The organism is Faecalibacterium langellae, from assembly GCF_002549775.1.
GTDB classification, from domain to species: domain Bacteria; phylum Bacillota; class Clostridia; order Oscillospirales; family Ruminococcaceae; genus Faecalibacterium; species Faecalibacterium langellae.
This window is the reverse complement of the sequence record NZ_NMTR01000021.1, coordinates 399,608-627,874: the sequence shown is the minus strand read 5'-3', so window position 1 is coordinate 627,874 and position 228,267 is coordinate 399,608. Positions and strand designations below refer to the sequence as shown.

At 57.9% G+C, this 228,267-nt stretch carries 211 protein-coding genes, 6 tRNA genes, 3 pseudogenes and 1 CRISPR repeat array (2 of these 221 only partly in view); of the genes and pseudogenes, 67 read left to right on the top strand and 153 right to left on the bottom strand.

The genetic code is table 11. From position 1 onward, the window contains the following. The 29 genes from CGS49_RS11470 to CGS49_RS11330 all read right to left on the bottom strand — a co-directional run. Positions 1 to 493 carry the 5' portion of a hypothetical protein gene (locus CGS49_RS11470; protein ID WP_097801936.1) on the bottom strand. Its footprint begins 674 nt before the window's first position, so only the first 493 of its 1,167 coding nucleotides appear in the window; it begins with the start codon at positions 491 to 493; its stop codon lies off the left edge, out of view. A gap of 119 nt (positions 494 to 612) precedes the next feature. Further along, positions 613 to 879, bottom strand: coding sequence for a type II toxin-antitoxin system RelE/ParE family toxin (locus tag CGS49_RS11465; RefSeq protein WP_097801935.1), 267 nt, complete (start codon positions 877 to 879; stop codon positions 613 to 615). Further along, positions 876 to 1,142, bottom strand: a complete 267-nt coding sequence (locus tag CGS49_RS11460; RefSeq protein ID WP_097801934.1) for an AbrB/MazE/SpoVT family DNA-binding domain-containing protein — start codon at positions 1,140 to 1,142, stop codon at positions 876 to 878. Before CGS49_RS11460 ends, CGS49_RS11465 begins: the two co-directional genes overlap by 4 nt. A 115-nt stretch (positions 1,143 to 1,257) precedes the next feature. Continuing rightward, positions 1,258 to 11,385, bottom strand: a complete 10,128-nt coding sequence (locus tag CGS49_RS11455; protein ID WP_143405862.1) for a hypothetical protein — start codon at positions 11,383 to 11,385, stop codon at positions 1,258 to 1,260. 12 nt (positions 11,386 to 11,397) lie between these two features. Then, positions 11,398 to 12,768: a hypothetical protein gene (locus CGS49_RS11450; protein ID WP_097801932.1), complete on the bottom strand. Its 1,371-nt coding sequence runs from the start codon at positions 12,766 to 12,768 to the stop codon at positions 11,398 to 11,400. A gap of 15 nt (positions 12,769 to 12,783) precedes the next feature. Further along, a complete protein-coding gene (locus CGS49_RS11445; protein WP_097801931.1) occupies positions 12,784 to 13,365 on the bottom strand; it encodes a hypothetical protein in 582 nt (193 codons plus the stop codon). Further along, complete coding sequence (locus CGS49_RS11440) at positions 13,362 to 13,547, bottom strand: hypothetical protein (RefSeq protein WP_097801930.1); 186 nt, start codon at positions 13,545 to 13,547, stop codon at positions 13,362 to 13,364. Before CGS49_RS11440 ends, CGS49_RS11445 begins: the two co-directional genes overlap by 4 nt. A gap of 14 nt (positions 13,548 to 13,561) precedes the next feature. Beyond that, a complete protein-coding gene (locus tag CGS49_RS11435; RefSeq protein ID WP_097801929.1) occupies positions 13,562 to 15,451 on the bottom strand; it encodes a hypothetical protein in 1,890 nt (629 codons plus the stop codon). Between the two features lie 86 nt (positions 15,452 to 15,537). Continuing rightward, a complete protein-coding gene (locus CGS49_RS11430; RefSeq protein ID WP_097801928.1) occupies positions 15,538 to 15,921 on the bottom strand; it encodes a hypothetical protein in 384 nt (127 codons plus the stop codon). A 77-nt stretch (positions 15,922 to 15,998) separates the two neighbouring features. After that, the gene (locus CGS49_RS11425) at positions 15,999 to 16,304 is read right to left on the bottom strand and encodes a hypothetical protein (RefSeq protein WP_242975453.1); all 306 of its coding nucleotides are present in this window, start codon (positions 16,302 to 16,304) and stop codon (positions 15,999 to 16,001) included. 113 nt (positions 16,305 to 16,417) lie between these two features. Further along, entirely contained in the window at positions 16,418 to 17,437 is a 1,020-nt protein-coding gene (locus tag CGS49_RS11420) for a N4-gp56 family major capsid protein (protein ID WP_097801927.1), read from the bottom strand. A 62-nt stretch (positions 17,438 to 17,499) separates the two neighbouring features. Further along, positions 17,500 to 18,852, bottom strand: coding sequence for a ribosomal-processing cysteine protease Prp (locus CGS49_RS11415; protein ID WP_097801926.1), 1,353 nt, complete (start codon positions 18,850 to 18,852; stop codon positions 17,500 to 17,502). Positions 18,853 to 18,862: 10 nt separating this feature from the next. Next, complete coding sequence (locus CGS49_RS11410) at positions 18,863 to 20,869, bottom strand: portal protein (RefSeq protein WP_242975452.1); 2,007 nt, start codon at positions 20,867 to 20,869, stop codon at positions 18,863 to 18,865. Between the two features lie 199 nt (positions 20,870 to 21,068). Further along, the gene (locus CGS49_RS11405) at positions 21,069 to 22,529 is read right to left on the bottom strand and encodes a terminase large subunit domain-containing protein (RefSeq protein ID WP_097801925.1); all 1,461 of its coding nucleotides are present in this window, start codon (positions 22,527 to 22,529) and stop codon (positions 21,069 to 21,071) included. Then, positions 22,510 to 23,220, bottom strand: coding sequence for a hypothetical protein (locus CGS49_RS11400; protein WP_097801924.1), 711 nt, complete (start codon positions 23,218 to 23,220; stop codon positions 22,510 to 22,512). Before CGS49_RS11400 ends, CGS49_RS11405 begins: the two co-directional genes overlap by 20 nt. A 245-nt stretch (positions 23,221 to 23,465) precedes the next feature. Further along, entirely contained in the window at positions 23,466 to 23,735 is a 270-nt protein-coding gene (locus tag CGS49_RS11395) for a DUF1492 domain-containing protein (protein ID WP_242975451.1), read from the bottom strand. A 43-nt stretch (positions 23,736 to 23,778) separates the two neighbouring features. Further along, positions 23,779 to 24,663: a hypothetical protein gene (locus CGS49_RS11390; RefSeq protein ID WP_097801923.1), complete on the bottom strand. Its 885-nt coding sequence runs from the start codon at positions 24,661 to 24,663 to the stop codon at positions 23,779 to 23,781. 265 nt (positions 24,664 to 24,928) lie between these two features. Beyond that, complete coding sequence (locus tag CGS49_RS11385; RefSeq protein ID WP_097801922.1) at positions 24,929 to 25,564, bottom strand: hypothetical protein; 636 nt, start codon at positions 25,562 to 25,564, stop codon at positions 24,929 to 24,931. Beyond that, complete coding sequence (locus CGS49_RS11380; protein ID WP_097801921.1) at positions 25,561 to 25,782, bottom strand: helix-turn-helix domain-containing protein; 222 nt, start codon at positions 25,780 to 25,782, stop codon at positions 25,561 to 25,563. Before CGS49_RS11380 ends, CGS49_RS11385 begins: the two co-directional genes overlap by 4 nt. Continuing rightward, entirely contained in the window at positions 25,779 to 25,973 is a 195-nt protein-coding gene (locus tag CGS49_RS11375) for a hypothetical protein (protein ID WP_097801920.1), read from the bottom strand. Before CGS49_RS11375 ends, CGS49_RS11380 begins: the two co-directional genes overlap by 4 nt. After that, entirely contained in the window at positions 25,970 to 26,719 is a 750-nt protein-coding gene (locus CGS49_RS11370; RefSeq protein ID WP_097801919.1) for a hypothetical protein, read from the bottom strand. Before CGS49_RS11370 ends, CGS49_RS11375 begins: the two co-directional genes overlap by 4 nt. Next, positions 26,716 to 26,901 carry a hypothetical protein gene (locus CGS49_RS11365; RefSeq protein ID WP_097801918.1) on the bottom strand — a complete coding sequence of 62 codons (186 nt, stop codon included), beginning with the start codon at positions 26,899 to 26,901 and terminating at the stop codon, positions 26,716 to 26,718. Before CGS49_RS11365 ends, CGS49_RS11370 begins: the two co-directional genes overlap by 4 nt. An 11-nt stretch (positions 26,902 to 26,912) precedes the next feature. Then, positions 26,913 to 27,128, bottom strand: coding sequence for a hypothetical protein (locus CGS49_RS11360; protein WP_097801917.1), 216 nt, complete (start codon positions 27,126 to 27,128; stop codon positions 26,913 to 26,915). After that, the gene (locus CGS49_RS11355) at positions 27,125 to 27,322 is read right to left on the bottom strand and encodes a hypothetical protein (RefSeq protein ID WP_097801916.1); all 198 of its coding nucleotides are present in this window, start codon (positions 27,320 to 27,322) and stop codon (positions 27,125 to 27,127) included. The genes CGS49_RS11360 and CGS49_RS11355 overlap by 4 nt, the downstream gene beginning before the upstream one ends. A gap of 4 nt (positions 27,323 to 27,326) precedes the next feature. After that, complete coding sequence (locus CGS49_RS11350; protein WP_097801915.1) at positions 27,327 to 27,644, bottom strand: hypothetical protein; 318 nt, start codon at positions 27,642 to 27,644, stop codon at positions 27,327 to 27,329. A 45-nt stretch (positions 27,645 to 27,689) separates the two neighbouring features. Then, complete coding sequence (locus CGS49_RS11345) at positions 27,690 to 27,947, bottom strand: helix-turn-helix domain-containing protein (RefSeq protein ID WP_097801914.1); 258 nt, start codon at positions 27,945 to 27,947, stop codon at positions 27,690 to 27,692. Positions 27,948 to 27,961: 14 nt separating this feature from the next. Then, complete coding sequence (locus tag CGS49_RS11340) at positions 27,962 to 28,375, bottom strand: DUF3846 domain-containing protein (protein ID WP_179859072.1); 414 nt, start codon at positions 28,373 to 28,375, stop codon at positions 27,962 to 27,964. Between the two features lie 4 nt (positions 28,376 to 28,379). Further along, positions 28,380 to 28,619 (bottom strand): hypothetical protein, encoded by a 240-nt coding sequence (locus CGS49_RS11335; RefSeq protein WP_143405861.1) that lies wholly within the window; start codon positions 28,617 to 28,619, stop codon positions 28,380 to 28,382. 276 nt (positions 28,620 to 28,895) lie between these two features. Next, positions 28,896 to 29,204, bottom strand: a complete 309-nt coding sequence (locus CGS49_RS11330; RefSeq protein ID WP_097801911.1) for a hypothetical protein — start codon at positions 29,202 to 29,204, stop codon at positions 28,896 to 28,898. A gap of 79 nt (positions 29,205 to 29,283) precedes the next feature. Here CGS49_RS11330 and CGS49_RS11325 point away from each other — a divergent pair, with 79 nt between their 5' ends. Beyond that, complete coding sequence (locus tag CGS49_RS11325; RefSeq protein ID WP_097801910.1) at positions 29,284 to 29,682, top strand: hypothetical protein; 399 nt, start codon at positions 29,284 to 29,286, stop codon at positions 29,680 to 29,682. Here the strand turns inward: CGS49_RS11325 and CGS49_RS14235 are convergent. After that, the gene (locus CGS49_RS14235; RefSeq protein ID WP_179859071.1) at positions 29,675 to 29,839 is read right to left on the bottom strand and encodes a hypothetical protein; all 165 of its coding nucleotides are present in this window, start codon (positions 29,837 to 29,839) and stop codon (positions 29,675 to 29,677) included. The two genes, CGS49_RS11325 and CGS49_RS14235, sit on opposite strands and share 8 nt — an antisense overlap. A 98-nt stretch (positions 29,840 to 29,937) precedes the next feature. On the opposite strand from CGS49_RS14235, the gene CGS49_RS11320 reads away from it, so the two are divergent. Continuing rightward, complete coding sequence (locus CGS49_RS11320) at positions 29,938 to 30,339, top strand: hypothetical protein (protein ID WP_097801909.1); 402 nt, start codon at positions 29,938 to 29,940, stop codon at positions 30,337 to 30,339. A 177-nt stretch (positions 30,340 to 30,516) separates the two neighbouring features. Here CGS49_RS11320 and CGS49_RS11315 read toward each other — a convergent pair whose 3' ends face one another. Continuing rightward, positions 30,517 to 30,744, bottom strand: coding sequence for a helix-turn-helix domain-containing protein (locus CGS49_RS11315; protein ID WP_097801908.1), 228 nt, complete (start codon positions 30,742 to 30,744; stop codon positions 30,517 to 30,519). 165 nt (positions 30,745 to 30,909) lie between these two features. On the opposite strand from CGS49_RS11315, the gene CGS49_RS11310 reads away from it, so the two are divergent. Genes CGS49_RS11310 through CGS49_RS11300 form a run of 3 tightly spaced genes read left to right on the top strand, consistent with a single transcriptional unit; the run spans position 30,910 to position 32,462 of the window. Next, positions 30,910 to 31,284, top strand: a complete 375-nt coding sequence (locus CGS49_RS11310) for a helix-turn-helix domain-containing protein (RefSeq protein WP_097801907.1) — start codon at positions 30,910 to 30,912, stop codon at positions 31,282 to 31,284. Between the two features lie 59 nt (positions 31,285 to 31,343). Continuing rightward, positions 31,344 to 31,889, top strand: coding sequence for a hypothetical protein (locus CGS49_RS11305; RefSeq protein WP_097801906.1), 546 nt, complete (start codon positions 31,344 to 31,346; stop codon positions 31,887 to 31,889). A gap of 48 nt (positions 31,890 to 31,937) precedes the next feature. Beyond that, positions 31,938 to 32,462: a DUF4231 domain-containing protein gene (locus tag CGS49_RS11300; RefSeq protein WP_097801905.1), complete on the top strand. Its 525-nt coding sequence runs from the start codon at positions 31,938 to 31,940 to the stop codon at positions 32,460 to 32,462. Here the strand turns inward: CGS49_RS11300 and CGS49_RS11295 are convergent. Next, complete coding sequence (locus CGS49_RS11295; RefSeq protein ID WP_097801904.1) at positions 32,441 to 32,626, bottom strand: hypothetical protein; 186 nt, start codon at positions 32,624 to 32,626, stop codon at positions 32,441 to 32,443. The two genes, CGS49_RS11300 and CGS49_RS11295, sit on opposite strands and share 22 nt — an antisense overlap. 34 nt (positions 32,627 to 32,660) lie before the next feature. Between CGS49_RS11295 and CGS49_RS11290 the strand changes: the two genes are divergently transcribed. Both CGS49_RS11290 and CGS49_RS11285 read left to right on the top strand, forming a co-directional pair. Further along, positions 32,661 to 33,080, top strand: coding sequence for a TIR domain-containing protein (locus CGS49_RS11290; protein ID WP_097801903.1), 420 nt, complete (start codon positions 32,661 to 32,663; stop codon positions 33,078 to 33,080). 134 nt (positions 33,081 to 33,214) lie between these two features. Next, entirely contained in the window at positions 33,215 to 33,490 is a 276-nt protein-coding gene (locus CGS49_RS11285) for a type II toxin-antitoxin system RelB/DinJ family antitoxin (protein WP_097801902.1), read from the top strand. Between the two features lie 122 nt (positions 33,491 to 33,612). On the opposite strand, the gene CGS49_RS11280 is transcribed toward CGS49_RS11285, so the two are convergent. The 3 genes from CGS49_RS11280 to CGS49_RS11270 are packed head-to-tail and all read right to left on the bottom strand — an operon-like array spanning position 33,613 to position 34,795. Further along, on the bottom strand, positions 33,613 to 34,041 hold the full coding sequence (locus CGS49_RS11280) for a hypothetical protein (protein ID WP_097801901.1): 429 nt from the start codon (positions 34,039 to 34,041) through the stop codon (positions 33,613 to 33,615). After that, the gene (locus tag CGS49_RS11275) at positions 34,035 to 34,535 is read right to left on the bottom strand and encodes a type II toxin-antitoxin system HicB family antitoxin (RefSeq protein ID WP_097801900.1); all 501 of its coding nucleotides are present in this window, start codon (positions 34,533 to 34,535) and stop codon (positions 34,035 to 34,037) included. Before CGS49_RS11275 ends, CGS49_RS11280 begins: the two co-directional genes overlap by 7 nt. Continuing rightward, the gene (locus tag CGS49_RS11270; RefSeq protein ID WP_097801899.1) at positions 34,532 to 34,795 is read right to left on the bottom strand and encodes a type II toxin-antitoxin system HicA family toxin; all 264 of its coding nucleotides are present in this window, start codon (positions 34,793 to 34,795) and stop codon (positions 34,532 to 34,534) included. The genes CGS49_RS11275 and CGS49_RS11270 overlap by 4 nt, the downstream gene beginning before the upstream one ends. 426 nt (positions 34,796 to 35,221) lie before the next feature. Between CGS49_RS11270 and CGS49_RS11265 the strand changes: the two genes are divergently transcribed. Beyond that, positions 35,222 to 36,355, top strand: coding sequence for a tyrosine-type recombinase/integrase (locus CGS49_RS11265; RefSeq protein ID WP_097801898.1), 1,134 nt, complete (start codon positions 35,222 to 35,224; stop codon positions 36,353 to 36,355). A 139-nt stretch (positions 36,356 to 36,494) separates the two neighbouring features. Here CGS49_RS11265 and CGS49_RS11260 read toward each other — a convergent pair whose 3' ends face one another. Beyond that, complete coding sequence (locus tag CGS49_RS11260; RefSeq protein ID WP_097801897.1) at positions 36,495 to 37,562, bottom strand: hypothetical protein; 1,068 nt, start codon at positions 37,560 to 37,562, stop codon at positions 36,495 to 36,497. A 73-nt stretch (positions 37,563 to 37,635) separates the two neighbouring features. Between CGS49_RS11260 and CGS49_RS11255 the strand changes: the two genes are divergently transcribed. Then, positions 37,636 to 37,932 carry a YabP/YqfC family sporulation protein gene (locus CGS49_RS11255; RefSeq protein WP_097801896.1) on the top strand — a complete coding sequence of 99 codons (297 nt, stop codon included), beginning with the start codon at positions 37,636 to 37,638 and terminating at the stop codon, positions 37,930 to 37,932. Next, complete coding sequence (locus tag CGS49_RS11250) at positions 37,933 to 39,069, top strand: sporulation protein YqfD (RefSeq protein WP_097801895.1); 1,137 nt, start codon at positions 37,933 to 37,935, stop codon at positions 39,067 to 39,069. Positions 39,070 to 39,123: 54 nt separating this feature from the next. On the opposite strand, the gene hslO is transcribed toward CGS49_RS11250, so the two are convergent. The 12 genes from hslO to CGS49_RS11190 all read right to left on the bottom strand — a co-directional run bounded on the left by hslO (position 39,124) and on the right by CGS49_RS11190 (position 51,249). Then, positions 39,124 to 40,011, bottom strand: coding sequence for an Hsp33 family molecular chaperone HslO (gene hslO, locus CGS49_RS11245; protein ID WP_097801894.1), 888 nt, complete (start codon positions 40,009 to 40,011; stop codon positions 39,124 to 39,126). Between the two features lie 3 nt (positions 40,012 to 40,014). Further along, positions 40,015 to 40,764, bottom strand: coding sequence for a class I SAM-dependent DNA methyltransferase (locus CGS49_RS11240; RefSeq protein ID WP_097801893.1), 750 nt, complete (start codon positions 40,762 to 40,764; stop codon positions 40,015 to 40,017). Between the two features lie 3 nt (positions 40,765 to 40,767). Then, the gene (yihA, locus tag CGS49_RS11235) at positions 40,768 to 41,370 is read right to left on the bottom strand and encodes a ribosome biogenesis GTP-binding protein YihA/YsxC (RefSeq protein WP_097801892.1); all 603 of its coding nucleotides are present in this window, start codon (positions 41,368 to 41,370) and stop codon (positions 40,768 to 40,770) included. 263 nt (positions 41,371 to 41,633) lie between these two features. Next, entirely contained in the window at positions 41,634 to 44,090 is a 2,457-nt protein-coding gene (gene lon, locus CGS49_RS11230) for an endopeptidase La (protein ID WP_097801891.1), read from the bottom strand. 138 nt (positions 44,091 to 44,228) lie between these two features. Then, positions 44,229 to 44,774, bottom strand: coding sequence for a Gx transporter family protein (locus CGS49_RS11225; protein ID WP_097801890.1), 546 nt, complete (start codon positions 44,772 to 44,774; stop codon positions 44,229 to 44,231). Between the two features lie 13 nt (positions 44,775 to 44,787). Continuing rightward, entirely contained in the window at positions 44,788 to 46,680 is a 1,893-nt protein-coding gene (locus tag CGS49_RS11220) for an ABC-F family ATP-binding cassette domain-containing protein (protein ID WP_097801889.1), read from the bottom strand. Between the two features lie 35 nt (positions 46,681 to 46,715). Further along, positions 46,716 to 47,456 carry a YjjG family noncanonical pyrimidine nucleotidase gene (locus tag CGS49_RS11215; RefSeq protein WP_097801888.1) on the bottom strand — a complete coding sequence of 247 codons (741 nt, stop codon included), beginning with the start codon at positions 47,454 to 47,456 and terminating at the stop codon, positions 46,716 to 46,718. A gap of 97 nt (positions 47,457 to 47,553) precedes the next feature. Then, positions 47,554 to 47,775: a hypothetical protein gene (locus CGS49_RS11210; RefSeq protein WP_097801887.1), complete on the bottom strand. Its 222-nt coding sequence runs from the start codon at positions 47,773 to 47,775 to the stop codon at positions 47,554 to 47,556. 55 nt (positions 47,776 to 47,830) lie between these two features. After that, complete coding sequence (locus tag CGS49_RS11205; protein WP_097801886.1) at positions 47,831 to 49,699, bottom strand: SGNH/GDSL hydrolase family protein; 1,869 nt, start codon at positions 49,697 to 49,699, stop codon at positions 47,831 to 47,833. Between the two features lie 40 nt (positions 49,700 to 49,739). Then, positions 49,740 to 50,393: an HAD-IA family hydrolase gene (locus tag CGS49_RS11200; RefSeq protein WP_242975450.1), complete on the bottom strand. Its 654-nt coding sequence runs from the start codon at positions 50,391 to 50,393 to the stop codon at positions 49,740 to 49,742. 152 nt (positions 50,394 to 50,545) lie between these two features. Further along, on the bottom strand, positions 50,546 to 50,878 hold the full coding sequence (locus tag CGS49_RS11195; RefSeq protein ID WP_097801884.1) for an alpha-helical endospore appendage domain-containing protein: 333 nt from the start codon (positions 50,876 to 50,878) through the stop codon (positions 50,546 to 50,548). A gap of 68 nt (positions 50,879 to 50,946) precedes the next feature. Continuing rightward, on the bottom strand, positions 50,947 to 51,249 hold the full coding sequence (locus CGS49_RS11190) for a YerC/YecD family TrpR-related protein (RefSeq protein ID WP_097801883.1): 303 nt from the start codon (positions 51,247 to 51,249) through the stop codon (positions 50,947 to 50,949). A gap of 687 nt (positions 51,250 to 51,936) precedes the next feature. Here CGS49_RS11190 and CGS49_RS11185 point away from each other — a divergent pair. Further along, on the top strand, positions 51,937 to 53,664 hold the full coding sequence (locus tag CGS49_RS11185; RefSeq protein WP_097801882.1) for a carbon starvation CstA family protein: 1,728 nt from the start codon (positions 51,937 to 51,939) through the stop codon (positions 53,662 to 53,664). 714 nt (positions 53,665 to 54,378) lie between these two features. On the opposite strand, the gene tsf is transcribed toward CGS49_RS11185, so the two are convergent. From tsf to CGS49_RS11165, 4 genes are all read right to left on the bottom strand, one after another. After that, positions 54,379 to 55,302: a translation elongation factor Ts gene (tsf, locus tag CGS49_RS11180; protein ID WP_097801881.1), complete on the bottom strand. Its 924-nt coding sequence runs from the start codon at positions 55,300 to 55,302 to the stop codon at positions 54,379 to 54,381. Positions 55,303 to 55,350: 48 nt separating this feature from the next. Continuing rightward, positions 55,351 to 56,073, bottom strand: a complete 723-nt coding sequence (gene rpsB, locus CGS49_RS11175) for a 30S ribosomal protein S2 (protein ID WP_097801880.1) — start codon at positions 56,071 to 56,073, stop codon at positions 55,351 to 55,353. A 203-nt stretch (positions 56,074 to 56,276) separates the two neighbouring features. Then, complete coding sequence (locus CGS49_RS11170; RefSeq protein ID WP_097801879.1) at positions 56,277 to 58,214, bottom strand: LTA synthase family protein; 1,938 nt, start codon at positions 58,212 to 58,214, stop codon at positions 56,277 to 56,279. Between the two features lie 153 nt (positions 58,215 to 58,367). After that, on the bottom strand, positions 58,368 to 58,667 hold the full coding sequence (locus tag CGS49_RS11165; protein WP_097801878.1) for a PRC-barrel domain-containing protein: 300 nt from the start codon (positions 58,665 to 58,667) through the stop codon (positions 58,368 to 58,370). 137 nt (positions 58,668 to 58,804) lie between these two features. Here CGS49_RS11165 and CGS49_RS11160 point away from each other — a divergent pair, with 137 nt between their 5' ends. Further along, a complete protein-coding gene (locus tag CGS49_RS11160; protein WP_097801877.1) occupies positions 58,805 to 59,419 on the top strand; it encodes an HAD family hydrolase in 615 nt (204 codons plus the stop codon). Between the two features lie 69 nt (positions 59,420 to 59,488). Here the strand turns inward: CGS49_RS11160 and CGS49_RS11155 are convergent, their stop codons facing one another. The 6 genes from CGS49_RS11155 to CGS49_RS11130 form a co-directional block, all read right to left on the bottom strand. Next, on the bottom strand, positions 59,489 to 59,647 hold the full coding sequence (locus CGS49_RS11155) for a DUF1540 domain-containing protein (protein ID WP_097801876.1): 159 nt from the start codon (positions 59,645 to 59,647) through the stop codon (positions 59,489 to 59,491). A 58-nt stretch (positions 59,648 to 59,705) separates the two neighbouring features. After that, entirely contained in the window at positions 59,706 to 60,062 is a 357-nt protein-coding gene (locus CGS49_RS11150) for a nitrous oxide-stimulated promoter family protein (protein ID WP_097801875.1), read from the bottom strand. 329 nt (positions 60,063 to 60,391) lie between these two features. After that, the gene (locus CGS49_RS11145) at positions 60,392 to 60,808 is read right to left on the bottom strand and encodes a flavodoxin (protein ID WP_097801874.1); all 417 of its coding nucleotides are present in this window, start codon (positions 60,806 to 60,808) and stop codon (positions 60,392 to 60,394) included. Positions 60,809 to 60,962: 154 nt separating this feature from the next. Beyond that, positions 60,963 to 61,727, bottom strand: a complete 765-nt coding sequence (locus tag CGS49_RS11140) for a heparan-alpha-glucosaminide N-acetyltransferase (RefSeq protein ID WP_179859070.1) — start codon at positions 61,725 to 61,727, stop codon at positions 60,963 to 60,965. 128 nt (positions 61,728 to 61,855) lie between these two features. Further along, on the bottom strand, positions 61,856 to 62,407 hold the full coding sequence (locus tag CGS49_RS11135) for an NADH peroxidase (protein ID WP_005926148.1): 552 nt from the start codon (positions 62,405 to 62,407) through the stop codon (positions 61,856 to 61,858). 287 nt (positions 62,408 to 62,694) lie between these two features. After that, on the bottom strand, positions 62,695 to 64,056 hold the full coding sequence (locus tag CGS49_RS11130) for a uracil-xanthine permease family protein (protein ID WP_097801872.1): 1,362 nt from the start codon (positions 64,054 to 64,056) through the stop codon (positions 62,695 to 62,697). 396 nt (positions 64,057 to 64,452) lie between these two features. Between CGS49_RS11130 and CGS49_RS11125 the strand changes: the two genes are divergently transcribed. From CGS49_RS11125 to cas2, 9 genes are all read left to right on the top strand, one after another. Next, a complete protein-coding gene (locus CGS49_RS11125) occupies positions 64,453 to 65,574 on the top strand; it encodes a cysteine desulfurase family protein (RefSeq protein ID WP_097801871.1) in 1,122 nt (373 codons plus the stop codon). Positions 65,575 to 65,585: 11 nt separating this feature from the next. Continuing rightward, complete coding sequence (locus CGS49_RS11120; RefSeq protein ID WP_097801870.1) at positions 65,586 to 66,449, top strand: tRNA 2-thiocytidine biosynthesis TtcA family protein; 864 nt, start codon at positions 65,586 to 65,588, stop codon at positions 66,447 to 66,449. Between the two features lie 179 nt (positions 66,450 to 66,628). After that, on the top strand, positions 66,629 to 68,812 hold the full coding sequence (locus tag CGS49_RS11115) for a CRISPR-associated helicase/endonuclease Cas3 (RefSeq protein WP_097801869.1): 2,184 nt from the start codon (positions 66,629 to 66,631) through the stop codon (positions 68,810 to 68,812). A gap of 286 nt (positions 68,813 to 69,098) precedes the next feature. Continuing rightward, complete coding sequence (gene cas5c / locus CGS49_RS11110) at positions 69,099 to 69,746, top strand: type I-C CRISPR-associated protein Cas5c (RefSeq protein ID WP_097801868.1); 648 nt, start codon at positions 69,099 to 69,101, stop codon at positions 69,744 to 69,746. Then, positions 69,743 to 71,506: a type I-C CRISPR-associated protein Cas8c/Csd1 gene (gene cas8c, locus CGS49_RS11105; protein ID WP_097801867.1), complete on the top strand. Its 1,764-nt coding sequence runs from the start codon at positions 69,743 to 69,745 to the stop codon at positions 71,504 to 71,506. Before cas5c ends, cas8c begins: the two co-directional genes overlap by 4 nt. A gap of 3 nt (positions 71,507 to 71,509) precedes the next feature. Next, positions 71,510 to 72,400, top strand: coding sequence for a type I-C CRISPR-associated protein Cas7/Csd2 (gene cas7c, locus CGS49_RS11100; RefSeq protein ID WP_097801866.1), 891 nt, complete (start codon positions 71,510 to 71,512; stop codon positions 72,398 to 72,400). Next, on the top strand, positions 72,400 to 73,086 hold the full coding sequence (gene cas4 / locus CGS49_RS11095; RefSeq protein ID WP_097801865.1) for a CRISPR-associated protein Cas4: 687 nt from the start codon (positions 72,400 to 72,402) through the stop codon (positions 73,084 to 73,086). The genes cas7c and cas4 overlap by 1 nt, the downstream gene beginning before the upstream one ends. Continuing rightward, positions 73,071 to 74,102, top strand: coding sequence for a type I-C CRISPR-associated endonuclease Cas1c (gene cas1c / locus CGS49_RS11090; RefSeq protein WP_097801864.1), 1,032 nt, complete (start codon positions 73,071 to 73,073; stop codon positions 74,100 to 74,102). The genes cas4 and cas1c overlap by 16 nt, the downstream gene beginning before the upstream one ends. 10 nt (positions 74,103 to 74,112) lie before the next feature. Then, positions 74,113 to 74,403 (top strand): CRISPR-associated endonuclease Cas2, encoded by a 291-nt coding sequence (cas2, locus tag CGS49_RS11085; RefSeq protein WP_097802261.1) that lies wholly within the window; start codon positions 74,113 to 74,115, stop codon positions 74,401 to 74,403. Positions 74,404 to 74,584: 181 nt separating this feature from the next. Then, positions 74,585 to 79,677: a CRISPR direct-repeat array (repeat unit 33 nt; unit sequence GTCGCCCTCCTCGCGGAGGGCGTGGATTGAAAT). Positions 79,678 to 79,883: 206 nt separating this feature from the next. Here cas2 and CGS49_RS11080 read toward each other — a convergent pair. The 6 genes from CGS49_RS11080 to CGS49_RS11055 form a co-directional block, all read right to left on the bottom strand. Beyond that, the gene (locus tag CGS49_RS11080) at positions 79,884 to 80,708 is read right to left on the bottom strand and encodes a pseudouridine synthase (protein WP_097801863.1); all 825 of its coding nucleotides are present in this window, start codon (positions 80,706 to 80,708) and stop codon (positions 79,884 to 79,886) included. A 118-nt stretch (positions 80,709 to 80,826) separates the two neighbouring features. Beyond that, positions 80,827 to 81,234: a GerW family sporulation protein gene (gene ytfJ / locus CGS49_RS11075; protein ID WP_097801862.1), complete on the bottom strand. Its 408-nt coding sequence runs from the start codon at positions 81,232 to 81,234 to the stop codon at positions 80,827 to 80,829. 79 nt (positions 81,235 to 81,313) lie between these two features. After that, positions 81,314 to 82,063, bottom strand: a complete 750-nt coding sequence (locus CGS49_RS11070) for a hypothetical protein (protein ID WP_097801861.1) — start codon at positions 82,061 to 82,063, stop codon at positions 81,314 to 81,316. Positions 82,064 to 82,066: 3 nt separating this feature from the next. Further along, the gene (gene scpB / locus CGS49_RS11065; RefSeq protein WP_005941268.1) at positions 82,067 to 82,618 is read right to left on the bottom strand and encodes an SMC-Scp complex subunit ScpB; all 552 of its coding nucleotides are present in this window, start codon (positions 82,616 to 82,618) and stop codon (positions 82,067 to 82,069) included. After that, complete coding sequence (locus CGS49_RS11060; RefSeq protein WP_097801860.1) at positions 82,615 to 83,337, bottom strand: segregation and condensation protein A; 723 nt, start codon at positions 83,335 to 83,337, stop codon at positions 82,615 to 82,617. The genes scpB and CGS49_RS11060 overlap by 4 nt, the downstream gene beginning before the upstream one ends. Before the next feature lie 2 nt (positions 83,338 to 83,339). Beyond that, positions 83,340 to 84,014, bottom strand: coding sequence for a site-2 protease family protein (locus tag CGS49_RS11055; protein ID WP_097777910.1), 675 nt, complete (start codon positions 84,012 to 84,014; stop codon positions 83,340 to 83,342). A gap of 318 nt (positions 84,015 to 84,332) precedes the next feature. Between CGS49_RS11055 and rpmB the strand changes: the two genes are divergently transcribed. From rpmB to CGS49_RS11010, 9 genes are all read left to right on the top strand, one after another. Beyond that, on the top strand, positions 84,333 to 84,521 hold the full coding sequence (gene rpmB, locus CGS49_RS11050; protein WP_082210844.1) for a 50S ribosomal protein L28: 189 nt from the start codon (positions 84,333 to 84,335) through the stop codon (positions 84,519 to 84,521). A 69-nt stretch (positions 84,522 to 84,590) separates the two neighbouring features. After that, positions 84,591 to 84,767 carry a DUF4250 domain-containing protein gene (locus CGS49_RS11045; RefSeq protein ID WP_097801859.1) on the top strand — a complete coding sequence of 59 codons (177 nt, stop codon included), beginning with the start codon at positions 84,591 to 84,593 and terminating at the stop codon, positions 84,765 to 84,767. Positions 84,768 to 84,867: 100 nt separating this feature from the next. Next, positions 84,868 to 85,623: an esterase family protein gene (locus tag CGS49_RS11040; RefSeq protein ID WP_097801858.1), complete on the top strand. Its 756-nt coding sequence runs from the start codon at positions 84,868 to 84,870 to the stop codon at positions 85,621 to 85,623. Between the two features lie 143 nt (positions 85,624 to 85,766). Continuing rightward, positions 85,767 to 86,162 (top strand): metal-sensing transcriptional repressor, encoded by a 396-nt coding sequence (locus CGS49_RS11035; RefSeq protein WP_097801857.1) that lies wholly within the window; start codon positions 85,767 to 85,769, stop codon positions 86,160 to 86,162. Between the two features lie 42 nt (positions 86,163 to 86,204). Then, positions 86,205 to 88,769 (top strand): heavy metal translocating P-type ATPase, encoded by a 2,565-nt coding sequence (locus CGS49_RS11030; RefSeq protein ID WP_097801856.1) that lies wholly within the window; start codon positions 86,205 to 86,207, stop codon positions 88,767 to 88,769. Between the two features lie 136 nt (positions 88,770 to 88,905). Further along, on the top strand, positions 88,906 to 90,483 hold the full coding sequence (gene hcp / locus CGS49_RS11025; protein ID WP_097801855.1) for a hydroxylamine reductase: 1,578 nt from the start codon (positions 88,906 to 88,908) through the stop codon (positions 90,481 to 90,483). Positions 90,484 to 90,780: 297 nt separating this feature from the next. Then, positions 90,781 to 94,137: a DUF7601 domain-containing protein gene (locus CGS49_RS11020; RefSeq protein WP_097801854.1), complete on the top strand. Its 3,357-nt coding sequence runs from the start codon at positions 90,781 to 90,783 to the stop codon at positions 94,135 to 94,137. Positions 94,138 to 94,455: 318 nt separating this feature from the next. Beyond that, a complete protein-coding gene (gene gltB / locus CGS49_RS11015; protein ID WP_179859069.1) occupies positions 94,456 to 98,991 on the top strand; it encodes a glutamate synthase large subunit in 4,536 nt (1,511 codons plus the stop codon). A 13-nt stretch (positions 98,992 to 99,004) separates the two neighbouring features. Next, positions 99,005 to 100,483 carry a glutamate synthase subunit beta gene (locus CGS49_RS11010; protein ID WP_097801852.1) on the top strand — a complete coding sequence of 493 codons (1,479 nt, stop codon included), beginning with the start codon at positions 99,005 to 99,007 and terminating at the stop codon, positions 100,481 to 100,483. A gap of 70 nt (positions 100,484 to 100,553) precedes the next feature. Here the strand turns inward: CGS49_RS11010 and CGS49_RS11005 are convergent, their stop codons facing one another. The 20 genes from CGS49_RS11005 to CGS49_RS10905 all read right to left on the bottom strand — a co-directional run bounded on the left by CGS49_RS11005 (position 100,554) and on the right by CGS49_RS10905 (position 124,768). Beyond that, a complete protein-coding gene (locus CGS49_RS11005) occupies positions 100,554 to 102,248 on the bottom strand; it encodes a PASTA domain-containing protein (protein ID WP_097801851.1) in 1,695 nt (564 codons plus the stop codon). A 12-nt stretch (positions 102,249 to 102,260) separates the two neighbouring features. After that, complete coding sequence (locus tag CGS49_RS11000) at positions 102,261 to 103,484, bottom strand: peptidase U32 family protein (RefSeq protein ID WP_097801850.1); 1,224 nt, start codon at positions 103,482 to 103,484, stop codon at positions 102,261 to 102,263. Between the two features lie 312 nt (positions 103,485 to 103,796). Continuing rightward, complete coding sequence (gene mltG / locus CGS49_RS10995; protein WP_097801849.1) at positions 103,797 to 104,936, bottom strand: endolytic transglycosylase MltG; 1,140 nt, start codon at positions 104,934 to 104,936, stop codon at positions 103,797 to 103,799. Between the two features lie 19 nt (positions 104,937 to 104,955). Further along, on the bottom strand, positions 104,956 to 105,771 hold the full coding sequence (locus CGS49_RS10990) for a GNAT family protein (protein WP_097801848.1): 816 nt from the start codon (positions 105,769 to 105,771) through the stop codon (positions 104,956 to 104,958). A 239-nt stretch (positions 105,772 to 106,010) separates the two neighbouring features. Further along, a complete protein-coding gene (locus tag CGS49_RS10985; protein WP_097801847.1) occupies positions 106,011 to 106,682 on the bottom strand; it encodes a dTMP kinase in 672 nt (223 codons plus the stop codon). Beyond that, positions 106,679 to 107,458: an FAD-dependent thymidylate synthase gene (gene thyX, locus CGS49_RS10980; protein ID WP_097801846.1), complete on the bottom strand. Its 780-nt coding sequence runs from the start codon at positions 107,456 to 107,458 to the stop codon at positions 106,679 to 106,681. Before thyX ends, CGS49_RS10985 begins: the two co-directional genes overlap by 4 nt. A gap of 7 nt (positions 107,459 to 107,465) precedes the next feature. Beyond that, positions 107,466 to 110,156, bottom strand: coding sequence for an ATP-dependent helicase (locus CGS49_RS10975; protein WP_097801845.1), 2,691 nt, complete (start codon positions 110,154 to 110,156; stop codon positions 107,466 to 107,468). Between the two features lie 141 nt (positions 110,157 to 110,297). Beyond that, positions 110,298 to 111,506: a sodium ion-translocating decarboxylase subunit beta gene (locus tag CGS49_RS10970; protein WP_097801844.1), complete on the bottom strand. Its 1,209-nt coding sequence runs from the start codon at positions 111,504 to 111,506 to the stop codon at positions 110,298 to 110,300. A 15-nt stretch (positions 111,507 to 111,521) separates the two neighbouring features. Next, entirely contained in the window at positions 111,522 to 111,893 is a 372-nt protein-coding gene (locus CGS49_RS10965) for an OadG family transporter subunit (protein WP_097801843.1), read from the bottom strand. 216 nt (positions 111,894 to 112,109) lie between these two features. Further along, entirely contained in the window at positions 112,110 to 113,135 is a 1,026-nt protein-coding gene (locus CGS49_RS10960) for a rod shape-determining protein (RefSeq protein WP_097801842.1), read from the bottom strand. Between the two features lie 361 nt (positions 113,136 to 113,496). Continuing rightward, complete coding sequence (recD2, locus tag CGS49_RS10955) at positions 113,497 to 115,722, bottom strand: SF1B family DNA helicase RecD2 (RefSeq protein WP_097801841.1); 2,226 nt, start codon at positions 115,720 to 115,722, stop codon at positions 113,497 to 113,499. A 729-nt stretch (positions 115,723 to 116,451) separates the two neighbouring features. Further along, positions 116,452 to 117,801 carry an MATE family efflux transporter gene (locus tag CGS49_RS10945; protein ID WP_097801839.1) on the bottom strand — a complete coding sequence of 450 codons (1,350 nt, stop codon included), beginning with the start codon at positions 117,799 to 117,801 and terminating at the stop codon, positions 116,452 to 116,454. Positions 117,802 to 118,023: 222 nt separating this feature from the next. Next, complete coding sequence (locus CGS49_RS10940; RefSeq protein ID WP_097801838.1) at positions 118,024 to 118,248, bottom strand: BrnA antitoxin family protein; 225 nt, start codon at positions 118,246 to 118,248, stop codon at positions 118,024 to 118,026. A 13-nt stretch (positions 118,249 to 118,261) separates the two neighbouring features. Further along, entirely contained in the window at positions 118,262 to 118,546 is a 285-nt protein-coding gene (locus tag CGS49_RS10935) for a BrnT family toxin (RefSeq protein ID WP_097801837.1), read from the bottom strand. Positions 118,547 to 118,632: 86 nt separating this feature from the next. Then, complete coding sequence (locus tag CGS49_RS10930) at positions 118,633 to 119,415, bottom strand: amino acid ABC transporter ATP-binding protein (protein ID WP_097801836.1); 783 nt, start codon at positions 119,413 to 119,415, stop codon at positions 118,633 to 118,635. A 21-nt stretch (positions 119,416 to 119,436) separates the two neighbouring features. Then, complete coding sequence (locus CGS49_RS10925) at positions 119,437 to 120,081, bottom strand: amino acid ABC transporter permease (protein WP_489752633.1); 645 nt, start codon at positions 120,079 to 120,081, stop codon at positions 119,437 to 119,439. 203 nt (positions 120,082 to 120,284) lie between these two features. Continuing rightward, entirely contained in the window at positions 120,285 to 121,121 is an 837-nt protein-coding gene (locus CGS49_RS10920; RefSeq protein WP_097801834.1) for a transporter substrate-binding domain-containing protein, read from the bottom strand. Positions 121,122 to 121,412: 291 nt separating this feature from the next. Then, positions 121,413 to 122,015: an FMN-binding protein gene (locus CGS49_RS10915; protein ID WP_143405859.1), complete on the bottom strand. Its 603-nt coding sequence runs from the start codon at positions 122,013 to 122,015 to the stop codon at positions 121,413 to 121,415. Positions 122,016 to 122,258: 243 nt separating this feature from the next. Further along, positions 122,259 to 123,800 carry a cardiolipin synthase gene (gene cls, locus CGS49_RS10910; protein WP_097801832.1) on the bottom strand — a complete coding sequence of 514 codons (1,542 nt, stop codon included), beginning with the start codon at positions 123,798 to 123,800 and terminating at the stop codon, positions 122,259 to 122,261. A 131-nt stretch (positions 123,801 to 123,931) separates the two neighbouring features. Further along, on the bottom strand, positions 123,932 to 124,768 hold the full coding sequence (locus CGS49_RS10905; RefSeq protein WP_097801831.1) for a DegV family protein: 837 nt from the start codon (positions 124,766 to 124,768) through the stop codon (positions 123,932 to 123,934). 277 nt (positions 124,769 to 125,045) lie between these two features. Between CGS49_RS10905 and CGS49_RS10900 the strand changes: the two genes are divergently transcribed. From CGS49_RS10900 to CGS49_RS10890, 3 genes are all read left to right on the top strand, one after another. Then, a complete protein-coding gene (locus CGS49_RS10900) occupies positions 125,046 to 125,591 on the top strand; it encodes a DUF1836 domain-containing protein (protein ID WP_097801830.1) in 546 nt (181 codons plus the stop codon). Positions 125,592 to 125,607: 16 nt separating this feature from the next. Then, entirely contained in the window at positions 125,608 to 125,856 is a 249-nt protein-coding gene (locus CGS49_RS10895; protein WP_242975449.1) for a DUF1653 domain-containing protein, read from the top strand. 302 nt (positions 125,857 to 126,158) lie between these two features. Further along, entirely contained in the window at positions 126,159 to 126,956 is a 798-nt protein-coding gene (locus CGS49_RS10890; protein ID WP_097801828.1) for a helix-turn-helix domain-containing protein, read from the top strand. A gap of 119 nt (positions 126,957 to 127,075) precedes the next feature. Here CGS49_RS10890 and prfB read toward each other — a convergent pair whose 3' ends face one another. Beyond that, positions 127,076 to 128,197, bottom strand: a complete 1,122-nt coding sequence (gene prfB, locus CGS49_RS10885; RefSeq protein ID WP_097801827.1) for a peptide chain release factor 2 — start codon at positions 128,195 to 128,197, stop codon at positions 127,076 to 127,078. 388 nt (positions 128,198 to 128,585) lie between these two features. Here prfB and CGS49_RS10880 point away from each other — a divergent pair, with 388 nt between their 5' ends. Beyond that, the gene (locus tag CGS49_RS10880) at positions 128,586 to 129,551 is read left to right on the top strand and encodes an RING finger protein (protein WP_097801826.1); all 966 of its coding nucleotides are present in this window, start codon (positions 128,586 to 128,588) and stop codon (positions 129,549 to 129,551) included. Positions 129,552 to 129,603: 52 nt separating this feature from the next. After that, the gene (locus tag CGS49_RS10875) at positions 129,604 to 130,479 is read left to right on the top strand and encodes a UTP--glucose-1-phosphate uridylyltransferase (protein WP_097801825.1); all 876 of its coding nucleotides are present in this window, start codon (positions 129,604 to 129,606) and stop codon (positions 130,477 to 130,479) included. A gap of 222 nt (positions 130,480 to 130,701) precedes the next feature. On the opposite strand, the gene CGS49_RS10870 is transcribed toward CGS49_RS10875, so the two are convergent. Beyond that, a complete protein-coding gene (locus CGS49_RS10870; RefSeq protein WP_097801824.1) occupies positions 130,702 to 131,895 on the bottom strand; it encodes a cation:proton antiporter in 1,194 nt (397 codons plus the stop codon). Positions 131,896 to 132,226: 331 nt separating this feature from the next. Here CGS49_RS10870 and rpsF point away from each other — a divergent pair, with 331 nt between their 5' ends. The 10 genes from rpsF to CGS49_RS10820 all read left to right on the top strand — a co-directional run bounded on the left by rpsF (position 132,227) and on the right by CGS49_RS10820 (position 140,608). Next, positions 132,227 to 132,511 carry a 30S ribosomal protein S6 gene (gene rpsF / locus CGS49_RS10865; protein ID WP_097801823.1) on the top strand — a complete coding sequence of 95 codons (285 nt, stop codon included), beginning with the start codon at positions 132,227 to 132,229 and terminating at the stop codon, positions 132,509 to 132,511. Between the two features lie 30 nt (positions 132,512 to 132,541). Continuing rightward, positions 132,542 to 133,021 carry a single-stranded DNA-binding protein gene (locus CGS49_RS10860; RefSeq protein WP_097801822.1) on the top strand — a complete coding sequence of 160 codons (480 nt, stop codon included), beginning with the start codon at positions 132,542 to 132,544 and terminating at the stop codon, positions 133,019 to 133,021. A gap of 46 nt (positions 133,022 to 133,067) precedes the next feature. Then, entirely contained in the window at positions 133,068 to 133,325 is a 258-nt protein-coding gene (gene rpsR, locus CGS49_RS10855) for a 30S ribosomal protein S18 (RefSeq protein WP_015538096.1), read from the top strand. A gap of 468 nt (positions 133,326 to 133,793) precedes the next feature. Beyond that, positions 133,794 to 134,801: a LacI family DNA-binding transcriptional regulator gene (locus tag CGS49_RS10850; protein ID WP_097801821.1), complete on the top strand. Its 1,008-nt coding sequence runs from the start codon at positions 133,794 to 133,796 to the stop codon at positions 134,799 to 134,801. 76 nt (positions 134,802 to 134,877) lie between these two features. Beyond that, positions 134,878 to 136,221, top strand: a complete 1,344-nt coding sequence (locus CGS49_RS10845; RefSeq protein ID WP_097801820.1) for an ABC transporter substrate-binding protein — start codon at positions 134,878 to 134,880, stop codon at positions 136,219 to 136,221. 92 nt (positions 136,222 to 136,313) lie between these two features. Then, positions 136,314 to 137,165: a carbohydrate ABC transporter permease gene (locus CGS49_RS10840; protein WP_097801819.1), complete on the top strand. Its 852-nt coding sequence runs from the start codon at positions 136,314 to 136,316 to the stop codon at positions 137,163 to 137,165. After that, positions 137,165 to 138,007: a carbohydrate ABC transporter permease gene (locus CGS49_RS10835; RefSeq protein ID WP_097801818.1), complete on the top strand. Its 843-nt coding sequence runs from the start codon at positions 137,165 to 137,167 to the stop codon at positions 138,005 to 138,007. Before CGS49_RS10840 ends, CGS49_RS10835 begins: the two co-directional genes overlap by 1 nt. A 15-nt stretch (positions 138,008 to 138,022) precedes the next feature. Continuing rightward, complete coding sequence (malQ, locus tag CGS49_RS10830; RefSeq protein WP_097801817.1) at positions 138,023 to 139,492, top strand: 4-alpha-glucanotransferase; 1,470 nt, start codon at positions 138,023 to 138,025, stop codon at positions 139,490 to 139,492. A gap of 283 nt (positions 139,493 to 139,775) precedes the next feature. After that, positions 139,776 to 140,231, top strand: a complete 456-nt coding sequence (locus tag CGS49_RS10825) for a hypothetical protein (protein WP_097801816.1) — start codon at positions 139,776 to 139,778, stop codon at positions 140,229 to 140,231. 44 nt (positions 140,232 to 140,275) lie between these two features. Beyond that, positions 140,276 to 140,608, top strand: coding sequence for a hypothetical protein (locus CGS49_RS10820; protein ID WP_097801815.1), 333 nt, complete (start codon positions 140,276 to 140,278; stop codon positions 140,606 to 140,608). A 73-nt stretch (positions 140,609 to 140,681) separates the two neighbouring features. Here CGS49_RS10820 and CGS49_RS10815 read toward each other — a convergent pair whose 3' ends face one another. Then, entirely contained in the window at positions 140,682 to 141,968 is a 1,287-nt protein-coding gene (locus CGS49_RS10815) for a galactokinase (RefSeq protein ID WP_097801814.1), read from the bottom strand. Positions 141,969 to 142,194: 226 nt separating this feature from the next. Here CGS49_RS10815 and CGS49_RS10810 point away from each other — a divergent pair, with 226 nt between their 5' ends. The 3 genes from CGS49_RS10810 to CGS49_RS10800 all read left to right on the top strand — a co-directional run bounded on the left by CGS49_RS10810 (position 142,195) and on the right by CGS49_RS10800 (position 146,945). Next, positions 142,195 to 143,061 carry an AraC family transcriptional regulator gene (locus CGS49_RS10810; protein ID WP_097801813.1) on the top strand — a complete coding sequence of 289 codons (867 nt, stop codon included), beginning with the start codon at positions 142,195 to 142,197 and terminating at the stop codon, positions 143,059 to 143,061. Positions 143,062 to 143,073: 12 nt separating this feature from the next. Further along, positions 143,074 to 144,444 (top strand): 23S rRNA (uracil(1939)-C(5))-methyltransferase RlmD, encoded by a 1,371-nt coding sequence (rlmD, locus tag CGS49_RS10805; RefSeq protein WP_097801812.1) that lies wholly within the window; start codon positions 143,074 to 143,076, stop codon positions 144,442 to 144,444. Between the two features lie 140 nt (positions 144,445 to 144,584). Beyond that, complete coding sequence (locus CGS49_RS10800) at positions 144,585 to 146,945, top strand: DNA methyltransferase (RefSeq protein ID WP_097801811.1); 2,361 nt, start codon at positions 144,585 to 144,587, stop codon at positions 146,943 to 146,945. 42 nt (positions 146,946 to 146,987) lie between these two features. On the opposite strand, the gene CGS49_RS10795 is transcribed toward CGS49_RS10800, so the two are convergent. The 8 genes from CGS49_RS10795 to CGS49_RS10760 all read right to left on the bottom strand — a co-directional run bounded on the left by CGS49_RS10795 (position 146,988) and on the right by CGS49_RS10760 (position 157,239). Continuing rightward, positions 146,988 to 148,475, bottom strand: coding sequence for a hypothetical protein (locus tag CGS49_RS10795; protein ID WP_143405857.1), 1,488 nt, complete (start codon positions 148,473 to 148,475; stop codon positions 146,988 to 146,990). Continuing rightward, entirely contained in the window at positions 148,426 to 148,698 is a 273-nt protein-coding gene (locus CGS49_RS10790) for a helix-turn-helix domain-containing protein (RefSeq protein ID WP_097801809.1), read from the bottom strand. Before CGS49_RS10790 ends, CGS49_RS10795 begins: the two co-directional genes overlap by 50 nt. Before the next feature lie 304 nt (positions 148,699 to 149,002). After that, the gene (locus tag CGS49_RS10785; protein ID WP_097801808.1) at positions 149,003 to 149,776 is read right to left on the bottom strand and encodes a TraX family protein; all 774 of its coding nucleotides are present in this window, start codon (positions 149,774 to 149,776) and stop codon (positions 149,003 to 149,005) included. Between the two features lie 46 nt (positions 149,777 to 149,822). Continuing rightward, the gene (locus tag CGS49_RS10780) at positions 149,823 to 150,698 is read right to left on the bottom strand and encodes a sugar ABC transporter permease (protein ID WP_242975448.1); all 876 of its coding nucleotides are present in this window, start codon (positions 150,696 to 150,698) and stop codon (positions 149,823 to 149,825) included. Further along, complete coding sequence (locus CGS49_RS10775; RefSeq protein WP_242975447.1) at positions 150,698 to 152,086, bottom strand: carbohydrate ABC transporter permease; 1,389 nt, start codon at positions 152,084 to 152,086, stop codon at positions 150,698 to 150,700. The genes CGS49_RS10780 and CGS49_RS10775 overlap by 1 nt, the downstream gene beginning before the upstream one ends. A gap of 30 nt (positions 152,087 to 152,116) precedes the next feature. Next, positions 152,117 to 153,400 (bottom strand): extracellular solute-binding protein, encoded by a 1,284-nt coding sequence (locus tag CGS49_RS10770; RefSeq protein ID WP_097801807.1) that lies wholly within the window; start codon positions 153,398 to 153,400, stop codon positions 152,117 to 152,119. A 61-nt stretch (positions 153,401 to 153,461) separates the two neighbouring features. Continuing rightward, positions 153,462 to 155,285 (bottom strand): glycoside hydrolase family 13 protein, encoded by a 1,824-nt coding sequence (locus CGS49_RS10765; protein WP_097801806.1) that lies wholly within the window; start codon positions 155,283 to 155,285, stop codon positions 153,462 to 153,464. Continuing rightward, a complete protein-coding gene (locus CGS49_RS10760) occupies positions 155,266 to 157,239 on the bottom strand; it encodes an amylo-alpha-1,6-glucosidase (protein ID WP_097801805.1) in 1,974 nt (657 codons plus the stop codon). Before CGS49_RS10760 ends, CGS49_RS10765 begins: the two co-directional genes overlap by 20 nt. A 316-nt stretch (positions 157,240 to 157,555) precedes the next feature. On the opposite strand from CGS49_RS10760, the gene CGS49_RS10755 reads away from it, so the two are divergent. Together CGS49_RS10755 and CGS49_RS14045 are read left to right on the top strand one after the other, a co-directional pair. Then, entirely contained in the window at positions 157,556 to 158,617 is a 1,062-nt protein-coding gene (locus CGS49_RS10755; protein ID WP_097801804.1) for a LacI family DNA-binding transcriptional regulator, read from the top strand. A gap of 235 nt (positions 158,618 to 158,852) precedes the next feature. Then, positions 158,853 to 159,107 carry a hypothetical protein gene (locus CGS49_RS14045; protein WP_143405856.1) on the top strand — a complete coding sequence of 85 codons (255 nt, stop codon included), beginning with the start codon at positions 158,853 to 158,855 and terminating at the stop codon, positions 159,105 to 159,107. Between the two features lie 152 nt (positions 159,108 to 159,259). On the opposite strand, the gene CGS49_RS10750 is transcribed toward CGS49_RS14045, so the two are convergent. Next, entirely contained in the window at positions 159,260 to 159,631 is a 372-nt protein-coding gene (locus CGS49_RS10750; protein ID WP_097801803.1) for an HAD family hydrolase, read from the bottom strand. Positions 159,632 to 159,642: 11 nt separating this feature from the next. Further along, the gene (gene glgP / locus CGS49_RS10745; protein ID WP_097801802.1) at positions 159,643 to 161,904 is read right to left on the bottom strand and encodes a glycogen/starch/alpha-glucan family phosphorylase; all 2,262 of its coding nucleotides are present in this window, start codon (positions 161,902 to 161,904) and stop codon (positions 159,643 to 159,645) included. A 140-nt stretch (positions 161,905 to 162,044) separates the two neighbouring features. Between glgP and CGS49_RS10740 the strand changes: the two genes are divergently transcribed. Continuing rightward, positions 162,045 to 162,902: an AraC family transcriptional regulator gene (locus tag CGS49_RS10740; RefSeq protein ID WP_097801801.1), complete on the top strand. Its 858-nt coding sequence runs from the start codon at positions 162,045 to 162,047 to the stop codon at positions 162,900 to 162,902. 73 nt (positions 162,903 to 162,975) lie between these two features. Here CGS49_RS10740 and CGS49_RS10735 read toward each other — a convergent pair. Together CGS49_RS10735 and CGS49_RS10730 are read right to left on the bottom strand one after the other, a co-directional pair. Further along, positions 162,976 to 163,051 (bottom strand) — tRNA-Ala (locus CGS49_RS10735). Between the two features lie 111 nt (positions 163,052 to 163,162). Further along, positions 163,163 to 163,411, bottom strand: coding sequence for a sporulation transcriptional regulator SpoIIID (locus CGS49_RS10730; protein ID WP_097801800.1), 249 nt, complete (start codon positions 163,409 to 163,411; stop codon positions 163,163 to 163,165). A gap of 297 nt (positions 163,412 to 163,708) precedes the next feature. Between CGS49_RS10730 and thiT the strand changes: the two genes are divergently transcribed. Together thiT and CGS49_RS10720 are read left to right on the top strand one after the other, a co-directional pair. Next, positions 163,709 to 164,281 carry an energy-coupled thiamine transporter ThiT gene (gene thiT / locus CGS49_RS10725; RefSeq protein ID WP_097801799.1) on the top strand — a complete coding sequence of 191 codons (573 nt, stop codon included), beginning with the start codon at positions 163,709 to 163,711 and terminating at the stop codon, positions 164,279 to 164,281. 139 nt (positions 164,282 to 164,420) lie between these two features. Further along, positions 164,421 to 164,496, top strand: a tRNA-Ala gene (locus CGS49_RS10720). 172 nt (positions 164,497 to 164,668) lie between these two features. On the opposite strand, the gene CGS49_RS14490 is transcribed toward CGS49_RS10720, so the two are convergent. The 9 genes and pseudogenes from CGS49_RS14490 to CGS49_RS10680 form a co-directional block, all read right to left on the bottom strand. Beyond that, positions 164,669 to 166,018 (bottom strand): recombinase family protein, encoded by a 1,350-nt coding sequence (locus tag CGS49_RS14490; RefSeq protein WP_275542723.1) that lies wholly within the window; start codon positions 166,016 to 166,018, stop codon positions 164,669 to 164,671. Between the two features lie 16 nt (positions 166,019 to 166,034). Next, positions 166,035 to 166,283 carry a recombinase family protein gene (locus CGS49_RS14565; protein ID WP_275542722.1) on the bottom strand — a complete coding sequence of 83 codons (249 nt, stop codon included), beginning with the start codon at positions 166,281 to 166,283 and terminating at the stop codon, positions 166,035 to 166,037. A gap of 140 nt (positions 166,284 to 166,423) precedes the next feature. Then, positions 166,424 to 166,609 carry a hypothetical protein gene (locus CGS49_RS10710; protein WP_055190497.1) on the bottom strand — a complete coding sequence of 62 codons (186 nt, stop codon included), beginning with the start codon at positions 166,607 to 166,609 and terminating at the stop codon, positions 166,424 to 166,426. An 89-nt stretch (positions 166,610 to 166,698) separates the two neighbouring features. Next, positions 166,699 to 167,064, bottom strand: a pseudogene (locus CGS49_RS10705) (DUF6551 family protein); the annotation flags it as partial. 440 nt (positions 167,065 to 167,504) lie between these two features. Then, positions 167,505 to 170,588: a beta-galactosidase, LacZ type gene (lacZ, locus tag CGS49_RS10700; protein ID WP_097801798.1), complete on the bottom strand. Its 3,084-nt coding sequence runs from the start codon at positions 170,586 to 170,588 to the stop codon at positions 167,505 to 167,507. A gap of 126 nt (positions 170,589 to 170,714) precedes the next feature. Then, a complete protein-coding gene (locus CGS49_RS10695; protein ID WP_343215871.1) occupies positions 170,715 to 171,578 on the bottom strand; it encodes a carbohydrate ABC transporter permease in 864 nt (287 codons plus the stop codon). After that, on the bottom strand, positions 171,571 to 172,470 hold the full coding sequence (locus CGS49_RS10690; protein ID WP_097801797.1) for a carbohydrate ABC transporter permease: 900 nt from the start codon (positions 172,468 to 172,470) through the stop codon (positions 171,571 to 171,573). Before CGS49_RS10690 ends, CGS49_RS10695 begins: the two co-directional genes overlap by 8 nt. A gap of 33 nt (positions 172,471 to 172,503) precedes the next feature. Next, entirely contained in the window at positions 172,504 to 173,838 is a 1,335-nt protein-coding gene (locus tag CGS49_RS10685; protein ID WP_097801796.1) for an ABC transporter substrate-binding protein, read from the bottom strand. Positions 173,839 to 174,120: 282 nt separating this feature from the next. Further along, positions 174,121 to 175,080, bottom strand: a complete 960-nt coding sequence (locus CGS49_RS10680; RefSeq protein ID WP_097801795.1) for an AraC family transcriptional regulator — start codon at positions 175,078 to 175,080, stop codon at positions 174,121 to 174,123. A 413-nt stretch (positions 175,081 to 175,493) separates the two neighbouring features. Here CGS49_RS10680 and CGS49_RS10675 point away from each other — a divergent pair, with 413 nt between their 5' ends. From CGS49_RS10675 to CGS49_RS10655, 4 genes are all read left to right on the top strand, one after another. Continuing rightward, positions 175,494 to 175,904 (top strand): oxidoreductase, encoded by a 411-nt coding sequence (locus CGS49_RS10675; protein ID WP_430407825.1) that lies wholly within the window; start codon positions 175,494 to 175,496, stop codon positions 175,902 to 175,904. Positions 175,905 to 175,960: 56 nt separating this feature from the next. Next, positions 175,961 to 176,572, top strand: a complete 612-nt coding sequence (locus tag CGS49_RS10670) for a sugar O-acetyltransferase (protein WP_097801794.1) — start codon at positions 175,961 to 175,963, stop codon at positions 176,570 to 176,572. Positions 176,573 to 176,605: 33 nt separating this feature from the next. Further along, positions 176,606 to 177,097, top strand: coding sequence for a flavodoxin family protein BilS (bilS, locus tag CGS49_RS10665; RefSeq protein ID WP_097801793.1), 492 nt, complete (start codon positions 176,606 to 176,608; stop codon positions 177,095 to 177,097). Positions 177,098 to 177,482: 385 nt separating this feature from the next. Beyond that, positions 177,483 to 177,731 carry a putative signal transducing protein gene (locus CGS49_RS10655; RefSeq protein WP_097801792.1) on the top strand — a complete coding sequence of 83 codons (249 nt, stop codon included), beginning with the start codon at positions 177,483 to 177,485 and terminating at the stop codon, positions 177,729 to 177,731. A gap of 141 nt (positions 177,732 to 177,872) precedes the next feature. Here CGS49_RS10655 and CGS49_RS10650 read toward each other — a convergent pair whose 3' ends face one another. The 3 genes from CGS49_RS10650 to CGS49_RS10640 form a co-directional block, all read right to left on the bottom strand. Then, on the bottom strand, positions 177,873 to 178,781 hold the full coding sequence (locus CGS49_RS10650; RefSeq protein ID WP_242975445.1) for a DUF4300 family protein: 909 nt from the start codon (positions 178,779 to 178,781) through the stop codon (positions 177,873 to 177,875). Positions 178,782 to 178,901: 120 nt separating this feature from the next. After that, positions 178,902 to 179,333 (bottom strand): hypothetical protein, encoded by a 432-nt coding sequence (locus tag CGS49_RS10645; RefSeq protein ID WP_097801791.1) that lies wholly within the window; start codon positions 179,331 to 179,333, stop codon positions 178,902 to 178,904. Between the two features lie 130 nt (positions 179,334 to 179,463). After that, positions 179,464 to 180,840, bottom strand: coding sequence for an MFS transporter (locus tag CGS49_RS10640; protein ID WP_097801790.1), 1,377 nt, complete (start codon positions 180,838 to 180,840; stop codon positions 179,464 to 179,466). 155 nt (positions 180,841 to 180,995) lie between these two features. Between CGS49_RS10640 and CGS49_RS10635 the strand changes: the two genes are divergently transcribed. Continuing rightward, positions 180,996 to 181,964, top strand: coding sequence for a helix-turn-helix domain-containing protein (locus CGS49_RS10635; protein ID WP_343215870.1), 969 nt, complete (start codon positions 180,996 to 180,998; stop codon positions 181,962 to 181,964). Positions 181,965 to 182,116: 152 nt separating this feature from the next. Here CGS49_RS10635 and CGS49_RS10630 read toward each other — a convergent pair whose 3' ends face one another. The 10 genes from CGS49_RS10630 to mobQ all read right to left on the bottom strand — a co-directional run bounded on the left by CGS49_RS10630 (position 182,117) and on the right by mobQ (position 191,111). Then, positions 182,117 to 182,635: a hypothetical protein gene (locus CGS49_RS10630; RefSeq protein WP_143405854.1), complete on the bottom strand. Its 519-nt coding sequence runs from the start codon at positions 182,633 to 182,635 to the stop codon at positions 182,117 to 182,119. 128 nt (positions 182,636 to 182,763) lie between these two features. Beyond that, positions 182,764 to 183,102, bottom strand: a complete 339-nt coding sequence (locus CGS49_RS10625; RefSeq protein WP_097801787.1) for a helix-turn-helix domain-containing protein — start codon at positions 183,100 to 183,102, stop codon at positions 182,764 to 182,766. 163 nt (positions 183,103 to 183,265) lie between these two features. Then, positions 183,266 to 184,624 carry a relaxase/mobilization nuclease domain-containing protein gene (locus tag CGS49_RS10620; protein WP_242975444.1) on the bottom strand — a complete coding sequence of 453 codons (1,359 nt, stop codon included), beginning with the start codon at positions 184,622 to 184,624 and terminating at the stop codon, positions 183,266 to 183,268. 75 nt (positions 184,625 to 184,699) lie between these two features. Continuing rightward, on the bottom strand, positions 184,700 to 184,942 hold the full coding sequence (locus CGS49_RS10615) for a hypothetical protein (protein ID WP_143405853.1): 243 nt from the start codon (positions 184,940 to 184,942) through the stop codon (positions 184,700 to 184,702). Positions 184,943 to 184,965: 23 nt separating this feature from the next. Next, positions 184,966 to 185,241 (bottom strand): hypothetical protein, encoded by a 276-nt coding sequence (locus CGS49_RS10610; RefSeq protein ID WP_097801785.1) that lies wholly within the window; start codon positions 185,239 to 185,241, stop codon positions 184,966 to 184,968. A gap of 103 nt (positions 185,242 to 185,344) precedes the next feature. Beyond that, the gene (locus CGS49_RS10605; protein WP_097801784.1) at positions 185,345 to 185,677 is read right to left on the bottom strand and encodes a plasmid mobilization protein; all 333 of its coding nucleotides are present in this window, start codon (positions 185,675 to 185,677) and stop codon (positions 185,345 to 185,347) included. Continuing rightward, entirely contained in the window at positions 185,674 to 187,305 is a 1,632-nt protein-coding gene (locus CGS49_RS10600; RefSeq protein ID WP_242975443.1) for a helicase C-terminal domain-containing protein, read from the bottom strand. Before CGS49_RS10600 ends, CGS49_RS10605 begins: the two co-directional genes overlap by 4 nt. Positions 187,306 to 187,366: 61 nt before the next feature. Beyond that, positions 187,367 to 187,555: a transposon-encoded TnpW family protein gene (locus CGS49_RS10595; protein ID WP_097779733.1), complete on the bottom strand. Its 189-nt coding sequence runs from the start codon at positions 187,553 to 187,555 to the stop codon at positions 187,367 to 187,369. 106 nt (positions 187,556 to 187,661) lie between these two features. Then, complete coding sequence (locus CGS49_RS10590) at positions 187,662 to 189,527, bottom strand: AAA family ATPase (RefSeq protein WP_097801783.1); 1,866 nt, start codon at positions 189,525 to 189,527, stop codon at positions 187,662 to 187,664. Positions 189,528 to 189,539: 12 nt separating this feature from the next. Continuing rightward, positions 189,540 to 191,111 (bottom strand): MobQ family relaxase, encoded by a 1,572-nt coding sequence (mobQ, locus tag CGS49_RS10585; RefSeq protein ID WP_430407827.1) that lies wholly within the window; start codon positions 191,109 to 191,111, stop codon positions 189,540 to 189,542. Between the two features lie 99 nt (positions 191,112 to 191,210). On the opposite strand from mobQ, the gene CGS49_RS10580 reads away from it, so the two are divergent. Beyond that, entirely contained in the window at positions 191,211 to 192,023 is an 813-nt protein-coding gene (locus CGS49_RS10580; protein ID WP_097802255.1) for a PD-(D/E)XK nuclease family transposase, read from the top strand. A gap of 215 nt (positions 192,024 to 192,238) precedes the next feature. On the opposite strand, the gene CGS49_RS10575 is transcribed toward CGS49_RS10580, so the two are convergent. From CGS49_RS10575 to CGS49_RS10480, 20 genes and pseudogenes are all read right to left on the bottom strand, one after another. Beyond that, entirely contained in the window at positions 192,239 to 192,556 is a 318-nt protein-coding gene (locus tag CGS49_RS10575) for a DUF3847 domain-containing protein (RefSeq protein ID WP_097801781.1), read from the bottom strand. A gap of 4 nt (positions 192,557 to 192,560) precedes the next feature. Then, positions 192,561 to 194,399, bottom strand: coding sequence for a P-loop NTPase fold protein (locus CGS49_RS10570; protein ID WP_097801780.1), 1,839 nt, complete (start codon positions 194,397 to 194,399; stop codon positions 192,561 to 192,563). Positions 194,400 to 194,419: 20 nt separating this feature from the next. After that, on the bottom strand, positions 194,420 to 195,313 hold the full coding sequence (locus tag CGS49_RS10565) for a hypothetical protein (RefSeq protein ID WP_097801779.1): 894 nt from the start codon (positions 195,311 to 195,313) through the stop codon (positions 194,420 to 194,422). A 118-nt stretch (positions 195,314 to 195,431) separates the two neighbouring features. Continuing rightward, positions 195,432 to 198,446, bottom strand: coding sequence for a GIY-YIG nuclease family protein (locus CGS49_RS10560; RefSeq protein ID WP_097801778.1), 3,015 nt, complete (start codon positions 198,444 to 198,446; stop codon positions 195,432 to 195,434). Further along, entirely contained in the window at positions 198,446 to 199,966 is a 1,521-nt protein-coding gene (locus tag CGS49_RS10555) for an Eco57I restriction-modification methylase domain-containing protein (RefSeq protein WP_097801777.1), read from the bottom strand. Before CGS49_RS10555 ends, CGS49_RS10560 begins: the two co-directional genes overlap by 1 nt. Next, positions 199,959 to 200,654 carry a restriction endonuclease subunit M gene (locus CGS49_RS10550; RefSeq protein WP_097801776.1) on the bottom strand — a complete coding sequence of 232 codons (696 nt, stop codon included), beginning with the start codon at positions 200,652 to 200,654 and terminating at the stop codon, positions 199,959 to 199,961. The genes CGS49_RS10555 and CGS49_RS10550 overlap by 8 nt, the downstream gene beginning before the upstream one ends. A 175-nt stretch (positions 200,655 to 200,829) precedes the next feature. After that, positions 200,830 to 201,471, bottom strand: coding sequence for a recombinase family protein (locus tag CGS49_RS10545; protein WP_430407824.1), 642 nt, complete (start codon positions 201,469 to 201,471; stop codon positions 200,830 to 200,832). A gap of 84 nt (positions 201,472 to 201,555) precedes the next feature. Then, on the bottom strand, positions 201,556 to 201,762 hold the full coding sequence (locus CGS49_RS10540) for a hypothetical protein (RefSeq protein ID WP_055192363.1): 207 nt from the start codon (positions 201,760 to 201,762) through the stop codon (positions 201,556 to 201,558). Then, a complete protein-coding gene (locus CGS49_RS10535; RefSeq protein WP_055192360.1) occupies positions 201,755 to 202,072 on the bottom strand; it encodes a hypothetical protein in 318 nt (105 codons plus the stop codon). Before CGS49_RS10535 ends, CGS49_RS10540 begins: the two co-directional genes overlap by 8 nt. Positions 202,073 to 202,175: 103 nt before the next feature. Continuing rightward, positions 202,176 to 202,562 (bottom strand): TnpV protein, encoded by a 387-nt coding sequence (locus CGS49_RS10530; protein WP_055192358.1) that lies wholly within the window; start codon positions 202,560 to 202,562, stop codon positions 202,176 to 202,178. Then, positions 202,559 to 204,499, bottom strand: coding sequence for a recombinase family protein (locus CGS49_RS10525; protein WP_097801774.1), 1,941 nt, complete (start codon positions 204,497 to 204,499; stop codon positions 202,559 to 202,561). Before CGS49_RS10525 ends, CGS49_RS10530 begins: the two co-directional genes overlap by 4 nt. Positions 204,500 to 204,602: 103 nt before the next feature. Next, positions 204,603 to 205,130: pseudogene (locus CGS49_RS10520) on the bottom strand (type IV secretory system conjugative DNA transfer family protein); the annotation flags it as partial. Next, on the bottom strand, positions 205,127 to 205,591 hold the full coding sequence (locus CGS49_RS10515) for a PcfB family protein (RefSeq protein WP_097801773.1): 465 nt from the start codon (positions 205,589 to 205,591) through the stop codon (positions 205,127 to 205,129). The pseudogene CGS49_RS10520 and the gene CGS49_RS10515, both read right to left, overlap by 4 nt. Positions 205,592 to 205,615: 24 nt before the next feature. Next, complete coding sequence (locus tag CGS49_RS10510; protein WP_097801772.1) at positions 205,616 to 206,053, bottom strand: DUF3846 domain-containing protein; 438 nt, start codon at positions 206,051 to 206,053, stop codon at positions 205,616 to 205,618. Beyond that, positions 206,040 to 206,177, bottom strand: coding sequence for a hypothetical protein (locus CGS49_RS14230; RefSeq protein WP_179859068.1), 138 nt, complete (start codon positions 206,175 to 206,177; stop codon positions 206,040 to 206,042). The genes CGS49_RS10510 and CGS49_RS14230 overlap by 14 nt, the downstream gene beginning before the upstream one ends. Positions 206,178 to 206,185: 8 nt before the next feature. Beyond that, a complete protein-coding gene (locus tag CGS49_RS10505) occupies positions 206,186 to 206,608 on the bottom strand; it encodes a hypothetical protein (protein ID WP_097801771.1) in 423 nt (140 codons plus the stop codon). Between the two features lie 62 nt (positions 206,609 to 206,670). Then, a pseudogene (locus CGS49_RS10500) lies at positions 206,671 to 207,598 on the bottom strand (ParB/RepB/Spo0J family partition protein). Next, a complete protein-coding gene (locus tag CGS49_RS10495; protein WP_097770932.1) occupies positions 207,555 to 208,388 on the bottom strand; it encodes a ParA family protein in 834 nt (277 codons plus the stop codon). The pseudogene CGS49_RS10500 and the gene CGS49_RS10495 overlap by 44 nt, the downstream one beginning before the upstream one ends. Beyond that, entirely contained in the window at positions 208,388 to 209,257 is an 870-nt protein-coding gene (locus CGS49_RS10490) for a replication initiator protein A (RefSeq protein ID WP_097801770.1), read from the bottom strand. The genes CGS49_RS10495 and CGS49_RS10490 overlap by 1 nt, the downstream gene beginning before the upstream one ends. 627 nt (positions 209,258 to 209,884) lie before the next feature. Continuing rightward, a complete protein-coding gene (locus CGS49_RS10480) occupies positions 209,885 to 210,817 on the bottom strand; it encodes an AEC family transporter (RefSeq protein ID WP_097801769.1) in 933 nt (310 codons plus the stop codon). A 241-nt stretch (positions 210,818 to 211,058) separates the two neighbouring features. Between CGS49_RS10480 and yiaK the strand changes: the two genes are divergently transcribed. Continuing rightward, positions 211,059 to 212,060, top strand: coding sequence for a 3-dehydro-L-gulonate 2-dehydrogenase (yiaK, locus tag CGS49_RS10475; protein WP_097801768.1), 1,002 nt, complete (start codon positions 211,059 to 211,061; stop codon positions 212,058 to 212,060). Between the two features lie 70 nt (positions 212,061 to 212,130). Here yiaK and CGS49_RS10470 read toward each other — a convergent pair whose 3' ends face one another. Both CGS49_RS10470 and CGS49_RS10465 read right to left on the bottom strand, forming a co-directional pair. Further along, on the bottom strand, positions 212,131 to 213,030 hold the full coding sequence (locus CGS49_RS10470) for an NAD(P)H-hydrate dehydratase (protein ID WP_097801767.1): 900 nt from the start codon (positions 213,028 to 213,030) through the stop codon (positions 212,131 to 212,133). Between the two features lie 149 nt (positions 213,031 to 213,179). Beyond that, the gene (locus CGS49_RS10465; protein WP_097801766.1) at positions 213,180 to 215,765 is read right to left on the bottom strand and encodes a translation factor GTPase family protein; all 2,586 of its coding nucleotides are present in this window, start codon (positions 215,763 to 215,765) and stop codon (positions 213,180 to 213,182) included. Positions 215,766 to 215,957: 192 nt separating this feature from the next. Between CGS49_RS10465 and CGS49_RS10460 the strand changes: the two genes are divergently transcribed. Then, positions 215,958 to 216,245, top strand: coding sequence for a type II toxin-antitoxin system Phd/YefM family antitoxin (locus tag CGS49_RS10460; protein WP_097801765.1), 288 nt, complete (start codon positions 215,958 to 215,960; stop codon positions 216,243 to 216,245). Then, on the top strand, positions 216,229 to 216,552 hold the full coding sequence (locus tag CGS49_RS10455; RefSeq protein WP_097801764.1) for a type II toxin-antitoxin system RelE/ParE family toxin: 324 nt from the start codon (positions 216,229 to 216,231) through the stop codon (positions 216,550 to 216,552). The genes CGS49_RS10460 and CGS49_RS10455 overlap by 17 nt, the downstream gene beginning before the upstream one ends. A gap of 213 nt (positions 216,553 to 216,765) precedes the next feature. Here CGS49_RS10455 and CGS49_RS14040 read toward each other — a convergent pair whose 3' ends face one another. The 3 genes from CGS49_RS14040 to CGS49_RS10445 all read right to left on the bottom strand — a co-directional run bounded on the left by CGS49_RS14040 (position 216,766) and on the right by CGS49_RS10445 (position 218,436). Further along, entirely contained in the window at positions 216,766 to 216,990 is a 225-nt protein-coding gene (locus CGS49_RS14040) for a hypothetical protein (RefSeq protein WP_143405851.1), read from the bottom strand. Between the two features lie 11 nt (positions 216,991 to 217,001). Next, positions 217,002 to 217,547 carry a hypothetical protein gene (locus tag CGS49_RS10450; RefSeq protein WP_097801763.1) on the bottom strand — a complete coding sequence of 182 codons (546 nt, stop codon included), beginning with the start codon at positions 217,545 to 217,547 and terminating at the stop codon, positions 217,002 to 217,004. A gap of 451 nt (positions 217,548 to 217,998) precedes the next feature. Continuing rightward, on the bottom strand, positions 217,999 to 218,436 hold the full coding sequence (locus tag CGS49_RS10445; RefSeq protein WP_179859067.1) for a hypothetical protein: 438 nt from the start codon (positions 218,434 to 218,436) through the stop codon (positions 217,999 to 218,001). A 280-nt stretch (positions 218,437 to 218,716) separates the two neighbouring features. Here CGS49_RS10445 and CGS49_RS10440 point away from each other — a divergent pair, with 280 nt between their 5' ends. The 3 genes from CGS49_RS10440 (at position 218,717) to sigG (ending at position 221,832) form a co-directional block, all read left to right on the top strand. Next, on the top strand, positions 218,717 to 219,562 hold the full coding sequence (locus tag CGS49_RS10440; RefSeq protein WP_097801762.1) for a sigma-E processing peptidase SpoIIGA: 846 nt from the start codon (positions 218,717 to 218,719) through the stop codon (positions 219,560 to 219,562). A 17-nt stretch (positions 219,563 to 219,579) separates the two neighbouring features. Further along, positions 219,580 to 220,284 (top strand): RNA polymerase sporulation sigma factor SigK, encoded by a 705-nt coding sequence (gene sigK, locus CGS49_RS10435; RefSeq protein ID WP_097801761.1) that lies wholly within the window; start codon positions 219,580 to 219,582, stop codon positions 220,282 to 220,284. 780 nt (positions 220,285 to 221,064) lie between these two features. Continuing rightward, positions 221,065 to 221,832 carry an RNA polymerase sporulation sigma factor SigG gene (sigG, locus tag CGS49_RS10430; RefSeq protein ID WP_097802254.1) on the top strand — a complete coding sequence of 256 codons (768 nt, stop codon included), beginning with the start codon at positions 221,065 to 221,067 and terminating at the stop codon, positions 221,830 to 221,832. Positions 221,833 to 221,867: 35 nt separating this feature from the next. Here sigG and CGS49_RS10425 read toward each other — a convergent pair whose 3' ends face one another. Together CGS49_RS10425 and CGS49_RS10420 are read right to left on the bottom strand one after the other, a co-directional pair. Next, complete coding sequence (locus tag CGS49_RS10425) at positions 221,868 to 223,175, bottom strand: MATE family efflux transporter (protein ID WP_097802253.1); 1,308 nt, start codon at positions 223,173 to 223,175, stop codon at positions 221,868 to 221,870. Positions 223,176 to 223,493: 318 nt separating this feature from the next. Next, positions 223,494 to 224,423 (bottom strand): helix-turn-helix domain-containing protein, encoded by a 930-nt coding sequence (locus CGS49_RS10420; protein WP_097801760.1) that lies wholly within the window; start codon positions 224,421 to 224,423, stop codon positions 223,494 to 223,496. A 161-nt stretch (positions 224,424 to 224,584) separates the two neighbouring features. On the opposite strand from CGS49_RS10420, the gene CGS49_RS10415 reads away from it, so the two are divergent. Continuing rightward, positions 224,585 to 225,745 (top strand): MFS transporter, encoded by a 1,161-nt coding sequence (locus CGS49_RS10415; protein WP_097801759.1) that lies wholly within the window; start codon positions 224,585 to 224,587, stop codon positions 225,743 to 225,745. Positions 225,746 to 225,949: 204 nt separating this feature from the next. Here CGS49_RS10415 and CGS49_RS10410 read toward each other — a convergent pair whose 3' ends face one another. Next, on the bottom strand, positions 225,950 to 226,333 hold the full coding sequence (locus tag CGS49_RS10410; protein WP_242975441.1) for a PH domain-containing protein: 384 nt from the start codon (positions 226,331 to 226,333) through the stop codon (positions 225,950 to 225,952). A 120-nt stretch (positions 226,334 to 226,453) separates the two neighbouring features. Here CGS49_RS10410 and CGS49_RS10405 point away from each other — a divergent pair, with 120 nt between their 5' ends. Beyond that, positions 226,454 to 227,461, top strand: a complete 1,008-nt coding sequence (locus CGS49_RS10405) for a nucleoid-associated protein (RefSeq protein WP_242975440.1) — start codon at positions 226,454 to 226,456, stop codon at positions 227,459 to 227,461. Positions 227,462 to 227,695: 234 nt separating this feature from the next. Here CGS49_RS10405 and CGS49_RS10400 read toward each other — a convergent pair. The 4 genes from CGS49_RS10400 to CGS49_RS10385 all read right to left on the bottom strand — a co-directional run. Then, positions 227,696 to 227,771: transfer RNA gene (locus CGS49_RS10400), tRNA-Gly, on the bottom strand. A 159-nt stretch (positions 227,772 to 227,930) separates the two neighbouring features. Beyond that, positions 227,931 to 228,006: transfer RNA gene (locus tag CGS49_RS10395), tRNA-Phe, on the bottom strand. A gap of 163 nt (positions 228,007 to 228,169) precedes the next feature. Continuing rightward, a tRNA-Asp gene (locus CGS49_RS10390) sits at positions 228,170 to 228,243 on the bottom strand. Between the two features lie 3 nt (positions 228,244 to 228,246). Further along, positions 228,247 to 228,267: transfer RNA gene (locus CGS49_RS10385), tRNA-Val, on the bottom strand (it continues 55 nt past the right edge of the window).

Sequence of the window (228,267 nt, the reverse complement as noted above, 5' to 3'; positions counted from 1 at the left end):
CCGTGTTCTGCGCCATCTGCGCAATGGCCGCGTCTTTTTTCGCACTGGCCGCACTGTTCCGCGCCTCTTTCGCACTGTTCTGCGCACTGTTGGCATAGACCAGCACCTGCGCCACAAAGGTCTCATACTGCGTCGGGCTGATCTCGGCGTCGCCGTCGGTGGCAAGCGTCTCGTAGCAGTCGTATTTCGTCGGCCGGGTCAGTGCCCGGTAGCCGTCCTCGCCCAGCGCCAGCAGCATCCAGCTGCCGCACTTCGCGGCCGTGAACGCTTTGCCCACCGCCACACTGTGTTCTTCGTCCAGCAAAATGGGCGCAGGCAGCGTGCCGTCCTGCTGCTGGATGTGCAGCGTCACGCTCTTGCCCTGCCACTCCTCCGGCAGCTCAAAATAAAGCCGCTCCACGTTGGCGCTGGACTGCCCGCCCAGGTGCAGCACCCGCATCTCCGGGCAAAACTCCACCCCGCTGAATTCCTTTCGGATGATCTTCACCCGCATGGTTTTTCCCTCCTTCCGTCTTGTGTCCAGCGTATCACAAATCATGCCGGCGCAACACTGCGGACTTTTTCGCACACACAAAAAAAGACCCACGGTTTCCCGTGAGCCTTTCCTATGGTTCAGAATTGATTCAAAATATCATGGTGTCCAATGTCCAGCAGCAAAATGATGGTGTCGCCATCGTACTCCCAGATCACTCGCACATCCATGTTCACGCTGAACTCAAACAAATCTGTTGTTCCCTGAATACGCTTTGTCCGCAACGACGGGTACAATGGATCCATGGTCAGAATTTCCAGCTTCTTTTTCAGCTGTGTCCGTTCCGCTGCATTCAGTTTTTTCAGGTTTTTGATAAATCGCCTGGTGTATGTGATCTTATAGCTCATTCGTCTGCACCGTCCAACATATCAAACAGTGCGTCCACGTTGTCAAATACCGGCTGCTCTCCGGCCGCGATCTTTGCCTTTGCCTCGTTGATTTCTCCGCGCAGTTCGTCCAGATACTTCTTCGGGTACACGGCCACCGGCATCAGCTCAATGACGCCGTCCTTTTCCACGATCTCCAGTTTGTCGCCCTCACGCAGCCCCATTCTCTGCACAATGTCCTTCGGAATGGTGATCTGTGATTTCGTCCTCAGTTCGGTCAGCATCGTTGTGCGCTCCCTTCTTGTAAGATTTTCTCACTTTCTTACTTTTATTATACTCCACTTCCCGCAGAAAGCAACACCCCCGGCAGAGATTTTCCGCCGGGGGCCTTTCCTCTCCTTATCTCACCGCTGCATACGGGTCTTTTTTCTCCTCGCTTTCCGCCTTGTCCGCCGCCTTCACCCACTGGGCAAAGGTCTTCTCCGTGTACAGTGCCTTGCCGTCCGCGTCCACCAGTGCCAGCAGCATGGTCTCCATCTGCTGCCGGTCGGCGTCGCTGCCCGCAAGGTACTCTGGCTTTGCCGTCTCGGTGATCTTTCCCTTCAGCGTCGAAGCGCTCTTGCCTGCCTTCGCCAGCCGGTCGTACTCCTCCTGTACGGCACTGGCGTCCCAGCTGTCCACGGCTTCCACAAGGTCGTCCGTCGCGCTGGAGTTGTCGCCTTTCAGCAACTTGTCCGCCAGCTGGTTCACCGCGCCGGTCACGCAGTCCACCACGTCCCCACGCTTTCCCTTCGGCAGTCTCAGCGCATCGCTCAGCTGCTCGATCATCTGCATTTCCAGCTCATACCGTTTCTGGTCATCTCCCGCATTCTGCGCCTCGGCCGCTGCCTTCACATTCGCGTCGTACTTCACCAGCCGGGTCTTCAGCTGCTTGTAAACGTCTTCTCCTTTCCCCATCTCGTTCAGCTTTTCCACCGCTGCCTTTGCCTCGTCGCTGTCGCCGCTGGCATAGGCATTGTACAGCCGGTCGTACTGGCCGGTGGCGCTCTGCGGCACCGAGTTGAAGCTGAAGGTCCCTCCGTGGGCAAGGTTTTCGATGTCTTCCACATATCCCTGCACGGCTTCCACGATCTTCCGGCCGTTGCCGTAGGGTACGCCCGCCACTTCGAAGCCGTCCTCCAGCAGGGTCATGAACCGCTGCATCAGCTTGTCGTGGTGCTGCTGCAGCTGCCCCTCGTCCATTTCGCCGGTGTCCTTCCGAAACTCCTTGAAGAACTTCTCCACATCTCCGGCCAGATCGTTCACCACACTGATGCTTGCCGCGCTCAGCACGTCGTAGTCTTTGCCGTTCATCGCGTTGTCGATCAGGCTGTAGAGCTCACTGCCGTAGAGGAAGTTGCCTGCAAAGCTCTCGGTGTAAAGGCTTGCGAACCGCTGCCACATGCTCTTGGCGGTCACGTCGCCGTTCTCGTCCTGCTCCCGGTCCCACCGGTGCAGCAGAAAATCCGCGCCGATCTTCATCACCGCGAACACAGCCGTCTGCGCCACCTGGCTCACAATGGCCCGGTTCCGCTGCGCCGCAGCCCGCTGCAGTTCCGCCTTGTTCTCCTCGCTCTGGTTCTGCCGGTAGCGCTCTGCCTGGGCGTTGTAATCGCCGATGGCGTCCGCCAAAATGCCGTAGTTCTGGAAGCGCTGGGTGGTAAACATCGTCAGCTGCTTCAGCAGTTCGTTGGGGTTGCGCTGGATGCCCGCCCGCTGCATCACGGTGTAGTTGGGCTGGGTCTGCTCGATCACCTTCTGGTATGTGCGGCTCACCGCTTCCCAGTATGCCGGGCTTCCGGTCACGTCCGCACCCTCAAATTCGGCCGCGTGGCTGCGCACATACCGCTTACTGCCTTCCCACAGCGCTGCCACCGTGATCTCGTCCATGCCGTTGATCCAGCCGGTCAGTGCCGTCGGCAGCTTGTCCATGGCCTTCTCGGCCACTGTTTCGCTCTGTCCGATGCTGGCAAGTTCGCCCTTCTGGCTGCCGCGCTTGCGCCAGTCCAGCAGTACGTCCCCGTGCTCTCTGATCTCCGTTTCCAGCGCCGTCCGCGCCTTGGGCGAAAGGTTTTTCACAAAGGGCACCACCGCTGCCATGGTATCCCCGCCCAGCACCGCCGCTGCCGTCGGCAGGCTCGCCGCCTGCGCAATGGCCACGCCCGGGTTCAGGGTCAGCACCGCGCCCGCGTAGTTTCCGCGCAGGTTTCCCAGCACCCGGTTTGCCGTACTGGGCCGCTTGCGCTGGGTGGTCTGCAGGTCGGTCAGCAGATCGTTGATGTAGCTCACCGCGTCTCGGCCCCACTGCTCCTTGATGATGCCGTTCTTCAGGTTGGTGAGCCCTTCCTGTGTCTCCACGCTGCTGTTCAAAATTTTCTGCACATCCCGGATGGGCGCTGCCAGGCCCGCATAGGCCGCCGTGTCCCGCAGGCTGCGCTGCACCACACTGCTGCACTCCTCCAGCAAAATGGGCTGGCTGCTCTTGACGCGGTTCTTCAGAAAGCCCCGGCCCTCAATGGTCGCGTCCAGGTTCAGGCCCTCGATCTGGGTCGCCAGCACCGACCGGTCCACCGCGATGGGGTAATAGTTCTTCACGGTGGCCCGCTGGTAGCCCACCAGCTGCAGACTGGTCTCGTTGATGAGCTTCGTGGTGTAGTGGTCAAAAAAATCCTTCATGTCCGCGCACCACGCCCGGTCGTAGTCGCTCATGGCCGCTTCCACGGTCTGCAGGATGCTGTCCGCCGTGGGCGTGCCGTCCGCATTTGTCAGCATGCCCAGGTGTACGGTCTGTCCCTTCTGGTAAGCCTGCTCAATGTCACCTTTGTTGTACAGCTTTGCATCCGGGATCACAAAGCCGCCGTTCATCAGGTGCTCGATGCTGTCCTTGTTCTGCAGGTGCATGTACAAACTGCACAGCTGTGCATGGGTCAGTTCGGCTTTCTTTCCCTTCACATCGGTCAGGCCCACGTCCACAAGGTCTGCGCCCGGGCCTGCAAAGGCCTGCATCTCTTTCACATGCTCTTTTCCGGTCACGTTGGCAAAAAGCTTTTCGCCTTCCACGGTGATCTTCGTCTGCCGGTACTGGCCGTCGTTCAGCATGTTGGCCATCTTTTCCATCTGGCCATTCTTCGCATAGCCGCCCAGCATCCGGAAGACCCGCTGGCCGCCCAGCATGTCCAGCTGATACTTCGTCAGCAGATTGCGCACGCCGTCCAGCTTTCCGCCGGGGTGGTTGCCCTTGCTCTGCCGCACCTCGCTGGCTGCGCCTTCCGCGATCTTGCTCACTTCCTCGGCCTTTGCCAGGCTCAGCGTCTTGTTTGCGTTCTTGATCACATGCAGCGTGCTGCTCGTGATGGCTTTTAGCATCCGCATCTGATCCACCGTCATGGGCAGATAGGTGCGGTTCTCGGTCTCCTTGATGCGCTTGCGCAGCCGCTCCTGCAATGCCCGCGCCTTCTCGCTGTCCGGCAGCGCCTCGGCGGCGGCCAGCTGTTCGTGCAGCCGGGTCAGCTTTGCGTCCTTTGTCGCCTGCAGGTCATCCCGCAGCGTCTGGATCAGGGTATCCACGCCGGTCTGCTTCCATTCTTCGGTCATGGCATTGGGGCTGTTCTCGCTGCCCGCGCTCTGCCGGATCTGGTCCTGCAGCCTCGTCAGCTGGTTCACGGCCTTGTTGTTCAGAATGGTCATGTCCGCCAGCTTCGCCACCTGTGCCGCCGCATCCACAAGGTTTTTCTGCACATACTTGTCCTTCGACGGCCGCAGCAGCATCTGGTTCAGCTGGGCCGCGTTCTGCCGGATGCTGCGCTTCAGCTCGTCCATCTTCCGTGCGTCCCGTGCCCGCTGCACCCGCTTTTCGGCCACCGCTTTTGCAATGGCAATGTCCTCGTCCCGCTGCTGGCGTGCTGTCTCAATGGCAACGGCATTTCGCTGCGCCTGTTTCTGTTCAAAGGCTGCCCGCTTGCGCTCGTTGTCCGCCTCCCATTCCATGATCTCATTTTCCTGTACCAGCAGCGAGTATTCCGCCTTGTCCGCGCGCTGCTTTTCCTGCCGCAGCTGCCACGCCAGTTCGTTTTTCTCGCTGCGCAGCTTCTGCATTTCCAGCTTTGCTTCGTCCAGCATCTCCTGCCGTTCGGCCTTCATGCGCTTCACTTCCTGCTTCATCTCCCGCTCGTAGCTTTCCCGCAGGAAGGTCAGCTTTTCGTTCAGGTTGCCCACGTTGGAAGTATCCACGCCCAAGGTCTCCAGATTCTCGTCCAGCAGCTTTTCAGCCTGTGCGTTCTGCCGCTGCAGTTCGGTCATCTGCTGCACCTCGGCGCTCTGGTTTGCCGCACGCCGGTTCTCGTACATCCGGCGGTTGAACTCCCGCTGCTGCGCCTTCTGCACGTCTTTCAGGCCCTTCGTCACTTCGGCAGCGCGTTCTTCGCTGCCCGCCGCAGCCTGTGCCACCTGTAGGTTGTGCCGCTGGATGCCCTCAAAGATGGCCTGGGCGTCGGTCATCTCCGGTGTGTTCAGAATGTCCCCGATGATCCGGCCCGCCAGCTCCACCTTGGCGTCCTCATACTCGGCGTCGTCTGCAAACCTGCTCTGCGTCGCGGGCTTGATGGCGTCGTGCAGGTTCATCAGCACGCTCAGCCATTCGGTGCTTTCCATGCTCATTGCACCGTCCACTCCGGCCTGCTGCGCCGCTGCCTTCCACAGCGCCTTCGCGCCGTCGCTGGTGCCGCCCACGGCCCGGTTGTCGTTGATCACGCTGTCATACTGCTCCACGGGGTTGCCGTCCCGCACGCCTTCGGCCTGCCGCAGGCTCACGCCGTGCTTCCGGGCTTCAGCCACCGCTGCGCTCCAGCTGCCGTATGCCTTCACCAGTTCTGCCTTTGCCTGTCCCGTCTTGTTCACGGTGTATTCCAGCTTGTGCAGTTCCGGGTACTCGTCCCACAGTTCGCTGTTGCGGTAGGTCGCCCCGTCCAGAATTTCGCCTGCCAGCGTTTCTGCCAGCGCCTGGCCCTTCTCCATGTCCGCGCCGTCCGCCTTCAGGTACTCCACCAACACTTCGGTCTCCCGTGCAAGCTTTGCCCGGTCCACCCTGCTGCCGTTGGCCTTTGCCCAGCGGCTGGCCAGCCCTTCAATGGCGCTCTGGCTCACCTTCACGCCCCGTGTCAGCCCAAAGAACTGGCTCAGCGTGTCCAGCGCTGCCGCCTTGTCCGCAATGGCCCGGCTCGCCGTCTGCTGGTCGTTCTTCTTCGCGTCCCGGCTGGCCTGCTCTGCCAGCTGATAGCGGAACTTCGCAAGGCCGCTTTCCTGTGCCAGCTCTCCGGTCCGGTAATAGTCCCGGATTTCCCGCACCACGCGGTCAGCGTCCACCCGGCCGCTGTACTCCTTGCTGGCCGCCACCCGGCCGTCCGCCGTAGAGATGTCCAGCGTGAACTGCCTGCGTGCGCTGCCCAGCTCCTGCGCCATCTGCCGGATCTGTTCCAGCTGCTGCGCGGTGGGTGCCGTGTCTGCCGAAAGGTCGATGCCAGGTCCCTCGGCCATCACGCGCACGTTGCCGTCCAGCAAAAATTCATTTAAGGCTTCCGTTCCAGTCTTTACCTCCGCCGGGCCGAACACACTCATGATCTCCCGGTGGTCGGTGTCTCGGGTGCGGTCATTCTGGGCAAAGTTCAGCATCTGACCGTCCGGCAGGATGTACCCCGCCCGGTTGAAATCCTCGGTCGTACCAAACTGTTCCTTTGCCAGTGCGCGGCGGTATTCTGCCTTGCTGCCGTAGGCTTCGGCCTTTGCATCATACGCCGCCTGTTCTGCCTTGCCCTCTGCCGCTCTTTGTTGCTGCATCCGGGCATTGACCGCTTTCATCCGGTCGTCCAGCGCGGCGCTCTGGTCATCCAGCTGCGCCATGCGGGCATTGTAGTCTTTGCGCTTTGCAAGGTAATTCTGGTATTCTTCGCTGTCCCGGTAGGCTTTTGCTTCCGCAGAAAAGATGCCCAGTGCTTTCTTCTTCGCTTCGATTGCCTTCACTGCATCGCTTTCCAGCCAGGCACTGCGTTCTTCCTTCAGGGCCCGCCGCTGCTTGTCCAGCTGCTGCTGTTCGTCGCGCAGCTTCGTCAGCTCGTCTGTCTCGCTCAGCTGATACCGCACATTTTTCTTCAGCGTCCCGTTATTTCCCTTGTTTTCGGCGGTTTCCTGTGCTATACTTGTGTCAGAAGATACTTCCTGAGCAGCCATAGCGCTGCTCCGCACATCCATCGGGAGATGTGTGGGAGTATCTTCTTTTTTTGTCGGTTTTCCGGCATCGTCAAATGTCACATAACTACCATCCGACCAACACACTTCGTGTGTATAAAAAGCTTTTCTGCCGTCTTCTCTTGTGTAAGAGTTCACAATTACCGCTTCGTTGATTCTGGTTTCATCCATAATTACCGGCCCAGCAAAAACATATGTGTCATAGCCCTTGCCTTGCCAGTTTTTTTCATATCCAATCTGATTGCCGTTACGAATCACTCCCGGAATAGCTGCGACCGCAGCCTGCTTTGCTGCACTATTTCCATGACGCACTGTTTTATTCGCGCCATAATGCTTTAATTCAACGATTCCAAAGTTTTCTCTTTCCACTTTATTTCCGATCGAATCGAAAAAAGCATCAATGTTCTCAACATTCTCCCTCGCGTTTTTCCCGAAATTCACCTCATTTCCACGGATTTCCGCTACCGGCTCCATTTCTTCCAGTTCACCCAGATGATCGTTCATCTGTTCTGTCAGAGACTCGCTGTCCTCATGCAGCTTGAATCGTGTTCCTTCCGCCGCACCCTTGTTCTCAAGGGCTGCGGCGTTTTCTTTTGCACTCCGCAGGCTGTCCAGAGCCTTTTCCGCGTGGGCAAAGTATTCGTCCTGCAGCACCCGCTTTTCCGCTTCGGCCAGGCGCTGTGCCCGCAGGGCCGCTTTGTTCTCCGGGTCCTTGGCCAGCACTTCCTTTGCGCGGCTCACGATGTCGCTCAGCAGTTCCTTCACCTTGTTCATCACTTTGCGGATGGTGCCTGCCCGGCCCGCATTCTTCTCAGCCTGCTGCCGCTGGAACTCCACCCAGCGCTTGAAGCTTGCTTCATCGCTGAAGATGCCGCGCCAGGCGTCCGCCACCAGTTCTTCCGCCGCCTGTTCATAGGTCAGGCCCTGCTGTGCATAGTCCGCAGCTTTCTCCCGGATCATCGCGTCGATGTTCTCATAGCCCTCGCTCTTGGCCAGAAATTCCAGCGCGTGCTGCTGCAGTGCCTGTGCGCCTTCGGCGTCCAGCGAGTTGTACCAGTGGTAGTCCTCGTGCAGGATGGTGCCGAACACGTCCTCGGCGCTGTCCGCAAAATAGATTTGTGCCACCTCGGTGTCTACATAGGCTTTCACCCGGTCATTGCCCTGCAGCACCGTCTTCAGCACTGCGTCGGTGTCCGTAGCCCGGGCGTTCAGCTCGATCAACTGGGTGCCCACATCGTTTGCCGTGCGCATGGTCCCCTTATAAAGCACCCGTCCGCTGCCGCTGGTGCTCTTTTCGGTCAGTTCTCCGCCCAGGGTCCCCCGCTGCATGCTCCCGGCTTCCATCTCGCCGTGCCCCTGCAGCCACGCCAGCTGTAAAGCCTGCCTGCCGCCGTCCTGTGCCAGCACATACTCGGTGTTCACCGCAAGCCCGTTCATGCCCTGCGCCAGCTCCATCGCCTTGTCAAAGGTGGTCACATCTTCCATCTGGCCCAGACGGTACAGACTGCTGGCTGCGGCCGCATACCGCTCGGCATCTCCAATGCCCACCGGCATGTTTTTGCTGATGGTCTCGCTCGCCGCATCCGACACCTTCCAGCGGGTCAACTCCTGCTGCACCTGCCGCTGCTGTGTGCTCCGGCTCTGCTGCGTCAGACCGTAGGTCTCCCGCAGCCCGCTGTGCTGTTCTGCCGGGCTGCTTTCCACCGTTTCCCCGGTGTTCTCCACAGCGTTCTGCTGCGCAGCATGGCTTTCTGCCTGCGCCTGCCGGTGCAGCTGTTCCGGGTCAAACAGCAGTGTCTTCGGGTCTTCCAGGTCTACTTTCTGCACCGTTTCGGTCCCGTCTGCAAAGCGCACTGTCATGGTGTCGTTGCTCAGGCTCACGCTGTAGCCCTGCCCGCTTTCCGCCTGCTGCGCCGGTGTTTCCGCTGCGGTTTCCGCAGATGCAGCCGCTGCCTGGGTGCTCTGCTGCTGTGCTGCCAGTTCCCGCAGTGTCTGACGCGTCTTTGCCGCTGTCTCCGGCAGTTCCATGCCGTATTCTTCCGCAAACGCCGCTCGGTTTGCTTCGTTCGCCGCATTCGGGGTAAACAGGTTGATGGTTTTTCCGGTCAGTTCCCCGTCCGCCATGGCAGCGGCCAGCTGCTGCACCGCCTGGTTTTCGCTGCGCACCGTCTGTGCCGTGCTCTGCGCGCCCATCGCTTCCTGTGCAGCCTGCACCATCTCTGCAGCCTGCTGTGCCTGCATGTCCGCCGGGCTCAAGGCTTCCCCCTCGGGGGAAGCTGTCGCCGAAGGCGACTGATGAGGGGAAGCCGCGTGCGCGCTTTCTTCCTGCTCTGCATTCCTTTGAGAAAGGCTCTCCCCTCGGGAGAGCTCCGTTGCAGCTCCGGCATCGCCGGACTGCAGCGGTGAGAGGGGTCCGCCCGCTGCCGCATCAAACCGGGCGTTCATCTTGCCCAGCCCGGTGCCCACAGCGCCGCCCAGCGCACCGGAAGCGCCGCCGGTCAGGCCGCTTTCCACCGCGTTCAGGAAGGTGTCTTTCTTGAACAGGTTCTGCGCTGCTTCACTGTCGCCCAGCCAAGCATCGATCAGTTGGTCTGCATAGGTCTCCACAAAGGCCTGCATGGCGTTGTCCACGCCGCCCGAGACGGCGTTCGCGATTGCCGGGTACTGCTGCGCCAGCGGGCCGTTGTCGGCCACGCTGCGCACCAGGTCTGCCAGTTTGCTCGCCAGCGTGTCCTTGGCGCCGTCCAGCCCCAGCGTTTTGGTCAGGTCTGCCACGCCCACGCTGTTGATCAGATACCCCGCGCCGAACTTCAGCGCACCGTTTTTCGCTGTTTTATCTGCGCTGTCATGCCGTTCCATGCTTTGTATCAGTGCATCTGAAGCGCCGGAGCCGCTCAGCATCATCAGCACTGCTTCCGGACCCATCAGTTCCGCCACAGTCAGATTCTGCGCTGCACTGCCCACGATGCCCAGCGCCTTCTGTGCCAGCGGTGAAAGGCCGCTCAACGAAGACTGTGCGTATCTTTGCCCCTGCTTCGACCACTGATATCCGATGCTCTTTTCCGGGTCCATTTTTGTGCTTACTTTGGTCAGCTGATATCGGCCGCGCATTTTGTCGATTTCGTCCTGGCTGTATCCCATCTTCAGCAAGTCAGCATCTTTGTCCCGGAAGCTCCCCGAAAGACGGTCATCTCCTGCTTTGATCAGCCCTGTCGGGTTCAGCTCATCGCCTGTCACGATCAGCTCCAGCAATGTTCTCTGGCGCTCGTCTCCCGCAACCTCCTCTCGCAGTGCGTCCAGATTTTTCAGGCTGCTTTCTCCGTCATTGGCTTTCTGGGCCAGGCTTTCACCTTCGCCGATAAGCCATCCCATCGGCGAGTCCACCCAGCTGCCCACAAAGTCAAATGCCCGTGTTCCAACTTTCTCCAGCATGGAAACACCGTCATAGTCTTCGATGTATTTCCGTGCTTCCTGGATTTCTTTTGCTGTGTAGCCCATCCGCAGCAAATCGCCATTGCTATATTTCGGCGTTTTGTCTCCAGCATCCTGTGTCGTCCAATCCGATTCCTTGATGCCGGTCGCCGTCTCCAGCTGATTGCTGGTCATCCGCATCAGGTCCACCAGTTCCCGGTGGCGCGGGCTTTCGTCCATCCACTGGTTCAGCTGCCGGAACCGGCTCTGGTTCAGTTTCTGTGTTTCTTCCGTAAACACATCTTTCTGCGCCTGCGCCATAGCGCCCCAGAGGCCTTCTTCTCCCCTGGCAATGGCCGCGATACGCTGTTCTTCGGTCGGCTTCACCGTGCCGCGCACCTGCGCCGCCGGGGTGCTGCTGCCAGCCTTTCCCAGCCATTCCGGCTGTTCCGTGCCGCCCCGGATTTCGGCAGGCTGCACAATGCCATTCTTTCCCGGGTAGGCCTGCAGGTTCCCGGTGCCGTTCTTCGCCACCTCCAGCTGCAGCTTCGGGTTCGTGCTGCGTGCACTGCCCGTGCTGCCCATCATCTGCGCCAGCACCTGCCCGCCCAGGCTTCCGGCGGTGGTCATGCCGCTGGCTGCCGTTGCCCGGGCGGGAGTTCCTGTCTCCCAGCTTTCCCGCGCTTTTTTGATTCGTTCAGGCGTCCACTCTCCGCTTGTTTCCTTCGGGGACGCTTTGGTTTCTGGCGCTTTGGTCGTCTGTGCTGCGGGTTTCTGATTTCCCGCTTCCCAGTTTTCTCTTGCCTTTTTCAGTCGCTCCGGTGTCCACGTTTCCATGTTTACGTCTCCTTATTTTTCCGCCTGAATGATTTTCATGATGGATGCCAGTGTATTGTCTGTAATGCCATCCGAGGAAAGCCGCCCTGCGATCTGCTCCAGCGTGTATCCCTGATTTTTCATGCTTTCTGCTGTTGCCAGCCCGCTGCGCAGCGGGCTGGATCGAGTGCTTGCCCGAGTGGATGCTCCCACAGTGCTGCCCATACTCTCACTCTGCAGCCATCCCGCATCCGTCAGGGTCTGCTTGTAAAAGTCATACAGCGGGTCTCCCTCTTTCATGCTTTTGAAATCTTTCGCCATCGTCTGCAGCTGGCTGGTAGTAAAGGTGCTCCCGCTCTTGCCGCTCGACCTGCTGCCCGAGCTCCTACTGCTGCCGGTCTTCGTGCCGTACTTCCGCTTCAGCTGCAGCTGACCGCTCAGCAGGTTCAGGTTGCTCTGGTTCTGCCGGTTTGCAATGGTGCTGTAATAGTCGATGCTGTTCGGGTCCAGCCCCACCGCCGTCAGATAGCTCTTGGCCGCCGTGTCGTAGCCGCTGCCTGCCAGACCCGCTGCCGTGGTCAGATAGGTCAGCTTATCCTGGTCCACCTGCGACAGCCCCTGCCAGGTGTCCAGCATCGTGCTGTCCAGCCCGTATTTTGCCAGCAGCTGCGTTGCTGCGTCATCAAAACCGGCCTGCTTGTAGGCAGCCGCCTGCTGCAGTGCCGCCATCTGGTCGCTCAGCTCGTTCCGGGTCAGACTGTCATTGTACTGCCGCTCTGCGAAAGCGTTCTCCCAGTCCTGCTGCCGGTATCCGCGGTAAGCGTCATACCCTTCCAGCGCCGCTGCGCCCACGTTCTTCAGCACATTCCACGCATTGCTCAGGAAATCGCTCTTTTCCTGCCGCGCCTGCTGGGTCTGGTCGTACTGGTAGTTTCGCCAGTCTGCCGCGTTGCTCACGCTGCCGTCGTACTCCCTGCGCTCCAGCTGGTCCTGTCCCAGCAGCGCGTTCAGCTGGCTGCTGGTTCCGCTCAGCTGCTGCTGCCACTGGGTCAGTGCGTCCGCCCGGGCCTGCGCCAGCGTGCCCGCCGTGCTGCCGGTCTGGCTGGCCGCCGCCTGGTTCGCCGCACTCTGGGCCCAGTCCGCCCCGTACCCGCCGGAAAGCCCCTGTGCCGTCTGCGCGGCCGCGTCGGCCCCAGCGCCCGCATTGTTAAACAGGCGGCTCAGCGCGCCCCGGTAGCTGTCGCCGGTCGAAGCGTAGCCCGTGCCCGCCTGGTTCTGGCCGGTCATGCTCTGCAAAGCGTCCTGGATGTCCTGGTCATAGCTGTTGTCATAAGCCCCCGGCATCGCGTTCTCCGCGTCGGTCAGCTTCTTCTGTGCATTGTTCAGTCTCGAAAATACGCCCATTGTGTTCTCCTTTCTTTACAAAAAGAACGGCAAAATCTGCGCCGCCAGCCCGATCACCTGGAACAGCCCGTTCAAAAAGTCCTGCGTGTTCTGCTGGTGCTCGTTGTAGGCGTTCTGGTATTCGTTCTGCCGGTAAGAAAGCCCGTCCTTCCAGTTCGCCAGGTCCTTCTGGTACTTGTTGTAGTCGTTCTCCTCGGCGCTCTGCAGCCCGCTCAGCTCTGTCTGCAGCCCGGCCTTCTTCGTGTTGTACTCGCTGCGGCTCTGGCTCATCAGGCCGTCCAGCACGTTGTCCAGGTCGTTCATGGTCGATGCATAGGCCTTCTGGCCCGCCTGGGTGCCGTAGCTGGAGCCGTAGCCGCCGGTCCGTGCGCTGGCATCCGCCTGGGCGTTCTGGTTTGCCAGCTTCGCCTTCTGGGTGTACTGGCTCTTGTACTGCTGGTATGCCGTGTCCGCCGCCGGGTCATAGTCATAGTCGCCCATGCCGTCGATCTGGCCCATCACGTCCTTGATCTGCCCCTGGTACTTGCTCTGATAGTCCGCGGGCTTCGTCTGCTCGTAGCGTTCCAGCTCGCTTCTCGCGTCCGTCAGTCTACTCATGCGTTCTTCACCTTCTTCAAAAAGTCCTCGTTCATGTTCTCGCTGTCCAGATTGGTCAGCACATACCCCAGCTGTTCCTGCAGCTGGTACAGGTAGTTGGTCAGCGCTTCGGCATCTTCGGCCGGCATGTCCTCGCTGAACTTCGGCAGGCCAATGCCCGCCAGTCCCGCCACACTTGCCATTGTTTCGCTCCTTTCTACCGTCTCGGCACCGCGCCGCTCACCCGTCCTCCGGCTGCGTCCGCCAGCGTCAGGGCCACGCTGCGCAGCACCATCTGCCCGCTGCCGGAAAACTTCAGCCGCATCAGGTCGTGCCGCCGCGGCACAAAGGGCAGGTTGATCCGCTCGTCGGCCCGCACCGCTGCGCAGCTGCCCACCGTCTCCCAGTCCCCGCCGTCGTAGCTCACGGCCACGTCCACCACCGTGTGGGCCAGTGCATCCAGCCGCAGCGTCACCCGGCTCACATACTTGTCGTCCGGGCTGCTCATGCCAATGTCGCCGGTCACCGCCTCAAACTGTAACCGCGTCTCGGTCTCGCCGTCCTCCTCCCGGTCCGGGTCTGCCGCCCATAGGGCATTGCCGTCCCAGAGATACAGCTGCTGCCCGGTGCCCACCATTTCGGTGCCCGCCGGGCTTTCCTCGTGCCACAGTCCCGTCTCCGTGTCGTACACCAGCAGCCGCCCGCCGGTCTCCGTTTTTCGTTTCAGGTAAAGGTAGTACCGCGCATCCAGGCTGCCGCCCATGGCCCACTCCACCGCCGTCAGCCTGCCGGTGGCCAGCGTCCCGGACACCTTTGTGGGCAGGCTGCCGCCCCAGGCCATCACCCCGTCCGGCGAAAGGTAATAAAGCGTCTCCGCGATCACGCACAGGCTGCCCGCTGCGTTCGCCGCCACGCCCCGGCACCGCACGCTGGAAAGCTGGTAGTCGCTGGGCTTCGAGCCGTACAGCTTGTGGATGCAGTTCTCCTTGAAGAACAGCACATACCCCATGCAGCTGGCCGCGCCGGTAAACGCCCCGTCGCTGCCCACGCTCACTGCGTAGCTGTCCGAAGCGATGCCCCGGTAGCTGTACCAGTTGGTGGGGTCGCCCAGGGCGCAGGCGTAAATGGTGTTCTCCTTCCGGCTGCAGCCCCACACCCGGTTGCCCTGTTCGGTCACAAAATCGAAGTCCGGCACCTGCCGTTCCATGGTCACCGGCGCGGTCGCCGCCTCGTTCTCGGTCGCTTTGCCGTCCAGGCTCTGCCAGGTGGTGCCGGTGCGGCTGATGGTCCAGCTGCCGTAATACCGGTCCGTGTCCTCCGTGGGCACCAGCGTCGCAATGATGTCATCTTCTTCCAGCGTCCCCACCGTGATCTCTCCGTTCAGCCCCGCCGCCACCGCGTCGCACACGGCCTGCTGCATCCCGCTCAGGGTCACGGTGTCGCCCTCCTTCAGCACGCCGCCCACGCCCGGGCAGTGGATGCGCACCGTCTGCAAAAGCACTTCCTGCCACTTCTTGTTTTTTGCGCTGTACTTCAGCAGCACGCTGCCGGTGCCGTAGGGCGCGTCGTCGGTGCTTTTCAAAAACAGCTGCCCGTCCTCCGGCTTTTCCGGTTCGGTGTCTCCCGCGCCGGTGGGGTGGTAGAGCACGCCTTCCGTGTCGCAGGGCGTCACAGTCATGGCTTCGTCCCCCAGCTCCCACTTCGCAGCAAGGTCGGTCAGGGTGCCCGTCTCGGTGTCAAAGGCCTTCTTGTCCGGCCAGATCAGCACCTTCGTGCCCATGCCCGCCAGCGCCTTGTGCTCGTCGGTCAGAGCATTTTCCAGCACCACAGCCCCGCTGCGGCCCTCATCTGCGTCCGGCGTGTACTCCAGCGTGGTGCCCCGGCAGAGCAAAAGCCCGTTCAGGTGGTACATGCCGTTCACGTCCTTCACCTCCCGGGTCTTCCTGCGCGGGGCCCGGGTCTGCAGCGCCGGGTATCCCCGGCTGGAAAAGTTCATCTCCCGGCTCAGCTCTGCCTCGCTGCACCCATAGGTCTCGTTCACGCCGCCAAAGGCCCGCAGCAGTTGCCGCCCGGCCTGTAAAATGTTCAAATTGGTTCCATCTATCATGCTGCACCTTCCTTTAAACAAGGCTCCCACCTTGGGGGAGCTCCGCAACGCGCCGCCGTCAGGCGGACGGAAGCGGTGAGAGGGCGTCAATACCTCCACTGCACCCCGCCCGCCGGGGGATACTTTCGCCGCATCCACGCAGCAAACTCCTGCACATAGTCGCTGTACATCTGCAGCGCGTTCGTGGCCCGGGCCGTCTCGCCCAGTGCAAGGTCCATCTGTGCACACAGCCAGTGGGTGTACAGCGGGCCAAACTCCTCCGGTGCCAGCAGTTCGGTGTCGTAGGCAAGGCCGTCTGCCCATGCCTTGTCCGCGCCCACCGCGTCAAAGTCGCTGCACACGCTGCGCTGCACCACGCTGGAGCGCAGCCGCGCGTCGCACTGCCGCAGCCAGTTCTGTTTCAGCCCGTCCGAAAATTCGTTGTTCGGCCGCATCTCGTCGGCCTGTTCAATTGCCTGTCCTGCCGTCATCTCATCAACTCCTTCATGCAAAAACACCCGGCACAGCCAGAGTGCCGCTGTACCGGGTGTCCGTTGTTTCTGTCAGATTACACGCGCTGTGCCTGCTGCACCGCTGCCGCCTCTGCTGCCGCGATTTTCTCCGCTGCAGCGTTGTCCATCTCCTCGCTGTGGCGCAGCACCTCGGCAATGGCCTTCGGCACCTCCACGTCCACACCGCGCTGGATCAGATAAGTCTCGCCGTTCACGCCCACGAAAACGGGCTCGCTGTAGCGGTGCCCGTCCTTGAACAGATGCACGATCTCGGTGTCCTTCTCTGCCTGTGCGTTCTCCTGCACAGCTTCGGTCATTGCTGCAGCGTCCTGCACCGCAGCTTCCTGCTTCTTTACTGCCATAGTTTCTCCTTTCATGCGCCGCAGCGCACATCATCTGCCCCATGGGCAGACATCATTTGCCCGTCCGGGCATCCTCATTGCGCAGCACATCATGCCGCGCCAGCGGCTTTGTGTCAGTTCGCCAGTGCCTTTGCGCTGTACCTCTCGCTGCAGCTCTCAATGCGCACCATGTACGGCTCGCTCAGGCGTTCGGCGGTCTTGGTGGCCTTCCAGCCCACGGAAGCGCGCTGGTTCAGCGGGTCGTCGCCGTAGCCCAGCTGCTTCACGATGTGCTGCATGCCGCCGCCTTCCAGCTCGGTGGTAGCGTAGGCGTGGGCACCCAGCACCAGGGTGCTGAAAACCGCCAGGCCCGTCGGGCAGCCGGTGCCGGTCCAGATCTTCGCCTCGCTCGACACCACGAACCTCACGTTGTTGATCTTGCCGATCTCGCCGTTGAAAATTTCCTCCGGGGCCGCGTACTTGTGGGCGTCCACCCATGCCGGGTCCTTGCGGATGTCGTAGCTGGTGTACGGGTGCACGATGGCCACATAGCTGTCACCGATGGGGTCCGCGTTCTGGGCCTGCAGCAGGGCCACGGCCTGGTTGATCACGTCCACGGTCAGCTGCGCAGTCTTGTCCAGGCCTGCGCGGCTGGTCACGGCCGTCTCCACGCCGTCGGCCACCTTGGGCGCATAGATCACGTTGGTGCCGCCGTTCAGAATGTCGCGCACGATGGTGTCCATGGTGCGGCCGCCCTGGCTTGCCAGCAGGTTCGTGGCCTGCACCACGTTGTTGTCGATGGCGGTCAGGTCCAGCATGTCGGTCAGGGACACCCAGCCGCCGTACTGGTGCACGTCTGCGGTCACCGTGGTCACGGTCAGGGTCTGGCCCGCCGGGGTCACACCTTCGGTCAGGGGCTCGGTGGCCTTCGGCAGCGCCGTGTACTTGCGGAACTCGATGGTCTTGCCGTTGTTGGCCGGGATGGGGTAGCTGTCGCCGAACTGGTCATGCACCAGTGCAGGCTCTGCCAGGTCCAGCAGGGTCTTCTCGTAGTAGGTCTTCATTTCAGCGGACATGCCGCTGGTGGCGGTGGTGTTCTGCAGCTGTGCGCTTGCGTCAGCAAACAGCTGCAGGTCCAGTCTCTTGTTGCTCATTTGTTGGTCCTCCTTCAAAAGGTTTTTATCTTTCTCGCACCCTTCGCGCGGGAAATTCATTCTCACAGCACGATCCGTTCCCCGCGCCGTGCCCGGCGTGCCAGCTCGGCCCGCTGTGCGCGGGTCATGTGCTCCACGTCCACCTTGGTCTCTGCCGCGCCGCCGGGGCGCACGCCGTTCTCGGTGGGTCTCTGGCCGCGCTGCTGGATGCGGGCTGCCACACCCTGTTCCACCTGCTTTGCGGTCTTGGCGGTCTGGTTCTCCATCAGCTGGTCAAAGTAGGCTGCGCGGTACGCCGCTTCCAACCCGATGCCCCGCCGGATCATGTCCGCCACGGCCGGGTTGTTCAGCACTTCGTCCAGCGCAAAGCTCGGGTACTTCTGCTGCAGCCTTTCCGCTTCCGCCTGCCACTGCGCCTGCACCGCCGCCACACGCTGCTGGTGCTCGGCGGCCGCGCGCATCTGTTCGGCCCGCTGCTTCTCGGCGTTGGCCCGCTGCAGCTCCCCTTCCATCCGGTCCATCTCCCGGGCCGTCTTCACGCTGATGCCCTTTTCGGCGGCAAGGGTCTCGTAATAGGCGTCGTTCTTCACCTTGCCGTTCTTCACCGCGTCGGTCAGCGCGGTCAGGCTGTCCGGGCTGCTGGCGTCCACACCGTAGGCCTCGCCCAGCGCGTCCATCAGCGCCTTCACCTGGGGGTTGTTCTGGATGTTCTGCGCCGCCACCTGTGCCGCGCGCTGCATGGCTTCCTCAAACTCCGCCGCGTACTCGCCCTGCATCAGCTGGCCAAAGGCCCGGCGCTTTTCCGCCGGGTCTGCCGGTTTGTGCTCCGGTTCCTGTTTCTCCTGCTGCGTCTCCGGCTTTTCTTCGCCGGGTGCATCCTCTTTTGCAGCTTCGCTGCCGGTATCCGCGCCGCTATCGGCAGCCGGGGCCGGTGCGCCCGCTTTCGCGCTCTTTCCCGGGTGGCTTCTCTTTGCAAGCCGCTCCTGTGCGGGGCGCAGTTCCGGTGCCTGCACCGCCGGTGCGCTCTCCGCACCATCGCCAGCCGTCCCGCCGTCTCCGCCGTCGGCAAACAACTGCAGATCCACCATATCCTCCGTGCCCGTCCCGTCGTTAAAGGTCACAAACTTCGGGTACAGCTGCGCCACAAGTTCCAGCCCGTCCGTCACCAGCTCAAACTTTACCCGGTTTTCCGGGGTCGCTCTCGCCTGCAGTTCCAGATACGTTCCTGCAGCTCCGCTGCTGGATGCCACCGCAAAGCCGTCTTCTCTGTCGTTCACGCTGAACGCCAGCGCCTGCATCAGCGTGCTTACCGCCGCGCACACAATGTCCTGCCCTTTCGGTGCATATCCCGCGTGCCCTTCTGCCCGCAGCTTCAGCACGTTCTCCTTGGCTTCTCTATAGGTAATTCTGATCATGCCGTTCTCCTTACTCCTTATTCGGGTTGTTCACGTTCATCGCCCGCTTCGCCGCCTGGCTCGAAAGGCTGGTGGAACTGTCGCCCACCACGCCGCCAAGGCTGTTCAGGGTGCTGGCTGCTGCGGTCTTTCCGCCGCTTCCGCCCCCGCTGCCCGCTGCCGCCTGGCTGGCTGCCCCCGCCGCCGCGCTCACGTTGGTGCCGTTCTGTGCGTCGATGATCGCCGCCATCTTCTGCAGCTGCTGGGCCATCTGCTGCAGCTGCTGGTACAGTGTGCCGTTCTGGCCCACCCGCTGGCGCACCTTCTCGATGCCCTCAAAGTCCATCATGTCCAGCGCAGCCAGCGCCGCGTCAGCATTGGCTGGTGCAAAGAATCCCATCTGGTAGCATTCCTTCGCCGTCTCATTCTGGGAAAGGCGGCTGAAGGTGCTTTTCTTCGCCGCACTCACCGTGATGTCAAAGATCGGTTCCCGGTCGCCCAGCTGCACACCGCCCACCATGCCGCCGGGCTGGGGCTGTAACTGCGCATTGCTGAAGGGCACATACTCCGTGCCGCCGCTCTCTCCCGTGATGCGGTATACCCGCTGCTCGTCGTAGAACTGCCGCATCAGCTCGATGATGAAGTAGCACTCCTGCGCAAAAGCCCGGTAGGCGCTTTTCAGCATGTCGCGGGAAAGTTTGCTGCCTGCTTCCTGCAGCGCTGCAATGGCGCTGGCCGCCGTCAGGCCGCTGGTGGTGCCGCCCTGGGAAACATCGCGGTTGCCGCTGATCTCCTTCAGCTCGTTCACCCGGTCGTCCCGGTAGGTGATCAGGTTGCCCGCAAGCCCCGCCGTCTGCAGCGGCCGCATGCTCTCGTCGGTCACCCGGCCCGCCGCATGCACGATGTCCCGGCCAAAGTCGGCCAGTTCTTCCTCGTTGATCCCCGCCGTGTCGCTCAGGATGTACCGCTGCTTTGCGCTCAGCTTCACATTCTCGTCCATGGCGTGGTTCATCTCGTCAATGGCGGTCTGGGTGTCCTTCATCACGTCGATGTACCCAAAGCCCGCCGGGCTGTCCTCCTCGCGGAATAACGGGTCGAACACAAAGGGATACTTTCCGTGGTCGTAAAAGCCGCTCTCCGCGTACTGCGGGTCGTTCTCGCTGGCATACAGCACGATGCCGTTGCAATACTTGCAGTAGTGCAGCACCGTCTGCCCGCCGGGCTGGGCCTTTTTGTAGTACCAGTCCACCACCACGCTCTTGTCGGCGGTGTCGATGCTGTCATCGTGGATGTACTTTGCCACGTCCAGGCTGTGGCCGGTGTGGCCCTTCAGCTGCGGGTACTGCGCCTCCAGCTGTTCCGAGTTTGCCAGGCTCAGGCTGAACAGGTTCGGCGAGTCCTGAATGTCCTCCACGCCCGGCTCCCAGTACAGCATCAGCAGGTTCACGCTGCGGATGCTGATCTCGCCCAGGCCCTTGCGGGCCGTCGGGTCCCAGAAGATGCCCTTCACGCCGGTGCCGGTCTTCAACTTGCGCCACCAGGTGTCGCTGTACACCGTCTCGTAGTCGCACTGTTCCAGCACCGTGGGCAGGATTTTGGAGAGTACCTTCGCGGTCTCCTCGTCGTCCGCCGCCCGGGGCAGCACGTTGGGTTCCGGGTAGTTGTCCATGGCGTCGGCGTGCTTGTTGGCGATGCTGTTGAACAGCCACCCGCTGGAGGGCTTCGGCTTGCCTTCCATCATCTTGTTTTCGTAGTTCTTCCAGTGCCCCATGCGGAACCACAGCTCGTTGTCGATGATCCGCTTGTCGAGCGCCGCCTTGCCGGTCTTGTACTTCTGCAGGATATCGTTTGCCTTCTTGACTTCTTCCTCCCCGATCACCTGCGCCGTGGGCAGTTCGAAGGCTTCCCCCTCGGGGGAAGCTGTCGGCAAAGCCGACTGATGAGGGGCAGCTGCGGCATTCTGCATTTCTCCAAAGGCCCCGTCCCTCTGGTCCGGGTAGCGCTTCAGCATCCCCTGCAAAAGCTCGTTTTCATTCATGCGCTTCACCTTCTCGTTTTTCAAATCGGAGAAACGTGAAAAAATCGTTTAGCGAAGCGGCTAGATTTTTTCCGTTTCGACTTCTTCTTTGGGGTCTGAAAGGGGCGAGCAACCCCTTTCTCGTCAGGGGTAAGTGGAGTCCAGAGGATGAGAGGGGCGCGTCGAAACGCCCCTCTTGTCCTCTGGCCCAGCGGAGCGTCTACACCCTCATCACCCGCGTCCGGCTCTTTCTCTTGTCCAGGTCCAGCGGGTCGTCCTTCATCGGCACATCCCGCACCGCCTGCTTCGGGCTCAGCGGGTTTTCCATCAGCACATACCGGCACTCGTCGTAAATGTGGTCTTCCTGTGTGGTGTCAATGTCCTCCACGTTGCTCTCGTCATAGACCAGGTTCGGGATGGTGCGGATAAAATGCTTGCATGTGTCGAACACCTGGAACATCGGCCGCCCCTCGCGGTCGAAGGCCAGCCGGTAGTGGAACTGCATCTTGCCCGCAAGCCGCGTGTGGTCGCCGGGCTTCCAGAAGATGTAGTTCGGGTGCTTTTCCTGCATCTCGGCAATGCTCTCGCCCTGGCTCTCGTTGAAGATGGCCGGGTCTGCCACGCCGGTGATCTGCCGCCCCCGCAGCATGGGGTCGTTCTGCTCTGCCTCCCGGATGCGCCTTGCCTGCTCCACCGGGTCGATGCGCAGGCCTTCGTTCGGCGTACCGGTGCAGCCGTACAGCTCCTTGATGCGGTAAAGCCGCCCTTCCTCGTCGGCCGCGTACCAGCCCACGGAAAAAGGCTTTGCATAGCCGAAGTCGTACCCGCGCCAGATGCGCCAGTGTGCCGGGATGCGGAACGGCTTGATGACGTGGGTCCACCGCTGGTCCTCGTAGTGGTCCGGGTCGTTGCGCCATTCGGTGAACACCTGGCCGGAAAAGCTGTCCCAGTCGCCGTAGAGCAGCGCCTGCTTTTCCGCTTCCGGCAAGCTGGCCAGCGTGCCCAGGTATCCCGGGTCATTCTCCAGCAGCTTTTTGTTGTCAAACACCGTGGACGGGATGAACACCCGCGTGCGCCGCATCTGCTGCACGGTGCCGTCCGGCTTCTTCACGTCCACCAGCTGCACCATGCGGGTGCCCGGTGGTGCCGGTGTGATGAACCGGGCCTTCACCCATCCGTGGCCGATGCCGCCGGGGTTGGCCGTGGCCCGCATGTACACCACCGTGCCCGGGCCTGTGGGGCGGTTGCGGCTCATGAGGTAGCTGTACTCCTCCCAGGTAAAGTGGGTCAGCTCGTCCACCCCGATAAAATCAAAGGCCTTGCCCTGGTAGTTGTACTTGTCCTGGGTGCGGAACATGCTGCCGAAGTAGATTTTCGCCCCGCTGGGGAAGGTCCACACATGGCTCGACGCGTTGTACTTCGCCTTCGGGAAGACCGGCTTGTAGTACTGCATGGTCTTGTCGATCAGCTCGCTCAGCTGCGGGTAGGTCTTGCGCACGATCAGCCCGCGATAGTGTGGGATGTCCACCTGCCGCAGCGCCTCGATCACCAGCGCGTCGCTCTTGCCGCCGCCTGCGGCCCCGCCGTACAGGGCCTCGTCCTCGCTGCGCCGCATGAAGGCGGCCTGCTTCGGCTGCGGCCGCCAGAGGATGGGCCTGCCGTCATACGTCTCCCCGGCCATCCAGTACCACCTCCTGCTGCTCGCTCCTGTCCTGGCCTTCCATCAGCACCGCCGGGGCCGCGCTCTGGCTGCTGCCTTCGTCCCGGGGCACCAGCGCCGCAGCGTTGGCGGCCGTCGTCAAAAGCACCGCCGCAATGTTCGCCGCGTCCTTGTCGGTCATGGCTTTCGCTTCGTACCGTTCCAGCTGCTTTGCCAGCTCGTCCCGTTCCTCGTCGCTCAGCTGCCGGTCGTAGGTCCCCGGTGCGCTGCGCACCACAAGGCCGGTCTCCGCTGCGTCCTGCAGGTCTTCCGCCTCGCTTTTCAGCAGCCCGCCGATCTCGTACCGCCGCGATCGGGCGTCCTCGTCCAGCCGCTGCTCCAGCTTTGCCCGGATATCCGCCGCCCGCTGGTTCTCGGCCACCCGCTGCTGCAGATAACCCACCTGGGCCCGGGCCCCCAGCGCTGCCCGCGCTGCGATCTCCCGCGCCGCTTCGGCCCGCGCCTGGGCAAAGGCCCCGTCCGGCTGCTTGGCTTCCTCCGCCATCCAGCTGCGGATGGTGCTTTCCGGCACGCCGTACTTCCGGGCCACCGCGCAGATGGAGTTCGAGCCGATCATGGCCATCACCACGTCCGCCCGTACCTTTGCCGGGTACTTCTTGCCCCGGCCCTGTCGGCCGGGCACCGTGTTCTTGCAGTATCTGCGCGTCGCCATTCCCGGCCCTCCTTCCCGTGCTTTGCTTCCAGCCTATCACGTTTCTGTCTGCAAAAAAACTACGGACTTTTTTCAGCGGTCTCGCGCGGCGAGTACGGGTTGTGTTTGCTGGTTTTTCTTCAGCGGCCTTACGGCGCTTTGAAAAATCAGAACACTGCCCCAACAACTCCTCCCTGTTTCCGCCGCTGGCGGCGGTCGTCGTCGTTGCAGCACAAACAGGCCGCACACATTCGTGTCCAGCCTGTTCAGATCAGCCCCGCCGCCGCCGCATACACCGCCACGGTGGAAAGCGCCTCCAGCTCCTTGTGGTAGTAGGTCGTCCGCCCGATGTGCAGCAGCCCCACCACGTCCCACTCGCTCCGGCCCTCGATGTACCGCAGCCGCAGCAGGTCCCAGCACACCGGGTCCTCCCTGGCATAGTAGTCCCGCACCCGGCCCAGCACGTCTTCCCACTGCCCGCTGCCGTCAAACTTCCGCAGCGCCTTGCGCACCGCCTTTTTCTGCTGCTTTGTCACCCGTCCACCGCCTTCCGCGCGCAAAATAAAATAATCCTGTCTGTCAGGTGCGAACTTTCGCAAACTCTCTCCGCCGCAGGATCAGATACGCCTGCGGTTCACTGCTTTCCCAGCCCTCCGGCCGCGGCCTGTCCGTCTCGTACAGCTGCTGCGGGTCATACACCGCCACCTGTACCACTTCCCACCCCGGGAACCGTTGCTCCCACCAGTAGGCGTTCTCCGCGCACTCGGTGCAGCCCTTGCGCAGCTGCTTCCGGCTCCACTTGGTGTCGCAGGCGGCCAGCTCGTCCGGCTGCCGCAGGTTCCGCGTCTCGATGCAGCTGCGCTCTTTGTGGCCGTAGATGTACCCCACCGTGCCGTTTTTGCCCTGCCCGTCAATGCCCAGCAGCTTTTTCATGTCCATGCGGTCCACATTCATGGTGCCCAGCGGGTCGTATTCGCCGGTGCCCGGGATACGCCGCCGCCATAGGTCTTCCAGCATCTCGCGCCACTCCCGCCGGTCGGCCGCATCCAGTCCTTTGCACTGGGCAAACCCGTGCAGGTGCAGCCGTCCGGCTTCGCCCTTGCGCACCGCCCACAGCATCAGCCGGATGCTGTCCTTCGGCACGCCAAATCGCTTGCAGGTCGCCGTGATCACCCGCCGCTTGTAGTTCTCCACGTCCTTCCGGCAGGCCGCAAAGTCTGCAGGTAAATAGCCGTCCTCGTATGTACCGGTCAGGAAAAAGCCGTTCTTGTCAAAATTCGCCAGCACCTTCCGCTGCTTTCGGCGCAGGCTGGCGTACTTGTTCCGCTCCTTCTGGCCCCGGTCGCTCTCCTTGCGCTTCTTGCCCCGCTGCCGGTGCTCCTGGTCGGTCACTGCATAGACGCCCACGGTCATGTACTCGTCACCGCACTGGTATTTCTTTTCCCGGATGTAGCTTCTTCGCATCCCGGCACCTCCTGCTGGTCGTCAGCGTCCTGTGTTTTTCCGTTTCCATGATCATCACCGTCACAGAAATAACGGGTATACAAGCCCCCCAAAAGCGTCCCGCCGGACGCCCTGGAGCAATCACGCATTATAATAAGGTAGGTCCTGCCCCTTCCGGGGCCCGACAAACCATTCCGGCTAAGGTGCAGCCGTCCGCTGCACACCACCCGGCACGCCTTGTCTTTTGTCGCCAAAGCCCCCAGGCTTGATTGCCTGAGGGCCGTTTTTATGGTATTTCCGGCTTTCCCCGTGCGGCCCACACGCCGTAGCTCAGCTCCGGCAGGCCCCGCTTCCGCGCCGCTGCGTTGTACCCGCACAGCGCGTGCACGTCCAGCTGCAGCGCGTCCGGGTCCTTGAGCTTCGGGATCACGCCCTTCGCCGCCTTTTTCTGCGGCTTCGACGCCGGTGCCCGGTGCTGCTCTGCCTTCGGGAGCTTCTTCGCCCCCGCCGCGTTCCGCTGCACGATGCTCCGCCGCACCTTTTCCCGGGTCAGCTTTGCAATGCCGCGCGCCGGGCAGCAGCCCTTCCGGGCCCAGTTTGCCGCCATCTGGGTGCAGTCGAAAAATCCCTGCTCCACCAGTTCTGCCGCCGTGCCCTTCGCCATCCGGTTGCCCGCTGCATCCCAGGCGGTGTACTCCCACACCTCCCGCAGCAGCGTCTTTGTGGCCGCCGGGGGCCGCTTTTCCCGCTCGATCCGCCAGATGCGCGGCTTTTTCACGGTCTTTTTCTGGCGCATGTACTCGCTCTGCAGCCGGTCCCGGTCCGGGAACAGCCCCGCCGCCACCAGCTCGGTGGGGGTGCCTTCGTGCAGCAGCGCGCCGGTCTTCGGGTCGTACAGGCGGTAGACGTAATGTGCACTCATCTTGCCTTCCCTCCGTACAGCTCCACTTCGCAGCCGTCTTCGGTGACGAGCACCCCGCCGTCCAGCGCCCTGGCGATCTGCTGCAGCCGCACCGCGCTCAGCCGTTCCAGCCCGCCGGGCTGTACCCAGCGCTTCACACAGCTCGGTGCCGTTTCGGTCGCCTTCGCCAGCGAGCGCACCGTCTCGCCCCGGTATTTCATGGCTTCTTCCAGTGTCATGCCTGCTTCGCCTCGCTTTCGCTGCGCGCGTACCGGTGCTTTGCCGTCTGCCACGCTTCCTCCCGCCGCTTTTTGGGGTCCACCATATCGCGGCTGACCATGTCGTGCACCTCGCGCAGCTGCACGCCGTGCCTTCCCGCCATCAGCTTTTCAAACCGTTTGCGGGTCATTTTGCATTTGTCTTTGCTCACTTTCTTCTCCTCTCCCAGCTGTCCGGCATGCCCGGCTGCTGCAGGATCGTGTTGATCTTCTTTTCGATCTCGCCCGGCGCCAGCACATTGGCCCCCGCCGGGGCCGCCCGGTGCCCCAGCGCCTTTGCCATGTTCCGCCGGATAAACGCCGCTTTCTGCTCCTGGTAGTCCCGGTCGGCCTGCTTTGCCCGCTCCTCGTCCGGCACGTTCTCGATCGTAATGTCTTCCTTCAGTGCGTCCTCGGCGCACCGGCGCAGCCGTTCCATGGCCCAGCTCAGGCTTTCGTGGCCTTCCTCGTTCACCTGCCGGTAGTTGGCCAGGGTTTCTTCCCGCAGCCGGTTCAGCCGCTTGCTGCTGTAGCCCAGCAGCTCCATGCAGGCCCGGGCGTAGATGGTCCACACCATGCTGGCGGCCACGTCGCCCGCCATGCGCAGCTGCTGCTCCCGCCGGGTGCGGGGTGCGCGCAGCACCGGCACCCGGAACTCCGGTTCCACGCCCTCCGGCAGCCAGCCTTCCCGCAGCGCACGGCTGCGGTCGGTGCTGGGCATCCCTTTGTCGTTGGCCGTCATGGCCACGTCCAGGCTTTCGTAGGCCAGCGCTTCCGCCCGGGCCTCGATCTTGTTCAGCCGGTCCTTCCCCACGCCGAAGCACTGGTGCAGCGCGATGATGATGCACCACCGGGTCATCTCGGCCGTGCCGTCCCGCGTCAGGTCCAGCTCCTGGCTCAGGCTCATGTTCCGTTTCATGTCCGCTTCACCCCTTCCCGGTACTGGTTGTATAACACGATCCAGTCCTGCGTGCCCAGCTGCTTGTCCCGGCCCGCTTCGCTCAAAAGCCGGTAAGCGCCGCTCTCCTTGTCGCCCGGGTGCTGCCAGTCCAGCTTTTCCAGCTCCTGGGCCATCCGGGCCTTGTAGTCCTCTAAGGTCATGGTCTCTCCTTTCACGGCTCGCCGCGGTCGTTCATCCAGCTGCACGCCAGCGCTCTGGCTTCGGCCAGCTTGCTGCATAAATGGTTCACCGCCGTTTCCTTCATCCACTCCGGCAGCTGGTCCACCTGCAGCAGGGCCGCGCCCATGTCCCGCACCAGCTCGTTGCCAAAGGTGTCCACCCGGGCCCAGATTTCTTCCTCGTCCGGGGTCAGATTTACAGGTTTCACGGCAGTTCCTCCACATGGTAGGCTTTCGCGCGGCAGGTGGGGTTCTCTACCTTCGCCGCAAATTCGCCCTTGAGCTTTGCGTCCACCTTCGTGGCGGCCCGCACGATGTAGGTCATACGCAGGGTGTAAAGGCTGTTCGTCTGCGGCAGCTGCTTGCTCAGCTCCACATGTACCCGGTATTTTTTCAGGCCCATGGCGTCAGCCCGCCTTTCTCCGGCGGCCGCGCTTGTCCATGGTCTTGGCGGCCGCTTCGTCTGCCTGCTGCCGCCGGGCCGCAGCTTCGTACTGCCGGTTCTCCTGCCGGCAGTTCCAGCCGTACAGCCCCACCCCTGCCAGCGTGCACAGCACCGCCCATAAGATCAGCGGTGCCCGCGTGGCGGCCGCGCCCGGGCCCATGCCGCCAAAGGCCATCAGCGCCAGCGTGATGCCCGCCTCTGCCAGCCCAATCAGCTTGCCGCCCAGCCACAGCGCCGCAGCGCCCGCCGCCAACACGGCCCATCCGTTCCATTTCCGCATTGTCAAAACCTCCGTTTTGTGTTAAACTTCTGGTGATAGGCGTTGTCAGACTCTATCACCTGTAGGCTCGCCGGTGTTCGCTGCACCGGCGGGCTTTTTGTTTTTTCGGTTCAGCGCTCCCTGTTCCAGCGCTGCGTTTTTGTCAATGCGCCATAGCTTCGGCCCCACCTTTTCGGCCGGCAAAAGCCCTGTGCGGCACATCCTCTGCACCGTCTTCGGGGTAACGCCCATCAGCTCGGCATACTGCGCCGGGCTCAGGTATGCCGGCAGCTGCCGCGCATCATAGATTCGCGCCTTCCGCATGGTTATTTCTCCTTTCAATCCGGACTGAAGGTCTGGCACCGGTATTCTTCGCCGGTTTCTTCCAGATCCAGATTCCACTCGCTGCCAATGGTCTCACACACCGGCCTCGCAAAGCCGATCAGCTCATCGCCCCGCGCAGTCATCAGCACCGCCGTGCCCACAATGCCTGTGCCCATGTAACGGTACTGGTACAGGTCGGTGGCCCGCTCGTTGAACGGCAGCTCCTGCAGCAGCCCTTCTTCGTTCACGATCAGCTGGATGCTGTCCACATCCTCCCGCGCCCAGCTGGCCGCCAGGCAGGTGTCGGCCGCCTCAATGGGCCCACCCACCAGCGCCTGCAGCGTTTCCAGCGTGCAGGTATCCCCGTCGTCACAGGGCAAAAGGTAAGCGCTGGTGTCCACCGGCATCACGATCACAAAACGTTCCATGTCCTTATCCCTCCGTATTGGCATAGCCTGCTTTTTCGGCGTCTTCCACGCTGACATCGTCAAAACACTGCTCCAGCACCATCAGCACCCGGCGCTGTGCGCCGGGGCGCAGGTTTGCCCGGCGCATAGCGATCAGACAATAGCCCATGCAGGCTGCATTGCTCCACGGCCCGTTCAGGTTTGCCAGCATCCGGGCCGCCTCGTTCTTCTTGCCCATCTCTTTGTCCTCCTTGGTTTCATGCATTCTTCCCCGGCTGGCCCTTATTCTCCGATTTGTGCTATACTTGCACTGAAAGGAGATGAAAGCCACCCGTGCTTTACAAAATCATGTTTGAAATTCAATGTCCCTTTGACGCTCTGGGAATTCTGCCTGCAATGGAATCCGAAATCTGCTGCAGCGTTGTCCCCGGAAAGTCTCCGGTTTTCTCGGTTCCTAACGTCTGTGACCGCTGCAACGACACAAACTTTGAGCAATGTCAGCAATGCACTGGCGCAATCTATCAGATGTTCCGGCAGGGGCTTATCCCTGTGGAGTTTCTTCCTTCCTGGCCGGTTCGCACTCTGCCTGACCCCATCCGGCCATGTCTTGAGCTGCTTTCAGAATGATTTCTGCATTCTCGGCAATCACCCCGGAAAGCGACCTGTTATAATCAGGGTCATACACAGCCATCTTTCTGGCCGCCATCCACCCCGGCAGGAATTCCCAAAGGGTCTGTGCCGCTTCCAGTGTTCGGTTATTTTCTTTGCTGTGTAAGTACAGCCCCAGTTCGTTGTAGTCCCTGCTCACCTCTCGCTCAGGTGTGCAGGGCTTTTTCTTGTCCTCGTCCACGTTCTCCGCTCCTTTCATGCGCTCTTGCCCTTATCTGCCGTTCTGTGCTACACTTTCCGACAGAAAGGATGTGGTTTTCTTGGATACTGCTCAGCTCACTTTGATTTTGTCTGCACTCACGACTATCATTGCACTGGTTTCGCCCTCTGTTACTGCGTTCATCAATAATCGTGCGGAGTATAAAAGGCTGTCCGCCAAGCTGTTCTTTGCTTCCAAAATGGAAGCCTATAAAGATTTCCTATCTGCTGCCGCGTCGGCCTCTTATCCGCTAACTCCAGAAGATTTTCGCAAGCTTACGGACGCATCTTCTCGCGTACTCATTTTTTCAAACGAAACCGTTCAAAATGCCGTCAGTAAATATTTTTCCGCTTTGCTTTCTTGTCCCGGAAATCCTTCGGAGAAAGACGTTCAGAAACTCATTGACTCTAAAGCTGACTGCCTTTTGGCTATGCAGACTGATATGCGGACGTTTAAATAATTCCGCCAAGTAGCAAAACATTCAGCGTACCAATTGCCGTCACTATCGGCGCATACCACCGATACCACGTCATTTGTTCCGGTGCCCAGCGTTCCATCAGCGCAACGCCGACCAATGCCGCGCCCCATATTCCTGCTATGCAGATTGCTGCTATCACCTTTTCACCTCCCGCCCCGCTCCGGGGCTTTCTTCATGCGCTCTTGCCCTTATCTGCCGTCCTGTGTTACACTTCCGTCAGAAAGGATGTGCGTTATCATGACGATCGAACAATTTTCTGCCCTTGTCTCTATCGTAGTTACACTTAGTGCTTTTGGTTCTTCCATTCTGACCTCTTACCTCACCAACTCTTTTCAATTGAAATTAAAGAAGCTCGAATTTTCTCACAATGAACATGAATCTTCTATAGCCCATCTGCGAAAAATCTACGAAGACTACATTCTGGCCGCCAGTGCCTGCGTTCACTTCAAAAGTCAAGAAGCCATTCATGACTTCAGCATGTGCTCCGGTCTGGCGCTGTACTACGCTCCTCCCTATCTGCAGGAGAAAATGATGCAGCTTCAAAAACAAATCGATACCGGGAAGTATGCTTATGGCACTGACCCAGACGAATCCACTCTCCTGAACGAGATCATTCTGGAATTGTCAAAGCTAAAGTAATGCTCCAATCTGCACCACAGTGTTTGCCGCGCTCACTACTACTGCGACCCACGCGTACCACTGTACTTTGCCAATGAACGTCTTGGTACACCAGACACTTCCCAGCGCAAAAAGCCAGCTCATTGCGGTCAATACTACGATCATTTTTTCACCTCCTGCCCCTCTCCGGGGCTTTTTTCATGCGCTCTTGCCCGGCTGGGCGGTGTGCGGTTCGATTCCGAAAAGTTCATTCGGAGTGACACCCAGCGCCTTACAAATTGGTACCACATCATCCGATGTCAACCGCTTTCTTCCGCGAAGTAAAGCATTGAACTTCTTCGGGTCATACCCTGCTGCCCGTGCCACCGCTGATTGCTTTAAGCACTTCTCGTCAATGATTTTGTAAATCATGTCCGTTGCACTCATTCCATACGCTCCTTTCGGGTACAAGTTTCTTGGACATTTTTACAATATCACAAGATTCTTGCTTCGTCAAGAGTTTTGTACAATTTTCTTGTACTTTCATCTTGACTTTTCAAGACAGCGCATTTATACTGACCCTAGAACGATGATTTTGAGGAGGTGTTTCCAATGTCTTTTGCCAGTCGTCTCCGACAGGCGCGTGAACAGTCCGGTCTTACTCAGCAGGATTTAGCTGAAAAACTTGGCGTTACAAAAAGTGCCATAGGCAACTATGAAAACGGCGTCAGCAGTCCTAAATGGGATGTTCTTTTGAAAATTTTCGATGTCCTACACGTCGAACCGAATTTCTTGTATCAGGATAGCTTTTCGCCTGACAGCGCCGAACCGGTACTCCTTACTCCCCAGCAGTCCGCGCTGCTCTCGTCCTTCGACCAGCTCAATGAGGAAGGCCAGCAGAAAGCCGTGGACTATGTCGAAGATCTGGTGCTCACCGGGCGCTATAAAAAATGTGCTGCGCTTGGCCTGGGCACAAAAGAAGCATAAATAAAAAAATTCCGTTTCGCTACTTGCCGAAACGGTTCGTTTGTACTGGAGTGATTTTCATGTTTTCTACTGGTATTTCTTACAATGAAGCCGAATCTGCCATTCAGAAACTTGACCCTTCCATGCGTGCAGACTATGAAAAAAGTCTCTCCGACCTCCGAAAAGCCGAGACCGTCTATGCGGAAGAAGGACGGCAAGCCATCAGTTACATGGGTTTGGCGCTCAACTTAGAGAATGCCATGCAGGAACTCGCCGCCACAAAGTCTCTCCTAGATCAGGAACGCGAAAAGTGTCAATTCCTCGACCGTAGTATTTTTCCAATGCTTCTTCTGCTCTGCGGTTTTTTGAGTGCTTTCATCATACCGTTGCTTGCACATTCTTTGTCTTTTTCACCCTTATTGGCCGTTGCTGGCTCTATCGCTTTTTCTGTCATTCTATCACTTATCGGCATCGTCTATACCTACGGAATTTCGGAGCACCTTGGCAAGGATCCTGATTTCTATTTGCTCTATAAATCCTCTCAAAAAGTAAAACTTGCCTTTTTTGTGCTTCTGCCCTTGATGGTTGAGATCATCTATGGAATTATTGAATATTTCCGCCGCTAATCATAAAAAAATCCCCGGCACAAATGTGCCGAGGATGAAAGGAGTTTCATGTTTTCGTTTTGTCGGAATAAATCTGCTGAAAAAGAATCTTACACCCCGCCCGATGTTGAGCCGGGTGATATCAACAGCTATATTCAGAACCGCCTGAATGATCAGATCAGGTGGTACGATAAAAAGGCCCAGCAGGCGCAACGCATTTACAAGCGGCTGCAGTTTGCAGAGTTTGTCATTGCTGCAGCCATTCCGCTGCTTGCCAATTATACAGCCAGCTGCCCTGCAGTCGCTTTTGTCGTTGGCCTGTTGGGCGCTGCGATCACCGTTATCGAAGGTACTGAGCATCTCGGCCGTTACCACGAAAACTGGATCGAGTACCGTTCCGCATGTGAAACGCTGAAGCACGAAAAGAATCTCTATCTCATGAATGCATATCCCTATGGCACCGATGAGACTAAAGAACAGCTCTTTGTGCACAACATTGAAGATTTGCTTTCTTCAGAAGGCAACAAATGGAAGGCTTCCAATGCCAAGTCTGCTTCGTCCAAAGAAAAAGCTCACTCTGAAACCGGCTCATAAGTTTTTTCAAAGACATCAGGTTTGCAGGGATATTTTTCTCCGTTTACCCCTGTAATGATCCAGTCACCAGGCGACGCATGCATCACGCCTTCCAGCGTTTCAATGTACATGTCTTTATCCGTCTGGTATGCATCAACCACAACTGGTTTTTTCTGAAATTTCATATATTCCTCCGAATGTTAAGAAAGGACGTTCAAAATGCCTGCTTTATCTAATTACCGTATCTTTATCAGCCACGCATGGAAGTATGGCGAAGAATATGATCGCCTCGTTGCCCTTCTGGATAGTACTTCAAACTTTTCTTATTACAATTATTCCGCACCAAAAGAAAAGCCTTTGGCGCTTTCTTCCTCCCATGCCTCTAAGGCAGAAATCAAAGAAGCCATCACCGCTAAAATTAAAAATGCACAAGTCGTTCTTGTGATCGGCGGCATGTATACGCTTTATCATGAATGGATGGCGTATGAAGTAAACGAAGCCATGCGTATGGGGAAACCTATTATTGCTATTATGCCCTGGGGCGGTGTTTATATGCCGCTTGAGCTCCAGTCCAAAGCCACCCGGCAAGTCGGTTGGAACTCTGCATCCATCGTAAAAGCAATCCGCGAGCTTGCTTGATTTTATTTTAGCATCTCCATTCAGTCTATGCAAGCCGTCCCATCTTCCGATCAACGATTTAACGTAAAATTCATTTCTTTTATGTTGACATTGTGCGCAAATCGCAATACAATGAGCATGAGGAAGGTGATACTATGGCCAATACCGCAAACATTAACATCCGTATGGATGCCAATCTTAAAAAGCAGTTCGAAGCATTCTGCGCCGATATGGGCATGACCATGACCACAGCTGTCAATATTTTTGCCCGCAAGGCCGTGCGGGAGAACCGCATTCCGTTCGAGATCAGCGGCGATGTGCCCAATGCCGAAACGCAGGAAGCGATCCGTGAAGTCAAGCAGATGAAGGCAGACCCCACTCTGGGCAAGACCTACACCGACGTGGATGAAATGATGAAGGAGCTGCGCTGATCCTGTATCTGACCCGCACCGGTACCCATAGCGATCTGTTCTGATTCATGAGCGCCCCGCCGGGCGCTCTTTTTGCAAAAGAAAAAGCCCACCGGTTTTGCCCGGCAGGCCAACGCGCTCTATTAAGTTGTAGATTCTTCGGTCTGAAAATACGGCGGCAAAATCATAGGTGCGCTGTCAAACGCAGAGGTCAGTTGTGCAATAATTAACGATACGCGATTCATCAATCCACGCTTTTCCTGAATATAGAACGGTATGTTTTCTTCCACTTCCTTCTGGATTGCCGCATCAGATACTTCTTTCAGCGAATCTGATTCTTTCAGATAATGCTCCACAGAATATGTTACCGTAATTTCAAAATTGCAGGCAGGTTCAAATCCAACATGCCGTGTGCACTCTACCCGCAGGCAATCCGATTTCTTTTTTGTAGTCACCGAATCCGATACAATTACTTCCAGACTGCCTGTTTCTTCCGCCGGATCGTCCAATGCGTTCATTTCTACTTTTTCCAGCTGGATCCGGCATCGATTGTTCAACAGTTCTTTCAGCATCTTTTCTTCATCTCCGTTCTTCCATTTACTACAGTCCAGTTCCGCTTCCATAATGCCAGATGGCTGGCATCATCTGGTGCGGTGTCCACTGTCTGTTCTTCTGCTGAATACATTTTCGCCATTTCTTCCGGCAGAATAACGGTACGATTCTCGTGCCATGCAGGAGAAAGATATTCCGTCAGTGCATTCTCTACAACTTTGTTTAACGCGATTCCATCCTCTTGTGCTTTCCGGAACGCTTTTCGATGCAATTCCGGTGAAATGCGGACATTGAATGTCCCGCTAAACTCTTTCTGCGGCTGCTTTCCAACTTCTTGGCAGAATGCCAGATAGTCATCTACTGCTGCATGAAATTCTTGCTCAAGTTCCTTTGCATTCTCTGTGTAGAAATCTACCAGATCGTCAATACCCAGAATTTTTCCGTAAAACACCTGATCTTCGGCGGAATATTCCGGTTTTGCGGAATATCCCTTATAATGCAGTACATTTTTCATACGTGATCATGCTCCTTCAAAAACTGTACCACGCTTTCCACCGAGCCTTTTACCATCTGATCACCTGGATGCGGCTTGTGGAGTGATACCATCGCCCCTGTTTCCGGGTTGTAAAATCGCACCCGTGAACCAGAGGTTGCTCCTTTATTGGATTCTTCGTACCCAAAATGCTTCATGATTTTACAAAGGTCTGTATAACGAAAGTCTGCCGGTGTTGGTTTCTGGCAGAGTTTCCTTATCAGTGTATCAATTTTGCTCATACATTATGCATGGCCTCCGTTTTTCTGTAACTGGATATCAGTTACACCATCATTATACTAATTCATCCAACACTTGTAAACACTCCAAAAGTTGCATACGCAACATCTATTGCGTTTATTTGCGTTTTTAAAAACAGAAAATCCCCCAGCTGTTTCCAGCCGGGGGACCTTCTGCTGCCTGTTGCCCGAATAAGTAGGAGTAATCATGAATGCCTTACAACCCATCGCGTTTCCGCTCTTTGATTGTAGCGCGGCCCTGTGATTTCTGCAAGCCGTGAGTTTTTTGAAAAAAGAAGTACCCGGCGCTGGTACGAGCAACGCCGGGCTGAATGGAAGCTTACACAAAACGAAGGTAAATCTTTTTGCGCCTGCCGGGTCTATTGTACCACCTCCCGGCCGGGCGCGCAAGCCGGGAGGTTTTGCTGCATGACAAACAAAAAAGGTTCCGATGGCCGTTACCGCTATCGCGTCTGTATCGGTAAGGATGAAAGCGGCAAGCCAAAATACAAAAGTTTTTATGGCACCACCGCCCGCGAAGCCCGCGCTGCAGCGGAAGCCTACCGCGCAGCACTGGGCAAAGGCATGGACCCGGCGCAGGCCAAGGCCACCCTTGCCACCCTGTACGATAACCTGATCGCAGCCAAAAAGGCCAAGGGCATCGGCCAGAAAAGCCTTGACCGCTACGAGGATAACAAAAATCATTGGGGTCCGCTGCTGGAGCATCCCGCCGCCGACCTGCGGACGGCCGATTTTCAGAAGGTGCTGAACGCTCTGGCCGACTGGCACGACGGCAAGCCGCCCTTGTCCCACTTCACCCTGTCCAACCTGCGCAGCAGCGCAAAGGCCGCGTATGAGCTGGCCATCCCTGAGATCGTCCAGTATAACCCCATCGTCAAGACCACCTGCCCTGCCGGTGCCGACCCCGAGCCCCGTGAACCCATCTCGGAAGAACAGCAGCGCTGGATCCGTGAAACGCCCCACCGCGCCCAGCGCGCTGCCATGCTGCTGCTTTACTCCGGCCTGCGCCGCGGCGAAGCCACCGCCCTCACATGGGCCGACGTAGACCTGGACGCCGCCACGATCACTGTCAACAGCGGCTATAACTTCCACAACCAAAAGACCAAAAAGCCCAAGACTGCGGCAGGCCGCCGTGTGGTCAACATTCCCCGCATCCTCGTGGACTACCTCAAGACCCAGCAGGACGGCTGTCTGTATGTGCTGCACACGGTAAAGGGCCGCCGCATGACCGAGCAGGCATGGAAAACACTGTGGAGCAGCTACATGGCCGACCTGAACGTGAAGTACGGCTACAACGGTGCGGAAAGCAAAAAACGCCCGGGCGGCCTGCCCATGCGCATCGAGCCCTTTACCCCGCATCAGCTGCGGCACACCTTCTGCACCCTGATGTACTTTGCCGGTGTCGATGTCCTCACCGCCCGCGATCAGATGGGCCATAAAGACATCAGCGTCACCCTCGGCATCTATACATCTCTTGATAAAAAATTTAAGAAAAAGAAGATCAACCGGCTCGACTCCTATCTCCGAAAACAGACGGGCTAGCCCTTCGGTGGCGCAAAAGTGGCGCAAGCAATTTCTTTCTTCTCGATAGTATGCCATTTATTTTGATATATTTGCCCGCTCGTAATGAGCAGGTCGCCTGTTCGAATCAGGTCAGTAGCTCCAAAAACTCCCGGAGACGTTATGGGTCTCCGGGAGTTTTTTGTTCTGCGCAGGCTTTGCACAGCTCCCATGCCGTCAGGCAGCACAGGGCAAAGGCCAGCAGGGCGCAGTCCAGCGGGACGCGGCGCATCAGAATGACCCGCTCCGGCAGGGTGGTGAAGGTCTCCACCGCCTGCTGCGGCAGGCCGAGATAAAACAGTGCCAGTGACAGCGGCAGGTGCAGCAGCCGGGCGGCCAGCAGCGGCCGGAAGGAAATTTCCGGCGGGCAGATGGTGCGCACCTGCAAAAGCACCGAAGCGCCCTGCAGGCTCAGTGCCGCGCAGCACAGGCTGCTGGCCCAAAAGCCGGTGCGGGATGCATAGTCGCAGCCGGAGCACACTTCCAGTAGCATGGCAGGCAGGGCAGCAAAGCCTCCTGGCAGAAAATGGCCGCAGCCTGCCGCCAGCAGCCGGAAGTACAGCACAAAGCCGCAGAGCTTGAGGTAGGTCACGGCCGCCTGCGCGATGATGGCATCCAGCGGCTGGAGCAGGCCGGGCGCTTTCAGGGGCGGCGTGCTCCCGCTTGCGCCGCCGCCCTGCAGGCGGTACAGCAGTGCCGCCGAGAGATACCCCGCCAACAGCTGTGCCGCAAAGAGCCGCACCCCCAGCGCCCGGCTGCCCAACATCTGCTCCCCCACCGTGAGGATGACAAAAGATGGCCCGGAACAAATACAGGCAGGCAGCAGCGCGGATGCCTGCTTTGCCGAGAGCTGCCCGGTTTGCACCGCCTGTGCTGCCGCCGAAGCCGCCGGGGCGAAACCGCCCAGCGCCCCGATGAGCAGCACGCCGCCCGCGCTTTTGGCCCGGACGCCGATGAGCCGCGCCGCCGGGCGGAACAAAACGCCCAGCCATTCCCCCGCCCCGCTCTGCATCAGCAGGGCCGAGACGATCAAAAATGGGAACAGCGACACCAGCAGCGGCCCGCCGCACAGCTGCAGCCCCTGCCGCAGCGTATCGGCGCAAAGGCCCGGGGCGGCAAACACCAGCACCGCCGTGGCCAGCGCCAGCACCAGAAACGCAGCCCGCCGGATTTTCAGCCTCCGATTCATAAGCTCACCCTCCCCGTCCATATATATGTAGCAATTGGCCATGCCTAACACTGCCGGATGGGAGGGAGCGGAAATGCCAAACAAGCACAGCAGGCGGCTTTCCCTGCGCAGCTGGCTGGCCGCGCTGTTCCGCCAACCGCCCGCCGGTTTCTACCGCACGCCGTCCATCTACCAGAGCGGCAACCGGCTGGAGGTCGAGCACTTCCGGGCCATCCTGCTCTACGACGAGGACCAGCTGCGCCTGCAGATGCCGCGCGGACAGCTCACGATCTGCGGCGACGGGCTGAGGATCCTCACCCTCACGGCAGACCGGTTGACCCTTTCCGGAAAAATTCTGCGCGTGGATTTTTCCGATGAACAGGAGGCCTGAATGGAGCCGGTACGATTCTGGGCCGCGGTGGAGTTCACCGCACAAAACGGCAGCGTCGAGGCCCTTCTGAGCGAGGCATCGGCGCAGGGGCTGCACCCCTACGGTGTCTCGGCCCGGCCCGGCGGCTTTTGCGCCCACTGCGCCGCGTGGCAGTACCGACGGTTCGCCGCGCTGGCGCGGAAACTGCGGGTGCGGCTGCGGGTGCACAAGCGGCAGGGACTTTATTTTTGCATCCGGCCCCTGCTGCGGCGGGCCGGGCTCTGGGCGGGGCTGGCGCTGTTCGTGCCGCTGCTGCTCTGGGCGCAGCAGTATGTCTGGACGGTGGATACCAGCACCCTCACCACCGGGCAGGCCGCCCGGGCGGCGGCCGTTCTGCGGGCAAACGACCTGCAGCCCGGCTCTGCCGTGACCGAAGCAAAGCTCACCGCCGGGGAATACGCCCTTTTGCAAAGCGGCGAGTTCTCCTGGGCCAGCCTGAACTTTGCGAAGGGCCGCCTGGTGGTGGAAGCTGCTGCCGCAAAGCCGAAACCGGACATTGCCGCCGGGACGCTGCACGGCATCCGGGCCAAGTGCGGCGGCACGGTGGTGCGCACAAACCTTGTCAGCGGCACCATGCTGGTGGTGCCCGGGCAGCAGGTGGAAGCCGGGCAGGGGCTGATCGGCACGGCCCGCGCCGAGCGGGACGGCACCCTGATCTTTGCGCCGGCGGCGGGCACCGTGACCGCCCAGTTCGAGTGGAGCGACACCCGGCAAGTGCTGCTGAAGGAGGACGTTCTGCAGCGGTCCGGAGCGGTTTCTGTCGAATACGAACTGCTGCTGTTCGGGCACCATTTCGCACTGCCTGCCGCCCCGGCAGCGGAGAATGCCGCAAGCCAGACCCGGCATTTTGCGGCAGATCTTTTCGGGCTGCCGCTCCCCTGCTCGGTGCAGGAGACCTGCTGGTACGCCCAGCAGCCCGCCGTGCTCTGCCGCACCGAGGAACAGGCCGCCGCGCTGGCCCGGCTGCAGAGCCTGCAGGCACTGAAAGAGACCTTCCCAGACGCAGAGATCGTTGCCCGCAAAGAGGACTGCACGGCCAGCGGCGATGCGCTGGACTATACGGTGACCTATACGATCGTGGCCGATATTTGTGCGTAAGACGCAAAAAGACCTTCCCGGCGGGAAGGTCTTTTTTGCTGCTTATTTTACTGTTTATTCCTGTTTCTGGGCGTCGTACTCCGCGATCAGATCGTTGAGGTCGTACTGATACTTGCTGTGGCAGAAGTGGCACACCACTTCGCAGTTCGGGTCCTCGTCGCGCATCTTCACCAGTTCCTTGCGGCCCAGGCTGAACAGCATCTCCTTGGTGCGCTCAGCGCTGCAGTCGCACTGGTAGTGCACGTCGCGCTCGTCCAGGACGTTGGGGGCAAAACCTGCCAGTGCCATCTGCATCATGTCCTCGGGGGTCTTGCCCTCGTGCAGCATGGTGGTGACAGACGGCATGGCCGCGATATTCTTTTCCAGCTGATCGATCTCAGCATCGGTGGCACCGGGCAGCAGCTGCACCATAAAGCCGCCTGCGCACAGGATGGACAGGTCCTTGTCCACCAGCACGCCCAGTGCCATGACGGTGGGCACCTGCTCGCTGTAGGCGTAGTAGGCGGTCAGGTCCTCGGCGATCTCGCCGGAGACCAGCGGCACCTGGCCCACGGTGGGCTCCTTCTGCAGGCTGTTGTCGCGGATGACGGTCAGCACACCGTCGCGGCCCACGGCACCGCCCACGTCCAGGTGGCCGTTCTCCTTCAGGGGCAGCTCCACCAGCGGGTTGTCGATGCAGCCCTTCACGTTGCCGGTGCCGTCGGTGCAGGCAATGACCACGCCGGTGTGGCCGCCGCCGGACACGCGCAGGGTGATCTTGTCGCGGTCATCCTTGAGCATGGAGCCCATCAGGGCCGCACCGGTGAGCAGACGGCCCAGAGCGGCGCTGCAGGTGGCGCTGGTGGTGTGGAGCTGCTCGGCCTTGCGGACGATTTCCGTAGAGTCCACGCCACAGAACACGACGCCGCCGTTTTCCGACAGGCCGCGGATCAGATTTGCCATAGGTTATCCCTCCAATTGTGTATACTGCTTGACTGCGCAGAAGAAGTAGCGCTGGCTCTCCTCGGTCAGCGGGCCGAAGGTCTCGCCGTCGCAGACGCTTTCCAGCGCAAAGCCGTGCTTTTCCAGCGCAGTGCGGATGGTGTCAAGGTCGTAGGTGTACTCATAGAACTGCTCGTGGAAGTGCTCTGCCGTCTCGTGGTAGTCGATGTCCACGGTAATCTCCACTCGGCGGTTCTCCGCGTCGTAGTGGTTGCGCCAGATGCAGGACGCATCTTCTTCCTCAAAGGTGAATTCGTTGTCACCCAGCACGTTCTGGTGCTTATATGGCGTGTTCATGTCAAAGAGGAACACGCCGCCCTTCTCCATGAAAAAGCCCGCGTTGGCAATGGCCGTGTCCAGGTCCGGGATGTGGTTGAAGGTGTCAAAGGTGGACACTGCCGCCCGGATGGTGCCGTAGAGGTCAAGCTTGAGCAGATCCTGCCGCAAAAGCAGCAATTTGCCGGAAAGGCCCAGCTGTTCGGCCTTATCGCGCACAACGCAGAGCATCTCCTCCGACTGGTCGATGCCGATCATATCATAGCCTGCCTGGGTGAGCATGAGGGTCAGTTCCCCGGTGCCGCAGCCCAGGTCCGCCACGATGCCGTCCCGGATGCCGTGGGCTTCCAGCTTTTCGCGGATGTGGGCATACAGCGCATCATAGTCGGCCTCGCCGTTGAACTCATCGTAAAAATAGGCAAATTCGTTGTAGGCCATGGTTTACTCCGCTTCCTCGCTCTCGGCGGCAACCGCGGCGTTGAGCACCGCCTGCAGCTCCGGGATGCCGTAGCCGTTCTCGCCGCTGGTCAGCACCACCTTCTGGCAGCCGTAGGGGCGGCAGAGGTTCTCGAAGTCTTCCAGCGTTTTGGCCAGCTGGCTCTTTTTCAGCTTGTCGGCCTTGGTCAGGGCCACCACATAGGGGATCTGATGATAGTGCAGGTAGCGCAGCATCTGCTCATCATCGGCGCTGGGCGCATGGCGGCAGTCCAGCAGCTGCACCAGCAGGGTGTGGTGGCGCGGGGCTTCGAAGTAGCTGTTGATCAGGTCATCCCAGCGCTCACGGTCGGCGTTGCTCACCTTGGCGTAACCGTAGCCGGGCAGGTCCACAAAATAGCAGTCGTCCACCGAGTAGAAGTTGATGGTGGCCGTTTTGCCCGGGGTGCTGGACACACGGGCGAGGTTTTTGCGGCTGCACAGCTTGTTGATGAGGCTGGATTTGCCCACATTGGACCGCCCCGAAAAGCTCAGTTCCGGGCGGTCGCTCTCGGGCAGCTGGCTGGAAATGCCATAGCTGGCAATAAAATCAGCTTTGTTGTAATTCATGGAGCTTTCCTTTCTTTTATAGGGGCTTGTCCGGCGGGCCGGCAGATAGTTTCTCCAGCGAATGTCCTGGGGGTGGGGCCCCGGCGCGCAAGCGTTGGGGCGGGACTGCAGTCCTGCAACGGCAACGACCGCCGCCGGTGGCGGAAACAAGGAGTTGCTGTTGGGGCCGCGGCCAGCAAGACGCAAGCGATAGCGAAGCGGATGCTGGGTGCCGCAACCCGTCGCTGTTCGCGGAGAAAGCTATCTGCTGGCCCGCCCTATTCTCAGCACACTGCGCCGGGCTGGGGCTTTTCTGCGGTGGGCGGCACGATGGCGTCCGCCTTTTTCTTTGTGCGGGTGCGGCTGGCCGGGGCCTTGGCCTTCTTCGGGTCCTGGGGCTTGAGCAGGGCTGCATTCAGCACCTGGGTCAGGCTCTGCATGGGCAGGAAGGTCAGGTTCTTCTTCACCTCGTCGTCCACTTCGTAGAGGTCGGGTTCGTTGTCCTTGGGGATGAGCACGGTCTTCATGCCCTCGCGGTAGGCCGCCATGCTCTTTTCGCGCAGGCCGCCGATGGGCAGCACGTTGCCGTGCAGGGTGATCTCGCCGGTCATGGCCACATCGCCGCGCACCGGCATCCCGGACAGGCAGGACACCAGTGCCGTGGTCAGGGTGACGCCCGCAGAGGGGCCGTCCTTGGGCACCGCGCCCTCCGGGGCGTGGATGTGCAGGTCACATTTCTTGAGACGCTCCGGGTCGATGCCGTACTCCTCGGCGTGGACGCGCACCCAGGTGATGGCCAGCTGGGCACTTTCCTTCATCACGTCGCCCAGTGAGCCGGTGACCGTGATCTTGCCGCTGCCGTTGTCCATCACCTGCACCTCAATGGGCAGGGTCTCGCCGCCCACACTGGTCCAGGCCAGACCGTTGGCGATGCCGATGGCATTGGTGCGGTTGAGGAAGTCGGGCTTGACGAAGCGGGGGCCCAGCAGTTCTTCCAGCATGGTGCCGGTGACAGACACACTCTCCACCTCGCCGGATGCGATCTTGCGGGCGCACTTGCGCAGCACACTGGTGATGGTGCGCTCCAGGTTGCGCACACCGGCCTCGCGGGTGTAGCCGTCGATGATGCCGTACAGCGCGCTCTGGCTCAGGGTGACCTTGCCGGTCAGGCCGCAGGCCTTGAGCTGCTTGGGCAGCAGGTGCTTGCGGGCGATGTTGTACTTCTCCACGCGGGTGTAGCTGGGCAGTTCGATGACGTCCATGCGGTCGCGCAGCGGGCCGGGGATGCTGCCCAGATCGTTGGCAGTGGTGATGAACAGCACATGGCTCAGATCGAACGGGATATCAATGAAATGATCGTTGAAGGTGCTGTTCTGCTCCGGGTCCAGTGCTTCCAGCAGAGCGGCCGCCGGGTCGCCCCGGAAGTCGCCTGCCAGCTTGTCGATCTCGTCCAGCAGCATCAGCGGATTGGAGCTCTTGGCCGAGATCATCGCGCTGATGATCTTGCCGGGCATGGCGCCGATGTAGGTGCGGCGGTGGCCGCGGATCTCGGCTTCATCCCGCACGCCGCCCAGACTGATGCGCACATACTTGCGGCCCAGGCTTTCGGCGATGGAGCGTGCAATACTGGTTTTGCCGACGCCCGGAGGGCCCACAAGGCAGATGATCTGTGCCTTCACGTCCGGTGCCAGTTTGCGCACGGCCAGCGTTTCCAGAATGCGGTCCTTCACCTTCTTCAGGCCGTAGTGGTCACGGTCCAAAATCTGCTGGGCACGGGCAATGTCCAGGTCATCCACCGTGAAGGTGTTCCACGGCAGGTCCAGGCAGGTGTCCAGATAGGTGCGGATAACGGTAGCTTCCTGATTGGAGCCCTGCATTTTGGAAAGGCGGTCCACTTCTTTGAGCAGCTTCTTCTCGCTGTCCTCCGCAAGGTGCAGTTCCGTGATCCTGCGGCGGTACTCGTCGGCTTCGGCGTGGGTGTCGTCGCCCTCGCCCAGTTCATCGCTGATGATGTGCAGCTGTTCGTGCAGGTAGTAATCGCGCTGGTTCTTGTCCATGGACTCGTTGACCTTTTCCGCGATCTCCTTTTCAATTTTCATCACCTGACACTCGCGGCGCAGCATCTCGACCAGCTTTTTCAGCCGCCCGTTCAGAGTGCTTTCGTCCATGACAGCCTGCTTGTCCTCATAGCGGAACAACAGGTTTGCGGGCATGTACTCGCTGAGGAACGCCGGGTCGTCGCTGGAAACGATGGCAAACACCACGTCCTTGCCCAGACGCGGGTTCATGCCGAGGTATTCATCAAAGCCGGTCTTGAGGGCCCGCAGCAGTGCTTCGGTCTCCACGGCATCCTCGGCCTTGCCGGCACGCACCGGGGCCGGGCGCACCGCAGAAAGCAGAAAATCGCCGCTGGTGTCCAGCTCGGTGAGCTTGGCGCGGTACTTGCCCTCCACCAGCACCTTCACAAGGTCCTCGGAGACCCGCAGCACCTGCTTGACTTCGGCTACAACGCCGTAGCTGAACAGGTCTGCCTGGGTGGGGTCGCTGGTCTCCATCGCCTTCTGGGCCACCAGAAAAACGTTGGAGTTATTGGCCATGGCCCATTCCACGGCAGCGATGCTCTTTTCCCGGCCCACCTCGAAGTGCACGAGGTTGTTGGGGAACACCACAAGGCCGCGCAGAGCGATGGTGGGCAGGTGAAGCTCGCGATGCTCCACCTTGATGGTAACTTTTTCACTCATTATGCAAACACCTCCCGGCTGCCATACACTTTCCCCATATGGCAGCCCTGTAAGATCGGGTATCTATTAAAATTGTGGGTTGTTTCCTTATTATACTGATTTCCGGGCAAAATGCAACTGTGGTGCATGGACGGTTGGTTATTCTCCCCGCTTTTCCTGGGTGGAAAAGCCCATTTTGCCCAGAGCAGGCAGAATGGCTTTCAGGGTGACGGAGGTCAGCGCGCCCATCACAAGGCCCAGCACCAGCATGACCGGTGCATAGTAGAAGGACAGTGACGACGAGATGATGACGCCCGCGCCCAGCAGCTGCCCCACGTTGTGGGTCAGCGCACCGCACACCGACAGGATGAACCAGGTGGGCCGCACCGGCAGCAGGTAGTACAGCACCCACATCACCAGCAGCGAAAGCAGGCCGCCGCACAGCGAGAGGAAGCCCGCTGTGAAGCCGGACACCAGAAACACGAACAGCGCCTTGAGCACATCCAGCACCAGTGCCTGCTTTGGCCCCATGAAAAACAGCGCATACATCACTACGATGTTGGCAAGGCCCAGCTTCATGCCCGGCAAAAGGCCCGGGATGGTGAGTGTGCCTTCAATAAAAGACAGCGCCATGGCCAGCGCAAACAGCAGGCCGGAAAGCGCAATGTGCCGTGTTTTTTCATAGCTGCGTCGATTCCTTGGCATTCTGTCCCCTCCTTTATTCTTCGGTCTGGCTCTGCTCGTAGCTTTCCTGCTCCTCCATGGCGGCCTCCCAGGCGGCGAACAGTTCTTCCTGATGGAACCGCAGGTCGCTCAGCTCGTCACTTTTCTGGCGCAGCAGGTCGGGGTCGTTGTACACCTCCGGGGAATTGATCTCGTTGTCCAGTTCCACCTCGCGGGCACCGCAGGCCTCCATCTCATCCTCACAGGCTTTGATCTTGGCCCGCAGCTCGGCGCGGCGGCGGCGCTGCTCCTTGCCGTAACCGGCTTTGGCGGGTTCGGCGGCCTTCTGCACGGCAGGTGCCGGGGCGCTGCGGCCCATCAGGGCATCGTAGCTGGGGTAGATGGTGGCCTTGCCGTCCTCGAGATACAGGATCGGGCAGGCCAGGCTGTTCATCAGGTGGCGGTCATGGGTCACTAGCAGCAGCGTGCCGGTGTAAGCCATGAGGGCCTCGGTGAGGTTCTCGCGGGTGTAGATGTCCAGATGGTTCGTGGGCTCGTCGAGGAACAGCAGGTTGGGCCGTTCCAGCACGATCTCCGCAAAGCGCAGGCGGGCCAGCTCGCCGCCGGAAAGCGCTTCGCAGGGCTTGAACACCGTCTCGCCCCGGAAGCCCAGCTTTGCCAGATGGCTGCGCACTTCCAGCTCGGTCATGCGGGGGTACTTGTTCCAGATGACATCGATGACCCTGCCCTGCCCCAGACGGTTCTGCTGCTGGGCAAAAATGCTGGGCCGTGCACCGGTGCCCAGCCGCACCATACCGCCGGAGGGGCGGCGCTTGCCGTCCAGCACCTGCATCAGGGTGGATTTGCCCGCGCCGTTGGGGCCCGCGATGATGAGCCGTTCGCCACGGCACACCGTGTAGGTGAAGGGTTCCAGCAGGGTGCGCTCCCCGATCCGGATGGTCAGGTTCTTGAGCAGCACCAGCTCATTCCACGGCTCTACGTCATATTCAAAGCGGAACTTGAGCTGGTTCGTCTCGTCCTTGGGAGCTTCGGTGATCTCCAGCTTTTCCAGCTGCTTGCGGCGGCTCTGCGCCATTTTGGTGGTGGAGGCGCGCACAAGGTTGCGGTCCACGTAGTCCTGCAGCTTTTCGGCCAGCGCCACATCGGCGTCGTGCTGCTTCTGGCGCAAGGCATCGGCGGCTTCCTTCTGGGGCAGGTAGGTCGAGAAGTTGCCCTTGTAGGTGGTCATGGTCTGGAAGGATACCTCCCAGATCTTTGTACACACGTTATCGAGGAAGTAGCGGTCGTGGCTGACCACCAGCACGGCCCCGGAGTAGCCCTTGAGGTAATTTTCCAGCCATTCCATGGTGGCAAAGTCCAGGTGGTTCGTGGGCTCGTCCAGAATGAGGACATCCGGCTTTTCCAGCAGCAGCTTTGCCAGACGCAGCCTCGTCAGCTCACCACCGGAGAGCACCGCAATGTTCTTTTGCCAGGTATCCTGCGCAAAGCCCATGCCGGACAGCACCTTTTTGATGTTCACATCCATGTTGTAGCCGTCGGCTGCATCCACGATGTTCTGCAGCTGGTCGTGCTGGGCCAGCAGGGCAGCGTCTTCCGGCGCAGCGGCCATGCGGCGCTCCAGGATCTGCATCTGCGCCATGGCGTCCAGCACCGGCGCAAAGGTGGAGCGCATCTCGCCGTAGATATCCAGCGTCGGGTCCAGCTTTGCGTTCTGTTCGAGGTAGCCCAGCGTCACGCCATGGGTCACGCTGAACTCACCCTCGTAATCCTGATATTCGCCGGTGAGGATCTTCAGCAGGGTGGTCTTGCCCGCACCGTTCTGGCCCACGATGCCGATGCGGTCCTCTTTCTCGACGCTGGCCGTCACATCGTGCAGGACGATCTTTTCGCCAAAGCTCTTGCCTAGTTTTTCCAAATGTATCAGCATAGTTTTATGATTCCGTTCTCCATCCGCTTATTGGTTCAGCACTGGTGGCGGCGGTTCTTCAGGCCCACATTGGCCAGCTCGTCCGACTCCATCACCAGCGGATACAGTTCTTCCAGGCTTGCGATCTCGTAGGTGGGCACCACCTTGCCGGGGTTCTCGGCGTGGTTCGGGTTGAACCAGCAGGTGTCAAGGCCCGCGTTCACGCCGCCCTGGATGTCGCTGGTGAGGCTGTCGCCCACCACCAGCACATGCTCGCGGTTCTCCACGCCAAGGGCGCGCAGGGCCGCATCAAAAATTCTGCGGCCGGGCTTTTCGCAGTCCATCTTCTCGGAGACGAACACGTCCTCCATAAAGTTCAGGATGCCGGATTCTGCCAGGCGGCGGGTCTGCACCTTCTGGAACCCGTTGCTCACGACGGCCAGCGTTGCCACCTCGGAAAGCTCCCGCAGCACATCCAGCACTTCCGGCCCCATCAGGTCCGGGTGGGTGGAGAGCTGTTCCAGATAGAAGCGGTTCATCTCCGCGCCGTCACCTGCCGCGTCGATGGCCTTGAGGAAGCGGGTGAACCGCTCCGCCATGAGCTTTTCCCGCTTGATCTGGCCTTTTTCCAGCGCGCGCCAGAGTTCCTCGTTGATGGTGCGGTAGGTCTGCACCGTCTCGGCGTCCGGCTCGATGCCGTAGTTCACCAGCGTTTCGGCCAGTGCCTTGCTTTCGGCTGCATCAAAGTTGAGCAGCGTGTTGTCTGCATCAAACAATACACAATAATACTTTGCCATAGTTTTTCCCTCTTTTCCCTTCTGCACGGGCCGCATTTGCCCGGGCGTTCTACAACAGGGAGAAGCCAGCCCTACCCCAGGCAGAGCTGGCTTCCGATCATTCTGAAACGATTTGATACGTCTGTGCGTCGGTTTGTTCCGGGTCATTGTCCGGGCAGGTGGTTTTTGCGTCACACGGGGTGGAAGCACATTTCTGCATTTCCTCCTCCAGTGCACCATTGTCCACATTTTCCCAATCGGTGCCGTAGTAATCCACGTCGCCGTCGGTCACATCCTCTGCGCCCGGCAGACCCGGGACGCGGGGTTCTTCACAGAGCATGGAAACGCCTCCCTTCCTGCCAGCCTATGCGGCGCAGGGCGGGAAGGTTCCCCGCTCAGGAGCGGGACGCCTGCTGCTCTGCCGAGTCGTTTTCGGCCTCGGTGCTGCCGGAAGCACTGCTGCTTCCAGAAGTGCTTGCCGACGTGCTGTGGGACGAGCTGCCCGACGAAGAAGCAGAGGAGCTGTGGGAAGCGCTGTTGCTCTCCGAAGTGCTGTGCGACGAAGAAGCAGAGGAGCTGTGGGACGTGCTGGCGCTGCCGGAAGAAGAACTGCTGCCGGAGGACGCCGTGCTGTGCGAGCTGCTGCTCTCAGCACCGTTCGAAGCACTGTTGGAGCCGGACGAAGCCGTGGAGGAAGATGTAGTTCCGGAGGAAGCTCCGGAAGAACTGCCCGACGATGCGCCGGAGGACCCGGTGCTGCCGGACGAGCTGGAAGACGAACTGGACGAACTGGAGCTGCCGGAAGCTGCCGGTGCACCGGCCACCATCACCTCCAGCGTGTTGCTGGTCACGGTGCAGTCGTTGTAGGTCACCACGGCCTGGATCTTGAAGGTGGTGCCCTGCATCTCCTCGGTGATGAGCACCGGCACACTGGTCTGACCGGCCGCCCGCGTGACCTCGGTGCCGTTCGTGTACCAGCGGATAGAGGCGGAATCCAGATACTTGCCGCTGATCTTGGCGGTGAAGGTGCAGTGGCTGCCGACCGTCGCCTTGCCGGAACTGCTGATGTGGATGGACGCTGCGGAGAACACCGCCGTCACATCCAGGTTCTGCTTGAAGTTCGAGTCTGTGCGGGTCCTCTGGGTGACGCCGTCGCTCCACTTGACGAAGACATAGCCTTCCTGCGGCACGGCCGTCACGCTGACGGACTGTGCACTGCTGGTGATGTCATAGGCCAGCGAGGACTTTCCGGTGTCGCTGCCGCTGGTCAGGCTGCCGCCGCCCGTCTTATCGACGCGGTACTCTGCCGTGAACTGCACTGCTTCCTCCGAGGAGGCTGCTTCCGAGCTGGACGCGGCCACAGCCGAACTGGGGTCAGGGGTGTACTCCGCACGGGCCGGGATGTTGCTGGTATCCGGGCGGCGGTCCTCGCTCTCATAAGCGTGGGTGCGCACATAGCTCAGCAGAGCCTTGAGACCTGCGGAAGTCAGGTGGATGTCGCCGGACTGATAGTAGTCCGCGCGGCCATAGCCGTTGGCGTCCTTCAGGGCTTCGGCGCTGTTGAGGAACTTCAGACCCTTCTGTTCACACAGCTCCAGCAGCGCCATGTTGAAGTCGTCGATCTTGGTCTGGTCCATGTTGGGGTAGTTGGAGTGGTCGGCGGGCACCGGCGGCACCGTGTTGACGATGATGTCCGTGTACTCATAGCTTTGCTGGATGGCCTCCACCAGCGCGGTGTAATTCGCAATGAACTCATTCACCGACATGCCGGTATCGTTGGTGCCCAGCATGATGACCACGCGGCGGGGCTTCATTTTGGCCACTGCCTGGGCGATGGTATAGGCGTTGTTATCCTTTTTAAAGGTAACGATCTTTTCCGAGAGGGCGGCCGAGGTGCCGATGCCCGTCTGCGCGCAGAACTGCTGCAGGCTGATCAGGCCGCTGGCATACAGGCGCACCGTGTTGGAGTCGCCAATGAACAGCGTTTCGTCCTGGTAGGCCTGGCCGGCATCTGCTGTCTCCTGCAGCAGGGCGCTGGAGGTCTCATTGATCTGATAATGATCCGAGATATCGTCTTCGCCCGGCACCAGCTCCTGGCTGCCCGGCTCCTCGCTGGGCACCGAGGGCGTCTTGCCGCGCCGAATCAGTGCAAGGGTGATGCCGGTGGTCAGCAGGACCGCCAGCGCACACACGATGCACACCAGCACGGCCTGCTTCTGCATGGGGGTAAGCGACTGCTTTTCCGGTTGTGTATTCTGTTTCATATCTCTCACCATTCTCTTTTTATCGGGCACTGGTGCGGCCTTACGCCCGGCCGTCCAGCAGCTGTGCAGCAAGGTCGGCACAGCTTTCGGCCAGCAGCACCGGGTGGAAGGGTTCCAGTTCTTCCCTGCTGCCGTAGCCGTACAGCGCACCGGCGGCATCCAGGCCGCAGTCCGCTGCGCCGCGCATATCGTCGCTGCGGTCGCCCACCATCAGCACGCGCTTGCCCTGCAGCATGGGCTGGGCCAGCACATAGCGCACGACGTCCGTCTTGGTATCGCGGCTCTCGTCCATGGACGCGCCGCCAATAAAATCAAAATAGTCTGCAAGGCCCTTTTCTTTCAGGATCGGCGTAACGACCCGCGTGGGCTTGGAGGTAGCGGTGCACAGCACAAGGCCCGCTTCCTTCAGGCGGCGCAGCATCTCGGCTGCGCCCGGATAGGCGGCACCCTCATGGCTGCCCTTGACGGCGTAGCTTTCGCGGTAAAGCTCGGTGGCCTTTTCAATGAGGGCCGGGTCGGTGAAGTGCTCGCCAAAGCTCTTGCGCAGCGGCGGGCCCAGGTAACGGCGCAGGTTGACATTCGTGGTGTCCACGCCCATCTTATCAAAGACTTCTTTTAATGTATTTATGATACCGGGAGCGGAATCGATCAGGGTCCCGTCCACATCAAACAGGATCGCATCGTAGTTCAGCAATTTGTAAATTCCCTCACTTTCATGGTGATACATTGTATAGTATAGCACAGATTGCCCGCATCAGCAATTCCAACAAATGGTTTTTCTCAAATTTATACAATTCTGCAGACAAAAAATGCCCGCCCGGCATCCGGGCAGGCAGGCTTGCGCGCTCAGCAGGCAGACGACGTATCCGTACCTGCAGGCGGGTAATACAGATTGTTGGAGATGAACTCCAGCTTATCCTTGAGCACCAGCTCAAGGTTTGCCACGGCATGGACCATGTTGGTGGCCGAGTCGTTCACTTCCAGCAGCTTGCACAGGTCCAGGCCGTCCAGTTCCATGGCGGCATTCATCTTGCGGCTCTCGGCGCAGAGGATGTGGCTCAGTGCGTTCTCCTGCAGAGCGATGCTCTCCACCAGGTCGATGACAGCCTGGTCCAGCGTGACCTTGGGCAGGCAGGGGCATGAACACTCGGTGCGGGGGCAGTTGGTCGTATCAGACATAGCAGTTCCTTCCTTTCGGTGCAGATGGGCTTCATACGCCCCATTCTATGCCCCGGGAAGGGCCGGTGTTACGGCTGGGTCTGGCGCACCTTTTCAATGGTCGCGCGGTAGCCGCCGGAGCCATACTGGATGCAGCGGTTGATGCGGCTGATGGTGGCCGTGCTGATCTCCACTGCCTTCACGATCTGGTCGTAGGTGCTGCCGTCCAGCAGCAGCTTTGCGGCTTCCAGCCGCTGCGCCATATCGGAGATCTCCTTCACGGTGCACAGGTCTTCAAAGAAGTTGTAGCACTCCTCCCGCGTTTCCAGGCTGAGGATCGCGTCGAACAGCGCATCCGTCGTGGGGTTTCTTCTGGAATTTTTCTCTGCCATAGCCGTCTCCTTGTGCCTTTTTCGGGAGGCATCCCCTGTTTTTCCATTGTATTTATCGCTTTGCTCTTTCGCATCATCACTTTAGCACATCAAAGTGTGAAAGTCAAGTGCTTTGTGTGAACTCTTTTCATTCGTGGATGTGTATAGTTTTTTTCGTTTCACGCATGAACAAAAATCATCTAAAAATTATTGCAGAACGCTTTCCTGAATTAGTGCATCCTCCGAACTTGTGCCAAAGATATTGACAATCTGTGAATTCCGCACTAAAATACGGACAATCATTCGGCAAATGCGATGAACAGGACATGATTCTTTGCAGCACCCTCTCCCAGAGAGCCGCCCATCTGATGCAAGGGCGGCAGTCAGGAGCAAAGCGTTCTCCCCTGCGAGCAGCCTGTGTGAACAAAGGCGCTGACCCCGCCTTCCAGTAATGCATGGCCGTTTTGCCCACGTTACGGGGCTGCGTATATATGTACGCTGGGAGTGGCTGCCCTGTGCAGCAAACGAAGTGGTACCGCGGAGTATTCCATACACAATGTGCAGTGTATGTGAAGGCCTTCGTCTTCGATGGTTCGTCCCAAATGGAACGAACACAGGAGGACGGGGCCTTTTTTACACCCTGCCGCCGCAAAAGAGCCCATGCCGCTGACATTTGCCGGATGCCAAGAAAGGAAAGAGGTAAAAACAATGAATACGCTGGTCATCGTATTGATCGCAGCCGTGTGTCTGTTTGGCGCTTATATGCTTTACGGCCGCTGGCTGGCAAACAAGTGGGGCATCGACCCCGCTGCCAAGACCCCGGCAGTTGTCCATGAGGACGGCCGGGACTATGTGCCCACCAACGGCTGGACGGTGTTTGCTCACCAGTTCAGCTCCATTGCCGGTGCAGGCCCTGTTACCGGTGCCATTCAGGCCGCTGCCTTCGGCTGGCTGCCGGTGCTGCTGTGGGTGCTGCTGGGCGGCATCTTCTTTGGTGCCGTGACCGACTTTGGCGCTCTGTATGCTTCCGTTAAGAACGACGGCAAGAGCATGGGTATGCTGATCGAAAAGTACATCGGCAAGACCGGCCGCAAGCTGTTCCTGCTGTTCTGCTGGCTGTTCTGCGGCATCGTCATCGCTGCCTTTGCGGACATGGTTGCCGGCACCTTCAACGCCTTTGGCGCAGACGGCGCAATGGTCGAAGCCGCCAAGACCAACGGCGCTGCCGGTATGGTTTCCATCATGTTCATGGTGTTCGCCGTTGTCTTTGGCCTGCTGCAGAAGAAGTTTAACTTCTCCGGCTGGAAGGAAAGCGTTATCAGCATCGTGTTCATCGTGCTGTCCTTTGTCATCGGCGCAAACCTGCCCCTGATCCTGGGCAAGGCCGCTTGGAGCTACATCACCTTCGTATACATCTTCTTTGCCGCTGTGCTGCCCATGTGGCTGCTCAAGCAGCCCCGTGACCACATGACCACCTTTATGTTCGTGGCCATGATCGTGGGCGCTGTGGTTGGCCTGCTGGTTGCACACCCCACCATGAACCTGCCTGTGTTCACCGGCTTTACCAACGAAAAGCTGGGTACCATGTTCCCCATCCTGTTCGTCACCGTGGCCTGCGGTGCAGTTTCCGGCTTCCACAGCCTTGTTTCTTCCGGTACTTCCTCCAAGACCGTTGATAACGAGAAGGATATGCTGAAGGTCGGCTACGGTGCCATGATCCTTGAAAGCCTGCTGGCTGTTCTGGCTCTGTGCGTTGCCGGTGCTGCCGCAGCTGCCGACGGCACCCCTGCCGCCGGTACCCCGTTCCAGATCTTCAGCCGCGGCGTTGCCGGTTTCTTTGAGATGTTCGGCGTGCCCGCTTACGCTGCCACCGTGTTCATGACCATGTGTGTTTCCGCACTGGCTCTGACCAGTCTGGATGCCGTGGCCCGCATTGGCCGCATGAGCTTCCAGGAGCTGTTCAGCGTGGACGACATGGAGCACGCTGAGGGCTGGCGCAAGCTGCTGTGCAATGTGTACTTCTCCACCTTCATCACGCTGGTGTTCGGCTTCATCCTGACCAAAATCGGCTACGCCAACATCTGGCCGCTGTTCGGCTCTGCCAACCAGCTGCTGAGCGCACTGGTGCTGGCTACCCTGTGCGTGTTCCTGAAGGTGACCGGCCGCAGCAACAAGATGCTGTTCCCCCCGCTGATCATCATGCTGTGCGTCACCTTTACCGCACTGGTGCAGCGCCTGATCGCTATGGTCAAGGCCATCAGCACCGCCGCTTCTGTTACCATCCCTGCCGGTGAGACCACTTGGGGCGCTGTGTTCATCGCAAACGGCCTGCAGCTGATCCTGGCTGTGCTGCTGATCGTTCTGGGCCTGAACATTGTGTTCCACTCCTTCTCCGCTTACAAGAAGGCTGAGCACAACAGCGAAGCAAAGGCCTGATTGCAGATTTAGGCATCGCTTAACGGAATAAGCACAACGCCGCTGACGGCTTCAAAACTGTCAGCGGCGTTTTTGTTTGCGGTGTTTACGATTTAGAATGCCCTCCGTTTCACTCTGGGCATAACAGATGTATATTTATTTTTTGTTATGTATTATAGAAACGACTGCGGTCGTTTCTATAACACTTTTTCACGGGAAGGGACCTAAAGGCAAAATTCATTTTTAACGTCAATTGCGATCGATCTTACGGTCTCATTCGCGAAAAGCGACGTAAACGCTGCACAGCATTTGCTGATAGACATGCATCTTCCCGATGGGGCCCCTTCTCGTGAAAATGTGTTTGGAGCGGCCCGCAGGCTGCAACGGCGACGACCGCCGCCAGTGGCAAAGACTTCCCCCGGCCGGGGGAAGATGGCGAAGCCAAAAAGGGGAATACAGGGAGAAGCTGTTGGGGCAGCGGCCAGCAAGACGTGAGTGCCGTTCAAGGCACGAAACGAATGCTGGGTGCCGCAACTCGTAGACAAACACGAAATATAAATAAAACTTCCGCTATTATTGTCAGAGCGAAGCGGAGACAATTCTAAATCGTGTACTTTCCCTTCCCTGCTCCGCAGTAAAGCCCATTCAAACAAAGATACCACAAACAAAAAAGGAGCCGCAGCGCCCTGTTACGGGTACTGCGGCTCCCAATTCAACCTTGGAATGGAAGTTCAATTACTTCACCATGCTTGCAACTTCAGCAGCGAAGTCGTCAGCACGCTTCTCCAGGCCTTCGCCCTTCTGGAAGCGGGTGAACTTGACGATCTTGATGTCGCCGCCCAGGTCCTTTGCGACCTTAGCGGTGTACTGAGCAACAGACAGGTCGCCGTCCTTGACGAACTCCTGATCGACCAGGCAGTTCTCCTTGAAGAACTTCTTGATCTTGCCCTCGATCATCTTCTGCTTCACGTTCTCGGGCTTGTTGGCGTTCTTGGGATCCTGGGCCATCTGAGCCAGCATGATCTCCTTCTCCTTGGCCACGACCTCAGCGGGGACAGAAGCCTCATCGACGTAGCCGGGGTTGGCAGCAGCGACCTGCATAGCAATGTCCTTGCCGTAAGCAACGAACTCGTCCTTAGCATCGATGCCGTTGGTGGTCTCGAAGTTGACCAGAATGCCGTGGGTGCCGCCGCCGTGGACGTATGCAGAGCAGACGCCCTCGTAACGGACGAAGCGGCGAACCTTGATGTTCTCCTTGATGACCAGGATCAGGTTCTTCAGAGCCTCGTCCACGGTCTCGCCGTTCTCGGTCTTGCAAGCCATCAGAGCCTCGACGTCAGCGGGGTTCTGCTTCATGATGACCTGAGTAGCTTCCTTGACGAAAGCAACGAACTTGTCGTTCTTGGCAACGAAGTCGGTCTCAGCGTTGACTTCGATGACAACACCGACCTTGCACTCGGGGCAGTAATCTGCGTAGACCATGCCCTCAGCAGCGGTACGGCTTGCCTTCTTTGCAGCGGTAGCCAGACCACGCTCGCGCAGGATCTCGATTGCCTTCTCGAAGTTGCCGTCAGCCTCGGTCAGAGCCTTCTTGCACTCCATCATGCCGCAGTCGGTCTGCTTGCGCAGTTCCATAACGTCCTTTGCAGAAATAGCCATTTTCGTATTCTCCCTTACACGTTATTTTGTTGTTTGTGGGATGGGAAATCAGGCGTTTGCTGCATCCTCAGCGGGAGCGGCCTCCTGGTTGCCCTGCTTGCCTTCCAGCACAGCGTCAGCCATAGCGCCGGCGATCAGCTTGACAGCGCGGATAGCGTCGTCGTTGCCGGGGATGACGTAGTCGATCTCGTCGGGGTTGCAGTTGGTATCAACGATAGCCACGATGGGGATGTTCAGCTTGCGGGCCTCAGCAACAGCGATGCGCTCCTTGTGAGGATCGACGATGAACATAGCCTTCGGCAGGGTCTTCATGTTCTTGACGCCGCCCAGGTACTTGTCCAGCTTCTCCATCTCCAGCTCCAGCTTAGCCACTTCCTTCTTGGGCAGCAGCTCGAAGGTGCCGTTCTCCTTCATCTTAGCCAGCTGATCCATGCGGTCGATGCGCTTGCGGATGGTGCGGAAGTTGGTCAGCATACCGCCCAGCCAGCGAGCGTTGACATAGTGCATGCCGCAGCGCAGAGCCTCGTCACGGATGGACTCCTGAGCCTGCTTCTTGGTGCCGACGAACAGGATGTCGCCGCCCTCAGCTGCAACTTCCTTCACATAGTTGTAAGCCTCGTCCAGCTTCTTCACGGTCTTCTGCAGATCGATGATATAGATGCCGTTGCGCTCGGTGAAGATGTACTTCTTCATCTTGGGGTTCCAGCGGCGGGTCTGGTGACCGAAGTGCACACCTGCCTCGAGAAGCTGCTTCATAGAAACGACTGCCATAGTAAAAATACCTCCAGATATTGTTTTGCCTCCGCACACCGTGATCCTTGGCCGTATCGGACGGCTTCGGACTGCCCTCCACTCCCTGCGGAGCACAAAAGGGCATAGTGATGCGTGTGTAATGCTTTGTTATAATATCACAAATAAAAGCCGGTTGCAAGAGTTTTTCTCTGTTTTTTACAAAGAAATCGTCTGTTTTTCGCTCATTTGCCTGTATCCACGCCGCTCAGACCCGCAAGACCCATGCGTTTGAGGGCGTACCCCTTGCCGAACATCAGGTCGTACTGCAAAAACCACTGCTCATTGCTCCACCGCTGCTGGAACTCGGTAGGCTCGGTGGTGGTCGTGCCGTCCAGGTTCATGGTGGTGCCGCGGGTATTGGTGCGGCTGGCCACCCGCAGCTGCCGGTTCAAAAACTGGAAGTAGAGCGGCTCGTCCAGCCCGAAGATGTCCATCATGACCGGCGAGATGTCATAGGCGGCGATGGTGCCAAGGTCCACCTGCTGCTGGCTGTAGTTGGACCACATGAGCAGCGTGGTCTGGTGCAGGCGCGGGTCCGAGCTGGAATCGCTGGCGTAGCCGGTGGTGGTGTAAACATCGTAGTTGGAGTCGATGGGGTTATAGTGATCGCCCCAGAACACCAGAATGACCGGCTCGTCCACCTGCGAGAAGTATTCGGTCAGCTTGCCCAGCATGGCATCTGCATCCCGGATGCCGGTGGCGAAGTCTTCCAGCGCGCCCACGGTGCTGGCCGACATGCCCGCCGGGTGCTTGAGCACCTTCACCCGCTCGTCGTCGGGGTAGTTGTCCTTATTATAATTGGTATGGTTCTGCATGGTGACCGCGTGCAGGAAGATGGGCTCGTTCGAGGAAGCGCTCATCTTCTCGTACTGCTGGATGATCTGGTCGGCCATGGAATCGTCGGTGACAAGGCCGCTGGTCCAGTAGTGCTTGCGCACTTTGTTCACGCCATGCATGTCTTCCAGGCTGATGAAATCCTCAAAGCCGAGGTTGGGGTAAGCCTTATCGCGGCTCCAGTACTTGGCCCAGAAGCAGTGCACCGCCGCCGTCTGGTAGCCTTTGAGCCGCAGGTAATTGGGCAGGGCGAACATGGGTTTGGTGACATGCTGCTGGTAGGGCTTGCTGCCGCTGGGCAGGAAGGACACCGAGTAGCCGGTGAGAGCTTCAAACTCCACGTCACAGGTGCCGCCGCCGAAGCTGGGGCTGTAGGCCCGGCCATAGGCACTGGTCTGCTGCAGGGCGTGCAGGTTGGCGGAAACGTCGGTGTCGAACTCGATGCCGTACTGTTCCAGCTCCGACACATCCCAGTAGGATTCGTCCATCACATAGATGATGGTGGGCTGCTTTTCCTGCTCGTCCTTCGGGGTAGTGGCGCTGTAGCTGGTGGAATAGAGCGGGCCGGTGCTGAAGTTCCGGCTCTCGTCCACCTTGTCCAGCAGGTCGTCCACCGTCTCCTCGGAATAACCCTCCGGCTTGTCGATCTCCAGATTGGTCAGGTTGGTCATAAAGCCGGTGACGACGCCGTAATAGCGGTAATAGCGGTCCTGCATCCAGGCGTCCGGCGTGATGCCCAGCACCTGGGTGACGGCGGGCTGCAGATACACGCCGAACACCAGCAGGCAGATGGCGGCAGCGGTGGCCGCACTGCCCGCCAGACGGGGCAGCCACCGCTGCTTATGCCGCCCGCGGTACAGGAAAAAGCTGCCCACCATCAGCACCAGCACCACGACGATGGTGACGATCATGCTGGTCTGAATTTTGATGCCGGCCGCCGAGGCCACCCCGGCAGCCTCGGACACCTGCATCAGATCCCACGGCAGAAAGGGCTCACCGCGCAGCTGCAGGGTGTAGAAGTTCACCGCGCAGGGCGCACAGCCCAGCACCGCCATGCCCAGCGTGGACAGCGGTGGAAAGCGGAAGATCCAGTCCAGCAGCATCCACACCAGAAACAGCAGCAGCCAGGCCAGAAGATAGGCCCCGATATGCGGGAAAATAAAGCTTACAAATGTATCAGCGGTCAGCGACCCGCGGGCGATCCACTCGCCCAGCAGCAGCACGATGAGCGATGCCGCCGCAGGGAACACCATCCGCAGGGTCAGAAGCGGTTTGGGAGTTTTCATTGGTCTGTTTTCCTTTCCACGATCCGTGTTTTCAACGTCATGAAAGCCCCGGCAGGGCTTGAAAGAACGATTTCTCTATGCTTTTTGCACAAAGCTTCTGCGATTATTATAGTCACTTCTCCGAAAAAGTCCACCCCTGATTTTACAAAAAACTCACATTCCCAGCGTTTTCTTTACCTTCTGCCAGAAGGTCAGCTCCTGCGCCTGCGGGGGCGGTTCCGGCAGGGCCGTGTGCACAAGGATGGCATCCGTGCCGATGGTCTCGATCTCCTGCCAGGGGATGGTCAGGCTCTCGTCCCGGCCCAGCAGCCCGAACAGCCGGGGCCGCCCCAGCAGGATCAGGCTCTGCAGCCGGGCGGTGGCCGGGTCAAAATCAAGATCATCGGCCCGGCCAAGGCACACGCCGCGCTCCAGCTGCACGACCTCTTTTTCACACAATTCCCGGATGGTCACGGCACCTCTCCCCTTTCTGCCACAGCATACGCCGGGGCGGCATTTTCTATGCCAAAGGGGTGGAAAGCACCCGCCCGGTTGTGGTATACTATGGAAAATATCTGAGAAAACTATCCAATACAAGCGAGGCGGCAGTTATGTATAAAAGCATTATTTTTGATATCGGCGGCGTGATGGTCGATTTTGACCCGAAAGCTTATCTGGTGGACCGGCTGTGCAGTGCCGAGATGGAGGAAAAGGTCTACGACCTCACCTTTGGCAGCGAGGAGTGGAAAAAGCTGGACGCCGGGCTCATCTCCCGCTTTGAGGGCAATGCCACCATGCTGAAGAATGCCCAGGCCGCCGGGTGCGAGTTCGAGGTGCAGGGCGTGCTGGACGACTGGACCCACATCCTGCGGCCCCGCCACCGGATGATCGAGCTGGTGCGCCGCCTGAAGAACCACGGCTACTGCGTCTATTACCTGAGCAATATCCCCGAGGACATCCTGGAACTACTGACCGCCCGCGGCGTGCTGGACCAGTTTGACGGCGGCGTGGCCTCCTGCGAGGTGCACATCAACAAGCCCGATGCCCGCATCTATCAGGCCCTGCTGGACAAATACAGCCTGAAGGCGGACGAGTGCGTCTTCATCGACGACAACCTGGCCAATGTGCAGGCCGCCTTTGCGCTGGGCTTTGCCGGCATCCAGATGAAGGAGAGCGTCGGCACGCTGGTGCGCAGCCTTGCCACCTGCAACGTGACGCTGCGGTAACTTTACAGTACAACGAAAACAGCTCCCGCCGGAGGAATGCTCTGGCGGGAGCTGTTTTGCGTCAGGGGTTTACTTTTTCTCGTAGTTCTGGCAGTAGTGCGGGGTCTCCACCTGCTGGGTGGTGCAGGTGCACTGCTCCGTCACTTTGATCTGGGGCAGGTCGCACTTGCAGCCGCCAACATTGTGGCAGCACTCGCAGACATCACAGGTCACGCCGATGTTTTCCATGTTTATCACCTCTCTGCCCTTAGGTTGCCCCGGGTGCAGAGGCTTTATGCTGGAAAACTCAGCCAGCCTTTTGGGCTTCGCGCTTCGCCTTGAGGGTCACCGCCACATGCTTGAGGGAAAGCACCGGGTGCACCGGCAGCATCCGCGGGCCGGCCCAGCGCATGACAGCGCGGATCTTCTCCCGCATTTCCGGCTTGTAGCAATGCACCTTGCAGGCCGAACAGAAAGTCTTTGTCTCCATGAACGGGCACCGGTCGATGCGGGCCAGGGCATAGTCGTGCAGCTGCTGGCACTCCGGGCACAGGCTGCCTTTGGGGGTGCCGTGCTGTTTGCGGCAGTAGAGAGCGATCATCTCGCTGACCAGCAGCTTTTCCTCTGCGCGTTTTTTGTCCAAATTCTTCGGGGCCTTCGACATCGGGTCCGTTCCTCCTGATCTTCACCTTCTGCTTTTCCGGGCCGAACGGATCGCAGCGCGGCGCACCGCACCACGCAGAAATGCAAAGCCTACCGTTACACCAATTGCTGCAGCCACTGCCATACACACCGCCTTTTCAAACGAAAAACGGCAGGAGCACAGGCTTTTTCCGCCTGCTGTCCCCTGCCGCCATTTTGCATTCTGTACAGGGTCTGCTGCGCCCGGAAAAGTTAGAGTCTTCTAACTTTCAACCTTATAAAAACGCCGACACGCGGCATTTTTACAGTTTAGCGCACCAGACCTTTTTTGTCAAGAGAAGCTTTTCCGGCTTACCATGCAGCCAGGTCTGCGCCCAGCTTGCGGCAGGCTGCCTGAACATCGTCGTCCGGTGCCTCGTTGCAGATCAGGCCTTCGCCGTTCAGCACCTGTGCGCCGTCACCCTGCGCACGCTCGACCCAGTCACGCATCCACTGGCCGTCGCCCCAGCCGTAAGAACCGAACAGGGCGATCTTCTTGCCGTTCAGGGAGCCCTCCAGGTCAGAGAACATGGGCTCGAACTCGCTCTCCTCCAGCTGCTCGGCGCCCATTGCGGGGCAGCCAAAAGCCACTGCATCAAACTCAGCCAGCTTTGCAGCGTTCATCTCGCCGCAGGGCACGATGGTGCCGTTTGCGCCCTCTGCGACGCAGTTTGCCATGGTCTCGGTGTTGCCGGTTGCGCTCCAGAATACGACTGCTACTTTGCTCATAAAAGATCGACCTCTCTCAAATCAATATTAGTTAGATATCTCTAACTTTATGTTCCGTGAAAACGCGTCTGGAACTGCAGACGCGCTCTCCTAACGGTTAGCTCTCTCTAACCACTGATAGGATACCACAGCTGACGGGCCATGTCAAGCCTTTTTAGTGAAAAATTTGGAAGATGACCCAAAGCACCCCAAAGATGACCGGCTGATGCAGCAGATACAGCACCAGCGAATGCCGCCCCATCCAGCCAAGCGGGGCGCAGACCGAACGGCGCAGCGGTTCCATGCGTGTGCGGCCCACGACCCCGTGCAGGAAATAGCCGCACCAGAACAAAAACAGCCACGGCACCAGCGGGAAATAATCGGTAGAATAGAACCACCACGGGTAAAAACCCAGATAGGCCGTGAAGTAGTTGGCATACAGACTTTCCGGCAGGGCCAGCCGCAGCGCACCGATGCCGAGGTAGTGGTCCGCCGCATGATAGGTCAGCGCGAACAGCACCGCCGCCACGGCGAGACCGACAGCGGGCGGTACCTTTTTCAGCAGCGGTTCCAGCAGGCCGGTCAGCAGCATGGCCGAACCCAGCAGGGTGAGCACGCCGAAGACGACCCGGTCCTCCGGCATAAAGAGCAGCGTCACCGCCGTGACCAGCACCCCGGCTCCGAAGACCGTCGCGCCGCGCCGCAGAGTGTGGTGCCCCAGCGGCACGCAGAAGCCGGAAAGCAGGATGAACACCCAGCAGATGGATTGCTGCCACAGATGACCCGGCGTCGCGGCATACCAGTTCATCTGCACACCGAACAGGAACACCAGATCCCAGCAGGCATGATACAGCATCATGCTGACAAGGTCCAGTCCGCGCAGCTCGTCCAGCAGGGCGTAGCGGCCCGGGGCCGTTTTGTTTTTGGCAAGTTTCTCCATTCCCATTCCCCTTTTGTTCCCCATTTTTCCCAGTATAAGCCGCCGAGACGCAGGCTGTCAAGCGCAAAAAGCCCGCTGCAGGGCAATGCGTCCTGCAGCGGGCAGAATGGATGACTGGGGAAACCTGATCAGACTTCGGTGTTGAAGTAGCGCTTCAGCAGGCCCTCGAAGCCACGGCCGTGGCGGGCCTCGTCCTTTGCCATCTCATGGACGGTGTCGTGGATGGCATCCAGATTCAGAGCCTTTGCCTTCTTGGCCAGGTCCATCTTGCCGGCACAGGCGCCGCACTCGGCCTCGGCACGCATCATCAGGTTCTTCTTGGTGCTGTCGGTGACAACCTCGCCCAGCAGCTCGGCAAAACGGGATGCATGGTCCGCTTCCTCATAAGCATAGCGCTTGTAAGCCTCGGCGATCTCGGGGTAACCCTCGCGCTCGGCCACACGAGCCATAGCCAGATACATGCCGACCTCGCTGCACTCGCCCTCAAAGTTTGCGCGCAGACCGTCCACGATCTCCTGCGGCACGCCCTCGGCCTTGCCGATGCCCACCACATGCTCGGTGACGTAGGTGTTGCCGGTCTTTTCCACAAATGCAGAGGCCGGAGCCTTGCAGACGGGGCACTGAGCCGGGATCTCGCCTTCAGCAATATAACCACAAACGGTGCAAACATATTTCTTCATAAGAATAGACCTCCATCATTCTCTGTTTTTCTTTTGACCGAAGCAGCGGTGTTGGTACTCACCGGCGCTTCTCATGGCTCTATTATAGCGAATGATTCCTAGTTAGTCAAGGATAATTTTAAGAATTATTCCTACTTTTTAAAATCTGGCAGAGTCACCAAAAACACGGTTTGAATTTTAGTTCATTTGCCTTATGCACCCTTTCTGCGCCTATGCGAACCCAGCAGAAAAGCCGCCCTGCAGTGCGCAGAGCGGCTTTCGCGGTTTGTACTATTATAGTATAGATATCAGACCTGCAGGTTGCTGCTGGAAGCGGCCTCGGCACCGTCGGCAGCGTCGAATTCGTAGTCGTTGCCCGGCAGGATGGCGTTGAGCAGGATGCCTGCGATGGCAGCCACAGCCAGACCGGACAGGTTGATGGTGACGCCTGCGATGGCAAAGCTGACGCCGCCCACCGAGTTGAAGCCCAGAGCGCACACCAGAATGACAGCGGCCACGATCAGGTTGCGGCTGTTGGTGAAGTCCACGCGGTTCTCGACCACGTTGCGCACACCGATGGCGGAGATCATGCCGTACAGCACGAAGCTGATGCCGCCGATGATGCCGGTGGGGATGGTGTTGATGACGGCCTCAAACTTGGGGCTGAAGCTCAGGATGATGGCCAGCACAGCGGCAATGCGGATGACCAGCGGGTCGTAGATCTTGCTCAGAGCCAGCACGCCGGTGTTCTCGCCGTAGGTGGTGTTGGCCGGGCCGCCCAGCAGGCCGGCCATGGTGGTGGCCAGACCGTCGCCCAGCAGGGTGCGGTTCAGGCCGGGGTCATTGATGTAGTTGTGGCCAACGGTGGCGCTGATGGCGGCGATGTCGCCCACATGCTCCATCATGGTTGCCAGAGCGATGGGGATGATGGTGAACAGTGCGCTGATGAACTCGGGGCTGCCGTCGATGGCGAACAGGCCCATGGCCTCCTTGTGCAGGGGGATGCCGATCCAGGCTGCCTCAGAGATGCGCTGGAAGTCCACGGCACCGGTCACCAGTGCCACTGCATAGGACACCAGCACACCGATCAGGATGGGCAGGATCTTGACCATGCCCTTACCCCAGATGTTGCAGATAATGACCACGCCCAGCGCCACAAAGGCCAGCAGCCAGTTGGCTTGGCAGTTGGAGATGGCGGAGGGAGCCAGGATCAGGCCGATGGAGATGATGATGGGGCCAGTGACCACCGGCGGGAAGAACTTCATGATGCGGCGGATGCCAAAGGTGGAGATGAGCAGGCTGGCCACCAGATATACCAGGCCGGAGAAAGCGACGGCGGCACAGGCGTAAGGCAGCATCTTGGTGTTGGCCACGGTCAGGTTGCCGTCTGCATCTGCCAGCATGGGAGCCACGATGGAGAAGCCGCCCAGGTAAGCGAAGGAGGAGCCCAGGAATGCGGGCACCTTCTTTTTGGTGATGAGGTGGAACAGCAGGGTGCCCAGACCCGCGCACAGCAGGGTGGTGGAAACGCTCAGGCCGGTGAGCAGCGGCACCAGCACCGTTGCGCCGAACATGGCAAACATGTGCTGTACGCCCAGGATGAACATGCGGCCCGTGCCCAGCTGGCGCGCGTCGTAAATGCCTTTGGAGTAGTCGATTTTTTCACTCATGAGTTTTTCTGCCTCCTACAGAACTTCCCAGCCCAAAAAAAGAGGCACCGCCGTTGTTCAAACGGCAATGCCTCTGAAATTTGGGAACAATGATTCCGCCCGGAAAATGGAAAAAGCTGTGCAGCGCAGTCGGTGATTCGTGTGCAGCATGGTGCTCTCCCCTTTCCTTCAGGCTCTTTCCAAACAAAACTGCCGCCCAAAGCCCCGCAAAAGGCCGCTGGCAGTCTTTTTTGTGATTATAGCAGACTTTTTGCCGCTTCGCAACCGTTTTGGGCAATTCTCTTGGATTTCCAGCCCGGAAGTTTTGCGCCGCTCTCTTGCAATCCGGGCCAAAGCGCACTATAATAGAACCTGCTGCAATTTCCTACTATTATAATGTGTATCTCAGGAGGATCTATGATCTATCTGGATTATTCCGCGAACACGCCGGTGGATGAAGCCGTGCTGGCGCGGTTTTGTGAAATAGAGCGCCATTGCCCGGGCAATGCCAACTCCCGCCATGCGGCCGGTGCCGCCGCCAAGGCCGCCATCGACGAGGCCACCCAGAGCATCGCCCGCAGCCTGGGGGTGCAGCCCGCCGAGATCATCTATACATCCGGTGCCAGCGAGGCCAACAACTTTGCCATCAAGAGCATCGCCCGGCTGGAGCGCCACCACGGCAAGCACATCATCTCCACCCCGCTGGAGCATTCCTCGGTGAGCGGCAGCCTGACCGCTTTGCAGGAGCAGGGATACGAGATCGACCTTGTGGACATCCGGCAGGACGGCACGGTGGATCTTGACCACCTGAACGAGCTGCTGCGGCCGGACACCATTCTGGTGGCCGTCACCGCCGTGGACAGCGAACTGGGCGTGGTGCAGCCGGTGGCGGAAATCGCGGAACTTCTGAAAGACCGCCCCCACTGCCATTTTCATGTAGACGCCACCCAGGCGGTGGGCAAGCTGCCGGTTTCTTTCGACGGCATCGACACCATGAGCCTGACCGCCCATAAGTTCTACGGGCTGAACGGCATCGGCGTGCTGGTCAAGCGCCGGGGCCTTGCGCTGGAGCCCCTCATCCACGGCGGCGAAAGCACCACCATCTACCGCAGCGGCACGCCCACCGTGGCGCTGGCCTGCTCGCTGGCGCTGGCACTGGACAAGGCCGTGACCGAGCTGCCCGCCCGGGTGGAACACATCCGCGCCCTGAACGCCCGCCTGCGCACAGAGCTGGCAAAGTACCCCAAGGTACGCATCAACAGCCCGGAGCACGCCGTGCCGCAGATCCTGAACCTGAGCGTACAGAACGTGAAGGGCACCGTGTTCCAGCGAGAGCTGGACGCCAAAGGCGTGTGCGTCTCGGTCAAATCGGCCTGCTCGTCGGACGGCCTGCCCTCCCGGGCGGTGTTCGCCGTGAGCCATGACCGGCGCAACGCCCTGTCCTCGTGGCGCATCAGCCTGAGCCACCTGACCACCGAGGATGAGATCACCGGCTTTCTGCAGGCGTTCGATGCCTGTTACAACGCCCTGACCCAATAAAGAGGAGTATTATGAAGCGAGATTTGGAACCCTATCAGCTGATCGAACGCAGCATCATCAAAAAGTACCGGAAAGAACTGTGGACGCCCTTCATCGTGGCGGTCAAGCGCTACGAGCTGGTGCAGGCAGGTGACCGCATTGCCGTGTGTATCTCCGGCGGCAAGGACTCCATGCTGATGGCAAAGCTCATGCAGGAACTGCAGCGCCACAGCGACGTGCCCTTTGAGCTGGTGTTTCTGGTGATGGACCCCGGCTACAATGAGATTAACCGCCAGAAAATTGAGAGCAATGCAGAGCTTTTGCACATCCCGGTGACCATCTTTGAAAGCAACATTTTTGCCGTGGCCAACAACACCGACAAAAATCCCTGCTATCTCTGCGCCCGGATGCGCCGCGGCCACCTGTACAGCAAGGCCAAGGAGCTGGGCTGCAATAAAATTGCACTGGGCCACCACTTCAACGATGTGATCGAAACCACCGTCATGAGCATGTTCTACGGCTCCCAGCTGCAGGCCATGCCGCCCAAGCTCCATAGCACCAGCTTCCCCGGCATGACGCTGATCCGGCCCATGTACTGCATCCGGGAGGAAGATATCCTCGCGTGGAAGCGCTACAACGAGCTGGAATTCATCCAGTGCGCCTGCCGCTTTACCGAAAACTGCACCATGTGCGACAACGGCGGCGGCGGTTCCAAGCGGCAGGAGGTCAAGACCCTGCTGCGCCGCCTGAAGCGCGACAACCCCAACATCGAGAACAGCATCTTCCGCAGCATCCACGCCGTGGCGCTGGACACCATGCCGGGCTATAAGTCCGAGGGCGTGGAGCACAGCTTTCTTGAGCGGTTCAACGCCATGGAATCCCACGAAGAAGATTAAACCGTCCCTTTTCACCGCTCTCCCCTGCCCCTTCCGGGCGCGGGAGGGCGGTTTTGTTTTTGGCAGAATGCCGGGGAACGCGCTGCCCGTTTCGTGCAGAGCACCAAAGATTTTGCCATTTCTTGACAGCATTCCCAAAGCGCGGTATCGTTGGGGCAGATAGGAAAGGAGTGGCACGCATGAATTCAAATCCGGCACTTGCCCACATCAGCGAGGATAAAGCCCGCACACAAACCGTCTATGAGCACCTTTCCGGCACAGCTGACCTGGCCGGAGAGTTTGCCGCACCCTTCGGCGCAACGGAGGAAGCCCGCTTCGCCGGCTGGCTCCACGATATCGGCAAATACAGCACTGCCTTCCAGAAACGGCTGCTGGAAGACGGCCCCCGGGTGGACCACGCCACCGCCGGGGCGCAGGAAGCCATGAAATGCCGCCCGCCGCACCCGCAGGCGGCCTTTGCCGTTGCGGGCCATCACACCGGCCTGCCGGACGGCGGCAATCAGCGGAATGCGGACCCGGAGGACGGCACCCTGTTCGGCCGCCTGAAAAAGCCCGTGGAGCCTTACGGCGGCTGGCAGGAAGTGCCCCTGCCGCAAAGCGCCCCGCCCGCCTGGGCCAACCGCGACCCACTGGATTTTGCCTTCTTCACCCGGATGCTCTACTCCTGCCTGGTAGACGCAGATTTTCTTGATACCGAGACCTTCATGAACGGCCGGGCCGCGCCCCGCGGCGGCGGCGAGGGCATCCCCGCCCTGCTGGAAAAGGCCCGGACACAGGCAGAGCGCTATCTCGGCGCGGAGAGCACCACCCCGGTCAGCCGCCAGCGCAACGCCGTGCTGCAAGCCTGTCTGGACAAAGGGGCCCACGGGCCGCAGGGGCTCTACACCCTCACTGTGCCCACCGGCGGCGGCAAGACCTTTGCATCGCTGGCCTTCGCGCTGGAGCACGCCGCCGCGCAGGGCATGAAGCGGGTGATCTACGTCATCCCGTATATGTCCATCATCGACCAGACCGCTGCAAACTTCACAAAGCTTCTGGGGGAGGAAAACGTCCTTGCGGATTACTCCAGCGCCGAATACAAGACCACCAACACCGAAGACCTGACACCCGCCCAGTACCGCCAGCTGCTGGCCAGCGAAAACTGGGATGCGCCGGTCATCGTCACCACCGCCGTGCAGTTTTTTGAGTCGCTCTATGCCAACCGCAGCAGCCGCTGCCGCAAGCTGCACAACATCGCTGACAGCGTGATCATTTTTGACGAGGCACAGACTCTGCCGCTGGACTACCTCAAGCCCTGCATCAGCGCCATTGCCCAGCTGGTGCGGCATTACCACGCCACCGCTGTGCTGTGCACTGCCACCCAGCCTGCGCTGGAATCCCTTTTCAAGGAATTTGCCCCGGAACTGCGGATGCAGGAGATCAGCCCGGACACGGAAACGCTCTATGAGACCCTCCGCCGCACGACCATCCGGGACATTGGCACGCTGCCGCAGGAAGAACTTGCAGCACAGCTGGCCGCCCTGCCGCAGGTGCTGTGCGTGGTGAACCGCCGCAAGACGGCGCAGGAACTGTATGCTGCCCTGCCCGAAGAAGGCAGTTTCTGCCTGACCACCCTGCTGTGCGCCGCAGACCGCCGCCGCCAGCTGGAAGAAATCCGGCAGCGGCTGGCGGACGGCCTGCCCTGCCGGGTGGTGTCCACCTCCCTGATCGAGGCCGGTGTGGACGTAGACTTCCCCGCCGCCTACCGGGAGCAGTGCGGGCTGGACTCGCTGCTGCAGACCGCCGGGCGCTGCAACCGCGAGGGCCGCCGCAGCGCGGCAGAGAGCCGGGTATCCTGCTTCCGGCTGGAAGGCTGCGCGGTGCCGCAGATGCTGCACCAGCATGTGCACGCCCTGCAGTATGCCGCCCGCTGCCATGAAAATGACTATGCGCAGCTCAACACCCCGGATGCCATCCGCACTTATTTTCAGGAGCTTTACTTTGCACGGGGTGCCGAGGCACTGGACAAAAAAGGCATTCTGGATGCGTTCCGCCACGGCATTTCCGGCTGTCAGTTCCCGTTTGCGCAGGTGGCCACGGAATTCCAGCTGATCGAAACGCCCACCCGCACGGTCTATCTGCCCATCGGCGAAGGGGAAGCACTCTGTGCCCAGCTGCGCAGCGGCATGGTCAGCCGCAGTTTGTACCGCCGTCTGGGCACCTACAGCGTGGCCTGCTATGCGCCGCAGTTTGAAAAGCTGGACGCTGCCGGGGCGCTGGAACTGCTGCCAGAAGGCAGCGCCATCCTGACGGACCTGAACCAGTACAGCGCCAAAACCGGCCTTGCGCTGGACGCGGAGACCGGCATTGGCCTGTTTTTCTGAGAAAAAACAGCTGAAAACAGATAGAAGTCCTGTGTATCGGACTTTTGTTCCGGTAGAATACAGACAAAGAGAGAAGCGGCCGGGCAGCTTCTTCCTTTGCGGGCATCTGCGCTGCACTCCCCATTTTGCGTCACATACGCCAAACAAATTGACAGCTGTCTGCCTGTATGCCAAGATAACGCCAAAGACCTTTTTCATGAAGCTTGAAACAGAAAGGAGTGAACGTTATGGCTAAGACAAGTTCCTGCCAGACTGCACGACCGGATTCAGAAAGGAGGCGGTACCCATGTCAATGCTGATCGAAGTGTGGGGCGATTACGCCTGCTTCAGCCGTCCCGAGATGAAGACAGAGCGCGTGAGCTACGACATCATCACGCCGTCCGCGGCAAGAGGGTTGGTGGAAGCGATCTATTGGCACCCGGGCATGAAGTACCATATTGATCGCATCTACCTGCTGAACCCGGTGCGGTTCACCAACATCCGCCGCAACGAAGTCAAATCCACCCTGCTTTCCTCGGCGGCGCTCAGTGCGGCCAAGGGCGGTGCCGCGCCGGTGCTGTACACCTCGGCAGACATTCAGCAGCGGGCCGCGCTGGTGCTGCAGGATGTGCACTACGTCATCGAGTGCCACTTTACCATGACGGACAAGGCCGCACCCGGCGATAATCCCGGCAAGTTCCAGGACATCCTGCGGCGGCGGCTGAACAAAGGCCAGTGCTATCACCAGCCGTGTTTCGGCTGCCGGGAATTTCCGGCCAACTTCCGCGAATGGCCCGCCGGGGAGCCCATCCCTGCCCTGCCCGTCACGCAGGACCTGGGCTTCATGCTCTATGACCTGGACTACGCGGACCCGGAAAACATCCAGCCTCAGTTCTTCCGGGCAAAGCTGGTGGACGGCGTGCTGGACTGCCGGAATGTGGAGGTGTTCACATGATCCTGCAAGCATTGACCGCCTACTATGAGCAGCTTTTGCGGCAGGGCAAGATCGCCGCACCCGGCTGGGACGGCCGCTTCAAGGTGAGCTATGAGCTGCGTCTGAACGATGCCGGACAGCTGGTGGACGTTGTGGACCTGCGCGTCAGCGAGACCAAGGGCAAAAAGACGGTCATCGTCCCCCGGGAGCTGCGGGTACCCGCCCACGTCAAGCGTACCGTCGGCATCGCTGCCAACTTTTTGTGCGACAATTCGTCCTATCTTCTGGGCGCAGATGAAAAGGGCAAACCGGACCGCGCCAAACAGTGCTTCGAGGCCTGTGCCCAGCTGCACCATAAATTGCTGGACGGCGTGGACGACCCCGCCGCAAAAGCCATTCTGGCTTATTTTGACAGCTGGGACCCGGCGCAGGCGGCAGAACATCCCCTGCTGAACGCAGAATGGAAAGATCTGACCGGAAACTCCAACCTGATTTTCGGTTACGAAGCGCCAGACCACCACCACATTCTCGCCAACGATGCCCCCGCCATTCAGGCGGCCTGGCAGGCCCACTATGGTGCCGCAGACGCAGACGCCGCCACGATGCAGTGCCTGATCACCGGCAAGCAGGCCCCTGCCGCATTGGTGCACCCCGCCATCAAGGGCGTGATGGGCGCGCAAAGCGCCGGTGCCGCGCTGGTCTCCTTCAACGCACCGGCCTTCTGTTCCTACGGCCACGAGCAGGGCGAGAATGCTCCCGTGAGCGAGTACGCCGCCTTTGCCTACACCACCGCGCTGAACCTGCTGATTGCAGACCGGAACCACTGCAAGCGCGTGGGTGACACCACCATCGTCTGCTGGGCCGAGAGTGCGGAGCCTGCGTATCAGGATGCGTTCAGCCTGTTCCTGTTTGGTGCAGAGGAAGCTTCCGGCATTGAGGAAGCGGATGTGCAGGCGGCGCTGAAACGGCTGGCCGCCGGGCAGACCGTGCCGTTCCTTGAAAAAGAGCTTGCGCCGGATCAGCATTTTTATGTGCTGGGGCTGGCCCCCAATGCCGCGCGGCTCTCGGTGCGGTTCTTCTTGCGGGATACTTTTGGAACCTTTGCCCGGAACCTGCAAAAACACGCCGACGCACTGGAGATCACCCGCCCGGCCTATGATAACCGCAAAACGCTGTCCGTCTGGGCACTGGCCATGGAGACCGTCAACCGCAAGGAACGCAGCCCCTCCCCCGCACCGCAGCTGGCCGGTGACCTGCTGCGTGCCGTGCTGACCGGCGGGCGCTACCCCGCCACACTGCTCAACGGCGTGACGATGCGCATCCGCGCCGAGCAGGACGTGACCCGCGGGCGTGCCGCCATTCTGAAAGCCTATTACCTGCGCAATTCCCCCACCGATCTGAACAAGGAGGTCTTTACTGTGAGCCTGAACGAAACCACCAATGTGCCCTACATTCTGGGGCGGCTGTTCTCTGTGCTGGAAGCAGTGCAGAGCGATGCCAACCCCGGCATCAACACCACCATCAAAGACCGGTATTTCAACTCGGCCTGCGCCACCCCGGCTCTTGTGTTCCCCACCCTGCTCAAGCTGGCACAGAAACATTTGCAGAAGCTGCCGGACGGCAAGGCGGTCTTCTACAACAAGCAGATCACCGAGCTGGCCGCCCTTGTGCCGGAAAGCGGCTTCCCCGCCCGGCTGAGCCTGCCGGACCAGGGCAAGTTTGAGATCGGCTATTATCATCAAACCCAGAAACGCTTTGAGAAGAAAAACAAGGAGGAATAAACCATGTCTGAGCCCATCAAGAACCGCTACGATTTTGTCATTCTGTTCGACGTGGAAAACGGCAACCCCAACGGCGACCCGGATGCCGGCAACATGCCCCGCATCGACCCGGAGACCGGTTACGGCCTGGTGACGGACGTCTGCCTCAAGCGCAAGATCCGCAACTATGTAGAAACATTGAAAGAGGATGAAGACGGCTACCGCATCTACATCAAGGACGGCGTGCCCCTGAACCGCAGCGACGCTGCAGCCCTGACCGCCTGCGGCCTTGCCCCGGACGAAGACCTGAAAAAGGCCAAGCGATCCGACCCGGACATCGACCGCAAACTGCGCGACTATATGTGCGCGAATTTCTATGATATCCGCACCTTTGGTGCCGTGATGACCACCTTTGTAAAGGGTGCACTGAACTGCGGTCAGGTGCGCGGCCCGGTGCAGCTGAGTTTTGCCCGCTCGGTAGACCCCATCCTGCCGCAGGAAGTCACCATCACCCGCGTGGCCATCACCACCGAAGCCGACGCCGAAAAGAAGGGCACCGAGATGGGCCGCAAGCACATCGTGCCGTACGGCCTGTACCGCGCCGAAGGCTATGTTTCGGCTAATCTGGCCCGCAAGACCACCGGCTTCTCGGAAGACGACCTGCAGCTGCTGTGGCAGGCCATCCTGAACATGTTCGAGAATGACCACAGCGCCGCCCGCGGCAAGATGGCCGTGCGGGAACTGATCGTGTTCAAACACGATTCCGAACTGGGCAACGCCCCCTCCTACAAGCTGTTTGATGCTGTTAAAGTCCAGCGGAAGGAGGATGTCATCGCGCCCCGCAGCTATCAGGATTACACCGTCACCGTTGCGGACACCCTGCCGGACGGCGTGACCTGCAAGAGGTTCAACTGATGGACGCGCCGGACGACTACCTGCTGATGTCCGGCATCCAGCACTTTGCCTTCTGCCGCCGTCAGTGGGCATTGATCCACCTGGAGCAGCAGTGGGCGGAAAATCTGCGCACCACCGAAGGGCAGCTGGACCACGCCCGCTGCCACGACGACACCCAGACCGAGCGCCGCAAAGATCTGCTCATCACCCGTGGAATGCGGGTGGTCAGCCATCGGCTGCGGATGTCCGGCAACTGCGACGTGGTGGAATTTCGGGCCAGCGAGGCGGGCATTTCCTTGCAGAGTGCCCCCGGCTTCTGGCAGCCATATCCGGTGGAGTATAAACACGGGCACGCCAAGGAGACCGACGCCGACCGGCTGCAGCTCTGCGCCCAGGCCATGGCGCTGGAGGAAATGCTGGTGTGCCGCATCCCGGAAGGTGCGCTGTATTACTGCGAGACCAGGCGCCGGGAGGTGGTGCCGTTCACGGAAGAACTGCGCGCCGCCACCCAGCGCATGGCCGACGAAATGAACCAGTATTTCGCCCGCGGCTACACCCCCAAAGTGAAGCCCGGCAAGCACTGCAGCGCCTGCTCGCTGAAGGAGCTCTGCCTGCCCGTGCTCTGCCGGAACGCGGACGCAAAGGCCTATCTGCGCAGCCATCTGGACGAAGCGGCCACGGAGGTGACATCATGCGGCAATTCCTGAACACCCTGTTCGTGCTGAACGAAAGCGCCTACCTCTCGCTGGACGGCGAAAATGTGGTCGTCAGCTGCGACAAGGCCGAAGTCGGCCGAGTGGCGCTGCACACGCTGGAAAGCATCCTCTGCTTCAGCTACGCCGGTGCCTCCCCCGCCCTGATGGGCAAGTGCGGCCGTCTGGGCATCGACCTGTGCTTTTTCTCACCGCAGGGGCGCTTTCTGGCCCGCACGGTGGGCGAGGAACGCGGCAATGTTCTGCTGCGGCAGACGCAGTATGAAGTTTCTGCCAGCGAGGCCCGCAGCTGCACCTACGCCCGCAATTTCATCCTGGGCAAGGTTTACAATGCCCGCTGGGTGCTGGAGCGTGCCACCCGCGACCACCCCCAGCGGGTGCCGGTGGAGCAGCTCAAGCAGACCAGCGCACAGCTGGCCGCCGCACTGCCGCTTTTGGAGACCTGCGAAGATTTAGAGCAATTGCGCGGTCTGGAAGGCGAAGCAGCGCAGCGGTATTTCGACCGGTTCCATGCGCTGATCCTGCAGCAGAAAGAAGATTTTGCTTTCACCTCCCGCAGCCGCCGACCGCCGCGGGACAACGTGAACGCGCTGTTGTCATTTGCGTATTCCCTGCTGGCCAACGATTGTGCCGCCGCGCTGGAAGGGGTCGGACTGGACCCTTATGTGGGCTTCCTGCACCGCGCCCGCCCCGGACGGCGCAGCCTGGCGCTGGACCTGATGGAGGAACTGCGTGCCGTCTACGCGGACCGGTTCGTGCTCTCCTGCATCAACCAGAAGGTCGTAAACGCGAAACAGTTTGAAAAGCAGGAAAACGGTGCCGTTCTGCTGACCGAGGACGGCCGCCGCGCCTTCCTGCACGCCTGGCAGCTGAAAAAGCGGGAGGTCATCACTCACCCTTTCCTGAAAGAAAAGCTCAGCTGGGGTCTTGTGCCCTATGTGCAGGCGCTGCTGCTGGCACGGACTTTGCGGGGCGATCTGGACGTATATCCGCCGTTTTTCTGGAAGTGAGGTGCTGTTCATGCTGGTTCTCATCACCTACGACGTCAACACCGAAACGCCTGCAGGCCGCAAGCGCCTGCGCAAGGTGGCGAAGAAATGCGTCAACCACGGCCAGCGGGTGCAGAACTCGGTGTTCGAGTGCCTGCTGAACGCTTCGCAGTACGCCGTTTTGAAGGCCGAGCTGACCGCGCTGATCGACCCTGCACTGGACAGCCTGCGGTTCTATCAGCTGGGCAACAACTACCAGAGCAAGGTGGAGCATGTCGGCCTGCACCCCGATTTTGCGCAGGATGACGTGTTGATGTTCTAGCATCCCCCGCCGTGCGAGGCACAAGCTCCCATGGTTTCCCCGGGCGCTTCGCACTGCAAAAACAGACACCTTAGCACGATTTGTTTTGCATTTTGCCGGAACCTTTGTAAAGTTCCTTTTCAAATTGTGCACAAGCGTGTATAATGGAACAAAAGCATTGGATTTTTTCGCTGCTTTTGCTGTCGCTCTCCTCGCGGAGGGCGTGGATTGAAATAGCAGCACAAGAAAATTGCCGCAAAAATCCGCATGTCGCTCTCCTCGCGGAGGGCGTGGATTGAAATACCAGCGGCGTGAGTGCAGTGGTCGATTGGTTCAGGTCGCTCTCCTCGCGGAGGGCGTGGATTGAAATCTGTCCAGAATGCCTACACGGTCGGGAATTGCAACGTCGCTCTCCTCGCGGAGGGCGTGGATTGAAATATAGATATACTCACCAGTCAGCTTTTTCTCAGCGAGTCGCTCTCCTCGCGGAGGGCGTGGATTGAAATAGGCCAGTGCCGACCACCTTTGTGCGGTTGGTGTGTCGCTCTCCTCGCGGAGGGCGTGGATTGAAATAAACTGGCGCACGATAGCGCGGCCCAGCTTTTTCGTCGCTCTCCTCGCGGAGGGCGTGGATTGAAATCGCAATAATCCCCGCCGAATGTGCATTTCCCGCGTCGCTCTCCTCGCGGAGGGCGTGGATTGAAATATGTAGTACACGCACCTCACGTTCACACGGGCAGTCGCTCTCCTCGCGGAGGGCGTGGATTGAAATTTTGAACTTGCCGACCATCTCCCAGTACCTGTCAGTCGCTCTCCTCGCGGAGGGCGTGGATTGAAATGCATACCACAGCTGCCAATTGCCAAACCATCCCTGTCGCTCTCCTCGCGGAGGGCGTGGATTGAAATTCCTTTCGAAGGACGGCTTCAGCGTGGGCGCACCGGTCGCTCTCCTCGCGGAGGGCGTGGATTGAAATTTACTGCCACGATACGGCACACCATATCTCACGGGTCGCTCTCCTCGCGGAGGGCGTGGATTGAAATATGCATGGAGCGAGAAGGCCAAGAAGGAAATGCTGGTCGCTCTCCTCGCGGAGGGCGTGGATTGAAATCTCTGCACGGCGAAGCTTTTCCCGGCTGGACTGCAGTCGCTCTCCTCGCGGAGGGCGTGGATTGAAATTTCCATCGTGTGAACGTGCTCCAAAAGCAAAATAGTCGCTCTCCTCGCGGAGGGCGTGGATTGAAATCTCGTAGCTGGCGCGGGTGCGGTCCTTGCGGTAGAGTCGCTCTCCTCGCGGAGGGCGTGGATTGAAATCTTGATGTGAGCGCCGTCTACTTTTGCCATCTTTGTCGCTCTCCTCGCGGAGGGCGTGGATTGAAATACTCATGGGTGGTGTCCTCCTTTATCGTCCATGGTCGCTCTCCTCGCGGAGGGCGTGGATTGAAATCCATGTGATACCGGCCTCCCGGAGCTGTGCGCCCCGTCGCTCTCCTCGCGGAGGGCGTGGATTGAAATTCCGCTTTGGTAGTTGTATGCCTGCTGCAGCCATGTCGCCCTCCTCGCGGAGGGCGTGGATTGAAATCACCTCACCCATGAACTGCTTCCAGTGGTACCAGGTCGCCCTCCTCGCGGAGGGCGTGGATTGAAATCTGTCTTCGCAAATCTGGGAGAGCAAGCAGTACTGTCGCCCTCCTCGCGGAGGGCGTGGATTGAAATTTAAAACGTCTTAGAAAGGCCTCTGAGCCGGGATGTCGCCCTCCTCGCGGAGGGCGTGGATTGAAATAGCTACACGGCAGGCTATGTAACGAAAAAAATAGTCGCCCTCCTCGCGGAGGGCGTGGATTGAAATTTCGAGATAGCTCTGAATCTCTGCGTCTCTGTCGGTCGCCCTCCTCGCGGAGGGCGTGGATTGAAATGTAGTAGTGCTGCACTGCCACTGCCTGCCGCAGGGTCGCCCTCCTCGCGGAGGGCGTGGATTGAAATTCCTCTGGTGGCTCTGGAATTCTTAGCGGAATCGGGTCGCCCTCCTCGCGGAGGGCGTGGATTGAAATTGCTCGTCGGTCAGAGCGGGAACCACCACGTCGGGTCGCCCTCCTCGCGGAGGGCGTGGATTGAAATAAGCATGAAGAAGATTGAAAAGGCTACGCTGAATGGTCGCCCTCCTCGCGGAGGGCGTGGATTGAAATAGTAGTTCGATCGGGGGTAAGGAAGCTTCTGCATCGTCGCCCTCCTCGCGGAGGGCGTGGATTGAAATACTATCCCCATCACCGGATGGAAAACGGACAGCGGTCGCCCTCCTCGCGGAGGGCGTGGATTGAAATTTCGCAGCTGAACTGGACATTTCCAACGCTGCCCGTCGCCCTCCTCGCGGAGGGCGTGGATTGAAATTGTGCTGTCCGGCGTGGTCGTGCCGGTGCTGGACGTCGCCCTCCTCGCGGAGGGCGTGGATTGAAATAGCTTACCCACCGGCTCTTTGCCGCGCGGGTGTGTCGCCCTCCTCGCGGAGGGCGTGGATTGAAATTATTTTAGCTGGCGTTTATGTGTCCGTCAAGCCTTGTCGCCCTCCTCGCGGAGGGCGTGGATTGAAATTCTGCTGTCCATAGCCTCCTGTTTTGTCCGTTGGTCGCCCTCCTCGCGGAGGGCGTGGATTGAAATCATAGCTCCAGTTTGATGAGTTTCCGCCGCCTGCGGTCGCCCTCCTCGCGGAGGGCGTGGATTGAAATTCCTGCCGGGTGGGCAGATTGTCCTTTTTCCACTGGTCGCCCTCCTCGCGGAGGGCGTGGATTGAAATGTTGATCAGATGGAACACAGCATATCTCCATCCAGCGTCGCCCTCCTCGCGGAGGGCGTGGATTGAAATATGCAAAGGAGCGGAAGACCGCCGCAACCCCGCCTGTCGCCCTCCTCGCGGAGGGCGTGGATTGAAATTTCGATGGACAGCAGCTATTGCGGTTACTGGAGTAGTCGCCCTCCTCGCGGAGGGCGTGGATTGAAATTGGAAAGAATGTGGAAAGAAAAAGATGTGGTTGGTCGCCCTCCTCGCGGAGGGCGTGGATTGAAATTTGCTGGCCGCTGTGCGATGAAATACACGCGGGTGTCGCCCTCCTCGCGGAGGGCGTGGATTGAAATACGATCGTCTGGCACATAAAACCTGATAAGAGGTTGTCGCCCTCCTCGCGGAGGGCGTGGATTGAAATCCTGAAGCGCCGACCGCGCTTTACCCGGAACGCGGTCGCCCTCCTCGCGGAGGGCGTGGATTGAAATCATCATCTATCAGCGGCACCAGCGGTATATCCTGGGTCGCCCTCCCCGTGGAGGGCGTGGATTGAAATTATTACAGCAAGAGCCGCCCCTCCCAGCTTCGAGGTCGCCCTCCCCACGGAGGGTGTGGATTGAAATCCAGATAAGCCGCAGGCAGTCGGCAATGATGGAGTAAGTCGCCCTCCTCGCGGAGGGCGTGGATTGAAATAGCAGCGTGTTGTTGGCAGAGTTATCGTTATAGGCGGTCGCCCTCCTCGCGGAGGGCGTGGATTGAAATTGAGATTGCAGGGTGACTGCCGTGATGCGGGCCGGTCGCCCTCCTCGCGGAGGGCGTGGATTGAAATATCAGCTTTTCGGACGAGTTTGCGCTCGTGCTGGCCGTCGCCCTCCTCGCGGAGGGCGTGGATTGAAATGTTCAGTGGGCCATGACATGCTACAGCGGTCAGCAAGTCGCCCTCCTCGCGGAGGGCGTGGATTGAAATTGAGCGGCATTCTGGACGTGCAGACCATGCTGCAGGTCGCCCTCCTCGCGGAGGGCGTGGATTGAAATTGAGCGGCATTCTGGACGTGCAGACCATGCTGCAGGTCGCCCTCCTCGCGGAGGGCGTGGATTGAAATCCAGATAAGCCGCAGGCAGTCGGCAATGATGGAGTAAGTCGCCCTCCTCGCGGAGGGCGTGGATTGAAATGATCACTCCGATCCGCTGGCGGCGCAGGCCCAGCCGTCGCCCTCCTCGCGGAGGGCGTGGATTGAAATTCGTTGTGATTTGCTCGAGTAAAGAACATTTTTTCGTCGCCCTCCTCGCGGAGGGCGTGGATTGAAATGAAAAAATCTTTACCGGAGGCGGCGTGGAAGCAGGGTCGCCCTCCTCGCGGAGGGCGTGGATTGAAATTTGTCCTGATACTGGCGGGTCTGGATGCGGCCCTGTCGCCCTCCTCGCGGAGGGCGTGGATTGAAATTTCCAGCGCGGCCAAAGTCCGCTCAACCGTGCGGGTCGCCCTCCTCGCGGAGGGCGTGGATTGAAATTTTCCGAGTTTGAAGCATGGTGGGCCCCCGTCGTCGTCGCCCTCCTCGCGGAGGGCGTGGATTGAAATTAACTGGAGCTATGGAAAAAGCCACAGTGAAAGCTGTCGCCCTCCTCGCGGAGGGCGTGGATTGAAATTTTGCAACTTTTTTTGTGCTGCATAATCGGTCTCGTCGCCCTCCTCGCGGAGGGCGTGGATTGAAATCACTTTCCGCCGTAAAGCGTCACATACCGGAGATGTCGCCCTCCTCGCGGAGGGCGTGGATTGAAATAGTCTGAACGGACAATCAAAAACGTGGCAGACAAGTCGCCCTCCTCGCGGAGGGCGTGGATTGAAATATCCGATGACATGAAACTATCTTTGAGCTTTATCGTCGCCCTCCTCGCGGAGGGCGTGGATTGAAATCTGCTGTCCGAGTATGAGGTTTTTGCAACGCACCGTCGCTCTCCTCGCGGAGGGCGTGGATTGAAATTATACCCCGGAGGAAGCCGCCCAGCTTGCAAAGCGTCGCCCTCCTCGCGGAGGGCGTGGATTGAAATCTTTTCGGACAGCGCATCTGCCTGTCGGACCAGCTGTCGCCCTCCTCGCGGAGGGCGTGGATTGAAATAACGCCAACAGAAGGAGAAAAACAAAATGAGAATTGTCGCTCTCCTCGCGGAGGGCGTGGATTGAAATAAGGTGAGTTTCGGCAGTAATATCGCTATTCCCACGTCGCTCTCCTCGCGGAGGGCGTGGATTGAAATACCAGCGCAGGCAGGATGTGGTAGCTTGCCACAAGTCGCTCTCCTCGCGGAGGGCGTGGATTGAAATAATGGTGCGATGGCCGATGGCCTTGATGCCGGCCGTCGCCCTCCTCGCGGAGGGCGTGGATTGAAATGATACCCAGCCGACGATCGTGCCGAGCACGTTTGGTCGCCCTCCTCGCGGAGGGCGTGGATTGAAATCAGACGCCAGTGACGGTCAGGCCATCAAGGCTGCGTCGCTCTCCTCGCGGAGGGCGTGAGTTGAAACGCTCCCCGCACAGATACGTTGCATGGCATCGTCCACCGCCTGTTCCGGGCCCATTCGGGGCGGGCGGAAAGGCCTTCACGGGCAAGAAAAAACCACGGTGCATCTCTGCACCGTGGTTTTTTTGGCGGCGGCATATTGAACTGCCGGGCGTATGAATTTTGTTTTTCTGTTCTCTGCTGTGTCCGGCAGCGGGCTTTCGTCTGCGATCAGCGCTTCTTCTGGGTGCCCTTGCCCACCGGGCCGCGGGGGCGGCGCTCGGCGGCCTTGGACTGCAGCGCGGCGCTGCGGGTCTGGGCGCGGCCCTTGGCAGCGGCGGCACGCAGGCCGTTGATCTCGGCCTTGGTCAGCTCGCGGTAGGTGCCGGGCTTGAGCATACCCAGCTTGACGACACCCTCAGCGTTGCGCTTCAGGCGCACCACCTCAAGGCCTACGGTCTCACACATGCGGCGGATCTCGCGGTTCTTGCCTTCCTTCAGGGTCATTTCCATAACGGTGCGGCCCGGCTCGTCGGTGACGACGTTGATGGCGCAGGGCATGGTCTTGGTGCCGTCGTCCAGCACAACGCCGCTGCTCAGCTTCAAGATCTGGCTTTCATCGGCACGGGGCTGCACGGTGACGCGGTACAGTTTGGAGATGCCGCCGGACGGATGGGTGACGGCCTGCGCAAAGGCGCCGTCGTTGGTCATCAGCAGCAGTCCCTCGCTGTCCTTATCCAGACGGCCCACCGGGTACAGGCGGGCCGGGATATCGCTCACCAGCTCCATGACCGTCTTGCGGCCCAGCTCGTCGCTGGCGGTGGTCACATAGCCGCGGGGCTTATACAGGGCCAGATAGTACAGCTGCTGGTCCTTTTTGATATAGATGCGCTCGTCATCCACATGCAGCACATCGCGGTTGGGGTCCATTTTGTCGCCCACCTTCACGGGGTGGCCGTTGACCTTGACGCGGCCCTCGGCAATGATCTGCTCGGCTGCGCGGCGGGAGCACAGACCCTGCTCCGCCATGATCTTCTGAATACGTTCTTCTGCCATAATCAAAACTCCTTGTGCGCCTCCCGGCGCTCAAAACGCGCACTGCTCCCCTGTTTTGAGGCACAGGTGCGCCTGTATCAAAAACTGCGGGTCGGAAGCCCGCAGTTACGGCTTGGGTTTACTGCTCTGCCGGAGCAGCAGGTTCTTCTTTCTTCTCGTCCTTCTTGACCATAGAGGCCAGCTTGTCCACCAGCTCCGGCAGCATGGTCAGGGCACGGTTGATGGTGTCGGCGTTGTCCGACAGCTGGATGGTGCGCACGCAGCCGTCCTTTACCACGAGGAAGGCCACCGGCTGGATGTTCACACCCGCACCGGAGCCGCCGCCGAACAGGTCCTTGTTGGCGGCGTTCTTGCCGTCAAAGTCGGTGCCGCCGGAGGCAAAGCCAAAGCTCACCTTGGAAACCGGCAGGATGGTGGTGCCGTCCTCGGTGATGATGGGCTTGCCAATGATGGTGTTGGAGTCCACCATCTGGTGGATCTTCTCCATAGTAACGTTCATCAGGCCCTGAATGGGATGCTCAGCCATAAAACAGCTCTCCTTTATCGGTTTGATTCGGGCAAAGGCCCGTTGTCTGCAGATCCGGATACCCTTATAGTGTACCACATTATAGGAAGATGTCCAATACTTTTTTGCGCCAGAACTCGTACAGCACCCGCACCGCCGCAAGGACGATGAACAGTGCCTGCGCGCTCACCCGGCAGGACACCCGGTCCTCCACGGTGGGCTGTCCGCTGCCAAAGTCCGGCAGGATGCGCAGCTCATCGAACTGCAGCCAGAGAAAGCGGTCCAGCACGCCCAGCACCGGGTACAGCCACGCCTGCAGCTTGCCGTAGCTGCGGGCAGCGGCGGCGGGGTCCTCCCCGCGCACACCAAGGCGCACCTGTATTTTTGTAATGCGCAGCGCACCGAACACAGCTTTGGTCAAAGTGCCCGCACCTTTGAGCATGGTGCAGAGGATCTCCAGCGTGATCTTTGCCTTTTTGCGCGGCTGGGCGGGCTTGTTTGCCTTGGCGGCAGCGGCGGCGGCCTTTTTGCGGGCCTTCTCCTCTGCCTTTTTCCGCTTGCGCTCGGCCCGCCATGCGGCAAACTTTGCCTTGACCTTGCCAAAGCCCCTGGGCGGCTCCGGGTTTTCCGGTGCGGGCGGCGGCTCCGGCTTCGGGTACTGGAACACCGGGAAGGTGATGCCCAGCGCACCGGCCTTTACGGTGAGCACGCCGTGCTCCCAGCACAGGTCTGCGCAGAAGGGGCACAGCAGCAACAGCACCAGTAAGATCAGCACCACCAGCAGCAGAATGCCGATCACCCGGAGGATGAACAGCAGCACTGCGCCCAGCGCGGCGAGGAATGCTCCCATGCGTTACCCCTCACTTTCTGTCGGTGATGCGTTCGTTTCCGTTTCCTGTCCGTGCACCGGCGGCAGGTCGGCCAGAGAAGAAAGGCCGAACACCCGCAAAAAGGTGTCGGTGGTGCGGAAGCTCACCGGCCTGCCCGGCAGGTCAAGGCGGCCGGCTTCCTCAATGAGGCCCTTTTCCAGCAGGCCCGACACGCTGGACGAGGAATCCACGCCGCGCACCTGCTCGATGAAGGCGCGGGACACCGGCTGGTTGTAGGCGATCACGGTCAGGGTCTCCATGGCGGCGGGGCCAAGGGGCACTGCGCGGCGGCTGTCCAGCAGGCGGCGGATGCAGTCGGCCCACTCGGTCTTGGTGGCAAGCTGCCAGCGGGTGTTCAGGTGCAGCAGGCACAGGCCGCTGTCCTCCCGGGCGTAGCGCTCCCGCAGGGCTTCCAGCGCGGCTTCCACGCTGAGCTGCGGCAGCTGCACCGCCTGGGCCAGCTTGTCGGCACCAATGGGGTCGCCGCTGGCAAACAGCATGGCTTCCACGGCTGCACGGATCTGTTTCTGGTTCATTCCTTCTCCTTATCACGTTGGATGCGGCCCCGCTGCATGGTCAGCCGGCCCTCGTCGTCCAGCTTTACACGGCCGCCGCGCACCAGCTCCAGCAAGGCCAGAAAGGTGGCCACGTTGGTGCTGCGGGTCTGCTGGCGGCTGAACAGCTGGCTCATTTTTGCCGCTGTACCGGCAATCAGGTGCCGCAGAATGTACACCACCCGGCTCGTCACCGACACCATGGGCGCTGTGACCAGCGGCTCGAACTGCTGCTGGGTAGGCTCCCGGCGCAGCTTGGTGCGGCCGGAAAGAACGGCCCAGTAATCCGCCAGCACCTGCGGCGCATGGTGCAGGTCGTAGGTGTTATCGAACTCCATCTCCATGGGCGGACGCACAAAAACCGGCGCAGCTTCGGCCTTTTGGCGCAAAAGCGCAGCCATGCGGCGGCACTGGTCGTACTCGATCAGCTGGCCGGTGAACTCCTGCTTCATGCGCTCGCCCTCTTCGCTGCGGGGCAAAAGCAGGTAGCTTTTCATCTCCACCAGCCGCGCGGCCATCTCGATGAAGGCGCTGGCGGCTTCCGGGTCCGGGTCGGCCCGCGCCACCGTGGCGGTGTACTGGTCGATCAGCTCCAGAATGGGGATGTTGTGCAGGTCCATCTTATGTTTGGCCACAAGCGCCAGCAATAATTCCAGCGGGCCGTCAAAATCTTCCAGATGGAAGGTCAGTTCTTCTGCCACGCTCACACCACCGTCCCAAGGCCGGCATAGTAGATGGAATACGCGATCTTATCAATGTAGCCGGTGCCCTTGCCCAGCAGCTCCCACACAATGTTGTTCAGGTAGTACAGGGGGGTATCCAGTGCGCCGAACCACACTGCCGCCAGCAGGGCGATCATGATATAGCGCTCGTACTTCATCAGGCCAAAGTAGATGCGCCGGGGCAGCAGCACCAGCAGGATGCGGCTGCCGTCCAGCGGCGGCACCGGGATCAAGTTGAACACGGCAAGGCTCACGTTCATCAGCACAAGGTACTGCAGGAACATGGCAATGTAGATGGTGGCATCGTTCACCGGTGCCCAGTAGTACATGAGCTTCCACACCACCATGCCCACATAGGCAAGGATCATGTTTGCCGCAGGGCCAGCCAGCGCGGTGAGAGCCATGCCCCACTTGGGGTTTTTGAAATTGCGGGGGTCGGTGGAGACGGGCTTTGCCCAGCCCACGCCCGCAAACACCATGCACAGCGTGCCCAGCAGGTCAAAGTGGGCAAAGGGGTTCATGGAGAGCCGCCCCTGCCGCTTTGCGGTGTCGTCGCCCAGCAGCCATGCTGCCAGCGCGTGGCCGCACTCGTGGAAGGGGATGGCCACCAGCGCCACCAGCGCGCGGATGAGATAATAGATGCCCTGAGAGGTCATTCGATATTCCTGCCTTTTTTCAGTATACCATATATAATACTATTTTTTGAGGTTTTAGACAAGGGGGTAAACTCCTTCAGTCTCGCATGCGCTCGACAGCTCCCTCAGTGAGGGAGCCCTTGGCAGAGAGAAAAACTTTGCCGTACTGCCAAAGCCTCCCTCCCCGAGGGAGGTGGCATTGCGTAAGCAATGACGGAGGGAGTTTCCAAAAAATCGCAATATTTTTTGAAAAAAGGCTTGCATTTTGCCCGGTAATCTGCTACAATAGTCAAGCTGATTATTTTGATTCCTTACTTCACTGCAGGAGGTGCAAGTACCATGGCTAAATGTGAATGCTGCGGCAAGGGTGTTGCCTTTGGTATCAAGGTTTCTCACTCTCATCGTCGTTCCAACCGTACCTGGAAGCCGAATGTCCGTCGTGTCAAGGCGGTCGTTGAGGGTTCTCCCAAGTACGTCTACGCATGCTCCCGTTGCCTGCGCGCTGGCAAAGTTACCCGCGCTGTCTAATTTGGTGTATGTGGCCGGTCACTTTGTCGAGTGGCCGGCTTTTTTTGTTGCTGTAAGGAGGCAAAACACATGGCTCTGCCCAACGATCCCATCATGCTGCTGAGCGTGGTGAACCTGAAGCTGCGTGATTTTTACAAAAACCTCGATGCTCTGTGCGAAGACATGGATGCCGACAAGGCCGACCTTTGCGCAAAGCTCCGGGCCGTGGGCTACGAGTACGATGCCCAGCGCAACCAGTTCGTGTGATATTTCCAGAGAAAGCTTTCTTTTGATCGCTAACGACCGGCACCGACGTGCAGCGACTACGCCTGGGCCGGTGAATATAGAAACAAGGAGTGCTTGATTTATGATCCAGGGTACCTATTACAAAGAGTGGAGCAGCGTGCTGAACCGCGAGATGGAGTTCAAGGTATACGGCAGCGCCGGTGTGCCGGTGCTGGCCCTGCCTGCCCGCGGCGGCCGCTTTTATGATTGGGAGAACAACGGCATGCCCGATGCCATTGCCCCGCTGCTGAACGAGGGCAAGGTGCAGCTGTTCTGCGCCGACAGCATTGACGGCGAGGCCGTACTGAACGGCGACATCCCGGTGCGCCGCCGCGCCGAGATGGAGGAAAAGTACTTCGTCTACCTTACCGCCGAGCTGGCTCCCCGGGTGCTGGCCCTGAACGGTGCCGCAAAGGATGCCAAGCTGTGGTGTGTGGGCATCGACCTTGGCGCTGTGCACGCCGTCAACTGCCGCCTGCGCCGTCCCAAGCTCTTTGCCGGTGCCATCGGCCTTTCCGGCATCTACGATCTGGCCCGCTTCTGGGGCAGTGAAGCCGACGATCTGGTGCTGCGCTGCTCTCCCCTGCAGTATCTGGCCGAGAACGGCATCGCCGACAAGCTGGCTCTGGCCAAGGCCAAGGAGAACAGCCTGATGCTCTGCGCCGGTCAGGGTGCCTACGAGGACGATGCCAAAGCCGACACGCAGGCGCTGGCCGATGTGCTGGCCGCACAGGGCCTGCCCGCCCACCTCGAGGTCTGGGGCGGCGATGTCTCCCACGAGTGGTACTGGTGGGGCAAGATGCTGGGCCTGTTTGTGCCGCGGATTCTGGAGAAGTAAAAGTGATTTGATAGAGGGAAGGCATTTGCAGTGCCTTCCCTCTTTTTGTTTGTATTTTTCAATTCCCTACTTGATTTATCGGGTTTGCTGTGCTATACTCATGCTGTAAGATGTATACCCCCTATGGGTAAAGGAGATATTTTATGGACAACGAGAAAAAGCCCTGCTGCTGTTGCAGCACGCCCGCCCAGCCCGAAGCTGCCACGGCTCCGGCCGTTGACGCATCCGCTGTGCCCACCGAAAGCGTCACCCCCTCCTGCTGCCGCCACAAGGACCGCACCCCTGAGGAACACAAGGCCCTGCTGAACCGGCTCAGCCGCATCGAGGGGCAGGTGCGCGGCATCCGCGGCATGCTGGAAAAAGATGCCTACTGCGTGGACATCCTTGTGCAGGTGGCGGCGGCGAACTCGGCGCTGAACAGCTTTTCCAAGGAGCTGCTGGCACAGCACATCTCCACCTGCGTGGCGGACGACCTGCGTGCGGGCAGCGAGGTAAAGCTGGACGAGCTGATGAATCTGCTGCCCAAGCTCATGAAATAAGAAGCCCGTTCCCGTGCATACTCAACGTAGGAGTGATATTTTATGGAACAATACAACGTTACCGGCATGAGCTGCGCAGCCTGCTCCGCCCGGGTGGAGAAGGCCGTGAGCAAGGTGCCCGGCGTTGCCAGCTGCTCGGTGAGCCTGCTGACCAACTCCATGGGCGTGGAGGGCACCGCCAGCTCTGCCGAGATCATCAAGGCCGTGCAGGATGCCGGTTACGGTGCCAGCCCCAAGCGTGCGGGCGCGGCGGCTGCCAGCTCCACCAGCGCCGACCTTGACGCGCTGGCCGACCACGAGACCCCCAAGCTCAAGCGGCGGCTCATTGCGTCGCTGGGCTTTCTGCTGGTGCTGATGTACTTCTCCATGGGCCACATGATGTGGGGCTGGCCCCTGCCCCGCTGGTTCGACGGCAACCACATCGCCATGGGCCTTGTGCAGCTGCTGCTGGCGGGCATCGTCATGGTCATCAACCAGAAGTTCTTCATCAACGGCTTCAAGGGGCTCCTCCACGGCTCGCCCAACATGGACACGCTGGTGGCCATGGGTTCCATGGCAAGCTTTGTGTGGAGCACCTACGCCCTGTTCGCCATGACCCGCGCGCAGGTGGACGGCAACAGTGAGCTGGTCATGCACTATATGATGGAGTTCTACTTTGAGTCCGCCGCCATGATTTTGACCCTCATCACGGTGGGCAAGATGCTGGAGGCCCGCTCCAAGGGCAAGACCACCGACGCGCTCAAGAGCCTGATGAAGCTTGCCCCCAAGACCGCCACCCTGCTGCGGGACGGTGCCGAAGTGACCGTGCCCATCGAGCAGGTGCAGAAGGGGGACATCTTTGTGGTGCGCCCGGGCGAGAACATCCCCGTGGACGGCATCGTGCTGGAAGGCACCAGCGCCGTGAACGAGAGCGCCCTGACCGGCGAGAGCATCCCCGTGGACAAGGCCGAGGGCGACAAGGTGAGCGCTGCCACCACCAACCAGTCCGGTTTCCTGCAGTGCCGGGCCACCCGCGTGGGTGAGGACACCACCCTTGCCCAGATCATCCGGATGGTCAGCGACGCCGCCGCCACCAAGGCTCCCATTGCAAAAATCGCCGATACGGTGTCCGGTTTCTTCGTGCCTGCGGTCATTACCATTGCGGTGGTCACCACCATCGTGTGGCTGCTGCTGGGCCGGGAGCTGGGCTATGCGCTGGCCCGCGGCATCTCCGTGCTGGTCATCAGCTGCCCCTGTGCGCTGGGTCTGGCAACGCCGGTGGCCATCATGGTGGGCAACGGTCTGGGTGCAAAGAACGGCATCCTGTTCAAGACCGCCGCTTCGCTGGAAGCTGCAGGCCGCACCCAGATCGTGGCGCTGGACAAGACCGGCACCATCACCAGCGGCGAACCAAAAGTGACTGACATTCTGCCCGCCGAGGGCGTTTCCGAGACGGAGCTGCTCACCCTTGCCGCCGCACTGGAGCGCAAGAGCGAGCACCCGCTGGCAAAGGCCGTGCTGGCCTGCACCGACGCGCAGAAGCTCACCGCCCCCGAGGTATCCGGCTTTGCCGCCCTGCCGGGCAACGGTCTGGCCGCAAAGCTGGACGGCGTGGAGATCTTTGGCGGCAATGCGTCCTTTATCGGCACCAAAGTCACCGTGCCCGCACAGCTGCAGGAGAAGGCCGCAGCCCTTTCCGCACAGGGCAAAACGCCCCTGTTCTTCGGCGGAGCAGGCCGTCTGCTGGGCATCATCGCGGTGGCCGATACCATCAAGGAGGACAGCCCCCGCGCCATCCGGGAGCTGCAGGCCATGGGCATCCGCGTGGTCATGCTCACCGGTGACAACCAGCGCACTGCCGACGCCATTGGCAGGCAGGCCGGTGTGGACGAGGTGATCGCAGGCGTGCTGCCCGACGGCAAGGAAGCGGTCATTCGCCAGCTGCAGGCATCCGGCAAGGTGGCCATGGTGGGCGACGGCATCAACGATGCCCCGGCCCTGACCCGTGCCGACACCGGCATCGCCATCGGCGCAGGCACCGACGTTGCCATCGACGCGGCGGACGTGGTGCTGATGAACTCCAAGCTGTCGGACGTGCCCGCCGCCATCCGCCTGAGCCGTGCTGCCCTGCGCAACATCCACGAAAACCTGTTCTGGGCGTTCATCTACAACATCATCGGCATCCCGCTGGCCGCAGGCGTGTTCATCCCCTTCGGCCTGACGCTGAACCCCATGTTCGGTGCTGCTGCCATGAGCCTTTCCAGCTTCTGCGTGGTAAGCAACGCCCTGCGCCTGAACCTGTTTGATCTGCACAGCACCAAGCGCGACCATGCGCCCAAAAATGCATCTTCCCTGCCCGCTGCCCTGACGCAGCCCGCAGCGGTTGAAAACAAAGAGAGTACCAAGGAGGACAATTCCATGAAGAAGACCCTGAACGTAGAAGGCATGATGTGCGGCCACTGCGAGGCCCGCGTGAAGAAGGCTCTGGAAGCCCTGCCCGAGGTGGACGAGGCCGTGGTGAGCCACGAGGCCGGCACCGCCATCGTCACCCTGAACGCCGAAGTGGCCGACGACGTGCTGAAGAAGGCCGTCGAGGACCAGGACTACAAGGTGACCGGCATCCAGTAAGCCAAAACCAGGCTCCCTTCCAAACGAGCGTGCGCATGGGCAGTGCCCCGTGTGCACGCTTGTTTTTTGTGTGTGCATAACGGCGGCGCTTTTCGGCCATACTCCCGGTATCTCACGCAGGAAAGGGAGTTTTTCTATGGACGAGCGGATGTTCTGTTTTCAATGTGAGCAGGCGGCGGGCTGCACGGCCTGCACCGGGGCAGCGGGTGTGTGCGGCAAATCGGCCGAGACAGCCGCCGCGCAGGACCGGCTCACCGGCGCGCTGATCACCTATGCCGGGCAGCTGGTGGACGCGGGCCGCGCCCCGGCCCCGGAGCAGGCCCTTTTGCTGATGCAGGGGCTGTTCACCACCATCACCAATGTCAACTTTGACGCCGCCACCGTGGACGCCCTCACCGAGAAGGTCCACGCCGCCTGCCCGGCCGTCGCGCCGGACTACGACATGCAGCGGCTGTGGCACGAGCCGGACCCGGACGTGCGCAGCCTGAAAAGCTTCGTGCTGTTCAGCCTGCGGGGCATGGCGGCCTACAACTACCACGCCCGGGTGCTGGGCCGCATCAGCCCGGAGCTGGACCGCTTTTTCTGCACCGCGCTGGAAACTCTGAGCGCCGAGGGCCTTTCCATGGACGAGCTGTGGGCGCTGGTGCAGAAGACCGGCGAAGCCAGCTACCGCTGCATGGAGCTGCTGGACGCCGCCAACACCGGGGCCTTTGGCGACCCGGTGCCGGTGGAAGTGCCGCTGACCATTGAAAAAGGGCCGTTCATCGTGGTTTCCGGCCATGACCTGTTCGACATGCAGCAATTGCTCGAGCAGACGAAGGGCAAGGGCATCCACATCTACACCCACTCGGAGATGCTGCCCGCCCACGGCTACCCGGAGCTGAAGCAGAAATACCCCCACCTGAAGGGCAACTTCGGCACCGCATGGCAGAACCAGCAGACCGAGTTTGAGGATATCCCCGCGCCCATCCTGTTCACCACCAACTGCATCATGCCCCTGCGGGAGAGTTACGCCGACCGGGTGTTCACCACCTCGGTGGTGTCCTACCCCGGCATCGTGCACATCGACGAAGGGCGGGATTTCTCCCCCGTCATCCGCCGGGCGCTGGAGCTGGGCGGCTACAAAGAGGACACCCTCGTGCCCGGCATGAACGGCGGCAAGGCCGTCGTCACCGGCTTTGCGCATGATGCCGTGCTGCGCCATGCGGGCGAGATCGTGCAGGCGGTAAAGGACGGCAAGATCCGGCACTTTTTCCTGGTGGGCGGCTGCGACGGCACACGGCCTTCCCGCCGGTACTACACCGAGTTCGCCAAGCTCACCCCGCAGGACACGGTGATCCTGACGCTGGCGTGCGGCAAGTTCCGGCTGAACGATCTGCCTTTGGGCAACGTGCCCGGCACCGGGCTGCCCCGCATTCTGGACGTGGGCCAGTGCAACGACGCCTACAGTGCCATCCGCATCGCACTGGCGTTGGCAGACGCCTTTGGCTGCGGGGTGAACGACCTGCCGCTCTCGCTGGTGCTGTGCTGGTTTGAGCAGAAGGCCGTGTGCATCCTGATCGCGCTGCTGGCGCTGGGCATCAAAAACATCCGGCTGGGGCCCACCCTGCCCGCCTTCCTCTCGCCGGGGGTGGTGCAGGTGCTGCAGCAAAAATATGACCTGAAAGCCGTCACCACGCCGGAAGACGACCTGCACGCCATTCTGGGCGGCTGAGCACCCCGCCGGACATTTCCCCTGTCATTTCTGCTTTGCTCCCGGTATTTTCCGGGAGCTTTTCATTTGTTGCAATTCGTGCACGTTTCCGGTACTTTTCGGCATGGATGCACGTTTTCAGGACCGTTTCGGCAGCACATGCCGGAGAAACTCCGGTACCGTTCCCAATCGGCGCAAAAAGCCAGCTTTTTTGTGGTGCAAAATCTTTCGGACCCCTTGTTTTTCCAGAATTCAGATGGTAATATATGAATGGTGCACAAAATGCACCATATTTTAGAAAGAAGGAGGTAATAAATTATGAAAAAAAGATGGTTTGTAGCGATACTGACCATCGGATTGCTGCTTTGTGTCATGCCGCTGAGTGCGCTTGCACTGAGTTCCGACCCCATCACGGATTCGGACGGCACCATTATTGGCTGGGAAGATCTTTCCACCGATCTCTGTTCCTTTGATGTTTCAGATGTTTCAGATGTTTCACAGGAACAGACCCCGGTGGCTGTGGACCCCGGCACAAATGCTGCTTCCGGCCCGGCGGAGACGGACCCGGTGGAGACGGACCCGGTGAAGGACGCTGCGGATGCAAACAGTGCGAAAACAGCGGCGGCCGCGACAACGCCGTTTGTGGAAGACCTGTATGCAGACGACCCCATCCCCGATCTCTACGCGGACACGCCCGGCTCTGCGGACGGCACAGGCAGCGATCAGGCTGTGTGTGCGATCAATGGCAAAACCTATGCAACGCTGACCGAAGCGATCGACGATGCAGCGGATGGCGCCCAGATTGATCTGTTGCAGGACATCGAGCTGAGTACGGGCCTTGAGTTCCATAGTAAGAACTTGACCATTTCCGGCGGCAATACCTACACGCTGACGCTGGAGCAGTATGGCATGTATGCGTATCAGAGTGATATCACGTTCCAGGATCTCACGTTGACCATTCATGCGGCTCAGCATACCCATGAACACAGCGCAGGCAATACGGCCAACCTGATCACCCATTCCAGCAAGCTGCATTTGAGCCATGTCGAATTCTCATTGACACCGGACCAAATCTTGGGCAGCGGCATTTTCCTGGAGCACGACAGTGATTTGTATTTTGAAGACAATACAAATGCTGAAATCTCCGGTTTTGCTGCCGAAGAAGCCAGCGGTATCTACGCAGAGAGTTACAGTGAAGACGGTCACGGCATCTGGGTCACTTCGTCTTCTCTGAAAGTCACAGACTGTGGCTGGTACGGAATGACCATCGACCCCATCAATCTCACGCTGGACAATGCCGATGTCTATTTTACTGGTAACGGTCTCTACGGTTATGGCGGTGCTCTCGGCTGTTATGGTGTAGGAAGCTATGGCGGCACGTTGACCATGATATCTTCCACGCTCACCGCAACCAATAACCCCGGCGGGTGGTATGGCTATGCCGTTTATGCTGGTGTCCTTGATATGGATGCTGCTTCTACGTTGTATGCTACTGACAGCGGCGGCTCTGGCGTCGGCATTGGCAACAGCCGTGAAGGTGAAAGTCATATTCGTGGACGGGTTATCTGCACGGGCAACGGTAAGGCTGACCTTTATGGTGCCACCGGCGGTTTTGTCGTGCACGCACAGCATGACGATGCCACCTACGAAGGCAACGTGACCATCGAATCCGGTGCGTATATCTATGCCCGCAACAATGTTGGTTTGTCCGGCCTTTTAAACGAATGGATTCTGAACATTGAAGGCGGTGCAACCGTCATCATCGATGGCAATAGCCAGCTTGGCTTTGCAAACAGTTTCGATGCTCGTACTACCATTAAAAGCGGTGCCAATGTCTCCGCAAACAATAATGATGTCGGCATCTACAACTATGCAGGCGGTGGCGATCTAGCGTGGGCAACAGGTTTCTTCCTCATTGAGGGCGGCGCACATGTCACTGCCAACAACAATGCGTCTGCTGGCATTTACAACACCGTCTACGGAAATTTCTCCACCCCTGCAGATGACTACTTTACAATTCAGAGCGGTGCAGATGTTTCTGCCGACCGTAACGAAGGCTACGGTATTTACAATGACGGTGGAGTTTTCACCATAGAAAATGGCGCAAATGTTTCTGCCGACAACAATAAATCTTTCGGTATTGGTAATTCCCTCGGAACGTTTATTGTAGCGACCGGTGCAAATGTTTCTGCCGATAACAACAATTCCTACGGTATTTATAACACCAAGAGTGGAACGTTTACTGTAGAAAGAGACGTTGACCTGCAGGTCGAGCACAACAAGAACAGCGGCATTGTCAATAACGAAAATGCGACCCTGACGCTGCTCTCCGGCCGTGTTCGTTATAACACCACTTCCACTTGGTATGGCGGCGGTCTCCGAAACTATTCTACTGCAACTCTTTCGGATGACGTGCAGCTGTACAACAACCATGCAAAGGTTGGCGGTGATGACATTGAGAATGGTGACGGCGCCACCATTACCTTTGGTGCTACCGGCAGCGACTGGGCACTGGACGGTTACCCGGACTGCTACCACCCCATTGACGGCTGGTACGACGACTATGAAAGCACCCGCTGGAACGCCCACGCGGAGGACGAAGCGGACCTGCACATGGTTCTCGTCGAACCCGTCACTTCTTATACCAACCGCCTGTCCCTCAAGGCCGCCCACGGCCCCACCGGCAGCCTGATCGTCCACAAGCAGATGACCGGTGAAATGCTGGTGGACGACTGCGACGCCGAGTTCACCTTCGTGCTCACGCTGGACGATGAGACCATCGACACCGTGAACGACGAGCGGTACGGCGTCCGGTTCGAAAACGGCAAGGCGACCTTCACCCTGAAAGACGGCGAAAGCAAGACCATCGAAAACCTGCCTGTTCGCATGGGTTACACCATCACCGAGCAGTCCAAGGGCGGCTGGCTGCTGGCCCGGGTGGACGGCGACGCCGAGGGCAAAGTGCCCTACCGCGCCACCGCCGAGATCGCGTTCGTCAACGAAAAGCAGACCGCAACCGGTTCCCTGGTGGTCACCAAGGAGCTGGCCGGTGAGCTGGACGCCGACGACGCGGACACCGTCTTCAACTTTATGCTGATGCTGGATGACAACACCATCACCACCGCAGACGCAGAAGAATACGGCGTGCAGTTTGAAAACGGCATCGCATCCTTCTCGCTGAAGGGCGGCGAAAGCATCACCATCGCAAACCTGCCTGCAGGCGTTGGCTACACCATCGCCGAGGTCCGCCAGACCGGCTGGACCCTGCAGAGCGTCAGCGGCGCAGACACCGGCGTTGTGCCCAAGAATGACACCGCCGAGATCGTCTTCACCAACCTGAAGAACGGCACGGACATCCCCGATGTCCCGGTCGTCCCGACGGAGCCCGAGGAACCCACGGAGCCCGAGAGTCCGGAGACCCCGGAGACCCCCGAGGAGCCTGCAGAGCCCGACGCACCTGCACAGGACGAGACCCCCGGCGAGGAACCGGCTCAGGACGACACCACCGTGCCTGCCCAGCCGGCTGAGACCCCCGCACTGGATACCACCAAGGCCGACACCCTGCCCCAGACCGGCACCACCGGCTGGCTGGCTGTCGTGCTGATGAGCTTCGGCTTCGGCCTGCTGGCCTGCGGATGGTTCTTCACCCGCAAACAGCGTGCTGCAAAGCACTAAGGGCGGAAAAACCACACGAGCGCACACAAACCGCTGCATCCCCTGCCCCGCAAAGGCGGCCGGATGCGGCGGTTTTGTTTTTGTACGGTGCACAGTTCGGGCCGTTCGCGGCGTTTCGCACAAGAAGCGGTGGAAAGCCGCCATCATATTTGGTGCAGCTGTCACTTGAAGATTTTTCAGCGCCCGCTATAATAGAAGGTACCGGAACAAAGGCGTTCCGCAAGGGTAAACTCTGCCCTTGCGGGGCGCTTTTCTTTTTTGTCAGAATGCGGAGGGTGCCGCATCCGGTGAGGATTTTGATAAAGGATGGGAAAGTCTATGGAAAACTTTACAGAGCAGAAAAACACCCTTGGCCTGTACGATCCACAGTTTGAGCACGACGCCTGCGGCATCGGCGCTGTGGTGGACATCAAGGGCCGCAAGAGCCACCAGACCGTGGACGATGCACTGGCCATCGTGGAGCGGCTGGAGCACCGCGCCGGTAAGGATGCCGAGGGCAAGACCGGCGACGGCGTGGGCATCCTGCTGCAGATCAGCCACAAGTTCTTCTCCAAAGTGGCCGAGGAAATGAACATCCGCCTGGGCAACGAGCGCGAATACGGCGTGGGCATGTTCTTCTTCCCCCAGAACGAACACCTGCGGGCCCAGGCCATGAAGCTGTTCGAGGTGGTCACCCGCAAAGAGGGCCTGGAATTTCTGGCCTGGCGCAAGGTGCCCGTGAACCCGGACGCCGTGGGCCAGAAAGCCCGCGACTGTATGCCCGCCATCTGGCAGTGCTTTATCAAAAAGCCCGCCAAGGTGAGCAAGGGCATCGACTTCGACCGCAAGCTCTACATCGTGCGCCGCGTGTTCGAGCAGGCCAGCAACGGCACCTATGTGCCCAGCCTGTCCAGCCGCACCATCGTGTACAAGGGCATGTTCCTGGTGCACGATCTGCGCCTGTTCTACACCGACCTGCAGGACCCCGACTATGAATCCGCCATCGGCATGGTGCACAGCCGCTTCTCTACCAACACCAACCCCAGCTGGATGCGCGCCCACCCCAACCGCTTCATCCTGCACAACGGCGAGATCAACACCATCAAGGGCAACACCGACGCCATGCTGGCCCGCGAGGAGAGCATTTCCAGCTCCATCATGCAGGACGACATGAACAAAATTCTGCCCATCATCAACACCTCCGGCTCCGACTCCGCCATGCTGGACAATGCGCTGGAATTCATGGTGATGAACGGCATGGACCTGCCGCTGGCCGTGATGATCACCATCCCGGAACCGTGGGAGAACAACAAGAACATCAGCCAGAAAAAGCGCGATTTTTACCAGTATTACGCCACCATGCTGGAGCCCTGGGACGGCCCCGCCGCCATCCTGTTCTCGGACGGCGACGTGATGGGCGCTGTGCTGGACCGCAACGGTCTGCGCCCCAGCCGCTACTACATCACCAAGGACGGCCGCATGATCCTGTCCTCTGAGGTGGGCGTGCTGGAATGCGACCCGGAGAATATCCTCGTCAAGGACCGCCTGCGCCCCGGCAAAATGCTGCTGGTGGATACCGTCAAGGGCGAAGTGGTGGATGACGAAAAGCTGAAAGAGTTCTACGCCAGCCGCGAACCCTACGGCGAGTGGATCGACCGCAACCTTGTGGAGCTGGCCAAGCTGAAGATCCCCAACGTGAAGGTGGAAAGCTACACCGGCGACCAGCTCACCCGCCTGCAGAAGGTGTTCGGCTATAAGTATGAGGACGTGAACACCATGATCCTTGCCATGGCCCGGGCAGGTGCAGAGCCTTCCGGTGCCATGGGCACTGATACGCCGCTGGCCGTGCTGAGCGACCAGCATCCCCCGCTGTTCAACTACTTCAAGCAGCGCTTTGCGCAGGTGACGAACCCCCCCATCGACGCCATCCGCGAGAAGGTGGTCACCTCCACCAGCGTGTACATCGGCGCCCACGGCAACCTGCTGGAGGATAAGCCCGAGAACTGCAAGGTGCTGAAAGTCCACAACCCCATTCTGACCAGCACCGACCTGCTGAAGATCAAGTACATGAACGTGCCGGGCTTCAAGGTGGCCACGGTGTCCATCAACTATTATAAAAACACCAGCCTGGAAAAGGCCATCGACCGCGTGTTCCTGGAAGTGGACCGTGCCTACAAAGAGGGCGCGAACATCATCATCCTGTCCGACCGCGACGTGGATGAATACCATGTGACCATCCCCAGCCTGCTGGCTGTTTCCGCCGTGTCTCAGTACCTCATCCGCACCAAAAAGAGCACCGCACTGGCCCTGATTCTGGAAAGCGCAGAGCCCCGCGAGGTGCACCACTTCGCCACCCTGCTGGGCTACGGTGCCTGCGCCATCAACCCCTATCTGGCCCACGAGACCATCGGTCAGCTCATTGACGAAGGTCTGCTGGACAAGGACTATTATGCCGCCGTGGAGGACTACAACAACGCCATCCTGAACGGCATCGTGAAGATCGCCTCCAAGATGGGCATCTCCACCATCCAGAGCTACCAGAGCAGCCAGATCTTTGAGGCGGTGGGCATCTCGAAGGATGTCATCGACAAATACTTCACCGGCACCGTGAGCCGTGTGGGCGGCATCAGTCTGGAAGATATTCAGGCCGACGTGGAAGCCCAGCACAACGCAGCCTTCGACCCGCTGGGTCTGGACATCAACATGGAGCTGGCCGACGGCGGTGCCCACAAGTTCCGCAGCGGCAAGGAAGATCATCTGTTCAACCCGCAGACCATCCATCTGTTCCAGAAGGCCTGCTTCACCAACGATTACGGTGCTTTCAAGCAGTTCACCAATACCGTGGACAACATGGGCACCGACGGCGTTCATCTGCGCAGCCTGCTGGACTTCAACTTTGCCCCGGACGGCGGCATCCCGCTGGAGGAAGTGGAGCCGGTGAGCTCCATCGTCAAGCGGTTCAAGGGCGCGGCCATGAGCTACGGTGCCCTGAGCAGCGAAGCCCACGAGACCATTGCCATCGCCCTGAACCGTCTGGGCGGACGCAGCAACACCGGTGAGGGCGGCGAGCCCGAGGAGCGCTACCACAGCGAGAGCAATTCCAAGATCAAGCAGGTGGCTTCCGCCCGTTTCGGCGTCACCAGCAAGTATCTGGTGAGCGCCGAAGAAATTCAGATCAAGCTGGCACAGGGCGCAAAGCCCGGCGAGGGCGGCAACCTGCCCGGTGCCAAAGTGTATCCGTGGATCGCCAAGACCCGTCACAGCACCACCGGTGTGGGCCTGATCTCCCCCCCGCCGCACCACGACATCTACTCCATCGAGGACCTGGCCGAGCTGATCTACGACCTGAAGAACGCCAACCGCAACGCCAACATCAACGTCAAGCTGGTGAGTGAGGCCGGTGTCGGCACCATTGCGGCCGGTGTGGCCAAGGGCGGCGCACAGGTCATTCTGGTGTCCGGCTACGACGGCGGCACCGGTGCAGCACCGCGCACTTCCATCAAGAACGCGGGCCTGCCCTGGGAGCTTGGCATCGCCGAGACCCACCAGACCCTGATTTTGAACGGCCTGCGCACCCGCGTGCGCATCGAGAGCGACTCCAAGCTGCTGAGCGGCCGCGACGTGGCCATCAGCTGCATGCTGGGCGCGGAGGAATTCGGCTTCGGCACCACCCTGCTGATGGCTGAGGGCTGCGTGATGATGCGTGTGTGCAACCTGGACACCTGCCCCATGGGCATCTGCACCCAGAACCCGGAGCTGCGCAAGAATTTCCGCGGCAAGCCGGAATACATCATCAACTACCTGACCTTTGTGGCCCAGGAGCTGCGCGAGTACATGGCAAAGCTGGGCGTGCGCACCATCGACGAGCTGGTGGGCCGCACCGACCTGCTCAAGGTCAAGCCTGCCGCACCCGGCAGCCGCGCCTCCAAGATGGACCTGGACTGCATCCTGCACAACCCTGCCATCGAGAACAGCAACGTGCACTTTGTGCCTGCTGATACCTACGACTTCCATCTGGAAAACACCCTCGACATGAAGGTGCTGATGAAGAAGTTCAAGCTGAACAGCAAGAATCCCCAGAGCGTGAATCTGGATGTCTCCAACACGGACCGCGCCTTTGGTGCCATCTTCGGCAGCGAGATCACCCGCAAATATGGCAACAGCCTGCCGGATGATGTTTACACCGCCCACTGCGTGGGTGCCGGCGGCCAGAGCTTCGGTGCATTCATCCCGAATGGCCTGACGCTGGACCTTGTGGGCGACTGCAACGACTACATGGGCAAGGGCCTTTCCGGCGGCAAGATCGTGGTGCGCCCGCCCGAGGGTATCACCTTCAAGCCGGAGGAGAACATCATCACCGGCAACGTGGCCCTCTATGGTGCTACCAGCGGCAAGGCGTTCATCTCCGGCATGGCCGGTGAGCGCTTCGCCGTGCGCAACAGTGGTGCTACCGCCGTTGTGGAGGGCGTGGGCGACCACGGCTGCGAGTACATGACCGGCGGCACGGTGGTCGTGCTGGGCCAGACCGGCAAGAACTTTGCAGCCGGCATGACCGGCGGCATCGCCTATGTACTGGACGAGAACTGGGACTTCTACCAGCGCGTGAACAAGGAGACCGTCAGCCTTGAGCCCGTGGAGCACAAATACGACGTTGCCACCCTGAAAGAGCTCATCCGCGAGCATGTGGAAGCCACCGGCTCCCCCCGCGGCAAGGAAATTCTGGACAACTTCAGCGAATTTTTGCCCAAGTTCAAGAAAGTTCTGCCTTACGATTACGACCGCATGCTGCGGGTGATCGCGTCCGTAGAGGAGCGCGGTCTGGACGGCGAGCAGGCGCAGATCGAAGCATTCTACACGGTGCAGAAGAAGAAGTAAGGAGGGCTGCGTTATGGGCAAGACAACAGGATTTATCGATTATACGCGCAAAACCAGCACGGATGTGCCGCCGCTGGAGCGCATGGAAAACTTCAACGAATTTCACGTCTGGCTCTCCCGCGAGGAGCAGCAGACCCAGGCGGCGCGCTGCATGGACTGCGGCGTCCCCTTCTGCCAGGCCGGCATGATGATCGGCGGCATGGCCTCCGGCTGCCCGCTGAACAACCTCATCCCGGAGTGGAACGACCTGGTCTACCACGGCAAGTGGGAGCTGGCCATGCACCGCCTGATGGCCACCAACCGCTTCCCGGAGTTCACCAGCCGGGTGTGCCCCGCCCTGTGCGAGGCCGCCTGCACCTGCGGCGATGTGACCGGCAGCAGCGTGACCGTGCGCGAGAACGAGCACGCCATCATTGAGACGGCCTATGCCAAGGGCTGGCTGCACGCGGCTCCCCCTCCGGCACGCACCGGCAAGAGCGTTGCCGTGGTGGGCAGCGGCCCGTCCGGCCTTTCCGTGGCCGAGTACCTGAACAAGCGCGGCCACGCCGTGACCGTGTTTGAGCGCGCCGACCGCGTGGGCGGCCTGCTGATGTACGGCATCCCGAACATGAAGCTGGACAAATCCGTCATTGAGCGCCGCATCAAGATCATGCAGGCCGAGGGCGTGGAGTTCCGCACCAATATGGACATCGGTGGGGCCGTGGCAGCCGAAGATCTGCTGAACGGCTACGATGCCGTGGTGCTGTGCTGCGGCGCCAAGAAGGCCCGTGACCTGAACGTGCCCGGCCGCGATGCCAACGGCGTGCATTTTGCCGTGGACTACCTGACCAGCGTGACGAAAAGCCTGCTGGACAGCCAGTTTGCCGATGGCAAGGCCATTGACGCCAAGGGCAAGAACGTTCTGGTCATCGGCGGCGGCGACACCGGCAACGACTGTCAGGGCACGGCCCTGCGGCAGGGCTGCACCGATCTGGTAGCACTGGAAATGATGCCTCAGCCGCCCAAGGAGCGCGCTGCTTCCAACCCGTGGCCGGAGTGGCCCCGGGTGCTCAAAGTGGACTACGGCCAGACCGAGTGCCTTGCCAAGTTCGGCAAGGACCCGCGCGTGTACCAGACCACCGTGAAGGAGTTCTTGAAGGACGAGGCCGGCAACCTGACCGGTGCCGTCATCAGCACCCTGAAGCCGGAGCGTGACCCGGAGACCGGCCGCACCAACATGGTGCCCACCGGTGAAGAATTTACCTACAACTGCCAGCTGGCGTTCATCGCCGCAGGCTTTACCGGCTGCGAAAGCTACGTGGCCGATGCATTTGGTGTGGAACTGACCGCCCGCGGCAACGTGGCCGACCACAGCTTCAAGACCAACGTGGAAAAGGTGTTCGTCTGCGGCGATATGCGCCGCGGCCAGAGCCTTGTGGTGTGGGGCCTGCGCGAAGGCCGCGACTGCGCCGCCGAGGTAGACCGCTACCTGATGGGCTACACCAACCTCTAACTAAGCCATTCTCTTTCCTATCCTAAACAAGCAGAAGCGGGAGCCTGAATTCAGGCTCCCGCTTCTGCTTTTATTGTGACCCCGCTTCCGTCTCCCCTTCGGCGGCAGGGGCTTCCGGTTCGGTGGTGGGTTCTGTCGCGGCAGGTTCCTCCGGCGTGGTGATCTGCACACTGGGGTCCGCGGCGATATACACGGTGATGACCGTGCCCACGGCAACCTTCGTGCCCGGCTCCTCGCTGGCGCGCACCACGCAGCCTGCGGCGTAGGAGCCATCGTTCACTACCATGAAGCAGCTGGCCACAAGGCCCCGAGCTTCCAGCTCCTTCACCGCGCCGTCCTGGGTGAAGCCGATGAGGTTCGGCATCTCCACCGTCTCCGGGCCCTTGCTCACCACAAGGCGGATGGTCTCCCCTGCCTTGAGCACGGTGTCAGCTGCCGGGTCCTGCTGGATGATCTGGCCTGCCGGGGCGGTGTCGCTGTATTCTTCGGTGACGTAGAACAGGTACATGCCGGTGTATTCCCGGTTGTTCTGCACCTGCGCGTAATCCATGCCAAGGAAGTCCGGCACAAGGTTCTGGGGTTCCAGCACCTCGCTGCTGGCAGGTTCCGGCTCCACGGCAGAAGGTGCCGAATCATTTTTGTGACTCATCATGCCCCACAGCGTGAGCAGGATGAGGATGGAAAGCAAGATCAGAATGCCCGCCAGCAGGGCTTTCAGGCTGAGCAGGTGTTCGCGGTGTTCCGGCTCCGGGGCAGCCGTGCGCACCGGGGTCTCCGGCTTCATGGTGCGGGTGAGCTCGGTGGTGTATTCTTTGGAAGAAAGGGCCTGATACAGCTGCGGCACCGTCTGGATGCGCTCCATGGGCTTGAGCCGCAGGCCCAGCTGCAGCACCTGCGAGACATAGCCCGGCACGGCGCTGTTCACCGTTTTGGCCCTGGGGTTCGAATCTGCCACCATGCGCTGCGCGGCCGGTACCGGGGCCTGCCCGCACACCATGCGGTAGAACACCGCCGCAAGGCTGTATTCGTCGGTATAGCGGCCTTCAAACTCGGCGGTGGAATACTGTTCCGGGGCCGAATAGCCCTCGTAGAGCTGCTCGTGCAGGCCGCTGCCCGCCGTGCGCAGGCCCACCGTGGCGTAACCCGCCAGACGGCACCGGCCGTCGCCCATCACGCGGATGTTCTCCGGGCAGATGCCCCGGTGCACCAGGCCGATCTTGTGCATGGCGGCCACACCCTCAAACACCGGCTGCAGCATGGCGCTGGTCTCCTCCGGCCGGAGGGGGCCGGGCCGGTCTTCCAGCCACTGGCTGAGCAGGGTGCCGCCGGGGTTCTCCATGACAGCATAGACCGTGTTGTTGGCCTCCACCACGTCCAGCACCGCTTCCAGACCGTTCGCTGGCGTGATGCGCTGGATGGCGCGGTAGAGGTCCTCAAAATCCATGCGGGTGGTCTTGAACAGCACTTCGCTGCCGGTCTTGGGGCACAGAGTGTTCTCCGCCGTGCGCTCGGCCGAGAGGGTGACGGGCAGATATTCCTTGATGGTCACCCGGAAGCCGCCCAGATTTTCCACGCCCCGGTACAGGACGCCCTCACCGTCGATGCTGCGCATCTCGCCCACGGTGTAGCGCCCGGCCAGCACGGTGCCCACCGGCAGGGTGCCGCCGGGGTTGCGGTCGGCGAAAACTTTGCCGCAGTGCGGGCAGCTCTGTGCCGCCGGGGGGATCGGCTGCAGGCAATAAGGACACAGGCGTTTTGGCTCCATCACAGGTTCTCCTTAAACGGTCTTGCGCCGCAGCAGGCTCATGGGCGGCAGCTCCGGCGTGGGGATGGTGTATTTTTCCATGGCATGAGGGGTGCTCTCCACCCGCTCACCGGCTTCGTTCTCGATCCATTCCGGCGTCAGCGGGATGCTGCGGCCGTCCGGGCAGAGGGCTTCGAGCCGGTCGCCCAGGCTCCACTTGCCGCGCTGCTGGCAGGAGGCGATGCCGTTCTCCCAGCCGTCCACGGTGCCCACGAACTCCCAATCGCGGATGTAGGCGGCACTGTCGGTGGACTGTTTTGCCTGCTCACGGCCAAAGTAGAAGCCGGGCGAATAGTGGCGGTGGCTGGTGCGGGTGAGCTCCTCGTACACCTCGGCGGGCAGTTCAAAGTTATCATTGAGCGGGTCGGCGAGGTAGGCGTCCAGCGCCTTGCGGTAAGCGGCGGTGACGCTGGCGACGTAGTAGAAGGTCTTGGCGCGGCCCTCGATCTTCAGGCTGTCCACGCCCGCCTTGCAGATGAGGTCGATGAAGGGCGCGGTGCACATATCGTTGGCGTTGAGGATGTAGCTGCCGTTCTCGTTCTCGCCGATCTCATAGAGCTGGCCGGGGCGGTTCTCCTCGCTGAGGAAGTACTTCCAGCGGCAGGGCTGGGCGCACTGGCCGCGGTTGGAGTCGCGGCCGGTCATGTAGGTGGACAGCAGGCACCGGCCCGAGACGCTCATGCACATGGCACCGTGCACGAAGGCTTCGATCTCCAGTTCCGGCGGGGTCTTGTCGCGGATGGTGGCAATGTCCTGCAGGGTCATCTCGCGGGCCAGCACCACGCGCTTTGCGCCCAGATCGTAGGCGGCGCGGGCGGCAGCCCAGTTGGTGATGCCGGTCTGGGTGGACATGTGCACGTCGATGTCCGGCGCAAAGGTCTTGCAGGCCTCCAGCACGCCCAGGTCTGCCACGATGAAGGCATCCACACCGGCCTTGGCGGCTTCCCGGATGGCCTCGGGCAGACGGTCGGCTTCCTCATTGGTGGGCAGGGTGTTCATGGTCAGGTAGACTTTGCGGCCGCGGGCGTGGGCGTAGATGACGCCCTCCGTCAGCTGCTCCGGCGTGAAATTGGCCGGGGCAGAGCGCATGCCGAACTCCGGCAGGCCGCAGTAAACAGCATCCGCGCCGTAGTTCACGGCATAGCGCAGGCGTTCCAGGTCGCCCGCCGGGGCGAGCAGTTCCGGGATTTGCAGCATATTCAAATTCCTCTCTTTTAATAACAATTATTTCGGCAGATGATCCGCCAGTATTTCTGTAGGGAGCGGATTTATCCGCTCCGCAGGGCAAAATGCATCTGCCAGGGAACAGGCGGAACGCATAAATGCGTTCCCTACAGAGAATTGGCCGCAATGCCGAGAGATCTTACCCTTTATTTCGGCAGATGATCCGCCAGTATTTCTGTAGGGAGCGGATTTATCCGCTCCGCAGGGCAAAATGCATCTGCCGGGGAACAGGCGGAACGCATAAATGCGTTCCCTACAGAGAATCGGCCGCAATGCCGAGAGATCTTACCCCTTTACGCTTTTATTCACCTCTGCTGCCGTCTGGCAGTTGGCGTTGTGTTCGCTCAGGGTGCGGGCATAGTAGTAGTTGCCCTTGAGGTCGGTGACGAAGAAATAGGCGTCTTTCGCATCCTCGTCGGGCTGCGGGTCCAGCGCCGCCTGGATGGCGGCAAGGCCCGGGTTTGAGATGGGCCCGGCAGGCAGGCCCTTACAGCTGTAGGTATCATACGCAGCCACGATGTTTTCCGGGATGTTATCCCAGCCGCCGTAGTAGGGTGCCACCCAGTTCCAGAGGTAATTGTTGTCGGCGTCGCTCTGGATGTAGCTGGAGGTGTTGCTCTGCAGGCGCGGGTAAGGCGAACCTTCCGCCAGACGGTTGCGGAACACCTGTGCCACGTTGGAGTCCTGGCTGTTGCCGGCTTCCTCCTGCACGAAGGACGCCAGCGTGATAAGCTCCGGCAGGGTCATCTCCTGCTTTTTGAGTTCGGCGTACATTTCATCGGTGATCTGAGCATCGAACTGAGCGTAGAAGGTGGCCACATAGTTGTGCACCGTGTCGTCCTTCAAGAACTCGTAGGTCTCCGGGAACAGGTAACCCTCACACTTCATGAAGCGGTCCGGCGCATCGGCGTCGTCCGGCACATCCTGCCAGAAGGTGTACGCACTGAAATCGCCCTCGTTGGCTTCCTTTAAAAAGTCCTCGGCGCTGCACAGACCTGCGGCTTCCATCTTCTGCGCAATGGCAATGGCCGTGGTGCCCTCCGGGATGGTGATCCGCACGGTATCTGCCTTGGCGTACTGGGAGAGAACGGCGATGATAGCATCGTAGGCGTTGGCCCCGGTCTGCAGGGTAAAATCACCGTATTGCAGCTTCCCGGCCACCCCCTTCTGCCCCACATACCAGCGGAACAGGTAGGTGGAGCGGATCACCCCGGCCTCCTTGAGCCGATTTGCAATGGAGGCCACGCCGCTGCCCTGGGGGATGCTGACAGTAACCTCGGTGCCGGGCTTTCCGTTGCCGTGGATCTCGTTGTAGGCAAACACCCCTGCTGCCCCGGCGGCCAGCACCAGCAACAGTACCACTGCCAGCAAAATCTTCCATGCACCGCCTTTTTTGCGGGCGGCATGGGAATGTTTCTGTGCCATGTGCACTCCTTTTTTCCAATCAGTTTTCCATCATCAGGCGCATGTAGCTTTCGGTCACATCGAAGGGCTCGCCGTCAAAGCGGATCATGCCGTATTCCTGCCGGGTGCCCTCGCCGAGGAACAGCGTCTGGGCAGCACCCACCGTGATGACCGCCTTCTCCACGATGACTTCCTTCTCGCGGGCGGCTTCCATCAGCACTTCGGCGGCACGGTCGGTATCGGCCTGCAGCTCCACGAAGTAGAGGGTGTCTTCCTCGCGGAAGTAGATGCCGTAGCCGTGTTCACTGGAAACGATGGTGGCACCGGCCGAGTAGAGGTCGCCCAGCACCACAGCCATGCGCTCCGGGTCCAGCTGCACCGTGTCGGGCCAGAAGCGCTCCCGCAGTTCACACAGCTTTTTGGCCGTGACCGAGTCGAACTCGGCCTGGCTCCACAGGTTGCGCTCCACCTCGCGGGGCAGGCACCGCAGCGGGAACGCCCAGGCAAAGCCCTTATCCTGCAGCAGGGCCGCCTGCTCGGGGCCTTTGGGCACCGCCACGGTAAAGCCCGCACCGCGCAGCTTCTGCTGGGCGCACAGGTGATCCAGCAGGCCCGCCAAAATCAGGCTGCCTTCGCCGCACAGGCCATATAAATAGTTGCCGGTACGGCCCTGCAGCGTGACCGGAACGGCCAGCGCCACGGCAACGATCTCGTCATTTTCCTCAGCGACGTAGACGTTCTGCTCGCCTGCAAACTGTTCCATGGCTTTTTTTGCAAATTCTTCGGATTCCTTGCGCTGGCTCTGCCACAAAGCCAGCACTGCCGGTTTGTCTTCCGGCTGCATCAGACGATACATTTCAGGATACCCCCTCTTATCGAATTTTATGTGCATGTCCGGCCTGTCAGCCGGGCGTATGATCGGTCAGCAGGCTCGCCCTCTCAGTCACCTGCGGTGACAGCTCCCCCAAAGGGGGAGCCAAGAACCTGACCGCAACGTTTCTTGCCTCTCCCTTTGGGAGAGGTGGCATTGCGAAGCAATGACGGAGAGGGCGAAGTCGCCTCAGAGAAACTCCCGATGCACCTGCCTTCATTTTATCATTTCAGCTGGCCCAGCACGATGCCCTGCACCTCGGCCTGAATGTCCTCAATGCTGCGCATCGCGCCGCCGCTGGTGCAGTGGACGGTCTGCCAGCCGAGGTGCGCGGCACAGTATTCGGCAGCGGCACGGCTGCGGGCAAGGTACTCGGTGTCTTTTTCGTGCACGTCCTTTTTGCTCTCATCGCCGTGGTAGCGCGCGGTCATCAGCTTCTGGCTCACAGCCGGGTCCACCTGTAAGTAAATCACCTTATCCGGCGCGGGCAGGCCCAGCAGATGGAACTCAAAATCGAACAGCCAGCCGAGAAACGCTTCCCACTGCTCCGGCGGCAGCTTCGAACACTGGTGCACCGCGTTGGAGGTGGTGTAGCGGTCGGCAATGACGATGCCGCCGTTCTCATAAAAGCTGCCCCAGTCCTTTTTGTAGCTGGCGTAGCGGTCCACCGCGTAAAAGCTGGAGGCGGCGTAGGCATTCACATCGTCCGGGTGCTGGCCGAACTGCCCGGCCAGATACATCTTGACCAGCGCGCTGGAATCGCTCTCGTAGTTCGGGAAGGTGACCTCCCGCACAGAAAAGCCCTGTGCGGCAAGATGCGCCGCCAGCAGCTTTGCCTGGGTGGCCTTGCCGCTGCCGTCCAGCCCTTCCAGCACGATCAGTCTGCCCTTGCTCATACGGCGGCACCTTCCTTGATCGCGGCATATTTTGCGCGCACCTCGGCCGTTTTGCCGCAGCACATCTTGCCCTCCGGGCAGGGGCCGCTGACGCAGGCCGGGCCGGACTTTGCAAAAATGTGCGGGGCCACGGGGTACACCAGCTCGAACATCTTTTCGGCCAGCTCCCGGATCTCCCACTGGGCGCGGCTGCAGCAGCGCAGGTGGAAGAAGTTCTGCAGGCTGCGGGCGTTCATGGTGACCACCATCTTGGTCTCGCAGGCGTTGGGCAGCACAAAACGGGCGTCCTCATTGGCCTGCTTGCTGGCCTTGGCGCGGGCCTGCTTTTCCGGCATTCCCTCGGCCATCAGGCGGGCAGTGTGGCCTTCTTCCAGCTTGTGGGCAAGGTCGAGGTAGCGCCTGGCGTCTTCTTCCATGCTGGCGAGGAAGGCCTCCTTTGCTTCGGGAATGGCCTCGATCTCAGGCGGCACCACATAGCGGAAATCGTCCAGACGCACATAGCGCTGGCTCTGCACGCTGAAGGACGCAATGCGGTGGCGGGTGATCTGGGCCAGCAGGGTGCGGCTGACGCCCTCGATGCCAAAGGTGAAGCTGGCGTGCTCAATGGGGCTTGCATGGCCGAGGTCGCTGAGCATGGTGAGGAACTTTGCGGTCTTTTCCTCGGTCAGGCCGTCCAGCAGGTCGGTGATGTGGGCGTCGGAATAGCACAGCTTTGCCGCAGCGGCCACCACCTTTTCCGGTTCCGGGGTATGGGCGATCAAACGAACGGTCATCATAAGCGTGTCATTCCTCCGTAATCTTGGTCAGCGGCGCAAAGTTCGCCATGGTCTTCTTGATGCCGACCTTGTCAAAGTTGATCTCGACGATCTGGTCCCCGGCGGCGGGTTTGACCGCCACCACCTGGCCGCGGCCGAACACCTTGTGCTCCACGATATCGCCGGGCTCGTAGTGTTTGGGGCCGCTGGAGACCGGCTTCGGGGCCGGTGTGCCTGTAAAGTTTATCTGCTTTGCAGTATTTTGCTGCGCTGCACCGTTTGTTTTTCCAGAACCATAGGCAGAGCCGTAACCAGAACCATATCCGGCGCTTCCGCCGCTGCGGCCATAGCCGGAGCCATAACCGCCAGCGCTCTGACCCCGATTTGCGTAGGCCGAGCCGAAACCACGGCCCTCACCGGCGTTGTATTCGCGGTTCAGATAGCCGCTGCGGCCGCCGGAACTGTAGCCCGAACCGTAACCGCCGCCGTATCCCCCGGCGCTGCGGCCCCAGCCGGACGGCCCGGAGTAACCGGACGCACCACCCGGCACCGTGTCGCTGTAGCCGCTGCCCCAGCCGCCCAGACGGGAACGCTGTTCCAGCACCGGGCTGCGGGTCTCCTCGATGTACTCGGGTTCGATCTCGCGCAAAAAGCGGCTGGGCTCGTTGCGCTGGGTGCGGCCATAGAGCATCCGGGACACGCTGTTGGAGATGTAGAGCTCCTTTTTGGCGCGGGTGATGCCCACATAGGCAAGACGGCGCTCCTCCTCAAGGTCCGCTTCGGAATACTTGCTCATCTCGCTGGGGAAGACGCCCTCCTCCATGCCGATGAGGAACACATAGGGGAACTCCAGGCCCTTGGCCGAGTGGATGGTCATGAGCACCACCTGATCGGCGCTCTCGTTGTAGCTGTCGATGTCGCTGATAAGGGCGATGTCTTCCAGATAGCCTTCCAGCGTGGCTTCCTCGCCGTGCTGGTCGCAGTAATTTTTCACGTTGTTCACCAGCTGGCCCAGGTTCTGCAGGCGGTCCGCCGCGTCCTCGTGGCCCTTGGCAGCGTCGGCTTCCAGCATGGCCTTGTAGCCGGTCAGCTCAATCACATCGGATGCAAATTCGTCCAGCGTGCGGGTCTCCAGCGAATCCTGCAGGCGCTGATAGATCTGCCAGAACTTCAGCAGCGGCATCACCGCGCGGCTGAGCTTTGCGTACTGGTCGGCATGGCTGATGATATCCAGCATGCTCACGCCCTCCTGCGCGGCAAGGTCGGCGATCACTTCCACCGTGGTGTTGCCGATCTTGCGGGCCGGTTCGTTGATGATGCGGCGCAGGCGCACGTCGTCGCGCGGGTTCGCCACGATGGACATGTAGGAGTGGATATCCTTGACCTCTTTGCGGTCGTTGAAGCGCTGGCCGCCCACGATCTTATGCGGGATGCCCGCGCGGGTAAAGTAGCTTTCGATGGGGGCCGACTGGGCGTTCATGCGGTAGAGGATGGCGTGGTCGGCCAGATGTCCGCCCTCCTTCAGGTGCTGGCCGATGACGTCCGCGATGTGGCTGGCCTCGTCCTGCTCGTTTTCGGCGGTGTACACCTGCACCTTGTCGCCCTCGCCGTTGTCGGTCCACAGGGTCTTGCCCTTGCGCTCGGTGTTGTGCTGGATGACGCAGTTGGCGGCGTTCAGGATGTTGGAGGTGGAGCGGTAGTTCTGCTCCAGCCGGATGGTCTTGGTGCCCGGGTAGAGCTTTTCAAAGTTGAGGATGTTCTCGATGGTGGCACCACGGAAGCGGTAGATGCTCTGGTCGTCGTCGCCCACCACGCAGATGTTGCGCTCCGGGCCGGTGAGCAGGCTCACCAGACGGAACTGCGCCACGCTGGTGTCCTGATACTCGTCCACCAGCAGGTAGCGGTATTTGTTCTGGTAGAACTCCCGCACGTCCGGGTGCTCGGCCAGCAGCTGCACGGTCTGGTAAATGAGATCATCGAAGTCGAAGGCACCGGCTTCTTTCAGGCGCTTCTCGTAGGCCGCATAGATGCGGGCGGTCAGGGCACCTTTTGTGTCCTTGGCGGGGCTGGCAAGGGCCTGCTCCGGGCTGACCAGCTGGTCCTTCCAGCGGCTCATCTGGTTGATGGCTGCTTTGATGGGCAGGAATTTGTCGTCCACGTTCAGGTCCTTGTAAACGGCCTTCATCACGCGCTGAGAGTCATCGGTATCGTAGATGGTGAAGCTGCGGGGGTAGCCGATCTCCTCCGCCCAGCGGCGCAGGATGCGCACACAGGCCGAGTGGAAGGTGGAGGCAAACACCTCGTCGCCTTCCTCGCCGCCCAGCATCCGGCGCAGACGCTCTTTCAGCTCCCCTGCCGCCTTGTTGGTAAAGGTGATGGCCATCACGTTCCAGCTGCGCACAGCGTTCTGGCGCAGCATGCCGTCCAGCCAGCTGGGCGCGTCGGTGCCGGTCATGATGGCATTGCGCAGGGCTTTCACGTCGTCCTCAGTGGCCGGACGGGGCGTCTGCCTGGAACCGTGGGCCGAGCCGAACCGGATGAGGTTTGCAATGCGGTTGACCAGCACGGTGGTCTTGCCGCTGCCTGCACCGGCGAGGATGAGCAGTGGGCCGTCGGTGGTGAACACCGCCTGCCGCTGCATGTCGTTCAGGCGGCCGAACTGCTTTTCAATATAGGTATCGCGCAGCGCGCAGAATTCCTGTGTGAGATCTGTTGCCATGGTTTCCCCTGTTCCTTTTCTGTTTATACTATCAAAGTACAGTATACCACATTTTAAAACGATTGAGAATAGTTCACAAACAAAAACCGCCCGGCGGTTCAGATGAACCGACGGGCGGGAAAATCGCTTTTTATGGAATGCTTAGCCGAAGATGTTGATCAGGATACCAGCAGCAACGGCAGAACCGATAACACCGGCCACATTGGGGCCCATAGCGTGCATCAGCAGGAAGTTGGAGGGGTTCTCGCTCTGGCCGACCTTCTGAGAAACACGAGCAGCCATAGGCACAGCGGAAACGCCGGCAGAACCGATCAGGGGGTTCACCTGGCCGCCGGTCAGCTTGTACATGACCTTGCCGCACAGCACACCGGCAGCAGTGCCGAAGGAGAAGGCGATCAGGCCCAGCACGATGATGAACAGGGTGCGGGTGTTCAGGAAGGTGTTGGCAGAGGTGGTGCAACCAACGGACAGTGCCAGGAAGATGGTGATGATGTTCATCAGCTCATTGCCGGCAGTCTTCTGGATACGATCCACGACGCCGCACTCCTTCATCAGGTTGCCCAGCATCAGCATACCGACCAGAACGGCGGCATCGGGCACGATCAGGGACACGATGATGGTGACCATGATCGGGAAGATGATCCTCTCGGTCTTGGAAACGCTGCGCAGCTGCTTCATCACGACGGTACGCTCTTTCTTGGACGTCAGAGCCTTCATGATGGGCGGCTGGATGACGGGCACCAGAGCCATGTAGCTGTAGGCCGCAACAGCGATGGAGCCCAGCAGCTCAGGAGCCAGACGGGAGGTAACGAAGATGGCGGTGGGGCCGTCGGCACCGCCGATGATGGCGATGGCGGCGGACTGCTTCTGGGTGAAGTCCACCAGGCCGGTCGCGGCCAGCAGACGGGCACCCATGTAAGTACCGAAGATGCCGAACTGTGCGGCAGCGCCCAGCAGCAGGCTCTTGGGGTTGGAGATCAGCGGAGCAAAGTCGGTCATGGTGCCGATGCCCAGGAAGATCAGCGGGGGGTAAATGCCCAGCTTGACGCCCATGTACAGCATATCAGCCAGACCGCCGTTGTTCAGGATCTCCACCCACATGGGGTGTTCCAGACCGTCACCGACGAAATATTCCATGTGGATGACGCCGCTGCCCGGCAGGTTTGCCAGGATCATGCCAAAGGCCATGGGCAGCAGGATCAGGGGTTCGAACTCCTTGACGATGGCCAGGTACAGCAAAAAGCAGCCCACCGCGATCATGATCGCGTACAGGTAGCCGCCCGGCTCGCCAAAGCGTGCAAAGCCGGAACTTTGGAAAATACCGACCAGAGTATCAATAAACTGTGTCATGTTCTTCCTCCTCTGTTAAAACGGTGCGGTCGTGTCGTTCACGCCCGCATTGCCCCAGCCGTTCTTGCTGCGGCGCACTGCCTTGAGGGTGTACTTGCCATTGCCCATGGCGTGGATGGCGGCCATGATGGCGGCGACCACGTCACCGGGGATGCCTGCCTCGACCTGCGGAGCCGGAGCGGCGGCAGCCTGCTGCACGGGTGCGGCGGGCTTTGCGGCGGGCTTTGCGGCGGGAGCCTTGGCAGCTTCCTTCGCAGCCTTCTTCTTGGCATTCATCGAATCGAAGATCTTGCCCTCCAGCGTGATGATCGCCATCAACAGCACGAGGATCAGGAACACCAGTACGATGCCGGTAATGGTAACGACCACGTCAAAACCTAAATCCATGGTTTTTCCTCCTGTTTCTTGTATACTGCGTCCGATACAAGCTCGTTAGCAGAAAATCAATTTGGGTATAGTATACCTTATTTTCCCATTTATTTCAACAAAAATGGACAATTTTTCTTTTTGACCCTTTGTGCCAGAAGCATGGACAAATGGTGCTGCCCGGCGCTCTGCGCCCGGTGCACGCATCTGCATTCTTTTTCTGCCGGTACAGGTGCATCAGCGGCGGCCGATGCGGGGCGTTGCGTCCATGAAGCCGGTCTCCAGCTTGTCGTTGATGCCCAGGCTCATGGCGGTGCCCAGCGCCACGCAGTTGACGGGGTCCGGCGAGACGGTCACTTCCACCTTGAGCTCCTCGCTGAGGTACTCGGTCAGGCCGTGCAGCTGTGCGCCGCCGCCGGTGAGCATGACACCGTTGCGGTAGATGTCGCCTGCCAGCTCCGGCGGGGTCTTCTCCAGCACCTGGTGCGCTGCGGTGCCGATCTGCTCGCTCAGCATCATCACAGGCTCGTAGAGGTCGTCGGTGGAGACGTTGACGCGCACCGGCAGGCCGGTGAGCAGGCTGCGGCCCTTGATCTCCATGGTCTCGTGGAAATCGGTCTTCTGGGGGCAGCAGGCCACGTTTTTCTTCAGTTCCTCGGCGGTGCGCTGGCCGATGGCCACGCTGTACTTGTTGCGCACGTACTTCAGAATTTCTTCATCGTAGTGGTTGCCTGCCACGCGCACGCTGGTGGCCTTGACCTTGCCGCCCAGAGAAAGCACGGCGATATCGGTGGTGCCGCCGCCGATGTCGATGATCATGCGGCCGTCCGGCAGAGTGATGTCGATGCCGGAGCCGAGGGCGGCGGCAATGGGCTCGTCGATCAGGTAGACCTGGCGGGCACCGGCGGCCACCACGGCCTCCACCACGGCGTCGCTCTCGATGCCGGTGATGGCGGCGGGCACGCAGACAGCCACCCGGGGCTTGACCATGTGGGAGCTGTACACCTGCTTGACGAAGCGGCAGATCAGCTCACGGGTCATGGTGTGGTCGCTGATGACGCCATCCTTCAGCGGGAAGATGGCGGAGATGTAGTTCGGGGTGCGGCCCACCATGGCCAGCGCCTTGTCACCGGCTTCCAGCACGGTGTTCTTGCGGGTATCCATTGCCACAACGCTGGGCTGGTTGAGCACAACGCCCTTGCCCTCCTGCGCGATGATGATGGTGGTGGTACCGAGGTCGATACCGATATCGTTCTGTGCCATAAGATCTCTGTTCCTTTCGTTCCTCTATCGTCATAACGGCCCGGCGGACCCGCCCGGCCGGAAAACATACCAGTGTACAGTATAGCATAGTTGCGGGAAAAAGTATACCGGTTTTGCAGCCTTCATGCGGGGTGCGGCAAAGTTCTGCCAACATGGGCAACGGCCTCGCCCTCTCAGTCACCTTCGGTGACAGCTCTCCCAAAGGGAGAGCCAAGGGCGTAACCGGAACGTTTCTTGCCTCTCCCTTTGGGAGAGGTGGCACGCCGTTAGGCGTGACGGAGAGGGCGAGGCCGCCGACCTGAGACACGGAAATTAACTTTTGCAGCTTGACCCGGAGCAAAAGTTGATCTCCGTGCAGCCTTCATTCCTCCACACGCACCTGCTCCAGCGGCAGCTCCGCCTGCAGCAGGGCGCACAGGCCGCTGTAGCGCAGGTTCTGGCGGATGTTGCTCATCATGCGGTTTACAACGTCCCGCCTGCCCGCCACGATGCACAGTTTCCGCGCGCGGGTGACGCCGGTGTAGAACAGGTTGCGGTAGCAAAGGCGCGGCGGCACCTGCGCCACCGGCAGGATCACCGCCGGGAACTCGCTGCCCTGGCTTTTGTGCACCGTGATGGCGTAGGCGATCTCCAGCTCATTGAGGTTCTCGGCCGGGTAGATGAGCCGCCGGTCGTCCATGCGCACCACCATGGAGCGGTCCCGCGTGTTGATGCTCTCCACGATGCCGATGTCCCCGTTGTAGGCACCCACGCCCTGTTCCCCGCCGATGCGGTTCCAGACGATCTCGTAGTTGTTGCGCACCTGCATGACCTTGTCGCCCACCCGGAACACCCGGGACGCGCTCTGCAGCTGGGGCTTGCCCTTCTGCTCCGGGTTGAGCAGGTTCTGCAGTTCCACGTTCAGCGCCTGGGTGCCGGTGGGCCCGAGCTTGGTGGGGCAGAGCACCTGAATATCCTTGATGGGGTCGAAGCCATAGCTGCGCGGCAGCCGGGTGGTGACGAGGTCGCACACCAGCTTCTGGGCCGCGTCGCCGTCCGACTCCAGAAAGAAGAAGTCGTCGGTCTTGCCGCCCTTTTTCAGCGGTTCACTGGAGATAATGCGGTGGGCATTCTCCACGATGAGGCTGCGGGCCGCCTGCCGGAAGATCTCGTTCAGGCAGACGGTGGGCACACAGCCGGAGCGGACGATCTCGCCCAGAATGTTGCCCGGGCCCACGCTGGGCAGCTGGTCGGCGTCGCCCACCATGATGATGCGGCAGCTGTAGCGCAGGGCCGCGATCAGGGCCTGAAACAGCTTCACGTCCACCATGCTCATCTCGTCCAGAATGACCACGTCGCACTTGAGCAGGTTCTTGTCGTTGTGGATGAAGCTGACCACCCCGCCGGTGTAGTCCACCTCCAGCAGGCGGTGGATGGTGCTGGCCTTGCGGCCGGTCAGCTCGCTCAGGCGCTTGGCCGCGCGGCCGGTGGGGGCGCACAGGGCCACCCGCTCGGCCTGATTTTCCAGCAATTGCAGGATGGCGTTCACGGTGGTGGTCTTGCCGGTGCCGGGGCCGCCGGTGAGCACAAGGCAGTTTTCCGTCATGGCCTTTCGGATGGCTTCCTTCTGCAGCGGCGCGTAGGCAAAGCCCTGCGTCAGCTCCAAAATCTGAATGTTCTTGTCCAGTCCGTGGGCCGTGTTTTTGCCCCGCTGGGCCAGCATCGCCAGCCGGTCAGCGATATCCTGCTCTGCGGCCAGCAGGTCCGGCAGGTAGATATACGGCACCCCGTCGAACATTTTCACGCAGAGTTCTTCGGTCTCAATGCATTTGTCCAGTGCGGCGGCCAGCTTTTCCGGCGGCTGGTGGATGAAATTGGACGCCGTTTCCAGCAGCTGGGCCCGGGGCAGGCAGGTGTGGCCGTTGCCCGCGTTGTGGCGCAGCGTGCGCAGCAGAGCCGCTTCCAGCCGCTGAGCGCAGTCCCCTTCCATGTGGTAATACTGTGCGATGCTGTCCGCGTGGCGGAAATCCAGCTGCAGCGGTTCGCCGCAGAGCAGATAGGGGTTGGCCGAGATGGCCTGCATGGCCCCGGGGCCGAAGGTGCGGAACACTTCCATCGCCTTGCGGGGGCTGATCTCGAACTGAGCGAGATAGGCGATGAGTTCCCGCATGCCGAACATGCGTTTGAACTCCTGCTGGATGCGGTCGGCCTTGTCCGGCGAGATGCCGGGGATCTCGGTCAGGCGGGCGGGGTCGTTGGCGATGACCTCCAGCGCTTCGGCACCAAATTTGTCGATGATCTTATCCGCCGTTTTCGCGCCGATGTAGGGCAGCGACCGGCTGGCAAGGAAGGCATAGACGGCTTCCAGATCCTTGGGCATGTCGGTCTCGCACTCCTGCGCGTGGAACTGGCGGCCGTAGGTGGCGTGGTTCTCATACCGGCCACGGCAGACCACGCTCTCACCTGCGTGCAGTTCGCCCACGATGCCGCACACTACCGTGACCACACCGCCGCCGGACACCTCGAACACGGTGTAGCCGTTGTCCGGATTTTCGTAAATGATGTCCTCCACGGTGCCCTCGAGCTGTTCCAGCTGCTGTTCGGCCATGCACTCACCTCCTGCCTTTTGCACAATCATAAGTAGTATAACGCTTTTGGCGGGATTTGTAAATCCGCAAAGAAACGAATGCGTCGGCAGAGGAAAGCCGAGCTGCCTTCTTTTAAAGCGCTTCCCGATTGGAGATGTTCTCTTTTGACGCCCAAAAGAGAACCAGAAAGGACGGCGGTGCCCGGAGGGCATGAAAGCCCCAGTGGGGCTTTTAAGCCGCAGACCGGTTTGCGAAGCAAATGCCGCGTGTTCAGCGCGGCAAGGTCACAGCGATTTCGACGCGCTGGATCCGACGGGTTGCGGCGGCAGCTCCCCGCAGGGGAGCGGGGGCGCCCTCTCCGTCTGCTCCCGATGGTCGCAGCCACCTCTCCCAAAGGGAGAGGCAAGAAGCACTCCCGTTACGCCCTTGGCTCTCCCTTCGGGAGAGCTGGCGCGAAGCGCCTGAGAGGGTTCGTTCCCCCGCAGGGAGCCAGCGCAGGCAATATGCCGTTTGCCGTTACGGCCCCTTCCCGTGAAAAAGTAAAGCTGGAAAATCCGCAGATTTTCCAGCTTTACAAATAAAAAATAATGTTCCGCTAAATATGCAACGGCGACGACCGCGGCCTGCGGCCGAAGCAGGGAGGAGCTGTTGGGGCCGTGGCCAGCAGGATGCAAGGCCCGCTCAAGGGCCGTAGCAGACGCTGGGTGCCACAACTCGGCCAAAGCGCACGCGGCGGCCATTTTCAATCGTTACGCCTTCTCGAGGTCCTTCTCGGTTTGCAGCTTCCTGCGCACCACAAAATAGGCAGGGATCAGGAAGAAGCAGGCAAAGAACCATGCCACCGGGTTTGCAATGCAGGCCGCAAAGTAGCCCCACAGCGGCACGAACCAGAAGCCCACCATGGCACGGGCCACCATCTCAGCCACACCCGCGAACATGGCAAGGCCGGAATAGCCCAGGCCCTGAATGGTGTAGCGGTAGATGATAAGCACTGCCAGCGGGATGTAGAACACGCTGTTCCAGAAGATGAACTCCTGCGCATTGGCCATAATGGCGGTCTCGCCTGCGTCCAGGAACAGACCGATGAGCAGTTTGTCCGTCACCCGCAGAATGAGGAAGGAGGCCACGCTGTACACGCAGCCGATGCCGAGGGCAGTGTTCACGCCGCGGTCCACACGCTTGAGGTCGTGGGCACCCATGTTCTGGCTGGCATAGGTGGTCATGGCGGTGCCGATGCTCTCCAGCGGCACGCAGAGGAACTGGGCCGCCTTGCTGCCGGCGGTCTGCGCGGCCACGATGTCGCTGCCCAGACCGTTCACGGCCCCCTGCAGCACCACGCTGCCGATGGCGGTGATGCTGCACTGCAGGCCCATGGGGATGCCCATGTTGCACAGCTTGGCGCAGTGGGTCAGGCTGAAAGCGCCCTCGTCTTTGCTCCAGTGCAGCTCGTGGTAGTGGCGCAGAATGTACAGCAGGCTGCCGATGCCGGCCACGCCCTGGCTGAACACGGTGGCAAAGGCTGCGCCAAAGGCCCCCATGCGGAACACGATGATGCACAACAGGTCGAGCCCGATGTTCAGAAAGCTTGCCACCAGCAGGAAGTACAGCGGGCGCTTGCTGTCGCCCAGGGCGCGCATCAGGGCGCTCGTCACATTATAAAGAAGGGTGAACGGGATGCCCCAGAAAATGGTGCGGATGTAGATATCCGCCAGGTCGATGATGTTTGCCGGGGTGTTGGTCCACACCAGCACCGGGCGGGTGAGCGCCACGGTGACGATGGTCAGCACCGCCGCAAAAAAGACGGACAGCCACACGGTGTTGGCGGTGTAGCGGCGCATCTCGGCGTAATCCTTCGCGCCGAAGGTCCACGAAATGGGGATGGAAAAGCCGCAGGCGATGCCGTTCACAAAGCCCAGCACCAGATAGTTCAAGCCGCCCACGCTGCCCACGGCCGCCAGCGCTTCCACGCCCACGAAACGGCCCACGATGATGGTATCGGCCAGATTGTAGAACTGCTGGAACAGGCTGCCCAGCATCAGCGGCACCGCGAAGGCAAGGATCAGCTTGAGCGGGCTGCCTTGGGTCATATCCTTTGTCATAGTGTAAAGTCCTCCTACCCGCCGGGAAACGGGGATTCCATTCGCATTCAAAAAGCGTATCTTCGTGATTTTGACCGTGAAAAACGCCCTGCCGGAAATGGCAGGACGTTGCGTACATTCATGAATGATATTATAGCGGACCGACGCCGGATTTACAAGATTTGCATTGCATCAACATTTCTGAATTTTTGCCGGAAGAATTGGGCATTTTGCGAAGAAAGGTCAGCCGGTCTTTGTTTCCTGCCAGGACATCGTAAGGCGGCGCTTATTATTCACGCAATCCTTCAGATACAAATTGATGAGCGTCTGATACGGAATGCCCACCGCTTCCGACTGTGCCTTGAAATAATCGATCGTACTGCTATCGATATTGATGGTGATCTGCTTTTTCAGTGCTTTTGCATAGGGGTTCTTTTTTGCATGAGAAAAATCATATTCATTCAGCATTATAACGCCCTCCTTACTTTTCATAGTATTTCGATTCGGTTTTGGTCGCCTTTCTGGCCGAGATAATACGGATAACGGTATCCGACGCACGGTAACAGTGACACACAACGAGCAGATTTGCCTGATTGCTCAAGCCAAGAATGATGAATCTGTCCTCCTGTTCAGAATGCTCCGGGTCATCGATCACCAGTGCTTCTTCGTCATAGAACACCGTTTTTGCTTCCTGGAACGAGATGCCATGCTTGCGCTGGTTGATCTGGTTCTTGTTTTCGTCCCATTCAAATTGTATCGTTTCCATAATTATATTATAATTATTTTACCAGCATTGTCAAGTTTTTTCGATACAGCGAAAAACTCCCCCAGAAAACTCTGAGGGAGCTATGCTTATTCCGAATAATGCGCCAGGAACTGCTTTGTGCGCTCCTCCTGCGGGTGCTCAATGAGCTGCTTGGCGGGGCCTTCTTCCACCACCACGCCGCCGTCCATGAACAGGATGCGGTCGGCCACATCGCGGGCAAAGTGCATCTCGTGGGTGACGATGATCATGGTGGTCTTGCGGTCGGCGAGGTCGCGCAGGACGCGCAGCACTTCGCCGGTCAGTTCCGGGTCAAGGGCGCTGGTCGGCTCGTCGAAGCAGAGGATGTCCGGGTGCAGGGCCAGCGCACGGGCAATGGCCACGCGCTGCTGCTGGCCGCCGGAAAGCTGGTGCGGGTAGTGGTTCGCCCGCTCCGAAAGACCCATCTGGGCCAAAAGTTCCCTCGCCTGCTGCTCCAGCTCGGCCTGGATGGCCTTTTTGTTGGCTTTGTAGTCCGGGCGTTCCTTCGCCAGCAGTTCGCCCGCCAGCATCACGTTCTGCAGGGCGGTGTACTGCGGGAACAGGTTGAAGTTCTGGAACACCAGACCGAAGTGCAGGCGTTTTTTGCGCACCTCGCTCTCCCGCTGGGTGGCGGGGTCGGCGGCGTCCCACATGGTCTCGCCGTTCACCTTGATGACGCCGCTGTCCGGCCGCTCGAGGAAGTTCAGGCAGCGCAGCAGGGTGGTCTTGCCGGAGCCGGACGAGCCGATGATCGCCAGCGCTTCGCCCTGCTCCAGAGTGAGCGAAATGTCCTTGAGGACCTTTGTGTCCCCGAAATTTTTGCCGATGCCGGAGGCTTCAAGCAATGCCATGATGTTGTTTCCTCCCTTTCATCAGCGGAAATAATCCAGTTTCTTTTCGGCCCAGCCCAGCAGCAGGGTGAGTGCGCCCACGAAGACCAGGAAGAAGATGGCGGTGGAGAACAGCGGCCAGATCAGGCCCTTTGCGCTGTACTCCTTGGCCATCATGATGATCTCCTTGTTGGCGATGGTATTGGCCAGCGAGGTGTCCTTGACGAGGGTGATGACTTCGTTGCCCATGGGGGCCAGGATGCGCTTGACCACCTGCAGCAGCGTGACCTTGAAGAAGATCTGGGTCTTGGTCATGCCCAGCACCTGACCGGCTTCGGTCTGGCCCTTGGGGATGGCCTCGATGCCGCCGCGGTAAATTTCGGAGAAATAGCAGGCGTAGTTGATGGCAAAGGCCACCACCGCCGCCACCATGCGGCCGCCGGAACCGGAGGGCCAGGGGTTCTCCATGCCCAGCAGGCCGGGGCCCAGGTAGATGACGATGATCTGCAGCATCAGCGGCGTGCCGCGGATGACCCACACAAAGGTCTTCACCACACCGGCCAGCGGCTTGCACCGGCTCATGGAACCAAAGGCCACCACCAGACCCAGCGGCAGTGCAAACAGCAGGGTCAGGGCAAACAGCTCACAGTTGAGCAGAAACGCGCCGGAAAGACGCCCCAAAATCACAGACACAGGAACACACCCATCCATCCAATTTTTTAAACGGTCAACAGGCTCGCCCTCTCAGGCGCTTACGCGCCAGCTCTCCCAAAGGGAGAGCCAAGAACACAGCGGCAAGGCCCTTGCCTCCCCCTTTGGGGGAGGTGGCATTGCGCAAGCAATGACGGAGAGGGCGAGGACGCTAAAACCAACGTTATCCTTTTTATTTCTCAGTCGGCCAGAGCCAGATCGTACTTCTCGGCCAGCGCCTGCATGGTGCCGTCGGCCTTCAGCTCGTCGAAGGCGGCATCCACAGCGGCGGCGGCGTCACTGCCCTTGCGGAAGGCCACGCCGTATTCCTCGGCGTTCAGCTCGTCCACGATCGCAAGGCTTGCGTAGTCGGTGCCCTCGCCGATCATGGCATTGGCCAGGGTCAGGTCCAGCACAGCGGCATCGGCAGTGCCTGCGGCAACTTCCATCAGGCAGTCGGTCTGCACGCTCTTGGAGACGTAATCGGCCTGGGCCAGATTCTCGTCGCCCTCAATGGCGGCCTCACCGGCGGAACCGGCTTCGGCGACGACAGTCTTGCCCACCAGATCCGCAGTGGAGCTGTAGTCGGTGCCGTCCTTCACGACCACGACCTGTGCGTTCTTGGCGTAGGCCTTGGTGGTGGCGGTGTTGGCCATGATGTCATCGGTCAGGGTCATGCCGTTCCAGATGCAGTCGATGCTCTTGGCGTCCAGCTCCACCACTTTGGTGTCCCAGTTGATCTCCACGAACTCCGGCTCCACGCCCAGCTTTTCGCACACAGCCGTTGCCAGCTCGGTGTCAAAACCGGTGAAGCTGCCGTCGGCGTCGGTGTAGTTCATGGGCTCGTAGACGGTGTAGCCGATGACCAGCTTGCCCTTTTCCTTGATGGAATCCAGGTCGCTGGCAGCGGTCTCGGAAGCGGCGGCACTGCCGGATGCGGCAGAAGAAGCCACGGTGGAAGTGGATGCGGCACCGCCGCAGGCGGCAAGGCTCAGCGCCATGGCACCGGCCAGGAATGCAGACACAAGACGTTTCATAAAAGGTTCCTCCCCTTTCGGTTTCCCAATGTATTTCCCTCTCGGTTTAGCATTTTATCATGCTAAAGTGTTAAACCGTGACTATAGAATAGCGCGTTTGCCGCCGTTTGGCAAGAGGGAAACGCAAATTTTTGCAGTTTCTCCTTTTTGCAGGCAGTTTTTATCCAGACGTTTAGCAGTTGTGCACAAAACGCACGGCATCTTCTCCCGCGGCCCGGCGCGCAAAAAGGCCCCGGAAGACCCACTCGTCTCCCGAGGCCCGGTTCCGCTTTTTTGTTCAGACCCGCCCGGTCAGCGCATCTCGCGCGCATCCGCGCAGGCACGCAGCACGGCGTTGCGGTAGTTCTCCACCGCGATGGTGCACCCGGACAGCAGGTCGGCGTCCTGCGCCTTGCCGTCCGTATCCAGTTCCAGCCCGCGCACCTGGTCTGCGGTCTTGCCGGTCAGCCAGCGGCCGAAGGCATCCACCTGCTCGGCCCAGCCCGCCTTCAGCGAGGAGACCGCTGCCAGCGGGTAGTCCTCGCCCTTCTGGCGCTTGGTGCGGTGGTCGGAGGGCAGGTCCACCTTGCCGGTGTCGTCCGCCGTCACCGTGAGCTCCAGCTCATCCAGCTGCACATCCCGGATGCGGCCCTCGCCGTCCAGCACCACCGCCGCCGTGATGGTGTTCAGCTTGCCGTTTTCGTCCTGCTCGGTCATCTCGGTGAGCACGCTCATGCCGGTGCGCCAGCCGGAGCGGTCTTCCGTCTGCGATGCGCCGCTGCCGGAAGCCGTGCCGCTCGTGCTGTGGCTCTGCGAGGCGCTGTTCGCGCCGGAATTGCTGTTCATGCAGCCGGTCAGCACCAGTGCTGCCGCCAGGGTGCAGCCCAGGATCATGCCTCGAACTGTCTGTTTCATCGTTATAACGCTCCCTTTCCTGCCCCATCGCAGGGGCTTTGAAGGTAGTGTGCCCGAAAAACGGCGCATTATTGCAGAGGCCAACTTTTCTATGCGAAACCAGAAGTCGGACTGTGGGCCGGTAGTTTCTCCGAAGACCGTCCGCTGGGGTGGGACCCTGTCGCCGTCAGGCGATAGGGCGGGCGATGGAATGGCCCGATTCGTGTCTGAGGAGAAAGCTGCCGGCACGCGGTCTCTCTCCTCCTACATCAAGGGGCTCAGCAGGCGCAGCACGCTGTCCAGCACGGTGCCGGGCAGGCTGGTGCGGCAGTCCGTCACCTGCACTTCGCGGCATTGGGGCAGCGTTGCCAGCACGTCGTCCCGCAGAACGGCCACCTGGCTGCTGTGCTGCAGCAGCACGCCGCACTCGAAGTGCAGAAACAGGCTGCGGTAATCCATGTTGATGCTGCCCACCACGGCGGTGACGTCGTCGCTCACCCAGCACTTGGCGTGCAGAAAGCCGGGCGTGAACTCAAAAATGCGCACGCCCGCCTGCAGAAGCGGCAGATAATAGGACCGGCTCAGCCGGAACACCAGCTTTTTGTCCGGGATGCCCGGCAGCACCAGCCGCACATCCACCCCGCGCTTGGCGGCGTTCCGCAGCGCGTCCAGCATTTCCTCGCCGATGGCAAGGTAGGGCGTGTAAATATAGACATACCGCTGCGCCTGCGCCAGGATGTTCAGGTATATCGTCTCGGCCACGGGCTCCTCGTCCAGCGGGCTGTCGGCGTAGGGCTGCACCACGCCGTCCGACACCGGCGGCTCCAGCGGCGCGGGGCGGAAGGGGCTGTAGTCTTCCTCGCTGGGGCGGAAGGCGTTCCAGAAGTTGAGGAACATCACGGTGAAATTCCACGCAGCATCGCCTTCCACCCGCAGGGCGGCGTCCTTCCAGTAGCCGAAGCGCTGCTCCTTGTTGATATATTCGTCCGCCAGGTTCACGCCGCCGGTGTAGGCCACCGTGCCGTCGATGACCACGATCTTGCGGTGGTCGCGGTGGTTCATCACCAGCGAGAGCAGCGGCACCACGGGGTTGAACGGGATGCACCGGATGTGCGCCCGCTCCATGCGCACCACAAAATCCGTGGGCAGGCCCAGCAGGCTGCCGAAATCGTCGTAGATCAGCCGCACGTCCACCCCCTGGGCAGCCTTGCGGCGCAGAATTTTCTCGATGCCGTTCCACATATATCCGTGGCTGACGATGAAGAACTCCAGAAAAATCGTCTTCTCGGCCTTTTCGAGATCGGCCAGCAGCTGCGGGTACATGGCCTCGCCGCAGGAGAAATACTGCGTGCGGGTGTTCCGCCAGGCCGGGTAGGGGCCGTATTTCGCCACATAGCGGCTCTGGCCCAGCCCGCGGGCGTCCAGCGTGTCGGCCGGGCCGGGCTGCTGGGCAAGGTCCTTTTTGTGGGCGTCGTCCACGGCCTGCATCTTCAGGCGCAGGCGGCGGGAGGGCCGCTTGTTGCCAAAGGCCAGGTACAGCGCCCCGCCCAGCAGCGGCAGGATGCCGATCAGCGCGATCCAGCCCACCTTGTAGGCGCTGTTCTCGTCCTTGCGCACCAGATACAGGATGATGAGCAGGCTCAGCGCGTTGAGCACGCCGTTCACCCACACCCGCCCGGTGCCGGTGGTGATGGCGAAGAACACCCAGCACAGCCACAGCAGCTGCAGCGCCACCAGGATCACCGTGACGGTGACGCGGTTCAAAATGCGGCTGAAAAATTTGACGAACGGCAGCCGGTAGAACATGCGGCCCGCCCCCCTTTCCTGCACTCCTTTATAATATGTGTAAGTATACCGCGGTTTTGCACCGTTTGCAAGGACACGATAAAACCAAAGCGGAGCAGCCAGGCTGCTCCGCTTCGGTTCCGTTATTGGTGTTATTGGTTTTCCTCATAGCCCACCATCAGGCCGCCCAGCTCGGCGTAGTAGCTGCACAGGCCGCCGCATTCGCTCACGTCCACCTGCGCGCCCTCGAACACCGCATGCAGCATCAGCTTCAGGCGCTTGGCGGCTTCCGGGTTGCCGCAGTGGGCGATGTGCACTTTGCCATTCGTGAAGCCGCCGGCCTTCATTTCCAGCACGATGCGCTCCAGTGCGCCGTGCTCGCCGCGGGTCTTGCACAGCACTTCCAGCTCGCCGCTCTCGCTTGCCCGGCCGATGACCCGGATGCCCAGCATCCGCGCCACGGCGGCAACGGCAGGCTTCACGCGGCCGTTGCGGGCCAGGTTTGCCAGCGATTCCAGCGAGAACAGCAGGTGGGTGTGCTTTTTGTAAGCCAGAATTTCCTCGCAGACGGCGTCGAAGTCCATGCCGCTTTCCACCAGCTGCTGCAGCCGTTCGGCCAGCAGGCGGCACTCCGGCCCGGCGGACAGGCTGTCCAGCACAAAGACCCGGGCTTCCGGGTGGTCGGCCTTGTACTCCTCGGCCGCCAGCAGGGCGGCGTTGTAGCTGCCGGACAACGTGCCGGTGATGGTGACGGCGAACACCTGCTCCGCGCCCTCGTAGGCGGCCAGCCAGTCGGCCACGTTGGGGCAGGACGTGGTGGTCTTGCCCTTGTAGCTGCGCAGAGTCTGGGCCATGCCCACAGCGTCCAGATGGCCGTCGTCCAGATATTCCTGCTCGTCGGTGACGATCTTCAGCGGCACACAGGCAAACTCCGCTCCCGGCAGCTCATACAAATTGGATGAGGAATCCACAACGATCTTGGTTTTCATAAAAGCACGCTCCCGCATCTATTTTTGTCTGGCAGGCGTCGGCCGCTGCAGGGGATCCCCTGCCCGGCGCGCACTGCCGCTCTGGTTTGTTCCGTTTACTGCAAACATCTTATCAGTTTTTCAAAAACCTGTCAAGCAGTTTCATAAAATCTTTAAAAAGTTTTTCTTGACCCGTTGACCTGCGCGGCAAAATGCATTATACTGGGACCCATGAAACCGACCATTTTCCCTCGGCTGCGGGCCATGCCTGCCGCCGGACGAGCTATCGGAATGCTGTATGAACGCTGAAACCAAACGCCGCGTTGCGGCCTGCGCCGCCGGGTTTGCCCTGCCCCGGTACGCCGATCTCCCGCAGGTGGGGCTGTATCTGGACCAGACCGTGCAGTACGTCAACGGCTACTTCCGCACCTTCTGCGGCGTGGAGCTCACCCCCTCCATGGTGAGCAACTACGTCAAAAAGGGCATCCTGCCGCACCCGGTGCGCAAAAAGTACAGCCGGGAGCAGCTGGCTTCCCTGCTCTACATCGCGGTCTCCAAGACGGTGCTCTCGATGGAAAACATCGACATCCTGTTCAAAATGCAGCGGGAGCACTATTCCGCCGGGGAGGCCTACGATACCTTCTGCAACGAGCTGGAAGCCTGCCTTCCGGTGGTGTTCGGCTACCAAAAGGCCGCCCCCCTGCCAACCGATGTGAACGACGAACGGATGCTGCTGCGCAGCACCATCCTGGCCGCCGCCAACAAAATGTACCTGGACTGCTGCTTCGATGCGCTGCGCCAGGAGGAAAATCTCTGGGCAGATATCCTGCCGGACCTTGTGTAAGAAGGAGGAATCGTTCGTGCGTGAGATCAGGATCGGGCGTGTTTACCGCCACTTCAAGGGCGACTATTATCTTGTGGAGGGCGTCGCCAACGACTCCGAGACCGGGAAGCCGTTCGTCATCTACCGCAAGCTTTACGGCGACGGCGGGCTCTGGCTGCGCCCGCTGGAAATGTTCCTGAGCAAAGTGGATAAGGCAAAATATCCCGATGCACCGCAGGAATATCGCTTTGAGTTGCAGGAGATCGAAAGCGCTGCGGGGCACTGAAACAAAAGGGGCGCTGTGCAGCAGAGCGCAAAGCTCTGTATCTTTGCTTCTTTTCTTTGATTTTTTGCCCTGTTTTCGCGCATTCCTTCGTTTGCAGTTTCTTTTGCATTCAAGTCAGAATCACAAACAAAAACACCTGTCTGCGTTTTGTTTTCGCAGGCAGGTGCTTTTTTGTTTCTCATTTTCCGGCGCACGGTCATCCACTGAAAAGTGCAGATAAAAAGTACGCCCTTTCCTCCCGCCGCTTTTGGCGCTATGCTGTTTTCGAACGAAAAATCTCTGCCAAAAAGGAGGAACCGCGCTTGGACATTGAACTTTCCCGCGGGTTCGTGGCGTTCCCGCGCGGCCTGACCGACTGGGAATGGTACACCGAGCCCAACACCGCCCGGCTGTATTTTCATCTTCTGCTCACGGCAAATTGGAGCCGCAAGCAGTGGCAGGGCATCACCATCCAGCCCGGACAGCTGGTGACGAGCCAGCCGCACCTTGCCGCACAGCTCAATTTGTCCACCATGCAGGTCCGCAGTGCCCTGAAACACTTGCAGACAACCGGTTACATAACCGTCAAAACAGGGCCAAAATACAGCCTGATCACGTTAGAAAATTACAATTTGATCACCGGGCTCAACAGGCTGGATAACAGGCAGGCAACCGGCAAACAACCGGCTGATACCAGTCTGGCAGCAACAACTCTACCATCAATACCATCAGAACCAGAAATACCATCATCATCTTCCGAAGAAACGACGACGACGAGCGAGCACGCTCTTGTTTTTGAGGAATACGAAGCAAATATCGGTCAGCTTGCGCCCCGATGCAAAACGGAGCTGGCTCAATATGCCGACCGTCTGGGGGATGAGGTGACGGCGGCCGTGCTGCACAAGTGCGGCGACCTTGGCGGGCACAGCTGGGCCTATGTGCGCAAGGCTCTGGAAGATGCCGCCGGGCTGGGATGCCAGACCGCGCAGGACTATCAGCGGCGCGCACCCATCGGCGGGAGCCGGGCCAAAGGCACCCGTGTAGACCGCGAAACACCCAGCGGCAGCGACTGGCTGCAAAACGCGGCCTTTCGCCGAAGACCGCTGACAAAAAGGCAATAAAAAAGCTCCCCCTTACGGGAGAGCCTTAAAGTTTCTTCTTTCATGCGCCGCAGCGCACATCATTTTGCAAAGCAAACATCATTGCGCACGCACATCATGCCACAAGCACATCATTTTTATCAGGTGTCCTGCAGTTCCCCGCGGCTGGCGGCCTTGAGGTAGGCAAAGATGAAACCGTCCAGATCGCCGTCCATCACGGCATCCACGTTGCCGGTCTCGTAGTTGGTGCGGTGGTCCTTGACCATGGTGTAGGGCATGAACACATAGCTGCGGATCTGGTGGCCCCAGGCGATCTCGTTCTGCACGCCCTTGATGTCGTCGATCTTGTCCATGTGCTGCTGCTTTGCGATCTGATAGAGCTTTGCCTTCAGCATTTCCATGGCGTAGTCGCGGTTCTGGAACTGGCTGCGCTGGGTCTGACAGTTGACCACGATGCCGGTGGGCTTGTGGATCAGACGCACAGCGGAAGAAGTCTTGTTGATGTGCTGGCCGCCTGCACCGGAGGAGCGGTACACCTGCATCTCGATGTCCTCGGGGCGGATGTCCACCTGAATGGTGTTGTCCAGCTCGGGCATGACTTCCAGCGAAGCAAAGCTGGTCTGGCGGCGGGCGTTGGCGTCAAAGGGAGAAACACGCACCAGGCGGTGCACGCCGTTCTCGCTCTTGAGCAGGCCGTAGGCGTTGGCACCCTTCACCATCATGGAAGCGCTTTTCATACCGGCCTCGTCGCCGTCCTGGTAATCCAGCACTTCCACGGTCATGCCGTGGGCAGCGGCCCACTTGTTGTACATGCGGTACAGCATCTCGGCCCAGTCCTGTGCCTCGGTGCCGCCGGTACCGGCGTGGAAGGTGAGGATGGCGTTGCTGTGGTCATATTCGCCGTTCAGCATGGTCATCAGCTGCAGCTCGTCCACCGCCTTGCCCACCGCGTTCACGGATTCTTCGGCTTCGGGGATCATGGCGGGGTCGTATTCCTCGTCCAGCATTTCCAGCATGGTCTCGGCGTCGTCGTACAGACCCTGCAGCTTTTCAAAGCGGCTCAGCTTGCCCTTCAGGTCGCCCACTTCGTCAAAGACCTTTTTGCTCAGGTCGGCATCGTCGTAGAAGCCGGGGCGGCTCATGGTGTGCTCCAGCTCCTGCACGCGCTTGCGGGAAGCGTCGATGGCCAGAGCTTCCTCCAGATCCTTGACCGCCTTGCCGTAGTCTGCAAGCTGCACCTTCAGTTCGTCAATCGTGATCATTCTCTTTGTTCCTCTCGCAATGGTAATAAGGTAAAGTCTTTTGGCCGGGAAAATGCCCCCTTGCGCTCTGCCAGGCAGCAGACGGAACGCATGAATGCGTTCCCTGCACCGAGGGAGAGTCCTCCAGTAGGGAACGGATCAATCCGTTCCGCAGGGCACACAGCATCTGCCGGGGAGCAGACGGAACGCATGAATGCGTTCCCTGCACCGAGGGAGAGTCCTCCAAAAGATACAATTTATACACAGATACTTCATTAGTATACCTACAATCCGTGTTAAAGTAAAGAGGTAAAACTATTATCCTGCTGGAATTTTGAAGATTTTCACCTTTTCTTTTCTTTTCTGGGGGAGTATAATACCAGTATGAACCAAAAAACAGGAGGATACCATGCCGAAATATTATGGCTGTCCCTGTGAGGGCTGCGCAAAGCCGCTCACCCTCAAAGACGATATCGTCGTCTGCCCCGACTGCGGTGCGCCCTACCACCGCGACTGTTACGAAAAACTGGGCCGCTGCATCCACACCCCCGCCCACGGCGCGGGCTATGAGTGGAAGTTCCCCTACCAGGACGCCGCGCTGCGCACCTGCCCGAGCTGCGGCGAACGCACCCTGCGCAGTGAGCCGAACTGCCGCTGCTGCGGGGCCGCCCTGCCGCCGGAATCTGCCGCCGAGCCCAACGACCGCCGGGCTGCCCAGAACGAGCAGAACGAGACCTTTGACTACGACAGCTTCTACCGCCAGAATGTGGCGGAGCCCACCCATCAGAATGTGCGCACCGCCTTCGGGCAGGAGGAGCTGATCGACGGCATCCCGTCCAGCGATTGGAGCGATTATATCGGCAAGGCGGCCCCCGCCTACCTGAACGATTACAGCCGGATGCAGCTGCAGCACACCAAAATCTCCATGAGCTTCTCGGCGCTGCTGTTCGGCCCGTTCTACTTTTTCTACCGCAAGGCCTGGAAGCCCGCCTTCGCCTTTCTGGCGGCGGAGCTGGTGCTGGCGCTGCCCACCCTGCTGGACATGATGCGGGTGACCAACAGCCCGCTGACTGCCGGGCTGAGCACCACGACGCTGGTCATCCTCAGCCGGGTAATGTCCATCCTGAGCTTCGTGCTGGTGATGGTGCGCACCCTGTTCGCCAAGTGGCTCTACCGCAAGAGCGCGGCCAGCCACATCAAGCGCATCCGCAGCGAGTTCCCGGACGAGGTGCAGCGCCGTGCCGTGCTGAACGCACAGGGCGGCGTGAGCTGGGCCGCCGTCGTGGGGGCCTTTGTGCTGCTGATGGTGCTGGGTGCCTGCTTCACCCTGCTGATGGGCCCCAATCTGAGCGCCCTGACCGGCCTTGTCGGCTGAGTTTTTCCGGCTGCACACCGGTGCGAGTTGTTAAGAATAGGAGAGTTGAACCATGAAGAAGGTCACAAAGGCCGTTATCCCCGCTGCAGGTCTGGGCACCCGTGTGCTGCCCGCCACCAAAGCCATGCCCAAGGGCATGCTGCCCATCGTGGACAAGCCCGCCATCCAGTATCTGGTGGAGGAGGCGGTGCGCTCCGGCATCACCGATATCCTCATCATCCTGAGCCGCAGCCAGAGCATCATTGAAGACCACTTTGACCGCAGCCCCGAGCTGGAAGCAAAGCTGGCCGCCCCCGGCAAGGAGAAGATGCTGGAAGAATGCCTGGGCATCTCGAACCTGGCCAACATCATGTTCGTGCGCCAGCACCAGACCCTGGGCCTGGGCCACGCGGTGAGCATGGCAAAAGCCTTTACCGGTGACGACCCCTTTGTGGTGATCTACGGCGACGACGTGATCTGGGGCGAGGACCCGGTCTGCGCCCAGCTGATCCGCGCTTATGAGGAGTTCGGCCGCCCGGTGGCCGGTGTCTCGGCGGTGCCCTGGGCCGACGTGAGCCGCTACTGCAGCCTGAAGACCACCCCCCTCCACGACAACTATTTCTTTGTGGATGACATGATCGAGAAGCCCAAGAAGGGTCAGGAGTTCAGCAACTATTCCATTCTGGGCCGCGTGCTGCTGACCCCGGAAATTTATGACATCCTCGCCCACACCAAGCCCGGCGCAGGCGGCGAGATCCAGCTGACCGACGCCATGGCCGAGTACTCCCGCACCCGCGGCGGCATGACGGCGGTGGAGTTCACCGGCAAGCACTACGACATGGGCAACAAGCTCAAGGTGGTGGAAGCCCAGGTGGAGCTGGCACTGCAGCACCCGGAGATCGGCGAGGCCTTCCGCGCCTACCTGAAAGAGTTCTGCAAGACACTGTGAGTGCTTCGCAATGATGTGCCTTCGGCATGATGTGCTGGCGCAATGATGTTTTGCTTCGCAAAAATGATGTGCGCTGCGGCGCATGAAGGACGATACGACAGCAGAAAAACACCCCGGAACGCGAAAGCTTCCGGGGTGTTTTCATTGCACCGCTGTGCGGTGCACATCATCTGCGCAGCAGACATCATGGCGTAAGCCACATCATTTGCGCAGCAACATCATTTATTTTACCTGGCTGGGATGCGGCACGGGCGGGTGCTTGGTGAACAGCGCCTTCAGCACCAGCGGGGTCGCCACACTGGACACCACGATCAGCAGGATGACGGCCGTGAAGTACACCGCATCCACCACGCCGATGGCAAGGCCCTTCTGGGCCACGATCAGCGCCACCTCGCCGCGGGTCATCATGCCGACGCCCACTTTGAGGGAATCGCCCCAGTTGAAGCGGCAGAGCTTCGCGGCCAGGCCGCAGCCGATGATCTTGGTGATCAGCGCCACGATGACGAAGCAGATGCAGAACAGCAGGATCTCCGGCGTCAGGCCGCTGATGTCGGTCTTGAGGCCGATGGACGCAAAGAACACTGGCGCGAACAGCACATAGTTGCTGATATCCACGCGGCGCTCCACATAGGATGCATCGTCCATGGTGCACAGCACGATGCCGGCAATGTAGGCGCCGGTAATATCGGCAATGCCGAAGTATTCCTCAGCGATGTAGGCCATGGCAAAGCAGAAGGCCATGCTGACGATGGTGATGCGCTGGGTGTGGGGGTTGCGCTTGTCCAGCCACTTCATGCCGTAGTGCACCGCAAGGCCCACGCCCACAGCGGTGGCAAAGAACAGCAGCGTGTTGACCAGCACCTTGCCCAGACCCGTACCGGTGCCGGAGCTTGCGCCCAGCACGCAGGTGAGCACCACGATGCCGATGACGTCATCAATGACAGCGGCGCTGACGATGGTGGTGCCCAGGAAGCTTTTCAGGTGGCCCATCTCCTGCAGGGTGGCCACCGTGATGGACACGCTGGTGGCCGTCATGATGGTGCCGATGAACAGCGCGCGGTAGAACTCAGGGCTGCCCACGGCCGAGAAGCCGTAGAAGGCGCTGTATAATAAGGTGCCGCCCACCAGCGGGACGAACACGCCCACGCAGGCGATCAGGGTGGCGATGGGGCCCGCCTTGATGAGCTCCTTGAGGTTGGTGCCAAGGCCGGTGGAGAACATCAGCAGCACCACGCCGATCTCGGCAAAGGTGGAGATGGAGTCATTGGTCTGCACCAGGTTGAGCACGCACGGGCCGATGAGCAGACCGGCCAGGATCTCGCCCACCACCTGGGGGGCCTTGCACTTGCGGGCCACCAGGCCGCAGAATTTTGCGCTCAGAATAATGATCGCCAGATCACGGAAAACCGAAGTCACGATGCATCCTTCCTTTACTTTAACAATATATTTTTTATCCCTTTGCTGCTTTCGGGAGAGAGGATATCCATCGCAGAAGAATCCCCTTTCTCAGGTTTTGGCGGTTCGCCCTCTCCCCAAAGCGATTCTATTATAGTCTTCTTTCACAAAAAAATCAAAATATTTTTTGTTGCATCTTTTTTCGAAAATCTCTTGACAGAATCCATCCCACTTGCTATAATAAATTGCTGTCTGAACAGACACGCCGCACAGCAGAAGCGACGCCGCATCCGCTGTGTACCCTTGGTCCTGTGATTGCAGGACCCTTAAGTCCAAAAGGAGGTGCTACAAAATGGCAAAGTACGAAACCATGCTGATTACCAGCGCCGCTCTCGACGAGGAGGCTACCGCCGCTCTGGTGGGTAAGTTCAAGACCCTGATCGAGGCTAACGGTACGATCGATTCCATCGACGAGTGGGGCAAGCGCCGTCTGGCCTACCCCATCAACGACGAGGAGGAAGGCGTTTACACCGTGATCAACTTCACCAGCGAGCCCAGCTTCCCCGCTGAGCTGGACCGTGTGTACAAGATCACCGAGGGTGTCATGCGCAGCCTGATCGTTGCTCACGAGGAGTAATTTCTCTGTGACAGAAAGGGAGACCGTAAAATGTTGAATGTTGTTGCTATCATGGGCCGCCTTGCGCGGGATCCCGAGATGCGCCAGACTACGACCGGCAAAAATGTTGCTTCTTTCCGCATTGCATGTGACCGCGGGCGCCGCGACGCCAACGGCCAGAGCGTTGCAGACTGGATCGACGTTGTTGCCTGGGACCGGCAGGCTGAATTCGTCTGCCGCTATTTCCAGAAGGGTTCTCTGATCGTTGTGGACGGCCGACTGCAGTCCCGCACCTATCAGGACAAGACCGGTGCAAACCGCACGGCCGTGGAAGTGGTTGCCAATAACATCAACTTTGCAGGCCCCAAGAACAGCAATGCAGGCGATGGAGCAGGCTATCAGAATTCTGCTCCGTCCTACCAGAACGCAGCGCCTGCCCGCCCGGCCGCTGTGGAGGCAGCTCCCAGCTATTCCGCCGGCAACGCAGACGATTTCGCCGTCATCGACGACAGCGACGACCTGCCGTTCTGACACGAAACGGTCAACCCGTGAAAAATCCAATAGGAGGTAATAAGCAATGGCTTTTGAAAGAACCGAAGGCTCTCGCCCCGCCCGCCCCATGCGCCGCGGCCGCAAGAAGGTTTGCAGCTTCTGTGTCGATCGCATCGACACCATCGATTACAAGGACGTGCCCCGTCTGCGTAAGTACGTCTCTGAGCGTGCAAAGATCATTCCCCGCCGTGTGACCGGCACTTGCGCTTATCATCAGCGCGCACTGACCATCGCCATCAAGCGTGCTCGTCACGTTGCTCTGATGCCCTACGTCAGCGACTAATCTTTAAAGAATCAACCCAATCAGAATAATCAGCAATCAGCAAAGCGCTTTCACCGATGACAAGGTGAAAGCGCTTTTTTGCGTTTTCATGGGCCGGAAGCTCCCTTCCCTACGGAACTTTTGCCAACTGTGAAAGTTTGGAGTCTTTGACCCTTCCCAAGCGGTACCGTTTCCGGAATCTTTTCTTGTGTACAAGATTCCATATTCCTGCACCATCCGTGCAAAAAGTTACAAAACGGTACGGTCCTCCCGGCGCATTCTGCTTTATCCCGGTAATTTTCGGTTCAACCGGCGCGTTTTGCTTTGTGGGCAAATCAACCTGCACAAAAGTGGTTGGTCTGGATGTACAGGTTGCACGAAAGTGTTTTTTCGCTATTGATTTTTTATACAAATTATGCCATACTATAGCCACTGGAAACGTTCCCGACAACGTTCCCGAATATCCGACCGAAAGTGAGGAACACCGACATGCCGAACATGACCATCAAGGACATTGCGCGGATCAGCGGCTGTTCGGTGAGCACCATTTCCCGTGTCATCAACGACCGCCCGGACGTCCGCCCGGAGACAAAAGAGCATGTCCTGAAGGTGATGCGGGACGCCGGGTTCGTGCCCAACACCAACGCCCGTCAGCTGAAGATCCAGCAGTCGCGCAGCCTGGCGTTCGTGGTCAAAGGCACCCGGAACATTTTCTTCTCGGATTTTCTGGTGCAGCTGCAGCGGGCCGCCACCCTTTACGGGTACAACGGCATCGTCTCCTACCTGGACGAGAACGCCAACGAGATCGACGCCGCCGAAAAGATCCTGCGCGAGATCAAGCCCAAAGGCATGATCTTCCTGGGCGGCAGCGTGTCGAACTTCCAGAAAGGGTTTGCAAGCATCAGCGTCCCTTCGGTGCTGGCCACGCTGGTATCCGACAAGCTGAACTTCCCCAACCTGTCCATGGTGGGCGTGGACGACCGGGCAGCCTCTTATCAGGCGGTGTCCTACCTCATCCAGCAGGGCCACAGCAAGATCGCCGTGCTGGGCGGGCCGGTCACGAGCTACCCCAGCATGATGCGCCGGGAAGGCGCACAGCAGGCCATGCGGGATGCGGGCATCCAGTTCAACGACAACCTCTACGGCCTGTCCAACTACGATTTCGAATCCGCCTACCACGCCATGAACAGTCTGCTGGCCCGCCGGGCTGAGTTCACTGCCCTGTTCGCCATGAGCGATGTGATCGCCTTCGGTGCCATCCGGGCGCTGGTGAGCGCCGGGTTCCGGGTACCGGAAGATGTTTCGGTGATCGGCTTCGACGGCATCACGATGTCCCGCTACTGCGTGCCGGTGATGACCACCATCGTGCAGCCCAGTGAGCAGATCGCCCTGCAGAGCATCGAGCTTCTGGTGCGGCAGATCGAGCACGGTGCCCCGGCCCAGACCATCACCCTGCAGCCCGAGCTGCAGCGGGGCGAGAGCGTTAGAGCCATCTGAATCTTGTATCCCCTCCGTCACGGGACGGAGATCAAATAGTTCATCATTTACAATTTAATAAGAAGGAGAACTTATTATGAAAAAGATGATCACTCGTCGTAACTTCCTGAAGGCTGCCGGCGTTTCTGCCGCTGCTCTGGGCCTGGCTGCCTGCGGCGGCTCCTCCAGCAGCACTTCCACTGCTGCTTCCGGTTCTGCCGCTGCTTCCAGCACGGCTGCTTCCGGTGCAGACGGCAAGGTCTACTACCTGAACTTCAAGCCCGAGCAGGATCAGGATTGGCAGGATCTGGCCGCTGAGTACACCAAGGAGACCGGCGTGCCTGTGACCGTTGTCACCGCCGCTTCCGGCCAGTACGAGACCACCCTGATGAGCGAGATGGAAAAGAGCGAGGCTCCCACCCTGTTCCAGGTGAACGGCCCTGTGGGTCTGGCCAACTGGAAGGATTACTGCTACGACCTGTCCGGCAGCCAGCTGTACGGTGAGCTGACCAGCGATTCCTTCGCCCTGAAGGACGGCGACGCCGTTACCAGCATCGCATACGTCATCGAGACCTACGGCATCATCTACAACAAGGAGCTGCTGACTGCCGCCGGTTACACCCAGGACGACATCAAGGGCTTTGCCGATCTGAAGAAGGTCGCCGACGACATCCAGGCCCGCAAGGCTGAGCTGGGCGTGGACGGTGCTTTCACCTCTGCCGGCATGGACGGTTCTTCTGACTGGCGCTTCAAGACCCATCTGGCAAACCTGCCCATCTACTACGAGTACAAGGCAGACGGCATCAGCTCTACCGATGCCATCAAGGGCACCTATCTGGACAACTACAAGCAGATCTGGGACCTGTACATCACCGATTCCACCTGCGACCCCACCCTGCTGGCTTCCAAGACCGGCAACGACGCTGTGGCTGAGTTCGTGGGCAAGAAGGCTGTGTTCTACCAGAACGGCACCTGGGCTTACAGCGATGTGAAGGATCTGGGCGACGACAATCTGGGCATGCTGCCCATCTACATCGGTGTGGATGGCGAGGAGAATCAGGGCCTGTGCACCGGTTCCGAGAACTACTGGTGTGTGAACAATCAGTCCAGCGAGGCTGATATCCAGGCTACTCTGGACTTCCTGTACTGGTGTGTCACCTCTGAGGCCGGCACCAGCGCGATGGCTGACAAGATGGGCTTCGTCATCCCCTTCAAGAAGGCAAAGGACTCCACCAACCCCCTGATCGCCATTGCAAACGACTACGTTGCAGCCGGCAAGACCAGTGTTGACTGGTGCTTCTCCACCATGCCTTCCGAGGAGTGGAAGAACGGTGTTGGTTCTGCTCTGACCGCTTACGCAGCAGGCACCGGCGACTGGGATGCCGTGGTCACCGCCTTCGTGGACGGCTGGGCTTCCGAGTACAAGCTGGCCAACGGCTAAGCCGCAAGACTCCCATCATTTCAATGAATTGAATCGGGAGGCGGGCGAAGAAGTTCGCCCCGCCTCCCTTTTTTGTTCAGGAGGTACATCACATGCAAAAAGCCATCAGCAAATACTGGCCGGTGTTCGTGCTGCCTACCCTCATCGCGTTCATCATCGGCTTCATCTGGCCCTTTATCTGGGGCACCTATCTGTCCTTCCAGCGGTTCACTACCGTGTCCAAGACTACCTTTGTGGGCATCCAGAACTACATCTCGGTGTTCCAGGATTCCACCTTCCTGCATGCGTTCGGCTTTACTGCGGTGTTCACCGTGGTGAGCACCGTGCTCATCAACGTGTGTGCCTTCGCCATCGCGCTGGTGCTGACCCGCGGCATCAAGGGCACTAACCTTTTCCGTACCGTCTACTTCATGCCCAACCTGATCGGCGGCATCCTGCTGGGCTATATCTGGCAGATCCTGCTCAACGGCGTGCTGGCAAACCTGCAGAAGCCCCTGCTGGCGCTGGACGCCAAGGCTGGTTTCATCGGTCTGGTCATCCTGATGTGCTGGCAGCAGATCGGCTACATGATGATCATCTACGTGGCCGGCCTGCAGAGCGTGCCCGGCGACCTGATCGAGGCCGCCAAGATCGACGGCGCCAATGACCGGGAGGTCCTGTTCAAGATCAAGATCCCCATGGTCATGCCCAGCGTGACCATCTGCACCTTCCTCACCCTGACCAACAGCTTCAAGCTGTTTGACCAGAACGTGGCCCTGACCGCCGGTGAGCCCGCCAACGCCAGTGAAATGCTGGCCCTGAACATCTACAACACCTTCTATGGCCGCTCCGGCGCTCAGTGGAAGGGCATCGGCCAGGCAAAGGCCGTGGTGTTCTTCCTGATCGTGGTGGTCATCTCCCTCATCCAGCTCCACTTTACCCGCTCCAAGGAGGTGCAGCAGTAATGCCGAAACAAAAGAAAATGTGGGATAACGTTCTCACGGTCATCATGAGCCTGCTGTGCCTGCTGTGGATCTACCCCATCGTGCTGATCCTGCTGAACAGCCTGAAGAAAGAGGGCACCTTCACCACCTCCACGGTGTTCAAGCTGCCCACCGCCGAGACCTTTGCGGGCCTTTCCAACTACGTTTACGGCGTGACCAAGATGGGCTTTCTGTCCAGCCTGGGCTACAGCCTTGTCATCACCATTTCCAGCGTCGTGCTGATCCTGCTGTGCTGCTCCATGACCGGCTGGTACCTCACCCGCGTGAACAACAAGCTGAGCAAGTTCATGAACCTGCTCATCGTCTTCTCCATGGTGGTCCCCTTCCAGATGGTCATGTTCACCCTGTCCAAGACCGCTGACCAGCTCAAGCTGAACACCCCGTGGAACATCTGCATCATCTATCTGGGCTTCGGCGCCGGTCTGGCCGTGTTCATGTTCACCGGCTTTATGAAAAGCGTTCCCATGGAGATCGAGGAAGCAGCCATGATCGACGGCTGCAACCCCATCCAGATCTTCTTCAAGATCGTCTTCCCCATCCTGAAGCCCACCATGATCTCCACCGCCATCCTTGAAACGATGTGGGTGTGGAACGACTACCTGCTGCCCACCCTGGTGCTGGACATCAAGAAGTACCGCACCATCCCCATGGCCATCCAGTATTTCCGCGGCGGTTACGGCCGCGTGGAGCTGGCCCCCATGATGGCCTGCATCATCATCGCGATCATTCCCATCATCATCCTGTACGCGACCTGCCAGAAATACATCATTGAAGGTGTGGTCGCAGGCGCTGTGAAGGGCTAAGGAGGTGCGCACACTATGCGTGCAAGCGGCATTCTGATGCCCGTTTTCAGCCTGCCGGGGCCCTTCGGGATCGGCACACTGGGAAAAGAGGCCTTTGCGTTCGTTGATTTTCTCGCCGAGGCCAAACAGACTTACTGGCAGATCCTGCCCATCGGCCCCACCGGCTACGGCGACAGCCCTTACCAGAGCTTCTCCGCCTTTGCCGGGAACCCCTATTTCATTGATTACCGTCTGCTGGCCGCAGACGGCCTGCTCACCGCCGACGAGGTGCCCGCCGCACAGCCCGTGGGGCCCATCGACTACGGTGCGCTCTACAACGAGCGGCCGGTGCTGCTGAAGAAGGCGGCCGACCGGCTGCTGGCTGCCCCCACCCCCGCCTATGAAGATTTCTGCGACGCGCAGGACTTCTGGTTGGAGGATTACGCCCTGTTCATGGCGGTCAAGGCCGCCCAGGGTCAGGCGGGCCTTGCCGACTGGCCGGACGAACTGCGCTGCCGCGAGCCGGAAGCACTGGCCGCCGCCGAGGCCGCCCTGGCCGAAAGCGTCAACTACTACAAGGCGGTGCAGTTCTTCTTCTACACCCAGTGGAACGCCCTGAAGGCCTACGCCAACGGCAAGGGCATCCAGCTGGTGGGCGACATCCCCATCTACGTCAGCCCGGACTCCAGTGACCTGTGGACCCACCCGGAACTGTTCCAGACCGACGGCCGGATGCACCTGACCCAGGTGGCCGGATGCCCGCCGGATGCTTTCGCGGCGGACGGCCAGCTCTGGGGCAACCCCCTGTACGACTGGCCCACCCACAAGGCCACCGGCTTTGCCTGGTGGAAGCAGCGCATGAAGCACGCCACCTCCATCTACGATGTGGTGCGCATCGACCACTTCCGCGGCTTTGAGAGCTACTACTCCATCCCCGCCGGGAACCGGACGGCGGCAGGCGGCCACTGGGAAAAAGGCCCCGACCGCGACTTTATCCACGCCATGCACGAAGCGCTGGGCGAAGGCAGCATCATTGCCGAGGACCTGGGCTACCTGACCCCGGAGGTCAAGGCCATGCTGGCCGCCAGCGGTTACCCGGGCATGAAGATCATGCAGTTCGCCTTCGACAGCCGGGAGTCCGGCAACTACCTGCCCCACACCTACCCCCGCAGCAGCGTGGTGTACACCGGCACCCACGACAACGTGACCACCGAGGGCTGGCGCACCAATGCCAGCGCCGAGGATGTGGCCTACGCCTGCCGCTACCTGCGCTGCCAGCCGGAGGACCTGACCGAGGCCATGATCTGCGCCTGCCTTGCCAGCGTGTCGGACACGGCGGTCATCCCGCTGGCCGACTGGCTGCACCTGGGCGCGGAGGCCCGCATCAACACCCCCAGCACACAGGGTGCCAACTGGCAGTGGCGGCTGGGTGAGCCGCTGCCGGCCTCCCTCGCTTCCCACATCGCAGAGCTGACCGCTTTGTATGAGCGGGCACCCCGGCACTGACCCAAACCGCATTCTCCCCTTTTCCGTGAGCGCCTGCAGAGCCGATCTGCGGGCGCTTTTTTGCAGCTGCGGCGGAACATTTTTTCAGCGGTGCTGCGGCGCATTTTTGAGATATTTTGTGCTTTCCTGTGTGGTTTTGGGCGTTTTTCTTCACAGTTTCTTCACAAATGTATCATCTTTTTGAACTCACGCTCTCTTGTTATTTTTGTACAATTATGCTACAATTCAGATAGTATATTGTCCGCTTTATGCGGGCTCTGCGAGCGAAAGGAGTTTTTCCATCATGGATCATCCCTACGAGAACACGATGCTTCTGCCGGCGAACTATGCCGTTATTCCCGAAGATGAAATGACCTACCTTGGCGGCGGCGAGGAGATCATTCTTGCGCGGATCGGCAATACCTATCTCACCCTGGACACCGAGCAGGCCGCCCAGTTCTGCATGAACGTGGTCGTCAACTTCGGCTATCTGCTGACCAATGCTTCCTTCAACTACATCAGCAACCTGTACCAGTCCGGCAAGACGAACGGCCTTTCTCTCGCCGGCACGATCTACCACACCTGGGGCAAGCTGGCCACCCCCGCAAGCAAGGCCGCAGCCATCGGCGTCGTGGGCCTGGCCGGCATCTCGGCCGGTCTCAAGGCTTACAGCATCTACAACAGCCTGAAGAACATCTACGACGATATCTTCAACCCCATGCCGGACTTCAGCGGCGCTGAGACCGCTGCTGCGGCCTGAGCCTTTGGATCTCTTTGAATAACCCGGAAAGGAGTCGAACCTCTATGAAAAATCTTCAAATGCCGCATTCCTATGCATCGCTTTCTGAGGATGAGCAGATGCAGGTTTCCGGCGGCGGCCCGCTGCGCGACGCACTGGATGCGTTCTTTGGCAGTCTCCATCTGGACGATCTGTTCTGGGAGGGCGGGCTCATTTCCTTCTCGTTCACCTTTGTGCCCATGCTCCTGTTCAACGTGGTCAAGACCGGCTTCGGATTTGCCATGGACATCTACGACCGCTTCTCGAACCGGTTCAGCTTCTCGCAGGAAGGCACCGATCTGATGCAGTTCCTCTCGGCACGGTACAAAGAGGAGCAGGACCAGACCCCGACCGTCTGACCCCCTTCCCCCTACAATGAAAAACGCCTCTGTGGAATCACTCCGCAGAGGCGTTTTGTTGTGTCCGGATCGTTCAGATCACCCGCACCGCGCCGTGCTCCCGCAGGCAGAGCACATAGCAGCTGCCCGGGCCGAACACCCGCTCGATCTCGCTGCGGTAGCGCGCCAGCCTTTCCTGCGGGACATAGGCCTGGATGGTGCCTGCAAAGCCGCCGCCCTGCATCCGCCACGCGCCGCCGCTGCCCTGCAGGATGCTCTGGCTCAGCGCCAGCGCCACCGAAAGCCCCTGGTGCCGCACGTCCGTGCTGCAGTAGACGTTCTGGCACAGCGCAAAGGAGGCGCGCCCGCTTTCCAGCACCAGCTGCGCAAACGCCGCAAACCGCTTTGCCCGCAGGGCGTCCCGCTGGGCAAGGGCCCGGGCGTTTTCTTCAAAGTAATGGATGGCCCGCAGCACGGCCCGGTCGCCGCAGCGCTGCCGCAGCCGGGGCAGTGCCGCCCAGAAGTCGGCCTCCTTCACCTGGCCCAGCACCTGCCTGCCCAGGGCCGCCGCCACCTGCTCCATCTCCTGCCGGATGGCCGCAAACTCCCCCGTGAGCTCGCTGTGGCTGCCCCGCGTGTCGGTGACGCACAGGAACATGCCCGGCGGCAGCAGACCGTCGGCGTGGATCTTCTCGATGACCGGGGCCTGCGGATCGGCAAAATCGGCAAAGATCACGCCGCCCACTGCGCTGGTCAGCTGGTCCAGCAGGCCGCTGGGCTTGCCGAAGTACGTATTCTCGGCATACTGGCAGATCTTTGCCAGCTGAGCCGGGGCAAGGCCGCAGCCGTATTCGCCGTTCCACACCGCCGCCATGCCCATCTCGAACGCCGCCGAGCTGGAAAGGCCGCTGCCCCGCAGCACATCGCTGGCCGTGTAGGCGTCGAAGCCGCCCACCGTTTTGCCCGCCGCCCGGAAGCCTTCGGCGATGCCCCGGATGAGGCTGGCCGAGTGGGTGCTCTCCCCTGCCTGCGGGCCCGAAACGGTCAGGTCGATGACGTCCAGCTTGTTGAAGCCGCGGCTCTTGACCCGCACATAGCCGTCCTCGTTGCGGGCCGCCACCGCCACAAGGTCCAGCGTCACCGCCGCCGCCAGGCCGTAGCCGTGCTGGTGGTCGGTGTGGTTGCCGCCCAGCTCGGCGCGGCCCGGTGCCGAGTACACCTGCACCTGCCGCCCCGGGCCAAAGTACAGCTCAAACTGCTCCAGCGCCGCGCAGTACCGTGCCCGCTGCCGCTGCAGCTGCTGTGCCCCGTACAGCGCCCCGAGAGCTTCATCCCATCTGCCTGCCGCGATCTCGCGACGGAGCTGTGCACTGGTTGCCATTGCGATCCCTCCTCCTGCGTCCCGGGCCGTTCAGCCCCTTGGAAAGCCGTTTGTCGGTTTGTTATGCCTATTGTAATGCATCCGCCTGCCGTTTTCAATTTCTATTGCAGAAATCGCTCGATTTTTGGCGTCCAGCTCAAAGAATAAGATGTACTTTTGTTGAATTTGCAGGGGGATTTGTGGTATACTGGTGTGAGAATGTGACAGGACGGAGGAAAGAACAGCCATGGCAGACGTTTACAAGCAGTCCTTCAAACAAAATTACACGAACAACATCGAGCTTTCCATCTTCAATTGCGGCATCGAGCGCTGCGCCCCGGGCCAGACCTGGGGCCCCGGCATCCGCGACCATTACCTCATCCACCTGGTGCTCTCGGGCAAAGGTGTGTTTGAGGTGAGCGGCCGCACCTGGGAGGTCAGCGCGGGCGATCTGTTCTTCGCGCGGCCCAGCCAGCTCATCCGCTATACGGCCGACGAGCAGCAGCCCTGGGAGTACAGCTGGGTAGGCTTCAACGGTGCCTGCGCCCACAAGCTGGCGGCGCAGCTGCCCTTTGCGGACGATGCCCCGGTGCACCGTGCCCAGGACCCGGACGCCATGCGCGTCGCGCTGGCCAACATCTACTCTGCCCGCGGGATGCAGCCGCAGGACGAGGCCGCCATGGTGGGCTATCTCTACCTGTTCATCGCCTCCCTGATGAAGGAGACCATTGCAGGCCGGCCCCACACCTTGTCCTCCTCCAGCCAGTACGTCCTGAACGCCATCAAGTACATCCAGTTCAACTACTCCCACGATATCTCCATCGACGACGTGGCCAAGAGCGTGGGCGTCTCCCGCAGCCACCTCTACCGTGTGTTCATGCTGAACGTCGGCAAGAGCCCCATCGACTACCTCACGGAATACCGCATCAACGAAGCCTGCAAGCTGCTGCGCGCGGGCCACCTCTCCATCGCCGAGGTGGCTGTCTCGGTGGGCTTCTTTGACCAGTTCTATTTCTCGCGGGTCTTCAAGCGCGCCAAGGGCATGCCGCCAAGCAAGTATTTCGCCTCCCAGGCAGATGCCGCAGCCGACCCGGCGCCCAGTGACCACCAGTAAAGGAGAACCCCCATGCCCTTACAGAAGAATCAGATCCTCACCCTGCAGGTGGAGCGCCTGTCCAGCGACGGCAGCGGCGTGGCCCACAGCCCGGAGGGCGAAGCCGTGTTCATCCCCGGCGCAGCCCCCGGCGACGAGGCCCGCGTGCGCATCGTGAAGGACTGCAAGCGCTATGCCTTCGGCATCCTGGACGAAGTGCTCACCCCCTCGCCGGACCGCATCCCGGTGGATTGCACCGTGGCAGGCCCCTGCGGCGGCTGCAGCCTGCGCCACCTGCGCTACGAAGCCGAGCTGCGCGCCAAGCAGGAGAGCGTGGCCGACGCCTTTGCGCGCATCGGCGGGCTGGAGGTGCCGGTGCTGCCCATCCTGGGCTCGCCGGAGGAAGACCGCTACCGCAACAAGGTGCAGTTCCCCGTGGGGCTGGACAAAAATGGCAGGCCCTGCATCGGCTTCTACGCAGGCCGCACCCACCGCATCGTCCCCTGCCCGGACTGCAAACTGCAGCCCGGCGTGCTGAACGAGATCGGCAATGTGCTGTGTGCTTTTTTTGCCGAAAAGGGCATCCGGCCCTACAGCGAGGAGACCGGCAAGGGCCTTGTGCGCCACATTTTCCTGCGGCGCGGGGCCCACAGCGGGCAGATCATGGTGTGCCTGGTCTGCACCAAAGCAAAGCTGCCCCACGCCGAGGAGCTCTGCGCCCGCCTGCGGGAGCAGTTTGCGGACATCCGCACCATCCTGCTCAACGTCAACGCGAAGAACACCAACGTCATCCTGGGCACCGAGACCCACACCCTGTACGGCCCGGGTTATATCGAGGACACTCTCTGCGGCGTGCCGGTGCAGCTGGGCCCGCTGTCCTTCTATCAGGTGAACACCCTCGCCGCCGAGCGGCTCTACGGCATCGCCGCCGAGTACGCCCAGCTGACGCCGGACGATGCACTGCTGGACCTCTACTGCGGCATGGGCACCATCGGCCTTTCGATGGTGGACCGCTGCCGGGAGCTGGTGGGCGTGGAGATCGTGCCCGAAGCCATTGAAAGCGCCAAGGCCAACGCCGCCCGCATGGGCGATGCTGTGGCCGCCAAGAGCCGCTTCTTCTGTGCCGACGCCGGCCAGGCCGCCACGCGCCTTGCCGCCGAAGGCCTGCACCCGGACGTGGTGATGCTGGACCCGCCCCGCAAGGGCTGCGACGAAGCCACCCTTTCGGCTGTGGTGCGCATGTCCCCCCGCCGGGTGGTCTACGTGAGCTGCAACCCCGCCACCGCCGCCCGGGACGCCGCCTGGCTGGAGCAGAACGGGTATCATGCCGAGAAGGTGCAGCCGGTGGATCTGTTTCCCCGCACAAAACATTGCGAATGTGTGAGCTGCTATACCAAAGTGTGATAGAAAAAATCGTATTGTTTCGGTGATAGTTGGTACGGAGTGAAGAAGATCAAAGATCAGAATTATTGACAAAATCTGTAATTATTTTTATTGCAACATTAACGGTGTTGCGAAACGTCATCAACCGAGAGAGGAACTAAATGGGAAACAATCATTCCAGGGCTGCCGCGACCTTCGTTTTAAATAAAGCAGAGCCCATCCATAGATGGTATCCTTATCTGGAGGGCTATTCTTCCCGTTTAGTCGAAGATATCGTAATGGAAATCGGGCCAGAAAATATTCATACGATTCTTGATCCTTTTGGCGGTTCAGGAACTACTCCGTTGGTTGCCTCCTCGCATGGAATCAAATCACTCTACTGCGAAACCAATCCTTTTATGCAGCAGGTCATCGAAGCAAAAATCAATTCGGTGAAACGCCTGCGTGACAGTCGGACCGGCAGCCGATATCTAAAGGAATTTTTAAAAGAACTGGAAAGCATCCCCGATCAGCTTTGCATTGACACCGCCACATGGGATGGTTTCGAAAAATATTTTGACCTAGAAGTTCTTGTACAGTTGCAGACTTTAAAAATGAAAGTCGAAAAAATCACCGATCCTGATACAAGAAGCATTGCCTTGATTCTTTTGGCTTCTGTTACCGTCAGAGCTTCCAAAATGATTCGGCAAGGTGATCTGCGTTTTGCCAAAGCGAACGAAAAAAAGCCGGATGATAAAAATATTTTTGCAAATTTTATCACAAAAATCAAAACAGCTATTGAAGACATTGAAAATGACGCTTGTCATCCCCGCGTCGAAACCATTCGGTTGGCAGAAGATGCCAGAGATATTGTAATGGAGAACAAAATTGATTGCGTCATTACATCTCCGCCCTATTTGAATGGAACAAACTATATCAGAAACACAAAACTGGAGTTGAAGCTCACAGATCACATTGTCACGGAAAAAGATTTGCCGATGTTTCACTCAAAGGGGATCATTGCAGGAATCAATAATGTATCCTCCCGCATGGCTCCTTTTGAAGTTCCAGAAATCATACGTCCATACATCGAAAAACTGATCCCAGTTGCCTACGATAAGCGTATTCCAATCATGGTTGCAGGTTATTTTCATGATATGAAAGCCGTAATTGAACGCCTGTCCCATGCAATGAAAGACAGTGGATATTTCATTATGGATATCGGAGATTCCCAGTTTGCTGGTGTCCATATTCCCACGCACGAAATACTCGTCAAAATTTGCGAATCATATGGATTTCAATTATATGACGACGTCATTTTAAGGGAACGTCGGTCAAAAAATGGGATGGTCCTTTCGCAGCGGTTATTAAAATTCCGCCTTCATAAAAAGACCTCTCCATACGAAGTTTTTCGCAGTGAAGCGCAGAATTTCATGCGTACTCTACCGTACAAATCCGAGCCATATTCGGGACGAAATTGGGGGCATCCCTGGCATTCCCTGTGTTCCTATCATGGAAAGATGAAACCTGCAATCGCTCATTTTCTGGTGGAGCAGTTCACTGAGCCCGGAGATACGGTTGTGGATCCATTATGCGGTGTTGGTACAATTCCTTTGGAAGCGTGCCTTCAAAACAGGATTGGAATTGGAAATGATTTAAGTGAGCTTGCTTTTTGTGTGTCAAAAGCAAAACTTGAAAAGCCCGATGAAACGAACTGCCTTCAGGTTTTGAATGCATTACATTCTTATATCACACGGGAAAAACAAAGCTCCACCATTGAGGCACAGCTTGAAAAATACAAAAGCTTTGGCTTTAATGGAAAGCTGCCGGACTATTTTCACCAAGACACTTTCCGAGAGATCCTTTGTGCACGAAACTATTTTGCGCCCCGGATCAAAACGCTGTCTTCTGCAGAGGCAATGGTTTTTTCCTGCTTGCTGCATATACTTCATGGCAACAGACCCTATGCCCTCTCTCGAAATTCGCATCCGCTTACTCCGTATGCTCCTACTGGTGAGTTTGTGTATAAGAATGTCGTCGAGCACATAAAAGAAAAGTTGAACGCTTCATTTCAAAAGGGGAACTTTGATCATTATAAACCCGGAAAAGCGCTATGTGGTGATTACAAAGAGCTGGGAACTCACAACATCTCTGCCGACGCCATCATCTGTTCTCCCCCATTTGCGGATTCCATGCGCTTTTATATGCAAAATTGGATGCGCCTTTGGCTGTGCGGATGGGAAGAAGCAGATTACAGGGAAGCAGACAACATCTTCCTTGACCAAAAACAGCGCAGAAATTTTGATGTATACGTTCCTTTTTTCAAGATGTGTGCCAGCATTCTGAACCCTAATGGAAAAGTCATTCTCCACCTCGGGAAAACAGAAACGATCGATATGGCAGAAGAACTCTCAAAACGAGCATCGCCATATTTTGTTGAAGTATATCGCGGTACTGAAAATGTTCAAAAAATCGAAAAGTACGGGATCAAAGACAAGGGAAAAACAATTGAGCATCAATACTTGTTTTTGATGAAAAAGTGACCACAAAAACGGGACTGGAATATTTCCAGTCCCGTTTTATAATTATCGGATCGTTACAGATGTAGGATAGTGCCCTGTTTTTTCACGATATTTTTCTGCAAGGTCAACTTTCCCAGAAATGATGCGTTTTAACGAATCATTGATTTTGTCAGCGGTCCTTACGCCATCTCTTACTTTTTGGTACTCCGGCTGCATTAAAAATTCATCATAGAACCACACAACATTTTCAACGAGCAAACCAAGAACTTTCGGATTGACCTCTTTTTTCTGAAGCTGCTCTAAGGACAATCCAGTAATTTCGCTCAGTCTGACAAGTTCTTCTTCACTATAATAGTCTACCGGGAAGTGGTCGCTCTTTTGGGAATTATGGCTGCTGCACAAGCAGGTCGCCGTTTCATCCAAACGATAAAGGTACGCCAGCGGCATAGTATGGTCCAATGCCATCTCCTCTAATGCGATCGGATTTGAATCCGGGCCGCACTTGAAGCAGCGCCTGTCAAATTTTTCCCAAATATAGCGTGAAAACTCCTTTTTGGTACGACGTTCAAATTCAAAGTGAATGAGATTTTTCTCCAGAAGTGTGTTGATCAATACTTCAATTGCCCTTCGTCTCAATCCATCTTCTTTAAATTGCTGCGCGTTGCGCTGTGGGTTCAAAGGCGTATTCACAAAGAATTTTTTGCAAGCTTTGCATTCAAGCTGATGCCCATAATAAGACACAACTTTTCCATCTTCAATTTTCAGGCCTTCGAGATCCGCCGCCTTTAAATCCGCATAGTTTTGTATTGTATACGCTCTAAAAGTCGAGTGCACACAGGGGGCACGTTTTTTGCAATGCAGCGAAAAGCTCAACGTCTTCAGTTCATTATCCATATTGATCGGCAAGTATCGCCCACAACGGTTGCAGCTTTTTTCAACAACGCGTCTTCCCTCGATAAATTCTTGCCTAGAGATAAGATAACGGCCAATTGGCAGATCAGAACGCAGATAATATAGATAGGGCACATGCATATTTGTTTTCTGGTAAAAACTCACTGCACAAGATGTATCCTGGAATTCCTCTTTCGATACCACGTCTAAATCAAAAGCGGTAAAATCAAAAATGCTGCCTTGTTTACTTGATATTGTCATTCTGACAGCAATGCCCTGAAACTGCGAAGCCTTGTTGATCAGTTGCTCTGCATGAATGCCAATGCTGGCCCAACTATCAGGTTCCAGTATCCACTTCTCCTTACCACTAAAAGTATACCGGACCCCCTCATAGTTATAGCTTATTTCCAGCGAAATCACTGCTTTTTCAGAAGAACAAACATATCCTCCAAAAGCAATCATTGAAATTTCTTTTTCAAAAAGTTCAACAACATCAAGCGCTGGGCGAGAAAATATAAATGTTGTGGTATCGCCTTTGGCAACATAGCGTTCTGCGTGGAGGATGCGGCATTCTCCACCGGTTGTTTCATTGCAGGCATGATACCCGCTTTTACGTGTTGTCTCCCGACGATGATAGGTTCGAAAGTCCTTTTGAGCCATCTGCATACTCTCCTTCCAAATCGTCAAACAGTTTGCTCAGAGGCGCCTCTAGTCCCTCTGCAATTTTTTGAATATTTCTGATCGAGATATTTCTTTTGCCAGCTTCTACCGATGCAAGATAGGTTCTATCCATGCCAATCAACAATGCAAACTTCTCTTGACTTAAGCCCTTTTCGGTCCGTAACTGCCGGACCTTCTTCCCGAATGCTTTTTGAACGTCCAAAAGTATCTCCTCTCCATGAAGATCATACGATCATTATTGTAATGAGTATATAGCGGCCGATGCAAATAAGGCAACGGATTATGAGCAACATTTTCTATCTGTTCCCACCTGTCCCAGCTCCCAAAAAAGAGAAGCAGCAAATAACTTTTGATATACAAAAAGGGCGGCGCACCGTTTGGTGCGCCGCCCTTTTCCTTTACCAGTGAATCGAACTGGCTCAGGCCCCATCGGGATGAAGCGATGGGCGTGATGAAGGAGAAAATAAATATGGGTATGAGGTCAGCTCTGGAAACGCGGGACTGGTTCAGAACAAAAGCCGCCCTGCTGCGCCGACGACCAGCAGCAATGCCGGATACGCCAGAGAATCGACGATGCGGTTTTCCGGGCCTTTTTCACCGTTGTAAAAGTGAATGGCCAGAAAGCCCATCGGCGCAGCCATGAAGAACAGCGAGAAGATGCAGCACAGGATGGACACTGCCGAGCCCACAAGGCTCTGGAAGGAGCCTTTGCCCCGGAACGCCCACAGCGCGGCGAAAAGGACCACCGTGCTGTTTCCATACCGGATGGACAGCATGGAACACCAGATGACTGCTGCAGCCGTTACCAGGACCCGGAGCAGCAGATGCGGTGCATTCTTCTCCGGGAATTTCTGGTACAGGTAGACCATCACCAGACAGACCACCAGCCCGAACACCGGGTTGCGGGAGGTCGTGTCCAGCAGTTTCCCACTGGTCGCCAGGTTATACGGCAGTTCGCTCAGAACCGCCAGGCCTGCAACACGCAGCGCATAATTCCGCAGGCTGGACGTGTGCTCTACCCCTTCCACCAGCAAAAAGGCGAAGATGGGCACAGCACAGGTCTCCATGGCCTGCAGGAGCAGCGCCAGCGTTGCATACAGCATCGCTGCGCGGGAGGTCTGCATCTGCTCCAGCAGCTGCCCGAAACTGACAGCGCCCAGGTTCAGCAGACCGTTCTGCAGGATGCTTTTGCCCAGCATCCCGGCCAGAAGAAAGAACATCCCCCATGTCCGCAGCCCATTGCTGCTGATGCCGGAAGATCGTTTCCTGACAGTTTCCATAGGGGTGTTCTCCTTTCCGGGTGCATCGGACGGGGCAGCCCGGGCATCAGCCCTTGACTGCGCCGCTCATTGCCTCCTGATAGAATTTCTGGGTGATCATGAACAGGATCGCGATGGGGATGGACACCAGCACCGCGCCTGCGCAGAAGCGGACGAACCAGGCATCGACGTATTCCTTTTCCAGCATGCTCCACAGGCCGATGGAGACCGTGAAGTACTGCGAATTGGTACGGCAGATGACCTTTGCGAACACGAAGTCCACCCAGGGTGCCATGAACGAGGTGATGATCTGATACACGATCATGGGCTTGCTCAGCGGCAGCGTGATCTTGGTGAAGATCTGCCAGCGGGTGCAGCCGTCCAGGGTGGCGGCCTCATCCAGCGCCTTCGGGATGGTATCCATAAAGCCCTTCATCACGAAGAAGCCGGTACCGGAACCCGACGAGAAGCAGATGATCAGTGCCAGCGGGATGCGGTTGCCCTCGGTCATGCCCAGCGCCTTCAGGATGAAGTAGACGGCGATCATGGTCATGAAGCCCGGGAACAGGTTCAGGATCATCGCCATGTTCATGTAAGGCTTGCGCATCTTCCACTTCAGGCGGCTGGTGCAGTACGCCACACTCAGCACGAAGAAGGTGGAGATGACGCAGGTGCAGCAGGCGATGAAGAAGGTGTTCATGAACATCCGGGGGAAGTTCATGACGTCAAACTGCGTGAACAGCGCCTTGTAGTTGTTCACGGTGTAGGCCTTGGGCAGGAAGGTCGAGATGAACTGGCCCTTGCCGTCACGGAAGGACTGCATCACCAGCCAGAAGAACGGGATCAGCCAGATGACGCTCAGCACGATCAGGAAGATATACGTAATAATATCGCCCATCACGCGCTTGGCGTGCATTCCGCCGTCTTTGATTTTGTTCGACATTACTTGAATCCCTCCTCATCCTTGTACGAGCCGCTGGAACGATAGGTGACCAGAGACACAATGGACAGCACCACAAAGGTGAAGATGCCAATGACGGCTGCCAGATTGTACTTCTGCTGATCGACCGACAGCTTGTACAGCCAGGTGACAAGCAGATCGGTCCCGCCTGCAGAGTTGCCGACATACATCGGCTCGCCGCGGGTCAGCAGGTAGATGACGTTGAAGTTGTTGATGTTGCCCGTGAACTGGGTGATGAGGTAGGGTGTCATGACGAACAGCATGTAGGGCAGCGTGATGTTGGTGAACTGCTGGAAGGTGTTTGCACCGTCGATGCGGGCAGACTCATACTGGTCGGCGGGGATGTTCTGCAGAATGCCCGTGACCTGCATGATGGTATACGGGATGCCGACCCACAGGTTGACGACGATGACCAGCACGCGGGCCCAGGTCACATTCTCCAGGAAGGGCAGGCGCTGGCTGATCCAGCCCGCATTGAGCAGCATCTTGTTCACGATGCCTTCGGGCTGCACCATCGAGCGGACGACCATCAGGGAAACGAACTGCGGCACAGCGATCGTCATGGACAGGCAGCCGCGCCAGAAGCTCTTGAACTTGATGGCCGGGCGGTTGATGATGAGCGCCACGATCGTGCCAAGGAAGAAGTTCAGGAAGGTTGCAAAGAACGCCCAGATCAGCGTCCAGAGCAGCACGCTGCCGAACTGCTTGCCGATGACCGACGAGGAGTCAAAGATGGTCATGAAGTTCTTCAGGCCCACCCAGTCGAACAGGACCAGGTGATCGCCCTCTTTGGAGTAGTTGGTGAACGCCATGCTCATCATGTAGAGCAGCGGCAGGATGGTGAAGATCACAAGGCAGGCCATCGGCGGGGTCATCAGCAGCATGTGGACGTTTTCGTCCAGCAGACTGCGCAGCTGCTCTTTGAAGTTGGGCACATGTTCGCCCATCTTCTTCAGAGCGGCGGCGCGGTAGCCGCTGCGGACAGAGGACTGCCAGACCAGGACCAGCAGCACCACGACGCACAGCGAAGCGATGCCGTACAGCAGGATCAGCTGGGACTGGTCGCCTGCAACGTACTCGTAGACGAAGGTCTTTTCGTTGAACACCTTCTGCTGCTCGCGCCAGCCAAGGCTGGGCAGCATCGAGATCCAATACAGGCCACCATTGGGGACTGCCAGAAAAACGATCACGCCAATCTCAACCGCCAGATAGATCAGACCCATGATCAGCTGGCCGTTCAGGATATTGGCCAGGCCCATGATGAGGCAGGAAGCCCACACCACCGGCCCACCGTTTTTCAGCGCAATGGACAAAGAATCCGGGATCTTCGGTTTGCGCTGGGGTTCGGTGTTCGTCAATGTTTTTGGCACATGATCATCTCCTTCAGCCAAATTCATGGGTTACATGCTGGCGTTGTTCAGAGCATTGTTGTAAGCCTCGGTCTTCTCAGCTGCGTTGTCCAGAGTGACCTCGCCGCTGACGATGGCCTTGCCCATGTTCTCGGAAGGAGTCCAGTAGCTGCCCATCTCCGGCAGAGTAGCCTGCAGCACGGAGGTGTTGGCGATGGTGTTGGCCTGTGCCATTGCAACGATATCGGCAGAAACGGTTGCGTCGTTGCTCAGAGCGTTGGAGGTGGGCACGATGCCGCGCATCTCATAGTGAGCCTTCTGAGCCTCAGCAGAACCCAGGTAGACGGCCAGAGCAACAGCAGCCTGCATGTTCTGGCAGTTGGGGTTGACACCGATGGCCTTGGAGCCTGCGAAGGAACGCATCTGCTTTGCTTCGCCGTCGATGGTGATGGTGGGCAGCTGGGTCGCACCGAAGTTGTCGCCCAGAGCTTCCTTGACAGCCTCGGCATTCCAGGTGCCGGAGAAGATGGCGTTGACGGTGCCCTCTCGCAGGCCGGACAGGCCGGAACCGTCGGCGTCCACAGAGAAGTTTGCGTTGTTGTACAGGTTCACCAGATACTTGGTAACTGCAACGGCCTTGTCGCCGCCGAAGTCGAAGCCGGCGTCGGCATCCATGCCGCTCTCACCGAAGATGGTGCAGCCGTTTGCGTAGTAGAAAGCTGCGATGTACCAGGAGTCGGTCAGGGGGAATGCGACCTTGCCCTTCTCCAGCATGGTGTCCAGAGACTTCACGTCGTCCTCGCTGAAGACGGAGGTGTCATAGTACATGAACCAGGTGTTGCCGGTGAAAGGCACGCCGTACACGCCGCCGTCGGTGCTGGTGACAGACTCGATCATGGTATCGGGGTTGTCGTTCAGGACCTCATCCAGGTAGCTGCCGCCCAGCTGTGCAATGGCGTTTGCCTGCACCAGGGTGCCCAGCTGGTCGTTTGCGAACATGTAGACGTCGGCAGCTGTGGAGACGTCCTGGGTGACGTTCTTGCTTGCGTCGCCCTCGGGGCAGACCTCATAGGTGAAGGTGATGTTCCACTCGGGGTGTGCATCGTTGAACTGCTCGCACATGGTGGGCAGCCAGCTGCTGGAATCCACCTGATCTTCCTGGGGGCCCCAGACCTTCAGGGCAACGTCCTGCACCTCAACGGAAGCAGCCTCGGAGCTGCCGGCTGCTGCAGAAGAAGCAGTGCTGGAGCTGCTGCCGCCGCAGGCGGTCAGAGCAGTTGCTGCGGCCAGAGTGCCGCAAACGGCCAGGAACGAACGACGCGAGATCTTTTTCATAATTTTTCTCCTCCATAAAATAAATGTTATTCAATACAGCGGTTGCTGTTCGAAACAAAGTTTATCCGTTCAGGATATCCCAGTTGACGCGGCCGGTGTGCTTCGTCAGCGCCATCAGCTCGTCGGCAAGGGCGTCGGTCACCTGACCGGGCGCAAGGCGCCAGCGCCAGTTGAAGCCCACGGTGCCCGGCTGGTTCATGCGGGCCTCGTTGCCCAGGCCCAGGTAGTCCTGAATGGGGATGATGCACTCCTTTTTGATCAGCATCCATGCCTCATAGGGGCGAATGGTCTGGACAGACGGTTCTTTGTAGTTGGAGACAAGGCACTCCGCGCCGCGGTATTCCGCCGGGAAGTCGAAGGAAGCTTCGCGCCCGGAGAAGTTGCAGACCACCAGCAGGTGCTCCGTTTCGGTGTCGCGGGTGTAGGCGAACAGCTGCTCGTCCTCGGGGCACAGCAGCGTGAACCGCCCATCCCGGAAGACCGGCAGCTCCTTGCGCAGGGCAATGAGCTTTTTGTAATAGTAGAAGATGGAATCCGGGTCGGCCAGAGCAGCCGCGGCATTGATGACGGTGTGGTTCTCGTTCACGGGCAGCCAGGGCGTGCCGGTGGTGAAACCTGCGTTCTCCCCTGCCGTCCACTGCATGGGGGTGCGGGCGTTGTCGCGGCCGCGGGCCCAGATGGACTGCATGACGCTCTCGGGCGAGTCGCCGCGCTCTGTCCGCTCTTTGTACATGTTGTGGATCTCCAGATCCTGATACTGTTCCAGCGGCAGGCGGATGTTCGTCATGCCGAGCTCCTCGCCCTGGTAGATGTAGGGCGTGCCCTGCAGGCCGTAAAGCATGGTGGCCAGCATTTTGGCCGACTCCACGCGGTACTCTTTGTCGTTGCCCCAGCGGGAAACGATGCGGGGCAGATCGTGGTTGTTGAAGAACAGGCTGTTCCAGCCGCAGCCGTACAGCTCCTGCTGCCAGCGGCGCAGGCATTCCTTCAGGCGGGGCAGCTCCAGCGGGATCATATCCCACTTGTCCTTGCCCGGCTCCTGGTCGAGACCGATGTGCTCGAACTGGAACACCATGCTCAGCTCGCTGCCGTCCGGCGCGCTGTAGCGCTTGGCGCGTTCGGTGTCTGCACCCCACGCTTCGCCCACCGTCACCAGACCTTCGTCGGTGAGAACGTTCTCGGAAATGCCGCGCAGATATTCATGCAGCCGCGGGCCGTTGATGGTGATATCCTTGTCCGGCTCTTTCGCGATCTGGTCAATGACGTCCAGGCGGAAGCCTGCCACGCCTTTCTTGACCCAGAACTTCATCACATCGTAAAGTTCTTGCCGCAGTTTCGGGTTTTCCCAGTTCATATCCGGCTGTTCCGGCGCGAACTGGTGGAAGTACCACTGGCCGATCTCCGGCACATAGGTCCATGCCGAACCGCCGAAGACGCTGCGCATCCCGCTGGGCGGGCAGTCCGGCGTGCCGTCCCGCCAGAGGAAGTAATCGTGATAGGGGTTGTCGCGGGAGCTTTTTGCCGCCCGGAACCAGCGGTGCTGGTCCGAACAGTGGTTCAGGGTCAGGTCGATGAGGATGCCGATGCCCCGCTTTTTGCTCTCGGCAATGAGCTCGTCCATGTCCGCCATGGTGCCGAAGCTCGGCTCGATGGCGCAGAAGTCCGAGATATCGTAGCCATTGTCCACCTGCGGCGATGCGCAGATGGGGCACAGCCAGATGGCGTCCACACCCAGCGTTTCGAGGTAATCCAGATGCGAGAGGATGCCCCGCAGATCGCCGGTGCCGCTGCCGGTCGTATCCTGAAAGCTCTTGGGATACAGTTCATAGAACACGGCCGATTTCCACCAGCCGCAGCGGCTCTTATCAAGTACCGCTCGTTCCATGTTTTCCTCCTGCACCTTCGATCCTTTCCAGCGCCGCATAGACCCGCAGCATCTCGCCGACGCTCCATGCCTGCGCAAAGCAGCCTTTGCTTTCCGCCGGGAAGTCGCCGCTGTAGATCTCGGGCAGCTGGCCGATGCAGCCTTCCCGCAGCATGGGAAGCACCGCGTCCAGCTCCCGGCGGACCTGTGCAGCCGCTTCCGGGGTGTTGTTGTGTACCTTTAAATAAGCCCGATAATAGGCACCCAGCGGGAACACCCACACCGTTCCCTGGTGATACGCCAGGTCCCGCGCAAGCTGTTCGCCGCCGTAGCTGCCGTGGTACTGCGGGTCTTCCGGCGAGAGCGTCCGCAGCCCGCAGGGCGTGTAGAGCTGCCGGTAGACCGTCTCCACCACGTTCTTTTCCTGTTCGGGAGACAGCGCGGAGAAGGACATCGACACCGCCCAGATCTGGTTGCAGCGGATCTGCTCGTCGGCGTCCGTGCCCGAGAGCACGTCCTTCAGGTATCCCTTCTCCGGCATGTAGAATTTTTCTGCGAAAGAGCGCTTCACCTTTTCGGCCAGCTGCTCGTAGTCGGCTTCTTTTCCCAGCTGCTTGGCAAACGCCGCCATGATCGCAAGGGCGTTGTACCAGTAAGCGTTGACCTCCACCGGTTTGCCGTGGCGGGGCGTCGGCAGGATGCCGTTCACACACACATCCATCCAGGTCACCTGGTCCAGTCCCTCACCGGCGGTGATGAGCCCATCCGCATCCATCCGGATGCCGTGGTGGGTCCCCTTCCGGTAAGCCGCGATGATGCGTTCCATCACCGGGTAGGCTTCGTGCAGGAATGCGCGGTCGCCGCTGCGCTGAATGTACAGCCACACTCCTTCCATGAGAAGGAGTGCCGCGTCCACGGTGTTGTACATCGGCTTCTGTGCGCCCTCCGGGAAAAGGTTCGGCACAAGGCCGTCTTTCTCGTAGGCCAGGAAGGTGCGCAGGATGCTCTTTGCATCCTCATAGCGGCCGGTCTCCAGGCAGCAGCCGGGCAAGGCGATCATCGTGTCGCGGCCCCAGTCGCTGAACAGCGGGTAGCCCGCCAGAATGGTCTTGCCGTTGGTGGAGGCCCGCCGTGCGATAAAGGCATCGGCCGCCGCAGCCAGCTGCGAAGCGGCCGGGTCTGCGAAGCCCGCCTTCTTCTCCAGCGCGGCCAGGCGCATTTCCTGCTGGCGCAGGAGCTCTGTGCCCGAAGCCGCCGTTTCGCCGGTGAAGAACACCACCTCGAACTGAGCGGTCTCGCCCGCCTCCACGGTGCGGGTGATGGAAAAACAGGATGCCGCATAGCCAAATGCAGGGCGGCCGTCCTTTTCGTCTGCCGTGTAGTGCAGCTTTTCCCACTGCACCGGGCGCGCGGCCAGCGCGGCGTCCGTGAAGACGTGCATCGTTTCGCCGCCGGAAGTGACCTTGCCGTTTTCGAAGCGGAAGGTCTTGTCCGGCTTTTTCAGCGCGTCCTCTTTGGGGGCGAACTTCAGCTGCGGTACGATCTCGAGTGTACAGGGCCGGCCCGAACGGTTCTCCACGGTGTAGAGAGCGGCGGCGGTGTTTTCCTCCCAGCCCAGGGCGAGCTTCCGCTCCACCATCACGCCGCCGACGTGATACCGCCAGCAGGGCGTATATTGATAGGTAAAGCTGCTGAGGTTTTTCCAGCCGTCCTCTGCCGCTTCTTCGGCAAAACTCTGGGTCGAGAGGAAGGTCTCCTTCTGCCCGATGCGCAGCACTTCTTTCAGCCGGTGCACCAGCATCACGCGGCGGTTGGGGGCCTGCACGGCTGCCGCCAGAAGTCCCTGATCGCACCGCGGTGCCGAGAACGCTGCCGTCGTGGACAGATAGCCGCCCAGACCGTTCGTCAGCAGGACACTGACGTCTTCTGCACGCTGCCTTGTGCACAGCTCCTGTTTTCCGTAAACGAACCGCATTCTCGTTCCCTCGTGTGGTGACCGTTTTCAAATGTTTCGCAAAGTTTCGTCACTGCAAAGTATAGTACCGTTTGGGTGTTCCGTCAATTCTTTTTTGCAAGGTTCACTAAAGTTCTCCCTATCCGCCAAATTATTTTGAAGATTTTTATGCAAGGTTTCTCTTGCTTTTTCCTGTGATCTATGTTCCAATTATCTTAACAGAAACATTACGAAACTTTTCCCGTGTAAAACCATGCCCTTTCGGGTTGTTTTGACCCGGCTGCTGTGGTAAAATATTCCACGAAACTTGCGAAACAAACGCAAAGGAAGGGATCCGATGGCAACTTTGGAAGATATCGCCCGCACGCTGGGCGTTTCAAAAGGTACTGTTTCCAAGGCGCTGAGCGGTGCAGGCGGCGTCAGCGATGCCATGCGCCAATCGGTGGTCGAGACCGCCGTGGAGCTGGGCTATTCCCGCATCTGCCGGAAGGACACATCGCGCCGCATCGCAGTTTTCATCACCAACATGGATTACGCAAAGCCGGAGGACTTCGGCTACGACATCCTGGCGGGGTTCCGGAAGCTGGCCGAGCCGGACGGCTACCAGGTGGTGGTCGTGCCGCTGAGCTGTGCATTGGAAAACAGCGTCCCCTACGATGCCTACATGATGCAGCACAACTACCTCGGCGGCCTGTTTCTGGGCCTTTCGTTCAACGACCCCTGGCTGGAGGGCTTCAAGACCTGCAAGACCCCTGCCGTGCTTTACGACAACTGTGTGCCGGGGAACCCCCGGGTCACCAGCATCAGCGTGGACAATGCCGAGGCCATGAATCAGGCCGTCCGCTACCTGAAAAGCCTGGGCCACAAGAAGATCGGCTACCTGAGCTACGCGCTGGAGTCCTACGTTTACCAGCAGCGCTACCAGGCGTTTTTCCGGGCCGCGCAGGCAAACGGCCTGCCCTGCAGCGAAAGCCTGGGCAAATGCGATTTCTTCACCTCGGTCTGCCTGTCGGAGCACCTGCCCGCACTGCTGGAGCAGGGCTGCACGGCCATCGTCTGCAGCCATGACCGCCTTGCCAACAGCGTCCTCATCGACTGCCAGGAGCGGGGCATCCGCGTGCCGGAAGACCTGAGCATCCTGGGCTTCGACGACCTGCCGCTGTGCCGGTTCACGCCGCCGCCCCTGACCACCATCCGCCAGAACCGTGCAGAGCTGGGCAAGAGCGCCTATTTTGCGCTGTCCAGCCAGCTGCACGATGTTTCCATCAGCCTGATCCAGCTGCACACAGAGCTGATCGTGCGCTCCTCCTGCGGCAAGGCCCCGCGGCGGCCGCAGGCCAAAAAACGCATTCCCCGGGCAGAGCCCGTCACCAAAAAGGAACGAAATGATGAAGCATAAGATCCCTGTAGAATGGATGCAGCGCTATGAAAGCGAGGCCTTTGCCCGCTGGATGACCGCATCGGTGTGTTCTGCGATAACACCCGCGACGCCATCAAGGGCCACTGCTTCTACGCCAGGGAAGCGGGCTATGTGAACGGCAGGCCGGACATGTTCCCGGAGATCCGGGCAGCGGTCACCGCGTGGTGCTGCAGCGATGCTTTGCCTGAACACGCACCCGGCCAGATCGTGAGCTATGTTTCCGCCCACGACAACTACACCCTGTGGGACAAGCTTCTGCTGGTGCGCACCGGACCCCGACACCCCCCGTGCCGTCCGGTTTCTCCCGGTGGAAGCACCGCTGGTGGGCTGGGTGCTGCCCGCCGGGCCGGAGCGCGCCGCCTGGAAGGCTCTGTGCGTATTTTACAATCCCCTGGCCGAGACCCGTGTCGTTTCGCTGCCGGAAGGCCGCTGGAAGCTTCTGAGCGACGGCACTTCCTCCACCCTGTAGCAGGGCGAAAGCACCGTCTGCACCGGTGAATTTTCGCTTCCGTCCTGCAGCGCCGTGATCTTCGGCCTCTTATAAATAAACGCGGCCCTTCAAATCAAAGAAACCCGGCTGTCGGCGTTCTGCCAGCAGTCGGGTTTTGTTGTTTTATGGGGTCACAGCCTGCACAGCAGCGCAGCCAGCGCTTCCAAAACATGAGGGTAGAGCCGCAGATGTTCCATGGACGCAATGCGGAACAGCTGCGCCGCATTCTGCCCCAGTCCCTCGGTGCAGATGCCCTTTTTCCGGAACAGCGCATCCATCACCTGCTCGAACGGGATATCCGGGAAGCACTCGTAGCTCTGCCCGGCCTTCGCCTGGCGGGCGGCCATTTCCCGTTCAAAGGCCCGCTTCAGCTCTGCGCCCGTGCAACGGGCACCGTAAAAGCCAAAGTAGAGGGCCGTCTTTTCCCAGACCTCCGCACTTTCCTCCGTGTGGATGTCCACCAGCGTGCCGTACAGGTCAAAGATCAGGTCGGTATAGGTCATCGTACAGCGCATCACTTGCCCAGGTGCCAGATGTCGCGGTCGTACTCGGCAATGGTGCGGTCAGAGGAGAACATGCCGGCCTTGGCGATGTTCACCAGGCACTTGCGGCGCCAGCCCATCGGGTCGCAGGCGTAGTCGCTCAGGGCCTGATCCTTGCGCACCACATAGGCGTTGAAGTCCGGCAGGGTCTGGAACCAGTCCTTGTGGATCAGCTCGTCGTGCAGGCGGGTCAGGTTCTCGGCGTGGCCTGCTGCCAGCATCTCCTCCCCGGTCAGGAAGTCGATGGCACGGCGGATGTTGGCATCGCCCTCATACCACTGCGCAGCGATGTAATCGCCTGCGTCGTAGCGGTGGATGACCTGATCGGAGGTCTGGCCGAAGATATAGATGTTCTCCTCGCCCACCTGCTGGCTGATCTCCACGTTGGCACCGTCCATGGTGCCCAGGGTCAGCGCGCCGTTCAGCATGAACTTCATGTTGCCGGTGCCGGAAGCCTCTTTGGAAGCCAGGCTGATCTGCTCAGACAGATCGCAGGCGGGGATCAGCTTTTCGGCGGCGGTGACGTTGTAGTTCTCCACAAACACCACCTGCAGCCACTTGGACACCTCCGGGTCGGCGGCAATGACCTTCGAGAGGGTCAGCAGGGCGTGGATGATATCCTTTGCGATGATATAGGCAGGTGCGGCCTTTGCGCCGAAGATGCTCACCAGCGGGGCAGCGGGCAGATGACCGGCCTTGATCTCGTAATACTTGTGGATGAGGTACAGCAGGTTCAGCTGCTGGCGCTTGTACTCGTGCAGGCGCTTGGACTGGATGTCGAAGACGGCCTCGGTGTTCACCTTCACGTTCTGGGTGCGCAGCAGCCAGTCGGCCAGAGCTTCCTTGTTGGCCTTCTTCACGGCGGTCAGCTCGCCCAGCACGGTCTCGTCGTCTGCAAAGGCCAGCAGCTTTTCCAGCTCGGAAGCGTCCTTGCGGAAGCCGGAGCCGATGCGCTGCTCCAGCTCGGCAGTCAGGCGCGGATCGCACTCCAGCAGCCAGCGGCGGAAGGTGATGCCGTTGGTCTTGTTGTTGAACTTTTCGGGGTACAGCTCGTAGAAGCCGTGCAGCTCAGAGTTCTTCAGGATCTCGGTGTGCAGGGCTGCCACGCCGTTGGTGGAATGGGTGAAGTGGATGTCCATGTGGGCCATGTGCACCCGGTCGTCCTTGTCGATGATGGCAAGGCTCTCGTCCTTGGTGCGGGTGCGGGCCAGCTCGTCCAGCTTCTCAATGATGGGCATCAGCTGGGGCACAACGGCATCCAGATAGGCGCGGGGCCACTTTTCCAGTGCTTCGGCCAGGATGGTGTGGTTGGTGTAGGCGCAGGTCTTGGTGACGATCTCCACGGCTTCCTCAAAGGCAATGCCCTTCTCGCCCAGCAGACGGATCAGCTCCGGGATGACCATGCTGGGGTGGGTGTCGTTGATCTGGATGGCGGCGTAATCGGCCAGGTCGTGGTAGTTGCAGCCGCGGGCAGCGCTCTCGGCCAGGATCAGCTGGGCACCGGCAGAGACCATCAGGTACTGCTGGTACACGCGCAGGCGGCGGCCTGCCTCGTCGGAGTCATCCGGGTAGAGGAACAGGGTCAGGTTCTTGTCGATGGCGGTCTTGTCGAAGGCAATGCCGTCGTGGACGATGCTCTCATCAATGGTGTCCAGATCGAACAGGTTCAGGGTGTTGGTGCGGCCCTCGTAGCCGGTGACGGCCAGCTTGTACAGGCGGGCGGTGTACTCCCTGCCTGCCAGCTCCACCGGGTAGGTCACGTCGGTCTTCTCGGCCCAGCTGTGGGCGGTGAGCCACGGATCCGGCTTCTCGTTCTGGATGCCGTCCTCAAAGGACTGGTGGAACAGGCCGAAGTGATAGCGCAGGCCCACGCCGTCGCCGGGCAGGTTCAGCGTTGCCAGCGAATCCAGGAAGCAGGCAGCCAGACGGCCCAGGCCGCCGTTGCCCAGGGACGGTTCGGGCTCCACTTCTTCAATGTCGGACAGGTTCTTGCCTGCGGCGGCCAGGGCCTCGCGGGCTTCGTCGTACAGACCAAGGTTGATCAGGTTGTTGGACAGCAGCTTTCCGATGAGAAACTCTGCGCTGATATAATACAGTTTGCGGCCGGTGACGGGCTGGACGCGGTCTGCGCTTTTCTGCCGGACGATCTCCAGCAGAGCCAGATACAGCTCCTGATCCGTGCAGTCTGCCAGCGGTTTACCAGTGAGGTTCTGTAACATTTCGGTGAAGTTCATAAACGAATCCTCCTTATCATGCGGAAAACAGGTTTCACGTCTGTACGCTTTGTACTTCAAGATATACCACATAAAAGCGGCAAAATCTTGCCAAATAAGCGCACGGTATGGTACAATCCTATCATCAGGAGGTAGCAGCGATGCAAAATCAGGCTTCTTTGCAGGAAACCAAGCAGCATGGTGCCGTGCGGTTTCCCTTCAACATTTACCCCTGCACCATCCCCGGGGATTTCCCCCAGGTGGCGCTCCACTGGCACGACAGCATGGAGCTGGTCTTCGTCAAGCGGGGCGCAGGGCTCATCCAGATGGGCACCGCCACCTACCCCACCCGCACCGGCGACATCTTTGTCTTTTCGCCCGGCACGCTCCACGCGCTGCGGCAGGTGCCCGGCAGCTCCATGGAATATGAAAACATCATCTTTGATCTGGAGCTTCTGGGCGGCGCGGAAGACCTCTGCGCCGAAAAGTATCTGCTCCCGCTCCAGAGCGGCCGCCTGACCCTCACCGGGCGGCTGAGCACCAACGACCTGTGTTACCCCAAAGCCGCCGCCTGCCTGCGGGAGGTGGAAGACGCCAACCGCTCCAAGCTGCCCGGCTATGAGCTGATCGTCAAGGGGGAGCTGCTGCATTTTCTCGCCCTGCTCATCGCGCAGGGCAGGCAGCACCTTTCCGCCGAGACCACCGACACCCAGCGGCTGAAAGCCCTGCTGCAATGGCTCTCGGCCCACTCTGCAGAAGACCTTCACATCGCCGACGCCGCGCAGGTCTGCTCGTTCAGCTCCAGCCACTTCATGCGCTGGTTCCGGCAGATGACCGGGCAGAGCTTCGTCGCCTACCTGAACGACTACCGCCTGAACATGGCAGCCGAGGCGCTCCACACCACCGACGACACGGTGCTTTCCATCGCTTCGCGCTGCGGCTTCGAGAACCTCTCCTACTTCAACCGCGCCTTCAAGGCGCACTTCCAGATGACCCCGCGGGAATACCGCCGGAAATGATCTGCCGGACCGGGCCAACACAACGCCGCAAAACAAAAAAGACACCGCACATTTCTGTGCAGTGTCTTAGGTCTGGTGGAGAATACCGGGATCGAACCGGTGACCTCTTGCATGCCATGCAAGCGCTCTCCCAGCTGAGCTAATCCCCCAGATGTCTTGGCGTCGTGCCTGACGACAGGAGTAATTATACCAGCGGGATGGCGCTTTGTCAACCACTTTTTTGAAAATAATGAAAGTTCTTTTCAGCTTCTGCCGAACGTTTACCCCCGGCGATACTTTTTCCGCGTAGCAGCGCCGCCGCGCAGATGGCGTTCCGCCTTGTTGCGTGCCAGAACTGCGCGCACCTGCCGGAACAGCTCCGGCTGCAGCGTGCGCAGGCGCGCGGACACATCCTTGTGCACGGTGGATTTGCTGCAGCCGAACGCTGCGGCTGCGGCCCGCACCGTTGCGCCGTGTGCCGTGATGTATTCGCCCAGTTGGACTGCCCGCTGTTCAGGATCCCCTTTCATGGCCAAATTCCCCCCGCATAAGCTATGCTGCATCCTATGCGGCGGCCAGACAAAATATTCTGCGGTTTGCCTTGACTTTTGGGCGGGCGGCGCTATACTAATAGCTGGACATAAAAACAGGGGTGCCGAAAGGCTGAGATCCGCATCTGCGGAGTACCCTTTTTACCTGACCGGACAATGCCGGCGTGGGAGTTTGCAGAACTGTCCGTTCTTTCACAAACCCCGTGCGCCTGCTTTCGAAAAAAAGCGGGCGCATTTTGTTTTTGTGTACTATTGAAAGAGAGAAGGAATCTCTACATGTCCAAGTCCTATTCCAAGACCCGCATTCTGGTGGAATGCGCGCTGATGATCGCGGTGGGCACCGTGCTCTCCAGCATCAAGTTCTTCACCCTGCCCAACGGCGGCAGCGTCACCCTGCTGAGTATGCTGCCGTTCGTGCTGGTGTCCTTCCGCCATGGCACCAAGTGGGGCCTGTTCACCGGCTTCGTGAACTCCTGCCTGCAGATGATCATGGGCTTCTACCCTCCTCCCGCCTCCACCTTCCTCTACTTCCTCGGTGAGGTGCTGCTGGACTATGTGCTGGCCTTTATGGCACTGGGTCTGGCCGAGCTGTTCGCCCGCCCCTTCAAGAACCGCACTGTGGGCGTAGCCGTGGGCACCTTTGCCGCCGGCTTTCTGCGCTTTATGTGCAGCTTTTTGTCCGGCGTTCTGGTCTGGGGCAACCTGAGCGATGGTCTGGCCGCATGGACTTACAGTCTGACCTACAACGGCAGTTATATGCTGCCCGAGACCCTGCTCACCATGGTGGCTGCTGTGCTGCTGTGCCGTGTGGCTCCGCAGCTCTTTGACCGCCAGACGGCAAGAGCCTGACGTTTTGGCTGCAAAGTTCCCTCGCCGTGCGCTGCCCGGCGGGGGAATTTTTATTTGCAGAATTTGAAAAAAGTGGTTGACAAAGCGCCATCCCGCTGGTATAATTACTCCTGTCGTCAGGCACGACGCCAAGACATCTGGGGGATTAGCTCAGCTGGGAGAGCGCTTGCATGGCATGCAAGAGGTCACCGGTTCGATCCCGGTATTCTCCACCAAAAGCACTGTACTTCGTAGGAAGTATGGTGCTTTTCTTTTTGCTGAAGCCGATTTTTGGGGGTTGCATTGCTTCGCCTGCACCGTTTTCAGGCTTTTGCAGGCGGTTCCTATACAACCCCCAACTTTTGACTTCACACCATTTTCAAAAAGGAATGTTTTCCGCCCGTTTTTTCAGCAGGCTGCTGTATCATCCCCTTCAATGTACGGCGTAAGGTCGAAGTTGAAGGTAATGTTGAGCTGATACCCACGATAAACATCTACCCTGCGGATAAGCTGATTGACGATCATTTTCTTTGCTTCAAAACTGGCACTGTCGTAGAGATCAGAAAAAGAAATCAGTTCTTCGTACAGTTTTGATACGTTGTCCATCAGTTCGGCAGTTTTTTCTGTTTCTGCATAGGAAGATTCATAAAGAGCATCCAATTCCCGAAGTTTTTCCTCCTGCGCTGTAATCATCTCGGCAAGGGTTTCTTTGGGAAAGACGCTCTCACCTTTGATACAGGCAAGAATCTCGGCTTTCAGGGAAATCAAGTCTTTTTGGGCTTTATCCCGCTCTACCTGAATAGTTTGCAGATGATTCTTGCGTTCGACAACTTCCCGCTCGTAACGCCTTGTAATGATCTGCTCTTTCGGGATGCCTCTCATTTTGGAAAAGATCTGACGGACTGACTTATCAATGATCTCATCCAAAATATGTACCGTATAACCCGTCTGCCCGGTGCAGCCGGTCTGCTTACGGAGCTTTCCGTAACAGGTATAACGGACACGGAGCGTATCGTCCAGTGTTCCATCGGAGAGCTTGCGCCACTTCCGGCTGGAAGTCAAGGTCAGCTTTGCACCGCAATGTCCACAATAAGCATTGCCCGAAAGCAGAGATTGTCCGTGAATGTTCAGCGGAACGCGATATTCGGATTCTTGTGCTGCACGGTTAGAACGATTTTCACGGATACGCTGGGCGGCTTCAAACTGCTGCGCTGGGATGATCTGCAACTCTTGCAGCAGTTCCGAATGGGCATCCCCACAGCGGAGAACGCCTGTATAGGTCAGGTTCCGAACCATTCCACGGATACTTGCCGGATGCCAGCATTTCCCAGACCTTGCACGGTAGCCGTTACCATTCAGATAAGTTGCGATATGCTGCGGTCCATAGCCTTCATGCACATACTTGTCGAAAATAATCCGAACTACGGCAGCTTCACGCTCGTTGATGTGCAGTTCATACAGTTCGTGCTTGCGCTTGTTGATGCGGCCACTTTTCACAAGGTCATAACCATACGGCGCACTGCCACCCTTGAAGTGCCCTTCTTCCACAAGCTGCCGCAGGCTGGTACGGGTACGGACAGAAGTTTTTTCGCTTTCGCCGTCCGCCTGCCAGAAGCGGATGTAGTTCAGCAATTTGTCAGTGTGGTTGTCGAATCGCTGCTCACCCTCTTGGGTACTCCATACCCGGATGCCGTTTCGTACAAACCATTCTACGACAAATGGCGTTTCATCTGCGATGCGTCCGATTCGATCGAACATGAACACCAGCAGAATGTCAAACTTGCCTTTTCGGGCATAATCCTTGGATGATTTGCAGCTTGTCACGGGCTTCTGCACGGACTTTGTGGCCAGACACGCCCTCTTCCTGTTCCTCATGGACGATGACCCAGCCCTTCGCTTCGGCAAATTTGTGACACGCCTTGCGCTGCATAGGAAGGTCTGCTTCATGATTCGAGTTGAAATCCACCTGTTTGTCGGTGGAAACACGGTACAGGCAGCAGACACGGTTTTTATTTTCAGTCATAGGGGGTTCCTCACTTTCGCTATAAAAGCGAGGATGAACGATATTCGGTTATCAAAGAACAGTTGGTAGTGGTTCATGGATTGCTCCGAATACCACTGCCATCCTCAGTATAGCGCGTTCTTTTGTCCTCGTCCACGATGTCAGCTGGTCTTTTTGGTATAGCTGGTGGCGAGCAGAATGTCACGGACACGCTCAAAGACACCCGGATTGGGTTCTTTTGCAAAATTGAGGACGACAGGATAGCCGTTAATAACGGTATATCGGCGATTTGGGTCGTTATTGGTCACCGGAACGTTGCCAGCGACCTGCGAAAACTTATCGACCATTGTATTATCACTCCTATATATTGTAATTTTCAATATGTAACAAGGGACATCCGCAGCTTGCAGATGCCCCTTGGCAGAGAGAATATGTTTTAGAACTTCATCGGCAGAGCGTCCTTGCGACCTTTGCCGTTGTAGGCCATGTAGATGGGGAAAACGTATTTCTTCCATCCGGGCAGCTTGGCGGGATTATCCCTGCCGACACGGTAGATCTCCATAGGATGGACGCTGCCCAGCGCACGGAGCAGCCGTTCTTCACTGAACTCGCCGTGGTACAGCTCCACAAAGTGCATCATGCCTTTCAGAACAGATGCCCGGAACGAATCCGGTTTGCCCTCCCATGCTGCCACGATCAGCCGCATCGTTTCACAGTAGAGCGGTTCGCCCATCTGCTTGTAGAGCCGGAAAGCCGTACCAACGCAGCCGATGCGGTAATCGGTCAGCTGCTGGCTGTCATATATTTCGCCGCTTGGGGCATCCACGAAAAACGGACAAACATAAAGCCTGCTCCTTTTCGGGAGCAGGCTTCCTGAAGCTATAAAAAAATAGCCGGACAACAGCCGACTGAGAGATTCTCAAGCGAAAATCACTCAATCAGGCTGTTGCCCGGCTATTTGGTGCTACGTTTCATACATCACCCGGAGGTGACGGCCCGTTGCTCGGTGCTAACAGTCCATATTCAGAGTGCTTTGCACCCGATTTATTGTTTTAGGGGGTCACTTCTTTCTTCGGAATGATAAATCAATGCGGAGGAGCGTATTGCAGCGGTGGCATTTCAGATGAATCATGCCGCTGCAGCCGTTGATTTTTTGATACCAAAAAAGACACCCTCGCTTTTGATAGGAATCTCATGCAGGGATGTCCATATCTCAACGCGAAGGTGTCTTAATAACGAGGGTCAGATGCCACGGAACGTAAAGGTGAACTCCACAGGTTTGGTCACATCAGGAATATACTCCGGGTGGACATTGGCACCCCAGCTGTCATCACCGCCAACGCCCATCTGCTCGCCGATGGCACGAATCACCGTGTAATGGACCGGGGGCAGCTCGTAGGGATGCTTGGCACTCTCCATTTCATGGGGAGTGTAGGGCAGCGCAGAGAAGAACATGGGCTTTGCGGCATCTGCGGTAAACAGCAGCCCGCGACCCTTGCGGTCCACTACCTTTGCCCAGCGCACAGCGGTCTTTGCACCGCACTCCTGCGGCACAAGGTACTGTGCCATGTTGTCTGCGACCTTGTTCTGGTAAATGCCCAGCTTTGCACCATGCTGACGATCCCAGTAGGTCTCCGCAGGGCCGTTTCCGTACCACTCCACCGTGTCGTAGTCAGCGTCGATCTTGAACAGTACGCCGAACTCCGGCATTGCTGCAAGTCCTTCCACCGGGTCATAGTGCAGGGTGGTCTGGATGCGGCCATCACCGAACACACGGTACTGCAGGCTGCACTCTGCTGCGGGGCTGGTCTGGAGGTTATAGAGATAGGTCACGACAACGCTGTCGGCTTCCACCTCGCAGGTGGGGTTCTGGAGGATGGTGCCGCCGTGAACAGACGGAATCTCCTTGCCGATGCCCTTGGCGGTAGCGTACAGGCTTGCCAGCTTCCACTGACCGCGAACGCCGCCCATGTTGTTGCCGCAGTCGTTGTCGGTGGGAGCGCGCCAGAAGTTGGGACGGGGAATCTCCTGAATCATCTCCTTGCCGGCATAGCGGTAGGAAGTCAGACCGCCGTTCAGATCGGAGAACAAAACATCGAAATTCTCACCCCGGACGCCGATGTTGTGTGTACCGTGCATAACGGTAAACGGCGTGACCTTCTTGCTGGGAATGGAATGAACCACAGCGATCACACCCTGTCCAAAGGCGACTTCATGACCTTTCTTTGCCCAGCTGGTGTCCTCCTTCAAACGGAAGCTGATGGTCACTGCATATTCACCGGGGAGCGCAGGAACCATAAACGGCAGCGGGAAGCTGGAACGCTCTTCGGGAGCAACATCAATATTGGTCAGTTCCTGCTGCTGATACAGCTTTCCATCGCGATGCAGCAGAGCAACGCAGTCGAAAGCACCCGTAGAGGTGAACAGGTTCTTATTCCAGACTTCAAAGCCAGAGTTGTCGATGGAAACTGCGATATTCTGATAGCAGAACTTGACCTCCTGCATCTTGGGAGAAGGAGCACGGTCACCACCGTAGGCAATGCCGTTTCCGCTGAAATTATAGTCGGTAGGACGCTCACCGAAGTCGCCGCCGTAGGCTTGGAACCACTTGCCGTAGCGGTCTTTTTTCCAGATGGACTGGTCGATGTAATCCCAGATGAAGCCGCCCTGATAGCCGCAGTCCTTCTGGTCGGCAAGTTCCGTGTACTTGTATAAAGCACCGTTGGAGTTGCCCATAGCATGAGAATATTCGCACTCGATATAAGGCCGCTTATCGCCCTGTGCCAGATACTCTTTAATGTCCTTGACCGTGCTGTACATATGGCTCTCGATATCGGTGGTTTCGAGGAAGCGGGGATCATTGACCACACCTTCGTAATGCACCAGACGGGTGTCATCAAAGCGGCGGACCATCTCTGCCATCTGGAGCAGGGTCTCACCGCCAAACGATTCGTTGCCCAGAGACCAGATCAGAACAGCAGGATGGTTTTTGTCACGCTGGTAAGTGGAATTCATGCGGTCAAACAAGACAGCTTTCCACTCCGGCTTATCATTGGGCAAAACGCCCTCGATGCCGCGAATGCCAGCCTCATGGATGTCCCATGTGCCATGGGATTCCAGATTGTTCTCTGCGATCATATACAGACCATACTCGTCGCACAGGTCGTACAGCGCATCCTGATTCTGGTAATGGCTGGTACGGATGGCATTGATGTTGTTCTGCTTCATGGTGATGATATCCCGAAGCAGTTCCTCATGGGTGTGTACGCCCACAGCACGACCCGTAATGGAGCTGAACTCATGACGATTGGCACCCTTGAACACGATGCGCTTGCCGTTGAGCAGCATCCGATTGTTCTTCAACGCGAACTTGCGGAAACCGACTTTCTGCCCAGTCACCTCTACCAGATGGCCTACATCGTCCAGTAGCTCGATTTTCAGTTCATACAGAGCCGGGTCCTCTGCACTCCACAGGTGGGGGTTCTCCACCGCATGGCTGAACAGAGCAGAGCCGCCGTTCAGTGCGATTTTTTCGGAGAACACTTCCAGTTCACTGCGGCGCAGGGTCAGACGGGCTGCGCCCTTACCCTCCACCTGCAGTGCAACTTCCAGCGTGGAATGAGTAAAATCATCCCCGGCAAACAGCGTTTTGACGGATATATCTTCCAGATGCACAGTGGGGATGGCGTACAGCCACACGCTGCGGAAGATGCCGGAGAAGCGGAAGAAGTCCTGATCTTCGCACCAGCTGGAGGAAGTCCACTTGAACACCTGCACGGCAAGTTTGTTCACGCCCGGCTGGAGATAGGGAGTCAGATCGAATGCGTGTGCGGAGAAGCTGTCCTCGGTATAGCCCACATAAGACCCGTTCAGCCAAAGAGCCATGCCGCTTTCCACACCCTCGAACTCGATGTGGACGGGCTTGCCCTGCATGGATTCCGGCAGCTCGAAGTATTTTACATAGCTTGCCACCGGATTGAACCGCTGCGGGATCTCGCCCGGCTGTACTTCTTCACGGCCATCCCACGGATACTGAACATTCGCGTACTGGGGAATGTCGTAGCCCTCCATCTGGATGTGTGCCGGAACATGAATGTCATCCCAGCCGCTGCAATCGTAATCCGTCTTTTCAAAGCCGGGGATGGCACTGGTGTAGTTCTTTGCGTAGGCGAATTTCCAGATACCGTCCAGCTTCAGCGCCAAAGAAGAGGAGCCTGTCCGATATTCTTCACGGGAAGCGTAAGTACGGAAACTTGCATGAGCATTCAGCACGTTTTCCTTGAAAAAGGTGGGGTCTTTTACTTTTGCAAAATCAAATGCAGCCATATTGTTCCTCATTTACCTTATTATGTGATTGAAAAAAATTCCTTCATCGTCCCCCAGAGGAGATGGGGATTCCTCTGGGGGAACAGCAGATGAAGGAGAAAAAGTGGGTAGCGAAAAGATAGAGAATTACTTCACCGCACCGGTAATGCCCTCTGCGAACTGCTTCTGCAGAACGAAGAACACGATCATGGTGGGGATGGAGCAGAACAGAACGCCCATCATCAACATACCGTAGTCGATGGAGTAGCCGGACGCAATATTGGCGATCAACATCGGCATGGTCTGTGCACGGTTATCGGTCATAACGACCTTCGGCCACATGTAAGCGTTCCATGCGTTCATGAACGTGATGACCGCAGCCGCCGCATAGGTGGATTTCATGATGGGAACATACATCCGGAAGAAGATGCCCGTTTCACTCAGGCCATCAATGCGCGCTGCCTGCATCAGGTCGTTGGGGAAGTTGCGGGAGTTCTGTCGGAACATCATGATCAGGAACGGAGTGGAAATGCTGGGCAGGATGAACGCCCAGACACTATTCAGCAAACCGGCTCTGGACATCATCTTGAACAAAGGAACCATTGTGGCAACCTGCGGCACCATCATGGCGAGCAGCAGGATGCTGAACAAGCGGTCCTTGTTCTTATCATGATACAACTCAAAACCAAATCCTGCAAGAGAGCAGACGAACATGGAGATCACAGTCTGCACGATCGCATACAGGAAGGAGTTGCCCATGGCACCTGCCAGATTCTGCGATGCGATCAGATTTTTGAAGTTCTGCATCGCATAGGTGCCGAACATGATCTTGCCGCGGGCAACATCCAGTGAGGTATTGGTCGCCGCAGAGATCATCCACGACAGCGGGAAAACCGAAATGAACGAGATGATGATCAGGAAGATGTAAGCAGGAATCAGTCTGCGCTGGATCATGTGCTTCTTGCCTTTTTCACGCTGCACAAGTGCGTGGGTTTCTGCTGTATTAGTCACGCTTGTCACCTGCTTTCATGCTGATAAAGGACAGGATGGCAACCATCACGAAGATGACGAAGGACAATGCCGAAGCATAGCCGAAGTTTGCAACGCCCTGACCCATGGAGTTGTTGTAGATGTAGTGCGACATGGTGATCGTTGCATTCGCCGGACCGCCGTTGGTCAGGTTGACCGACTCATCGAACAGCTGCAAGGTACCGTTGATGGACATGATGGCGGTCATCACGATGGTGGGCATCAGCAGCGGAACAGTGATCTTCCAGAACGTCTGCCAGCCGTTGGCACCGTCAATTTTGGCTGCTTCGTACACCGAATAGTCGATGTTCTGCAAACCGGCCAAGAAGAACACCATATTGTAACCCGTCCAACGCCAGATCAGAGCCAGAATAATGATGATCTTTGCGCTGGTGGGATTGCCGAGGAAGTTGTAGTGCGTTTGCAGGATGCCCAGCTTGCACAAAACCGTGTTTACCAGACCATCCGTTGCAAACAGGGACTTGAAGATCAGGGAGTACGAAACAAGAGAAGTTGCACAAGGCAGAAATACGCAGGTGCGGAAGAATCCCTTGAACTTCAAATCGTGATTGTTCAGCAGCTGTGCCAGCAGGATTGCCAGAATCAGCATGATCGGAACTTCCACGACCAGATACAGGAAGGTGTTTCCCATCGAGCGCAGGAACAGTGCATCCTTGAACATTCGGGTATAGTTGTAGGTCAGCGGGCTGGCCCACTTCATGCTTGCACTGGAACCCGTTTTCAGAGAGGTCAGAAAGCCGTTGATGATGGGGATAAAACTCATGATGGTAATAAGGACCGTGCCGGGCATCAGGTAATACCAGCCCGCACGACGCTGTTTTGCCATCAGAGAACCGCTTTTTTCGTTCTTCAATGTCAAACCCTCCTTCGGATGAATCAGAAGGTCTTAAAGACCCATCTCGAAGCGGAGCTGCTGTTCAGCATTTGCCAGTTCATCGTCCAGATTGGAGCCGTTGATGGTGTTGATCACAGCAGTGGTCAGATACACACCAGCACGGACGTGATAATCGCTCTGCTCGATGATGGGAACATTCTCACTCATCTCAACGATCTGCTTATAAATCGGCTCATTGTTGAAGAACTCAATGCCCTCGTTGTAAACATCGGAGTCTGCACACTTCAGAACCGTGGTGACAACGCCGCCGTCACGCAGGGCGTTATCATAGGTCTGGGTGCTGCCGCCAAAGGTGTAAGCGAGGAAGGACTTTGCCAGATCGACATTGCCGCAGTTGGCAGTGATATACAAACTGCTACCGCCGTTGGAAGCATAGCCCTCGCCGCCGTCCAGCTTAGGAATGGTGGTGATCTCCCACTTGCCGGAGTTCCCGGTGACAGCCTCCATGGTGGGGATGATCCAGTTGCCCTGCACAACACCGGCAACCATGTCACCCTGAATGCTCTGGTCGATGTAGTCGCTCCAGCTGTTCGCCAGATAGCAGACGTTTTTCTTTGCCATGTCAACGATTGTTTCGCAGACACGGTGCATCGTTTCATTTTCAGTGATGTAAGGCTCACCATCCTTGAACTCGGCAACGCCCTCAGACTGCATCATAATGTAGATCAGGTCGCCGTTATCGCCGCTGCAGGAGAACAGATACTTGCCAGTTTTGGCATAAACATCTTCACCGACTTTGGTTACATCGGCCCAAGTTGCACCGGTCATGTCATCGATAGTCTTGCCGACCTGCTCCAGCAGATCGGTGCGATATGCAAAGATAACGGTGCTGTTATCCACAGGCACACCGTAGTGAACACCGTCCACGATGGAGTAGGACAGCTTTTCCTTTCCGAAACCATCCCAGTCAACATCGGCACCTTCCATAGGAACGAAGGCGTCCGGATAATCGGAAACATAACGCTGAATGTAGTGATCCTGGAACTGCACGATGTCGGGCAGATTGGAATAATCGTGTGCAGAACCTGCCAGCGTGATGGCATTTTCGACATCACCTGCACCGGACTGCTCGATCACTTCCAGTTCAAACTCCGGGTCAACATTTTCCTTGTAGTCTGCGGCAGCAGCGTTCAGAGCAGGGATATTGAAATTCTTATCCCATGCGTAGGCAGTCAGCTTGTGACCACCGGGCTGAGAACCGCCAACACTTGCACTGCCGGAAGCAGCAGTGGAAGAACCAGAGCTGCCACCGCAAGCGGTCAGGGCTGCAGCTGCACCTGCAGCAGCCATAACGGACAGAAATGCGCGACGCGAGATCTTTTTCATAATGCCTTCTCCTTCATTCATGAAACCTTAAAAAAGTTGACGAATCCGAGAAATTTGAAGAAAGAATCGAACACATTCACAAGTTGAACAATTCTTTTCTCCAAGCTCTCGTTTGTTGTAGTCATTGTAACAGGTTTTGCGGTTGAAATGCGGGTGCATCCAATCAAAAAACACGCAGATTCAATCAGAATCCGGCCGTGTTTCTGCGCGTAAAACGATGGCTTCGTCATCTTGACCAAAGAAGAAAAGTTTTCTTCGACACAATGCCAAAAAGTCTTTCTCTTATGGATCGGATGGATGCTTCCATCCTTTCTTGGCAGAGATCTTCTTGTCCAATACTCGACCACGGTAGTCGCTGTTGTTTTTCTTATACTGGTATGGCGAAACGCCCATGATCTTCTGAAAATTGCGGTTGAAGGAGGAAACATCCTGATATCCGACCCGCAGAGCAACCTCCGTCATGGGATAATTGGTGGAATTGAGCAGTTCATAGGCTTTCTGGATGCGTACCATCGTCAGATATTCAACTGGCGACATATTGAGATATTCTTTGAACTTACGGCGCAGCTGTGCCTCGCTCAAGGAACAGATGGACGCAAGATCTTCCCCGGAGATTGGATTCATATAGTGCATCCCGATGTATTCAATAGCGGGTATGATCTGCTGCAGTCCAACCGTCATGGGGCGGATATGGGTTTTCTTCTCCGTATAGCTGCGGGTGATTAGGAGCAGCAGCGATGTCATAAGATTCTGTTCCACGGCTTTATGGTACTCATGCTTTGTCTGGCATTCGTTCAGCACCATGGTAATAAGCCGTTCCAGTTCTACTGCATCCTCTTGCGGAAGGCATAGAGCCTCACTGGAGAGCCGATGCAGAACAGATTCTACAAACAGAGGGTCGTTTGGAAAGGCACTGTTCAGGATTCCGGCAGGATCAAAGAAGAGATATTCCCATGAGTTCAGGCTTTTATCACGGCTCAAAGTTGTGTGCAGACAGTTTGCGGGAACCACTGTAACTGCACCATCGGTATAGTCGATGCGCTGATCTTCCAGAACCATGAGACCCTGCCCCCAGCGGCAGATACCAATCTCCATAACATTGTGGAAATGGACATCCTCGGCATAGGTGCCATAGGTGCAGACCCAGTCCTCTCCTGTAATGGCCTGCACCAGTTCGCCTTCCGGCAGCTCATAGTAGCGGTAGGTGATCCTTGGCTTATTTGCTTCCTTGTTAGGTTTCATATACTTCTTTCTCCACACAATATAAGGCGTTACGCAGGATACAGTACCTATTATAGAGGCTTCTGCCGGAAAGTATATGGAGACAATACAACAAAATATGCACAAAATCACTGGAATTTGTCAAAAGTGTTTACGGAGAAAGGTCGGCTTATTATAATAAACGTGCAGATTTCTACCTCTGGCTGTGTTTTATGCGTCTGCGGAGAGAAAACAGTTCTTCCTCGAAAAGAGATGCCTAAAAATACACAGGATACCACTGTAAATTTTTCGTAAATAACGGGAGATACCACTTGACCTTGTCAAATGAGTGCGCTATACTGCTGTGCATTCTACCTCAAAAAGGTGGGAGCCGGTCATAAGAACAGTTTTAACTTGGTGACCTTGTAGAAGAAGAACTGCCTGTTTTCGTGCCATTGCTGGAACGGGCAGGCGTAACCAGCTTCCATGTGACCTTGGCGAACCATTCGGCGTTGGAAAATACGATTCCTCCTGCAAACCACCCGTACTTTGGTCATCCCGGTTGTTTCCTCAAGTTCTGCAACGAAGTGCGTCAGTATACCGATCTCCCCATTTGCGGGGTGGGCGGCTTGAACGACCCGGATTTTGTGGAGCAGCAGCTTTTCGATGGACGTATCCAGTGCGCCGCCATGAGCCGCCAGCTTCTGGCAGACCCAGATTGGGTGAACAAGCTGAAAAATGGGCAGGCAAAACCGATATACCGCTGCGTCCGCTGCAACAAAAAATGTCTGGGCGGGCTGATGGCACATCAGGGAACCCGCTGCGTTTATGATGCTTTGCGAGAAAAAGAAACCCAAAAGGCATAAGCATAGTTGCACCCGTTGTAAGTGAGAACGATTTGCAAAAAAGAAAGGGCTACAAGATGCTGATTGAAAATGCGATCCACAGCCAACAAGTCTATGACCCCACGGATGATTCCATCATGGCAGAGCAGGAGCTTTGCATGGAGCGGCTGTATGATTACAATCATACCCGCCCTTCCGAACACGCAAAACGGGCGCAGCTTTTGAAAGAAATGCTTGCAGAGTGCGGCACAGGCTGCTGGATCGAGCCGCCATTTCACGCCAATTGGGGCGGAAAGCACGTTCACATGGACGATTATGTCTATGCCAACTTCGGGCTGACCTGCGTGGATGATACCCACATCTACATTGGGGAGCACACCATGATCGGCCCGAACTGTGTCCTTGCAACCGCAAACCACCCGATCCTGCCGGAACTGCGTGAGAAAGCATACCAGTACAATCTGCCCATCCGCATCGGACGCAACTGCTGGTTGGGTGCTGGCGTGATCGTGGTGCCGGGTGTTACTATTGGGGATAACACGGTGATCGGTGCGGGAAGCGTTGTGACAAAGGACATTCCTGCCGATGTGGTGGCAGTGGGCAACCCGTGTCGTGTGCTGCGCCCCATCAGCGAACGTGACAAGGAGTACTTCTATCGGGATCGGAAAATCAACTGGGAAATGTTGTAAACAAAGAGAGCCAACAGCTCCAAAGGAAAAGTTATGAGTTACGCAATCGTATTCAGCAGCAAAACAGGAAACACGGAATTACTGGCAGACACACTGCACAGCTGCCTGCCGCAGGCAGAGTGCTGTTATTTTGGCAACCCGAACCCTGCCGCCATGGAAGCGGACACTCTTTATGTGGGCTTCTGGACGGACAAGGGAAAAGCAGATGAAAGCACTTCGGACTTTTTGAAGCAGTTGCGGGGAAAACAGGTGTTTTTGTTTGGTACCGCTGGTTTTGGCGGCAGCGAAGAATATTTTAACAAGATCCTGAAAGCTGTGCAGAAAGATCTGCACAGCAGCAACACGGTGATCGGCAGCTTCATGTGTCAGGGAAAGATGCCGATGTCGGTACGCCAGCGGTATGAGAACATGAAAAAACAGCCGCTTCATCTGCCCAATCTGAACGCAATGATCGAGAATTTCGACAAGGCTCTTTCTCACCCGGATGCAGATGATCTGGAGCGGCTGAAACAGGCTGTGAAATAAGATGGGTTTTATGGATGTGTTCATCGGTTTGAACTTTGACACACTCCGTATCCCTATAAGAGACATCTCTAAAATAACGGCACATCGAAAATCGAATACGGCACGATAGACGGCAGCGTTCTCATTTTCGCTTTTGCAAAATCAGAACGCTGCTTTTTTGTGCCATCATTTGTGCTATCACCAGAAAAGCGGAAAGTTCCTGCTCCGCAGCATTTTCTGGCTGTGGCATACCATATCCGATTCATACGAATCAATTGGAGGCAGCTGTGTTGTTTTCTGTGTACTTAACTGTCCTTGAAGATAAAAGCGAAGAAGAACAATTTATAGCCGCTTATAATACCTACAAGCGGCTGGTCTATCATACAGCTTACAAGGAGGTCTCTTTATGTTAGAGCATTTTTTTAAATCGTTAGTTGCAACAGTTTCTGACCCTTACCAATGCAATCGCATCACGGATGCGTTGGCGGCAGCTGGAATTAAATTCTATTGCAAATCCAAAGATGTCAATCGGCATAACACATTTGACCAAGCGAGAATTGGAACTCTCGGCATAAAACCGAGGTATGTCACAGAGGTGTTTGTGGACAAAGAAAATGTTGATATGGCTCTGCACATTATACATACCCTGTCATAAGCCCGGAGTCCCCCCCTGCGAACCAAACATTCCGATATAAAAAGGACGCTGCCGCCTCTGGGTAAGAGGTTGCAGCGTCTTTTTGGTATCAGAGGGCGAATGATCAGTCAGACTAAACGGCTCCCAACGAATGCGATGCTTTTAGCTTGCGTCTTTCTGTTCGTCAAGAATGCGCCAGCCGTCCATCAGGTCTGAATTTTCCATAATAAAGGTGTGGGCGGTATCCTGTCCCCACGAGTTGTCGTATTTCAGCATCAGATAATCGCTCAACTCGGTTCGATTTTTGAACTTCAACAAGCGATACGGCTCCTGAAAAGCGACCTTTTCGACGAAATATACTGCATCTGATGTGGGAAACATAACGCCGACATGACCGATCATAAGAGAATTGTCCGTTTCAGAGAACTGATCGTGCAGGACTACGGAGACGAGACGGATCTTATCATCGTCAACGAAGGAGAGACCGCGTTTCTTCCATTCCCGTTGAATCGTTTTCAAATGGGTAGGAATATCGGTTGTATTGGTGGTTTTAACCGGAGCGAACAGTGCATCAAACTTTTGCCGTTCGTCGCCGCAAAGGGATTCCGGGTCAGAATCCAGCGTTTCATAGTCCATAAACAGGGTGTCCTCGGCTGAGTCAAGGTCTGCCTTGCCCGTGACAGTGATAAAATCACCGAACAGCCCACAGGCAGTGATCCGACAGTTCCAGCCGGGGAAGGCGTCATATTTTTCCGTCCATGCGTCCTGCATGGAGTAAGGATCGTATTTCAGATCCAAAGGCTTGGCATTTTCAAACCCTGTGGTGAGCCATGCCGGGTCCACAGTATTGTTGAACTTTTGCACATGATCAAAGAAGGTCTGTATCCGTAGGTCGGATACGCCGGCATCCTGCAAAAGCTTGGAAAGAAGATCTTGTGTATCCGAATCTGCCAAATTGGAGTATTCAATTTGCTGAAGGACGGGCTGAGAAGTTTTTTGAGTGCAGCCTCCTGCCAGAAGCGCACCGCAAAAAAGTGCAGCGGTGCAGACAAGAAAAGTTCGACGTTTCAAAAATGGTCACCTCGTTGTGTTTTTCGGAAAATTTCTTTGAGTGCCGGAGTCTCCACCATAGGCGAAGAGAGCAATGTTGGAGGTCTCGTAACGAATGGTATCACAGATAAACAAAGAAAATCAATGACGTCTGTCGTATTTGACCATATACAATGTTGCAGTATCCATATCCCATACGGCTAACGCCCATTTAGGAAAAGACAATGCGGCAGTTTTCTGAACGATTTTCTTCATGTCGGACACAACAGGAGTATACCCAAGTTGGAATAAGAATTTTCCGTTTTTTCCGAACGGAAGGTTCAAATCGCTTTCCAGACAGACAGAGGATACCAACTTGCGAAGCGCGGCACGGCAATCCCATAGATTCCCCCATGCTGCAGTGGAAGCTTGAAGAAAAGCCTCATCCACATTATAATAGGCCGTAATCGTGATGTGTGTGAGGCTTTCCTCCGTATAGGATTTGAAAAGCCAGGAAGACCGATAGGGCATCTTTTCCAGACCGATTTCACATAGATAATGCTGCTCCTCAGAGATGGTTTTCTTCTTTTTCATACATTCTTTCGCTTGTATAATGCCGGGCAGATGTTCTTCGGCGGGGCTTCTTCCAAGGCAACACCAAGACCCACACGATTGTGTCGTGTGGGTCTTGGTGTCTTATGGGTCGAGAGAGCAGGAACTGTTCTCAATTTTTCATTGCTGCACGAAACTGTTTGTTTGCTTCTTCAACTTTCAGACGAGACAGAATGAAGGTGATGATTGCATCCAGAGCGAAGGGAATCACAAGATACATGATCTTCAGCATTGAGATGCAGGATTCGGGCTGGACAGCCAGCGCACTATCGAAATGGCTTGCAGCCAGCAGCCAGCCGGTGATGGCGGTGCCAAGGCCGCCGCCAAGTTTTACGCCCAGAGAAGTGCAGGAGTACATCGTGCCATCCACGCGCTTATGCTTCGTCAGCCAAGTGTACTCGGAGCAGGCTGCGATCACGGCGTTCATGTCGCCCTGCCAAGGACCCTGACCCAGAGCAGCGATTGCGGTAAAGAGCAGCATCAGGGGAACATTACCGCTGCCCATATAACCTGCCACAGCGACCAGAGCACGGGCAACGGTTGCCAGAGTATAGCTCATGACGTTCAGCTTGTACATTCCGCTCCATTTGGCAACCAGCGTCGGGGTGAATACCAGAGCGATGATCAGAGGAATATTGACTGCCCAAGAGAACACGCCAAACAGATTCTGGTTGCCGAGAATATAGGTTGCATAGTAGGTGCCCATGCTGATCATGGCACCGTAGATCTGCTGCAAAATGTAGGTGATGCAAATCATCATATAGTATTTGTTACCAACCAGCAGCTTTGCAGCCTGAACTAGATTGTACTTTTCGTCCTGCTCGATTTCCTTTTTGTCGTTGGTGTCAACCAGTTCGCCTTCCGGCAGTTCCTTCACGGAGAAAACGGAGAGGGTGTTGACAAGCAGACCGATGATGGCGTAAATGATTGCAACAGTGCGCCAACTAGCAGCACCACCGCCCAGTGCCGTGACAGCACCCAGCGTAATGGACTGGATGAGCAAACTGGTTGCAAATGCGAACATGAAACGCCAAGAACCCATCTCGACCTGCTCTGCGCTGTTCTTGGTCACAAGAGCGGTCAGGGCGGAATAAGCGATGTTGTTGGCGGTGTAGAACACGGCGTTCAGCAGCGTGTACGCAATCAGGAACCATGCGTACTGTGCAAACTGACCGAGATTCGTGGGAATTGCAAAAATAGCCACCAGCGTGATGGCACAGCCGATATAGCCGTACAGCATCCACGGACGAGCCTTGCCCATCTTAGAGTGCGTTTTGTCGATCAAAGAGCCAAAGAAGATATCCGTTACACCATCCAGCAGCTTGGAGACTGCGATCAGGGTGCCGACGATGCCGGGGTTCAAGCCAACCGTGTTGGTCAGATAGATCATTACAAAGGATGACAGGAATGCATACACCACGTTGCCTGCAATATCGCCTGAACCATAGCCAACTTTGTTGTACCATTTCAAATAGCGCTTTTCCGTCATTTTCCGTTTCTCCTCATTTACTTCGATTTTACAAGGCTTACGCTTTTTCAGCAAGATGCCAAATTCTCTTGCGTTTTGTCTGAAAGTATTATAAAATTTATATTGACAAAATCATATTGAAAAAATGGAACAAAGTATGCACAAAATCACACAGTTTGTGGAAATCAAACAGAACGCATTCCGATTCCGGCGAAGTCTTTAAGAAAGAAGATGGTATTGAGATGTATTTCAACTCTGGCTACTTAAACAACTCTCGTCTTGATTTCAAGGATTACACAAAACCGTTGGTGGTAGGAAGCTGCGGCACCTACCGTCTGAAAAAGCGTCCCATGCTGCCGACATACTGGAAGAAGGGCCGCAGAGACTATCAGATCTTATATGTGGCATCGGGCAAGGCGCATTTCTGGTTCGATGGTGTTGAGGAAGTGGTGACTTCTGGACACATGGTGCTTTACAAGCCCAAAGAGGTTCAAAAGTACGTTTACTATGTTGAAGAGCACCCGGAGGTGTTCTGGGTTCATTTTACCGGCTATGACGTTAAGAACATTCTGGAGTACCATGGCATCTCTTTGGATCAGCACGTCTTTTACAGTGGAACCCTACCGGAGTATAAGATGTCGTTCCGAAAAATTATTCGGGAACTTCAGCAATGCGAATACGGGTATGAAGATTACATCGCTTCGTTGTTCAACAACATTCTGTTGCTTGTCAGCCGCCAGCAGCAGAACGGCGAAAACTATACCGTGACGATCCCCGAAGAAATTGAGATGGCGGTTTCTTATTTTAACGAAAACTACAATACGAAGATCAGCGTGGCGCAGTATGCCGAATCGCTGCATATCAGTACGAACTGGTTCATTCGTAATTTCAAACAGCACATGAAGATAAGTCCGGCGCAGTACCTTCTCTCCTTGCGGATGGTCAACGCACAGAGCTTGTTGGAAAATACCGATTACAGTGTCGGTGAGATTGCTGAGATCGTGGGGTACGATAACCAGCTCTACTTTAGCCGGGTGTTCAAAAAGGAGTATGGCATCAGTCCAGCGCAGTATAGGAAAAGAGCAGAAAACCAAAGTGCGGCACCGATGGAATCTGATGTTGGAGAAATTACCTGTGAAAATTAAAGCGGGAGTATTACGGTACGCAGTGCCAGCAAGCAATGTTTTCGTCTATACAAAAACACTTTTTGCGTTGCAAAATGCTTGTTGGGGAAGTGCCCCAAACCCCTTTGTTCTGCATTTTTCAATGCAGGCTGCGCGTCCCGGCGGGACACTTTTTATCCGATGATACGTTCAGGGTCATTGAGAACTTGCATAAGGTGCGATGTAGCTTCTGCCAGAGAAGCATACTTCATTTGTTCCGGGGCAGGCGCATCCAGAAGCAAAACGCCCCATTCCTGCATACACTCCGCAAGTTCTTTCTGTGCCAGCAGCGCAGCTTCTCGGCGTATCTCCGGGGAAGTGTTTCTGTCCAGAACGTAGGCAACATGAAATCTGCCGTTGCGATCTTCCGTCAATTGCACCATGGAATCGTGGTCAATCCAGAAATGGCAGAACCAGACCCTGCCGCCGATGTTCTCCATGTTATGGCGGAGATCTTCTTCACCGCTCCATTGCAGCACTTCGGAGAGAATACTCTGCAACTGCTCATACGCCTGCTGCTCATCGGGCGTGACTTTCTTGCCGGAATATTCCCGCTGGATGGTACGCTGCCAGAATAACGCCAGCTTGCCTTGTTTTGCCTGCTCGATCGCATCCTGAATATCGGCTAAAATGCTGTACCGTAGTTCTCTCATCTTGACCCCCAAAACAATCAACTCTTTAGAAAACAATGCATTCTATAAGAACTATTATAGCCGAAAGGAATGCAAAAGAAAAGCGCACCGGCTAAATTTCAGCCGATGCGCTTGCAAAGTTTGTGATTTTATTCCTCGTTTGTGAGATAAGGAAGATTGCCGATATAGGTGTCCAGCAGATCGAGTGCCGCTTTTTTCTGGATGGGAGTCAAACCTTCCAGCCGCTTGCAGATTTCATCGTCGGTCACATGGGATGCGCTGGGAACCAGATCGCGCAGCAGTGTGTCTGCGGAAATATTCAGAGCATTCAGAAGTTTAACAATGGTGGCAAGACCGGGTTCCTTTAAGCCGCGCTCTACCATGCCGATATAGTTGGAAGAAAGTTCGGATTTTTCCGCAAGCTGTTCCAGCGTCAACCCATGCTGTATCCGCTGCTCCCGTAGTCGCTGTCCAAAAAGCTCTTTCATAGTGCAACCTCATCCTATCGTGTTCTTTACACTCCATAGAATACCTGTTAGCCACACCGATATACACAATCGAAAGAGATGAACAATTCCGTTAAAGATTGAACTAACGAAAAAAAGATTGCCGGAAGCAGACCTCTTACGGTCAACTCCCGGCAATTTGTTCTTATCGAGCCTGCTCGTTCTCCTGTGCTGGCTTTTCTTCCGCAAAAAATCGTTCCACGTTTTTCTGTGCCCGAACCAGTTCTTGCATCTCGTTCCGTGCCTTGCGGTAGTCCGGGTAGGCTGCTTTCTTTTGGGTCAGTAGTTCTGCAAACTCCGCATCCAACTCCTTGACCTTTGGGAGCGTTTTCAAATTGGATTCATCAAACGCCGTTTTCGCCGCCTTGTGCAGGGTGATCTCCTCCCGGTGGGCTTCCAGATACTTTTTGCTGTACCCTGACTTGCGGTAGGCATCATAGACCGAGCGAGTCTTGGCATAGTTGATGATGTGGGTTTTCAGCACGGCAATCTCCGTCAGCCTTGCTTCTGCCGCCTTGATGGAATCGCCCATGGCATGATAGCGTTCCGTTGCCGCCGCTGCACGTTCTCGCAGTTCCTCGGCACTGCCGATTTTCTGCTCCTGTAAAAACAGCAGCGTCTTGGACATTTCTTTCAGGTTGAACTTCGTTGCCCACTTTTTGTAGCCGGCACTTTTACCTGCCGCCATTTTCTGTGGAATATCCACCAGCAACTGGAACGATTGTTCTTTGAGCGGCTGCTTCTGGTGCGGCTGGTGCTCAGCCTTTCCCGCCAGCACTGCCTTGATCTCGTCCTCACTGTACCCAGTGCCCAGTGTGCGGAAACGGATAAAGCGCTTCTGCCGTGCGCCCTTCACCGCTGTGTGCTTACCACGCTTCACCTCATAGCCCTGCTGCTCCAGCTTTTGCAGAAAAACTTCAAAGTCCTTCGGCTGCTGTGCAAGGATGGTGTCGATGATTCCGCACAGGCGGTCACGGTTACTTTCTTTCGGTGGGTAGACGATGCGCTTCTGCCGTTCCCGATAGGGCTTTTTCTCAATGACGGACAACTGGTGTTCCAAGCAGATCAGATTGCTCAACCGCTGTACTGCAAAGGTGGAAAGCCAGAAATTTTTGAACTTCCGGGTCCCATCCAAGGCAGTGGAATTATAAATAATGTGGTTGTGGATGTGCGCCCGGTCAGTGTGGGTAGCAACGATAAAAGCGTGCTTGCCCTTCAAAAAACGCTCGGCAAACTCGTAGCCGATGCGGTTGGCTTCCTCCGGCGTGACCTCCCCCGGCTTGAAGGATTGCCGCACCTGATCGGCGATGACATCACTTTTCTGGCTGCGCCCGGTGGTCTGCTCGTACAGCCGTTTCGTCAGCAGAAATTCCTCGTCTATGGTCAGCGGGCTGCACTGGTAGCTGCTGACCAGTTCGCCCTGCTCGGTCTTGTCCGGGTTCTGGATATAGCTGGTATGGTTATGCAGACAAACCCCGATGGACTTTCCTTTATTTTTCCGCATGGGAATCAACCGTGTTGCTGCCAGTGCCACCACCCCCTTTCAAAAAGAAAATGCCGCACATCGGCGGCATTAGGACTATTTGGATAATTTTTCGTGATCGGCAGCACCTGTCAAATACATGGCTTCCAGCCGAACACTCTCTAATTCGTTACTGATTGCATCCAATTCCAGATAGAGGCTCCATGCTTCTTCGCTGATAAGAGCTTTCAGCGCATTCTCTGCGGTGATCTTTTTCTGGATCAGTGCATGGTATTCATCATCGTCTGCAAATTGTCGTTGAAGAATATCTTTCAGATTTTCCCAATAATAGTCGGTCATAGCATCCGTGTCCATCGAATCCCTCACAATCCGGCAATCCAGCCATTAAAACGCTCCGCTGCCTCTACGATCAAAGCACCCATAAAAATCAGCGAAAAGCAGCCAAACTCTGCCACCAGCAAAATCAAAAACTGCAGCCACTCCCGGCAGTACAGCGTATAAAGACCGCAGCCGAAAATATACAGCATAGGCAGTGCTAGCACAAACGCTGACAGGTTCAGTGTCCATTTCAGCATCAGCACCAGAAACGCACTCAGGAGAACCACAGGAAACAGGAGAACCTTTGCTACGAATTTCATATTGACACCGCCTTTCTGCTTTCAGTATATGGATAGTGCATGAGCCTGTCAATGGTATTGTCCCTTATGTACCCCCGCAACCCTCCAACTGCGGGGGGAAATTTTAGAGTTCTGCCAGCCGTGCGAGAATTTTTCTGCCAATGTCAATCAGCTCATCCAGCCTCTGCCGCAGGTCCTCCATGTCCGCAGCATAGACCCGACCATTTTCATTGGCAGCTTTGGCATACTGGTTCAGGTTGTTGCTGCACATCTGCAAAAGATACGCCATGCGCCGCAGTTGCGGCAGGTCAAGGTTCAGGCAGTAGCCGTCCAGTGCCATCTTGCGGATATAGGCGCTCAGGCTGCGGATGCCCATGCCCAACATCTTTTCATAAATGTGGCTTTTCTCAGCTTTTGTTGTTCTCAGGATAATGATTTCATCCCGCTTTTCCCTCACCGGGCATCACCGTCCTTGTCGTAATAACTGCGGAAGGGCTTCACCGGCTCCGGCTTGTCCGACTTTTCCTCCAGTGCCGCCAGCACCGAGGGGCGGCGAGGTGCGTCCTCCTGTTCTTCCTCATCCTGTTCCGGGTCGTGGCTCTTTTCGTCCACATCCAACTGGGCGTTTAATTCGGCAAGGCGGGCTGACTTCTCTGCCAGTTCTTCTTCCTGTGGGAAGGGCTTTTCCACCTCGATCTGCGCCGCCGCCTGCTGCTGATGCAGAGTATCCAGTTCGTTTTCTGCGGCGGTGATGCGCTCCGGGAAGTTGTTCAGGGAATTATCCAGACGGATGATGTTGCCCAGAGGGTCGGTGCCCAAAGGCACCGTGTACTTTCGCTGCCCCTTCAAAAGTGCCTGATACTCACTGCGGAAGGTATCGAACCGCAGGGAAAGTTCAAAGCCCCGGTAGCTGCCGATCACTTTTTCTTCGGCGTTGGGCAGTTCGGAGCAGGCAAGCACCAGACACTCACCGGCGGTCTTTTTCTCATCGTAGGTCACGCCCTTGATGGTCATGCCGCAGAAACCCTCTTGCACCTGCGGATGGGCGGCGGCAAGCTGTGCGTCCGCTTTCACCCCAGCAATATAGGCGTTCGTTTCCCGAATGTCAGCCGGGAACTTCGTCAACAGCTTATCTTCCAAACGGAACTTCTGGCTCTGATGGTCGGCTTTCAGCACTTTCAGCTTTGCAACCTGCACATCCAAATCCATCTTCTCCTTGATGAGCGGATTTCCGGCGCACAGTGCCTTGATCTCCGCATAAGAAAGCGCCTGCTCGTCCACGTCTTCACAGGAGCGCACCGGGGATTTAGAAGTCATGATTTGGCTGATAAATCGCTGTTTGTTTTCCAAAGTTTGGAACAAATAACTGTCAAATGTCCCTTCCGTAACGTAATTGAACACCTTGACTTCCTTATTCATATTGCCCTGCCGGATGATGCGACCATTGCGCTGGGTCATGTCGCTGGGCTTCCAGCCAACATCCAGATGATGCACCGCCACAAGCCGGGACTGGACGTTGGTGCCCGCTCCCATTTTTGCAGTGCTTCCGAGCAAAACTCGCACATCGCCGGATCGTACTTTGGAGAACAATGCCGCCTTTTTCGCTTCGGTGTCGGCGTTGTGGATGAACTCGATCTCGTTTTCCGGCACTCCGGCAGCAATCAGCTTTTTGCGAATGTCATCGTAGACGTTGAAGTTACCGTCATTTTTCGGGGTGGAGAGGTCGCAGAACAAAAGCTGTGTCAGCTTCTGATCTTTGCCCTCCTCCCAGATTTTCAGCACATTCTGAACGCATACGTTCAGTTTGCTGTTGGGGTCGTCCGGCAGCATGGGGTTCATCAGGCGCACATCCAGACCGATCTTTCTACCATCATTGGTGACGCAGAGCATATTGTCCACGGACGCATCCACGATGCCGGAGTGGATATCTGCGGCACGTTTGCTCAGTTCCTGCACCATTTCCTTTTGAATTTCGGACGGCTTTGCCACCACGGTTTCAAACTTTGCGACCGGCACCGGCAGATGAAGCTGGTCGCTAGTTTTAATGTCCGCAACCTCCTTGAACATGGACATCAGTTCCGGCAAATTGAAGAACTTTGCAAATCTCGTTCTCGCCCGATAGCCTGTACCCTCGGGCTGGACTTCGTCAAGAGGTTTTCGGTAATTTTTCTAAATTCATCAGGTTGTCTGCAAGGAAGTCCCTTGTGACCTCATGTCTGCACATATCCTTGAACATCTTTTCAATCGGCTTTTTGGCGGTTTCGGACTGCTTCACACACACAATAAAGGTGGTCTTGCCAATCTGTACCGAATAACTCGAATTCTGATTCTCCATTCAATTCCTCCTTAAATCGTCATTTTCAAAATTTGGCTGGCAGACTGGCAACGGTGGGTGTACCATGATTTTCTTGCCAGCCAAAATTTTCTGCCAGTCAAATGGCTTATTCCATCCAAAAGACCTTTTTGCGGCCTTCCACGATCTTGCTTTTCAGGGCATCGCCCAGTTCACGTTTGGCATCCCGGACGGTTCGACCGGGGATGCCCCTTTCCAGCGCCGCCTTGTCGATGTCCTCGCTGAACACCTGCCTTCCTCCGGCAAGCAGGGCGCAGATCAGGTCTTTGGCTTGCTGGGTCTTGGTTTCCCGCTGCGGCTCGATGCCGGACAGCATTTCATCTGCGGTAATGTCGTACTCGCCGACCCAGCGGAAGCCACCCTCGTCCCCCAGAGAGAACGCCAGTGACGCTCCCGGCGGGGCAAGAGAACTTTTCTCATGGGTCAAGATGCGCATGGTGGGGTCGTGCTTCAGCTTGCCGATGAACATGACGCTGCGCACGGCGGCAGCAATGTCGATGGAGCCGAGACCCCGCTGCAGGCTCTGCATTCCGGCGGCTTTGTTCAGGTGCCCAATCAGCAAAATAGCGCAGCCTGTTCGCTGCGCTACCTGTCCCAGCCGCATGAAGATGGGCCGGACTTCGTTCGCCCGGTTCATGTCCACATCGGCACCGAGATACGCCTGGATCGGGTCGATGATGACCAGTCGGGCGTTGTTCTCGACAATGGCTTTTTCAATTCGTTCATCGGAGAGTGTCAGCTGCACATCGCTGTCATCAATGACCAGCACCCGGTCAAGGTCTGCCCCGGCTTCGATCAGGCGGGGCTTGACCGTATCGCCCAGACCGTCCTCTGCGGTCTGGTAGATCACGTTGAAGGGTTCCATGCGCTCCATGTTGGGCAGCAATTTTCCGTTGGTACAGGCGGCGGCAAGGTGCATAGCAAAGTAGGTCTTGCCCTCGCCCGGATTGCCCTGCAGCACGCTTAGTTTCCCAAAGGGCAGATACGGTTTCCAGAGCCAGTCCACCGGGGTCAGTTCCACGTCGCTCATGCGGATGATCTTCACCGTTTCCGGTTTTGACGGCTCTTTCAGCACGATGCTTTTGAAATAATTGCGGTTCGGGATCTCTGCCCGGTGCACCAAAACTTCGTTCCAATCCTTCATGCAGGGCTGGATGCGGGTCACGTTCACGGTGTCCGGCAGCAGAGCAGCCAGACGCTTGCAGGCATCCTCTCCGGCTTTGTCTGCATCCAGACAAAGGAACACCCGCTCCACGTCCGGGCGTTCTGAGAGAAACTGCCGCAGCGCCTTGCCCGACACCCCGCCCAGCGACAGATAATTGTGCTGCTGCCAGTTTTTCGGAAACAGTTCGATGAAAGACAGCAGGTCGATGGGCGCTTCAAAGACCAGCAACTGTTTGTCGGTGCCACGATGGGCAAAGCCAAATGCCTTTTCTGCACCGGCTGCATCTTGCCGGAACTTCTCATGGATGCCACGGCTGCTTGCGTAGCGTGGGTGTCCATCTGCATCCCGCCCCACAAAGACCACGTTGTGATGGGCGGCGTCTTCGTAAATATCTCCGGCAACGATGAAGAAGTTCACCAGCGAGGGGCTGAGTTTCCGCTCCTGTGTCAGATAGTTCAGGATGTTGGCGTTGGTGACGTTCCGCAGCGGCAGACGAAACGCCGGAGAGGGGGCGGGGTCAGCCTCCGGCTGAACTTCGCCCGGCTCTCCGGTCAGCATCTGCACCGCTTCAGGGAAGGACTTGCCGTAAAACTCCATCACGAAATCCACCGGCAAGCCGCCCTTGCTCTGGCTGTGCCGGAACCATTTGTTTCCGCAAACGGTCAGGCTGTCGTGGGCTTTCCAGCGGTATTCTTTTCCGCTGCGCACCAGCGTTTCGCCCTGTGCCCGGAGAAATTTTTCCAAATCCACCGCATTGGCTTTGTCGATCTGGGCTTGGGTGTAGGTCATGCTACTTCCTCCTTAAAGCTCCTGTGTGTGATTTTTTTGCTCGGCCTTCTTCTGAGATTGCGCCGCCTTGGCTTCTTCCAGCGTTTTCAGCACCGATTTCTTCTCCGGGGCCTTACCGCCCGGTGCGGAAAGCTGCTGCTTATTCAGCACCATGTCAATATATTTGCGGATATTTTTCAGGGCAGAGACGTCCGGCTGCAAGGTTTCCAGTTGGGTGCGCAACTCTGCGCTGCCGGATTGCAGCGCAGAAAATTCGGCATCCAATGCCGAAAAATTCACCGCTGTGCTGCCGTTCAGCTTCATCAGGGTACGGACGGCTTTGTTGAATGCGTCCAGTTCGTCCTTGTGCTGGGCGGCGTAAGCGTCCTTGGTCAGCTTAAAGTTTTTCTTAATAAAGGTGTCATGGACGGGTTTCAGCTTGGCATGGACGGCAGCGGCGTCCTTGATCTGAGCAATTGCCCGCATACGGTTTTCGTTCTGCTTCAACTGCTTGCGGAGAGGGGCGGCGGTCTGGTTCAGGTTAGAAATTGCGGTATCCAGATCCTCGATGGTGTTCAGAGAATGGGCTTTCAGATAGTCCACCGCCTTTTTGACTTCCCCAAAATCCCGGACAGTGCATTTCAGTTTTGCCTTGCCAGACCAATCGCTGCGCTGCTCGTTGCGGAGATTGAAGTAGTCCACCAGCAGGTCGGACAGCGTGGGCTCCTTCGCCTTTTCCAGTGCGTCCAGAAGAATCTGCTTCTTTTCAGTCAGGTCTGCGATCCAGCGTTGCAGCCCACGAATTGCGCTGCGGATGGACTGCATCAGGCTGTTGGCAGCGCGAATATCCCGGTTCAGATTGCCGAGAAAAGTTTCCACTCCACGCTTTTCCATCTGGTGCGCAGCAGGGCCGAGATGCACGGTCGGTATCCGCTGGATGCCCTGCCGCTCAAAGGAGCGCAGGTCAACACGTTCCGGTCTTCCAGCAGCTTCCAGATAGCGGTTGGTAATGGTTTCCCAGCTATGCCGCCAGACCTCAGCGTACTTCTGGTCGTTCCAGTCCACGGTGTTTTCCTTGTGGCACTTCCAGTTCCCAGAAGGGAGCCGGATGCGCTCGCCGTTCTCGTCAAGGTCGTACACCTTTCGGGCTTTCGGGAGCCACCTGCCGTGTTCATCCATTGCCCGGAGCGTCAGCAGAATGTGGGCGTGTGGGTTTCCATCGCCCTTGTCGTGGATGGCAAAGTCAGCGATCATCCCTTTGGAAACAAACTGCTCCTGACAAAATTCTTTTATCATGGAAAGGTACTGCTCTTTCGGGACTTCCACCGGGAACGCCAGCACGATGCGCCGGGCAAGCTGGGAGTTCCACTGGTTCTCCACGGCTTCCACGGCGTTCCAGAGCGTTGCCCGGTCTGCATATCCGGGCGGCGCATGGGACGGCAGCATGACCTCGGCGTGGACAAGTTCTTTCTTCTTGTTGTAGAATTTGGTTTTCTGGTCATACTCGCTGAACAGCCGTTCGCCGCTCTGGTAAGCGGCCCCGGCAACGGCGGACTGCCCTTGGCTGCGCTTGACGATGGTGATTTTGAAATGCGGACACGGAATAGGCATCACCTCCTGATGACATTTGAATCGTTCTCTTGTAAAAATCACGGAATTATGGTACTATTATTTTGGATAAGTAAGCAGAAAGCTGGTGAGCCAATGTCGGAAAGAAAATCACAACAGGAACTGGATTTTGAACGGAAACATGAAGAAGATTTGCAGCGGTTGCGTGGATTGCGGTTGATTGATGATGATTTCATGGCTGCGGTGTTTGAAGAACGTGCCTGTGCTGAGTTTCTTTTGCAGATCATCTTGAAACGGAATGATTTGACCGTCAAAGAGGTTCACGGCCAGTACAGCATCAAAAATCTGCAAGGGCGTTCAGTCCGATTGGATATTTTGGCAGTGGATCGGGAAAACCGTGCATATAATATTGAGGTGCAGCGCAGTGACCGTGGTGCTAGTGAAAAGCGCGCACGGTACAATAGCAGTCTGCTGGATGCAAACTTGACTGATGCGGGCGATGATTACGATGCGCTGAACGAAACATACGTTATCTTTATCACTGAAAATGACGTATTAAAGGCCGGCCTTCCAATTTATCATGTTGACCGTACAGTTCGGGAAACGGGAACGTTTTTCAACGATCAGGCTCACATCGTTTATGTGAACTCACAAATCAAGGACGAAACCGCATTAGGAAAACTGATGCACGACTTTTTCTGTACCAACTCGAAGGATATGAATTATTCCATTTTGGCACAGAGGGTTCGTTATTTCAAAGAAGACACGAAGGGAGTGGCAGCTATGTGCAGAGCTATGGAAAAGATGCGGGATGAAACCGAGCATGAAACATCGGTCAAACACGCATTGGCAATGTTGGCAGATGGTGTGCCTTGTGAAAAGGTGGCAAAGTACACCGACCTTTCAATTGAGGAAGTCCGGGCATTAGCTGAAAAGAAATCTGCCTAACAAAAAGATAAGCCGATTGGAAATGTTTCTGTTTCCAATCGGCTTTTTCTATGCGTGTTTTATGGTAGCGGGCAAAAGGATAGCTGCAAAAGCAGCGCAAGGAAAATGCAGTTTTCCTTGGGATGGAATCGGGCTGGCGCACAAACGCCAGCTTCGATTTCATCGAGCCATCTGCAAGACCGCAATTTCACCGGAACGGTGTATAATTGCGCCCTTTATTCTAAAGGGTTTTGGACGTTGCTGCATTCGTGAACATCATGCACCATCTTTGCAAGTGCCAGCACGACTTCAGGTTGGCGGAACGAGATTTTCAGCAGTTCCATCACTTGATCATCGGTCAGTTCTCCCGGACAGACCAGAAAACTTTCCAGCATTCCGGCACGGGTACAAAGACGATGCACACGCTCTCTCCGGTTCAGCTCTGACATCTGACGTTCAAGGAACTTTTCCCGGTGCTGGAAAGAGCGCAGCTTCTGCTCTGCTTTGGATTTTTCGCTACGGAGGTAGGCAAGGTCGGTTTTCGGTTGGGTCACGGCATCAAACTCCTTTTTCAGTGATATTTATTTCGTAGGTTGTCATCATTACTTCGATCAATTCAGTAAGCTTTTTTTCCGAAACCTTATATGTATACTTACGTACTCCATCTCTTTCATTCAAATTACGATCCCGAATCCATGCGCTAAGTTTTTTTAAGTTGCACATAGTTTTGGAAATATCTGCCGTGCCAGGCTTCCGGAGCAGCTCTGTTAAATAGACCTTTAAACTATCAACAAGGTACAATCTTTTGTAATTGTCATTACCTTTGAACTTTTCCACAAACAAACTATATAATTCATCATCAAATACTGCCAAACGATGCACATAGTGATTTTCAAATTGGATTCGTGGACTTTCAAGATAAGCAATGTATTCTTTTCGAGAACGCGAATCGCTTACCTTATATTGTAACATCTCCAATTCATCATATACTCTTTTGGCCTCCGGAGAAAGTTCCTCCGGATTTTCTATAAATTTCCAACGTTCTGGCTCAACAATTTCACCAGATTCTATTTTTTCTCCACGCATGGAGAGTCCATCATATATTCTGTCGTAGTCAATGTGAGATGAAATAGTTACACCCATCTTTTTCAAATCCTTTATTCTTTGAATGAGGTTTATCAATTCATCTCCTGATAGATCTCCTTTATACGCCAATTCAAGTGTCAGTGGGAGAAATTTATTTATTTTGTCCTGCGTCATCGACCAAAAGTCTGACTGAACAAAATAGTATTCATCTTTAATCGGAATTTTTCTGTACGGTGCGCAAAGATTGATTTTTACAGTCTCCTCATCCCATTCGCCCGATACTATCCATTTTTCTAGTATTGCAAAACTTCTATATCTTGAAAGTCGTTTATATTTATCCGATGTGCGTTCAGGTTGAATATCAACACCCTTATACGCACGTTCATTCGATTTGAATTCAACCAGTCCATACCGGTCAAGTTCACACTTTGCCAATTTATATTCAAACATTACTGCTCCGAAATTATAAAAGACCTGATCAATATCCTTTAACGGAAGATCTAACTCTATCCATAATTTGTAAACTCGTTCGAAATCTGTAAGCCAAATTTTAAGTGTTCTTAGATTATCCGACTTACTCTCGCCAAATATTTCTTTAATAGTATCCTGATGCTTTTCAAGAAAGGCACAATATCCAACGACAGTCTCTTTATAATCTCGAACAATACATTGAATAATCTCCGAATAATTTGCTGCTATTTTTATGGTATGTGAAATTACTTTTTCTTTAAATTCTTTATAAGCTTCTTCGTCAATGTGATTTTCATCCGCGATTAAAATTGTTTTTATTTTTTTGTTTTCACAATAATTATTAATTGTGCCTAGCAATATTGTCTTATCCTGCTTTGAACGCTCAAAATCATCAAAAACTAGGACAAGTGTTTTTGAAACCATTGTCTTTCCGTTTTTAGAGAAGCACAGTAGTTCTGATTTTATATCAAAAAAGTCATATAGATTAATTGAAAGAGCCGCATTGATTCCCCTAAATCCCTGCCAAACATCGCTTAGCTCACTCGATAGTTTCTTTACGTTTTTTATCAAAGCCGACACCTTACTAGAAGAATCATTTTCTGATTTATTTATGGTTCTAACGTATAGGATAGCTTCTTTTACTTTTTTATCAAGTTCTTCAATGCTCTGCACTCCAAACAATGAAACAATCGCTACAGCATATTGGTCTTCTCCATTTAGACTATCCGCCAGTTGATGCATAATATATGATTTGCCGCATCCCCATTTTCCGGTTAAAAGAAGTGCTCCACATGTCTCTTTTAATTCAATATAGCTTTTTATTTCTGATGTTACATTCATAACACAACCTCACCTGCTAGTTATATAAGTATTCCTTCATCTGTAACTCTTGCATTTCCGTCTATAACCAACATAGGCCGAACAAACGGTGACTTGTGATTTTTCATAACGGATCTAGTGTTACTAACGAGTTTGTCATAATTGCTTTGAGATTCATAGAGTTCTCTCATAGGAAAGCGCAGTGGTATATATCGTGGAATCAACAGCTTTAAGAAATTTTCAATAGGAATTGCGTAGGCAATATCTCTAATATTGCCAATTTGAAGTTTTACAGGTGTTAGATCTTCAACGATTTCCTTTGAGGTATCAGAATTGATACCCATTGCAAATTTGTTTTCTCTTAATTCACAAAATGCCATTCGAAGCTCATTCTGATATGAATATTTTTCATGTTTTTCAAACAGCGGATTCGTTTCTCTGGTTTCTCTAAAATTGTAAAATTTGACGCGATCCATCATTGAAACTACAGAATCGTATTTCTTAAATAATGCCTTTCCAAAACGTTCGATAAATTCGTTATAGTCAGCTATGATGACAGCTGTATCTCCGAATTCGCACATCTTAGGATTTGGCTTTAGAAAAAAATTTGTAGACGGATCATATTCCATACAATACAAACTAAAAATCTTAAAATATTTTATATCAGTATCATCGATATACCAAATCTGCTTTATATATTTCTTTACGTTTTCATCGAAGCTATCATAAATTGGACACTCTTCCACTTCGCCAAAGATGCCAGACATTCCCTCACAGAGATCTCCACGAAAGCTATTATTCAATTGTTTGTCCTCTTTTTTTAAATTCCATGCGCCAAATTCATACAGTGGCCGCATAAACACTTCTCCATCTAAAAGTTTTTCGGCCCACTCTCGGTCTGTTACCTTTACCGGGATGAATTTCTTTTCTGCCATCTTAGCACCCTCTTTATGTATTTTCTTAATTATAGTCGAACATTATCGATTTATCAATAAAAAAGCCTCGGTCTATCATTTTTACAGACCGAGGCTTCACTTATGCACTTATCTGGTTTTAGATTAACATCAAATACCCCTGCACGATCGCCGCAGGCAGCAGGAATTTCTTTTCTACGCTGCCAAAGCGTACCGTGACCATATCGGGCTGGGTTGCTGCTACCGTGCCAACGCCAAACGCCTTATGCTTGACCTTGACACCAACCTTGATTTTGGAAACATCCACCTTGGCAGGCGGTTTTGGCTGAGCGGCTGGCTGGCTGTTCAGACCAAAGCTCGGCTTTACAGCTCCAATGCTGCCACTCGAACTCACCGGGCGGGGTGTAAAGTTGCCGGGGGTACCGGAAACCGGGCGAGGTGTATAGCTGTTGCTCGGTTTGTGGATTTTGCTGCCGGAAGCCTGCGTGTTTTGCGCCGTGTTGGTTTTGGGCGTAAAACCGCCATAGCTGATGATGGGCTTTGCGGGCTGTGGCGCAGGCTTCTTTGCAGGAGCCGGTTTCGGCTCGTCCTCGTCCGGGGTGAAATAGGGCTTTGCGGGCAGGTCATCCGGAGCGGGCGCAGGGGCTTCCATAGATGCCTGCTGCAAGGTAAACATCTTGTTGTAGTCGGCATCCGAGAGCACCGTATCCCAGCCGCCACGATCCTCGCCATCGTGACGATTAATGCCGGTGTAGCTCAAACTGGCATCTTCGTACCGCTTGAATTTGTACACAGCATCGTTCATCAGGGAATCGTTGAATACACCCAGCGATACCAGCAACTCAAAGTCCTTCACCGACAGACCGGTGACCTTCTTGAACAAGCCCGGCTCCAACTGGGTGATCACATCCTTCAGGCAGCGCTCCCGGTAGTCCGTCAGATACATGAACACCGGAATGCGGGTGGCGAACTTGATGAGCTTTTCCTGAATCTGCTTGCGCTTGGACTTGTACTCTTTTTCCTCGTCCGAAAGTTCCTTCTTCTGCTTCGGGGTAAGGTCTTTGGTGCCTTCCTTCTTCGCCTTCTTTACCTTTTCGGACTTTGCGATGATGGTTTCGATGTCTGAGTTCAGGCTGCGGAAGCCTTCGATCTTCATCAGAGCATCCATGGCATCCTTGTTGGCAATGAGGCGGGAGAGGGTCTCATTGTCCACGTTCACCAGAAGTACGCTTTCCCAGCGCTTTGCCAGCAGGGTGGCAGAGGTGCCAGCCATGGCAATGTCGAGAATATCCCCGGCGTTGATCTGCCGCATGGAGCTGCCATCATAGGCAATGACCGGCAGGAAGTTGATAAATTCCGCTACCTTCTTTTCCGGGTTGCCCTCGTGGATATTCAGACGGCAGCTATAATCGGAGATCTGCCGCAGAGCACGGTTGAGCGCAAAGTCGAACACATAGCACTCTTTCTTGATGATCTCCTTCTGCCCCTTGTCCGTGGTCACTTCCCAAGGGCTTTGCACACGGAATGCAGCCTGAAAATAGGTCTCCGGGCTGGAGAGGTTCCGCAGCATAAAGATGCCTGTCCACGGCTTCACCGTCACGCCGGTGGTCAGCTTGCCGCAGGAAAGGGTAATGGTCTTGGTCTCCAGCGGGTCGCCCATGGAACGCTGTACTGGTTCCAATGCGGCAGCACCAATGCCAGCCTCCGTACCGGCGCAGACATTGATCCGGTAGTCATGATAAAAGGTGTTTTTCCTGTCTGCCAGCAGGTTTGCCATAGCGTAGCAGGATGCCACATTGGGCAAGAACCACAGGGTATGTTGAAGCACATTCAGCAGACGGGAATCCGCAAAGGGCAGGGCGGGCTTCTTGGCTCCCAGCTTCAGCTCGTCCACAGTGGTTTCCAGATAGGAACCCCGAATCAGGTCCAGCCACTTCTGCACATAATCCTCGTAGACAAAACGGCAGTCCCGGCCTTTCCCCTTGGCGGAAAAGAACACGTTCAGGTCAAATTCATCGTATTCGCCCTGCTTGGCGATTTGCTGGATGCTTTCCGGAATCTTGTAGGTCATCATGACCATCCGGGGCAGAGCAGCGTAGGGGTTGTGCTCTCCCTGCCAGTTTTCTTTGGCACGTTGTTCATCGGAATAGGTCCAGTTGTAGATCTGCTCCTCGATGAACTCGCCGGAGTTGAGGGCACGGAAGGGTGTGCCGGATAGATACAGATAATGGTCGGTGGTGATGGGCAGCCATGTTTCATCGTAGGCGTCGGCACGGCTGTACTGCTCCATATTCTCGGAATCGTAGTCGTCCTCATCATCCTGCTCAAACAGCTTCTTGGCGTTCTCTTTCCATGCACCAAAGTGGTATTCATCGAAAATGACCAGATCCCAGTTGATGGTATGTACCCACTCATTGCGGCCCTTGATGGTGCCGGTGGTCTTATCCACGCCGAGATAGTCTTGGAACGAGCCAAAGCAGACGATGGGGCGGCTCTGGTCGGCGGTCTCGTAGGTCAATTCCGTGGTGCGGGAGATAAACTGCCAGCCCTCAAAATCCTTGTGGGTGTTCAGGTCCTCCTGCCATGCGCTGACCACGGCGGGCTTGAAGGTGAGCACCAGCACCCGCTTAAAATCCATCCGCTTTGCCAGTTGATAGGCGGCAAAGGTCTTACCGAACCGCATTTTGCAGTTCCACAAAAACTTCGGGTAGCCCTCGGCGGCTGCCGAGCGGAAATAGGCTTCGGTCTTATCCACTGCCTCTTTCTGCTCCGGGCGCATGGAAAAATCGTTGGTGCGGTTTTCCACGTTTTCGGTGCGGTTGCGTACCGCATAAACGGCAGCTTTTACATCGTTGACGGTACAGCGGAACCATTCATTCCGGTCCTCGCCCTCATTCAATTGCCGAAACCCTTTGCGGCGCAGCACAGCGTGGAGGTCTTTATCCGTAAAGCAACTGCCATCGCTACGCATGGCAGGCCACGTTTCCAGCACCCGGTAGGGCACGGCTACGGTGTGAGTTTGCTCCCGGATGCGGGTATCCACATCCCGCTCGGTGTAGCCGACCTTGATGTAGCCCCTGTGGGATGCCACCCCAATCAGCTCGTAAGCATAAATTTTAGGGCTTACCGGTGGACGCTGCGGGAAAAAGTCCATTACTCGTCACCACCTATCGCTGAGATCTTTGAATCAATTAAGGCCCATTCATCTTGTGTGATATTCCACATATTACAGAGTTGTTCATCCGTGTACTGTCCTATATATTTTCCAAGATCAGGAATAAAGCAATAATTCTTTTTTGAAATATTCTGTGAAACAACAGTTTGCAAAAGCAAGAAACGAACGGTTTTAGTGAATATGTAGCTTTTGTAAGCTTCAGTCTCAGCCATCGTATCAAAAGCACCTATTGCAAGCCAAGATTCAGTACAGCATTCTCCGGGAGCGGCAATAATTGTATTGCCATCATAATAAAAACCAACGGGCTTTGAAAAATCAGTTTGCCCGGCTATAGGTGCTTTAGGCACAAGGAGTTTCCACTTATCAAGAATGTTCGAAGGATCGGAAATATCTTGCTTTCTCACATACTTTCTTCCGATTCGCTGTGTGAAATAACAAGGGATTCCTTCATCTAAAGGCTGATATGTCGAGGGAATACCAAAGGGCATTCTTGAATAAACACGATTGCTCAAATTTTGAATTTGAGTTAACTTGCGTAACTTCCGAACGATGCTAACTGCTTTATTTTGTCTGATAAATATTTCGTATTCATCCAAAGGTCGTTCCATTATATCTTTTTTTCCGCCACTGATATTGGTAACTTCGCAAGTTCCCGGATTATCTCTGTTCCACAAGAAATAGCAGGCTCCGCCTGCAAGGTCAACACCCGGAAAAACTTCTCTGAAATTGTCATAGTCGACGATTTTTCGAATTCGTTTATCGTTCAGCATTTCCCTTCGGAAGTCATCTAATCCTTTTCCCCCTGAGAACCATCTTGCAGGAATAATCATTGTTAAAAATCGAGGATTAAGCTTTTTGGCATTTGAGACAAACAAGTGGTAAATCGGACGAGCGCTTTTTCCGTTTCCACCTCCATCATTCAACTGGTATGGCGGGTTTCCAATAATCACATCGAATTTCATCTTAAAAATATCCTCCGGTCGAATCGTATGAATAAACTCATAGGCGTGCGTTTCAAGATCATCGGAGCGTTTGTATTCGCTCTCAGATGCTCCACAAAAGGCGCACTTACCGTTTGACCATCGGTGGGATATTCGTTTGTATTCGATGTTTCCACTTGCATCATCAAAATGCGTAATGGAATATTTGCTGTTGGGATATTTCGAGCAATAGACGCTGCGGCGGGAAAGCAGGCTGGTCAGCTCCGTGATAGCAATGCCATAGAGCTGCTTGTGGAAGATATGATCCACCCGCTGCTGCAAATCTGGAATTTCATTTTCCAGCCCCACCAGCAGCCGCTTAGCAATTTCCCGCAGAAATACGCCGGATTTGCAGGCAGGGTCAAGGAATGTGGTGTCCGGGCTGCGGAACAGCTCCTGCGGCAGCAGGTCCAGCATCCGATTTGCCACCTCCGGCGGAGTGAATACCTCGTCGTTGGACAGGTTGGCAAGGCAGGACAGCACATCGGGGTTATAAAAATTCTGATAAACGTCAGCCATTTTCCTGCACCCTCCTGTAATCCACCGGTTGGTATTCACGAAGGGGACGCGGGATGGTTTCATGGGTGATTGGGTCGATCATCCAGTTTTCCGTGCCGTCCGGTTCATCGGCAAACAGGGAAAGCTGGTCGGAATAGGCATCGTTGTCAGTGTTTTCTTTCAGCAGGACATCCAGCCGGTAGTCCCGCCGCTTGATAAAGTTGCCGGTGGGAAAACTCCACTCCGCAAATACGATGGGACTGCCGTCGGACTGCTCCATGGTCAGCGCATCGCCGCACAGGATGTTCTTTTGCAGAATATACCGCACAGCTTCCCGGCACTGCGGGTTGGCTACCGATTTTACAACGGCGGTATATTCCTCATCCCAAAGCGCAAAAAGCCGCTCCCGACATTCCTGTGCGTTGTCTGCCAGAATATCCACGCCGTAAATGCTGGTCACCGCCAGCACAGAGTAACGTTCGTAATCGCTTGGGTTTTTGCCGTAGCGGCTTTTCACCACAGCCAGCTTGCGGCGCAGCACTTCCGCCAGAAAGTTACCGTTGCCGCAGGCGGGTTCCAGAAAACGGCTCTCGATGCGCTCCGTCTCGCTCTTTACAAGGTCGCACATCGCGCGCACTTCTCGTTCCGCGGTAAAGACCTCACCGTGATCTGCCACCCGCTGCCGGGATTTGACCTGTTTTTCTGCCATTCGTTCCACCTCTTTGAAGGGCTTGCCAAAAAGTGTACCTTTTGACAAGCGGCTCAAGAGATGAAACGAATAGCCAAAAATCTGTGGATTTAACCGGGAAATATGCTATACTTGGTACAAAAGCAAATCTGAGGGCATTTTGCAAGAAGGTACACTTTCTTGTAAAAAGAAGCAGTTACAAAAAAGTGGCTTTTTCGTAGATTTTAGCACGGTACCGAAAGGTAGACAGTGGCATTCCGCACGCTTTCGCGGCATCTGTACCCGTCATTTTGCCGGAGCGCCACTTCTGGTAGACACTGTGGAAGTTCTCCGGCAGGGGGCTGGGCGGACGTCCAAAGCGGACTCCCTTGCTTTTCGCCGCCGCAATGCCCTCCGCCTGCCGCTGCCGGATATTGGTACGCTCGTTTTCAGCCACAAAGGAAAGCACCTGCAGCACGATGTCACTCAGGAAAGTGCCCATCAGATCTTTGCCGCGACGGGTGTCCAGCAGCGGCATATCCAGCACCACGATGTCAGCGCCCTTTATCTGGGTAAGCAGCCGCCACTGCTCTAAAATTTCCGCATAGTTGCGTCCAAGACGGTCGATGCTCTTGATGTAGAGCAGATCGTCTTTTTTCAATTTCCGCACCAGCCGCTTGTACTGCGGGCGGTTGAAGTCCTTGCCGGACTGCTTGTCCATAAAAATGTTTTTCTCCGGGATCTTCAGTTCACGCAGTGCAATCAACTGCCGGTCCTCGTTCTGGTCACGGGTGCTGACCCGGATATAGCCATATAAATTTCCCAATAAATCGCCCCCTCTGCTAAAGGTAAATTTCATCGTTCTATGTAAAACGGGCAAAGCATCCCTCTTGACGCTTTGCCCGTTGTTCTTTATTCTACCATAGCAGATCGGTTATCGCTTTCAGGATGCCCCCACAGGCTGGACAGCCAGTGCTGCACCCCTGACCTGATACGTCACCCCGCCAGTTTCGCCCCTTGCTTTCCTCTGGCACACCTCCGGGTGCTGCGCTGCAAGGGCATCAAGCTGCTTCTGCAAGGCGGGATTCAGCGTAAATACGCTGCTTGTCCCGTCCTCGCTGGCGTAGATCATGGTTTCCAGCTTAAACATCGTCAATCAGTTCTTCCTCCTCAGATTCGTCAAAGATGGTCGGTCCCCAGTCCTCGTCCTCCTCGATGTCCCGTGACATTTTCTGCATCATGGTATAATGCTCCATCTCGGAACGGACGAAGTAGAACATCTGGTCGTACCAGTCTGCCAGCGTTTCGTCCTCCAGCTTCCGGCAGAAGTCAAGCACCAGCTTGTTCTGGTCGGGGTCAACCGTCAGCCCGGCAACTCCGCACAGCCGCTTGCGGGTCAACTCCAGATCGGCGCAGCCATAGGTGTAGAGCAGCTTCTTTTCATCAAACGTCAGTTTCATAGGCTTGTTCCTCCGTATTAAAAAAGGGCCTGCCCTGTGCAGACCCGATGTAACAAAAAGACCGCCGTGCGTTGTGCAGGGCGGTCAGAGATGCGATATTGTATCAGACAAAAATCAGCTCAGTCTTGATGATCTCTTCGGCACGGTTGCGGATGCTGTTCATCCGGCGCACCCATTCCAGTTGATTGGCAGCTTTCAGGGCTTCGGTCACGCCCTCAGACTCCTGCATCTGTTGGACGGTCAATGCAAGCTGTTCCTCGGCTTGCTTGTCCAGCTTGGCAAGGTAGCCGCCCAGTTCACCGGACAGGAGCAGTTGGTTGTACCGGATGGGATGCTGCTCCTTCAGATATTTCTTATGTAAGCGACCCCACCGCCCGGTGGGGTGCTCTGCCGGGGCTGCTACGGTCAGGTTCGGCAGATAGTGGTCGTTGACAAGGGTATAGTCCAGACCGTTGGCATTGTCATGGATGTGCTTTTTCAGTTCGTTCATGCGGATTCTCCTTTCATTTCTTCAGGCGTTTCAAAAGACGGTTCTAATTGAATGGGGACTGTATCAGCAGGCTCCTGTTGAGCCAGCTTTTTATTTTGGGCATACTTGCGGCATCGTTCACGGCCTTTCTGCAAGAGGGCTTCATACTCTGCTGCCGCCTGTGAATCAGTTTTAGCCGCTTCACGCAGAGCCGCACGTTTCTTTTTGCGGTTTTCCCCGGCAGTTTTCTGATATTTCTTACGCTTGGCAAGTTGCTGTTCTGTAAGATTTTTCTTGTCGCCGCGACTAATCTCAATTTGACTAGGGAACGTATCACCGATAAAATTGAAGTAGATGTCGATTTGCTGCTGACGGTAGATCGTCCGTCCGCCGGATGCGGAATGAATGACCACTTTTTCTACCAGTTCGTACAGCATTTCATCTGTCAGCGTTTCACAGTCCTTGTATTTCCGAATCAGTTTGATAAAGCGTTTCAGATCAACCTTCGTTGTTTCAACGACGTCCAGTTCTTTCTTCAACTCGGCAATGCGAGCTTCGCAGACAGTTTGTTCCTCATCATATTGTGCCATCAACCGCCGATACTGTCGTTCGGGGATTTTTCCTAAGACGCTGTTTTCATATAGGCTCCGAATCAAAGCATCCAACTCGTCTATTCTTTTTTGAACTGAATGCAATTCTTTTTTACTTTCGGAAGATACCTGTGTGTTTTGATTTTCCCATGCAGCTTGAAGCTGCTCGGCAAACTCATCCTCATTTTCAATAATTTCTTTTGTCATCGCTTTGATTGCATTGAGAATAGCGGTTTCAATGGTTGAGGTCTTGATAAAATGGGATGTGCAGGAAACGTACATATTACGGTATTTGCTGCACTGCCATGAAGAATCCGAATCATACACTACATCAGAATCCCGATGTTTGGATTCGGGGCTGGAAAAGCTCATTCGGGAGCCACAGTCGGCGCAGAATACCATTCCGGCTAACCGGTGCGAGTATGTTCCACTCGGAAGTTTTTTCGGATTCCTCTTGCGCAGCCTCTGTGCTTTATCCCATGTTTCTTGGTCGATGATAGCCTCATGAGTGTTTTTGAATATAATCCTTTCTTCCGGGGTTGCAGCACGGCGCTTTTTCAACTTGAAGTTCTCACGGATACTTTTACATAGCACTGTATGGCCGAGGTATTCCTGCCGGTCAAGAATATAGGTCAAGGTGGTCGTATTCCACCGATAGGGGTCGTGGTACGAATGGTTTCGGGCAGCTTCGGGATGATGCCGTTCTTCGTATGCAGACGGAATCAGCACTTTTTCGTCCGAAAGCGTCTGACCGATTTGCGCAAGACTGGCACCGCTGGCTGCCATATCGAAGATCCTGCGGACAACGGCAGCGGCCTCCGCATCTATATGAAGGGTTTGCTTATCACCGGGAACCCGCTTATAACCGTAGGGAATACTGCCGCTGCACCGTTTGCCATCCTGCATCCGCGATTTGAAAACGGCACGGATTTTATTGCTGGTATCCTTAGCGTACCACTCGTTCATGATGTTCAGGAACGGAGTAAAGTCATTGTCCGTGGGATTGGCGCTGTCAACATTGTTGTTGATAGCGATGAACCGAACACCCTTGGAAGGAAACTGAATTTCTGTGTAAAATCCAACTTCCAGATAATTGCGTCCGAAACGGCTCATGTCCTTTACAATGACAGTTGCAATGTGCCCGGCTTCGATTTCGGCAATCATGGACTGGAAGCCGGGACGGTTAAAATTCGTTCCACTGTATCCATCGTCCGTAAAATGCTGGATGTTGTTAAAGCCGTTTTTGCGAGCGTAATCTTCCAGATACTTTTTCTGATTCAGAATGCTGTTAGATTCACCTTGCAGCTCATCATCTCTGGAAAGCCTTTCGTACAGTGCCGTGATTTTTCCTTGGTTGGATTTTGCCATAGTTTCACCTTCTTTTATTTTTAGTGGGAATACGATATGTAACAAAGATACGATACTTTTCTGATTTTGTAAACGCATCTTTGCTTTATCCTCGATAATTATAACCCTTCGGGTCAGTGACCACATAGGAACTGTGGCATTGAAGCAGGTTCGGTTTCAGCCAAAACCGGGTCTTGCCGCTGCCGGAGCCGCCCACCACCAGCACATTTTTGTTCCGGGCATTCTTGGGGTCAGGCGGACGGTTGGACATCATCAGGCGCTCTGTTTTGGTCAGAATGATATTGTCCTCAAACTTCGGAGCCATGAACGGCTCAATGTCCTTGGGGGTGCCCCACCGGGCAGAGCCATACTCCATGCCGTGGCGGTACTTCTTGGCGTTTTTACCACGCAAATAAACCGCCAGCCGCAGCCCTGCGCCGCAGCACAAGCCCACCAGCAGATCCAGCGGATGCAAGCTGGGCAGCGGGTTCGCAAATGCCAGCGGGATAGTGCCCATCATGGACATGATCTTATCGCCCAGTTCTTTGCCCTCCGCAAGCCGCCACGCTTCACCGAAGTTCGTTGCCGCCAGTCCCAGCAAAATATAAGGCAGATACAGTGCCAGTAGCTTTGTCAGCTTTTTCGTGGTCACAGTCCACGCTCCTGTTCCTTGTGCCGGACTTTGCCGGGGAGTTCTGCTGCTGCCTGCACCAGTTCATGCAGTTTTGCCAGCACCGAGGGGCGTTTGTCCTTGTTCAGCAGGGATGCCGAATACTCCTTGAACGCCGAGTTGAATGCTTCTGCGTCCGGGGCTTTGAAAAAGACCAGATACCGGGGCGGCATTTCAGAGCTGTCCTTGCGGATAGCGTAGTCGATGCCGTACTTTTTGGCATAGCGTTCCAGACCACGGATGCCGGTCTTGCTGATCTCCACGCCGGACACACCCCGGTTTTGCCGCAGAAGGGTGCGGACGCTTTGCTTACCTTGGGATGCCTTGGACTGGTACAGCTGAAACGCCGCCTTTACCGCCCGGAGGACAGTCCGGGCGGACAGCTTTGTGGTGGAGATCATAATGTTGAATGACTTCTGTTCGATTTCTTCCTGCACTGCCATCACCTCCCGTGCAGCAGGGTGATTTTAGCGGTCATGCTCTGCCGGGGGCTTAGTGCGGGGCTTTTCTGCGGGAGGTTCATCCGGCACCGGCAGCACCAGCAGATGGTTGCCCAGTTTCAGAAAGGCTTCCGGCTGATGAAAAAGCTGCTCGTACTTCTGCGCCAGTTCCGGGGTCAGGGATGCGAAATCCTCCTCGCCCAGACCCACTACCAGAAAGTCTCCGGCAACGGCATCGTACATCTGCACGTCCTCGTCCCGCAGGGCACGGTTCAACGGCAGTCCCATGAGCTTACCATCGTCATTGCAGATGATAGCCACCGGGTCTGCAAAGGGGTAAACAGCAGCAATCGTGCCGCCCACCGCCTCCTGCAAGGCTTTCAGGTTGTTGTCAATCTCGACCTGCTGCGGATACTGTCCCGGCGCAATTTTCAGCACCGAAAGGGTATTTTCATTCTGTTCCATTATCATTCTCCTCAAAGATGGTGCTCTCCTGCCCGACATGGGCGGCGTTCAGCAGAGCCGCTGCGAAGAAACCGAAAATGGCACCCGCTTCAAAAAATGCGAAACCGATAAAAAAGTTCAGCATAGCACACCTCAGTCGATGCAGATGCAGGGCAACTTCTGGTCGTCTGCCATCAGGGTGATGCTGTGGCTTGCCAGATACTTCTGGAACAGGTAGACCTCATCAATGGTCAGCGAGATGACCTCGCCGTCCATGTTGGTGCGGACCAGAATCACCGGGCCGGTCAGGTAGTGCTTGCCGCCCATTTTCAGCACCTGCGCCGGATTGTAGCAGAGCAGCAGCGAGGTGTTGGGAAGGTTCAAGCAGGCATCGTCCTCGTCAAAGCAGGGCAGGATGTCGTGAGCCTCGTCCAGCGTGATGACGGTCAGTTCCATATCCGGGGCAATGGCTGCGAGGTAGACCTCGCCGCCCCGGTTTGCCGCCAGTGCAGCGCAGATACGCACGTCAATGGTGATCTCCTCGGAGCGGATGGTACAGGTAGCGTTGTTTTTCATAGGCTTTTCTCCTTTTGATTGCAAAAGAAAAGACCCCATCGGGTCTTTCGTTACGGTATAAGTCAGCGTTCATTCTGCCGTTGCTGTTTGCGTTGCCACTGTTCAAGCAGCTTGATGATAGTGTCCTCCATCTGCTTCGGGGTGAAGCTGCGCGGGAAATATTTCCGCAGGGTGTCGTTTTTGATGACAACCTTGTCCAGCTCGTCCTTTTTCTCTTCTCCCATGACCGCAAAGGCAACGTCATACGAGAAGTGCCCTTCCTGCGCCAGCTTTTTAAGCCGCTGCGCTTGGGATAAAGATGGTGCATTCTGGGTGTCGTTCATCGCTTCTAAAAAAATCCCGCTGTTGGCTTTCGTCCAGATAGGACAACTCCACAGCGGGATTGAAGGCAATTTTCTTTTCGTCCACCATGTCCAGCAGTTCCGGGATAAGGTTGGTCAGGCGGATAAAACGCTGGACTTGGTTGCGACTTTCACCTAAATCCTGCGCCACTTTTTCATCCGCTCGCAACTTCGTCCCAATTTGGGACGAAGTTAAATCCGACCTAGCACCTTGATTTTTTAGGGCTTCCAGCTTCATTTTGTAGGCGAAAGCCCTTTCACTGGGCAGGATATTCTCACGTTGGAGATTGCTATCCACCATGAGCAAAACGGCGGCATCATCATCCATATTGCGGACAATGACCGGCAGGGTTTCCAGCCCGGCAAGCTGTGCAGCGTGCTGACGGCGGTGCCCGGAGATGATCTCATAGCCACCCTCCGGGCGAGGGCGGGCAATCAGCGGAGAAAGCACGCCGTACTGTTCCACGCTTTCCACCGTGCGCTGCATGGATTCATCATCCAAAACCTTAAATGGATGATTCTTGAAAGGGAACAGCTCCCCGATGGGAATCTGCTGCACCTGCTCTCGCTGCTGCTCCTGCCGGGATTCTTCTGTGGAGAAAATATCATCTGCCCCTTTCAGCGACACGTTTAAGCTGCCTTTCGGCATTCGCCATCACCTCCTCGGTCAGAGATTTATAGGCTTCTGCCACCTTGCCTTTGGGGTCGTGCTGGAAAATGCTCTTACCCACGGCACTGATCTCCGCAGCGCGGACAGACCGGGGAATGGTCTGGTCGAACACCTTGATCTTGCTGCCGTAAGCACCCCGAATCAGGTTGTCGATCTGCTGCCCATAGTTGGTGCGGCTATCTGTCATAGTCAGCAGAATGCCCTCAATTTTCAGCTTCGGGTTGATCTGCCGCCGGACCTTTTGGACGGTCTGTAAAAGCTGTTCCAAGCCTTTCGCGGACAGGTACTGCGCCTGCACGGGAATTAGAGTGGTGTCTGCTGCTGCCAAGGCATTGACGGTCAGCATCCCAAGGGAAGGAGTGCAATCCAGCAGAATGAAATCATAGTCGTGCTTTGCACTGTCCAGCACCTGTTTCAGCATCTTTTCCCGGTTCATGCAGTTGACAAGGGAAACTTCCAGCCCTGCCAGTTCAATGTTGGCAGGGATCAGGTCAACGCCCTCTGCATGGTGCAGGATGCCTTCACCGGGCGGAATGCTCTGGTCATTCATGGCTTTTGCCATCAGGGTGGAAAGGGTGGTGGGCAATTCATCGGGCTGCTGCCAGCCCATGCTGATGGTCAAGCTGCCCTGCGGGTCAGCGTCTACCAACAGGACTTTCTTGCCCTCCATCGCCAGCCCAATGCCCAGATTTTCGCAAGTAGTGGTCTTGCCAGTGCCGCCTTTCTGGTTGACGATGGCAATCGTGGTTGCTTTCTTTGAAATTTTCATCACCCCCGCATCGCTAAGTCGTGGTTGGTTTGGTTCTGGTAGGAAAGCTGCATCGTGGTGGGTGCGTTGTACAGAGAAGCGAGCAGATATTGTTTCATGTTTCGGATTGGGCTGCTGTTCTCTGCAAGGCACTTCAGCACAAAACGGATATGGTCGGCGTTTAGCTTCATAAAGCGGCTACGCACCACCTCGGCAGGCTTATCGTCTCCGGCGATGTGTAGCAGCTTGCGGTTGGTGGCACAGGTATCCACCAGCAAATTCACGATTTGATAGATGGTATCCTCATCATCCGGGCAGAGCCGAAGCAATAAATCCACCTCTAAAGACTGCGAAAAATATTCTTCCAGTTGGTTGCGTTTGCTCATCCCCTCCGATTCTTCAGAATAGAAAGGATCCGTCTCACTCATTTCAGTATCATTCTCTTTAGTCTTATTACATCGTGATTTTGCAGGGTCTTGACACGCGATTTTGAAGCCACAAGAATCGTCATTATCACGATTCTTGACACGCTCTTTTGAAGATTCTGCCGAAAAGTTCTTCACATACACCAAACTTGGCTTTCCCTGCCCTCGGCGTTTTCGTTCAATCAGACCAAACTTTTCAAGTTCCCGGAGCAGCTTGGTCGCTTTGTTGTCTGCGCAACACAAAGTCCTCTTGACATCCTCTATCGTGAAGATGATGAACACCCGGTTCTGCTCGTCCAGCCAGCCATTTTTCACAGACAGGCTCATGCGGTCCAGCAGGATGCCGTACAGGGTTTTGGCATCGGTTGACAGATCTTGAAACCGCTGCTCCTGAAAAAGAGCCTTTGGAATGCGGAAGAACGAAAAGAGTTCTCCGGCCTGTCCGTAAAAGTAGTCAAGGGTCATACGGTTGTGTCAAGGGCTGAAAGCAACAATGAGATATAAACATTGTAAAAAACCTCCGGTGAAAAAATTTATTGAGGAATGAAAAAAGCGCAACTTCGATTTTGGCGGTCGAAATTGCGCTATGTAATTTGAAATAGAAGAGTATTGACTCACTTTAGCGGCATGAATGATATGAAACATCTTGACAGCAGGTAAATCCGACTGTAAAATACAGCCAAATGAATTCTGTGCCTAAATTGTTCTCATGCAGCTATGCTGATTGTTGGACAGAAAAACACTTTTCAACCGAATTTGGCGTATTAACGCCAAATCATACCCATTCACACACGCTTTTCTGGGGGTGCGTTTCAAGGTGGTTCGGGAGAGCGCTTGCATGGCATGCAAGAGGTCACCGGTTCGATCCCGGTATTCTCCACCAGACCTAAGACACTGCACAGAAATGTGTGGTGTCTTTTTTGTTTTGCGGCCACCCGGATCGCGTGCTGCTTTGTTTTTACCTCAACTTGTAAAAATGCGTTTCCCGGCGCGGCTGCCCGCCTCCCCCGCCCGATCGCAAAAACGCCCGGCAGGCTGATCCCAAACCAGCCGCCGGGCGTCGTTTTCTGTCAAAAAATTTCTGTGCGGGGGTTACAGCAGGGTGTCGAACAGGCCGATCATCACCGGCATCGACAGGATGGAAAGCAGGGTCGTCACCACATACAGTGCGCTGGAGTGGGCCGCGTCGCGGTCGTACAGCTGGGCCATGGAGGTGGTGGTGGTGCAGGCGGGCGTGATGGCCGCCAGATACACCGTCATGAGGATGTTCTTGCCGTCCGCCACAAAGGTCTGCGCATGGCAGGCCCACAGCAGCAGCAGGATGACGAACGGGCAGGCCAGCAGCCGCAGGAACGCCACCAGATAGTTGCGCTTTGTGCAGAACACCCTGCGCAGCGGGCTGTCCGCGATGGCCATGCCGGCCAGCAGCATCCCGATGGGGCCCACCATGCTGCCCATGCTGCTCACCGGGCTCTGCAGCAGCGCGGGCAGGCGCAGGTTCAGCAGATACATGGCAGCACCGGCCAGAATGGCCAGGATGTTCGGGTTTTCCAGCAGCTTTTTCCACTCAAAGGAAAAGCTGCCCTGCAGGCAGGCATTGGCGTGGGTCCAGATGAGCACCGTCTGCACGATGATGAACGCGCAGGAATAGATGACATACTCACTGCCCAGCAGCGCCTGCACCAGCGGGATGACCAGCGCACCCGCATTGCTGTAGATGGTGTTCACCTGCTCGATCACGTCCAGCTTCAGCGGGCGGCGCAGCAGCGCTGTCATGGCCAGCAGCACCACATGCATCGCCGCCGCAACGGCCATGGCGTAAACAAGGCCCCTGCGGATCTCGGGCGTATCGTCGATCTGGAACGCGTTCAGGATCATGCAGGGGCACACCAGATACACCATGAGCACCGAGACCACTTTGCTGTCGCTGGCTTTCAGCAGCCCGGTCTTCACCACGGCGTAACCCATGAGCAGGATCAAAAACAGCTGTGTGATCTGCTGGGCCAATAGAATGCTGATCTGCATCGTTTTTCCTCTTTTCCGCGTTTCATGCTGTTCTGCCCCTCGGCAGACGATTCAAGGCTAATATATCAGTTTATCTTTTCTTTTGCAATGTCACTTTTCTACAAATTCCGCACGGATTTTTTAGCGCTCTCGCCCACCCTTCTGCCCTTGCGCCGCCCGGGGCTGCTTGCTATAATGAAAGCGTCGCCCGCTGTGCCGTGCGCACCGGGCAAAACAGCTGAAACAACGGAAGGTTGCACCCATGCGAGTACCTTATGAAACCATGCTGGCCGAGTTTGAGCGCGTGCTGAAGAAATACGGCTTCAGCCCGGAGCGTGCCCACGAAGCCGCCGAAATTTTTGCCCAGAACAGCCTGGCGGGCGTGTTCAGCCACGGGCTGAACCGCTTCCCCCGGGTGGTGGAATACCTGCGCAAGGGCGAGATCGACCCCGCCGCCGAGGCCGTGTGTACTGCCAGCTTCGGTGCCATGGAGCGCTGGGACGGCCAGCGCGGCTTCGGCCCGCTGAACGCCCGCCACGCCATGGCCCGCGCCGTGGAGCTGGCCCATCAGTTCGGCATCGGCATGGTGGCGCTGGGCAACAACAACCACTGGATGCGCGGCGGCACCTACGGCTGGCAGGCGGCGGACGCGGGCTGCATCGGCATCTGCTGGTCCAACACCTGCCCCAACATGCCCGCATGGGGCGCGAAGGACAGCCGCATCGGCAACAACCCGCTCATCCTCGCCGTGCCGCGCGCCAGCGGCGAACACATCATGGTGGACTGCGCCCTGAGCCAGTTCAGCTACGGCAAGCTGGAGACCCTGCGTCTGGCAGGCAAACAGCTGCCGGTGGCGGGCGGCTACGACGAGAACGGCCAGCTCACCACCGACCCTGCCGCCATTGAAAAGACCCACCGCATGGTGCCCATCGGCTACTGGAAGGGCAGCGGCCTTTCCATCCTGCTGGACATGATCGGCACCATCCTCACCGGCGCAAACTCGGTGGCGAAGGTGGGCACCTTTGGCGACGAAGTGGGCCTGACCCAGATCATGATCGCCATCGACCCGGCAAAGTTCCAGTCGGCTGACCTGACCGACGCCGTCATTGACGCCATCGCCGCCGACGTGGCCGCCAGCGAGCCCGCCGAGCCGGGCCGCGAGGTGCGCTGCCCCGGCATGGGCGAGCACCGCAGCCGCAAAGAGAACATGGAACTCGGTATCCCGGTGGCCGAGGAAAAGTGGGCCGAAGTGCTGGCGATGTAAGCCGCCTTTGCCCGGGAAATACGCAGACAAAAACGGACTGCCGCACAAAAAACATGCGGCAGTCCGTTTTTTATCTCTGATGCTCTGCAAATATCCGGCCCAGCTGCGGCAGGATGTCGTGGGGCAGCATCCCATATTCGCCCAGAACTGCCGCAGTGCGGTCGGCGGCGGCACCGTGCAGGTACACCGCGCAGGCGGCGGCTTCAAAGGCGGGCAGGCCGCAGGCCAGCAGCGCCGCCGTCATGCCGGAAAGCACATCCCCGCTGCCGCCCCGGGCAAGGCCGGGGTTGCCGGTGGGGTTCACGCACGCCCGGCCATCCGGCGCGGCCACCACGGTGCGGCTGCCCTTCAGCACCACCACGGCATTCCATTTCTGCGCATAGGTGCGTGCAGTTTCTTCCCGGTCGGCGTTGATCTGTGCCGCCGAAAGCCCGGTCAGCCGGGCCATCTCGCCGGGGTGCGGGGTGACGATCAGCTCCCCCGCCGGGTGTGGGAAGGCTTCCCCTGCCGCCAGCAGCTGCGCGGCGGCGTTCAGGCCGTCGGCGTCCAGCACGGCGCTGCCCGCAAAGGCAGGCAGAAGGGTCTGCACCAGCGCGCGCGTCTCGGCCGCGCGGGCCGCGCTCTGAGCCGCCCCGCCGAGGCCGGGCCCCAGCAGCAGCACCGTGGCCTTCTGGCGCTGGATGCGCGGGATGCTCTCCGGCGAGATGCCGCCCTCGGCACCCGCGATGCAGGGGCACAGGCAGCACTCCGGCGTGCGGGCCACGGCGGCGGCCAACACCGGTTCCACGCTGGCCAGCGTCACGATGCCGGCCCCGGTGCGCAAGGCACCCTCGGCGGCCAGCAGCGCCGCCCCGCGGTAATAGGCACTGCCCGCCACCGCCAGCACGGTGCCGAAGGTGCCTTTGTGGCTGTCGCGGGCGCGGCGCGGGATGTTCTGCCAGACAAATTCTTCGGTGATCTCCACTGCCATAGGCACTCCTCCACGATTTAAAATGGCTTCCGCTTCGCTCTAGCCATATCAGCGGAATTTTCTTTTTTATATTCGCGTTTGTCGCGGCCTGCGGGCCGCTCCAAACGCCTTTTCACGGGTGGGGTCGTAACGGGAAACGGCATCTTTTCTCACACTTCGCCCTGCACCAATTGCCGTATCTGCTTTTCCACGTTCTGCACTTCCTCGTGGAACATCCGGGCCGAGACGCGCAGGGCCCCGTGGCCCAGGATGATGATCTGCTCCATGCCGTCCGAGGTGGCCACGCGGACGCGGCGGTTCTTGCCGATCTCGTGGGTGACGTGCTCAATGAACATGTCAGCGGTCTCGGCTTCCTTGGTGTACACCACATGGATGTTGTGGTACTGCTCGATGCTGCCCGGGCTGCCCGGCACGCGGTAGGCGTCGAACACGAGGATGAGGTTGCACTTCTGGTAGCCCTGATAGTTGCACAGAATGTCCATCAGCTTGTGGCGGGCAAGATCGAGGCTCTCCTTCGCGAGGGCGTTCAGCTCGTCCCACGCAAAGATGATGTTGTAGCCGTCCACCAGCAGATACTCCGGCGCGAGGGTCCACTGCTCGGCGGCAAAATCCGGGCGCTCGCGCTTTTGCACCGGGCGGAAGGCCGCCAGCGGGTCCCGCTTGATGGGCCCGTAGGTACGCTCAAAAATCTTGAGCAGCTCGGCGTCTTCTTCCAGCGTGGCGCGGTAGGCGGCGGCCCGGCGCTGCGGGGCGGCAGGCGCTTCCGGCCGGGCGGGCTTCGCCTTGCCCCAGCCGCTTTCCACATGCATATGGCTGCGCACCTCGTTCCACGGCACCACGAACCCGGCCCCGTGGGCGCAGAACACCGAGTCGGCGGGGTTGTCGAGGTCGTGCTCCGGCTCGTAGCCGCTGGCCTCGATCACCTCCTGCGCGTTGTGGCAGGGGCGGTAGCCGTCCAGCGTCAGACTCACACGGCCCCGGCCCCGGGTGTAGCTGACCACCTCCATGGGGTAGCTGCGCATGGCGGCCACCGGTGCAAAGCCGGTGAGCACAGCGGTGTCCTCCCCGCTTTCGGGCGGGTCGAAGCTGCCCTCCATGCGCTGGATGTCGGTCATGGCGCGGCCGATGTTCTCGGCGGGCACCTCCAGCCGGAAAGCGTACCACGGCTCCAGCAGCTGGCACTTTGCCAGCATCAGGCCCTGCCGCACCGCGCGGTAGGTGGCCTGCCGGAAGTCGCCGCCTTCGGTGTGCTTGAGGTGTGCCCGGCCCGCGATGAGGGTAATTTTCATATCAGTGAGCGGTGCGCCGGTCAGCACGCCCACATGCTGCTTTTCTTCCAGGTGGGTCAGCACAAGGCGCTGCCAGTTCTTGTCCAGCACTTCCTCGCGGCAGTCGGCGGCAAACTGCAGCCCGCTGCCCCGGGGCAGGGGTTCCAGCAGCAGATGCACCTCGGCGTAGTGGCGCAGGGGTTCGTAGTGGCCCACGCCCTCCATGGGCTCGGTGATGGTCTCCTTATAAAGGATGCCCCCGGGGCCGAACTCCACGTTCAGCCCGAAGCGCTGGGCCAGCAGGCTGCGCAGCACTTCCAGCTGCACCTCGCCCATGAGCTGGACGTGAATCTCACCCAGCGTCTCGTTCCACACAACGTGCAGCTGGGGTTCCTCCTCCTCCAGCCGGTGCAGCTGGCCCAGAGCGGCGTGCACGTCGGCCCCCTCCGGCAGCAGCACCTGGTAACTAAGCACCGGCTCCAGCACGGGCAGGTCACTGTCCCGCTCGGCACCAAGGCCCTCGCCCGGGCGTGCCTGGGTCAGGCCGGTGACGGCGCACACCTGCCCCGGGCCGATGCGTTCGGCCAGCGTATACTTTGCACCGGAGTACAGCCGCAGCTGGTTGGCCTTTTCGGCCCAGGGGGTGCCGTCCACTTCGCCGGTGAGCTGGGCTTTCACCTTCAGTTCCCCGCCGGTGACCCGCAGCCAGGTCAGCCGCGCGCCCTGCTCGTCCTGCGAGACCTTGAACACCCGGGCACCAAAGGCATCCAGCGCCGGGGCCGGGCGGGTGAAGCGGTCCAGCCCGGCCAGAAACTCGTCCACGCCGTCCAGACGCAGCGCCGCGCCGAACCAGCACGGGAACACATGCCGCCGCGCCACAGCGGGCATAATGTCGGCATCGGTCAGCTGCCCGGCTTCCAGCTGCTTTTCCATGAGCTGCTCGTCGCACAGGGCCAGCGCCTCGTCCCGGGCGGGCTGTGCCGCGCCGAAATCCACGAAGCCCTCCCCCAGCCGCCGGTTCAGCTGGGCCAGCAGTTCTTCCCGGCGCAGGCCGGGCAGGTCGGTCTTGTTCACGAACACGAACGTGGGCACCCGGTAGCGCCGCAGCAGCCGCCAGAGCGTCTCGGTGTGGCTCTGCACACCGTCGGTGGCGCTGACCACCAGCACCGCGTAGTCCAGCACCTGCAGGGTGCGCTCGGTCTCGGTGGAGAAATCCACATGGCCGGGGGTGTCCAGCAGGGTGATGTCCGTGCGGCCCGCCGTCAGCAGCGCCTGCTTGGAAAAAATGGTGATGCCGCGCGCCTTTTCCAGCGCGTCGGTATCCAGAAAGGCGTCCTTGTGGTCCACGCGGCCCAGCTTGCGGATGGCACCGGCGCGGTAGAGCATGGCCTCCGAGAGGGTGGTCTTGCCGGAGTCCACATGGGCCAGGATGCCCAGAACGATCTGTTTGCGGGTTGTTTCTTCCATCGGCTTCTCCTGTCTGCAAAAATTCTCTTTTATTGTAGCACGATGAAAGAAAAAAGGAAAGCGGCGGGCGCTTTTTGCCGCGCCCTGAAAAGTGCAGGAATTTCTTTTCCGCGTTGACATTATTGTACAATACAGATATAATAAAATCAGAATATTACTATATCTTACCGTGTTAAGGCAGGAGGTGCTTTTATGAATATCCGTCCCTCTGCGGCGATCCGCCAGAACTACAACGAGATTGCCGATTTATGTCGGAAGACCGCCGAACCGATTTTTCTCACCAAAAACGGCGAAGGTGATCTCGTTGTTATGGATATCGAAACCTATAACCGCCGTGAAAAAATGCTGAAGCTACGCGAAGAACTGCTCTCGGTGGAGGAAGACCGCCTGCGCGGAAGCGAAGGCTATTCCGTTGGCGAGGTCACTTCTATGATGCGCAGCGCCATCCGGGAGGCAGTCGGCGATGGAACAGCAGAATAAAAAATACCGCGTGGTCGTCTCGGCACGGGCGGCGCAGATGCTTGTTTCCCACGCCGCCTTTCTGGCACAGGCCAGCACAGCCGCTGCGCAGCGCTTGACCGCCGAGTTTGAAAAGGCTGCCAACTCGCTGGAATTCATGCCCCAGCGCTGCCCATGGCTGACCGGGGATTATATCCCACGAAACACATACCGCTTTATCTTATTCGAAAAGCGGTACATGCTCATTTTCCAAATCATGGAAAGCACGGTCTATGCCGATTATGTGGTAGACTGTCGGCAGGATTACGACTGGCTCCTCCGCAGATAAACAAGAAAACGGTGGCATCTGCAAAATTGCAGCGTGTCACCGTTTTTTAGCGGGCAAAAAATGTCTCCCCATGGGACACATCACTTGCGTGAGAGGTGCGGGGAGTCCTGTCGATATTATGTGCCCCATCCAAAAGAATGGGGCTAAACATTTGCACTCGACTATTTATCAGTCGCATATCGAGCAGCGACAAACATTTGAAAGGTCGGTCTTTCAACACGCTGTATCACCAAAAAGCGGTCTTACTGTACTGATAGGAACACCGTTGCGGCGCGCTTTATCATGTTCATATTCTACACGGGTCACTTCTTCAACAAAAGCCTTCTCCTTCGGCGTGGCTGTAGACCAGGTGACATTGAACCGGCGGCAGACCTGATAAAACGTGCGGTAAAAGGCATCGCGCTCCGTATCTCGCACAAAATATTCCTTTGCCTCCATCAAACAACACCTCATTTCAAATAGGTCACAAAAACCTTCATCGCGGCTTCCCCCGAAAGTTCATATCGAGGTGCGCCGCCAAAACTTGGCAGGGGACTTGCTCCATAATCTCGGACATAATGTTCTGCCAGTTCTGGGACTTTTGCTTCAAACGTAACCGTTCCACCACATTCATGATCAATCGAAAGCTTAATGCCATACGCGATAAGGACACGACCGATTCCCTGATATTTTTTAGTTCTTCCTACAATTGTCGGGTTGCTTTCCGGCTGACTCTCAATGTATGTGATATGGACCATGACATCATTTTCCAATATTTCATAAGCCGCAAGTGCAACCAGTTCGCCTTCGGCCGTTTTCAATGCATACTTCTCGAAGGCTGCATCCTGCATATAATCAGACATCCAGCTTGTCTGCCATACCGGTTCCTTTTCTGTTTGTTTTGCGTCGGATCGATTCATGCGTCTGATCTTCACATCAATTCTCTGAGCATCTTCCGATCTCACGATAAATGGCACAAATTTTCCCATATCATTTTCCTTGTCAAAACAAAACATCTGAGCGTCTCCAGTTTTATTATACTCGCTCCGTTCTGGAATCGCAACTGGTTTTCTGTTTTAAACATTGGATCTCGCTGGAAAAGCACAAGCTCTCCCTTCGGGAGAAGGCTTCCGGGCCGTAGAGCAAAGGTCCCGCCCTCTCAGGCGCTTACGCGCCAGCTCTCCCAAAGGGAGAGCCAAGGGCATTCCGGGAGTGCTTCTTGCCTCTCCCTTTGGGAGAGGTGGATGCGACCAACGGGAGCAGACGGAGAGGGCGATAGGCTCCCCCTTCGGGGACAGCTGGCAAACCCGGCAGGGTTTGACTGAGAGGGTTCCCGCACAACAAAAACCCCGCACACAGTGGTTGCCCATTGTGTGCGGGGTTCTGACTCAGCATTCCGCCAAATCAGCCGTTACCAGCTGCTTTGGTGTACACCTCAAATCAATTCAAATCCGTAGATTTAAACGATTACTTGTGGGCGATCCAACCGCCGTTCTTGCCAACAGTGTTGTCGTTCAGGGTCAGGCCGATATCGCCATTGCCCAGAGCGTAGATAGCAGACAGGTTGCCAGCAACCTGCAGGCCAACGTTAGCCAGAGCGTTCAGCAGGCCCCAGCCCTCGGTCTCGCCAACCTTCATGTTATTCTTCCACATGGTCTCAATGCCATCAGCATAGCCCTTGGTCAGAGCGCCAACGCGATAGCTGCCAGAGAAGATACCAGTCAGAACAGCGCCCAGGCCAGCATTCAGATAGCCGTTACCGACGATCATGATCAGGTTCTTGTTGAACTTCTGCCAGTTCTCAGCCTTCATGGCAGGAGCCAGGTAGTCAGCCAGAGAAGCGCCACCAACAACGTAGGTCAGTTCGTTTTCTGCAACAGCAGAGAAGTTTGCAGGCATCATCATAATGAATTACTCCCTTCAAAATATGAAAGATATTTTTGTAAGCCACTGTGGTGTGGCTTACTATCCTTGTTCGGATGGCAATAATATACCACACTTTCCAGCAATGTTCAAGCCCTTTTTGAAAAAAAGTGTGAAAACTGTGAAACTGTGTGAATAGATGTGAAATTTTTCTATCAAATTGCTTACAAAAGGTCCCATTTACCCCCGTTTGACAGAAATTTCCAGCCCAAAAACGGATACTGAAAGTCCCCCCACCCTGTGCCCCAAAGGAGGCTTGCGCGTGAAAACGGTGCTTTATCTCGACGAGCTGCTGCTGGTGAACTTTGCCCTTGGGGCGGCGCTGCTGCTGGGGGCCGGGCTGCTGGCGGGGCGCAGCTGCACCGGGGCGCGGCTGCTGGCGGGCAGCGGGGCGGCGGCGCTGGCCTCGCTGGGCCTGCTGCTGCCGGAGCTGCCCGGGCCGCTGGCGGTGCTTTACAAAGCCGCCACCTGCTGCGGGGCAGTGGCTGCGGCCTACGGCGTGCCGGGGCGGCGGGGCTTTGCCCGGCTGTGCGGGTGGTACGCCCTGCTCAACCTGCTGCTGGGCGGGGCGGTGCTGCTGCCCGGGGCCCAGAGCGCGAACCTGTGCCTTTACCTGCCGCTTTCCCCCGGGCGGCTGCTGGCGGCCTGCGCGGCGGTGTATGCCCTGCTGCGCGGGGTGGTGTACTGCTTTGGCCGGGCGCAGGGGCGCAGCTTTGCCGCCGTGCTGGTGTGCGGCAGCGCCCGGGTGCCGGTGCAGGCTTTTTGCGACACCGGCTTTGCCGTGCAGGACCCGCTCACCGGCCGGGCCGTGGCGCTGGCCTACTACCCCGCCGTGCGCGGTGCCCTGCCCGGGGCGCTGCAAACCTTTCTGGACGCCCACTTTGCGGGGCGCTCTCCCCTGCCGCCGCCGGGGCTGGGGGTGCGGCTGGTGCCCTGCACCACCCTTGCGGGGCCCTGCCTGCTGCCCGCCGTGCCGGGGCTGCGCCTGCAGGCCGGCCAGCGGCAGGCGCAGGGCTTCCTCACCGCGTTTTACTGCCCCGCCGCCCCGCCGGACCACTGGACCCTGCTGCTGGGGCCGGAGCTGGCTGAGAGGCTTCACCCCTTATAAAAAAGGAGGTCTGATCTATGTTCCACTGGCTGCGCACGCTCTGGCAGGCCTTGTGCGGCGCGCTGCGCCACAGCGGCGGTGCCCACTATGTGACGGGCGGGCCGGGCCTGCCGCCGCCCCTCACCCCCGAGCAGGAAAAAGCCCTTCTGGCCGAGATGGCCGCGGGCAGCGCCGCCGCGCGGGATGCGCTCATCACCCACAACCTGCGGCTGGTGGTCTACCTTGCCAAAAAGTACGAGAGCAGCGGCGTGCCCACCGAAGACCTGATCTCCATTGGCACCATCGGGCTCATCAAGGCCGTGAACACCTACAGCCCGGACCGCTGCATCAAGCTGGCCACCTACGCCAGCCGCTGCATCGGCAACGAAATTCTGATGTACTTACGCAAAAGTTCCAACCGCCGCCAGGAAGCCAGCATCGACGAGCCCCTCAACGTGGACGGCGACGGCAACGAGCTGCTGCTCTCGGACATCCTTGGCAGCGATGAGAACCAGATCAGCCAGCGGCTGGAGCAGGACGCCGAGCGGGCTGTGCTGCGCCGCGCCGTGGCGGCCCTCTCCCCGCGGGAGCGGCAGATCATGGAGCTGCGCTTCGGCCTGGCCGACGGCGTGGAGCGCACCCAGAAGGAAGCCGCCGACGCCCTGGGCATCAGCCAGAGCTACATCTCCCGCCTGGAAAAGCGCATCCTCCACCAACTGAAAGCGCAGCTGGCGGAGGAGTGAAAAAAGCCTGCAGTGCTTGACAAAACACTGCAAATCGTTTATATTAGAAGTACAAAAGGTGCTGGCCCTGCAAACGGCTAGCTCCTTACCAGATTATCAGTTTTCAAAAAGAAAAATGACCGCATCGGTTGAGAGTTGATGGCGGTCATTTTTTCTTTTTGTCATCACTGTGAGAAACAGTCCATGTAATCTGGAACGTTACGTAAATCGCCCCGCCGAGAAACAATGCCCTACTTGACAAACTATTGCAAATCGTTTATATTAGAAGTGCAAAAGGCGCTGGCCCTGCAAACGGCTAGCTCCTTACCAGATTAGTCAGATTTCAAAAAGAAAAATGACCGCACTGATTGGAACTCGTGGGCGGTCATTTTTTCTTTTTGTCATCACTGTGAGAAACAGTCCATGTAATTTCGAAGGTGACGTAAATTGCCCCGCCAAGAAGCGTGAGCAGAAGCACGACCTGTTCAAACGTCATGGTGCATCCCCCCCTTCCTGCCCTCAAGCATTCCGGGGAGAACGAGATTCCAAATGAAAAAATTCGCTCTTACCCGGTCCACCCAGGGTACGGGTAAGGAGCATAGCCGCCTGCGTTTGTGGGCACAGCGCCTGATGGGCAGCTTTGCAGCCGCCACTGATAGCTTACCATAAATTTCTGCAAATTACAATGTTTTTCTGCGCTCTCCTGCCCTGTGCGGGAGGGCGCACAATTTTTTCCACGCATAGTGCCCGGCCGCGGGGGCCATACTTCCGGTGAAGTTTACAGGAACCGGGGGCATGGGGATGTACAACAAAGTGGAGCTGTGCGGCCTGAACACCGCCGCGCTGCCCGTTCTGACCGAGGAAGAAAAGCGCAGCCTGCTGGTGCGCGCCCGCGCCGGGGACCGGCAGGCCCGGGAACAGATGGTGGAGGGCAACCTGCGGCTGGTGCTCAGCGTGGTGCAGCGGTTCGCCCAGCGGGGCGAGAACCTGGACGACCTGTTCCAGGTGGGGTGCATCGGGCTCATCAAGGCCATCGACAACTTCGACCCCGCCCAGCCGGTGCGGTTCTCCACCTACGGCGTGCCGATGATCATCGGCGAGATCCGGCGCTTCCTGCGCGATAACAACGCCCTGCGGGTGAGCCGCAGCCTGCGGGATACCGCTTACCGCGCCATGCAGAGCCGCGAAGCGCTGGAAAAGCAGCTGGGCCGCGAGCCCACCATGGACGAGATCGCCCAAAGCGCCGGGCTGACCCGCCGGGAGGTGACCGCCGCGCTGGAATCGGTGGTGGAGCCCATCAGTCTGGAGGAGCCCATCTACACCGACGGCGGCGACGCCATGTATGTCATCGACCAGGTGCGGGACCCGGACGGCGAGGACAGCTGGATCAGCGGGCTGCAGTTCCGCCAGACTGTGGCCGGGCTCACCCCGCGGGAAAAGCGCATCATGGAGCTGCGCTACCTGCAGGGCAAGACCCAGATGGAAGTTGCCCGGGAGATCGGCATCAGCCAGGCGCAGGTGTCCCGGCTGGAAAAGGGCGCGCTGGAGCAGTTCCACCATAAGGGGTAAAAAGGCTTCCCCCTCGGGGGAAGCCTTTTGCCGTTTCAGCGCTTCTTTTTGAGGTAATACCCAATGCCGATGGCATCCGCCAGCGCCCAGCCGATGGGCACGCTGAGCCAGATGCCGGTGACGCCCAGCGGCGTTGCCGAAAGAAGATAAGCCAGCGCCACGCGGGTGCCCAGCGACGCGATGGTGAGCACCACCGACATCTGCGGCTGGTTCACGGCGCGGTAATAGCCGTAGAGCAAAAACAAAATGCCGATGCCAATGTAGCACGCGCCCTCGATGCGCAGGTAGTGCACACCGGCGGCGATGATGGCGCTCTCGCCCGGGTCGATGAAGATGCCCATGAGCGGGGCCGCAAAGGCACACACCAGCACGCTGATGCACACGCAGAACACCGCGCTGCACAGCCCTGCGCTGCGGATGCCCTTTTTGATGCGGTCCGTCTCGCCCGCGCCGTAGTTCTGGGCCACATAGGTGGAGAAGGCGTTGCCGAAATCCTGCACCGGCATGTAGGCGAAGGAGTCGATCTTCACCGCCGCCGCAAACGCCGCCATGATCACCGTGCCGAAGCTGTTCACAAGGCCCTGCACCATCAGGATGCCGAAGTTCATGATGGACTGCTGCACGCTGGTCATCACCGAGAGGTTCAGGATGGTGTCCAGGTTCTTTTTGTCCCAGCGGCAGTCCGCCTTTTTCGGGCACAGCTGCGGGAACTTTTTCAGCGTATACAGCCCGATGCCGATGCCGGACACGAACTGCGAGAACACGGTGGCCCCCGCCGCGCCCTTCACGCCCCACTGCAGCACCAGCACGCACACGAGGTCGAGAATGACGTTCAGCACCGCCGACACCGCCAGAAACACCAGCGGCACCACCGAGTTGCCAATGGCGCGCAGCAGGTTTGCGAAGTAGTTGTACAAAAAGGTAGCCGTGATCCCCAGAAAGATGATGACGAGGTACTCCTTCATCAGGGGTTTGAGCTCACCCGGCACCCGCAGCACCCACAAAATGCTGTCCAGCCCCAGATACACCAGCGCGTTCAGCACCAGCGAGATGCCCGCGATCAGGCTGAACGAGAGGAACACGCTCTGGCGCATGCGGTCTTCTTCCCCGCTGCCGAACTGCATGGAGATGGCCGCGCCGCTGCCCATGCACAGGCCCAGCAGGATGGAGGTGAGGAAGGTCATGAGGGTATAGGACGAGCCCACCGCCGCCAGTGCGTCCGGGCCGAGAAAGCGGCCCACCACCCAGGTGTCCGCAATGTTATACATCTGCTGCAAAAGGTTGCCCAGCATCAGCGGCAGGGCAAAGAGTAAAATGCCCTGCGTGATGGGGCCTTGGGTCATGCTGCGCTGTGTCAATGGTCTGATTCTCCTTTTTTATACCTATTATAATAGGGAGCGATTAAATTTGGTCTGCTCTATGGAAAGGCAGGCCAGCAGGGAGCTTTCTCCGCGAACAGCGGCGGGTTGCGGCACCCAGCATCCGCATCGCGTTCGCTTGCGTCTTGCTGGCCGCGGCCCCAACGGCTCCTCCCTGCTTCTGCCGCTGGCAGCGGTCGTCGCCGCTGCAGAACTCCAGTCCCGCCCCATCAAGCAAAGCTTGCCGGGGCCCCACCCCCAGGTCATTCGCTGGAGAAACTCTCTGCCGTCCTGCCAGAAAAGTTACTGCGCCTCAAACCGTTGCCGATACTCCTTCGGGGTGCAGTGCTTCAGCTCCCGGAAGGTCTTGATGAAGTAGCTGCCGTCCGCAAATCCGCACTCGGCCCCGATCTCGCCGGTGCGCAGCCGGGTGGAGCGCAGCAGTTCGGCGGCCTTCTCCACCCGGAACTGCTTCACATACTGGATGGGTGTGATGCCCAGCAGCTGCCGGAAGCTGCGCAGGCAGGCGCTCTCGCTCAGGGCCACGCAGGCCGCGATGCGCTCCACCGTGAGCTCCTCGGCATAGTGCTCCTCCACGAAGCGCAGCATCTGCTTCATGCGCTCGGCCGCGATCTGCTCCTGCTGCGACACCTTGACGCCGCCTTCTTCGCACTGCGCGCCCAGCAGCCGCAGCACCGTGGTCAGACGGTAGCGTGCCTCGTTCTCGTAGTCCGGCGGTTCATCCGCCACGACCTGCCAGGCGTCCTGCAGGCAGGCAAGGGCTTCGCGCTGCCAGGCGGTGCCGCTGTCCAGCAGGAAAAACGCCGGGGCACCGGGCTGCAGCAGCGGGCGGATGCGCTTTTGCCAGAAGATGGTGTCCATGCCGCCCACAAGGCGCGGGTGGAACACCCCGGAGTGCAGCAGCGCGTTCCCGCTCTCGGCCTGTTCCACCGCGTGGAGCACCCCGGAGTTGATAAAGACGCCCTGCCCGGTCCGCAGAACGAGCTGCGTCTTGTTCACGTCCACGGTCAGCGGGCCCTTCACCGCAAGGATGAACTCGAATTCTTCATGCCAGTGCCAGGCCACCGAGTAGCTTTTGACGTCCTCCGCGTAGCAGGCAATGGGGAACAGTGCGCTGCCGTGCTGCACCAGCTCCCGCCCTTCGCCGTCTGCCACGATGTCCGGCGGGCAGTTGATGCCCCCCGCCGCAGCGCAGCTGGTCTGGAATGCCATGGCCTGTCCCCCCTTTCTGCAAAGTTTCCGGCAATTTCAGAAAGCCGGTTTTGTCGCATAAATCCGGTGCTTTTGTTCTACCTCTTGTGTCGATTTCGTGGTATTATTCTATCAGAAACCATGAGTACAGTATAACACCGTCCGGGAGGGAACTCAAGCATATGATCCAGCTTCTTCTGCCCATCATCTATCTCGCGTTCATCAGTCTCGGCCTGCCGGATTCCCTGCTGGGGTCGGCGTGGCCGTCCATGTATCCGCTGCTGGGGGTGCCGGTGTCCTATGCGGGCATCCTGTCCATGATCATCTCCTTCGGCACCATCGTCTCCAGCCTGAACAGTGACCGGCTCACCCGGGCACTGGGCGCGGGCAAGGTGACGGCCATCAGCGTGGGCATGACGGCGGCAGCGCTGTTCGGCTTCTCCATCTCCACGCAGTTCTGGATGCTCTGCCTGTGGGCCGTGCCCTACGGTCTGGGCGCAGGCAGCGTGGATGCCGCCCTGAACAACTACGTTGCCCTGCACTACGAGAGCCGCCACATGAGCTGGCTGCACTGCATGTGGGGCATCGGCACGATGGTCAGCCCCATGGTCATGGGCCGGGTGCTGGCGGGCGGCGGGCCGTGGACAGCCGGTTACCGGTACATTGCACTGTTCCAGATCGCACTGACCGCCGTGCTGTTCCTCAGCCTGCCGCTGTGGCAGAAGCGCACCGGTGAAGCTGCCGAGGACGGCACCGCCCCGCAGGCACTGAGCCTTGGGCAGGTGTTCCGCCTGCCGGGCGCAAAAGAAGTGATGCTGTGCTTTTTCTGCTACTGCGCGCTGGAAACGACTGCCGGTCTGTGGGCCAGCAGCTACCTCACCCTGACGCGCGGTGTGGCCGCCGACACCGCTGCCAGCTTCGCCAGCCTGTTCTACATCGGCATCACCGCCGGGCGCGCGGCCTGCGGCTTCCTCACCCTGAAGCTCAGCGACACCCAGATGATCCGTCTGGGCCAGGGCGTGCTGGCCGTGGGCGTGGCGGCCCTGCTGGTGCCCGGGCCGCAGCTGCTGGCGCTGGCGGGCCTTGTGCTGGTGGGCGTGGGCTGTGCGCCCATCTACCCCAGCATCATCCATGCCACGCCGGACCACTTCGGCGCGGACAGATCGCAGGCAGTCATCGGCATCCAGATGGCCAGTGCCTACGTGGGCAATCTGGTCATGCCGCCGCTGTTCGGCCTGCTGGCCAACAACATCACCCCGGCGCTGTTCCCCTTCTATCTGCTGGTGCTTCTGGTGCTGATGGTGGTCATGCACGAACAGCTGGTGCGCAAAACTTCACACTGACATCTCCTATTTCGTATACAGCAAAAGGCTCCCTGTCCGGCACGCAAACCGGGCGGGGAGCCTTTTGTTTTATATGAGCCAAACCATTTAAAACGGCTTCCGCTGCGCTCTAGCCATATTTAGCGGAATTTTCATTTTTAAATTTGCGTTTTGAGCAGCCCGCGGCCGCTCAAAACGCATTTTACGAGTGAAGCGATTCTGTTTTTACAGGATACACCGGCTGATGGCGTTGGCCACGGCGAACAGCTCCTGCTGGCCAATGAAGCCGAACTTTGCCTCGTGCTCGTCCGCAAAGCAGACCGTCAGCTGCGAAGCCTGCATCGGGTCGCCGAAACCGGCCGTCTGGATGCCGAAGTGCAGCACCTTTTTGTACGGCAGCACGAAGATCTGCTGCCGGGTGCCGGTGACGCCCTGCATGTCCACCATGATGATGCGGTGGGTGGTGAAGATCACCTGATCGCGCACCGTTTTGTACGCACCCACCACCTGCTCACCCTCCAAAAGCAGTGCTTTAGCGTTTTTGCAGATGTCCTTTTCCTGAATGCGAATGAGGTTCTCCATCGGTTTATCGCGGAATTCCATGGTCATTGTCCCCTTTCCTGCGGATGTTCTGCCCTTATTGTAGCATTCCGGCGGGCCGTTTACAAGGCCGCTCTCGCCTTTTGCGCCGGACTGTGCTATACTGTAGGGCATGAGACTTTGTACGAAATGAGGTTTGCAACACCCATGGAGATCATCATTCATCAGGCGATCCTGCACGTTCTGGACACCACCATGGACGCCCCCGTGCTGAGCGGCGGCGGCATGGAGATGACCGCTGAAAAGACCGCCTATTTTCAGTACCACATCGAAAAACTGCTTGCCAGCGACGATATCCGCCAGTGCCGCCCGCTGCCGGATTCTGCCTTCAAAAATGAGTTGGAGCACAACAAAGACTTCGTGGACCTTTCCTGCCGCATCGCGGGCGTGCTGTTCGACTACATGCACGCCCACACCACCATCCCCGGCGCAGACCTGGCCGTGGTGGATTTTACCCGCGACGGCGAGCCGTGGCTGGGCATCCTGAAGCTGAACTACAAAAACGGCTACACCCACTACACCGAGAATGTGGAAGGTGCCCCGGTGAACTCCATCATCCAGCAGCGGGCCTGCCTGCCCAGCCAGAGCGGCAAGGTGGAGGAAGGCGCGCTGGTCAACCTGACCGATTACTCCATGAAGCTGCTGGAAAAGAAGTTCGACATTGACGGCCGCAAGGAGTTTTACCTTTCCACGGTGGTGTTCCAGTACACCACCGCCCAGCCGGAGAAGAAAAAACTGCAGGCCATTCAGGAAGCCGCCGTGCAGGCCGTGCAGGAGAACTACGCCGACCAGCCCCATGTGGAAGCCCAGGTGGCCATGCTGATCGCGAATCAGGCTGCCGACAACGACAATCAGGTGTCCGTGCAGCAGGTGCGCCAGCAGCTGAAGGAGGAATACCCTCTTGCGGCCGTGCCGTTTGACGACTATGTGGAGAAAAGCGACGTGCTGGAAGCACCCGAGCAGCCTGTGACCGTGACGCCTGCACGCATCCGCCGCATGGAGAGCCGCAGCATCCACACCGCCAACGGCATCGAGGTGAAGATTCCCACCGAGCTGCTCAGTTCGGACAACGAGGTGGAGTTTCTGCACAGCGACGACGGCAGCATCTCGCTGCTGATCAAGAATGTGATCTTGTGAAGACAATTTAGAATTGTCTCCGCTTCGCTCTGACAATATCAGCGGAATTATTATTTTTATTTGCAAAGAGGAAAATCCTGTGGGATTTTCCTCTTTGCTGTTTCACGGGAAGGGGTTGTAAAGGCAACCTGCATTTTGCTGCTGCCGGTCTTGTGACCGTCGCGCAGCGACTATAAACCGGCGGAACAAAAAAGCCATCGTCTTTGCATTTCTGCATCAACGATGGCTTCGTGTTGGAGCGGCCGACGAGGCTCGAACTCGCTACCTCCACCTTGGCAAGGTGGCGCTCTACCAGATGAGCTACGGCCGCATATCCGGTGCATTTATCCCTGCACCCTCCCGCTCTCTTTTAACGGGGCCCCCGCGAAAGCTTGCGAAGCAAGATTTTGTGGGGAAAAGGAGAAAATCTGGTATTCATCACAGAAGTCTTGCTTGCAAGACTTCCCGATGAATGACAGGATTTTCGACGTGGTGCCTCCGATCGGAATCGAACCAATGACACGGGGATTTTCAGTCCCCTGCTCTACCGACTGAGCTACAGAGGCATAACCGGTGCAATTATCCCTGCACCCTCCCGCTCCTGTTTCAAACGGGGCCCCCGCAAAGATTTGCGAAGCAAAGGTTTGTGGGGAAAAGGAGAAAGTCTGGCGTTCATCACAGCAGTCTTGCTTGCAAGACCGCCCGATGAACCGCAGGACTTTCGACGCACGACCCGGATCGGGCTCGAACCGACGACCCCCAGCGTGACAGGCTGGTGCTCTAACCAACTGAGCTACCGGGCCACATGGTGGAAGTTAACGGGCTCG

Excerpts from the sequence above, each read along its gene's own strand:
- CGS49_RS10530 (WP_055192358.1), bottom strand. The coding sequence starts at position 202,562 with ATGAACGAACTGAAAAAGCACATCCATGACAATGCCAACGGTCTGGAC.
- CGS49_RS11000 (WP_097801850.1), bottom strand. The coding sequence starts at position 103,484 with ATGCTGCAAATCCCGGAACTGCTCGCCCCGGCGGGCGACCTGGAACGC.
- recD2 (WP_097801841.1), bottom strand. The coding sequence starts at position 115,722 with ATGGCCGAACAGCAGCTGGAACAGCTCGAGGGCACCGTGGAGGACATC.
- cas1c (WP_097801864.1), top strand. The coding sequence starts at position 73,071 with ATGCGGCAATTCCTGAACACCCTGTTCGTGCTGAACGAAAGCGCCTAC.
- CGS49_RS11335 (WP_143405861.1), bottom strand. The coding sequence starts at position 28,619 with ATGCATGAAACCAAGGAGGACAAAGAGATGGGCAAGAAGAACGAGGCG.
- CGS49_RS11305 (WP_097801906.1), top strand. The coding sequence starts at position 31,344 with ATGTTTTCTACTGGTATTTCTTACAATGAAGCCGAATCTGCCATTCAG.
- CGS49_RS10835 (WP_097801818.1), top strand. The coding sequence starts at position 137,165 with ATGCCGAAACAAAAGAAAATGTGGGATAACGTTCTCACGGTCATCATG.
- CGS49_RS11030 (WP_097801856.1), top strand. The coding sequence starts at position 86,205 with ATGGAACAATACAACGTTACCGGCATGAGCTGCGCAGCCTGCTCCGCC.
- CGS49_RS10795 (WP_143405857.1), bottom strand. The coding sequence starts at position 148,475 with ATGGCTCAAAAGGACTTTCGAACCTATCATCGTCGGGAGACAACACGT.
- CGS49_RS11225 (WP_097801890.1), bottom strand. The coding sequence starts at position 44,774 with ATGCCAAGGAATCGACGCAGCTATGAAAAAACACGGCACATTGCGCTT.
- CGS49_RS10540 (WP_055192363.1), bottom strand. The coding sequence starts at position 201,762 with ATGTTTAAGCTGGAAACCATGATCTACGCCAGCGAGGACGGGACAAGC.
- CGS49_RS11340 (WP_179859072.1), bottom strand. The coding sequence starts at position 28,375 with ATGGAACGTTTTGTGATCGTGATGCCGGTGGACACCAGCGCTTACCTT.
- CGS49_RS14045 (WP_143405856.1), top strand. The coding sequence starts at position 158,853 with ATGTTTCCGCCCACGACAACTACACCCTGTGGGACAAGCTTCTGCTGG.
- thyX (WP_097801846.1), bottom strand. The coding sequence starts at position 107,458 with ATGATGACCGTTCGTTTGATCGCCCATACCCCGGAACCGGAAAAGGTG.
- CGS49_RS14040 (WP_143405851.1), bottom strand. The coding sequence starts at position 216,990 with ATGGAGGCAAAGGAATATTTTGTGCGAGATACGGAGCGCGATGCCTTT.
- CGS49_RS11320 (WP_097801909.1), top strand. The coding sequence starts at position 29,938 with ATGACGATCGAACAATTTTCTGCCCTTGTCTCTATCGTAGTTACACTT.
- cls (WP_097801832.1), bottom strand. The coding sequence starts at position 123,800 with ATGTTCTACCGGCTGCCGTTCGTCAAATTTTTCAGCCGCATTTTGAAC.
- CGS49_RS11220 (WP_097801889.1), bottom strand. The coding sequence starts at position 46,680 with ATGCTGATACATTTGGAAAAACTAGGCAAGAGCTTTGGCGAAAAGATC.
- CGS49_RS10680 (WP_097801795.1), bottom strand. The coding sequence starts at position 175,080 with ATGAAACCTAACAAGGAAGCAAATAAGCCAAGGATCACCTACCGCTAC.
- hslO (WP_097801894.1), bottom strand. The coding sequence starts at position 40,011 with ATGGCAAATCTGATCCGCGGCCTGTCGGAAAACGGCGGCGTCGTGTTC.
- CGS49_RS10920 (WP_097801834.1), bottom strand. The coding sequence starts at position 121,121 with ATGAAACGTCTTGTGTCTGCATTCCTGGCCGGTGCCATGGCGCTGAGC.
- CGS49_RS11355 (WP_097801916.1), bottom strand. The coding sequence starts at position 27,322 with ATGGGCCTGAAAAAATACCGGGTACATGTGGAGCTGAGCAAGCAGCTG.
- yihA (WP_097801892.1), bottom strand. The coding sequence starts at position 41,370 with ATGAATTACAACAAAGCTGATTTTATTGCCAGCTATGGCATTTCCAGC.
- CGS49_RS11295 (WP_097801904.1), bottom strand. The coding sequence starts at position 32,626 with ATGAAATTTCAGAAAAAACCAGTTGTGGTTGATGCATACCAGACGGAT.
- CGS49_RS11160 (WP_097801877.1), top strand. The coding sequence starts at position 58,805 with ATGTATAAAAGCATTATTTTTGATATCGGCGGCGTGATGGTCGATTTT.
- CGS49_RS10495 (WP_097770932.1), bottom strand. The coding sequence starts at position 208,388 with ATGAAAATTTCAAAGAAAGCAACCACGATTGCCATCGTCAACCAGAAA.
- CGS49_RS10960 (WP_097801842.1), bottom strand. The coding sequence starts at position 113,135 with ATGGCACAGAACGATATCGGTATCGACCTCGGTACCACCACCATCATC.
- CGS49_RS10945 (WP_097801839.1), bottom strand. The coding sequence starts at position 117,801 with ATGACAAAGGATATGACCCAAGGCAGCCCGCTCAAGCTGATCCTTGCC.
- CGS49_RS10685 (WP_097801796.1), bottom strand. The coding sequence starts at position 173,838 with ATGAAAAAGATCTCGCGTCGCGCATTTCTGTCCGTTATGGCTGCTGCA.
- CGS49_RS10825 (WP_097801816.1), top strand. The coding sequence starts at position 139,776 with ATGGATCATCCCTACGAGAACACGATGCTTCTGCCGGCGAACTATGCC.
- CGS49_RS10880 (WP_097801826.1), top strand. The coding sequence starts at position 128,586 with ATGCCGAAATATTATGGCTGTCCCTGTGAGGGCTGCGCAAAGCCGCTC.
- CGS49_RS11155 (WP_097801876.1), bottom strand. The coding sequence starts at position 59,647 with ATGGAAAACATCGGCGTGACCTGTGATGTCTGCGAGTGCTGCCACAAT.
- CGS49_RS10780 (WP_242975448.1), bottom strand. The coding sequence starts at position 150,698 with ATGTCGAACAAAATCAAAGACGGCGGAATGCACGCCAAGCGCGTGATG.
- CGS49_RS11150 (WP_097801875.1), bottom strand. The coding sequence starts at position 60,062 with ATGTCGAAGGCCCCGAAGAATTTGGACAAAAAACGCGCAGAGGAAAAG.
- CGS49_RS10480 (WP_097801769.1), bottom strand. The coding sequence starts at position 210,817 with ATGCAGATCAGCATTCTATTGGCCCAGCAGATCACACAGCTGTTTTTG.
- CGS49_RS10970 (WP_097801844.1), bottom strand. The coding sequence starts at position 111,506 with ATGACACAGTTTATTGATACTCTGGTCGGTATTTTCCAAAGTTCCGGC.
- CGS49_RS11370 (WP_097801919.1), bottom strand. The coding sequence starts at position 26,719 with ATGAAACGGAACATGAGCCTGAGCCAGGAGCTGGACCTGACGCGGGAC.
- CGS49_RS10545 (WP_430407824.1), bottom strand. The coding sequence starts at position 201,471 with ATGAAATTTACCTTTAGCAGAGGGGGCGATTTATTGGGAAATTTATAT.
- CGS49_RS10645 (WP_097801791.1), bottom strand. The coding sequence starts at position 179,333 with ATGAAAAAGAAGAAAACCATCTCTGAGGAGCAGCATTATCTATGTGAA.
- CGS49_RS11290 (WP_097801903.1), top strand. The coding sequence starts at position 32,661 with ATGCCTGCTTTATCTAATTACCGTATCTTTATCAGCCACGCATGGAAG.
- CGS49_RS10770 (WP_097801807.1), bottom strand. The coding sequence starts at position 153,400 with ATGAAAAAGATCTCGCGTCGTTCGTTCCTGGCCGTTTGCGGCACTCTG.
- cas8c (WP_097801867.1), top strand. The coding sequence starts at position 69,743 with ATGATCCTGCAAGCATTGACCGCCTACTATGAGCAGCTTTTGCGGCAG.
- CGS49_RS11310 (WP_097801907.1), top strand. The coding sequence starts at position 30,910 with ATGTCTTTTGCCAGTCGTCTCCGACAGGCGCGTGAACAGTCCGGTCTT.
- CGS49_RS11255 (WP_097801896.1), top strand. The coding sequence starts at position 37,636 with ATGCCAAACAAGCACAGCAGGCGGCTTTCCCTGCGCAGCTGGCTGGCC.
- CGS49_RS10915 (WP_143405859.1), bottom strand. The coding sequence starts at position 122,015 with ATGAAACAGACAGTTCGAGGCATGATCCTGGGCTGCACCCTGGCGGCA.
- CGS49_RS11410 (WP_242975452.1), bottom strand. The coding sequence starts at position 20,869 with ATGAATGAAAACGAGCTTTTGCAGGGGATGCTGAAGCGCTACCCGGAC.
- CGS49_RS10755 (WP_097801804.1), top strand. The coding sequence starts at position 157,556 with ATGGCAACTTTGGAAGATATCGCCCGCACGCTGGGCGTTTCAAAAGGT.
- CGS49_RS11240 (WP_097801893.1), bottom strand. The coding sequence starts at position 40,764 with ATGGCCTACAACGAATTTGCCTATTTTTACGATGAGTTCAACGGCGAG.
- CGS49_RS10975 (WP_097801845.1), bottom strand. The coding sequence starts at position 110,156 with ATGGCAACAGATCTCACACAGGAATTCTGCGCGCTGCGCGATACCTAT.
- CGS49_RS10655 (WP_097801792.1), top strand. The coding sequence starts at position 177,483 with ATGTTAGAGCATTTTTTTAAATCGTTAGTTGCAACAGTTTCTGACCCT.
- hcp (WP_097801855.1), top strand. The coding sequence starts at position 88,906 with ATGGACGAGCGGATGTTCTGTTTTCAATGTGAGCAGGCGGCGGGCTGC.
- CGS49_RS11315 (WP_097801908.1), bottom strand. The coding sequence starts at position 30,744 with ATGAGTGCAACGGACATGATTTACAAAATCATTGACGAGAAGTGCTTA.
- CGS49_RS10515 (WP_097801773.1), bottom strand. The coding sequence starts at position 205,591 with ATGGCAGTGCAGGAAGAAATCGAACAGAAGTCATTCAACATTATGATC.
- CGS49_RS11250 (WP_097801895.1), top strand. The coding sequence starts at position 37,933 with ATGGAGCCGGTACGATTCTGGGCCGCGGTGGAGTTCACCGCACAAAAC.
- CGS49_RS10465 (WP_097801766.1), bottom strand. The coding sequence starts at position 215,765 with ATGGAAGAAACAACCCGCAAACAGATCGTTCTGGGCATCCTGGCCCAT.
- CGS49_RS11440 (WP_097801930.1), bottom strand. The coding sequence starts at position 13,547 with ATGGCAAGTGTGGCGGGACTGGCGGGCATTGGCCTGCCGAAGTTCAGC.
- CGS49_RS11010 (WP_097801852.1), top strand. The coding sequence starts at position 99,005 with ATGGGCAAGACAACAGGATTTATCGATTATACGCGCAAAACCAGCACG.
- CGS49_RS11280 (WP_097801901.1), bottom strand. The coding sequence starts at position 34,041 with ATGCTGAAAGAACTGTTGAACAATCGATGCCGGATCCAGCTGGAAAAA.
- CGS49_RS11145 (WP_097801874.1), bottom strand. The coding sequence starts at position 60,808 with ATGAGCAAAGTAGCAGTCGTATTCTGGAGCGCAACCGGCAACACCGAG.
- CGS49_RS10815 (WP_097801814.1), bottom strand. The coding sequence starts at position 141,968 with ATGGCAACCAGTGCACAGCTCCGTCGCGAGATCGCGGCAGGCAGATGG.
- CGS49_RS10940 (WP_097801838.1), bottom strand. The coding sequence starts at position 118,248 with ATGCTGAATGAATATGATTTTTCTCATGCAAAAAAGAACCCCTATGCA.
- CGS49_RS11425 (WP_242975453.1), bottom strand. The coding sequence starts at position 16,304 with ATGGCAGTAAAGAAGCAGGAAGCTGCGGTGCAGGACGCTGCAGCAATG.
- cas4 (WP_097801865.1), top strand. The coding sequence starts at position 72,400 with ATGGACGCGCCGGACGACTACCTGCTGATGTCCGGCATCCAGCACTTT.
- CGS49_RS10905 (WP_097801831.1), bottom strand. The coding sequence starts at position 124,768 with ATGAAAACCAAGATCGTTGTGGATTCCTCATCCAATTTGTATGAGCTG.
- CGS49_RS10580 (WP_097802255.1), top strand. The coding sequence starts at position 191,211 with ATGTCGGAAAGAAAATCACAACAGGAACTGGATTTTGAACGGAAACAT.
- tsf (WP_097801881.1), bottom strand. The coding sequence starts at position 55,302 with ATGGCTATTTCTGCAAAGGACGTTATGGAACTGCGCAAGCAGACCGAC.
- CGS49_RS10410 (WP_242975441.1), bottom strand. The coding sequence starts at position 226,333 with ATGACCATGGAATTCCGCGATAAACCGATGGAGAACCTCATTCGCATT.
- rlmD (WP_097801812.1), top strand. The coding sequence starts at position 143,074 with ATGCCCTTACAGAAGAATCAGATCCTCACCCTGCAGGTGGAGCGCCTG.
- CGS49_RS11420 (WP_097801927.1), bottom strand. The coding sequence starts at position 17,437 with ATGAGCAACAAGAGACTGGACCTGCAGCTGTTTGCTGACGCAAGCGCA.
- CGS49_RS10640 (WP_097801790.1), bottom strand. The coding sequence starts at position 180,840 with ATGACGGAAAAGCGCTATTTGAAATGGTACAACAAAGTTGGCTATGGT.
- CGS49_RS10760 (WP_097801805.1), bottom strand. The coding sequence starts at position 157,239 with ATGCGGTTCGTTTACGGAAAACAGGAGCTGTGCACAAGGCAGCGTGCA.
- CGS49_RS11455 (WP_143405862.1), bottom strand. The coding sequence starts at position 11,385 with ATGGAAACGTGGACACCGGAGCGACTGAAAAAGGCAAGAGAAAACTGG.
- CGS49_RS11385 (WP_097801922.1), bottom strand. The coding sequence starts at position 25,564 with ATGAGTGCACATTACGTCTACCGCCTGTACGACCCGAAGACCGGCGCG.
- glgP (WP_097801802.1), bottom strand. The coding sequence starts at position 161,904 with ATGAACTTCACCGAAATGTTACAGAACCTCACTGGTAAACCGCTGGCA.
- CGS49_RS10985 (WP_097801847.1), bottom strand. The coding sequence starts at position 106,682 with ATGAGCAAGGGCAGACTGATCGTGCTGGAAGGGCTGGACGGCAGCGGC.
- CGS49_RS11445 (WP_097801931.1), bottom strand. The coding sequence starts at position 13,365 with ATGAGTAGACTGACGGACGCGAGAAGCGAGCTGGAACGCTACGAGCAG.
- CGS49_RS10935 (WP_097801837.1), bottom strand. The coding sequence starts at position 118,546 with ATGGAAACGATACAATTTGAATGGGACGAAAACAAGAACCAGATCAAC.
- CGS49_RS11205 (WP_097801886.1), bottom strand. The coding sequence starts at position 49,699 with ATGAAACAGAATACACAACCGGAAAAGCAGTCGCTTACCCCCATGCAG.
- CGS49_RS11080 (WP_097801863.1), bottom strand. The coding sequence starts at position 80,708 with ATGGCAGAAGAACGTATTCAGAAGATCATGGCGGAGCAGGGTCTGTGC.
- CGS49_RS11460 (WP_097801934.1), bottom strand. The coding sequence starts at position 1,142 with ATGCTGACCGAACTGAGGACGAAATCACAGATCACCATTCCGAAGGAC.
- CGS49_RS11390 (WP_097801923.1), bottom strand. The coding sequence starts at position 24,663 with ATGCGAAGAAGCTACATCCGGGAAAAGAAATACCAGTGCGGTGACGAG.
- CGS49_RS10875 (WP_097801825.1), top strand. The coding sequence starts at position 129,604 with ATGAAGAAGGTCACAAAGGCCGTTATCCCCGCTGCAGGTCTGGGCACC.
- CGS49_RS11435 (WP_097801929.1), bottom strand. The coding sequence starts at position 15,451 with ATGATAGATGGAACCAATTTGAACATTTTACAGGCCGGGCGGCAACTG.
- gltB (WP_179859069.1), top strand. The coding sequence starts at position 94,456 with ATGGAAAACTTTACAGAGCAGAAAAACACCCTTGGCCTGTACGATCCA.
- CGS49_RS11040 (WP_097801858.1), top strand. The coding sequence starts at position 84,868 with ATGATCCAGGGTACCTATTACAAAGAGTGGAGCAGCGTGCTGAACCGC.
- sigG (WP_097802254.1), top strand. The coding sequence starts at position 221,065 with ATGTACAACAAAGTGGAGCTGTGCGGCCTGAACACCGCCGCGCTGCCC.
- CGS49_RS11185 (WP_097801882.1), top strand. The coding sequence starts at position 51,937 with ATGAATACGCTGGTCATCGTATTGATCGCAGCCGTGTGTCTGTTTGGC.
- scpB (WP_005941268.1), bottom strand. The coding sequence starts at position 82,618 with ATGAACCAGAAACAGATCCGTGCAGCCGTGGAAGCCATGCTGTTTGCC.
- CGS49_RS11045 (WP_097801859.1), top strand. The coding sequence starts at position 84,591 with ATGGCTCTGCCCAACGATCCCATCATGCTGCTGAGCGTGGTGAACCTG.
- CGS49_RS11400 (WP_097801924.1), bottom strand. The coding sequence starts at position 23,220 with ATGGCGACGCGCAGATACTGCAAGAACACGGTGCCCGGCCGACAGGGC.
- CGS49_RS11135 (WP_005926148.1), bottom strand. The coding sequence starts at position 62,407 with ATGAAGAAATATGTTTGCACCGTTTGTGGTTATATTGCTGAAGGCGAG.
- CGS49_RS11430 (WP_097801928.1), bottom strand. The coding sequence starts at position 15,921 with ATGACGGCAGGACAGGCAATTGAACAGGCCGACGAGATGCGGCCGAAC.
- CGS49_RS10810 (WP_097801813.1), top strand. The coding sequence starts at position 142,195 with ATGGCAGACGTTTACAAGCAGTCCTTCAAACAAAATTACACGAACAAC.
- CGS49_RS10550 (WP_097801776.1), bottom strand. The coding sequence starts at position 200,654 with ATGGCAGAAAAACAGGTCAAATCCCGGCAGCGGGTGGCAGATCACGGT.
- CGS49_RS10450 (WP_097801763.1), bottom strand. The coding sequence starts at position 217,547 with ATGTTTTGTTTTGACAAGGAAAATGATATGGGAAAATTTGTGCCATTT.
- malQ (WP_097801817.1), top strand. The coding sequence starts at position 138,023 with ATGCGTGCAAGCGGCATTCTGATGCCCGTTTTCAGCCTGCCGGGGCCC.
- bilS (WP_097801793.1), top strand. The coding sequence starts at position 176,606 with ATGAGTTACGCAATCGTATTCAGCAGCAAAACAGGAAACACGGAATTA.
- CGS49_RS10565 (WP_097801779.1), bottom strand. The coding sequence starts at position 195,313 with ATGGCAGAAAAGAAATTCATCCCGGTAAAGGTAACAGACCGAGAGTGG.
- CGS49_RS10415 (WP_097801759.1), top strand. The coding sequence starts at position 224,585 with ATGATCCAGCTTCTTCTGCCCATCATCTATCTCGCGTTCATCAGTCTC.
- CGS49_RS10820 (WP_097801815.1), top strand. The coding sequence starts at position 140,276 with ATGAAAAATCTTCAAATGCCGCATTCCTATGCATCGCTTTCTGAGGAT.
- CGS49_RS10470 (WP_097801767.1), bottom strand. The coding sequence starts at position 213,030 with ATGGCAGTGGAGATCACCGAAGAATTTGTCTGGCAGAACATCCCGCGC.
- CGS49_RS11465 (WP_097801935.1), bottom strand. The coding sequence starts at position 879 with ATGAGCTATAAGATCACATACACCAGGCGATTTATCAAAAACCTGAAA.
- lon (WP_097801891.1), bottom strand. The coding sequence starts at position 44,090 with ATGAGTGAAAAAGTTACCATCAAGGTGGAGCATCGCGAGCTTCACCTG.
- thiT (WP_097801799.1), top strand. The coding sequence starts at position 163,709 with ATGTCCAAGTCCTATTCCAAGACCCGCATTCTGGTGGAATGCGCGCTG.
- lacZ (WP_097801798.1), bottom strand. The coding sequence starts at position 170,588 with ATGGCTGCATTTGATTTTGCAAAAGTAAAAGACCCCACCTTTTTCAAG.
- CGS49_RS10555 (WP_097801777.1), bottom strand. The coding sequence starts at position 199,966 with ATGGCTGACGTTTATCAGAATTTTTATAACCCCGATGTGCTGTCCTGC.
- CGS49_RS11120 (WP_097801870.1), top strand. The coding sequence starts at position 65,586 with ATGAAGCGAGATTTGGAACCCTATCAGCTGATCGAACGCAGCATCATC.
- CGS49_RS14565 (WP_275542722.1), bottom strand. The coding sequence starts at position 166,283 with ATGACTGAAAATAAAAACCGTGTCTGCTGCCTGTACCGTGTTTCCACC.
- CGS49_RS10670 (WP_097801794.1), top strand. The coding sequence starts at position 175,961 with ATGCTGATTGAAAATGCGATCCACAGCCAACAAGTCTATGACCCCACG.
- CGS49_RS11345 (WP_097801914.1), bottom strand. The coding sequence starts at position 27,947 with ATGCGGAAGGCGCGAATCTATGATGCGCGGCAGCTGCCGGCATACCTG.
- CGS49_RS11210 (WP_097801887.1), bottom strand. The coding sequence starts at position 47,775 with ATGCTCTGTGAAGAACCCCGCGTCCCGGGTCTGCCGGGCGCAGAGGAT.
- CGS49_RS10965 (WP_097801843.1), bottom strand. The coding sequence starts at position 111,893 with ATGGATTTAGGTTTTGACGTGGTCGTTACCATTACCGGCATCGTACTG.
- CGS49_RS10560 (WP_097801778.1), bottom strand. The coding sequence starts at position 198,446 with ATGGACTTTTTCCCGCAGCGTCCACCGGTAAGCCCTAAAATTTATGCT.
- CGS49_RS10730 (WP_097801800.1), bottom strand. The coding sequence starts at position 163,411 with ATGAAAGGGGATCCTGAACAGCGGGCAGTCCAACTGGGCGAATACATC.
- sigK (WP_097801761.1), top strand. The coding sequence starts at position 219,580 with ATGTTCCACTGGCTGCGCACGCTCTGGCAGGCCTTGTGCGGCGCGCTG.
- CGS49_RS11380 (WP_097801921.1), bottom strand. The coding sequence starts at position 25,782 with ATGACACTGGAAGAAGCCATGAAATACCGGGGCGAGACGGTGCGCTCG.
- CGS49_RS10425 (WP_097802253.1), bottom strand. The coding sequence starts at position 223,175 with ATGACCCAAGGCCCCATCACGCAGGGCATTTTACTCTTTGCCCTGCCG.
- CGS49_RS10610 (WP_097801785.1), bottom strand. The coding sequence starts at position 185,241 with ATGAAATTCGTAGCAAAGGTTCTCCTGTTTCCTGTGGTTCTCCTGAGT.
- CGS49_RS10455 (WP_097801764.1), top strand. The coding sequence starts at position 216,229 with ATGGAACAGCAGAATAAAAAATACCGCGTGGTCGTCTCGGCACGGGCG.
- CGS49_RS11125 (WP_097801871.1), top strand. The coding sequence starts at position 64,453 with ATGATCTATCTGGATTATTCCGCGAACACGCCGGTGGATGAAGCCGTG.
- CGS49_RS14230 (WP_179859068.1), bottom strand. The coding sequence starts at position 206,177 with ATGCTGAACTTTTTTATCGGTTTCGCATTTTTTGAAGCGGGTGCCATT.
- CGS49_RS10750 (WP_097801803.1), bottom strand. The coding sequence starts at position 159,631 with ATGACCTATACCGACCTGATCTTTGACCTGTACGGCACGCTGGTGGAC.
- CGS49_RS11035 (WP_097801857.1), top strand. The coding sequence starts at position 85,767 with ATGGACAACGAGAAAAAGCCCTGCTGCTGTTGCAGCACGCCCGCCCAG.
- CGS49_RS10615 (WP_143405853.1), bottom strand. The coding sequence starts at position 184,942 with ATGACCGACTATTATTGGGAAAATCTGAAAGATATTCTTCAACGACAA.
- CGS49_RS10405 (WP_242975440.1), top strand. The coding sequence starts at position 226,454 with ATGAGGTTTGCAACACCCATGGAGATCATCATTCATCAGGCGATCCTG.
- CGS49_RS11005 (WP_097801851.1), bottom strand. The coding sequence starts at position 102,248 with ATGGAGCCAAAACGCCTGTGTCCTTATTGCCTGCAGCCGATCCCCCCG.
- CGS49_RS11450 (WP_097801932.1), bottom strand. The coding sequence starts at position 12,768 with ATGGGCGTATTTTCGAGACTGAACAATGCACAGAAGAAGCTGACCGAC.
- CGS49_RS11265 (WP_097801898.1), top strand. The coding sequence starts at position 35,222 with ATGACAAACAAAAAAGGTTCCGATGGCCGTTACCGCTATCGCGTCTGT.
- CGS49_RS10900 (WP_097801830.1), top strand. The coding sequence starts at position 125,046 with ATGAACGCTGAAACCAAACGCCGCGTTGCGGCCTGCGCCGCCGGGTTT.
- CGS49_RS10930 (WP_097801836.1), bottom strand. The coding sequence starts at position 119,415 with ATGGCATTGCTTGAAGCCTCCGGCATCGGCAAAAATTTCGGGGACACA.
- ytfJ (WP_097801862.1), bottom strand. The coding sequence starts at position 81,234 with ATGGCTGAGCATCCCATTCAGGGCCTGATGAACGTTACTATGGAGAAG.
- CGS49_RS11285 (WP_097801902.1), top strand. The coding sequence starts at position 33,215 with ATGGCCAATACCGCAAACATTAACATCCGTATGGATGCCAATCTTAAA.
- CGS49_RS11215 (WP_097801888.1), bottom strand. The coding sequence starts at position 47,456 with ATGGCAAAGTATTATTGTGTATTGTTTGATGCAGACAACACGCTGCTC.
- CGS49_RS10620 (WP_242975444.1), bottom strand. The coding sequence starts at position 184,624 with ATGCGGAAAAATAAAGGAAAGTCCATCGGGGTTTGTCTGCATAACCAT.
- CGS49_RS11115 (WP_097801869.1), top strand. The coding sequence starts at position 66,629 with ATGAATTCAAATCCGGCACTTGCCCACATCAGCGAGGATAAAGCCCGC.
- CGS49_RS11055 (WP_097777910.1), bottom strand. The coding sequence starts at position 84,014 with ATGACCTCTCAGGGCATCTATTATCTCATCCGCGCGCTGGTGGCGCTG.
- CGS49_RS10420 (WP_097801760.1), bottom strand. The coding sequence starts at position 224,423 with ATGGCATTCCAGACCAGCTGCGCTGCGGCGGGGGGCATCAACTGCCCG.
- CGS49_RS10740 (WP_097801801.1), top strand. The coding sequence starts at position 162,045 with ATGCAAAATCAGGCTTCTTTGCAGGAAACCAAGCAGCATGGTGCCGTG.
- CGS49_RS11350 (WP_097801915.1), bottom strand. The coding sequence starts at position 27,644 with ATGCGGAAATGGAACGGATGGGCCGTGTTGGCGGCGGGCGCTGCGGCG.
- CGS49_RS11190 (WP_097801883.1), bottom strand. The coding sequence starts at position 51,249 with ATGGCAGAGAAAAATTCCAGAAGAAACCCCACGACGGATGCGCTGTTC.
- rpmB (WP_082210844.1), top strand. The coding sequence starts at position 84,333 with ATGGCTAAATGTGAATGCTGCGGCAAGGGTGTTGCCTTTGGTATCAAG.
- cas2 (WP_097802261.1), top strand. The coding sequence starts at position 74,113 with ATGCTGGTTCTCATCACCTACGACGTCAACACCGAAACGCCTGCAGGC.
- yiaK (WP_097801768.1), top strand. The coding sequence starts at position 211,059 with ATGCGAGTACCTTATGAAACCATGCTGGCCGAGTTTGAGCGCGTGCTG.
- CGS49_RS11070 (WP_097801861.1), bottom strand. The coding sequence starts at position 82,063 with ATGGGAGCATTCCTCGCCGCGCTGGGCGCAGTGCTGCTGTTCATCCTC.
- CGS49_RS10630 (WP_143405854.1), bottom strand. The coding sequence starts at position 182,635 with ATGAGAGAACTACGGTACAGCATTTTAGCCGATATTCAGGATGCGATC.
- rpsF (WP_097801823.1), top strand. The coding sequence starts at position 132,227 with ATGGCAAAGTACGAAACCATGCTGATTACCAGCGCCGCTCTCGACGAG.
- CGS49_RS10800 (WP_097801811.1), top strand. The coding sequence starts at position 144,585 with ATGGGAAACAATCATTCCAGGGCTGCCGCGACCTTCGTTTTAAATAAA.
- CGS49_RS10860 (WP_097801822.1), top strand. The coding sequence starts at position 132,542 with ATGTTGAATGTTGTTGCTATCATGGGCCGCCTTGCGCGGGATCCCGAG.
- CGS49_RS10505 (WP_097801771.1), bottom strand. The coding sequence starts at position 206,608 with ATGAAAAACAACGCTACCTGTACCATCCGCTCCGAGGAGATCACCATT.
- CGS49_RS10850 (WP_097801821.1), top strand. The coding sequence starts at position 133,794 with ATGCCGAACATGACCATCAAGGACATTGCGCGGATCAGCGGCTGTTCG.
- rpsR (WP_015538096.1), top strand. The coding sequence starts at position 133,068 with ATGGCTTTTGAAAGAACCGAAGGCTCTCGCCCCGCCCGCCCCATGCGC.
- CGS49_RS10525 (WP_097801774.1), bottom strand. The coding sequence starts at position 204,499 with ATGGCAAAATCCAACCAAGGAAAAATCACGGCACTGTACGAAAGGCTT.
- CGS49_RS11270 (WP_097801899.1), bottom strand. The coding sequence starts at position 34,795 with ATGAGCAAAATTGATACACTGATAAGGAAACTCTGCCAGAAACCAACA.
- CGS49_RS11130 (WP_097801872.1), bottom strand. The coding sequence starts at position 64,056 with ATGAGTGAAAAAATCGACTACTCCAAAGGCATTTACGACGCGCGCCAG.
- CGS49_RS11140 (WP_179859070.1), bottom strand. The coding sequence starts at position 61,727 with ATGGAGAAACTTGCCAAAAACAAAACGGCCCCGGGCCGCTACGCCCTG.
- CGS49_RS11300 (WP_097801905.1), top strand. The coding sequence starts at position 31,938 with ATGTTTTCGTTTTGTCGGAATAAATCTGCTGAAAAAGAATCTTACACC.
- CGS49_RS11415 (WP_097801926.1), bottom strand. The coding sequence starts at position 18,852 with ATGATCAGAATTACCTATAGAGAAGCCAAGGAGAACGTGCTGAAGCTG.
- CGS49_RS10460 (WP_097801765.1), top strand. The coding sequence starts at position 215,958 with ATGAATATCCGTCCCTCTGCGGCGATCCGCCAGAACTACAACGAGATT.
- CGS49_RS10845 (WP_097801820.1), top strand. The coding sequence starts at position 134,878 with ATGAAAAAGATGATCACTCGTCGTAACTTCCTGAAGGCTGCCGGCGTT.
- CGS49_RS10490 (WP_097801770.1), bottom strand. The coding sequence starts at position 209,257 with ATGACCCTTGACTACTTTTACGGACAGGCCGGAGAACTCTTTTCGTTC.
- CGS49_RS10710 (WP_055190497.1), bottom strand. The coding sequence starts at position 166,609 with ATGGTCGATAAGTTTTCGCAGGTCGCTGGCAACGTTCCGGTGACCAAT.
- prfB (WP_097801827.1), bottom strand. The coding sequence starts at position 128,197 with ATGATCACGATTGACGAACTGAAGGTGCAGCTTGCAGACTACGGCAAG.
- CGS49_RS10445 (WP_179859067.1), bottom strand. The coding sequence starts at position 218,436 with ATGATGATGCCTGCAAACTTCTCTGCTGTTGCAGAAAACGAACTGACC.
- CGS49_RS10785 (WP_097801808.1), bottom strand. The coding sequence starts at position 149,776 with ATGGAAACTGTCAGGAAACGATCTTCCGGCATCAGCAGCAATGGGCTG.
- cas7c (WP_097801866.1), top strand. The coding sequence starts at position 71,510 with ATGTCTGAGCCCATCAAGAACCGCTACGATTTTGTCATTCTGTTCGAC.
- CGS49_RS10590 (WP_097801783.1), bottom strand. The coding sequence starts at position 189,527 with ATGACCTACACCCAAGCCCAGATCGACAAAGCCAATGCGGTGGATTTG.
- CGS49_RS10990 (WP_097801848.1), bottom strand. The coding sequence starts at position 105,771 with ATGTATCGTCTGATGCAGCCGGAAGACAAACCGGCAGTGCTGGCTTTG.
- CGS49_RS11170 (WP_097801879.1), bottom strand. The coding sequence starts at position 58,214 with ATGAAAACTCCCAAACCGCTTCTGACCCTGCGGATGGTGTTCCCTGCG.
- CGS49_RS10595 (WP_097779733.1), bottom strand. The coding sequence starts at position 187,555 with ATGGAGAATCAGAATTCGAGTTATTCGGTACAGATTGGCAAGACCACC.
- CGS49_RS10510 (WP_097801772.1), bottom strand. The coding sequence starts at position 206,053 with ATGGAACAGAATGAAAATACCCTTTCGGTGCTGAAAATTGCGCCGGGA.
- mltG (WP_097801849.1), bottom strand. The coding sequence starts at position 104,936 with ATGGCACAGAAACATTCCCATGCCGCCCGCAAAAAAGGCGGTGCATGG.
- rpsB (WP_097801880.1), bottom strand. The coding sequence starts at position 56,073 with ATGGCAGTCGTTTCTATGAAGCAGCTTCTCGAGGCAGGTGTGCACTTC.
- CGS49_RS11405 (WP_097801925.1), bottom strand. The coding sequence starts at position 22,529 with ATGGCCGGGGAGACGTATGACGGCAGGCCCATCCTCTGGCGGCCGCAG.
- CGS49_RS10765 (WP_097801806.1), bottom strand. The coding sequence starts at position 155,285 with ATGGAACGAGCGGTACTTGATAAGAGCCGCTGCGGCTGGTGGAAATCG.
- CGS49_RS10625 (WP_097801787.1), bottom strand. The coding sequence starts at position 183,102 with ATGAAAGAGCTTTTTGGACAGCGACTACGGGAGCAGCGGATACAGCAT.
- CGS49_RS11260 (WP_097801897.1), bottom strand. The coding sequence starts at position 37,562 with ATGAATCGGAGGCTGAAAATCCGGCGGGCTGCGTTTCTGGTGCTGGCG.
- CGS49_RS14490 (WP_275542723.1), bottom strand. The coding sequence starts at position 166,018 with ATGTTCGATCGAATCGGACGCATCGCAGATGAAACGCCATTTGTCGTA.
- CGS49_RS11275 (WP_097801900.1), bottom strand. The coding sequence starts at position 34,535 with ATGAAAAATGTACTGCATTATAAGGGATATTCCGCAAAACCGGAATAT.
- CGS49_RS11020 (WP_097801854.1), top strand. The coding sequence starts at position 90,781 with ATGAAAAAAAGATGGTTTGTAGCGATACTGACCATCGGATTGCTGCTT.
- CGS49_RS10840 (WP_097801819.1), top strand. The coding sequence starts at position 136,314 with ATGCAAAAAGCCATCAGCAAATACTGGCCGGTGTTCGTGCTGCCTACC.
- CGS49_RS11365 (WP_097801918.1), bottom strand. The coding sequence starts at position 26,901 with ATGACCTTAGAGGACTACAAGGCCCGGATGGCCCAGGAGCTGGAAAAG.
- CGS49_RS11195 (WP_097801884.1), bottom strand. The coding sequence starts at position 50,878 with ATGTCTGATACGACCAACTGCCCCCGCACCGAGTGTTCATGCCCCTGC.
- cas5c (WP_097801868.1), top strand. The coding sequence starts at position 69,099 with ATGTCAATGCTGATCGAAGTGTGGGGCGATTACGCCTGCTTCAGCCGT.
- CGS49_RS10570 (WP_097801780.1), bottom strand. The coding sequence starts at position 194,399 with ATGAATGTAACATCAGAAATAAAAAGCTATATTGAATTAAAAGAGACA.
- CGS49_RS10535 (WP_055192360.1), bottom strand. The coding sequence starts at position 202,072 with ATGAAACTGACGTTTGATGAAAAGAAGCTGCTCTACACCTATGGCTGC.